A 223,730-nucleotide genomic window follows, 5' to 3' on the forward strand; every position below is an offset into this window, starting at 1 on the left:
CAGCACCAAACCTGCGGCCTCGCGCTTGAACTCGGGCGTGAAAGAACGACGTTGTTTGCTCATGGAACACCTCTGTGTGGCGATCATCTTCGCCTAAAAAGGTGTCCGGGGTGAGTGGACCACTACATCTCCCCTCGAGAGAGGGTTGGGGTGAGGGCGCCCTTGGCCCTCAAGGCCCCATGGAAAAAGCTGCGCCGTTTTCCACGCTACGAAGATACTCTGACTGTACGAGCAACTGACTTATTGCAGCCATGGGCCGCGGCACGCTTCGTAGGAGCGGCCCATGGCCGCGATCAGCTGCATAGCGCAAGTAATGGCGAAGCCTTATCCACTCTTCGAAGCGCCCTGCCTGGGGACCAGGCTGCGCGGGTTTCACGCTATTAATCGCGGCCATGGGCCGCTCCTACATGAAACGGATACTCCTGTAGGAGCGGCCGTATCGGCGGACCGCATGGCCGCGATAAAGGCAGTTGCTCCTACCGGATGTCCCTAACCGCGCGCCCGCGCCTTGAAGCTCCAGGTAAAGAAGAATTCCGCCACCTGCTCACCGCTTTCGTCGGTGCCGACGCTGCGCAGCTCGACCTGCTGCGGCGCACCGGTCTCCCGCGCCAGCCGCAGCGCCGCGGCGATGGCCGCGCCCTGGTCGCAGCGAAAGACGATGGTGCCCACGGCCTTCTTGCTGAAGGTCGCGCTCATGGCCACCACCAGCATGGCGTAGCGGCTGCCGGAGCGGCGGATGTGCCGGTCGGCGAGGATGCCGGTGGAAAATTCCGCCGCCATGCCCTCCACCGCCCAGAACATGCTCTTGAACGGATTCTGGTTCAGCCAGCCATGGGTGACCTGCATCTGGCAGCCGGCCTCGTCCAGCTGGCGCAAGCGCAGGCCGGCGATCTTGGCGATGGGCACCTTGGTCCAGACAAAGAGATTGAACAGCAGTCGATTCATGGCGAGCGCATCCGGCAGCCTGGCCGGAGCGCCAGGTGCCCGCAGCTTAGCGCTTCACCCCGGGCCGCTCCACGGCTCGCGCGCGCGGCCCGGTAGACAGTTCGCGACCCCCGGGTCGCGCGGCCGGGGCGCCTCGCCGAGGAGGCGCCCGCAGGCCTTACAGCGGATTGGCGTTGAGCTGCTCGGCGTAGCGCCGGGTCATGAACACCGCGAACAGCAGGCCGGCCACCGCCAGGCTGCCGCCCACCAGGCCGACGTAGGGCATGCCGACATGGGTCCCCACCACGCTGCCGAGCAGGGCGCCGCCGCCGATGCCGACGTTGTAGATGCCGGAGAACAGCGCCATGGCGACGTCGGTGGCGTCCTTGGCCAGGGCCAGCACCTTGGATTGCAGCGCCAGGCCGAAACTCATGATGGCGATGCCCCAGATGACGCTCAGGCCCTCCAGCATGAAACTCTTCCAGGCGAAGGGCAGCAGCAACAGCAGCGACAGGGCGATGCCGGCGATGGCCGCGATCAGGAAGCCGTTGGGGAATCTGAGGCTGTAGCGGCTGAACAGCAGCGAGCCGATGACACCGGAGCCGCCGAACAGCAGCAGCAAGGCGGTGATCTGCATGCCGCCCATGCCCGCCACCTCCACGGCGAAGGGCTCGATGTAGCTGTAGCCGGTGAAGTGGGCGGTCACCACCAGGGTGGTGAGCAGGTAGATGCACAGCAGCGCCGGGCGCTTGAACAGCACCGGCAGGCTGGCAAGGGAGCCGGAGTTCTCGCTGGGCAGCAGCGGCAGGTTGCGCGCCAGCCAGAGCACCGTGCCCACCGCCAGCGCCGCGATGGCGACGAAGGTGTAGCGCCAGCCCAGCAATTCACCCAGCACCCGACCCAGCGGGATGCCCAGCACCATGGCCAGGCAGGTGCCGGTGGCCAGCAGGCCGAGCGCCTGGGTCTGCTTGCCGGCCGGGGCGATGCGCACCGCCAGCGAGGCGGTGATCGACCAGAACACCGCATGGGCGAAGGCGATGCCGATGCGGCTGGCCACCAGCACCTCGAAGCTCCAGGCTACCCCGGACAGGCCGTGGCAGGCGATGAACACGATGAAGACGAACACCAGCAGCCGCCGCCGCTCGACGGAGCGGGTGGCGAGCATCATCGGCAGCGACATCAGGGCGACCACCCACGCATAGATGGTCAGCATCAACCCGACTTGCGAGGGGCGCATGTCGAAGCTGCGCCCGATGTCGCTGAGCAGCGCCACCGGGACGAATTCCGTGGTGTTGAAGATGAAGGCGGCCAGGGCCAGGGCGATGACACCGGACCAGCTGGGCTTCCGGGCTTCGGCGGTAGCATCCATGGGGGGTCTTCTACTCCAGAGCGAAAGGGTGGATGGCGACTCTCGGTCAGAAAGCCGACGACAAAAACCCACGAGCAAAGGCCTGGCCCGCCTGCGACGCCGGGTCGCGAGCGAGAAGTCTGCTGTAGGTAGGAATTGGAATTGAATGTAGTAAAAATTCTACGCTGTCGATTCGGACCATCACAACCTCCCGCAGTTGCGCCTGACGGCGGCAATCGCCTGGTGGAGGCAGCCAACCGCCTGATCGGTGGCGCTTTTTTAGCCGGGAGCAGCACGCCGATCGCCTGGCGCTGCGACAAAACATCGCGAAACCTTTTGCCTGGACGAAGCTCCGAGCGAAACGCGCCGGACGATTGACCTTACCCCAGGGGCAAGCTCTAGCCTCGGCGTCACCAGCCCAGTCAGGAGCCTTCCCCATGCGTATCGTCCTCTCCTCCACCCTGCTCGCCCTCGCTCTGCTCGCCGGCGGCGTCGCCCAGGCCGCCGAGACCCAGCATCCGGCCCACCAGGACATGCAGAAGAGCATGGAGACCATGCACCAGGGCATGGAAGAAGGCCTCAAGGCCAAGGATCCGGACCTGGCCTTCGCCAAGGGCATGCTGGCCCACCACGAAGGCGCCGTCGACATGGCCCGCTACCAACTCCAGCACGGCAAGGACCCGGAGATGCGCAAGTTGGCCGAGGACATCATCCAGGCCCAGCAGAAGGAAATCGACCAGCTCAATCGCTGGATCAAGGCCCACGGCAAGTAATGGCGCACCCCGTCCGGGACTGGCACAGTGAGACGCCAGTCCCGACGCGGAGAACGCCATGCTGATCGACCATCTGGATCATCTGGTCCTGACCACCACGGACCTCGCCGCCTGCGAGGATTTCTACACCCGGGTGCTGGGTATGCACCTGGAGACGTTTGGCGCGGGGCGCAAGGCGCTGCGCTATGGCAACCAGAAGATCAATCTGCACGAGCGGGGGCACGAATTCGAACCCAAGGCACACCTGCCGGTGCCGGGCGCCCTCGACCTCTGCTTCATCGCCCGGGAGCCGCTACCAGGTGATCGCCCACTTGCAGCGCGAGGGCTGGCCGATCATCGAAGGCCCGGTGGCTCGCACCGGCGCCAGCGGACCGATCCGCTCGGTCTATGTCCGCGATCCCGACCTCAACCTGATCGAGATCGCCGAGTACGCGGCCTAGCGCGGCCGACCGAACACCTGGGTCCAATAGAGGCTGTGGGTGCTCCGCGGATTCAGGGCATAGGCCGCGCCCATTTCGGTAAATTCCGGATTCATCAGATTCGCGCAGTGGCCCGGGCTCGCCAGCCAGCCCTGCATGGCCTGGGTGACCGAACCGGCGCCGGCGGCGATGTTTTCACCGATGCGGGTCCAGCCGTAGCCCTGCTTGCCCACCCGCTCGGCCACGGTGCCGCCGCCGGGCGCGGTGTGGGAGAAGTAGTCGCGACCGGCCATGTCCTGGCTGTGGGCCAGGGCGGCATTGGCCAGCGCCGGATTCCAGCGCAGCGGGGTGGTCGCGGCGAAACGCCGGGTGCCGCAGGTGCGCGCCTGGGCCCGGGCGCGATTGACCTCGGCCAGCACCGCCTTGCCGGCGCTCTGCCAGTCGCCCAGGCCGGCGCTCACCACCGGACGCGCCAGCACCAGCTGCCAGCGCGGACCCTGCTGACTCACCCCGATCTGCGCATAGTCGCTGCTGGCCAGCGGCCGGCAATACTGCTGGCGCAGCCCGGCCATGGCCGCCTGGGCGGTGGGGGCGCCCGCCAGCATGATCACCTGCACCGCCGATGCCTGATAACCCGCGGCGCGCAGATCGCCCTGCAGCCGATCGCGACCGCTCAGGCGCACCGCCGCCAGGCGATTGTCGGCGGCGAGCGGCGCCGCGGCGCGGGTGCCCGGGCACCCCTGGGGCGCGGCGCGATAGGCGTTGATCAGGCTGACCAGACGCGCCTCCTCGGGCGTCGCGGCGAGGGCGGCCTGGGTCAGCAGGGTCGAGGTCAGCAGCAGGGACAAGGCGGAGAGACGAGGCATGCGCGAGCGGATCCGGAAAAGACGGAAGCGCTATGTACCCGGCCTGAATCCAGGGCGCAAGCCAGACCGGTGGCCAGCCGAGGAACGGATGGCAGTTTGCTTGCAAGGGTGATTGGAGTAGGCTCGCCGGCTCATTCAACAGGAGTCTCTCCCATGGCCAAAGCCTCTGCCCGCCACATCCTGGTTTCCAGCGAAGCCAAGTGCAACGAACTCAAAGCCGCCATCGAAGGGGGCGCCGACTTCGCCCAGGTGGCCAAGGAGAACTCCAGCTGCCCCTCCAGCCGCCAGGGCGGCGACCTGGGCACCTTCCGCCCGGGCCAGATGGTCAAGGAATTCGACACCGTGGTGTTCAGCGCGCCGCTGCATCAGGTCCAGGGTCCGGTAAAGACCCAGTTCGGCTATCACCTGGTGGAAGTCACCAGCCGCGAAGATTGATCGCGCCAGTGCTCCCGCTCGCAGCGGGGGCACCTCCCTTCCCTGCGCCCACCGGCTATCCTGCAGACCTCCTGTCTCACGAGGATAGTGCCATGTCCCTTCCCCTCGAACGTCACGGTCAGTGCCTGTGCGGCGCCGTCCAGCTGGATTGTCGCCTCGACAGCAACAACGTATCCGCCTGCCATTGCCAGACCTGTCGCCGTTGGGGCGGTGGTCCGCTGCTCGCGGTGGAATGTGCCCAGCCGCCAGTGATCGGCGGTGGCGACGCCCTCGGTATCCACGCCTCGTCGGATTGGGCGGAGCGCGGCTTCTGCATCCACTGCGGTACCCATCTCTTTTATCGCCTCAAGGCCGAGCCGCATTACGCCATTCCAGTGGGCCTGCTCGAAGGCGAAGACTGGACCCTGGCCAGCGAGGTTTTCATCGAAGAGAAGCCGGCCTGGTACTGCTTCGCCAACCAGACTCGCCAACTGACCGGTGCGGAGCTGTTCGCCGAGCATGAGCAGTCCGGCGCAGACTAGAGGTGCGTCGCTCGGCGACGGCGGTCGACCGATAGGCGGCAACTAGCCGAGGCAGGCGCATTTCCCACGAGGGCCGTGATCAGGCCTAGCACGGCAGGCTGTTAAGGTACTGTCTCAGCAGATCGGCCGCGCCTGCGCTCAGATCGTCCCGCGCATAGGCATAGCGCACCAATCCGGTAGCCTCGGCGCGTAGCAACGCCCCGGCTGAGGTACCGGCGTGCAAGCGCGCCTGCTCGATGGCTTCGGCAGTCCATTCGCGAGCCGTTTCGTCCTCCAGGTAAGCCAGCGTGGTCTGAACGGCTTCGGGCAGCGCTGGGAAGTGCACGGCAAGCTCTCGCACGATGACGGCCGGCGGTAGCTCGATTGACGAGCGCTCACGATCGGGAAACCGTTGATCAAGGATCGAGAGGTTGGCGGTCATGGTGTCATCCTCGGAATGAGAAACGGTTTCGCACTTACATCCGGGCCGGATCTCGGGCATGGATCGAGGGGTGCCGACATCGCTCCAGGCCTGGCTACTGCCAGGACCAGGCAAGCTCACGCCACGGAGCCGGAAAAGCCAGGCGCTACCTGGTTGCCGTCGCAACGTCGCTCCATCCGCAGGAAAGTCGCGCACGCCAGGCGTCAGCACGGCGTGCGCTGCCCTGCTAGCGGTACACCGGGAAGCTCTCGCACAGGCGCTCGACCTGACGACAGGCTTTACCATGCACGGCGGCATCGGTAGGTGCATGCAGCAAATCGGCGATCAGATGCGCCAGATCGGTCGCCTGCTCCTGTCGGAAACCCCGGGTGGTTATGGCGGCGCTGCCGACGCGAATACCGCTGGTGATGGTGGGGCCCAGCGGGTCGTTGGGAATCGCATTCTTGTTGAGGGTGATCTTGGCACTTTCCAGCAGCGCCTCGGCTTCCTTGCCATTGAGGCCCAATGGCTGCAGGTCGACCAGGAACATATGGCAATCGGTACCACCGCTGACGATCCTCAGTCCACGCTGTTCGAGCGTCGCGGCCATGACCGCTGCGTTCTCGATAACCTGGCCCTGGTAGGCGCTGAACGAAGGAGCGCTGGCTTCCTTGAAGGCGACGGCCTTGGCGGCGATCACATGCATCAATGGTCCGCCCTGTAGATTGGGGAAGATAGCCTTGTCCAGCGCTGCTGCGTACTGCTCGCGGGCCAGAATCAACCCTCCTCGCGGGCCGCGCAGGGTCTTGTGGGTGGTACTGGTGACGAAGTCCGCATAGGGAATCGGCGAGGGATAGCGGCCCGCGGCAATCAGCCCAGCGTAGTGCGCCATATCAACCATCAGGTAGGCGCCGACCTCGTCGCACACCTGACGAAAGCGAGCGAAATCGATGTGTCGCGAGTAGGCCGACGCGCCCGCGATGATCAGCTTGGGTCGGTGTTCATGCGCCAGCTGCTCCAGCTGCTCGTAGTCGAGGCGCTCATCGCCGGCACAGACGCCATAGCTGACCGCCTTGAACAGCTTGCCGGAGAAGTTGACCGCCGAGCCGTGAGTCAGATGACCGCCGTCCGCCAGCGACATGCCCATGATGGTATCGCCGGCTTTGAGCACGCTCAGCAGCACCGCCTGATTGGCTTGGGAACCGGAATGGGGTTGTACGTTGGCGTACTCCGCACCGAATAGCGTCCGGGCGCGTTCGATGGCCAGACTTTCGACGTCGTCGACGATCTGGCAACCGCCGTAGTAACGCCGCCCAGGGTAACCCTCGGCATATTTGTTGGTCAGCACCGAGCCCTGTGCCTGTAGCACGGCCTCGCTGACGTAGTTTTCCGAGGCGATCAGCTCGATGTGCTGTTCCTGACGATGCCGCTCACGCTCAAGCAGACGTGTGATGGCAGGATCTCTGGCTTCATGGTTCATGGCGTACTTCCTTTATCAGACTGGCTGGTGCTGGATGGCGGGCGCTGAGGTAGCGGTGTCGCCGCACATGTAGAGCTGGGTGTCCTTGAGCCCACTGCCGGTAATCAGCAGGAGCGCGCTAGCCGCCTCCCCTGGATGCGTGGATACCCACTGGCGAAGACCAGCGTAGGCAGCGGCGGCTCCTGCTTCGGCGAATACCCCCGTGCGCGCTGCCAACGCTTGGGCGGCGTCAGCGATCGCCTGATCAGAGACGCAGATGAACTCACCGTCCGTGGCTCGCACTGCGCGCATCGCCTTCAGGCGATCACGAGGGAACGCCACGTTGATACTGCTGGCACGACTGGACGGTGCGACTCTGGCAACAGCATCCATCGGCCCTTCGCTACGCCAGGCGCGATACAGGAAATTACTCGCTTCGGCCTGGACACCGATCAAGCGCGGCATGCGTTCGATCCAGCCCATTTGCAGCAAATCGAAGAAGCCTTTGAACACCGAGCCGAGGATGCAGCCATTGCCGACCGGAACGAAGATCAACTCGGGAAGGACCCAATTCGTTTGCTCTGCAATCTCGAAGGCGACAGTCTTCTTGCCTTCGGTCATGTAGGAATTGATGCCAGTCGTACGGTTGTACCAGCCATGCCTGTTGCAGGCCTGCTGGCACTGATCGAAGGCCTCGTCATAAGCACCATCGACCAGCACCACCTCAGCGCCAAAACCGGTCATCTGCGCAAGTTTTGCCGAAGGTGTTGTACGGGGTACGTAAATCACAGTGTGCAGGCGGCGGTCGGCCGCCATTCCGGCCAGCGCAGAGGCAGCATTACCCGTACTGGCTACCGCGATCACGCGCGCATCCGCTTGCAAGGCGAGACCGACTGCCAGTGCACTCGCCCGGTCTTTGAGCGACCCGGTGGGCTGGCGTGATTCATCTTTGATCCAGACCGTCAAGCCTGGCTCGTAATCGATCAGCCCCGATCGTCGATACAGTGGCGTGTTACCCACCAGCAATCCAGGTCTGAAGGAAGGTGCAACCTGGGGCAGCAACGCATTGAAGCGCCACATTCCCTCAGCGGTGCGCGAGGCCAAGGCATCTCGGTCGAGTTGGCTGGCCAGTGACCTGTAGTCGTACAGCGTATCCAGTGCGCCCGCCTCGCCACAGGCGGGGCAGCAGTAGCCGATGCCCTTAGGGTCATAGCACACGTGGCAGTTGAGGCAACGTAGGGAGTAAGTTGGATTTGTCGCGTTCATGACGCACTCCGGCTGGTATCAGAAAGCAGCTGAAGAGCCAGGCGCGAACGCCCGGCCAGGCCTCAGAACGCCATGATCGCGTCGATGGCAACCAGCGTATTGCGCGCCAATGCACTGGCACCTGACGTGGTACGCGCCGGATAGGGCTTGCTGAAATAACGCTCCATCACCCTGTTCAGGGTCGGGAATTCACCAATGTCGGTGATGAAGGCGTTGACTTTCACCACGTTGGCCAAGGAGCCCCCACAGGCCTCCGCCATGGCTTTGAGGTTATCGAGCGTCTGCACCAGTTGCCCCTCGAAATCCTGAGCCAATACCTCGTTGCTTTTCGGTTCGACCGGTGTTTGTGCAGAGAGATAAACGGTGTTGCCAACTCGTACCGCCTGGGAATAGGTACCCAAGGGAAGCGGCGCGTTGTCGGTGAAGATGATTTCGTAGTTCGCGACGGGGCTGAACTGGGCTTTACTGTTCATGAGGTACGTTCCTTGTGGGGTTGGGGGAAAACGCTATTGAAGCTGCGCAACCGGCTTGAGCGATTGCGTAGGCAATTGCCCATCACGGCAACGCGCCGGGCTGAACGGCAACGGGCTCAACCCGGCCGCGACCAACGCTGGAGGAAGTGCGGCCTGGCGTGCCAAGGCGCTGCATAGCTGCGCGGCCGCGGGTGCAGTCTGGATGCCATAGCCACCGAGCGCCGCGAACCAGACGAATCCTTCGGCCTCAGGGTCGGTCCCCAGCACCGGCGTGCGATCGGCCACGAAATTCCGCAACCCTGCCCACCGATTGACGATGCGTTTGGGGCGCAGCACGGTCGCCTGCTCCAGACGCTCCATCGTCACCGCCAGATCGAACTCATCAGGCGCCGCATCGCAGGGTTCGCTAGGGGTTTCATCACAGGGCGAGACAATCAGCCGCCCCGCCTCTGGCTTGATGAAGATGTCTTCATCCAGCGTGCCTAGGTACGGTGTGTGCTGCAGCTCGCAGCTCGCTTCGACCGTCAACACCGTGCGCCGCAGTGCTTGCATCCTGATACCTGGAACGCCACAGCGGCTGGCGCATTCGTCAGCCCAACTACCCGCGGCGTTGATCACCACACCGGCATGCAGCACGCCGCCCGTAATCGTGAGTTGCCACTGCCCATCGAGGCGCTTTCCTGCCAACAACTCAGCGTTACGTCGCACCTCACCGCCATTGCGGCGCAGTCCCATCAGGAAAGCCGCGTGAATGGCGTGGACATCCAGATCGAAGGCGCTGGGCTCGTAGATACCCGCCGCCCAGCGTTGCGCACTGAGGTAAGGCGCCAGCTTGAGCACCTGCTGGCGATCCAGCAGACGTACAGAGGGCACCTGCTCTACCACCGCCGCGAAACGCTGGCGTAGCTGGGCCTCGCGCGCCTCGGTGGCCACGATCAGCGCGCCGCGCGGGCTGCAGAGAGGTACGTTGGTCAACCCCGCCGTTGGCTGCTCGAAAAAGGCCCGCGATGCACAGGTCAGCGCACGAATATGCCGGTTCCCGTAACTCTCCATCGAAATGGCGGCAGACCGTCCAGTGGTGTGATACGCCAATACGTTCTCACGCTCGAGCAGGCACACCCGCCCGTGCTGGCTAAGCTCATAGGCAACGGCGACACCGCCGATGCCGCCCCCGACCACGACGAAATCAAAGGCAGCGCTCATGGTTGACGCACCTCGGCGACGGCCGGGACGGGTCTACTGAAGGTCAGCACCCCATAGGCGGCGATACCGAACACGAGCCCCCAGAAGGCAGCGCCCAGCCCCAGAAAACTCATGCCCGACGCGGTCACCAGAAAGGTGATCAAGGCAGGTTCACGCTGTTTGTCGTCCGCCATGGCGCCCACCAGCCCCCCGGAGATGGCGCCGAACAGGGCCAATCCCGCCAAAGCTGCAATCAGCTCTTTGGGAAGCGCGGAGAAAACCGAGGCCAAGGTAGCGCCAAAGGTGCCCATCAGCAGATAGAACAGGCCACAAGCCACCCCGGCGATGTAGCGCTTGCTTTTATCCTCGTGCGCTTCGCGCCCGGTACAGATGGCTGCCGTGATGGCCGCCAGATTGAACCCATGGGACGCGAAGGGTGCCAGCAGCACCGAGCCGATGGCGGTGACGGCCACGATGGGTCGTGCTGGCGTCTGATAACCCGCCGTACGCAGCACGGCGATGCCCGGTACCGATTGCCCGGTGAGAGAGACCAGCGCCAGCGGCAGGCCGAGATTGATGAGCGTATGCAGATCGAATTCAGGGGTGGTCCAGACCGGCACTGCGGCTTGCAGCACCAGCGCCTGGCTGTGCAACTGTCCGGTCAACGCAGCCACGGCACAGCCGACGACCAGCACCGAGACAACGGCGTAGCGAGGTGACAGCCGCTTGCACAGCAGATAGGTGGCCAACATCGCCAGGACCAGCAGGGGTTGGCCGCGCAATGACGTGAACAGGTCAGCCCCGAAGCGAAACAGAATGCCGGCCAACATCGCTGCGGCAATAGCTTTCGGCAATCGGCTCATCAGCCGGTCGAAGGCGCCGCTCAAGGCCACGACGGCGATCAGCAACGAGGCGACGATGTAGGCGCCAATGGCCTGCGGGAGACTCAGGCCAGGCAAGGTGGACACCAGCAACGCGGCGCCAGGAGTGCTCCAGGCGGTAATCACCGGGACGCGCAACCAGAGACTGAGGAGCAAGCCGGTCAGCCCGCTGCCAATGGAGATGGCCCAGATCCAGGACCCTATCAGGTCATTCCCAAGATGCGCCTCGTGCGCCGCCTGGAACACGATGATCAGCGGCCCGGCATAAGAGATCACGACCGCAATGAACCCGGCCACTACGGCCGAGAGAGAGGTGTCTTGCCTGATTGTACTCATCTAGCTTTCCCTTTTGATCGACCCAAACGAATCAAATTGATTCCATTCAATTCAACATATTTGGAGAAATCAGACAAGTCAAGTAACATTTTCTCCCAGGAATCGCCGCTGAAACGGCTTTCTCTATCCGGTTAACGACCTATGCAACGAGGCAAAAATTGCATCGATTCATCTTTGGATCGAGATGGTGTAATATCCCGCGCATCAACCTCTCGACACGGTAGTACTCCTTCATGTGGGTTCCCGAACTCAGTGACCCTCAGCAGCCGGTCTACTTGTCCATTGCCGATGCGCTAGAACGGGATATCGCCAGGGGATGCCTGCAGCATGGCGAGCGCTTGCCTACGCTGCGCGAGCTTGCCAGCGCCCTGGACATCACCCCTGGCACCGTCAGCCGCGCCTATATCGAGGCTTCACGCCGCGGGCTGACTCAGGGTGAGGTAGGGCGTGGCACCTATGTCCTCAACCCGCATGCCGATGTCGCGTTACCTCCCAGAGCTGCGGAGGTCGAGTCACTGCGCAGCGAGCTGCTCGACTTGTCGATCATCAAGCCGCACAGCGAGTCGCCCCAGCCATGGCTACGCGCAGCCCTGGTATCGCTGACGGACAGCCCTAACCTGGAAGCTGCCTTGGACTACACCCCGGACGGCGGTCACCCCGCGCACCGGCAGGCGGCTGCACAATGGCTGCGGCAGTGGCTACCCGAAGCGCAGTGGCAACAGGTGGTCATCACCAGTGGCGCTCAACATGGCCTGATGGTCGCTGTCAGCGCCCTGACCGATAGCCGCGACCTGATCCTCTGCGAAGCCCTGTGCTACCCGGGCATCATCTCGGTAGTACATGGCACCGGCCGGCGTCTGCGCGGCGTGCCGATGGACGAGTACGGCATCATTCCCGACGCGCTGCGCGAGTTGTGCAAACAGGAGCGCCCAGCCATGCTGGTGTGCGTGGCGACCTGCCAGAATCCGACAACGGCCACGCTGCCCAACTCACGCCGGGCCGAGATCGCAGCGATTGCTGAAGAGTTCGATTTCCTGCTGCTGGATGACGACATCTACGGCTTTCTGTCCGCGGACCCTGCCATCCGCCCGCTGGCGACCTTCTCCCCCGAACGCGCGGTGTACCTGACCAGCGTGTCGAAATCGATGTCGCCGGCGCTGCGCATCGGCTACCTCTACAGCCCACCCAGGCTGTTGTCGCGCTTGACCTCCATGGTACGCAGTAGCGTGTGGATGCCCTCGCCGCTGAGCGCCCAGATAGCCAGTGAGATGCTCAGCAGCGGCGCGCACCAGACGCTGACGCAACGCCATCGAGACGAGGCGGCGGCTCGCCAGGCCATCGCCCGTGAAGTGTTCGCCGGCCAACGGCTGTTTGCCCAACCCTTCAGCTATCACGTCTGGCTGCACCTGCCCTCGCCGTGGCGCAGTGATGAATTTGCCGTGCTGGCACGCGCCAACGGCGTACTGGTGATGAGCGCCAGCCAATTCGAAGCCGAGCGCGGCAGCCCTCTGCAAGCGGTACGACTGGTCTTGATGTCGCCCACCAATCGCACGGAGCTGCGCTTTGCGCTAACCAAGCTGGCGAGCCTGCTGGAAGGGGGCGACCCCAAGCGATTCTATTGATCACCCTGGCCCGCTGGCGCCAAGCCAAACGTGCCGGGCACTGTTCCCAGCCGTTGCAGCTGTCGACCTGGCCCTCACGCGACTGGCACGACCGAAGCGCCTGGCCTTGCCAGTAGCCGTTGACCGCCAGGACCTGGTGTAAGGGTAGGCCAACCCAGGGGCAGCCCGGGATAAGCAATTCACCACGAACTCGGGCCGAGCCAGAGAGTGGATACCGATGCCAGCCCTGCCCCCGCTTTACCATCTCCATCGGCAACCACCTAGACCGCCACGACCGCTCGTCGGCACCGACCGGCCAGTCACCTGCCTCGCGCACCGGGCGATCGCGACCGGCGCGCAGCACCGGTGGTGAAGGAAATACCTCTCCCCTGACCGCAGGGTCACGGCCAACGCCGTGGCTTGCGACCCTCTTTTGGCCTGTGTCGCGACCGAAGAGTCAGCAATAGACGCCCAAAACCCGCTCCCGGCCGCCTCTACGACTTTTGTAGTGACTATACGAAAGCACTACAAAACTCAGTTGACGACGCCCTTATCTCCTGCAAATCTCTAGCTGCACCGGACGCGAACCCCCTATCAATGCGGGTCGCGCCTGGGCTCCGGGTGACCCTCGGGCCGTCTTGCGTAGTGATGCTCAAGAGGCACTACAAGAGAAGACGACTGAAATGCCGCGCTGCTCGAGGCAGCGTCGCCAGAGGTGACGTCCGGATCCATGCAGGCACGTACGGCGACATGACTCGACAGCTGGGCTGACCTTTCGCCTTCGCGACCGGCATCCGGGTGGCAACCGCCATCCCGCTGCCGGACGTTGGGAAAAGACTGGTACCCAAGCCAACCTCATCGAGAAGGATCGACTCATGTCCGCTTACGAGAACGACGTTCAGGCCATCGCCGCCCTCAAGACCAGCACCGGCAATCACTGGAGCGCCATCAATCCGGAGTACGCCGCACGGATGCGCCTGCAGAATCGCTTCAAGACCGGTCTCGACATCGCCCGCCATTGCGCGGCCATCATGCGCCGGGACATGGCCGCCTACGACGCCGACAGCAGTGCCTACACCCAGTCGCTGGGCTGCTGGCACGGCTTCATCGGGCAGCAGAAGCTGATCGCCATCAAGAAGCACCTGGGCAGCACCCAAGGCCGCTACCTCTACCTGTCCGGCTGGATGATCGCCGCGCTGCGTTCGGAATTCGGCCCGCTGCCGGATCAGTCCATGCACGAGAAGACCAGCGTGCCGGCACTGATCGAAGAGCTCTACACCTTCCTGCGCCAGGCCGATGCCCGCGAGCTGGGCATGCTGTTCCGCGAGCTGGACGCCGCCCGCGCCGCCGACGAGAACGCCAAGGCCGCCGCCATCCAGGCCAAGATCGACAACCATGAAACCCATGTGGTGCCGATCATCGCCGACATCGACGCCGGGTTCGGCAACGCCGAGGCCACCTACCTCTTGGCCAAGAAGATGATCGAAGCCGGGGCCTGCTGCATCCAGCTGGAAAACCAGGTCTCCGACGAGAAGCAGTGCGGCCACCAGGACGGCAAGGTCACGGTGCCCCACGAGGACTTCCTGGCCAAGATCAACGCCGTGCGCTACGCCTTTCTCGAACTGGGCGTGGACGAGGGCGTCATCGTCGCCCGCACCGACTCCCTGGGCGCCGGCCTGACCAAGCAGATCGCCGTGAGCAAGCAGCCGGGCGACCTGGGCGATCAGTACAACAGCTTCCTCGACTGCGACGAGGTGGACGCCAGTCAGCTGGGCAACGGCGATGTGCTGATCAGCCGCGGCGGCAAGCTGCTCAAGCCCAAGCGCCTGGCCAGCGGCCTGTTCCAGTTCCGTGCCGGCAGCGGCGTGGACCGGGTGGTGCTGGACTGCATCACCTCGCTGCAGAACGGCGCCGACCTGCTGTGGATCGAGACCGAGAAGCCCCACGTCGGCCAGATCAAGGCCATGGTCGACCGCATCCGCGAGGTCGTGCCCAACGCCAAGCTGGTCTACAACAACAGCCCCTCCTTCAACTGGACCCTGAGCTTCCGCCAGCAGGTGTTCGACGCCCTGCAGGCCGAGGGCAAGGACGTCTCCGCCTACGACCGCGCCAAGCTGATGAGCGTGGACTACGACGACACCGAACTGGGGCGCCTGGCCGATGCGCGGATCCAGAGCTTCCAGCGCGACGCGGCGCGCGAGGCGGGCATCTTCCACCACCTGATCACCCTGCCCACCTACCACACCGCGGCCCTGTCCACCGACAACCTGGCCAAGGGCTATTTCGCCGAGGAAGGCATGCTGGCCTACGTCAAGGGCGTGCAGCGCCAGGAGATCCGCCAGGGCATCGCCTGCGTCAAGCACCAGAACATGGCCGGCTCGGACATGGGTGACGACCACAAGGAATACTTTGCCGGCGAGGCCGCGCTCAAGGCGGCGGGCAAGGACAACACCATGAACCAGTTCCATTGATCACGGCCACCGCGGAGGACACGCTCATGAACCTGAACGACAACCCCAGCCTGGACGATCTCAAGCAACTCTTCGGCCGGCTCAAGGACAAGAACCACAACCACATCCTCTGGGTCTGCGAGAGCGGCGCGGTGCACGTCGACCGCCTGCCCGGCGGCGAGACGCCCGAGCAGTTCGAAGAGCGCCATCCCAGCCTGCGCATCCGCTTCAAGACCTACAACAAGGGTGGCGGCTACGTCGGCAAGTCGGCGGCAGCGGACGACAACTTCATCAGAAGCGTCCACGCCGCCCTGCAGGAACACTGGCGCCTGGCCGGTCGGCAGCAGCAGCCGGCCTACGTGGATCGCTACTGCTAGCCATGAAAAAGGGCGCGACGGGTAGCTGACCACCCGCCGCGCCCTGCCCCACCTCTGAGGCGACTCGCCTGATCCTGGATGGCCCTCCGGGATCGAGCGAGTCGCCTCTTCTGTTTACAGCACGAACAGATCCACGAAGCGATGCACCGGGGTGGCTTCCAGGCCAGCCTGGTCCTTGCACAGCTGGAAGATCTGCGCGCAGCGACCGGCCGGGAAGCGCGTCGCCAGGTTGCTCTGAAATTTGCGCTCCAGCAGCGGAATGCCCTCTTCGCGGCGCCGGCGATGGCCGATGGGATATTCCACGGCGATCTTCTCGGTGCTGCTGCCGTCGGTGAAGAACACCTGCAGGGCGTTGGCGATGGATCTCTTGTCGGCTTCCAGGTACTCGCGGCTGTAGCGCTCGTCCTCGACGATTTCCATCTTCTCGCGCAACTGGTCGATGCGCGGATGGGCCTGGTGGAAGGCGTCTTCGTAATGCTCGGCGACCAGATCGCCGAACAGCAGCGGCACGGCGATCATGTATTGCAGGCAATGGTCGCGGTCGGCGGCGTTGGCCATGGGCCCCTGCTTGGAGATGATGCGGATGGCCGATTCGTGGGTGGTCACCACGATCTTCTCGATCTGATCGACGCGGTCGCGTACCTGGGGATGCAGGATCACCGCGGCCTCGGCGGCGGTCTGGGCATGGAATTCCGCCGGGAAGCTGATCTTGAACAGCACGTTTTCCATCACGTAGCTGCCGAAGCCCTGGGGAAAGCGGAACTGGCGCTGGTCGGCCGGCTTGGTGGCCAGGTCCTTGTTGGTGTGGCTGAACAGCACGTCGTAGAAGCCCCACTGGGGCGCGCTGAGCACGCCCGGGATGCCCATCTCGCCGCGCAGAGCGATGTCGGCCAGGCGCACGCCGCGACTGGAGGCGTCACCGGCGGCCCAGGACTTGCGGCTGCCGGCGTTGGGTGCATGGCGATAGGTGCGCAGCGCCTGGCCATCGACGAAGGCATGGGACAGCGCCGCCAGCAGTTGCTCGCGGTTGGCGCCCATCAGCTTGGCGCTGACCGCGGTGGAGGCCAGCTTGACCAGGAAGACGTGGTCCAGGCCGACGCGGTTGAAGGAGTTCTCCAGGGCGAAGACGCCCTGGATCTCGTGGGCCATGACCATGGCCTCCAGCACCTGGCGCATGGTCAGGGGCGCTTCGCCCTGGGCCACGCGGCGCTGGGAGAGGTGGTCGGCCACCGCCAGGATGGCGCCGAGGTTGTCGGAGGGGTGGCCCCATTCGGCGGCCAGCCAGGTGTCGTTGTAGTCCAGCCAGCGAACGATGCAGCCGATGTCCCAGGCCGCCTTGACCGGATCCAGGCGATAGCTGGTGCCCGGCACCCGCGCGCCCTGGGGCACCACGGTGCCCTCCACCTGGGGGCCGAGCAACTTGGTGCACTCGGGAAAGCGCAGGGACAGCAGGCCGCAGCCGAGGGTGTCCATCAGGCAGTTGCGGGCGGTGTCCAGGGCCTCGCGGGAGGTGACCTGGTAGGTCAGCACGTAATCGGCCAGGTCCTGGATGACCTGGTCGTAATCGGGTCGGTTGTTGAGATCGACGTTGGCGCTCATGGGGGTTCCTTTTATATAGCGTCTTATCGCGGTCATGGCGGTCCGCCGATGCGGCCGCTGCTACGGGGTTAGGTCCATCGCGGCCATGGGCCGCTCCTACAGGACGCTCCCGCCCTCGTAGGAGCGGCCCATGGCCGCGATCAAACAATCAACGGTTGGCGATAGGGGTGAACGGCCGCTGCTCGACCCCGATGTAGTCCGCGCTGGGGCGAATGATGCGGTTGTCGGCGCGCTGCTCGAAGACGTGGGCGCACCAGCCGGCCGTGCGCGAGCAGACGAAGATCGGCGTGAACAGCGGCGTCGGGATGCCGAGGAAGTGATAGGCCGAGGCGTGGTAGAAGTCGGCGTTGGGGAACAGTCCCTTCTCTTCCTTCATGGTGCGGTCGATGGCTTCCGAGACCGTGAACAGCACTCTGTCGCCCACCTCCGCCGCCAATTGCCGGGCATAGTCCTTGATCACCTCGTTGCGCGGATCGCTGTCGCGGTAGATGGCGTGGCCGAAGCCCATCACCTTTTCCTTGCGTTCGAGCATCTGCTTGAGGCCGCTGACCGCCTCCTCGGGCGAGGCGAAGCGCTCGATCAGCGCCATGGCCGCCTCGTTGGCGCCGCCATGCAGCGGGCCGCGCAGGGAGCCGATGGCGCCGGTGACGCAGGAATAGAGATCCGACAGCGTCGAGGCGCAGACCCGGGCGGTAAAGGTGGAGGCGTTGAATTCGTGCTCGGCATAGAGGATCAGCGAGACGTTCATCACCCGGGCATGCAACTCGCTGGGCGCCTTGCCGTGCAACAGGGTGAGGAAGTGGCTGGCGATGTCTGGGGCGTCGCTCGTGCAGTCGATGCGGGTGCCGCTCTGGCTGAAGTGGTGCCAGTAGAGCAGGATCGCCGGAAAGGCGCCGAGCAGGCGATCGGCCACCTGCTGCTGGTCGGCGAAGCTGTGCTCCGGCTCCAGGGTGCCCAGCAGGGAGGCGCCGCTGCGCATCACGTCCATGGGGTGGGCGCTGGCGGGGATGCGCTCCAGGCCTTCCTTGAGCGGCTGCGGCAGGTCGCGCAGGGCCGCCAGGCGCTGGCGATAGGCGTCCAGTTGCGCTTGCGTCGGCAGCTCGCCATAGAGCAACAGGTGGGCGACTTCCTCGAAGTCGGCCCCGGCGGCCAACTCACGGATGTCGTAGCCCCGGTAGGTGAGGCCGGCGCCGGTCTTGCCGACGGTGCAAAGCGCGGTCCGGCCGGCGACCTGGCCACGCAGGCCGGCGCCGCCGAGGGTTTTGCTGTCTGCCATCGTCTCGCTCCTCTTGGATTTGTTAGGCGAAAAAGCGGGCGTTCAGGGTGGAGCGTCAGTGTTTCTGTTGTTGGAACAGGCGGTCCAGCTGGTCCTCGTAGCGGTGGTAATCGATGCGGTCATAGAGCTCGGCGCGGGTCTGCATGGTGTCGACCACCGCCTGCTGGCTGCCGTCGCGGCGGATCGCCGTGTAGACGTTTTCGGCGGCGCGATTGGCGGCGCGGAAAGCCGACAGCGGATAGAGCACCAGGCCGACCTCGGCCCTGGCCAATTCCTCGGTGGTGAACAGCGGCGTAGCACCGAATTCGGTGATGTTGGCCAGGATCGGTACCCCCACCGCCTGGGCGAACTGGCGGTACATGGGCAACTCAGTGATGGCCTCGGGAAAGATCATGTCGGCGCCGGCCTCGACGCAGGCGCAGGCGCGGTCGATGGCGGCCTGCAGGCCTTCCACCGCCAGGGCGTCGGTGCGCGCCATGATGACGAAGTCCGGATCGGTGCGGGCATCCACCGCGGCCTTGATCCGATCGACCATCTCCTGCTGGCTGACGATCTCCTTGCCCGGCCGATGACCGCAGCGCTTGGCACCGACCTGATCCTCGATGTGCATGGCCGCCGCGCCGGCCTTGATCAGGGCGCGGGTGGTGCGGGCAACGTTGAAGGCCGAGGCGCCGAAGCCGGTGTCGACGTCCACCAGCAGTGGCAGGTCGCAGACATCGGTGATGCGGCGGACGTCGATCAGCACGTCTTCCAGGCCGCTGATGCCCAGGTCCGGCAGCCCCAGGGAGCCGGCCGCGACCCCGCCGCCGGACAGGTAGATGGCCTGGAAACCGGCGCGCTTGGCCAGCAGCGCATGATTGGCATTGAGGGTGCCGACCACCTGCAGCGGGCGTTCGGCGGCGACGGCGGCGCGGAATTTCTGGCCGGGACTGACGGCAGGCATGGCGTTACCTCGACTGGTCTTGGACTTGGGGATGGTGCTGCAGATTGCGCTTGGAGGCGGCGATGTGGCGGCGCATCAGCAGCTCGGCCAGTTCGCCGTCGCCCTCCGCCAGGGCATCGAGGATGCGATGGTGCTCGGCGAAGGCCTGGCGCGGACGATTGGGAGTGGCGGAGACCTTGAGCCGGTACATGCGCACCAGGTGGTAGAGCTCGCCGCAGAGCAGCCGCACCAGCATGCCGTTGCCGCTGGCCTGGATGATGCGGTAGTGGAAGTCGTGGTCGCCTTCCTGCAGGTAGTAGCCGGTGCCGGCCTGGAACGCCGGATCGCGCTCGTGGGTGTCCAGCAGCTGGCGCAATTCGTCGATGCCCTGGGGGATGAGGCGCTCGGCCGCCAGGCGGCAGGCCATGCCTTCGAGGGATTCGCGGATTTCGTAGAGCTCGACGAGTTCGGCCAGGCTCAGGGCGGCGACCCGGGCGCCGGCATGGGGCACCCGCACCACCAGGCGCTGGCCTTCCAGCCGGTGGATGGCTTCGCGCAGCGGCCCGCGGCTGATGCCATAGGTGCGCGCCAGCTCGGGCTCGGAAATCTTGCTGCCCGGCGCCACGTCACCGCGGACGATGGCCTCGCGGATCCGGCGGAACACCTGCTCGGAGAGGGTCCCGCTGTCGGTCTCGGGCGCTTCGGCCTGGAGGGGGCTATCGATCATTGTCGACACCTTTTGTGTTTATGGGCTGAATAACTACGCCTGAACGCCTTTCTCGTCAATCTTTGTCGACAATCCAGCTGTGACAGCCTGTATCTCGCCCCGCCAGAGGCGGTTCGCTACACTAGCGCGCCGTCTCTCCCAGCCGACCTCGCCATGCCCCTCTGCCATCTGCATCCCCTGCCCTACCACGCCGATCCCACGGCGCGTTTCGCCCTGCTGCAGGGCGAGCCCGGCGCGGTGCTGCTGGATTCCGGGCGGCCGGTGGCCGAGCGCGGTCGCTACGACCTCATGGCGGCGTGGCCGCTGCAGGTGCTGCAACCCGCTTCCGGCGAGACGGGGCGCGCCTTTTTCGCGCGGACGCGCGCCGCCCTGGCCAGCCTGGGTCACGCCGACCTGCCGGAGGGTGCAGACCTACCCTTCGCCGGCGGCCTGCTGGGCTATCTCGCCTACGATTTCGGCCGACGCCTGGAGCGGCTGCCGGACGGTGCCCGTGTCGATCTGCAACTGCCCGACGCCCGCCTGGGGCTCTATGCCTGGGCGCTGATCTCCGACCACCAGGCACGGACCAGCCAGTTGGTCTGCCATCCGGCACTGGACGCAGGAGAGCGCCAGCGGCTGATCGCCCTGTTCGACGCCGGGGCGGCGCCCGAGGCCGAAGGCTTCCGGCTGACCGCCCCCTTCGCCGCAGACATCGACGAGTCCACCTATCGCCAGCGCATCGAGGCCATCCAGGCCTATATCGCCGCCGGCGACTGCTATCAGGTCAACTTCGCCCAGCGCTTTCGCGCCCCCTTCCAGGGTTCGCCCTGGACCGCCTACCAGGCGCTGCGCGCGGCCTGCCCGACGCCCTTCTCCGGCTATCTGGCGCTGGAGCGCGGCGCCCTGCTCAGTCACTCACCGGAGCGCTTCCTGCGGGTCAGCCGCGGTCAGGTGGAAACGCGGCCGATCAAGGGCACCCGGCCAAGGCGCGCGGAGGCCGGTGCCGATGCCGCCGAAGCCCGTGCCCTGCTGGCCAGCCCTAAGGATCGCGCCGAGAATCTGATGATCGTCGACCTGCTGCGCAACGACCTGGGCCGCAGCTGCCGGATCGGCTCGGTGCGGGTGCCCGAGTTGTTCGCCCTGGAGAGCTATCCCAACGTCCACCACCTGGTCAGCGCCGTCACCGGTGAACTGGCCGCCGGGCTGGACGCTCTGGACCTGTTGGCCGGCAGTTTCCCCGGCGGCTCCATCACCGGGGCGCCAAAGATCCGCGCCATGCAGATCATCGACGAGCTGGAAGAGACCCGCCGCGGTCCCTACTGCGGCTCGCTGCTCTATCTGGACGTGCGCGGCGAGAGCGACAGCTCCATCCTGATCCGCAGCCTGCTCGCCGAAGACGGCGTGCTGAGCTGCTGGGGCGGCGGCGGCATCGTCATGGATTCGCACTGGGCCGACGAATACGCCGAGTCCCTGGCCAAGGTGCGGGTGCTGCTGGAGACGCTGGCAGCCCACAGCTGATCCGGCTTTGCTACCATGGCCTCATCCCTTACCCGGCTGGAGCCCGCCATGTCTCTCGATCTCGCCCGCATCAACGCCGACCTCGGCCGCGACCCCGAAAAGCTCGTCGCCTGGGCCCTGGGGCTGGGCAAGAGCGCCATCGTCACCACCAACTTCCGGCCCTTCGAGGCGGTGATCCTGCACCTGGTCAGCCAGGTCAAGCCGGACATCCCGGTGGTCTGGATGGACAGCGGCTACAACACCCCCGCTACCTATCGCTGCGCCGACGAGATCGTGCGCAAGCTGAACCTCAACCTGGTGACCTACCTGCCCAGGCGCTCCCGCGCCCACCGCGAGGCCATCGAGGGCCCGGTGCCGGGGCTGGACGATCCGCGCCACGCCGCCTTCACCGAAGAGGTCAAGCTGGAGCCCTTCGCCCGCGCCCTGCGCGAGACGGCGCCCGAGGTCTGGTTCACCGCCCTGCGCGCCACCGACACCGCGGTACGCGCCCAGATGGAACCGGTCAGCGTCAATCCGGACGGCCTGATCAAGGTGGCACCGCTGCTGCACTGGACCTCCAAGGATCTCTACCAGTACCTGACCGCCCACGACCTGCCCAACGAATTCGACTACTTCGACCCCACCAAGGGTGACGAGAATCGCGAGTGCGGCCTGCACCTCGCCCACTGAGTCGACGACTCCTGCGCGCCCAATCCCGGGCGCGTACCCTGCCCCGCTGAACCACCGCCCATGACCGCTACCCGCCCAACCCACTCCCGCAAGGGCGTCTTTGCCGTTGTGCTCGGCAACGCCGTGGAGTTCTTCGATTTCGGCGTCTACGCCACCTTCGCCGTGCTCATCGGCCAGGTGTTCTTTCCCTCGGAAAACGCCTTCGCCAGCCTGATGGCCAGCGTCATCACCTTTGGCGTCGGCTTCGTCGTGCGACCGTTGGGCGCCATCTTCATCGGCGCCTGGGCCGATCGCGTCGGCCGCAAGCCGGCGATGCTGCTGACCATGGTGCTGATGGCCCTGGGCACCGGCGGCATCGCCGTGCTGCCGGGGTACGAGCAGATCGGCATCGCCGCGCCCATCCTGCTGGTGCTGACGCGGCTGCTACAGGGCCTGGCCTGGGGCGGTGAAGCGGGACCGGCCACCACCTACATCCTGGAAGCGGCACCGCTGCACAGAAGGGGTACCTACGCCTGCTGGCAGGTAGTGGCCCAGGGGCTGGCCGCGGTGGCGGCCGGACTGATCGGCTACGGCCTGACCCTCTGGCTGACGCCGGAGCAACTGCTGGCCTGGGGCTGGCGCCTGCCCTTCCTGCTGGGCCTGGTGATCCTGCCCATAGGCCTCTATATCCGCCGCGGCCTGGTGGATACCCATGAGGGCGAGACGCGCGGAACCAGCGCGGTGCTGCGCGAAGTGATGACCACCCAGCGCCGGCCGTTGCTGTTGGGCCTGCTGATCCTCTCGGGCAGCACCATAACCCAGTATTTCCTCAACTACATGACCACCTTCGCCCTGGTGGAACTCAGGCTACCTGCCAGCACCGCCATGCTCGCCACCCTGGTGATGGGCGCGGCCATGGCGGTCTGCTCGATCATCGGCGGGGTGCTCAGTGATCGCTACGGCCGGCGCATCGTGTTGATCCTGCCGCGCCTGCTGTTGCTGGTACTGCTCTATCCGGCGCTGGAGCTCATCATCCAGGCACCCGGACCGGGCACCTTCCTGCTGACCCTGGCGGTGCTCTCCGGGCTGCATGGCATGAGCGGCGCCGCGCTGATCGTGCTGCTGGTGGAAAGCTTTCCGCAGCGGGTGCGAGCCACCGGCTTCTCGCTGGTCTATGCGCTGGGGGTGGCGGCCTTCGGCGGCACCGCCCAGATCGTGGTGACCTGGCTGATCGGCGCCACCGGGGATCGCATGGCGCCGGCCGGCTATCTGCTGGTGGCCAATCTGGTCTGCCTCGGCGCCGCCTGGTTCGCCGCCGAGACCTGTCCGGGGCGTCAGCCGGCGGAACGCTCCGCGGCGTAATTCTCTTCCCGACGGCTCTTGCGCTCCAGGCGGGTGTAGACGATGCCGGTCAGCAGGAGGCCGAACACCAGCACCGCGGCCAGCAGATAGAGCCCCGAGGCCAGAGTCCCGGTCGCCGCCTTGAGCGCGCCGATGCCATAGGGGCCGAGATAGCCGCCCAGGTTGCCCACCGAATTGATCAGGGCGATGCCGGCGGCGGCACTGGCCCCGGCGAAGAAGCGTCCGGGCAGGGTCCAGAACAGCGCGGTAAGGGAAAACAGGCAGAACGCCACCACCGACAGCGCCGCCAGTTGCAGCACGGCGGTGCCGAACCAGGCGCTGCCGGCCATGGCCAGGGCGCCCACGGCATAGAGCACGGCCAGGTGACCGTAGCGATCGCCCAGGCGATCCGAACTGCGCGGCACGATGAGCAGGCCGAGAATGCCGAAGGCATAGGGGATCGCCGAGATGAAGCCGGTGGTGAGATCGCTGCCGCCGAACTGGTGGATCAGCGTCGGCAGCCACAGCCCCAGGCCATAGATGCTCAGGGTCACCGGCAGATAGTAGAGCGCCAGCAGCAGCACCCGGCGATCCTTGAGCGCATGCAGGGGGTTGCCATGGCGGGTCTGGTCGAACAGGTGCAGGTCCTTTTCCAGCTCCGTGGCCAGCCAGCGCTTTTCCTCGGCATTCAACCAGGCGACCTGTTGCGGACCATCCGGCAGCCGGGTCAGGGTCGGCCAGGCCAGCAGCACCGCCGGCGCGCCGATGCAGAGGAACAGCCACTGCCAGCCGTGCAGGCCGAGCGCGCCATCCAGTTGCAGCAGCATGCCCGACAGCGGCCCCGTCACCAGCATGGCGATGGGTTGGGAGAGGATGAACAGCCCCATGATCTTGCCGCGGTGGCGCACCGGGAACCACTGAGTGAGGTAGTAGAGCACCCCGGGGAAGAAGCCGGCCTCGGCCACCCCCAGCAGGAAGCGCATGACATAGAAGCTGGTGGGGCCCTGGACGAAGGCCATGCCCATGGTGATGGCGCCCCAGGTGATCAGGATGCGGGCGAACCAGCGCCGGGCACCGAAGCGCTCCAGCAGCAGGTTGCTGGGTACCTCGAAGAGGAAGTAACCGATAAAGAACAGGCCGGCACCGAGGCCGTAGGCAGCGTCGCCGATGCCGACGTCGGCGCCCATGTGCAGCTTGGCGAAGCCTACGGCAGAGCGGTCGATGTAGGCGACCAGATAGAGCAGGACGAGAAAGGGAATCAGCTTGCGCGTGATCCGGCGAATGAGGACGGATTCGGGGTGCATGGCGTTCTCCGACTTGTTGTTTTTGTGCGGTTGAAGCGCAGATCGCCCTAAAGTCTAACGTAATATCATTGAGACGTTAAATAGCCAAAAGCCGCCATTAATCGGCCATTAAGGTAAATTTGGTACTATTAAAATAATGTTACGAAGTAGGAAATCTTACCTCTTGATTTCCACTGATCCCCATTACAGAGCCGCCTGGCCCGCGATCACATTGGTTATCGCGCTGATGGTGTTATAGTGATGGCACGACGACTTCGGATGCCTTTCGATGAATTACAAGACACCGCTGCCGCGCAAAAGCAGACACGCTCGCATCGTTCATGAGCTCGGTACCCAGATCGTGTCTGGACACTTTCTGCCAGAACAGCGCCTGCCCCCCGAGGCGCAGCTGTGCGAAGAGTACGAGGTGAGCCGCCCCGTCCTGCGTGAGGCCACCCGGGTGCTCGTGGCCAAGGGCCTGGTCAGGTCCAAGCCCAAGGTCGGAACCGTGGTCAAGCCACGCAACGAGTGGCATCTGCTCGATCCGGACGTGCTGCATTGGCTGCTGGAGAGCGATTCGCGGCATAGCTTCTACGAGACCCTGGTCAAGGTGCGCAACATCATCGAGCCAGAGGTCGCCGCCATGGCGGCTGCCAATGCCCAGCCCGAAGATGTGACGGCCATCGAAGACGCCTACGAGCGCATGGAGCAGGCAGCGGACATCGCCGACATGGCCGAGCCGGACATGGCCTTTCACCTGTCCATCGCCACGGCCACCCACAACGAATTGCTGACTCACCTCTACAGCATCATGTTGCTGCCGGTGCGGGACTATCTGGAGCGTTCCTCGGCGCTGTTCGCCGCCGGCGAAAGCCTCAACCTGCTGGTCTCCCGGCACAAGGCGATCCTCACCGCGATCCAGCACCGCGACCCGCTGACCGCTCGCCACGCCGCCATCGCCCAGCTGGCCGGTGTCAACGACATGGTCGCCGAGGCCTTCCGGCCGCAGCCCTTGTCTGAAGGTGAAATTTCGTATGATCATTAAGGGCAAGAACCCACTCGCGGTATGCCCTCATGTCCAGCAGCTACCATGCCTCTACCGTAGAACAACTCGGCCAGCGTCTCGCGGCCGGGCAATTTCCACCCGGTAGCGCCCTCAAGGTAGAGGCAGATCTCTGCCAGGAGCTGGGCGTCAGCCGCACCATCCTGCGCGAGGCGATCAAGACCCTGGCGGCCAAGGGCATGCTGGAAGTCGGCCCCAAGGTCGGTACCCGGGTCCTGCCGCTGAGTCGCTGGAATCTGTTCGATACCCAGGTGGTGGGCTGGCTGGCCACGGGCGGTCTGCCTGCCCATTTCGTCAAGGATCTGCTGGATCTGCGCCACGCCATCGAGCCGGCGGCGGTCCGCTGGGCCTGCGAAAGAGCCACTCCCGAGCAGGTGCAGGCGATCCAGGTCGCCTACCAGCACCTGGAAGAATCGCTCAACGGCGGCGACTACAACACCGCCGACCAGCGTTTCCACGAGTGCGTCCTGGCGGCCAGCCACAATCAATTCATCGAGCAGATGGTGCCCGCCCTGGGCGCCCTGCTGGCGGCCTCCTTTACCCTGTCGTCGGCCGATCCCGCCGAATTGCGACGTACCCTTCCCCTGCACAAGACCCTCGCCGACGGCATCGCCTCGCGCGACGCGGCGCGCGCCGTCTGGGCCTGCATGATGCTGATCGACAGCGCGGCCGTGACCCTGGCGCGCTATACGGACTGACGTCTCGGTCGGCAACCTCGGCGTCGCTGCAGGTTCCCATGCCTGGATTTCCCGTACTGCCACAACAAGAGAGGTGAACGATGGATTGGCAGCCGCTGCTTCCCCAGCGCTTCAAACTGGCCGAGGGCCCCTTCTGGGACCAGGAGACCCAGGCGCTCTACTGGGTGGACATCGCCGGCTTCAAGGCCTGCCGTCTGCGCGGCGAGCACTATCAGGAATGGCAACTGGACCGGCCCTGCTCCGCCTTCGTGCCCACGGTGCGCGGCGACGCCCTGGTGACCCTGCCCGACGGCGTCTTCCGTCTTGACCTGGATTCGCCACCGGACCGTCCCGCCCTGGAACTCTTCTGCGTCGCCGATCCCGATCCGGGCAACCGTGGCAACGAAGCCCGCTGCGACGCCCAGGGGCGTCTGTGGCTGGGCACCATGCAGAACAATCTCGATGCCCAGGGCGGCGACGTGGCCATCGACCGGCACTCGGGCGGGCTGTTCCGCATCGATCCGGACGGCAGCGTCAGTCGTCACGCCAGCGATCTCGGCATCGCCAACACCCTGGTGTGGAGCGCCGCGGACAACCACGTCATCAGCGCCGACACCCTCAAGGACACCCTCTATCGCTATCCGCTGGACGCCCGCGGCAACCTGGGGACCCCCACCGTCTGGGCCGGTCCCCACGAGCGTGGCTCGCCGGACGGCTCGGCCATCGACAGCGAAGGCTGCGTATGGAATGCGCGCTGGGATGGCAACTGCCTGCTGCGCTTCTCGCCGGAGGGCGAGCTGCTGGAGATCGTCGAGCTGCCCGTCCAGCGCCCCACCAGCTGCGTCTTCGGCGGAGCGGATCTGCGCACCCTGTACGTCACCAGCGCCGCCGCCGAGGGTAGCCTCGACGGCGCCCTGCTCAAGGCGACCGCACCGGTAGCCGGCATGCCCTGCCACAGGTTCGCTGGCTGATTCATCCTACCGACCCGGGCGCCCCTCTGCGGCGCCTTTCCGCTCCAGCCCCTATGTAACAGCTTGGTGACAGAGGTGGCGAAAAATCTCGTCACCTTTTCCTTGCACCCGCCTCCATCCAATCATAATATCAATGAAGAGCGGTGTCGTCTGACCTCCACGACGGCAACCCGCCGCCTCGCATTGCCTGGCCACACCAATAAAAACAAGGAGTTCCAGCTATGTTCCGTGTTCCGGGAGTTCGTTCTCTGCTGCGTGCCGCCCTCGCCGCCGGTGCCGTCAGCCTGTCTCTCTCCGCTTTCGCTGCCGATCCGGTCAAGATCGGTTTCCTGGTCAAGCAACCCGAGGAACCCTGGTTCCAGACCGAGTGGGCCTTCGCCGAGAAAGCCGCCAAGGACAAGGGCTTCACCCTGCTCAAGATCGCCGTGCCGGATGGCGAGAAGACCCTCGCCGCCATCGACAGCCTGGCCGCCAACGGCGCCAAGGGCTTCGTGATCTGCCCGCCCGACGTCTCCCTCGGCCCGGCCATCGTGGCCAAGGCCAAGCTCAACGACCTCAAGGTCATGGCCGTGGACGACCGCTTCGTCGACGCCAAGGGCAAATTCATGGAAGACGTGCCCTACCTGGGCATGGCCGCCTTCGAGGTCGGCCAGCAGCAGGGCGCCGCCATGGCCGCCGAGGCCGAGAAGCGTGGCTGGAAGTGGGATGACACCTATGCGGTGATCAACACCTACAACGAGCTGGACACCGGCAAGAAGCGCACCGACGGTTCGGTGGAAGCCCTGAAGAAGGCCGGCCTGCCCGCCGACCACATCATCTTCGCGCCGCAGAAGACCCTGGACGTGCCCGGCAGCATGGACTCCACCACCTCCGCGCTGGTCAAGCTGCCCTCGGGCGCCAAGCACCTGATCATCGGCGGCATGAACGACAACACCGTGCTGGGCGGCGTCCGCGCCACCGAAAGCGCCGGCTTCAAGGCCGAGCAGGTGATCGGCATCGGCATCAACGGCACCGACGCCATCGGCGAACTGAAGAAACCCAACAGCGGCTTCTTCGGCTCCATGCTGCCCAGCCCCCACGAAGAGGGCTACCAGACCGCCAGCATGATGTACGAGTGGGTCACCACCGGTAAGGAACCGCCCAAGTACACCGCGATGGACAAGGTCACCCTCATCACCCGCGCCAATTTCCAGCAGGAGCTGGAAAAGATCGGCCTCTGGAAGTGATGACCCCGGCGGCGCCTCGGCTGGCGCCGCCCTCCTCTTTCGTCTGACAGGAGTGCCCCATGGCAGCCCTGGAACAAACCACCGCCCAGAGCGCCGACAGCCTCGGTTTCGTCGGCATCGGCAAGACCTTTCCCGGCGTCAAGGCGCTCGCCGACATCTCCTTCAACGTGCGTCCCGGCTCGGTGCACGCCCTCATGGGCGAGAACGGTGCCGGCAAGTCGACCCTGCTGAAGATCCTCAGCGGCTACCACGCCCCCACCACCGGCCACCTCAACATCGACGGCCAGGAGCTGGTGTTCAAGAGCACCGCCGAAGCCATCCGGGCCGGCGTCGCCGTGATCCAGCAGGAGCTGCAGCTGGTGCCGGAAATGACTGTCGCCGAAAATCTCTTTCTCGGGCACCTGCCGGCGCGCTACGGCATCGTCAATCGCGGCCACCTGCGCCGCCAGGCCCTGGACCTGCTCAAGGGCCTGGCCGAAGAAATCGACCCCAACACCAAGGTCGGGCGCCTGTCGCTCGGTCAGCGCCAGCTGGTGGAGATCGCCAAGGCGCTCTCCCGGGGCGCCCGCGTCATCGCCTTCGACGAGCCGACCAGCTCGCTGTCCGCCCGCGAGACCGATCGGCTGATGACCATCATTGCCCGGCTGCGCGACGAAGGCCGGGTGGTGCTCTATGTCTCCCACCGCATGGAAGAAGTCTTCCGCATCTGCGACGCGGTGACGGTGTTCAAGGACGGCCGCCACGTGCGCACCATCGAGCGCCTGGCCGACATCACCCCCGACCAGCTGATCACCCTGATGGTCGGCCGCGATCTCGCCGACATCTACGACTACCGCCCGCGCGAGATCGGCGGTGGCTGCCTCAAGGTCGAGGGTCTGCTCGGCCAGGGCCTGCAGCAACCGGTGGGCTTCGAGGTCTGCCAGGGCGAGATCCTCGGCCTGTTCGGCCTGGTCGGTGCCGGTCGCACCGAGCTGTTGCGCCTGCTGGCGGGGCTGGAAAAGCACAAGGCCGGCAGCCTGAGTCTCAAGGGCGCCCCGGTCAGCCTAAGGTCGCCGCGTGACGCCATCGCCGCCGGCATCCTGCTCTGCCCGGAAGATCGCAAGAAGGAAGGCATCGTGCCCCTGGCCAGCGTGGCCGAGAACATCAACATCAGCGCCCGCGCCCATCACGCCAGTCTCGGCTGCCTGATCCAGGGCCGCTGGGAAAAGGCCAACGCCGAAAAGCAGATTCGCGCGCTGAACGTGAAGACGCCCCACGCCGGGCAGAAGATCAAGAATCTCTCCGGCGGCAACCAGCAGAAGGCCATTCTCGGGCGCTGGCTGTCGATGCCCATGCAGGTGCTCTTGCTCGACGAACCCACCCGCGGCATCGACGTCGGCGCCAAGTCGGAGATCTACGCCATCATCCATGACCTCGCCGCCCGCGGCATCGCCGTGGTGGTGGTGTCCAGCGACCTGATGGAAGTCATGGGCGTGGCCGATCGCATCCTGGTGATGAGCGAAGGCGCCATCACCGGCGAGGTGGCCCGCGCCGAGTTCAACGACGAGCGCCTGCTGCAGCTCGCCCTACCCCGTACCCGGGCCTGATGAAAACAAGAAAAGAGGTCACGTCCATGTCCGCCCAACCCCACAGCCTGACCCCGCCGCGCCGCGGTTTCGACACCCGCCGCTTCCTCGACGACTGGGCCATGATGCTGGCCGCCGTCGTCATCTTCACCCTCTGTGCGCTGTTCGTGCAGAACTTTCTCTCGCCGCTGAACATGCGCGGTCTGGGCCTGGCGATCTCCACCGTGGGCATCGCCGCCTGCACCATGCTGTTCTGCCTGGCCTCCGGCCACTTCGACCTCTCGGTGGGGTCGGTCATCGCCTGTGCCGGGGTGGTCGCCGCGGTGGTGATGCGCGAGTTCGACAGCGTCTTGCTCGGCGTCGCCGCCGCCTTGGCCATGGGTCTGGTGGTGGGTCTGATCAACGGCCTGGTGATCGCCAAGCTCAAGATCAACGCCCTGATCACCACGCTGGCGACCATGCAGATCGTGCGCGGCCTGGGCTACATCTTCTCCGACGGCAAGGCCGTGGGCGTCTCCCAGGAGCAGTTCTTCGTGTTCGGCAACGGCCAGCTGTTCGGCCTGCCGGTGCCCATCGTCATCACCCTACTGTGCATCCTGTTCTTTGGCTGGCTGCTCAACTACACCACCTTCGGCCGCAACACCATGGCCATCGGTGGCAACGAGGAAGCCGCGCTGCTGGCCGGCGTCCACGTCGATCGCACCAAGATCATCATCTTCGCCATGCACGGGGTGATCGGCGCCCTGGCCGGCGTGGTGCTGGCCTCGCGCATGACCTCCGGCCAGCCGATGATCGGCCAGGGCTTCGAACTCACGGTGATCTCTGCCTGCGTGCTGGGCGGGGTGTCCCTGGCCGGCGGCATCGGCATGATCCGCCACGTGATCGCCGGCGTGCTGATCCTGGCGATCATCGAGAACGCCATGAACCTGAAGAACATCGACACCTTCTACCAGTACGTCATCCGCGGAACCATCCTGCTGCTGGCCGTGGTCATCGACCGCTTCAAGCAGCGCTAAACCCAGACTCTGCCCTCCCCCGCGGCGCCACGGGCGCCGTGCCGGGGACCGCTTTGCCCGTGAAATGCCCGAGGACAAGACAATGACCACGCCCAAACGCCCGCTCCGCTCCGCCCAGTGGTTTGGCAGCAACGACAAGAACGGCTTCATGTACCGCAGCTGGATGAAGAATCAGGGCATCCCGGACCACGAATTCCAGGGCAAGCCCGTCATCGGCATCTGCAACACCTGGTCCGAGCTGACCCCGTGCAACGCACACTTCCGCAAGATCGCCGAACACGTCAAGCGTGGCATCTACGAAGCTGGCGGCTTCCCGGTGGAATTCCCGGTGTTCTCCAACGGCGAATCCAACCTCAGACCCACCGCCATGCTGACCCGCAACCTGGCCAGCATGGACGTCGAAGAAGCCATCCGCGGCAACCCGGTGGACGCCGTGGTGCTGCTGACCGGCTGCGACAAGACCACGCCGGCGCTGCTGATGGGCGCCGCCAGCTGCGACGTGCCGGCCATCGTCGTCACCGGTGGCCCCATGCTCAACGGCAAGCACCACGGCCGCGACATCGGTGCCGGCACCATCGTCTGGCAGATGCACGAGGCCTACAAGGCGGGCGCCATCGACCTCAACGAATTCCTCTCCGCCGAAGCCGGGATGTCGCGTTCGGCCGGGACCTGCAACACCATGGGTACCGCCTCCACCATGGCCTGCATGGCCGAAGCCCTGGGCACCTCGCTGCCGCACAACGCCGCCATTCCGGCGGTGGATTCGCGGCGCTACGTGCTGGCCCACCTGTCCGGCATGCGCATCGTCGAGATGGTGGAAGAAGACCTGCGACTGTCGAAGATCCTCACCAAGGAAGCCTTCGAGAACGCCATCCGCGTCAACGCCGCCATCGGCGGTTCCACCAACGCGGTGATCCACCTCAAGGCCATCGCCGGGCGCATCGGCGTGGACCTGGAGCTGGACGACTGGACCCGGGTCGGCCGCGGCACCCCCACCATCGTCGACCTGCAGCCCTCCGGACGCTTCCTGATGGAAGAGTTCTATTATTCCGGCGGCCTGCCGGCGGTGATCCGCCGTATGGGCGAAGCCAACCTGCTGCCCCATCCCGAGGCCCTGACCGCCAACGGCAAGAGCCTCTGGGCCAACTGCGCCGAGGCGCCCATCTACGGCGACGACGAGGTCATCCGCGCCCTGGACAACCCGCTGCGCGCCGATGGCGGCATCTGCGTATTGCGCGGCAACCTGGCGCCCAAGGGCGCGGTGCTCAAGCCCTCGGCCGCGACCCCGGCGCTCATGCAGCATCGCGGTCGCGCCGTGGTGTTCGAGAATCTGGAAGACTACAAGGCGCGCATCGTCGATCCGGATCTGGACATCGACGAGACCTGCGTGATGGTGCTGAAGAACTGCGGACCCAAGGGCTATCCGGGCATGGCCGAGGTGGGCAACATGGGCCTGCCGGCCAAGCTGCTGGCCAAGGGCATCACCGACATGGTGCGCATCTCCGACGCCCGCATGAGCGGCACCGCCTACGGCACCGTGGTGCTGCACGTGGCCCCCGAGGCCTCGGCCGGCGGCCCGCTGGCGGTGGTCCGCGAAGGCGACATGATCGAACTGGACTGCGCCTCCGGCCGCCTGCACCTGGATATCCCCGACGAGGAACTGGCCGCGCGCCTGGCCGACTGGCAACCGCCGGCCGATCAGCTGCTGGCCGGCGGTTATCGCCGCCTCTATGTCAATCATGTGCTGCAGGCCGACGAAGGCTGCGACTTCGACTTCCTGGTCGGCTGCCGCGGCGCCGAGGTGCCCCGCCACTCGCATTGATTGGCCTCTACCGTTGGGCTTCGCTGCGCTCAACCCAACCTACGGGGTCTCGTAGGTTGGGTTGAGCAACGCGAAGCCCAACAAACCATAACCCCCGCTGTTCCCTGTACAACAACAAACCGAAAAGGTGGTCGAGATGAAACGCACGTTAGCCCTTACCGGACTTGGACTGTCACTCATGATCAGCACCCTTACCGCCCAGGCGGCCGGCCTCAGCAGCCAGCAGTCGAGCTTTGGCAAGCTGCCCGATGGCACCCCCATCGAGAAATTCGTCCTGACCAACAGCCACGGCATGCAGGCCACCGTCATCACCTACGGCGGCGTGCTGCAGGCGCTCAAGGTGCCCGACCGCAAGGGCCACAGCGAAGACGTGGTGCTGGGCTTCGATGACGTCCAGGGTTATCTCGACAACCCCACGGTGTTCTTTGGCGCCACCATCGGCCGCTTCGGCAACCGCATCGCCGACGGTCGTTTCAGCCTCGACGGCAAGAGCTACCAGATCCCGCAGAACGACAAGACCAACGCCCTGCACGGCGGCCCCCAGGGCTTCAACACCAAGGTGTGGAAGGCCGAGCCGGCCAAGGGCGACGGCTGGGTCGGCGTGACCCTGAGCTATGTCTCCCCCGATGGCGAAATGGGCTTTCCCGGCACCCTCACCACCCAGGTGACCTACCAGCTCGACGAACACAACCAGCTGACCCTCAAGTACCGTGCCACCACCGACAAGCCGACGGTGCTCAACCTGACCAACCACAGCTACTTCAACCTGGCGGGCGCCGGCAGCGGCACCGTGCTCAAGCAGGTGGCGATGCTCAATGCCGACAAATACACCCCGGTGACCGCCAAGCTGATCCCCACCGGCGAATTGCCGCCCGTGGCCGGCACGCCCCTGGACTTCCGCAAGCCGACCGCCATCGGCAAGCACATCGCCGACGACAACCAGCAGCTGAAGTACGCCGAACCCAAGCAGGGTGGCTATGACTTCAACTGGGTGCTCAACACCGCTGGCGATCTGCAGAAGGCCGCCGCCGTGGTGACCGATCCGGGCTCCGGCCGCACCCTGACCCTCTACACCACCGAACCGGGCGTGCAGTTCTATACCGGCAACTTCCTGGAGGGGAACATCAAGGGCAAGGCCGGCAAGACCTACGGCCACTGGGGTGCCTTCACCCTGGAAACCCAGCACTATCCGGACGCGCCCAACCAGCCGAACTTCCCCACCACCCGCCTGGATCCCGGCCAGACCTACACCCAGACGACGATTTTCAAGTTCGCCGCCAAGTAAGGCGATTGCCGATGCACGCAAGGCCGCTCCCGGGAGCGGCCTTTTCTTTGGGCATTGTGCGTGCGGCTTCCCTCACCCCAGCCCTCTCCCAAGGGGAGAGGGGGCAAGAGCTGAGCGCCTCTCGCCTCCGTGCTCCGTGCTCCGTGCTCCGTAGCGTGGAAAACGGCGCAGCCTTTTCCACTGTTCTGCCACTCCCCTTTCCACCACCCAATAAAAAACCCGGCGTCTCGCGACGCCGGGTCTCTCACCACCTCAAAGCAGCGCGATCAGCTCCGTAGCGTGGAAAACGGCGCAGCCTTTTCCACTGTCCTGCCAGCCCCTTCCACCGCCCAATAAAAAAACCCGGCGCCTCGCGACGCCGGGTCTCTCACCACCTCAAAGCAGCGCTATCAGATCGCGGCCTTGGTGTTCTCGCCGTTCACCAGGCGCTGGATGCCCAGCGGGTTGGCGTTCTGCAGGGCTTCCGGGAGGAAGGCGTCCGGGTAGTTCTGGTAGCACACCGGGCGCAGGAAGCGGTCGATGGCCAGGGTGCCGACCGAGGTGCCGCGGGCATCGGAGGTCGCCGGATAGGGACCGCCGTGGACCATGGCGTCACAGACTTCCACACCGGTGGGATAGCCGTTGAGCAACAGGCGCCCGGCCTTCTGCTCCAGCAGGCCGATGATGGCTTCGAAGCGTTGCAGGTCCGCCGGCTCGGCCAGCAGGGTGGCGGTCAGCTGGCCGTGCAGGCCTTGCAGCGCCTGCTGCAGCTGGGCTTCGTCGGCCACCTCGACCACCACGGTGGTGGGGCCGAAGACTTCTTCCTGCAGCAGCTCGTCGTTTTCCAGCAACAGGCTCACATCGGCCTTGAACAGCTGCGGACGCGCCTGGTTGCCTTCCTGGCTGGCACCGGCCAGGTGTTGCACGCCGGAATGGGCCAGCAGCGCCGCGACGCCCTTCTCGTAGCTCTTCAGGGTGCCCGGATTTAGCATGGTCTGGGTCGCCTGCTCGTTCATGGCCCCGGCCAGGCGCTCGAGGAAGCTGCTGAATTCGGGCGAACGCAGGCCGATGACCAGACCCGGATTGGTGCAGAACTGACCGCAACCCAGGACCACGGAAGCCGCGAGTTCGCCGGTGATGGCGTCGCCACGGGCCTTGAGCGCCTCGGGCAGGACCACCACCGGGTTGATGCTGGACATCTCGGCGAACACCGGGATCGGCTGCGGACGGGCCGCGGCCATGTCGCACAGGGCGCGACCGCCGCGCAGGGAGCCGGTAAAGCCCACTGCCTGGATGGCCGGGTGCTTGACCAGCTGCTCGCCCACGCCACCGCCATAGATCATGTTGAACACGCCCTTGGGCATGCCGGTCTTCTCGGCGGCGCGAATGATGGCGTCGGCCACGTATTCGGCGGTGACCATGTGGCCGCTGTGGGCCTTGAACACCACCGGGCAGCCGGCGGCCAGGGCCGCGGCGGTGTCGCCACCGGCGGTGGAGAAGGCCAGCGGGAAGTTGCTGGCGCCGAATACGGCCACCGGACCCAGGCCGATGCGGTACTGGCGCAGGTCAGGACGCGGCAGCGGCTTGCGCTCGGGCAGCGCGGTATCGATGCGCGCACCGTGGAAGTCGCCCCGGCGCAGCACCTTGGCGAACAGGCGCATCTGGCCGCTGGTACGGCCGCGCTCACCCTGGATGCGGCCAGCCGGCAGCGCGGTTTCCTGGCAGACCAGCTGGACGAAGTCGTCGCCCAGGGCATCCAGTTCGTCGGCGATGGCGTCGAGGAAGGTCGCGCGCTTTTCGGCGCTCAACTTGCGGTACAGGGGCGCGGCCTGCTCGGCAGCGCGGGCGGCGGCATCGACCTCGGCCGTGGACGCCTGGAAGAATTCGTAGGGCAGCTTCTCGCCGGTCGTGGCGTCGATGCTGTAGACCCGCACCTCGCCCTCGCCGCTACGAGCGCCACCGATGTAGTTCTTGCCTTGGATCTGCATTGTTCTCGACTCCTTATACCTAGGGGTTCAGGGAAGACCACCCGCTACGGGGAGGTCTTCGAAAGGGTGGCACGCTCGGTGTCCGAGCGGCCGGGCCAGCCTGTGCGATACCCACTCTAGCATTCGCATAGTCAGCAGTCATCATACAACCATCAGAGCTGACGGACTTGCCCGGGCTGGAAAGCTGCCGTGCCGGCCTTGACGCCATTGCTCAGCGGCTCGCCGAATTCCGGCACCGCGATCTCGAATCTGTCGCCCGGCTCGACCCGCACCCCATCGGCGAAGGACAGGGTCGCCGTGCCGAAGAAATGTACATGGACATCGCCCGGCCGCAGGAACTGGGCATACTTGAAGTGGTGATACTCGAGGTTCTCCAGGCTGTGGCACATGTTGTCCTCGCCCGAGAGGAATTCCTTCTCCCAGACCACCTGCTCGCCGCGACGGATCCGGCTGGTGCCCGCCAGATGACGCGGCAGCTCACCGGTGCGCAAGGCCGGACCGAAGCTGCAGTAGCGTAGTTTGGAATGGGCCAGGTAGAGATAGTTCTTGCGTTCCATCACGTGGTCGGAGAATTCGTTGCCCACCGCATAACCCAGGCGGTAGGGCTTGCCGTCGTCACCGATCACATAGAGACCGGTCAGCTCCGGCTCTTCCCCGGCGTCCTCGGCGAATTCCGGCAGCGGGATGTCGGCCCCCGGACGCACCAGAATGCCGCCGTCGCCCTTGTAGAACCATTCCGGCTGGGCACCGGCGGTGCCCGCTGCGGGCCGACCGCCCTCCACGCCCCATTTGAATATGCGCATGGAGTCGGTCAGCTTGGCCTCCTCCTGGCTGTTCTGCTGGTGCATCTTGTCGCGGGTGGCGGCGCTGCCCAGGTGGGTCAGACCGGTCCCGGTGACCAGGCAGTGGGCCGGATCCTCATGGTCCAGCGGCGGCAGCAGGCGACCGGCATCGAGCAGCTCGGCATAGGCCGGTCCGGGCTCCAGGCCCAGGGTCTGCACCTGAGATTCCAGGGAAACGCCGGCGCGAATGGCCTGCAGCGCCAGGGTCCGGGTGCTGGTCGCGCCGCGGACCTGCTGGACTTCACCGCGCTCGACCACGCCGACGCGGCGCTGGCCCTGTTGGTCTTCGAACTGAATCAGGTGCATGGCATTCTCCTTGTTGGTTATCGCCTGCAGGAGACTTTACTCGGCGCTACAGGGCCTGCCTAATGAGAGCTCCCTATCCCGCGATAACCAACGGTTATTCCCATGCTGCCATCCCTGGGCTCCATCGCCTCCCGTCTGCGCCTGCGGCAACTGCGCCTGCTGATCGCCCTCGACGAGGAAGGCTCGCTGCACAAGGCGGCCGAGCGCATCGCCATCTCTCAGCCCGGCGCCACCAAGGCCCTGCACGAGATCGAGAGCACCCTGGGCGCCACCCTCTTCCTGCGCACCCACCAGGGCCTGCAGCCCAATGACCTGGGCCGCTGTGTGATCCGCTATGCGCGCCTGATCGAGAGCGACCTTGCCCATCTGCGCGAAGAGATGCTCGGCATTCTCCAGGGCGAAGGCGGTCGGCTGGCGGTGGGGGTGATCATGGGCGCCGTGCCCCGGCTGATCGCCGCGGTGTCGCGCCTGGGCGCGGCGCAGCCCCAGCTGGGGATCGAGATCATCGAGGACACCAGCGTGCGCCTGCTCGACCTGCTCGACGCCGGTCGCATCGAGCTGGCCATCTGCCGCAGCAGCGTCAGCCGCCGGCCGGATGCCTATGACTGTCTGGAGGTCCGCGAAGAGCGGCTGGAGATCGTCTGCCATCCCCGCCATCCGCTGGCGGAGTCCGAGACGCTGGGCCTGACCGAGCTGGTCGACAGTCGCTGGATCGTCTATCCGGCCAACCTGCCCATGCGCCTGACCCTGGAACGGGAATTTCGCGCGGCGGAGCTGGAGTTTCCCCGCTATCCGGTGGAAACCTCCTCGACCTTCACCCTGCTCGGCCTACTGCAGGAAGACGCCAACCAGGTGGCCATGCTGCCCAGCGACATCGCCCAGTTCGGCGAAAGACACGGCCTGCTGCGCCGTCTGCCGGTGGTCCAGCGCACCCGCAACGAACCCTATTCGATCCTGGTCCGCCAGGGCGCGGGGCTGTCGGCGGCCGCGCAGCTGCTGCTGGAGCAGTGGCGGTTGGCGGAGTGAAACCTCTATCGCGGCCATGGCGGTCCGCCGATGCGGCCGCTCCTATACGACGGCTTGTTGCGATTTCGCCGAGGCTGACGTGACTGAACGCCTGCTCGGATAGCCCCCTCTCCCCTCGGGAGAGGGTTGGGGTGAGGGTGTCCCCTTCAGCGCAGTCTCCAGTGGAAAAGGCTACGCCGTTTTCCACGCTACGTGCTACTGCGGCCCGAAATGCATCGCGGCCATGGCGGTCCGCCGATGCGGCCGCTCCTACAGGGCGTGATGCTTTTGTAGGAGCGGCCCATGGCCGCGATAAACCATCAAAAATCAAACTCAATACGTCGGCAGCGTCACCCCGTGGAACAGGGTCTCCAGCTCCTGCCGCGAGGGCGTCTGCATGGCCTCGGTCAACACCTCGCGGGTCAGGTGCGGGGCGAAGCGGCCGATGAAGTCGCACATGAAGCCGCGCAGAAAGGTGCCGCGGCGCAGGCCGATCTTGGTCACGCTGGCTTCGAAGAGGTGGCTGGCGTCCAGGCAGACCAGGTCGGCATCGGCTTTGTGATCCACCGCCATGTCGGCGACGATGCCCACGCCCAGGCCGAGGCGGACATAGGTCTTGATAACGTCGGCGTCCGCCGCGGTCAGCACCACGTTGGGCTCAAGACCCTGGCGGGCAAAGGCCTCGTCGAGCTTGGAGCGGCCGGTGAAGCCGAAGACGTAGGTCACCAGCGGCTGTTCCGCCAGATGTTCCAGGGTCAGGTGTTCCACCTTGGCCAGGGGGTGACCCTGGGGCACGATGACACAGCGGTTCCAGCGATAGCAGGGCATCATCACCAGATCGTTGAAGCGTTCCAGACCCTCGGTGGCGATGGCGAAGTCGACGGTGCCGTCGGCGGCCATCTCGGCGATCTGGGTCGGCGAGCCCTGGTGCATGTGCAGGGCCACGTCCGGATACTGCTTGATGAATTCGCTGATCACGTCCGGCAGCGCATAGCGCGCCTGGGTGTGGGTGGTGGCGATGGACAGGGTGCCCTTGCGCTCGTTGGAGAATTCCTGGGCGATCTGCTTGATGCTCTCGCACTTGCGCAGGATCTCGCCGGCGGTCTGGATGATGCGTTCGCCGGCCGGGGTCACCCGGGTCAGGTGCTTGCCGCTGCGGGCAAAAACCTCGACCCCCAATTCGTCCTCGAGCAGGCGGATCTGCTTGCTGATGCCAGGCTGCGAGGTATAGAGGCTCTGGGCGGTGGCGGAAACGTTCAGATCGTGGTGGGCGACTTCCCAGATGTAGCGCAACTGTTGCAGTTTCATGCCGGCTCCTAGGCTTGTCTGACAAGTGCCTGCGCTCGGTCATACTGCGTTAAAAATCCGTTCGGAATGCTCATTTACCCTTCGTAAACTCCGCTTCCTCACGGATTTTTGCCTTGCCTGATCTTCGCTCGGCGATTTTCAGACAGGCCTTCTGACCCCATGCGCAAGCATATAACAGTAAAGCAGGCCTTAAGGTTTTTCTAGACCGAAATCGAATTAAGTCGCGGAGAAGTAAGGCTGACGCTTACGGATCAGCCCTGCCGCAGCGGCACCAGGTACACCGGGATGCGTGCGGTCTGCAGCAGACGGCTGGCGGTACGTCCCAGCGGGGCGACCTGGGCGTCGCCCTGGCTGCGACTGCCGATCACCAGCAGATCCGCGGCTAACTCCTGGGCCTGCTTGAGAATGGCGGCCGGTGGATCGCCCTGCACCACCCGCACGGCACGCACCAAGCCCACGGTCGCCGGGGTTTCCAACAGGTCCTCGCGCAGCGACTCGAACACCTGCTGCTCGATGGTCTCCAGCACCAAATCCAGACCGCCCTTGCGCAGGCGGCCCAGAGACTCACCGTCCAGATGCTGCTGCAACAGGGTAGACGCCAGCAGGCCGAGTGGCTCCACCACATGGACGACATACAGCCGGGCCTGATGGATGCGGGCGAGATTCAAGGCATGCTGAAAGACATAGGACGAACACAGGCCTAGGTCCGTGGCATAGAGCAGCGAGCGGATCACGATTCCTCCTGGCCAGATCAGGCGACCTGACCGGTGCAATGCGGGATAGCCCTTTCCAGCGTAGCAGGGGAAAGCCATTTGCGCTGCGAAGCGCGCGTTAGAGGCCTTTCAGGGTATTTCCTCGGGCTTCCGGGCCGCCGCGGCCTGGATCGCCGCCACCAGGGCCGGCTCGCGCAGGGGCGCCTGCACCGGGCCGAAGAAGTCGCCATCCCCGATCAGGAACAGTGCCGGCAGATGAAAGACCCCATAGCGCTGCACCAGACCGCCACTGCGCTCGGCATCCACCCAGTACAGCCGCTCGACCGGCAGCGCCGCCGTCGGCAGCACCTGGCGCGCCAGGCGGCAGGAGGCGCAACCGGCGCTGGTAAAGATCAGCAGGGAGCGCCCCGGCGCCGCCAGCAGGACGGCATCGGCCGTCCCATCGTCCAATTCCATGCTTTCCTCGTCGCGATCATCGCCAAAGCACGCCTTCGGGCGCGTCGATAGCGTCGTAGCCATTGTGAGCGGGCGGGACAAGCGTTAAGGTGCCCCACCCTCTCCATCGTATTTTGCCTGCACGGGCCCTGACCTGTCGCAGCGCCGTGACCGACGAGTAGCACCATGGCCGCACAGCCCCGCCTTAACGACCTCAACATCGAAGCCAACGAGCCGCTCATCACCCCCGAGCAGCTCAAGCAGGAGATCCCGCTGAGCGATCTCGCCGCCGACACCGTCGCCCAGGGCCGCCAGGTCATCCGCGACATCCTCGACGGCAAGGACCACCGCCTGTTCGTGGTGATCGGCCCCTGCTCCATCCATGACATCAAGGCCGCCCACGAATACGCCGAGCGCCTCAAGGCCCTGGCCGCCAAGGTCAGCGACAGCCTCTATCTGGTCATGCGCGTCTACTTCGAGAAGCCCCGCACCACCGTGGGCTGGAAGGGCCTGATCAACGATCCCTACCTGGACGACTCCTTCAAGATCCAGGACGGCCTGCACATCGGTCGCCAGCTGCTGCTGGACCTGGCGGAAAAGGGCCTGCCCACCGCCACCGAGGCGCTGGACCCCATCTCCCCCCAATACCTGCAGGACCTGATCAGCTGGTCGGCGATCGGTGCCCGCACCACCGAATCCCAGACCCACCGGGAAATGGCCTCGGGCCTCTCCTCCGCGGTCGGCTTCAAGAACGGCACCGACGGCAGCCTGACCGTGGCCATCAACGCCCTGCAGTCGGTGTCCAGCCCGCACCGCTTCCTGGGTATCGACCAGCGCGGCCAGGTATCCGTGGTCATGACCAAGGGCAACGCCTATGGCCATGTGGTGCTGCGCGGTGGCAACGGCAAGCCCAACTACGATTCGGTCAGCGTCACCCTGTGCGAGCAGGCGCTGGTCAAGGCCAAGGTCAAGCCGAACATCATGGTCGACTGCAGCCACGCCAACTCCAACAAGGACGCCGCCCTGCAGCCGCTGGTGATGGACAACGTCGCCAACCAGATCGTCGAGGGCAACAACTCCATCGTCGGCCTGATGGTGGAAAGCCACCTGGGCTTTGGCAACCAGCCGATTCCGGCGGATCTGTCGCAGCTGGAGTATGGCGTCTCGGTGACCGACGCCTGCATCGACTGGGCCATGACCGAGAAAAGCATTCTCGACATGCACCGCAAGCTCAAGGATGTGCTGCCGCGCCGCGCGCGCAGCTGATCCCGCAGCGGATACGAAAACGCCGGGCTCAGCCCGGCGTTTTTTCTTCCGCACCAGAGCCTGTTCAAAGTCTCGCGAGCTAGAGACAAACAAGGCGAAACTGGCTGAGGAAGCGGAGTTTACGAGTGGTAAATGAGCATTCCGAAGCCAGTTTCAACGCCGTTTGGCCGACGCGCAGCAGACTTAGAACAGGCTCTCAGGCCAGCGGCGTCACCTGGCCACGACGTTCCAGATAGTGCTCCACATAGGAGCAGGAGGGAATGACGCTGTAGCCGCGGCTCTCGGCGTAGTTCAGCGCGTACTCGGTCAGCCGCGCTGCCAGGCCGCGCCCACGCAGCGCATCGGGGACGAAGGTGCGATAGAAATCCATGGTCTGCTTGCCCAGATCCATGTAGGCGAGATAGGCGCGCTGGCCGTCGACAGAAAGGTGGAATTGATGATTGGCCTCATCGTGTTCCACGTGCAGGGACTCGTTCATGACTACTCCTTGGCGGTTTGGCTCCGCCTTATCCATTGTTATCGATGATACCCGAAGACGAGAACGCACCCTTCCTGTGCGGGACTGAGCTACAGCGCGTCAGACCCCTCCGGAAGAAGCAGGTTCTGACCAGCCGTCGCACCGAGAAGACACACTATATCAGGGCCGCCTGCGCGGGAGCAGGCGCGGCTCGGCGCTTGACAACTTCCGCTCATCCTCTAACGTTTTGAAACGTTCGCGACTTTCAGCCATCCAAGCAGTTGCTGATACCGGGTGCGCAGGGATTCCGGGACGAACACGGGGAGCCGAGAAGGATTTTCCGCAAAAAATCCTTCTTCAACGGGTTCGCTCAGTTTACTTACGACCGGTAATGAGTAGTATGTAGCCGCAATTTTCCACCTGGGAAATTGATCTTAAAACAGGATGTCTACCTCAAGGGGTTTACGATGAACAACGCTCTGAAATTCGCCGCCCTGGCTCTGGCCGCTGCTCTGGCCACTGGTTGCAGCACCGCTAACAAGGAAAGCGAAGCTCGCCTGACCGCTACCGAAGACGCCGCTGCCCGCGCTCAGGCTCGTGCTGACGAAGCCTACCGTCACGCTGACGAGGCCCTGGCCGCCGCTCAGAAAGCTCAGCAGACCGCTGACGAAGCCAACGAGCGCGCCCTGCGTATGCTGGAAAAAGCCAGCCGCAAGTAAGCGCCTCGGCTGGAAGGGCGAGTGGCAACAGTCGCCTTTCCCGGAGCAAACAAAAAGCCCGCCATCTCAGATGGCGGGCTTTTTGTTTGTCTGCCCGGCCGAGCGCGCTCGGCCGGTCGTGATCACAGGGTCTTGGCAGGCGCCTTGGCCACCGTACCCGGCGTCATCCCGGCCGGCAGGTCGGCGATTTCCACCGGCAGGCCGTCCTGGCCCTGGACGACGTCACGCACCGTGTTCCAGTTCACCGCGCTATTGGCCTGCAGCAGGTCGTCACGCTTGATCAGCGCATTGACCACCGCGGCCTGACGATCGATCTCGGTCGGATCGCCCTTCACGGTCACCGGCTGGTGGGCTTCCAGGTAGAGCTTGCCCTGGCTCACGCCGAACTTGTAGGGCTCGTCGATGATGCGCACCGGCGTGCCCACGGGCAGCATGCCGACCAGTTCGGTCACGTTGAAGTTGTACATGCGGAAGCAGCCATGGCTGACCTGCATGCCGATGCCGAATTTCTTGTCCGAGCCGTGGATGAGATAGCCCGGCAGGGTCAGGCGGATCTTGTAGGGGCCCAGGGGATTGTCCGGACCGGGCGGCACCACCTTGGGCAGCGGATCGCCTTCGGCGGCGTGCTCGGCGCGTACCGACTCCGGCGGATACCAGGACGGATCCTTGATCTTGTCCACCACCTTGGTCACGCCGATGGGCGAACCCCAGCCTTCGCGGCCGATGCCCAGCGGATAGGTGAACACCGTGTGACCACCCTTGGGGTAGTAGTACATGCGGTATTCGGCGATGTTGATGACGATGCCTTCGCGCGGGCCGGGCGGCAGGATGAAGCGCGTGGGCAGCACAATCTCGGTGCCGGCGCCCGGCAGCCAGGCATCGACGCCCGGGTTGGCGGCCACCATCTCGGTGTAGCCCAGATCGTATTTCTGGCCAAGATCGGCAAAGGTGTCTTCGTAGGCGGCCTTGATGACCTGAACCTCGCCGACCACGTCTTCACCGGGTGGCGGCAGCGGCAACTCCAGTGCCTGCGCCGTACCCGCGCTCAACAGACCAAACAGCGAGAGGGAACCGACCAGGGTCGAAACGCGCGCGGGCATGGGATGAATCCTTGCAAGGAGCAAAAAGGTGACGGCGCGAATTGTACACGCCTCGATCGGCGTCCGGCAGGGCCTAGGGCCTGCTCAAAGGCTCGCGAGCTAGCGCCAAACTAGGCGAAAAGACCTGAGGAAGCGGAGTTTACGAGGGGTAAATGAGCATTCCGAAGGGATTTTCAACACCGTTTGGCCGACGCGCAGCAGACTTTGGGCAGGCTCTCAAAAGACCTGTAACGGATTCGGCAATCCCTGTTTGGCGCCCTGCAGCCGCTGCATGCAGGCCGGACAGAGGGTCTTGAGGCCGAGCGCCCGGCGATTCAGCGGATGCAGGCGGGGACGCGCCGGCAGCAGGGTACCGCACAGCGTCCGGTCGGTCGGCGAGCCCAGCTCCAGCTGCCGGGCGACGATATGGACGCGGCCCTCGCGGCACGCGAACAGGTCGAGCTGGGCATCGGGCTGGATCAGCTGATAGCCGTGCATGGACCGGGAAAGGCGGGACATCGGGATACTCCAGGGGCGGTTCCGCCGGGCGGTCGATTGGCCGGACCGGCGGGGCGCGCAACCTTAGCGGAAAGCCCCGTCGGGGAAAAGTCCGGCGTTCAGTCGCGCAGCAGCGGCTGCAACTGGGGCCAGGCGTTGTCCAGCAGGCGTTGCTGGGCGTTGGCCTGGGGGTGGATGCCATCCGGCTGCATATAGGCCGGATCGCCGCCTACCCCTTCGAGCAGAAAGGGCACCAGGGCCACTTGCTGGGCCTTGGCCACGTCCGTGTAGACCTGGGCGAAGCCATCGGTATAGCGCGGTCCGTAGTTGGGCGGCAGGCGCATACCCAGCAGCAGGACGCGCGCCCCCCGGGCCTTGGCCTGTTCCACCAGGGCGGTGAGGTTGCGCTCGAACTGGGCCAGCGGCTGGCCGCGCAGGCCATCGTTGCCGCCCAGTTCGATGGCCACCACGTCGGGGCGATGATCAGCCAGCAACCGGGGCAGGCGCGCCAGGCCGCCGGCGGTGGTGTCGCCGCTGATGGAGGCATTCACCACCTGGTAGTCGAGCCGCTGGTCCTGCAGGCGCCGCTCCAGCAGGCGTACCCAGCCCTGCCCTTCGGCGAGGCCGTAGCCGGCGCTGATGCTGTCGCCCACCACCAGCAGGGTGCGCGCCATGGCCAGGGGCGTGAGGGTCAGGCAGAGCAGCGCCAGCAGCCAGGCAATGCCTTGCCGCAAAGGCGCGCTGGACTTCGCCCGCTTTTTTGACTCTAACTCGCCACAGCCGCCCGCGTGCGGGCCCTTCGAATACGGCATCGGATACCTCATGAGCGAAGTCATACTGCTGGCACGCGACCTTAGCAAGGTCGTCACGGGCGCGGAAGGCGCGCTGCCGATCCTCCAGGCGCTGGATCTGCAACTGCAGGCCGGCGACAGTTTGGCCATCGTCGGCAGCTCCGGTTCCGGCAAGTCCACCCTGCTCGGCCTCTTGGCCGGTCTCGACCTGCCCAGCGGCGGCGAGGTCCATCTTGCCGGTCAGCGCCTGGATACCCTCGACGAAGACGCCCGCGCCCGCCTGCGCGCGGAACGGGTGGGCTTCGTGTTCCAGTCCTTCCAGCTGCTCGACAGCCTCACGGCGCTGGAAAACGTCATGCTGCCGCTGGAGCTGGAGGGCGTGCGCCAGGCCCGCGACCAGGCGGTGGCCCTGCTAGAACGGGTCGGCCTGGGCGAACGGCTGCGCCATTATCCCCGGCAGCTCTCCGGCGGCGAGCAGCAGCGGGTCGCCCTGGCGCGCGCCTTCGCGCCGCGCCCCAGCATCCTCTTCGCCGACGAACCCACCGGCAATCTCGACAGCCGCACCGGTGCCCATATCAGCGATCTGCTGTTCGAACTCAATCGCGAGCAGGGCACGACGCTGGTGCTGGTGACCCATGACGAGCGCCTGGCCGCGCGCTGCGCCCGCCAACTGCGCCTGGAAGGCGGCCGGCAGGTCGCGGCATGAGGCGTACCGGTCTGCCCTTCGCCCGGTTGTTCGGCCTGGCCTGGCGCCAGAGTCTGAGAGAGCTCCGCGCCGGCGAGATCCGCATGCTCTGCCTGGCGCTGGTGGTGGCCGTCGCCGCCAGCGTCGCCATCGGCTACTTCACCGCCCGCCTGGGCGCAGGCATGGAAAATCGCGCCAGCGAATTCCTCGCCGCCGACCTGGTGCTGCTGGGCAGCGAACCGCCACGCCCGGAACAGGTGGACGCCGGCCTGCAGCGGGGCCTCGAACACAGCCGCTCGCTCAATTTCAGCACCATGGCAGCGGGTGCCGAGGCCCTGCAGCTGGCCAGCGTCAAGGCGGTCCAGGCCAACTTTCCCCTGCGCGGCGAGGTGCGCAGCGCGGCGGCGCCGGACGCGCCCGACCAGCCGGGCGGCGCGCCGGCGCCCGGGGAGGCCTGGGTCGAGCCGCGCCTGCTGCTGGCCCTGGACGCCAAGGTCGGTGATCGCCTGGACATCGGGCGCAAGGCCCTCACCATCACCCGGGTGCTCACCTACGAACCGGATCGGGCGGGTGACTTCTACAGCCTGACGCCGCGGGTGCTGATCAATCTCGACGACGTGGCCGCCACCGGCGTCATCCAGCCCGGCAGCCGGGTACGCTATCGCGAGCTCTGGCGCGGCGAACCCCAGGCCCTGGCCGCCTATCGCCAGGCGCTGACCCCGGCCCTGGCCGCCAACCAGCGCTTCGAAGGCCCGGGCGATGGCAATCGCCAGCTGGGCAATGCCCTCGAGCGTGCCCAGCGCTATCTGGGGCTGGCCAGCCTGGTGGCGGTGGTGCTGGCCGGCGTGGCCGTAGCGCTGTCGGCCAATCGCTTCGCCACGCGGCGCTTCGATGCCAGCGCCCTGCTGCGCTGCCTGGGTCTGACCCGCCGCGATGCCCTGCTGCTCTACGGCCTGCAACTGGGGTTGCTGGGGCTGGCGGCGAGTCTGCTCGGCGCCCTGCTCGGCTGGCTGGCGCAGCTGGTGCTGTTCGAGCTGCTGCATGGCCTCCTGCCGGCGCGCCTGCCGGCGGTCGGGATCGGCCCGGCGCTGGCGGGCATGGGCACCGGCCTGGTCGCCCTGGTCGGCTTCGCCCTGCCGCCGCTGGCCGCCCTGGGGCGGGTCCCGCCGCTGCGGGTGTTGCGCAGCGATCTGCAGCCCGTCCCCCTGCGCACCTGGCTGGTCTATGGCTGCGCCCTGCTCGCCCTGGGGCTGATCATGTGGCGCCTGTCGCTGGATCTGCGCCTGACCCTGGCGCTGCTGGTGGGTGGCCTGGTCGCCGGGCTGCTGTTCGGCAGTCTGCTCTACCTGGCCCTGCGTGGCCTGCGCCGGGCCATGCAGGGTGCGCCCCTGGCCTGGCGGCTGGGTCTGGGTCAGCTGCTCCGGCATCCCCTGGCGGCGGTGGGCCAGACCCTGGCCTTCGGCCTGATCCTGCTGGCCATGAGTCTGGTGGTGCTGCTGCGGGGCGAGCTGCTGGAACGCTGGCAGGCGCAACTGCCGGCCGAGGCGCCCAACCACTTCGCCCTCAATGTGCTGCCGGACGAGCGCCAGGCCTTCGCCGCGGCGGTGGCCGGTCTCTCGCCCCACGCCAGTCCGCTCTATCCCATCGTGCAGGGCCGCCTGGTCAGCGTGAAGGGGCATCCGGCCCAGGAAGGCCTGGAAGACGACTCCCGCGGTGGCCGCGCCACCCGGCGCGATCTCAACCTGACCTGGTCGGCTGGGTTGCCGGACGGCAATCGCCTGGAAGCCGGTCAGTGGTGGGACGCGCTGCCCGCCGGCGACCTGCCCGGGGTGTCCCTGGAAGGCGAGTTGGCGCGCAGCCTCGGCGTCAGCCTGGGCGACACCCTGGGCTTCGTCATCGGCGATCGCCAGATCGAGGCGCGAGTCACCAGCCTGCGGCAGGTCGGCTGGGACAACTTCCAGCCGAACTTCTTCGTGATCTTCGCCCCCGGTGCCCTGCAGGACGTGCCCTTCACCTACCTGGGCAGCTTCTACCTGCCGCCCGGGCACGACCGCGAATTGCTGGCCCTGGCCCGGCAATTCCCGGCGGTGACCCTGTTGCCCATCGACGCCCTGCTCGATCAGCTGCGCAGCATCCTGCGCCAGGTCAGCGTGGCGGTGGAGTTCGTGCTGCTGTTCGTGCTGGCCGCCGGCATCGCCGTGCTGCTGGCCGGCCTGCAGGCGACCCTCGACGAACGCATCCGCCAGGGCGCCCTGCTGCGCGCCCTGGGTGCCCGGCGCGAGTTGCTGCAACGGGCGCGGCGCACCGAATTCATCCTGCTCGGCGGCGCCAGTGGCTTGCTCGCGGCGCTCGGTTGCGAGATCGTCAGCGCCCTGCTCTACCGGCTGGCCTTCGACCTGGACTGGCAACCCCATCCCTGGCTGCTGCTGTTGCCGGTGCTGGGCGCCCTGCTGGTCGGCGCGGCGGGCCTGCTGGGCACGCGGCGGGCCCTCACCGCCAGTCCGTTACTGATCCTGAGAGAAAGCTGATCCATGAGTCGTTACCGTCCGCCGCGCACCGCCGGCACGCCCCTGATCACCGCCGCCGGCGAAGCCCGGTTGCGCGCCGAACTCCATGAACTGTGGAACGTGCGCCGGCCTCAGGTCACCCAGGCGGTGAGCGAGGCGGCCGCGCTGGGCGATCGCTCGGAAAACGCCGAGTACATCTACGGCAAGAAGATGCTGCGTGAGATCGACAGCCGGGTGCGCTTCCTGCGCAAGCGGCTGGAGAATCTCAAGGTGATCCGCGAGCGCCCGGCCGATCCGACCAAGGTCTATTTCGGCGCTTGGGTCACCCTGGAAGACGACGAGGGCGCCGAGAAGCGCTATCGCATCGTCGGCCCGGACGAACTCGACCTCCGGCAGAATCTCATCAGCATCGACTCGCCGCTGGCGCGGGCGCTGGTCGGCAAGGCGCTGGACGCGGAGGTCCGCCTGCAGACACCGGCCGGCGAACAGCGCTGGTACATCGTCGAGATCGCCTATCCCGAGGCGTGACGGCTAGCGGCGGCGAGTGATCACACCCTGCCGCGCCACCCGGGTCAATTCCCGCACCAGGGGTTCGAGACCGGCCTGGCCCGGCGACTGCACCACGGCGAAGTCGAAGCTGTCGTCGCCAAAGGCGCGCAACTGTTCGGCCCGGTCGGCGAAGCGGATCTGCAGGGTGCGGCTATGCGGCCAGCGCTTGGGCCAGCCTTCGAGATAACGCAGCAGGGTGGGCTGGTCGGGACCGCCGAGGAGGATGGCGGGATGACTGGCGAGTTTGCCCTGGGTCAGGGGCGTCAGGCGTAGCGGGAGCGGTAGCATGGACGAAATTCCGCCTCGTAGATCCAGCTGGGCGGTAGTACGAGGCCTGTTCCGTCCAGCGCTTTAGCGGTATTTGGGGGCGCCCCGCAAGTTGCTGTTTAAATCGGCGCGGGATCATCCTAGGGAGGGCTCGACCGCCCTGTCAAGCGGGCTTCAACCGTCCCCGCGGCCGGACTCCCTGGCACCGGCCGCCGCCACGGCCGGCGCTTCCAGCCGGGCCCGTTCGCGACTGAAGGCCACCCGGTACTTGTTGACGCTGGCCACGTAGTTGACCACTCCGATACCCACCTCCTCGGCGGCGATGCGCTCGACCTGGAAGAACCAGCGATCGCCGTCCAGCCCCTGCTTGCGCGCCTTGGCCCGAAGCGCCTGGACGCGCTCCGGGCCCAGGTTGTAGGCCGCCAGGGTAAAGGCGCGGCGCTCGCGCTCGGCGAGCCGCGGACTGGAGAAGAATTCGCGGCGCAGGCGCGCCAGATAGCGGGTGGCCGCCTTGACGTTGTCCTCGGCGGAATGCAGGTTGCGCACCCCGACGCTGCGCGCCGCCCGCGGGGTGATCTGCAGCAGCCCCGCGGCGCGTCCCGCTCCCCGCGCATGGGGATCGAGGCCGGATTCCTTGTAGGCCATGGCGGCCAGGGTCAGCCAGTCGAAGTCGTAGGCCTTGGCGTAGCGCTGCAGCAGCGGCCGCACCTGGGCCAGGCGCTTGCGGTCATGGGCCTGGAGTGGATCGCGCACCTGGTAGCGGCGGGCGTAGGCCTGGCGAAAGGCCCTGTCGTCTTCGCGCGCCTGGGGTTGCCGGGCGAAGGTCCGGATCCGCTCGGCGAGCTGGTGCGCCGGGGCGCGCAGATACCAGAGCTGCGCCTGGTCATGGGCCACCACCAGCCGATCGGCCACCCGCAGGCGCGGCAGCACCCGCGCCCAGCGATGGGCCAGACCGGACTCGACGACGCTGAGCGGATAGATGCCGGCCTGGGTCAGCTCCAGGACGTCTTCCACCGCCAGGGTCGGATCGGCCCACTCGATCTGCACCGGCCGCAGCCTGCGCTTCTCCAGCTGGGCATTGAGCCGGGCCAGGGCCGGACCGGCCGCGCTGCCCTGGGGCAGCACCACCCGGCGCCCGGCCAGTTGCTCCAGATGGCGGGGCAGGCGCTGGCCGCGCCCACCCACCACCACCAGACTGGCGGGCGCCGCCACCGGCGCGGCGATCAGCGCCGAATGCGGCGGCGGCAGCAGGGTTTCGCCCGGCGCCACCAGATCGCCCTCGCCGCGCTGTAGCGCCGCCAGGAGATCGTCCTTGGCCTTGGGCACGAAGACCAGGCGCAGCGGCCGGCCCCCGGGCTGGTGCTGCAGGTAGCGGGCAAAGGCCTGCAGGCGCCGATACTCGATGCCGAGCGCCTGGCCGTTCCATTCCCCGGAGCTGTGCCGACTCTGGTTGACCAGGACGCGCAACTCGCCGGCCCGCTCGATGGCGGTCAGGTCACGCGCCGCGACATGGCGTGGTGCTTCGGGTGGCAGGGCACCGAGCCGTGCCTGGGCGGAGCAGGCGAGCAGGCAGCCAACAAGGACCAGGGTGAATCGAAACGGCATCCAGGACTCCTGACCTGGCCGGGACAGCGCCGATAGCACCCGGACTACGGATAGAATGAAAGGACAAAATCTGTGGAAGGTCCGCACCATGCAATTGATCGACATCGGCGTCAACCTCACCCACCCCAGTCTGCTCAAGCAGGTGGACGCGGTGATCGAGCGGGCCCAGGCCGCCGGTGTGATGCAACTGGTGCTGACCGGCACCACCCTCGAAGACAGCGAGAACGCCCTCAATCTCTGCCTGCGCCTGGATGCCGGCGAGGCGCTGTTCAGCACCGCGGGCGTCCATCCTCACGAAGCCTCGACCTGGAACGCGGCCGCCGCCAGGACCCTGCGCGACCTGGCCAGCCAGCCCAAGGTACGGGCCCTGGGCGAATGTGGCCTGGACTTCAATCGCGACTTCACCCCGCGGCCGCAGCAGGAGCGCTGCTTCGAGGAACAACTGGCCCTGGCCGCCGAATTGCGCCGCCCGGTGTTTCTCCACGAGCGCGACGCCAGCGAGCGCATGCTGGCGATCCTGCGCGACTATCGCGACCATCTGCCGGCCGCCGTGGTGCACTGCTTCACCGGCGAGCGCAAGGCGCTCTACGGCTACCTGGATCTCGACCTGCACCTGGGCATCACCGGCTGGATCTGCGACGAGCGCCGCGGCCTGCACCTGCACGAGTTGGTCGGGCAGATCCCGGTCGGTCGGCTGATGCTGGAAACCGATGCCCCCTACCTGCTGCCGCGCACCCTCAGACCCAAGCCGCGTCATGGCCACAACGAGCCGGCCTTCCTGCCGGAGATCCTGCGCACCGTGGCGCGCCTGCGCAACGAAACGCCCGAACAGACCGCCCTGCACACCACCGCCACTGCCCGTGCCTTCTTTGGGCTGCCGGAGATCGCCATGCCAGAGCGGATCGAGGAATTCGACTAGGCGCGGGTGCCGTTTCGCTAAAGTCAGACCCGTGCGAGCCGTTAACCTTTGGGCTTATTCCACGGCGTCAGAGGTCTTCCTGCAGGACATTGACGCCAGTCAAGATCCGGGTCGCGCCGGCCTGCCAGGCTGTGCGGCCCCGCCGACTGGATGCCCCCTATGTTTGCCTGGCTGCGCGATGTTTCCCTCAAGTACAAATTCTGGGCGGTCAACGCCGTCGCCTTCGTCACCAGCCTCCTGCTGGTGCTGTTCGCCATGCAACTGGAGGTCTCTGGTCGCGCCGAACAGCTCAAGGCGGCCAAGGCCGTCGTGGGTGAGGCGGCTGCCAGCCTGAGCGCCCCGACCTTTACCGACATCTTCCTGGCCCGGGCGCCGGAATACGCCCTGGCCGTGGGCGTGCTGATGCTGGTGCTGCTGGTGGCCTCACAGCTGCTGATCCGCTTCATCCTCGGCAATCTGCAACGCCTCAAGGACACCATGCTGCGGGTGGAGCGCGACGGCGACCTCACCGCCCGGGTCGAGGTGCGTGGGCGCGACGAAGTCGGGCAGATGACCCAGGCCTTCAATGCCATGCAGGACAGCTACACCCGCGTGGTCGGTACCGTGGCCGCCAGCGCCTCGCGCCTGGACGAAGGCGCCGGGCGCCTGGCCAGCGGCATGCAGGGCGTGCGGGGCGGCATGCAGGATCAGCAGCACGAGACCGACCAGGCGGCCACCGCCATCAACGAGATGAGCGCCACCGTGCAGCAGATCGCCCAGCACGCCGCCGGCACCCGTGACCAGTCCCAGGAAGCCGACCGCCTGGCCGGCGCCGGCCAGCAGGCCGTGGAGCGCGTCAGCCATTCCATCGCCGATCTTTCCCAGGGCGTGCAGCAGACCGCGGTGATGATCCAGGAGCTGGCCGAGAACAGCGAGCGCATCACCAGCGTGGTCAACGTCATCCACGGTATCGCCGAGCAGACCAACCTGCTGGCGCTCAACGCCGCCATCGAGGCGGCCCGCGCCGGTGAGGCCGGCCGTGGTTTCGCCGTGGTGGCCGACGAGGTGCGCAACCTGGCCAAGCGGGTGCAGGGTTCCACCGACGAGATCACCCGCATGGTCGACGGCCTCCAGGCCGGCACCCGCGATGCCGTGGAGTTCATGCGTGAGAGCTCGCTCAAGGCCGATGACTGCGTGGTCCAGGCCGGCGCTGCCGGGCAGGCCCTGGCCGACATCACCGCCGCCGTGACCCTGATGCGCGACAGCAACACCCAGATCGCCGTGGCCGCCGAACAGCAGGCCCAGGTGGCGGAAGAGATGAGCAGGTCGGTTGTAGGCATCCGCGATGTCACGGAAAGGACCATGCTGCTGACGCAGGAGTCGGCCAGCACCAGCACCGAACTGGCCGCCCTCGCAGGAACCCTGAATCAGGCGATTCGCCAGTTGCGCCTATAGCCTCCATAGCGAGAGCGCATTCGCGCGGTTGCCCGACAGGCGGCAAGATGCCCGCACGTTTTTCGGAGAACTGTCATGCGCTCGGTCACCACCCTCACTTCCGCCGTGCTGTTGTTGCTGGGCCTGGGCTGCATCGCCCAGGCGCTCGGCAACCCCCAGCCACAACCGCTGATCCTGGCGGCCGTCGTCTGCCTGGTGGCCTTCGCCCTGCAAGAGCCTGACGCCCTCCCCGTGCCTCAGTCGCTGCGCGCCTGACGGCCACGCAGCTGACGTTTCAATAGCTTCAGCGTCCTGGTCAGAGCCGCAGGATCCTGCGGCCGACCGGCATAGCGCTGCGCCTGGAATTCCTGGGAAAAGGCCGAGATCGCTGCGCGCGCCGCCGGCAGCTCGGCCATGGCGCGTCCGGCGAAGCTGCCCGCCGCCTCGCCGCTTCGACGCCTGACGCCTTGCCGCGCCAGCAGCCGCTCGAACTGGTCGAAACGCGTCAACAGGGGATCCCGCGTCCGCTGCCAGGGCTTGAGCACCAGCAGCGCCATCACCCCGAGCACGCCCAACACCACCAGCGCCAGCAGCAGCCCCAGGCGTTGCAGCGAACCCTCGCCGAGCAGCCGCTTGAAGAGTTCGCCCTGGGTATCCTCCTGGTAGTTGAGCACCCAGCGCTGCCAGCCGTAGTTGAGTCGGTCCCAGCCCAGACGCAGGTCATTGAGCCAGGCCAGGTTGCGATAGCGATTGGCGGCGAAGGGATTGTCGGCGAGGAATTCGTTGGCCGCGCCCTGGGCCGCCAGGGCCTCCTGCAGACCCCGTTCGATACGCTCGGGCGCCACCTGGGCGGTAGGGTCGACGCTGACCCAGCCGCGCCCCGGCAGCCAGTATTCCACCCAGGCATGGGCATCGAATTGCTGCACCAGCAGATAGCCGCCCGCGGCATTGAATTCACCGCCCTGGTAGCCCGCCACCACCCGCGCCGGAATGCCCGCCACTCGTAGGGCAAAGGTCATGGCGCCGGCATAGTGGGCGCAGAAGCCGCGGTGGTTGTCGAAGAGAAAGGCGTCGATGGCATCGACGCCTGCCGTGGGCGGTTGCAGGGTGTAGACGAAGGGTTGCTGGCGGAAATAGGCCAGGATCGCCTGGGCCAGGGCCTCGGGCGTTGGCGCGCGAGTCTTGAGCCCGGCCACCCAGGCACGGGTGCGCGGCTCGCCGCCACTGGGCAGCTGCAGCGCGCGCCTCTGGCTGGAGGCGGACAGCCGCTCCGGCTCGCGAGTGGCCTGCGGCCAGCTGGATACCCGATAGAGCAGCGCCTGGTCCACCGGGCGGCGGCGCTGCAGATGGAAGTCGCTGGCCAGGCGCACGTCGCGCTGATCGCTGCGCGCCACGTCCAGGCCGTAGAGCCAGGGCCGACCGCTCGGCTCCATGACCACCTGGTAGTCCAGTCGGGGGCCGCTCGGCGTCCAGGCCGGTTCCGGACTCCAGGCCGTGTCGGGATCCACCGACCAGCGCGCGCCGTCGAAGCGCTCGTAGGTGGTGGCCCGCCAGTAGAGATCACGCTGCGCCGGCCGATCGCCGGCGAAACTGACGCGAAACACCCGCTCGGCGGATTGCGAGAGCTGGGCGATCTCCCCCGGCGCCATGCTGTCGCCCAGTCCGGTGCGCGCCTGGTCGCCCGGTTGTGGCAACGACCACAGCGGGCCGATACGGGGAAACACCAGGAACAGCAGCAGCATCAGCGGCACCGCCTGCAGCAGCAGGGTGCCGGCGACTTTCAGCGTCGCCAGCGGCCGACTGGCCAGGGCACTCTGCTGCAGGCCGATCAGCGCCGCCACCAGGGCGGTCACCGGCAGCAGGCTGTAGAGCGCGGCGAGCAGACCATCCTCGAACAGGTAGGCGATCACCACCGCGAAGAACCCCAGGTAGATCACCACCAGGGCATCGCGGCGGCTGTGCATCTCGATCAGCTTGAGGGCGAAGGTCACCAGCAGCAACACGGCACCGGCATCCAGACCGATGAAGGACCCACGCGACAGCCAGATGCCGCCCATGGTCAGCAGCAGCAGGCCGCCCTTCTCGATCCGCGTCGGAGCCCGCACCCGCATGCGAAACAGCAGCACCCGCCAGCCGGCGCAAAAGGCCCAGAGCAGGCCGACCCAGGGCGGCAGATGGGTGAGGTGCGGCAGGATCACCAGCGCCTGGGCCACCAGCAGCCAGATCAGGGCGATGCGCGGAATGGGTTGCGGCACGGCGGTGCTCATGATGGCCGCCCGAACAGGGCCAGGGCCTGCAGCGCCGCGTCACGCTGGCTTTCGCCGCTGGCCGGCGCCAGCTCCACCCCGGGCACCCTGAGGCCGAAGCGCAGCTGGCGGGCGCTGCAATCCAGCACCGCCTGGCACAGCCAGGACAGCCGCGTTTCGGTGTCGCCATCGAGCACGCTGAAATCCAGCCAGAGTTCGCTGCCGGCCAGGGCGGTGAAGTCCTTGACCAGCAGGCCCTGCCCGCGGGAAAAGGCCTTCCAGTCCAGCCGCCGACGCGAGTCGCCCGGCTGATAGGACCGCAACCCCTGAAAGTCGTCGGCCCCCTGTCCCGTCTGGCGCTGGCCTTCCTCGTTGCCGGCATCCTGGCCGCTGCGCAGCGGCGTCGTGGTCGCCAGTGGCTGCGGATAGACCAGGGCGCGCACGTCCAGGTCCAGCCAGCTCCAGGCGACGAACAGGCCGAGGGGAAAACGGCTCTCCACCCGCAGCCGCCCGGGTCTGAGCCAGCCGCGATCTGGCGCCGGGTGGAAGATCTGCAAGGCGACGCTCTCCCCCGCCGGTACGTCGCTGAGCACCAGCGGCTCGTTGCGCCAGCCCAGGGCGATGCCCTGGTGCGCGCGGCGCTCGCTCTCCAGGCGCAGGCGAAAGCCGGCGGCCTCGCCGGCGAACACCGGACTGGCGCCGCCGCCGACCAGTTGCAGACCGGCCAGGTTGCGATAGGTGTGCAGCATGGCCACCAGCGCCAGGGAAAACAGCAGGAAGGTCAGGCCATAGGCCAGGCTGTTCTGGTAGTTGATGCCGGCCAGCAGCATCAGCAGCAGGGCGATGGCGAAGGCGCCGCCCTGGCGGGTGGGCAGGATGAAGATGCGTCGCTGATCGAGGGTGATGCGATTGGCCGGGGGAATCCGCCGCGCCAGCCAGCCGTCTCGATAGCGCTGCCAGGCGCCGCCGGTCACAGCGCCGGGACTTCGCGCAGCAGCCACTGCACCAGGGCGCCACCGCCATGCCCGGCGGGATCGGCGATGTCGCGCAGGCGATGTCCGGCCACCGCCGGCAGCACCGTCTGGACATCCTCGGGCAGCACATGGTCGCGCCCCGCCAGCAGCGCCCAGGCGCGCGCCGCGGCCAGCAGCGCCAGGCTGCCACGCGGCGACAGGCCGAGGGCGAAGGACGTCTGGGTGCGGGTGGCCTCCACCAGGCGCAGCACGTAGTCCACCACCGCCTCGCTGGCATGGATGCGAGGCACCTCGGCCTGGATCAGCCGCAACTGGGCGTGATCCAGCAAGGGCTCGAGGCGCGGCAGCTGCTCGCGTCCGGAACCGCCGAGCAGCAGCGCCCGCTCGGCGGCGCGTCCGGGATAGCCGAGCGACAGGCGCATCAGGAAGCGGTCGAGCTGGGATTCCGGCAGGGCGAAGGTGCCGCCCTGGGAGATGGGATTCTGGGTGGCGATGACAAAGAAGGGATCGGGCAAGGGCCGGGTGGCACCCTCGATGGTCACCTGCCCCTCCTCCATGGCCTCGAGCAGCGCGCTCTGGCTCTTGGGCGTGGCGCGATTGATCTCGTCGGCCAGCAGCAACTCGGCGAACACCGGCCCGGGATGGAAGACGAACTGGCCGCTGTCGCGATCGAACACCGAGGTGCCGAGGATATCGCCGGGCAGGAGGTCGGAGGTGAACTGGATGCGCTGGAAGGACAGTCCCAGCACCTTGGCCAGGGCATGGCTGAGGGTGGTCTTGCCCATGCCGGGCAGGTCTTCGATCAGCAGGTGCCCCCGCGCCAGCAGGCAGGCCAGCGCCAGCCTGACCTGGGTTTCCTTGCCCAACAAAACGCCGTCTACCGCCTTGAGACAGGCGTTCAACCTATCGTGCATGCCCTGAGGTCTCTCGCCTTGCGCCGACATGAGAAGGCGTCGGCCTGCAAGACGAGAATAGCAGCACCTTTTGCCGGCGACCGCCGCCCTGGAGCTTTACCGCTTATTTCAGGGTGGCGAGGATCTCTTCCACGGCGCGGGCCGGATCGGCGGCGCGGGCGATGGGCCGGCCGATCACCAGGTAGTCGGAGCCGGCGTCCAGGGCCTCGCGCGGGGTGAGGATGCGGCGCTGGTCATCCAGGGCGCTGCCGGCCGGCCGGATGCCGGGGGTGACCAGTTGCAGCGCCGGTTGCGCGGCCTTGAGCGCGGAGGCCTCCTGGGCCGAGCAGACCAGGCCGTCCAGCCCGGCGCGAGCGGCCAGACCGGCCAGGCGCAGTACCTGCTCCTGGGGATCCACGTCCAGGCCGATGTCCGCCAGGTCCTCGCGCTCCATGCTGGTCAGCACGGTGACACCGATCAGCAGCGGCTTGGGACCCTGGAAGGCCTCCAGGGTCTCGCGACAGGCGCTCATCATGCGCAGGCCGCCCGAGCAGTGGACATTGACCATCCAGACGCCCATCTCCGCCGCGGCCTTGACCGCCATGGCGGTGGTGTTGGGGATGTCGTGGAATTTCAGGTCGAGGAAGACTTCGAAGCCGCGCGTGCGCAGGGCCTCCACCACCCCGGCGGCGCTGGCGGTGAACAGCTCCTTGCCGACCTTGACCCGGCAGGTGGCGGGGTCGAGGCGGTCGGCCAGCGCCAGGGCGGCGGACGACGAAGGGAAATCCAAGGCGACGATGATGGGAGACTGGCAGGCGGACATGGGAGCTCTCGGCAAAACGGCAAAGGCCGGCATTTTCGCAGAAAAGCGCCGCGCCGGCACTTGGCCGTTCTCGTCCGTCAGCTCGGCCTGAGCAGGCGTTCGCGCAGCCAGTTGCCCGCCGGACCCAACGGCCGTCGCCGTGACCAGACCACATCCACCGCCACCCGTTGCGGCCAGCCCGGCACGGCCAGCTCCACCAGCCGCCCCTGGCCAAAGGTCGTCACCAGCCATAGCGGCAGCTCGGCCCAGCCGAAGCCCTGCACCGCCATGTCCAGCAGCAGCAGATAGTCGGGCGCCGACCAGCAGCGGCCGCGGGTGTCCGGCAGGCGGCTGACCTGGGGAGAGGCTTCGGTCACGGTGCTCAGTCGCAGCAGCCGATAGGGCGCCAGGTCGGCCGGTGTGACCCGCTCCAGCGCCGCCAGCGGATGATCGACGGCGACATAGAGACCAAAGGTGACCAGGCCATCCAGGGTGGCCGCCTCGATGTCCGCCGGATAGGGCGGCTGACCGGCCAGCAGGCCCAGATCCGCGCGCCCCTGCACCAGGCTGAGCACATCGGCGTCCTCGGCGATCAGGCATTCGAATTCGAGATCCGGATAGCGCTGGTCCAGCTCCGTCAGCAGCGCCTCGTAACGGGTGGGCTGATAGGTATCGGAGATCACCAGGGTCAGGCGCGGCTCCACCCCGGCCGCCAGCTGGGTGGCGCGATTGGCCAGACGGTCGTGGGCCGAGAGCACGGCGCGGGCCTGGTCGAGCAGTTGCTCGCCGGCCGCCGTCAGCAGCGGGTAGCGGCCCTGGCGATCGAACAGCGACACCCCCAGTTCGTCCTCCAGCCGGGCGATGCTCTCGCTGATGCTGGACTGCCGCTTGCCCAGCACCCGGGCCGCCGCACTGAAGGAGCCGGCGGCGGCCGCCTCGACGAAGGCCTCGAGGGCTTCGGCATTGGGATACATATCGGCTCAGCCTATGGAATCTATTTTGATCTCCCCAGCTTAACCGATGAGACTAAGGACCTGTCCATCGTGGAGTCGCCTCATGTCCAGCCCCCTCACCCAGCGTCCCGCCAGTGCCCGCATCCTGCATGCCCTGCTGTTCGAGGGGATTGCCGTGCTGCTCGCCACTCCGACCCTGGCCTGGCTGCTGGATCGTTCCCTGGGGCACATGGGCCTGCTCACCGCCGCCTTTTCGGCCATCGCCATGCTCTGGAATCTGGTGTTCAACCTGGGATTCGATCGAATGCAACAGCGCCTGGGCTTCACCCGCGGCCTGGGTATCCGCCTGCTGCACGCCCTCGGCTTCGAAGGCGGACTGATTCTGGTGCTGGTGCCGCTGGCCGCCTGGTGGCTGTCCATCAGCCTGTGGCAGGCGCTGCTGCTGGACCTGGGACTGATCCTGTTCTTCCTGCCCTACACCCTGGCCTTCAACTGGCTCTACGACCTGGGTTACGCCGCCTGGCTCAGACGCACGAATGCGACCTGCCGGGCGCACTGATAGCCTTGTCCGTGGTCGAAGCGTTATAGCCACTCAAGGAGAAGACAGATGCCCTGGTATGCCTGGTTGATCCTGCTGGTTGCCATCGGCTCGGTGGTCGGCAGCCTGCTCATGCTCAAGGACACGGCGCGCAAGGTGCCCTTGACCGACGAGCAAAAAACCAAGATCCGGCAGCGCAATGCCGAGATGGATGCCAAGGAGGCCCAGGACCGCTGATCGCGCGGCCCGGGCGTCCAGACAAAGCCCTGTCACCCCCTGGGTGGCAGGGCTTTGTCGCGTCAGGACTCCAGCGGTGCCTTGATGTTGACGTACTCCGGCACCTCCGCCAGTGGCAGGCTGCGCACCTGCTCACGGGTCGGTCCCTGGCGCTTGGGCAGCGGTTCCAGGGATTGCGGCTGACCGCTTTCCAGGGCGCGCTCGATGGCCGCCAGTACACGCACGTCGCGCCAGCCCTCCTCCCCGTCCATTTCCGGCTGCCGATCCTGCAGGATGCAATCGGAGAAATAGGCCGTCTCACCGCCGAAGTGATCCACCACCGGCGCCTTGAATTCCTTGGTCTCCCCGTCCACGGTCAGGCGATAGCCGATGGCGACGCCTTCACCGAAGCCAAAGCACGGCGAGGCCTCGATCTCGCCCCTGCGACCAACCAGCTGGAAGCGCTCGGTATTGGGGCCGCTGAAGCTGACGGTAAAGCTCGCCAGCCGTTCTTCGGGAAAGCGCAGGGTCACGGTCACGGCATCCCAGGTGGTGACGTCGCGCCCGGGTGTCCGTACCCCTACCGCACTGACCTCGATGGGTTCGTCAGCGAAGAGCGACCGCACGGCATTGAGTGGATAGGGCCCCATGTCGGTGACGGGACCGGCCCAGAAGCCGCTCTGGGCGCGATGGTTGGCCGTGTCGACCAGCTGGGTGAAGGTCGAGGTGAACAGGCGCGGATCGCCGATCTCGCCATTACGTACCCGCTCGATCATCTCCACCGTGCCCGGCTCGCAGTGCAGTCGATAGGCGATCATCAGCTTGGCACCGGAGCGCGCGGCCGCGGCGTTGATCGCCTGGCATTCTTCCTCGCTGATGGCCATGGGCTTTTCCAGCAGGACATGGATACCGGCCTCCAGCGCCGGCACCGCGAATTCCAGATGGCGGAAGTTCGGCGTGGCCAGATAGATGGCATCGATCTCGCCCGACGTGAGCAAGCTGGGGAATTCTTCGTAGCTGTAGCTCTTGAGGCCGTACTTGGCGGCCAGATCCCGCGCCTTGACGGGATCGCCGGTGACCAGGGCGGTCATCTCGGAATTGCTGGTCTGGCCGACCCCGGGCATGAAGGCGCCCTGGGAAATCCAGCCACCTGCTACCACTGCATAACGAATCTTGCCTGTTGCGCTGGGCATGGAACGCTCCCGAATCCAGGCAGACGTTGTGTCCGCCACCTGAACTGTCGGCAAGCGTTGCGGCCTGGAAGTTCCGGACAGCCGTTCGACGACGGCACGGCGCCCGCGTCAGGTTAGCGGCGAAAGCGCAACTCGACTTCCGCACCTTCGAAATCGTCGCTGCGATCCCGGCTGATCACCCGCCCGCCCAATTCGAAACGCCCGGGATCGTCCGCCTTGCGAAACAGCTGTGGCAGCAGACCCGCCTCGGCGACGCTGCTGTCGGCCTTGCCTGCGCCCAGGTGACGCGTACTCACCGCCTGGGGCGCAGCCGCCTCTCCGGGTACGCTGAGATCGAGGGGGTGGGCCGCAACCGGTGCCGGCTTGGGCACGGCGGGCTTCTTGAGCTGGCTGTTCCTGGCCAGGTCCTGCTTCTTCGGGGGCGGTGCCGGCAGCACGAAGGCCTTGCCGGGCAGTGGCTCCAGGCGGTAGGCGCGCAGATCGGCGGCGCTGCCCTGGGGCTCGGCGGCCACCGGCGGCTTCGGCGCCTCTGGCGCTGGCGCCGGTGTGGGAGGCGTCTTGGCCGTGGCGGGCGGTGACTCGTTATCGCAGCCCGCCAACAGCAGGGTCACGGCCAGCGCCGTCGTTGCCAGGTATCCACGCATGGGCTCACCACACTCAGGGTGTCGCGCCCGGAGCGGAGCATCAAGGGCGACAGGGGTCAGTCTCTACAACCGACTCCGCCGCCCCACGGCGGGTTCCAGGCCTGCCGCTAGGCGGCCAGGGTTTCCTGGCAGAGCTGACGGGCGAGCAGGCCCAGGGTCATCAGCGCCCGCTGGGCATCGCGCCCCCAGGGCAGACCGCAATTGAGGCGGATGCAGTGATTGAACTGGTCGGTGTTGCTGAAGATCATGCCGGGCGCGATGCTCACCCCCTGGTCCAGGGCGCGCTGGTGCAGCAGCCGGGTGTCCACCCGCACCGGCAGGCTGACCCACAGGATGAAGCCACCATTGGGCCGACTCATCTGGGTGCCTTCGGGGAAATGCTCCTGGATCGCCAGCTGGAAGGCGGTCATGTTGCGCCGGTATTCCTGGCGGATGGCGCGCAGGTGGCGGTCGTAACCGCCGTTTTCCAGATAGGCCGAGACGCCCATCTGGGTCACGCTGCAGGCGGAATGGGTGGTGAAGGTCTGCAGGCGGCAGATGTCTTCCTGATAGGGCCCGGCCACCACCCAGCCGATGCGGACGCCCGGCGAGAGGGTCTTGGAAAAGCTCGAGCAGTAGATGACCCGCCCCTGCTTGTCGAGGGCCTTGAGTGCCTTGGAGCCACTGTCGTAGGTCAGCTCGCCATAGATGTCGTCCTCGACGATGGCGATGTTGCGCTCGGCGGCCAGCCTGAGCAGCTGCTTCTGCCGTGCCTCCGGCATGCTGCCGCCCAGAGGATTGCTCAGGCGGGCGGCGACCACCAGGGCCTTGACCGGCCACTGGCTCGCGGCCAGTTGCAACGCCTCCACGCTGAGCCCGGTATCCGGATCGCAGGGAATCTCGATCACCTTGAGCCCCAGCACCTCGGCCAGTTGCAGCAGCCCGTAGTAGGACGGCGATTCGGTGGCGATCAGGTCGCCCGGCTTGGTCAGCACCCGCAGCGACATCTGCAGCGCATCCACGCAGCCATGGGTAATCACCACCTCTTCCGGCCCCACCACCACCCCCGCATCGCGCAGGCGAATGGCGACCTGGCGGCGCAGGGGCTCGTAGCCTGGACTGTGCAGGTAGGAAAAGGCCGCCCGAGCCTGGAAACGGGTGACCTTGGACAGCTGCTGGTGCAGGGCCCGCAGCGGCAGATAGTCGGGCTGGGGCACCGCCATGCCCAGGGGCACCACACCTTCCCGCCGCGATTCGGCCAGCACCTGGTTGATGATGCCGGCACGGGTCACCAGACTCGGCCGCTCCACCGTGGCGATGTCCGGCGTCGGCGCGGTCAGCGCCGGGGTCTGGTGCACATAGAAACCCGATTGCGGCCGGGCGCGGATCAGCCCCTGGTCTTCCAGGGTGGCATAGGCCTGCAGGACGCTGGCATGACTGACGCCCAGCTGCTGGCTCAGCTTGCGCACCGAAGGCACCCGTTCGCCGGGCTTGTAGACCCCCGTGCGGATGTCGTTCGCCAGTTGCTGGGCGATGCGCTGATAGAGCAACAGATTGGTCATGGCGTCTTCCTGGACGAAAGCGGAACAGTAGCAGGCTACCCTGAAGGTATACCGGTACAGCTAGGCCTGACCTTACCCCTTCCCTTCCCGGGGCGGCAATGTCCAAAAACGACAACTAACCGGCGCACCCCGCCTTGACGCCAGGGGCTCTGCCAGAGGGCTTGCCGCGCCCATGAAAAAGCCCGCCAAAGGGCGGGCTCTTGCACGCGGGTGGGCCTCAGATGGCCTTTTCCAGCTCGGGGATCAATTCGAACAGGTCACCCACCAGGCCGTAGTCGGCCACCTGGAAGATCGGCGCCTCCTCGTCCTTGTTGATGGCGACGATCACCTTGGAATCCTTCATACCCGCCAGGTGCTGGATGGCACCGGAGATGCCCACGGCGATGTACAGCTGGGGCGCGACGATCTTGCCGGTCTGGCCGACCTGCATGTCGTTGGGCACGAAGCCGGCGTCCACCGCGGCGCGCGAGGCACCCACCGCCGCGCCCAGCTTGTCGGCCAGGGCGTAGAGGATCTTGAAGTTGTCACCGTTCTGCAGACCGCGACCACCGGAGACCACCACCTTGGCGGCGCCCAGCTCGGGACGGTCGGACTTGGCCAGCTCTTCGCCGACGAAGCTGGAGATGCCGGCGTCCTTTACCAGGCTCACGGCTTCGATGGCGGCGGAACCGCCCTCGGCGGCGACCGGATCGAAACCGGTGGCGCGCACGGTGATCACCTTGATCGGCGCCGTGGAGCGCACGGTGGCGATGGCGTTGCCGGCGTAGATCGGCCGCTTGAAGGTGTCGGCGGATTCGACGGCGATGATCTCGGAGATCTGGTCGACGTCGAGCAGTGCGGCGACGCGCGGCAGGAAGTTCTTGCCGTTGGTGCTGGCAGCGGCCAGTACGTGGCTGTAGTTGGCGGCCAGCTCGACCACCAGCGGCGCGACGTTTTCCGGCAGCTGGTGAGCGTAGGCAGCGTTGTCGGCCAGGAGCACCTTGCTGACACCGGCGACCTTGGCGGCGGCATCGGCGACCGGCTGGGCATTCTGGCCGGCGACCAGCACATGGATGTCGCCACCGATGGCCTGGGCCGCGGCGACGGTGTTCAGGGTAGCGCCGAAGAGGTTGGCGTTGTCGTGGTCGGCAATGACGAGAATGGCCATCAGATCACCTTCGCTTCGTTCTTGAGTTTTTCGACCAGTTCGGCCACGGACTTGACCTTGATGCCCGCCTGACGACCAGCCGGGGCTTCCACCTTGACCACCTCGTAGGAGGCCTTCACCGCCACGCCCAGGGCGTCCGGGGTCAGGGTTTCCAGCGGCTTCTTCTTGGCCTTCATGATGTTGGGCAGCGAAGCGTAGCGCGGTTCGTTGAGGCGCAGGTCGGTGGTCACCACCGCCGGCAGCTTGAGCGCCACGGTTTGCAGACCGCCATCGATCTCGCGGGTCACGTTGAGGCCGTCACCGGCCTGCTCCACCTTGGAGGCGAAGGTGCCCTGGGCGAAGCCGGTCAGGGCCGCCAGCATCTGGCCGGTCTGGTTGTTGTCGCTGTCGATGGCCTGCTTGCCCAGGATCACCAGCTGGGGCTGTTCCTTGTCCACCACGGCCTTGAGCAGCTTGGCGGTGGTCAGCGACGACAGCTCGGCAGTGCCGGTGTCGATCAGCACGGCGCGATCGGCGCCCAGTGCCAGGGCGGTACGCAGTTGCTCCTGCGCTTGGGCGGGACCCGCGGTCACGACCACGATCTCGCTGGCGATACCCTTTTCCTTCAGGCGCACCGCTTCTTCCACGGCGATCTCGCAGAAGGGGTTCATGGACATCTTGACGTTGGCCAGGTCGACACCGGTCTGGTCGGCCTTGACGCGGACCTTGACGTTGTAGTCCACCACGCGTTTGACAGCTACGAGAACCTTCATGAATCCCTCGATTTATTCTGGTGAATAAACAGGACGCCAAGGCGGCCTTGCGTTGGACACGACCCCTGCCGCTCCAACCTTGTTGCAAATTCTTCTTATGTTGACCTCCACGGCAGCAGGGGTCAACGCGACAGTCCGTCAGGGGCCAGTAACTCCCGAGTCTAACAGGCTTGCAGAAAATTTAAACAAACGTTTGAATGGGTGCCAGGGAGCACGCCGGATATAATGAAGTCTTTTGTTGCACCCCCACATAAATAACCAGATCGTGAGCTTTGCCTGAGGAGAGTGAGCCGTGGAACGCGAATACATGGAATTCGACGTGGTGATCGTCGGGGCCGGCCCCGCGGGCCTGTCCGCGGCCTGTCGCCTCAAGCAGCAGGCCGCCGAAAAAGGCCAGGAGATCAGCGTCTGCGTGGTCGAGAAAGGCTCCGAGGTCGGTGCCCACATTCTCTCCGGCGCGGTCTTCGAACCGCGCGCCCTGGACGAGCTCTTTCCCAACTGGAAGGAACTCGGCGCGCCCCTGAACACCCCGGTCAAGCGCGACGACATCTACCTGCTCAAGGACGAGCGTCAGGCGACCAAGGTGCCGAATTTCTTCGTGCCCAAGCCCATGCACAACGAGGGCAACTACATCATCTCCCTGGGCAACCTCTGCCGCTGGCTGGGCCAGCAGGCCGAAGCCCTGGGCGTGGAAATCTATCCGGGCTTCGCCGCCCAGGAGCCGCTGATCGATGAGCAGGGCGTGGTGCGCGGCATCATCACCGGTGACCTCGGCGTGGATCGCGAAGGCCAGCCCAAGGAGGGGGTCTACACCCCCGGCATGGAACTGCGTGGCAAGTACACCCTGTTCGCCGAAGGCTGCCGTGGCCATCTGGGCAAGCAGCTGGGCCAGAGATTCAAGCTCGGCGAAGGCGCCGATCCGCAGCACTACGGCATCGGCATCAAGGAGCTGTGGGAGATCGACCCGGCCAAGCACGAGCAGGGCCTGGTGATCCACACCTCCGGCTGGCCGCTGGACAAGGAGAATCCGGGTGGCTCCTTCCTCTATCACCTGGAAGACAACCAGGTGGTGGTCGGTCTGATCGTCGATCTGGCCTACAGCAATCCGCACCTCTCGCCCTATGACGAATTCCAGCGCTACAAGCACCACCCGGTGGTGGCCCAGTACCTGGAAGGTGGCAAGCGCGTCTCCTACGGTGCCCGCGCCCTGGTCAAGGGCGGCCTGAATTCCCTGCCGAAGATGGTCTTTCCCGGTGGCGCCCTGATCGGCTGCGACCTGGGCACCCTCAACCCGGCCAAGATCAAGGGCAGCCACACCGCGATGAAGTCCGGCATGCTCGCCGCCGACGCCATCGTCGCCGCCCTGGCCGCGGGTCGCGAGGGCGACGAACTCCAGGGCTACGTGGACGGCTTCAAGGGCAGCTGGCTGCAGGAAGAACTCCACGCCAGCCGCAACTTCGGCCCGGCCATGCACAAGTTCGGTCCACTGCTCGGCCCGGCCTTCGCCTTCGTCGAACACAACCTGCTGGGGGGCGCCCTGCCCTTCACCCTGCACGACCGGCGCATGGACCACACCTGCCTGAAGAAGGCCGACGAGGCGCCGCGCATCAGCTATCCCAAGCCGGATGGCAAGCTGAGCTTCGACAAGCTGTCCTCGGTGTTCCTCTCCAACACCAACCACGAGGAAGACCAGCCGGTTCACCTGAAGCTCAGGGATCCCTCGATTCCCATCGCGCAGAACCTGCCGCTGTATGACGAGCCCGCCCAGCGCTACTGCCCGGCCGGCGTCTACGAGGTGGTGCGCGATGGCGGCGAGCCGCGCTTCCAGATCAATGCCCAGAACTGCGTCCACTGCAAGACCTGCGACATCAAGGACCCGGCGCAGAACATCACCTGGGTAGCGCCGGAAGGCAGCGGCGGTCCCAACTACCCCAACATGTAAGCGTAAAAAAGGGCCCCGAGGGGCCCTTTCTTCATTCAGCGGGCGCGACGGGAAAGAAGCTGCCGCGGCTCCAGAGACCGAGCCAGGAGCGGCCCTCGTGGTCACTTTGCTCGACCTTGTCCATCAGCCGGTAGAACACCGCCCGATTGAGCCGCGCCTCCAGACCGCCGCGCACGCGCACATAGGGCGCCGGCTGGTCGTCCTGCTCCGCGAAGCGCAACGGATGATCGGCATCGACGGCGACCCTGTCGCCCACGTTGGTAACCAGATCCAGGGTCTGCTCCCGGCCACTGCCACGCCATTCGACGTCCACGGCCAGAAAGGGCGCGTCTTCCACCTGGATGCCCACGCACTCCACCGGCGTCACCAGTACGAAGCGCTCGGGGTCGCGGCGCAGGATGGTGGAAAACAGCCGCACCATGGCCGGTCGGGTGATGGGCGTGCCCTGGTGATACCAGGTGCCGTCGCGGGCGATGCGCATATCGATGTCGCCGCAGAAGAGCGGATGCCAGAGCTCCACGGGCGGCAGCCGGCCCTCTTCCGCGACTGGCAATTGCGCCAGCAGGTTGCGCGTCACATCGACCTGGCTCACGTACCTCTCCTCTAGCGACTGCCCAACCCCAGCAGGCGTTGAGCGTATTGGTTGAGCGCCGGTCCGAGCAGGTCTTCCGGACGCTCGTCATAGAACGTCAGGAAGCCGCCACGACTGCGGATCCGCGCCGTGTCCACCAGGCGGAAGGTGGCGACCTCCACCAGCATCATCTGCACGACGCTGCGATCGCGCCCTACCCGGCCGATGTCGTCCTGGTCTTCCCACTCTTCCCAGGTCCCGATGCGATCGTCCGCACCGGCGAAGCGGGTGTAGAGCACATAGTGGGCGCCGAGCTGGCGGGCCTTGGCCATGGCCTCGTCGAAGCCCTCCGGCTTGTCCGCCCGACGCACCCTGGGAAAATACTCCACGAAGCCCTTGAAGGCCTCTTCCGCCACCACGTTCGGGCGGGCATAGGGATGGCCGAGGGGCACGAAGGCGCCCTGGGCTATGTAGATGTAGGAGTCGGCCTGCAGCCGAAAGTTGTTCAGCCGCTGGGTCTTGCTGTAGTCGAGCAGCCCCGCGTCACGCAGGTGATACTCGACCCCCGACGCCATGTCGCTGACGTTCATGCAGCCACCCAGAGCGGCCAGCAGCACGGAAATGAACAGAAAACGCAGTGTGAACATAGAAAGCAGACCCCTGTCCGGCGCCAAGTTGCCGTCGATACAGGGGCCTTAGCAGCTTTCGCGCCAGCTTCAGGCGCAGCGGATAGATCAGCCGCCGATGATCTTCATGACCGTCACACCCCCGGAGAAGGCCACGTCCTGCTTGTCGCCCAGGGCCTTGACCAGCAGCCGCTGCAACGCCGGCAGCGCCAGGTGCCGCGGCTTGTCCAGGAGATCGCCGACATAGTGGCGGTTGCTCGACGACAGGCAGCCGTGCAGCCAGCCCGTGGACGACAGGCGCAGTCGCGAGCAGGTCCGGCAGAAGGGCACGCTTTCATTGGCGATGACGCCGAAGTGCCCGCCCGACTCGACGCGATAGCGCAGCGCCGTGGAATCCACCGGCGCATCGGCCTGCACATAGGCATGGCGCGAACCGATGATCTCCAGCAACTCGGCCAGGGGCACCAGCTGGTTGTTGAAGGTCGCCGGATTCTTGGCCAGGTGCCCCATGCGCATCAGCTCGATGAATCTGAGTTCGAAGCCGCGCTCCAGGCAGTAGTCCAGAAGCGGCAGCACCTGATCGAGATTCTGGCCGCGCAGGGGCACCATGTTCAGCTTGATCTTGAGACCGGCCGCCCGGGCCGCTTCCAGCCCGGCCAGCACCGTGGCCAGATCGCCCCCCCGCGCCAGACGCGGAAAGGCCTCGGCATCGAGGGTATCCAGGGAGACATTAAGCCGACGGATGCCGTGGTCGATGAGGAAATCCAGCTTGCGCGGCAGCAGCTGACCATTGGTGGTCAGGCTGATGTCCTTGAGACCGAGCCGGGAGACGCGGGCGAGAAAGGGTTCCAGCCGCGGCGTGACCAGGGGTTCGCCCCCGGTGATGCGCAGCCGTTCGATACCGGCGGCATCGATGAGGTATTCCACGCCCCGCGCCATGGTTTCGGCACTGAGTTCGTCCTGCGCAGCCACGAGCCGCTTGCCGTTGGGCACGCAGTACGTACAGGCATAGTTGCAGGCCGCCGTGAGGCTGATCCGCAAGTTGCGAAACGCCCTACCCTGGCGGTCGACGATCATCTTGGGGGTACTCCAGTGGGACAAGAGAAAAGGGATGGCGCGGCATCCCTCGCCTCTATCGGACCCTAGGATCGGACAGGCGTTTCGACGTCTCGCTTGCGTCGGTTGCCCATGCGAACGCCGATCTCCATGAGGAACTGGAAGAAGCCTTCCTGATCCTCCAGCACGTCGCGCCAGAACGGCGAATGGTAAAGGGCCACGGCGCCGTGCACCAGCGCCCAGGCGGCGCAGTAGTGGAAATAGGGCGGCACGTCCTCGAGCTTGCCTTCGTCGATGCGGCCTTCGATCAGGCTGGTCAGCCGCTGGAAGTTGGAGGTGCGGATGCTGTGCAGCTGCTCGACCAGTTCGGGCACCTGCCGCGTCTTGACTACCTTCTCCTCGAGGCGATCGAACAGGCGGTAGCGCTGCGGATCGCTCATGCGGAACTCGAAATAGGCGCGGGAGAGCGCTTCGCGGTCGCGGGCGACGTTGTCCGACTGGAACAGCTCGGCCAGGTCCCGTTCGTAATCCAGCATCAGCCGCAGATAGATCTCGGCCTTGGAATTGAAGTGTTTGTAGATGGTGCCTTTGCCGATACCGACCGCCTCGGCGATCATCTCGACGGTGACGCTGTCTTCTCCTTCGGAGAGAAACAGCTGCAGGGCGGTATCGAGGATTTCCTGTTCGCGGCGACGGAACTCGCGGACTTTGCGGGATTCTTTCTGCATGGCAGCCCACTTGTTGTTTTGAAAAGGGATAGGGCCTTCGAATCGCCAGTCACCCCTCGGCATACCGGCACTTCGTCACACCTTGGGCGAGCTGCACCGAAAGCATCGGTGAACCGCGCGGGCGCGCCCCTTATTATGCCCCATCACACCCAGATTGTACGGATCGAGTCAATGTCTTCCTGGAAGCACGAATTCCCTCAGGCCTACGCCATGAGATACCTCAACCACGCGGCCGTGGCCCCGTGGCCCAAGCGCGCCGCGCAGGCCGTTACCGAATTCGCCGCCGAAAACTGCCAGTACGGTGCGCGCAACTATCCGACCTGGCTGGTCATGGAACAGCGCCTGCGCGAGCGCCTGACCCGCCTGCTCAATGCGCCGTCCAGCAGCGACATCGCCCTGGTGAAGAACACCTCCGAGGCTCTCTCCTTCGTCGCCTTCGGCCTCGACTGGCAGAGCGGCGACCAGGTGGTGATCAGCGACGAGGAGTTCCCCTCCAACCGGGTGGTCTGGGAAGCCCTGGCGCGCTTTGGCGTCGAGGTGGTGGAAGTCGGCCTGGGTGACACCCCCGAGGCCAATCTGCTGGCCGCCTGCGGTCCGCGCACCCGCCTGATGGCCATCAGCGCCGTGCAGTACGCCAGCGGCCTGCGCCTGGACCTGCCCCAGCTGGGCCAGGGCTGCGACGCCAAGGGCGTGCTGCTGTGCGTCGATGCCATCCAGCAACTGGGCGCCCTGCCTTTCGATGCTCAGGCCTGCAACTGCGCCTTCGCCATGGCCGACGGCCACAAGTGGATGCTCGGCCCGGAAGGCCTGGGGGTGTTCTATTGCCGCGCCGATCTGCGCGAGCAGCTGAAGCTGCACGAATACGGCTGGCACATGCTGGACAATGCCGGCGACTACAGCCAGCGCGAATGGCAACCGGCCAAGTCGGCGATGCGCTTCGAGTGCGGCAGCCCGAACATGCTCGGTGCGGTGGCCCTGGAGGCGAGTCTGTCGCTGCTGGAAGATGCCGGCATGGAACAGGTGGGCAAAGACCTGCTGGCACGGATCGAGCTGCTCGACAGCCATATCCGCCGCCTGCCCGGTGCCGTCCTGCATTCACCGGTCACTGCCGAGCGCCGCTCGGGCATCCTCACCTTCTCGCTCGAGGGCTGGGACAATCGTCAGCTGTTCGAGCGGCTCAAGACCGCCGACGTGGTCTGCGCCCAGCGCGGTCCGGGCATCCGCCTGTCGCCGCATTTCTATACCAGCGAGCACGTGCTGGAGCAGACACTGGATCTGATCGGGGCGCTGGCACGCTTCTAGGGGCCTGAAAGGCCCGAGATAGCCAGTGTCGGGGCAGCGCTATTCCAAAACTGTTTAAAAAACGTCCAATCCCGACTGGACCTTTCCCCGAGCTGGCCAATACTCAAGTGACTGGCCGCGTCGACCCCCGCGGCGCGGGCCAGGGAGGCGGCTCTCCGTCTGGGCGAACCGCTGGTCCGGCCCGGGTATCCCAGGATACCCGGGCCATTTTTTTGCCTAGGTCCTGTACGAAAAGTCGCCGAGCGACGGTCAGGCGAGGCGAAAAAAGGCTGAGGAAGCGGAGTTTACAAATGGTAAATGAGCATTCCGAAGCTTTTTTCAACGAAGCATCATCGAGCGCAGGCACTTTCCGTACAGGGCCTACAGGGTGGCTCGGGGAAACAGCCGGTGAAAGTTGGCGGTGGTCTGCTCGGCGAGGGTTTCCAGGGTCACCCCGCGTACGTCGGCCAGGCACTGGGCGACCTCGACCACGAATTGCGGCAGGTTGGCCTTGCCGCGGTGGGGCACCGGCGCCAGATAGGGCGAATCGGTTTCCACCAGCAGGCGATCGGCCGGCACCTGGCGCGCGACGTCGCGCAGATCGGCGGCATTGCGAAAGGTCAGGATGCCGGAAAAGGAGATATAGAAGCCCAGATCCAGCGCGGCCTTGGCCGTTGCCCAGTCCTCGGTGAAGCAGTGCAGCACCCCGGCGCCCGGCAGGTCGGCGGCCCCCAGCATGGCCAGGGTGTCGGCGCGCGCCTCGCGGGTATGGATCACCAGCGGCAGCCCCGTGCGCCGAGCCGCTTCGAGGTGCAGGCCGAAGGAGCGCTGCTGGATCTCGGCGGTGTCGGGCTGGTAGTGATAGTCGAGGCCGGTCTCGCCGATGGCGGCGACGCGCGGATGGGCCAGCCGCGCCAGCAGCCAGTCGAGATCGATGGCGCTGCCCTGGGCGGCATCCAGCGGGTGGATACCCACGGCGCAGTGGACGTCGGCATAGCGTTCGGCCAGGGCCTGCACCGTGGGGGCATTGCCGGCATCGACGCCGATGCAGAGGAACTGGCTGACACCCCGGGCGCGCGCGGCATCGAGCGCTGCATCCAGGGAACCGTCATGAAGGGAAAGATCGAGTCGATCCAGGTGACAGTGGGAGTCGACGAAGTGCACGGGAAATAGCCTTGAATCAGCAGCGACGCCCCGCCCCGAGCGGGACGGCGTAGGCGTCACATGGTATGGGTGGGACGGTCCGACTTCAGCGAGCCGGCCAGATAGGTTTCGATCTTGTTGCGCGCGGTGTTGTCGCCTTCGTTGAACTGCACGCCGACCCCGGCGGCTCTGTTGCCCTGGGCGCCCTTGGGCGTGATCCAGACCACCTTGCCGGCGACCGGGATCTTGTCCGGCTCGTCCATCAGGTTGAGCAGCATGAAGACCTCGTCGCCGAGCTTGTAGGTCTTGCCGGTCGGGATGAACAGGCCACCGTTGCGGATGAAGGGCATGTAGGCGGCGTAGAGCACCGACTTGTCCTTGATGGTGAGGGACAGGATGCCATTACGGGGGCCCAGGTTCTGCGGCAAACTCATGAGATTCTCTCGACACAGGCAAGACGGACGCGCGGATCGCTAGCGTCCGGGCACCAGACCGGCCCAGCGGATCAACAGCGATTCCAGCAACAATACGCGGTTGAGGTTGGCTTTGCCCAGCACCTTCTGCCGCTCGGCATGCAGCCATTCCTGCAGGGCCAGCACCTCGTGCGGCGCGCTCTTCTCCGCCAGATAACCCAGCACCTTGGCCATGTCCGGCGCAGCCTCGGCATCGGCGCCACCCCACTGCTGGCGCAGCACACCATGGGTCCATTCGCAGAACCAGTCGAGCAGCAGCGGCAGGGGCACGGCATTCCAGCTCTCGGCCAGCTGACTGGGCGCCGCCTGGCGCTTGAGCAGGCGCTTGACCCCCTCCACCACCAGGGCCCGGCGGGCCAGCACGTCCTCGCCATGCAGACGCAGGGCCGCCAGCGGCGAGCCGCCGGCCAGCACCAGCAACTGGGTGCGGACCTCCGCCTCGAGGTCCGGCAGACGCTCGCCCAGCCAGGCGAGACTTTCGGCCCGCGAGGGCACCGGACAGGCCTGTTGCACGCAGCGACTGCGCACGGTGGGCAGCAGGCGACTCGGCTGATGGCTCACCAGCAGCAACACGGTAGCGCCCGAGGGCTCTTCCAGACTCTTGAGCAGGGCGTTGGCGGCATTGAGGTTCATCGCCTCGACCGGCTCCAGCAGGATCAGCTTGCGCCCGCCCAGCTGGGCGGTCTGGGAGACGAAGTCCACCAGGCCGCGGATCTGATCGACGCGAATGGGCTTTTCGGCCTCTTCTGGCTGGATCACGCAGTAATCGGGATGGGTCCCCGCCCTGAGCAGGGCGCAGGCCTTGCACTGGCCGCAGGCGGCAGCGCCCTGGGGCGCCTGGCACAACAGCAGCGCGGCCAGGCGCTCGGCCAGGTCGCGCTTGCCGATGCCGCGCGGGCCATGCAGCAGATAGGCATGGGGATGCTGTCGCCGGGGCCAGATGCGCGCCCAGAGCTCCTGCTGCCAGGGATAGACGTCAGCCACCTGGCGTCGGCTCCAGGGTGGCGACCAGGGCACGCAGCTCCGCCTGCACCTCGGCCAGACTGCGCGAGGCATCGATCAGGCGATAGCGCGCCGGCACGGCCTGGGCACGGTCCAGATAGGTCTGGCGCACCGCCTCGAAGAAGGCGCGCTGCTCCTGTTCGAAACGATCCAGGGCGCCGCGCCGGGCCGCCCGCGCCAGGCCGATCTCCACCGGCAGGTCGAAGACCAGGGTCAGGTCGGGTTGCAGGTCGCCCAGCACGAAGGCTTCCAGGGTGGCGATGCGTTCCACGGGCACACCGCGGCCGCCGCCCTGATAGGCATAGGTCGCATCGACGAAACGATCGCAGAGCACCAGGGCCCCGCGCGCCAGGGCGGGCCGGACGACCTGGGCCAGATGCTGGGCGCGAGCGGCGAACATCAGCAGCAATTCGGTATCCACCGCCATGGGCTCGGCGGCCGGCGCCAGCAGGATCTCGCGGATGCGCTCGGCCAGCGGCGTGCCACCCGGTTCGCGGGTCAGCACCACCTCGCGCCCCCTGGCGCCGAGGAGTTCGGCGAGATAGTCGCGGTTGGTGCTCTTGCCCGCGCCCTCGGGGCCTTCGAGGGTGATGAACAGGCCGTTTGCCGTCATGGGGTTTCCTTGCTGTCGGGCGTCTGCGGAGCGGGACTGGAGCGGTAGTCGGAGCGCCGCTTGAGCTGGAAGTCGCGAACCGCCTGGTTATGCGCCTCCAGGTCCTTGGAAAAGACATGGCTGCCGTCGCCACGGGCAACGAAGTACAGGCTGTCGCCGTCCTTGGGATGCAGCGCCGCATGGATGGCCTCGCGACCGGGCATGGCGATCGGCGTCGGCGGTAGTCCCGCGTTGAGATAGGTGTTGTAGGGCGACGGCTCGCGCAGATCGGCGCGGGTGATGCGGCCGTTGTAGCGCTCGCCCATGCCGTAGATCACCGTGGGATCGGTCTGCAGCAGCATGCCGGCCGCCAGGCGACGGACGAAGACCCCGGCGATCTCGTCGCGTTCCTCGGGCACGCCGGTCTCCTTTTCCACCAGCGAGGCCATGATCAGCGCCTGGTAGGCGTCCTGGTAGGGCACCGCGGGATCGCGTGCCTGCCACTCCTGATCGAGCACGGCCTGCAGGCGCTGGTTGGCCTGGCGCAACAGATCGGATTCGCGCTGGCCCTTCACATAGCGATAGGTATCGGGAAAGAAACGCCCTTCGGGGTGCTGGCCGTCCAGGCCCAGGCGCTTCATCAGGGCGGCATCGTCCAGCTCGGCGGTGTCATGCTCGAGCTTGGGCTGCCGCGCTAGGGCGGCGCGTACCTGACGGAAATTCCAGCCTTCCACCAGGGTGAGGCCGTACTGCACCACTTCGCCCTTGCGCCAGAGGCTGAACAACTGCTCCACCGTCATGCCGGGGGTCAGGCGGTATTCACCGCTGTGCAGCGTCTGCCCGGCCAGATTGAAGCGCCAGTACAGGCGCAGCCAGAAGGCGCCGTCGAGCACGCCCTGCTCTTCCAGGCGCAGCAGGCTGCCGCCCGGGGTACCGCCCTTGGGGATCTCGATCAGTTGCTCGCCGTCGACCTTCAGCGGCTGAATCAGCGCCTGGTGCTGGCGCCAACCGGCCAGGACCAGCAGCAGGCCGCCAGCGGCCAGCAGCGCCGTAAGCAGAGCTCTCGCCTTGCGCATCGGCTATTCCAGAATCTCGTTTATCGAACCTTGCAGTTTACGGGTCACCGGCCCCACGGACCAGTTCGCGGCTGCGTACCGGCGCACGGGCCAGATACCGTACTGGCTGTTGCAGAGGAAAACTTCGTCGGCCGCCAGCAGATCGTCCAGCGCTAGCGGCAGGACTTCGGTCCGGATGCCTTCCCGGACAGCGATATCGAGCAGCAGACCGCGCAACACGCCGGCCACGCCACAGCCGTCCAGCGCGGGGGTCAGCAGCCGCCCGGCGCGGACCAGGAACAGATTGCTGAACACGCCCTCGATCGGCCTGCCGTCCTGATCCAGCATCAGGCCTTCGGCATAGCGGCTGTCATTCCACTCCCCCCGCGCCAGGACCTGCTCGAGTCGATTCAGGTGCTTGAGTCCGGCCAGCAACGGCTGATGGGCCAGGCGGGTGGTACAGGGATAGAGGTCGATGCCTTCGGTGGCATGGGCCGCCGAATAGGCCGGGACGGGAGAGCCCAGCAACAGACGCCGCACCTCGGGCTCGGCGGGCGGGGCATACCCGCGCAGGCCGTCACCGCGGGTGAGCAGCAACTTGGCGACGCCCTCGCCCAGCAGCGCCGCATAGGCGCGGATCTCGGCGTCCAGCTGAGCGATGTCGCAGGGAAGGCGCAGTCGCTGGCAACCGGTGGCCAGCCGCTGCAGATGACGCTCCAGCAGACGTGGCTGGCCCCGGCGAACCGCGATGGTCTCGAACAGCCCATCGCCATAGGCCAGACCCCGGTCGCGTTGCAGACCGGGATCCAGCGGTTGGCCATTGAGCCAGTCCTGGATCAAGCGTCGAAGCGCCGGAACACCAGACTGCCGTTGGTGCCACCAAAGCCGAACGAGTTGGACAGGGCCACTTCGATGGGCCGCTGCCGCGCCTCGTGGGGTACGAAGTCCAGATCGCAGCCGTCGCTGGGATTGTCCAGATTGATGGTGGGCGGCGCCACTTGATCGCGCAGGGCGAGCACCGTGAAGATGGCTTCCACCGCACCGGCGGCACCCAGCAGGTGACCGGTCATGGACTTGGTCGAACTCACGCTCAGGCGCTTGGCCTGCTCGCCGAACACCTGCTTCAGGGCCGCCACTTCGGCCAGGTCGCCGGCCGGCGTGGAGGTGCCGTGGGCATTGACGTAGTCGACCGCTTCCGGCGCGATACCGGCGTCCTTGAGGGTCGCCTTCATGCAGCGCGCGGCACCCGCGCCGTCTTCCGGCGGGGCGGTCATGTGGAAGGCGTCCGCACTCATGCCGAAACCGATCAGCTCGGCATAGATGCGGGCGCCCCGCGCCTTGGCGTGCTCGTACTCTTCCAGCACCAGGGCGCCGGCGCCATCGGACAGCACGAAGCCGTCACGGTCGCGATCCCAGGGACGGCTGGCACGGGTCGGATCGTCGTTGCGGGTCGACAGGGCACGCGCCGCGCCGAAGCCACCCAAACCCAGACCCGAGGTCGCCATCTCCGAACCGCCGGCGACCATGGCATCGGCCTCGCCGTAGGCGATGTTGCGCGCCGCCATGCCGATGCAGTGCGTCGCCGTGGTACAGGCGGTGGCGATGGCATAGTTGGGACCCTGCAGACCCAGGTGGATCGACAGGAAGCCGGACACCATGTTGATGATGGAGCCCGGTACGAAAAAGGGGGAAATACGGCGTGGACCCTGGGCGAGCAGCGACTGGCAATTCGCCTCGATATTGGTCAGTCCACCGATGCCGGAACCCATGGCGACGCCCACGCGCTCGCGATTGCCATCGTTGATCTCGAGACCGCTGTCACGCATGGCCTGGAAACTGGCAGCGAGACCGTATTGGATGAACAGATCCAGCTTGCGGGCTTCCTTCGCGGACAGGTACTGCTCCACGTCGAATCCCTTTACCGATCCGCCGATCCGCGTGCTGAAGGCAGAGACGTCCATATGCTCGATCGGCGCGATACCGCTGCGACCGGCCAGGATGCCTTCCCAGCTGCTCGCCACATCGGCGCCAAGCGGCGATACCATGCCCATACCCGTGATCACGACACGTCTACGCGACACACCCAACTCCTCTTGTCCTTCCGGGGCGGCCACCCCTCTTAAAAAAAGCCGATTCCATCGATCTTGACCTTGGACCTAAAGAAAAGCCGCACGCCCTACAGGACGTGCGGCTTCTTGTGTCCGAAACTGGCGACTACTTATTGCTGGTGAGCAACGATGTAGTCGATAGCTTCCTGGACGGTGGTGATCTTCTCAGCCTGCTCGTCCGGGATTTCGGTCTCGAATTCCTCTTCCAGAGCCATCACCAGTTCGACGGTGTCAAGGGAGTCGGCGCCCAGATCCTCGACGAAGGAAGCGCTGTTGGTAACTTCCTCTTCCTTCACGCCGAGCTGCTCAGCGACGATCTTCTTAACGCGTTCTTCGATGGTGCTCATACCGTGTTCTCACTCCTAAAGGAAAAATCCGCACAACGGATTGCGCGTAAGTGTATAGAAAGGGATTTCCGTATTTCAAGCTGACGCGACATCAAGACGTATGCGCGGCCATTGCTGGTCCGACAGTTTACCAGCTTAGCGCAATAGCCGCGCGGGGGTAACGCCGGTCAGCTCATGTACATTCCGCCGTTGACGGGGATCGTGGCGCCGGTCACATAGGCCGCGCCCTCGCCCGCCAGGAAGCCGACCACCTTGGCGATCTCGTCGGCCTGACCGAGGCGGCCGGCCGGGATCTGGGTCAGCAGCGCGGTGCGCTGGGCTTCCGGCAGTTCACGAGTCATGTCGGTGTCGATGAAACCCGGGGCCACGGCGTTGACGGTGATGTTGCGCGAACCCACCTCGCGGGCCAGTGCCCGGGTGAAGCCCTCGAGACCGGCCTTGGCGGCGGCATAGTTGGCCTGGCCGGCGTTGCCCATGGCACCCACCACCGAGCCGATGCTGACAATGCGACCCCAGCGGCCCTTGGTCATGCCCTTGAGCACGGCCTTGGACAGGCGGAACAGGCTGTTGAGGTTGGTATCGATCACGTCGAACCACTCATCGTCCTTCATCCGCAGCATCAGGTTGTCGCGGGTGATGCCGGCGTTGTTGACCAGGATCGACGGGGCGCCGAACTGGGTCTGGACCTGCTCGAGGGCGGCCGCGACGGAGGCGTTGTCGGACACGTTGAGCACCAGGCCGGTGCCTTCGATGCCGTTGGCCTTGAGCGACTCGGCGATGCGCTGGGCGCCCGCCTCGCTGGTCGCGGTGCCGATCACGGTGGCGCCCAACCGACCCAGTTCCAGGGCGATGGCTTGACCGATACCACGGGTAGCGCCCGTGACCAGGGCGACCTTACCTTGCAGACTCATCTCGTTTTCCTCGATTCAAAAAGCCGCGCGCGCGGCGGCGAAGGCGTCGGGGGTGTCCAGGGCCAGCGTTTCCACGCCCTTGACGCATCTCTTGTTCAGACCGGCCAGCACCTTGCCGGGGCCGCACTCCACCAGGTGGGTGACGCCCTGGGCCGCCAGGTACTGCACGGATTCGACCCAGCGCACCGGGCTGTACAGCTGGGCCAGCAGATCCTGCTGGAGACTGTCCAGGTCGGTGTTGACGCCGGCATTGACGTTCTGCACCACCGGAATCTGCGGCTGGCTCCAGGTGCAGCCACGCACGTCCTCGGCGAAGCGCTCGGCCGCCGGGCGCATCAGTTCGCAGTGGGAGGGCACGCTGACCGGCAGGGCCACGGCGCGCTTGGCGCCCAGGGCCTTGCAGGCCTCGATGGCGCGCTCCACCGCCGCGGCGGCACCGGCGATCACCACCTGACCCGGGGCATTGAAGTTGACTGCGCTGACGACCTCGCCCTGGGCGGCTTCGGCACAGGCGGCCAGCACCTGGGCGTCTTCCAGCCCGAGGATGGCGGCCATGCCGCCCTGCCCGGCCGGCACCGCCTGCTGCATCAGCTCACCCCGGCGCGCCACCAGGCGTACCGCCTCGGCGAACGGCAGGCTGCCCGCGGCGACCAGTGCCGAGTATTCGCCCAGGCTGTGCCCGGCGACATAGGCCGGCTTGGCGCCGCCCTCGGCCAGCCACAGACGCCACAGCGCGATGGAAGCGGTCAGGATGGCGGGCTGGGTACGGTCGGTCTGGTTGAGCGACTCCTGCGGGCCCTGCTGGGTCAGCGCCCAGAGGTCGTAGCCGAGGACGGCGGAGGCTTCGGCGAAGGTTTCGCCGATCAGTGCGTGGTGCGTGGCCAGCTCACCCAGCATGCCCAGGGCCTGGGAGCCCTGACCGGGAAAGACGAAAGCGAGAGAGGCAGACATAGGCAGGTCTCTTGTAGGTCCATTGCTGGCGAAACCGCGGTTCCGCCACTGACAGACTGAGATGTCGGTGTCGACCGGTCGGTCACACCGCTTTCAGAGCCGCCAAGTTTAACCGGATCCGCCCGGGGAGATCAGTCTCCACATCGCGCAGGGCGCGCTCGATGGCCTGAACGAGACCGACTTCGCCTGCCGCGCCATGGCTTTTCACCACCACCGCATTCAGGCCGAGAAAGCTCGCGCCGTTGCGCAGCTCCGGATCCCAGTGGCGGAAACGCCGGGCCAGCCAGGGCTGCAGCAACTGACGCTCGAGCCAGGAGGCCGTGCCACTGCGCTCGACCAGCAGGCGCAGCAGCGCCTCGCCGGACTTGAGCACCGCATTGCCGGTGAAGCCATCGCAGACCACCACGTCCGCGACGGCGGCATAGAGATCGCTGCCCTCGACGAAGCCGATGAAGTCGAAGGCCTGACTCTGGGCGAGGCGCCGTGCCGCCTCCTGGATCACCGGCGTGCCCTTGCCCGGTTCGCGCCCGACATTGAGCAGCGCGACCCTTGGCCGCACCAGGCCACGCGCCTGGGCCGCACCCGCCCCCAGATAGGCGAATTGCACCAGCTGTTCGGCCGAGCTGTCGAGATTGGCGCCGAGATCGAGCAGCAGCGTCTGGTGCTCTCCCCGTCCAGGCAACGCCGACATCATCGCGGGTCGATCGATGTCCGGCAGCGTTCCCAGCAGCTGTCGCGCGAGCGCCATCCAGGCCCCGGTATTGCCGGCGCTCAGGCAGCCCTGGGCACGCCCCTGCCGGACCGCGTCGAGCGCAGCATGCATGGACGTCCGGGTACGACTCCGCACCACGGCAGCGGGGCGCTCATCGGGCCCGACAAGAGCATCGACGTAGTCGAACTGCAGGCGATTGGCGAGGGAGGCAGGCGGTGACCAGGCCGACAGGGCGTCGCGCTGACCACAGAGGAGAAGATGTAGGGCGGGGAAACGCTCGAGAGCGTCGAATGAAGCAGGAACAATGCAGCGGGGACCGAAGTCCCCGCCCATTGCATCGATCGCGATGACGATTTCGATCGAGGATTACTCGTCGGAACCCTTGTCGATCACTTTGCGACCGCGGTAGAAACCGTCGGGCGACACGTGGTGGCGCAGGTGAACTTCACCGGTGCTCTTTTCCACGGACAGAGCGTTCGCTTCGAGGGCGTCGTGCGAACGACGCATGTCGCGAGCGGAACGGGATTTTTTGTTCTGCTGAACAGCCATGATTTAACTCCTAAACGTTTGGGTCACGCTTCAACTGCGCAAGTACACTGAACGGGTTGGGTCGCTTTTCCTCGTCCGCCGGCTCTTCGGGCGCCTCGAAACCTTCCGGATGCTGGCAATCCCCTTCCGGATGCACAGGGATGATCGGCAGAGCGAGCAACAGCTCTTCTTCGATCAGGCTATGCAGATCCAGCGGATCTTCGCCAACCTCCAGGGCATCGTAACCCTGTGGCAAGGCATCGGCCGACTGCCCCTCCCAGAGCACGGCGAAATCGAATTCGCTGTGGATGGGAAGCACTGCCGGCTCCAGACAACGCTGGCAGATCATCTCGACCGCGGTATCGAGGACACCGCGGATAACGAACTGCCGCTGTTGATCACGCCCGAAGTCGAGGACGACGGCTACCGCGCCTTCGGACTTCACGAGCTGCTCGCCGACACGCCGCATGTTCGCGAGAGGCAGCTCACCCTTGAGGGTTACGCCGCGATCCGCCAATTTGCGAGGATCGACCTGAGGTGGAATTGGCCCATTCAACATAAGCGCGCCATTATAGGGACGGCCTTACGGCTGTCAAAGGAAATTAACCCCGAAGCGACTCCGACCGACCTCTGGTCGATCTCGCCCGAGAACAAACTGATGCCTCTCATTCTACTCGCTTCCAGCTCGCCTTACCGCCGCCAATTGCTGGAAAGGCTCCAGCTGCCCTTCGCTCATCAATCGCCGGACATCGACGAAACGCCGCGGCCCGGCGAAAGCCCGAGGGCGCTGGTGGAGCGCCTGGCCCGGGCCAAGGCCGCTGCCCTGGCCGACCAGCCGGAGCCGACCCTGATCATCGGCTCGGATCAGGCGACCGCCATCGACGGCGAGATCCTCGGCAAGCCCCTGACCCATGAGCGAGCCCGGCAGCAACTGGCCCGGGCCAGCGGTCGCACCCTGGTGTTCCATACCGGACTGGCCGTGCTGGACAGCCGCACCGGGGAGTGCCGCAGCGAGGTGGTGGATTTCCAGGTGCGCTTTCGCCCGCTCGAGGCTGCGACGATCGACCGCTACCTGCTGGCGGAACAGCCCTACGATTGCGCCGGCAGCTTCAAGGCCGAGGGCCTGGGCATCGCCTTGTTCGAGGCCATGCAGGGGGACGACCCGACCAGCCTGATCGGCCTCCCTCTCATCCGCCTCGCCGCACTGCTGCGGGAGGCTGGCCTGCAGGTCCCTTGAGACCTGCAGGCTGTCGCCCTAGCGCAGCGCCGGACCCTGCCAGCCCATGTAGAGCGCCAGGCGCTCGGCGACACTGGCGCCCAGGCGCTTGGCGAAACGGTCGAAGGGCGAGTCTTCCTGGGTGTAGTCGACCAGCCGCTCTTCCTTGACCACATCGCGCGCCACATAGCTGGCGCTGCCGAGGCCATCGATCAGCCCCAGGGACAGCGCCTGCTCGCCGGACCAGACCAGCCCGGAGAACAGCTCCGGATGACCCTCGACCTTGAGCCGGTCGCCACGCCCCTTCTTGACGCTGTCGATGAACTGCTGATGGGTGGTATCCAGCACCTGCTGCCAGAAACGGGTCTCTTCGGGCTTCTGCGGCTGGAAGGGATCGAGGAAGGCCTTGTGTTCGCCCGAGGTGTAGACCCGGCGCTCCACGCCCAGCTTTTCCATGGTGCCGACGAAACCGAAGGAAGCGGCCGTCACGCCGATGGAGCCGACCAGGCTGGCCTTGTCGGCATAGATGGCGTCGGCCGCGCTGGCCACATAGTAGGCGCCGGAGGCCCCCAGGTCGGTGATCACCGCGTACAGCTTGATATCCGGATGCAGACCGCGCAGGCGCTTGATCTCGTCATAGATGTAGCCGGACTGCACCGGACTGCCGCCCGGACTGTTGATGCGCAGCACCACGCCACGGGTGTTGCTGTCGTCGAAGGCCTTGCGCAGGGCCGTGACCACATTGTCGGCACTGGCCTTCTCGTCGTCGGCGATCACGCCCTTGAGTTCGATGAGCGCGGTATGGGCGCCGGACTCGGTCACCCCACCCTTCTTGCCCAGCGACAGCAGGGGCGTGAACAGCACCAGCATGACGATCAGGTAGGCGAAGGTCAGCAGCTTGAAAAAGATGCCCCAGCGCCGCGCCCGCCGCTGCTCGCGCACGCTGGCGAGCATGGTCTTCTCGATCAGGGCCCAGGTCTTGTCGTCCGCCGGACGCGCACGTCCGCTGTCTTCCTTCCACTCGTCAGCCATGCCCAACCTCACTCCTGACCACAACGTTGTCACCCAGCCATAGCGCCAGGTCCGCGAAAGCTTCGATCACCAGGCGCGGCCCGAAATCCCTCAGCACCTCCGCCGGCTGGGCCCCATAGGCCACTCCGACCGCAGCGACCCCGGCACGGCGGGCCATTTCCAGGTCGAACACCGCATCCCCGATCAGCAGGGCGCGCTCCGGCGCCACGCGGCAATGGGCGAGGATCTCCTCGACCATCTGCGGATCGGGCTTGCCGGCGGCCTCGTCGGCGCAACGGGTGATGTCGAAGAACTCGCTCAAGCCATGCTGCTGCAGCGAGCGGGCCAGGCCGCGCCGGCTCTTTCCCGTCGCCACGGCCAGCTGGTAGCCCTGGGCGCGAAAGCGCTGCAGCCCGCTCAGCACATCCGGAAACAGAGGCGACGCCTGCTGTTCGCGACGGACGAATTCGGCGCTGTAGGCATCGCGAAAGCCCTCGATCTGCGCCGGAGTGACCAAGTGCGGATAGAGCGTCTGGATGGCCGCGACCAATTCCAGGCCGATGATGCCCTTGATGGCCACATCGCTGCGCGGTGGCAACCCCAGTTGCTCGGCCGCCACGTGCATCACCTCGACGATCCGGCCGATGGAATCCGCCAGGGTGCCGTCCCAGTCGAAGATCAGCAGCTGGTAATCAGGCATCCAGACGCTCCAGCGTCTGACTCCAGATGCTGTCGACCGGCGCTTCCAGGCGCAACTCGCCGCCTTCGGGCAGCGGAATCACCAGGCTCGCCGAGTGCAGGAACAGCCGCTTGCCGCCCAGCTCGCGAATCTCCTGGGAGAAGTCTTCGTCGCCGTACTTGGGATCGCCGGCGATGGCGTGTCCGGCGTGGCGGGCATGGACGCGGATCTGGTGGGTACGCCCGGTCACCGGCCGCGCCTCGACCAGGGTGGCGAATTCGCCGTAGCGCCGCAGCACGCGGAATTCGGTGAGCGCTTCCTTGCCTTCGTCATTGACCTCGACCATGCGCTCGCCGGATCTGAGGGTGTTCTTGAGCAGGGGCGCGCTGATCTTCTTCTTGGCCGCCGGCCAGTGGCCGCGCACCAGGGCGTGATAGCGCTTGTCGACGCCGTCGCCGCGCAGGGCCTCGTGCAGGAAGCGCAGCATGCTGCGCTTCTTGGCGATCATCAGCAGGCCCGAGGTATCCCGGTCGAGACGATGGACCAGCTCGATGTCGCGGGCGTCGGGACGCAGCTGGCGAAAGACCTCGATGACCCCACCGGACAGGCCACTGCCGCCGTGCACAGCGATCCCGGCCGGCTTGTTGATGACGATGAGGGCCTTGTCCTCGTGGACGATGGAATCCTCCAGACGCTCGAGCAGTCCCCTGGCCAGGGGCGCCGGCTCGTCGGGCTCGGACAGACGCAGCGGCGGTACGCGGATCTGGTCGCCGGCCTGCAGGCGGTAGTCGGGCTTGATGCGGCCCTTGTTCACCCGTACTTCGCCCTTGCGCAGGATGCGATAGATAAGGGTCTTGGGCGCACCCTTGAGGTGGGTACGCAGGAAGTTGTCGATGCGCTGGCCAGCATAGTCGGCGGGCACATCGAGCAATTGAACGCCAGTGCTGGGAGAAGGAGGCTTAGTCATCGGCAGATGATAGCAATTTTCCCTTATTTGAAGCACTTAAAGCTTGCTGCTATAGTCCGGAGGCGGTTATCAGTCCTGTCTGGATGGCACCGCTCGCGAGGCCGTAGATTCCGCCCGCGAATATAGGCTGCAAATGCAATAGTCACTGGACGTCTGGCCGTCCAGCAGAACGCCGACTCTGCCCAAGGGGGTGAGTGGCGATCTGCGATCCGCCTGGTAACCAAGGCAGCGGCACCCAGGGTGCCAGCTGTAAAACGACAACCGCTCCGGACCTTGCGGGCGGCACCTGATTCCTGAAGATTGTGTGCAGGATGGAGATGCACAACCAGCGTATCGCGTAGCCTGACAGTACGCCTGCAGCCCGCTTCGCGCCCAGCTTCGGCCAAGGTGACGATCGCAGGTGGAAGCCTCAAGGCCAACGGCCGATGCTCCAACCGAGCGACACCTGACACGAATCCCGCGACGACCCGGCTGCCCGAGCCTTTCGGCTGTCACGCCCGCACCATGCCTGGTTGATTCCTCCTCCTGTGGAGCTGCAACGGCAGTCGCTCAAGCGCCTGCAGGAGACGTAGTCGCGGCACGCCCCAGGGCCTGCTGCTGGACACGAAGGCCGGCTTTGCCCGGTTTCGATACGACCCCGTGCACCCTTCTCTTGAATCCTGTTGCCACCCTGCGGGCCGAGAGCCCGGAACGTAGTGGTATTACATGAAGAGAATGCTCATCAACGCGACCCAGCCCGAGGAATTGCGGGTTGCCCTGGTCGACGGTCAACGGCTGTTCGACCTGGACATCGAGTCCGGAGCCCGCGAACAGAAAAAGGCCAACATCTACAAAGGCCGCATCACCCGCATCGAACCCAGTCTGGAAGCCGCCTTCGTCGACTTCGGCGCTGATCGCCACGGCTTCCTCCCGCTGAAGGAAATCTCCCGGGAATACTTCAAGAAGAACCCGGAAGGCCGCGTCAACATCAAGGAAGTGCTCTCCGAAGGCCAGGAAGTAGTCGTCCAGGTCGAAAAGGAAGAGCGCGGCAACAAGGGCGCCGCCCTGACCACCTTCATCAGCCTCGCTGGTCGCTACCTGGTGCTGATGCCCAACAATCCCCGTGCCGGCGGCATCTCCCGTCGCATCGAGGGTGAAGAGCGCAACGAACTGCGCGAAGCCCTGAACGGCCTGAACGCCCCGGGCGACATGGGCCTGATCGTGCGCACCGCCGGCCTAGGCCGCAGCACCGAAGAACTGCAGTGGGACCTCGATTACCTGTTGCAACTCTGGTCCGCCATCACCGAAGCCTCGGGTGAGCGCAAGGGCCCCTTCCTGATCTATCAGGAAAGCAACGTCATCATCCGCGCCATCCGCGACTACCTGCGTCAGGACATCGGTGAAGTCCTGGTCGACAGCGTCGAAGCCCAGGAAGAAGCCCTGAGCTTCATCCGCCAGGTGATGCCGCAGTACGCCAGCAAGATCAAGCTCTACCAGGACAGCGTCCCACTGTTCAATCGCTTCCAGATCGAAAGCCAGATCGAGACCGCCTTCCAGCGTGAAGTGAAGCTGCCGTCCGGCGGCTCCATCGTCATCGATCCCACCGAGGCCCTGGTGTCCATCGACATCAACTCGGCGCGCGCCACCAAGGGTGGCGACATCGAAGAAACCGCCCTGCAGACCAACCTGGAAGCGGCCGAGGAAATCGCCCGCCAGCTGCGCCTGCGCGACATCGGCGGCCTGATCGTCATCGACTTCATCGACATGACCCCGGTCAAGAACCAGCGCGCCGTGGAAGATCGCGTCCGCGAAGCCCTGGAAGCCGACCGCGCCCGCGTGCAGATCGGTCGCATCTCCCGCTTCGGCCTGCTGGAAATGTCCCGCCAGCGCCTGCGCCCTTCCCTGCGCGAAACCAGCGGCATCGTCTGCCCCCGTTGCAACGGCCAGGGCATCATCCGCGATGTGGAATCCCTGTCGCTGGCCATCCTGCGCCTGATCGAGGAAGAAGCCCTCAAGGATCGCACCGCCGAGGTACGCGCCCACGTACCCATCCAGGTGGCGTCCTTCCTCCTCAACGAGAAGCGCAACAGCATCACCAAGATCGAGCTGCGCACCCGCGTGCGCATCATCATCCTGCCGGACGATCACATCGAGACCCCGCACTTCGAAGTGCAGCGTCTGCGTGACGACAATCCCGAGCTGCTGAACAGCCAGTCCAGCTACGAGATGGCCAACACCGAAGCCGAAGAGGTGCAGCCGGTCAGCTCCACCCGTACCCTGGTGCGCCAGGAAGCGGCCGTGAAGGTGGCGCCCGAGCGCGCACCGGCTCCCACCCCGGTCGCCGCCGAAGTGGTCGCTCCTGCTGCCCCTGCCGCCAAGACCACCGCCGAGCCGAACCTGTTCAAGGGCTTGGTGAAGTCCCTGGTCAGCCTGTTCGCCGGCAAGACCGAAGAGCAGCCCATGGTCGACAAGACCGCTGCCACTCCGGAAGCGCCCAAGAGCAGCGACGAGCAGCGTCGCCAGGACGAGCGCCGCAACGGTCGTCAGCAGAATCGCCGCCGTGAAGGCCGTCGTGACGACGAGCGCAAGCCGCGCGAAGAACGCCAGCCGCGCGCCGATCGCGGCGAGCGCAGCGAGCGCCCGGCCCGCGAAGAGCGCAAGCCGCGTGAAGAGCGCCAGCCGCGCGAAGAGCGTCAGGCCCGGGAAGACCGCCCGGCGCGCGAGGAGCGTCAGCCCCGCGAAGAGCGCGCCAATCGCGAAGAGCGCCAACCGCGCGAAGAACGCCAGCCCCGCGAGGAGCGTCAGCCGCGTGAAGAGCGTCAGCCCCGCGAGGAGCGTGCCACTCGCGAAGAGCGCCAGCCGCGTGAGGAGCGTCAGCCCCGCGAAGAGCGTCAACCGCGTGAGGAGCGTCAACCCCGCGAAGAGCGCGTGAACGCTGAAGAGCGTCCGGCGCGCGAAGAGCGGCAGCCACGCGAAGAGCGCAAGCCGCGTGAAGAGCGGCAGCCGCGCGAAGAACGCAAGGCCCGCGAAGAGCGCCAGGAAGCGGCCAGCGCCGAAGAGCTGAACGAAGAAGAGGTGCTGGAAGGCAACGAAGAGCTGGAAGAAGGCGAAGAGCGTCCGCGTCGCCGCTCCCGCGGTCAGCGTCGTCGCAGCAACCGTCGCGAGCGTCAGCGTGATGCCAACGGCAACTTCATCGAAGACGAAGAGCAAGGCGCTGCCGCCACCGACGCCTCTGTCGCGCCGGCCGCGGTCGCCCTGGGTACCGCCGTCGTGGTCAGCGAAAGCGTGACCGCCATTGCCACCCAGGAAGAGGTTCGTGACGTTCGCCAGCAGGAGTCGGCAGCCACCGCCGAAACCCCGGCCGCCACCGAAGCCACCCAGGAGGCTGCAATGGAGCAGCCCGCAGCGGACGCCCCTGCCCAGCCGGAGATCCTCACCCCCCAGGTGAGCCAGCTGCAGGACGAGCGTGCGCCGCACCAGGAAGTCGAGATCACCACGCCGGTGGTCGAGCAGACTGCTCCGGTAACGGCCACCGCGCCCATTCCCGCAGCACCGATCGAGACCGAAGCTGCGGAATCGGCTGCCGGTCGCGCCTCCAACGATCCGCGTGAGCGCCGTCGTCGCGAGCGCCTGGCACGTGAAGCTGAAGCGGCACGCGCCAAGCAGGCCGAGCAGGACGCTCAGGCCCCTGCCCTGGGCGCCATTGCAGAAACCGAGGAAACCTTTGCCACCGCGGCGGTAGGTACCGTCGATCCGCAACAGACGCCCGAGGCCCAGCCGGCCCCGATCGCTGAAGAGTCGCCTGCGGCCGAAGCCGAATCGGCGCCGATCGTGGTGGAAGAGCCCGTGGAAATCGTGCCCAGCCCTGCGCAGGAAGAAGCGGCTACCGTCGCCCTGACCGGCGAAGCCGACACCCCTGCGGAGGCTCCCAAGGCCGATGCGGTGAAAGAGGATGAAGCCACCCAGGCCGAACTCGATCGCAAGCTCAAGGAGTCGCGGGAAAATCATCCCGGCTGATCTCCGCCAGCCATGAAAAGGGGCGCCTAGGCGCCCCTTTTTTATGCCTCGGATTCGGGTGGGCATGGCGCATCGAGGGTGACGAGCCGGTCCCGGCAGATCGACGCAGGCTAGCCCCCTACGCACTGGAGCCCTACCCGCGATGAAGGGCTGCCTATGGCGATGAAGCCGCCTCAACTCAACCTACGGGCCTAGGGAATCGACGTGGTTTGGCGCTGGACGTAGCGAAGCCCAGCACTGGGAAACGGGCTGATTGGTTGGGCTTCGGCGGTGGAGCTGCCTCAAGCCAACCTACAGTGCCCGAGGGAATCGATGTAGGTTGGCGTTGAGCGTAGCGAAGCCCAAAACGGGGAGATGGGCGGATTGTTGGGCTTCGGCGGTGGAGCCGCCTCAACTCAACCTACGGTGCCCGAGGCAAACGATGTAGGTTGGCGTTGAGCGTTAGCGAAGCCCAACATTGGGAGGTGGGCTAGTTGTTGGGCTTCGGCGGTGGAGCTGCCTCAACCCAGCCTACGATGCCCGAGGGAATCGACGCAGGTTGGCGTTGAGCGTAGCGAAGCACAACTTTCGGCGGATACCTGAATGCCGACCTTTGGCGGCGAATCCACCCCATCGGCCCTGCGCACTCTTCGCCGAAAAATCCCAGGCATAAAAAAACCCAGCCGCTTGGCTGGGTTTTTCGAGCGTATCCCGAAGGATTAACGCTTGGAGTACTGCGGACGCTTACGCGCTTTGCGCAGACCGACTTTCTTACGCTCGACTTCACGGGCGTCACGAGTGACGTAACCGGCTTTGCGCAGGGAGCTGCGGTAGCCTTCGTCGTACTCGATCAGCGCACGGGTGATGCCGTGACGGATAGCACCGGCCTGACCGCTCACACCACCGCCAGCGACGGTAACGTAGACGTCGAACTTCTCCAGGGTCTCGGTCAGCTCGAGGGGCTGACGCACGACCATGCGCGCGGTCTCGCGACCGAAGAAGGTGTCCAGAGCGCGATCGTTGATGGAGATCTTGCCAGTGCCCGGACGGAGGAAGACACGAGCGGTGGCAGTCTTACGACGGCCGGTACCGTAATTTTGAGTTGCCGACATGTTGTACTATCCCGATTAAAACTTGAGTTCTTGGGGCTGCTGAGCGGTGTGCGGATGGTTCGCACCCTTGTACACCTTGAGCTTGCGATACATGTCGCGGCCCAGCGGGTTCTTCGGCAGCATACCCTTGACGGCGGTCTCGATGACGCGCTCGGGAGCACGGGCGATCAGCTTTTCGAAGTTGATCGACTTGATGCCACCCGGGAAACCGGAGTGATGGTAGTACATCTTGTCGGTAGTCTTGGCACCGGTCACACGAACCTGCTCGGCGTTGATGACGACGATGTAGTCGCCGGTGTCAACGTGAGGGGTGTATTCGGGCTTGTGCTTGCCACGCAGGCGAGTGGCGATTTCAGTAGCCAGACGACCCAGAGTCTGGCCAGCAGCGTCGACGACGTACCAGTCGCGCTTAACGGTTTCCGGTTTTGCGGTGAAAGTTTTCATTCTCTATGGCCTCAGAGGCCGCCCTGGTAAAAAGACGGCAAATTCTACACAACAGTGCAACCCCAGACAAGTCGGGGGCAGCCGGAAACAGACGCTCTTCGGGGGCTCGGGTCGGCGTCCGCTACGGCGATCTCGGCAGGCTTAGGCATCCCCCGCCAAGAAAGCTGCGGCATGATACCCGTTCACGCCAGAAAAGCAACTGGAAGCTAGAAAGAAAATAGCGCCTGGGTCGCCGCCGAACCCTGGCGACGGGAGGCCAGGTGATCGGCCAGCCGCGTCGGTTCCGGCAGGCGGTGACGTCTGACGCAGGCCATGACCAGCGCCGGTGCGCTGGCCAGGCTGACCCGGTGCCCGGGCGAGACGATCAGCGGCTTGACCCGGTCCTTGCTGCGCAGCACCGTGCCGATCGCCCCGCCCTCGCGATCCCGCAAGTCGACCTGGCTACCGCGCGTCTCGGCGAGTTCGCTGTGGTGACCGGTGAGAATCTTCTTGGCCACGCCGATCGTCGGCAGACCGGTGACCACCCCGAGATGGGCGGCGATGCCCAGCCGGCGCGGATGGGCGATGCCATGGCCGTCGCAGAACACCAGCTCGGGCGTCTCCGGCAATTCCGCCAGGGCCTGGAGCAGCGCCGGCAATTCGCGAAAGGACAGTAGGCCCGGCACATAGGGCATCACGGTGGGGATGCGGGCGACGGCATGGGCCAGTGGCTGCAGGGTCTCGGCATCCAGCAGGACGGCGACCGCACGGGTGATCTCGCCACCCTCCTCGAAGCCCACGTCGACCCCGGCGTAACGCCGCGGCGAGCCGAAGTCGTCGTGCAAGAGGACCTGGGTGGCCAGTTGCTTCTGCAGGATGCGCGCCTGGGCGGGCGAGCCGTCCCATTCGGCAAAGGGATCGGAATTCACACGTACCTCCCGAAAACCTGGGTCAAAGGATTGATCCTTCAACCCGGGCAGGGTTCACGGCTTGTGCGGACGGGCCAGGTATTCGTGGGACTGCATTTCCAGCAGGCGGCTGAGGGTGCGCTGGAATTCGAACTCCAGGCGGCCACCGGAATAGAGGTCCTTGAGCTCCACTTCGGCCGACAGGATCAGCTTGACCTGGCGATCGTAGAATTCGTCGACCAGGTTGATGAAGCGCCGCGCCATGTCGTCCTTGAGCGCGTCCATCTGCTCGACGTTGCTGACCAGCACCGTCTGGAAGATCTTGCCCAGCTCGATGTAGTCGTTCTGGCTGCGCGGACCGTCGCAGAGGGCGCGGAAATCGAACCAGGCGACGTCTTCGCAGGTGCGGCGAGCGCGGATCTCGCGATTCTCGATCATCAGCGGCACGTCTTCGCAGAGGTCGTTGCACTCGACGGTGAGCGAACGGAAGCTCTTGGCCATCGCCGCCTCGACCTCGTCGCTCAGCGGATAGTGAAACAGCTGCGCCTGCTCCAGGGCGCGCAGGCGATAGTCCACGCCGCTGTCGACGTTGACGATCTCGGTGTGCTCCTTGAGCAGCGCGATGGCCGGCAGGAAGCGCGCGCGCTGCAGGCCGTCCTTGTAGAGGCCGTCGGGCACGATGTTCGAGGTGGCGACCAGACTGACGCCGTTCTTGAACAGTTCTTCCAGCAGTGTCGCCAGGATCATGGCGTCGGTGATGTCGGAGACGAAGAATTCGTCGAAGCAGATCACCCGCGCCTCGTCGGCGAAACGCCGGGCGATGATGGTCAGGGGATTCTTCTCGCCCTTGAGGGTACGCAACTCTTCGTGGACCCGCTTCATGAAGCGGTGGAAGTGGGTGCGCATCTTCTGCTTGAACGGCAGGGCGTCATAGAAGGTATCGACCAGATAGGTCTTGCCGCGCCCTACCCCACCCCAGAAATACAGCCCCTTGACCGGCGTGACCGTCTTGCGCCCGAGCAGCTTGCCGAACAGGCCGCCCTTGGACGCGGGCTCGGCGAGCAATTCGTCATAGAGGCGCTGCAGATGGCGGACGGCCTCTTCCTGGGCAGCATCGTAGAAAAACTCCGGGCGCTTGAGGTCGGCCTGGTAACGCTCGAGGGGGGTCATGGCGGCTTCTGGTCGGATGGGGAAAAAAGGGTGGTCACTGTAATGGCGGTCCCTGGCGTTGACAACGCCGGGGACCGCGGGTGCCTTTAGAGCTTGTTCAATGGCTCGCGAGCTAGAGACAAACAAGGCGAAAATGGCTGAGGAAGCGGAGTTTACAAGTGGTAAATGAGCATTCCGAAGCCGTTTTTAACGCAGTTTGGCCGACGCGCAGCAGCCTTTGTACAAGCTCTTAGGCCTCGGCCAATTGCGCCAGGGCAGTCCGGGTACGCTCGATCAGCGCATCGCGTGCGGCGGGGGAATCGCTGGCGACGCCTTCGGCTACGACCTTGTCGTCCAGCAGCAGCTGGAAGCCGTTGCCCTCTCCCGCCACGACACTGGCCGGCGTGGTGACCAGCTGCTTGCTGGTGATGCCGGCGGTCTTGGCTTCGGCGAAGGGGATCGACAGAGCCAGTTCGGTGCCGTCGGCGTCGAGCAGGCGGAAGCGGAAGCTGCCGTCGCTCTCGCGGAAGCTGACGAAGCGGGCGGTCTTGCTGGCCTTCTTCTTGGTGCCTCCCGTGGCGACCTGGGTCTTGAGCGAGCGCAGGCCCACGGCTTCGCGCAATTCGCCGAGGAAGGGCGTGGCATAGCGGCGGGCCTTGGCGGCACCGGCCAGCAGGATGTCTTCCAGATCATCGGGACGGGCGATCAGCGCCGCATAGCGCTCGCGGGCCTCGCCCAGCTCGGCGTCGAGCAGCTCGAACAGCTGGCCCTTGGCCTCGCCCCAGGCCAGGCCGTCCAGCAGGGCCGTGCGGAAGGCCGCGCTCTGCTCGGGGGTGGCGAAGGCCTGGTAGAGGGTGAAGAGGTGGGCGCTGTCGGGGTCCTTGGGCTCGCCGGGCAGGCGCGAGTCGGTGACGATGCGGGCGATGGCGTCCTTGAGCTGCTTGGCGCTGCCGAACAGCGGGATGGTGTTGTCGTAGCTCTTCGACATCTTGCGGCCATCGAGACCGGGCAAGGTGGAGACGCTTTCCTCGATGACCGCCTCGGGCAGGGCGAAGTAGTCGCGCCCGTTGCCGAACAGATGGTTGAAGCGCTGACCGATGTCGCGGGCCATCTCCACGTGCTGGATCTGGTCGCGCCCGACCGGCACGCGCAGGGCGTTGAACATCAGGATGTCCGCGGCCATCAGCACCGGATAGCTGTAGAGGCCCATGGTGACCCCGGCATCGGGATCCTCGCCCTGCTCCAGGTTGCGGTCGACCGCGGCCTTGTAGGCATGGGCACGATTGAGCAGGCCCTTGCCGGCGACGCAGGTGAGCAGCCAGGTCAGTTCGGGGATCTCGGGGATGTCGGACTGGCGGTAGAAGGTCACCCGCTGCGGATCCAGGCCGCTGGCCAGCCAGGTGGCGGCGATCTCCAGGCGTGAACGCTGGATGCGCGCCGGGTCGTCGCACTTGATCAGGGCATGGTAGTCGGCGAGGAAATAGAAGGAGTCGGCATCGTCGGCCAGGCTGGCGCGGATGGCGGGGCGGATGGCCCCGGCATAGTTGCCCAGGTGCGGGGTACCGGTGGTGGTGATGCCAGTGAGGATGCGAGTGGTCATGGAGGCGCTGGAAATCCGAGAGACTAACTGGGGTCAGGCCTGCAGACGGGGCAGGACCAGATCTTTGAGTTCGACGAGTTTGCCATGGAAGAAATGGCTGCAGTCGGCGACGCGGAGCAATTCGTGCGGCTGTTCGAGCGCGGCGGACCAGGCATAGACCCGCTCCGGGGTCACCACCTCGTCGGCCTCGGGCTGGATCACGGTGAGGCGCGCCCGTTGCGGCAGGCGGCCGTCGACCGCGAAACGCTCCACCGGCGGCGCCAGCATGAACAGCCGTTCCACCGCCACGCCCTCGCCTTCCAGGCGCCCGCCGAGGCAGGCGGCGACGCAGGAGCCGAAGGAGAAGCCGCAGAGGGTCAGGGGCAGGTCGGGATGGCGTTCACGCAACCAGGCCACGGCGGCCGCGGCATCGTCGATCTCGCCTTCGCCACCGGCATGCACGCCGGTGCTGGCACCAACGCCGCGAAAATTGAATCTGAGGGTGGCCTGGCCGGCATCCCGGGCGATGCGCTGCAGGGTGGCGACCACCTTGTTCTGCATGGCGCCGCCATGGAGCGGATGGGGATGACAGAGCAGGACCGCGCCGGTGGGGGCATCCGGGCTCTGGTACAGCGCCTCCAGAGTGCCCGCGGGGCCCTCCAGCAGCAGGGGTTGTTCACGGGCTGACACGCTTGACTCCGTGATCCCGGACGAACAGTGCTCATCCAAGGAGTTGATTTTGATAGGGTCGATCCTGCGCGATGCCTGAGTGCGGGGTATGATGACGCCCAGCAAATGGCAGAAGACGCAACCCAGTGTACAGGCTCGCCGGTCTGCCGTTACCGTAAAGCAAAGCCGCTCATAGAGGAAGTTTCGTGGAACAGTCGCTCACTACCTGGTTGTTGCCCCTGGTCGCGCTGCTGATCGGGGTCGGGATAGGTTTTCTGCTGGCACGCCTGGTGCCGGGTGCCGCGCCGAGCCGGGTGCAGCGCCAGCTGGATGATCTGCAGAAGAAGTTCGACGACTACCAGCACGAGGTCACCAGCCACTTCAGCACCACCGCCGGCCTGGTGCGCAAGCTCACCCAGACCTACCAGGACATGCAGTCGCACCTGTCCGAAGGCGCCGAGCGCCTGGCCCAGGACGAACTGACCCGTCAGCACCTGCTGGCCTCGCTGCACAGCGCCGAGCAGCGTTACCCCTCCAGTCGCGAGCGCATCGACGGCCCGACCGAAGCGCCGCGGGACTACGCGCCCAAGGGTGACGGCACCCCCGGCACCCTCGACGAAACCTACGGCGTGAAAAGCCGCGGTTGATCGCCAAGGCCGGGGACTCCCCGGCCTTCTGCTTTCCGGCCTCCGCCCTCTTCACTCAGGGCGCGACGCCCGGCCCTTTTCCGGCCCGTCATGGCATAATCCGCGGTTGTTAGAGCCTGTTCAAAGGCTCGCGAGCTAGCGCCAAACAAGGCAAAAATGGCTGAGGAAGCGGAGTTTACGAGTAGTAAATGAGCATTCCGAAGCCATTTTTAACGCCGTTTGGCCGACGCGCAGCAGACTTTGAACAGGCTCCTAGTCTTTCGCAGGAGAATGCCATGCCCGCAGCGGCCAATGGCCTGAGCCTCTACGGCATCAAGGCCTGTGACACCATGAAGAAGGCCCGCCTGTGGCTCGACGAGCACGGCCAGGCCTATCACTTCCATGACTACAAGCAGAGCGGCATCGACCGCGAGCGGCTGGTGGCCTGGTGCGCGGAGCATAGCTGGGACAAGGTGCTCAATCGCGCCGGCACCACCTTCCGCAAGCTCGACGACGCCCAGAAGGCCGACCTCGACACCGCCAAGGCCATCGACCTGATGCTGGCGCAGCCTTCGATGATCAAGCGACCCGTGCTCGATCTCGGCGACCGTACCCTGCTGGGCTTCAAGCCCGAGCTCTATGCCGCGGCCCTGAACTGACCCCGCGGCCACCGCCCCTACTACCGAACATCTCGCACCGACCGGATCGGTGCCTCTGCAAAGGAACAGTCTCATGTCGAATGCCCTCTTCAGTATCGCCTTCGGTGTCGGCACCCAGAATCGCCAGGACGCCTGGCTGGAAGTCTTCTATGCACAGCCCTTGCTGACTCCCCCGGCGGCGCTGGTCGAGGCGGTCGCGCCGCTGCTGGACTACCAGGGCGGCAACCAGGCCATCGCCTTCGCCCCGGCCCAGGCCCGCGGCCTGGCCGAAGCCCTCAAGGGCATCGATGCCGTGCAATCGGCGCTGCTGACCCGTCTGGCGGAAAGCACCAAGCCGCTGGTGGCCACCCTGCTGGCCGAAGACGCCGCGCCCGCTTCCACCCCCGAGGCCTACCTGAAGCTGCACCTGCTGTCCCACCGCCTGGTCAAGCCCCACGGCCTGAACCTCAGCGGCATCTTCGCCCTGCTGCCCAACGTCGCCTGGACCAACCAGGGCGCCGTGGACCTGGCCGAACTGCCGGCCGAGCAGCTGGAAGCCCGTCTGCGCGGCAAGCTGCTGGAAGTCTTCTCGGTGGACAAATTCCCCAAGATGACCGACTACGTGGTGCCGGCCGGCGTGCGCATCGCCGATACCGCCCGCGTGCGCCTGGGTGCCTATGTGGGTGAAGGCACCACCGTGATGCACGAGGGCTTCGTCAACTTCAACGCCGGTACCGCCGGCCCCGGCATGATCGAAGGCCGCGTTTCCGCGGGCGTCTTCGTCGGCAAGGGCTCGGACCTGGGCGGCGGCTGCTCCACCATGGGCACCCTGTCCGGCGGTGGCAACATCATCATCAGCGTCGGCGAAGGCTGCCTGATCGGCGCCAACGCCGGCATCGGCATCCCGCTGGGCGATCGCTGCACCGTGGAATCCGGTCTCTATGTGACCGCGGGTACCAAGGTGGCGGTGCTGGATGACCAGAACCAGCTGGTACGGGTAGTCAAGGCGCGCGAGCTGGCCGGTCAGAGCGACCTGCTGCTGCGCCGCAATTCGGAAACCGGCGCCGTCGAATGCAAGACCAACAAGACCGCCATCGAACTCAACGAAGCGCTGCACGCGCACAACTGAGTCCACAACCGGGCAGCCCGCCTCGCGCGGGCTACCCCGGAGCTGTCGCCATGTCGCTACCCTCCCCCTGGAGAGCCGAGTTTCCGGCCTTCACCGCCTTCGCCGCCGACGGCATCACCTACCTCGACAGCGCCGCCACGGCGCAGAAGCCCCAGGTGGTGCTGGATGCCCTGCTGGCCAGCTACAGCCTGGGCGCGGCCAATGTGCACCGGGCCCAGCACTGGGCTGCCGAGCGCGCCACCGCCGCCTACGAAGGCGCCCGGGGGCGGATCGCCGCCTGGCTGGGCGCTGCCGCGCCGCACGAGGTGGTGCTGACCCGCGGCGCGACTGAGGCGCTCAATCTGCTGGCCTATGGCCTGGAAGACGCCATCGCAGCCGGGGACGAGATTCTCATCAGTGCCCTGGAGCACCACGCCAACCTGCTGCCCTGGCAGCAGCTGGCCCGGCGTCGCGGCCTCGAGCTCAGGGTCATCCCGCTGACTCCGAGCGGTCATCTGGATCTGGCAGCCGCCGAGCGGTTGCTGGGGCCGCGCACCCGCGTGGTCGCGGTCAGCCAGCTGTCCAACGTGCTCGGCACCTGGCAGCCGCTGGCGGAACTCGCGGCCCTGATCCGGGCACGCTCGCCGGCCTGGCTGGTGGTGGATGGCGCCCAGGGCGCGGTCCATGGGCGGCATCGCCCGGCCGACTTCGACGCCGATTTCTATGTGTTCTCCGGCCACAAGCTCTATGCCCCGGAGGCCATCGGCGTGCTCTGGGGCAAGGCCGAGTGCCTGGCGCAGCTCAAGCCCTGGCAATTCGGCGGCGAGATGGTGCAGCACACCACCTTCACCGACGCCCGCTTCCACGCCGCGCCCATGGGCTTCGAGGCGGGGACGCCGCCCATAGGCGCGGCCATCGCCCTGGGCGCGGCGGTCGACTGGCTGCAGGGCCAGGACGAGACGCTGATCCGCGGTCACGAGCAGGCCCTGAGCCTGAAGCTGCTGGCCGGGCTGGCTGCCCGCGACGGCGTGCGGGTGCTGGGTGAACCCCAGATCGCCCTGGCCAGCTTCCAGGTCGCGGGCGTGGACGTCGGCGATCTCTCCCATCTGCTGGGCGAACAGGGCATCGCGGTGCGCGCCGGTCAGCACTGCGCCATGCCGCTGTTCCAGACCCTGCAGACCCCCGGTGCGCTGCGGGTTTCCCTGGGCCTGTACAACGACGCCGAGGACCTGCAGCGCTTTTTCACCGCCCTGGACAACGCCCTGGAGCTCTTGCGATGAATCTGCTTCCCGATGCGGCGGAAGCCCGCCGCGCCTTTGTTATCGCCAAGGGCTGGGAGGCACGCTCGCGACTGCTGCTGCAGTGGGCCGAGCGCCTACCGGCGGTAGTGGAAGAGCGCGACGAAGACCTGGTACAGGGCTGCGAGAGTCGGGTGCGACTGACCCACCAAGCCCAGGGCGAGCGTCATTTCTTTCGTGCCAGCAGCGAATCCCGGGTGCTCAAGGGGCTGCTCGCCGTGGTGCTGGTGCGCGCCAATGGCCTGACCCGCGAAGAGCTGGGCCGCCTCGACATCCACGGCTGGCTGGGCGAACTCGGCCTGGAACGGCAGTTGTCGCAATCGCGCAGCAATGGCTTGAATGCCGTGCTCACGCGGATGCGCGAACTGGCGGCCTAGCCTTCGCTGACCGGCGGCTGGCGCCGCGCGCGGAAGAAGTCGGTCAGCACCTGACCGCAGGCCTCGGCCAGCACCCCGCCCTCCACCAGCACCCGGTGGTTGAGAAAATCCTGTTCGAAAAAGCGCCCGCGACTCTGGGCCATGCCGGCGCGCGGCTCGCTGGCGCCATAGACCAGGCGCTGGATGCGACTGTGGACGATGAGGCCGGCGCACATGCTGCAGGGTTCGAGCGTCACATAGAGGGTCGCGCCTGGCAGCCGGTAGTTAGCCAGGCGCGCGGCGGCGTCGCGTATCGCCTGCATCTCGGCATGGGCACTGGGATCGTGAGCACCGATGGGCCGATTGAAGCCGCGGCCGATGACCTCGCCGTCGAGCACCACCACGGCGCCGACCGGCACCTCGCCCTGGACGGCGCCCTGCTCCGCCAGGGCCAAGGCCTCGCGCATGAACAGGTCATCCCGGCTGCGGTCGATGATGGGCAAGGGGCGGAAGCGGGCCATGACTGAACTCTGCACAAAGCGCCATGATACCGCCGTCAGCCCGGGAGGCCAGTCGCGGGATCCGCCGCCAAAGATGAACCCGTCGGCAAAAAATAATCGCGATAATAGTTATCAGGTACAGCCAATGCGAGACTGATGCTGTGACTGCTAGCAGTGCGTGAACGGCATCACATTCACAGCCATTCGGTGCTAAAGCTTTAACAGGTCCGCCTCGTTGCGGTCCTATTCAAGAGTTCATCTGAGACAGTCGCATGATTGCTGCACCCTCCGGTCAGTCCCTGCAAAGCTGCGAAAGCGAGCCGATCCGCATTCCAGGCGCCATCCAGGCACACGGCTACCTCATCGCGTTCGATGAGGCGGAGGGGCTGATCAAGCATGTCAGTCGCAATCTGCCCGAGCTGCTCGGCAAGCCCCAGTTCGAGCTGCTGGATCGACCGCTGCAGCAGGTGCTGCCCCTCGAGCTGTTCGAGCAGGTGCGGCAGGCGCTGACCCTAGAGCATCTGGAAGAAGCCAATCCGCTGAGCTGGACGCGTCCGGCCCGCGACATGGACGTGATCCTGCATCGCAGCCACGGCCTGGTGTTCCTGGAATTCGAGCCGGACGACCATGGCGGCGTCGAGCCCGCCGGGCTGGCCCGCGCCCTGGCCCGGCTGCAGCAGGCCCGTACCCTACCCGAGCTGTGCGAGGGTGCGGTGCGCGAGGTGCGCACCCTCACCGGCTTCGATCGGGTGGTGGTCTATCGCTTCGATGACGGCGGCGATGGCCAGGTGGTGGCCGAGGATCGGGTCGACGACATCGACAGCTACCTGGGCATGCACTTTCCGGCAAGCGACATTCCCGCCCAGGCCCGGGTGCTCTATCACGAGAACTGGATCCGCAACATTCCCGATGCCCAGTACGAGGCGATCCCGCTGGTACCGGCCTTTCTGCAGGGCACCGAGCGCGACCCCATCGACCTGACCCATGCCGTGCTGCGCAGCGTATCGCCCATCCACTGCCAGTACGTGCGCAACCAGGGCCTGCGCGCCTCCATGAGCGTGTCGCTGATCAGCGACGACAAGCTCTGGGGGCTGATCAGCTGTGGCCATCGCGCGCCCCTGTATCTGCCCTATCGCACGCGGATGGCCTGCCGCTCGGTCGGGGTACTGGTGTCGCTGATGATCCGCGCCCTGGAGAATCGCCAGGTGCAGCGCGAGATCGACGCCCGCGAGGCGCAGCTGGCAGCCCTGATCCAGGGCATGTGCGACAGCCGCGGCGAGGTGCTCAGCGGGCTTTGCGAAAGACCCACCGACCTGCTGGAGCTGGTGGATGCCGCCGGGGTCGCGGTGCTGGTGGAGGACGAACTCTGTACCCTGGGTGAATGCCCCGGCGCGGAGGACATTCGCGTCCTCGCCGCCTGGGTCACGGCCGAGATGGACGCGTCGGGCATCTATGCGACCCGCTGCCTGGCCGACGAATTGCCCGACGCCCGCCGCTACAGTGCCAGAGCCAGCGGCGTGCTGGCGCTGGCGCTGCCCAAGCCGGTGCGCAACCTGGTGCTCTGGTTCCGCCCCGAGATCGTCACCACGGTGGTCTGGAGCGGCAACCCGGCCAAGCTGGAAGCCACGGTGCCCGCACCGGGTCCCGGGCTCAACTATCCGCATCCGCGGCGCTCCTTCGATGCCTGGAAGGAGTTGGTGCGGCTGCGTTCCGAACGCTGGCGCCCCGCCGATCTGTTCGCCGCCAAGGACCTGCGCCGCTCGGCCATCGAGCTGGATCTGGCGCGTCAGGTCGAGCGCGAGCGGCAGGCGGTGCGTCTGCGCGACGAGATCGTCGCGGCGGTCTCCCATGACCTGCGCAGCCCGATCACCATCATCCTGATGAAGGTCGGGATGCTCCAGCGTCAGCTGGAAAAGCTGGCCCCGGGCGATGACCGCCTGCCCGGCTCGCTGGAGGTGATAGAGACCGCGGCCAATCGCATGAACGCCTTGATCAGCGACCTGCTGGACCTGTCGAAGATCGAATCGGGTCGCCTGGCGCTGGATCTGAAGCCGGCGCGCCTGGCCGATGTCTGCGCACAACCCATCCTGCTGTCGCGGCCGCTGGCGGAAATCAAGAACATCAGCCTGGAATACGCCGTGGATCCGGAGCTCCAGGTGCTGGTGGAAGCCGAGCGCATCTTCCAGGTGCTGATGAATCTGCTGGGCAACGCCATCAAGTTCACCGCGCCAGGCGGCCTGGTGCAGCTCGGCATGCGGCAACTCGGCAACCTGGCGGAGATCAGCGTGACCGACAACGGTCGCGGCATGAACCAGGCGCAGCAGGCGCGGGTGTTCGAACGTTTCTGGCATGTCCAGGAAGACAACCCCACCGGTCATGGGCTGGGGTTATATATCGCCAAGGGCATCGTCGAAGCCCACGGCGGCGAGCTGAGCGTCACCAGCGCCCTGGGTCAGGGCAGCACCTTCAGCTTCACCCTGCCGCTCGCGCCCTAGCGAACCCGGACGAGAGAAAAGAAAGCCCCGGTGGCCGACAGCGACGTTGAAACCACCGGGGGAGCGCTTGGCTCGCTGTAATGGACGTCGGCGAAACGCCAGGAATTCCCGCCTTTCGTCGGCCTCACAGGGTCATTTTCTTCAATACCGCCCGGGGTCGTCCTCGCTAGGTTCAGGTCTCCACAATTGTCGAGACCTCGCGATGACCCTGATCCTGTCCATGGCCGCCTTTGCCTTGGTGGCCTCCCTCTCTCCCGGCCCGGTCAATCTGGTGGGCTTCAACACCGGCCTCACCCATGGCTGGCGACCGGCCCTGTGGCATGTCGCCGGGGCTACCCTGGGCTTCGTCGTCCTACTGCTGGCGGTCGGTCTCGGCCTGCACGAGCTGCTGGCTGCCTGGCCGGCGCTGCTCTGGATCCTGCGGGTGGCGGGCGCCCTCTTCCTGCTGTACCTGGCCGGGAAACTGGCGCGGGCCTCGGGGGACCTGGGCAGCGGCGCGCTGACGGCCTGCCCGGGCTTTCGCGACGGCGCCCTGCTGCAGTGGCTCAATCCCAAGGCCTGGCTCGCCGCCGCGGCCGGGGTGGCACTGTTCGTTGGCGAGGATCGCGGCCGCCTGGCGCTGTTCGCCAGCCTCTACCTGGTGATCTGTTTCGCCTCCCTGGCCTGCTGGGCGGTGGCCGGCCAGTGGCTGCGTGGTCGTGCCCTGACGCCAGGGCGCCTGCGCCTGCTCAATCGCGTCCTCGCCGCGCTGCTGGTGCTATGCGCCGCTTCGCTGCTATGGGAGGGCTGACGCGGCGCGATACTGACCGGGGGTGGCCGCCACCAGGCGCTTGAAGGTGCGCTGCAGATGGGCCTGGTCGGCGAAACCGGTGGCCAGCGCGACCTCGGCCAGCCCCTCGCCCTGGCGCAGGCGTTGCCGCGCCAGGCGGATGCGTCGGTCGATCAGATAGGCGTGGGGCGTCAGGCCAAAGCGCCGGCGAAAGCTGCGAATCAGCTGGGTGGGCGAGAGATCCGCCACCTGGCTGAGCTGGTCCAGGCTGACCCCTTCGCCGCAATGGGCATCGAGAAATTCGGCGGCGCGCCTCAACCGGCGATCCTCGCGCACCGGCGCCGCCGCGACCGGGGTGCGCCCCAGGCGGGCCAGCACGGCCTCGAAATACAGCAGCGCCTGGCTCTGGCGCTGCAGGGTGAGGTTGTCGGGATCCACCAGGCAGGCATGCAGAGCTTCCAGGCCGGCATAGAGTTGGCCGTCCCGGGACAGCTGTGCCGCCAGGGGCTGGAAGTCGTTGCGCCCCGGGCGCTGCAGTTCGGCCAGCCAGCCGGCGTCCACGTGCAGCATGCGATAGCGCCAGGCGGCCTCGCCCTGGGGATTGCAGGCATGGACGTCACCGGGATTCATCAGCACCAGGGTCCCCGCCCCCACCAGTTCGCGGGTCCGGCCGTTGTGATAGCGACTGCGCCCACCCAGCACGGTGCCGATGGAAAAGGTCTCGTGGGAATGCGGGGCATAGCAGAGCGCGCGGCCGTCCTGGATGGAGCGGGCTTCGAGAAAGGGCAGCGCGGGATCGCGCCAGAACTGGGGGACGGCGCCGGTAGCGGTCATGCGGCAAGGATTCCGGGACGACGGACCTGAGCAGTCTAGACGTCGTCCCGGGAGGGGGAAAGCCAGGCGTCAGCGGGTGGCGGCGTCTTCGGCTTCTTCCAGCAGGACGTCGGCGGTGATCAGGTAGTCGGCGTCCGGGTGGAGTTCGGCGCCCAGCGCCAGTTGCTGGGCCGCGGCGGCCAGGGTCGGGGCGCCCTGGTAGGTGGCGTTGAGTTCGGCCAGCAGGAGGCCCATGTCCTTGTGCATCAGCGCCGCCGGGAATTGCGGAGCGAAGTCGCCATCGCGCAGGGCCGCCAGCTTGCGCTGGTGATGGGGCGAGAGCACCGCCAGGTCACCGAATACCTCGAACAGCACCTCGGCATCCAGGCCGGCGCGGGTGGCATAGGCCAGGGCCTCGGCCAGGGCGGCGAGTCCGGCGCCCATCAGGCCGTTGATGGCCAGCTTGATGGCCGCGCCCTGTCCGGTCGGACCGACATGGTGCACGGTCTTGCCCAGGGTTTCGAGGATGGGACGGGCGCGCTCCACCGCTTCGGGTTCGCCACCGGCCAGGACCACCAGCTGGGCCTTTTCCGCCTCGGGCGTGCTGCCGGACACCGGCGCCTCGACCACGGCGATGCCCCGGGCGCGTCCGGCCGCTTCCAGGCGCAGCGACAGCGCCGGCGAGTTGGTGCTGGTGTTGATCAGCAGACGACCGCTCTCCAGCCGGGCGAGGACGCCGTCGGGGCCGAGCAGCACCTGTTCGAGGATGGCATCGTTGGGCAGGGAGACGATCACTACCTCCGCCTGGGGCAAGAGGATCGCCAGGGGCTCCATGGGCGTGCCGTGGCGCTCGCCGTCCTGCTGGTGCTCGGCATAGGCGCTGACCGCATAGCCGGCCTCGCGCAGGTTGGCGCCCATGCGCTGGGCCATGGCGCCAAAGCCGATGAAACCGATCGTGGGATGAGCGGACATGAGGGGGAGCTCCCGGTAGAGGATGGTGGTATCTCGACTCTGCCTCCGGGCCGGGGTTCCGCCATCAAAAGCTTAGTCAACGTCTCGCGAGCTAGAGCCAAACAAGGCGAAAAGACCTGAGGAAGCGCAGTTTACGAGTGGTAAATGAGCATTCCGAAGGTCTTTTCAACGCAGTTTGGCCGACGCGCAGCAGACGTTGCGGCTAGATCCCGCTGAACCAGTTGTAGCCCTGATCCTCCCAATAGCCGCCGGGATAGTCGTTGGTCACGAACAGCGCCTGGATGTGCTTGGGATTCTTGAAGCCGAGCTTGGTGGGTACCCGCAGGCGCAGCGGATAGCCATAGTCCGGCGGCAGGGCCACCTGGCCGAAGTCCAGCGCCAGCAAGGTCTGGGGATGCAGCGCCGAGGCCATGTCGATGCTGGAGTAGTAGCGGTCGGCGCACTTGAAGCCGACGTACTTGGCCGTGGTGTCGGCGCCGATGCGTTCGAGGAAGGTGCGCAGCGGCACCCCGCCCCACTGGCCGATGGCGCTCCAGCCTTCGATGCAGATGAAGCGGGTGATGTCTTCCCGCTGCGGCAGGCGGCGCAGGTCTTCCAGGGTCCAGGCCTGCTTGTTGGCGACCAGGCCGGAGACCTCCAGGCGATAGTCGCTGAGATCCACTTCCGGGACGTTGTATTCGGGGTAGAAGGCATTGAAGGGAAAGGGGTTGGTGATCTGGCTGGCGGCATAGGTCGGCGCCAGGCGCTCGCGGCCGAACAGCCAGGCCTGCACCCGGTCGTTGAAGCGCGACATGGACCAGAGCACCTTGTCGACGCTGTCGCCGTCCTGCAGGTTGCAGCCGCTGAGCATGGCCAGGGCGCCCACGGTCAGGCCCTGCTTGAGCAGCAGGCGTCGTTGCAGATTTTCCACCTGCCGCTGTTGCGCCGGTTCCAGGCGCAGCCGTTCACGCCGACTCATCGTCAACCTCCTCGTGCGCCCGGCCGGTGATCATCGGCGGCAGGGTGCGGGGGACCAGGATGACCAGGGCCAGGTGCACGACGACGAAGGCGCCGATGCCGGCCATGGCGAAGAAATGCACATAGCGGGCGGTATCGAAGCCGCCCAGCAGCGCGGCCAATCCCTGCAGCTGCACGGGTTTCCAGATGGCCAGCCCGGAGAGCACCACCAGCACCCCGAGGGCCAGCACGCCCCAGTAGAGCAGGCGCTGCACGGCGTTGTAGGTGCCCAGTCGATGACCCAGGCGCAGGCGCACGGCGGCGGCAAAATCGCGGCCGATGGCGCGCGGCGATAGCGGCAGAAAATCGCGCCGGAAGTGGCCGCTGAACAGGCCATAGAGCAGATAGACCAGGCCATTCACCACCAGCAGCCAGAACACTGCCAGGTGCCAGGCGATGGCGCCGCCCAGCCAGCCGCCAAGGGTCGACCAGGTGGGAAAGGTGAAGGGGAACAGCGGCGAGGCGTTGTAGATCGCCCAGCCGCTCATGAACATGCAGGGCATCGCCAGGGCGTTGAGCCAATGGGTGAGGCGCACCGGCCAGCGGTGCACCAGGCGCCGTCGCGAGGTGGTCATGACATGTCCCTCTTCACCGCGAGATGGAGGCGGTCGGTTGGTCGACCGCCGGAGGTCTTACATGGGCGGGGTGAAACCGTCCTTACCTACGGCCACGCCCTTGGCGTGCTTGCCGTCTTCGGCGGGGAACAGCACTACCTTGGCGCCGGGCCTGAGCAGGCTGCGGTCGCCCTTCTCGACATAGGCGATGGGCACGTCTTCCGGCACCACCAGCTGCTTCTCGCCGCCCTTGTACTGCACGGTCAGGGTGCGGCCGTTGGCCTTCTTGAGTTCGCCCACGGTGCCGTTGGTCATGGTGCCGGTGCTGCCATCGGCGTTTTCCCAGCCGTAGTGGCCTTCGCCGGAGCCGCGCAGGCTGGCCTCGAACACCGTCACCTCCAGCGCCTTGAGGGTGCCGTCGGGCTGGGGCGTGGCGGCGGAGCCGATGAAGCTGTTGGCTTCGATGCGATCCAGGTTGGCCTTGGACACGGCGCGGTAGCTGGTCTTGTCATCCAGCATCAGGGTCTGGTGGGCACCGCTTCGGGTGGTGAAGGCCAGGGTGTCGCCCTGGACGCTGTCCACGGTGCCGCGCATGGGCTTGACGGTGGGCATGGGCGCGGCCTGGGCCAGCAGGGCGCTGCTGGCGAGCAGCAGGGCAAGGGAACCGCGGAGCAGAGTCTGGGTACGCATGAAGCCTCCTGGGATAGGGAATCGCCCCGCCACAGTGCGACGCGTGGGGGGTCAGCAAGATGACCGGCGAATGACAAAAATGTCACCCAGCGAAGCGACCGGAGGCCCTACCATTACGTCATGCACATTCTCCTCATCGAAGACGACCAGAAGACCGGCGAGTACCTGAAGAAGGGCCTCGGCGAATCCGGCTACGCAGTCGACTGGACCCAGCACGGCGCCGACGGCCTGCACCTGGCCCTGGACGGCCGTTACGACCTGATCATCCTCGACGTCATGCTGCCCGGCATCGACGGTTGGCAGATCATGGAGGTCTTGCGCAAGAAGCTCGACGTGCCGGTGCTCTTTCTCACCGCCCGCGACGGCCTGCAGGATCGCATCCGCGGCCTGGAGCTGGGCGCCGACGACTACCTGGTCAAGCCCTTCTCCTTCGTCGAATTGCTGCTGCGCATCCGCACCCTGCTGCGGCGTGGCGTGGTGCGCGAGCCCGAGCATTTCCACCTGGCTGATCTGCAGCTGGACCTCCTGCGGCGACGGGTAACCCGCGGCGACGACCTCATCGTGCTGACCAACAAGGAATTCGCCCTGCTGCACCTGCTGCTACGCCGCGAAGGCGAGGTGCTGTCGCGCACCCTGATCGCCGCCAAGGTCTGGGACATGAATTTCGACAGCGACACCAACGTGGTGGACGTGGCCATCAAGCGGCTGCGCGCCAAGGTCGACAACCCCTATCCGGTCAAGCTGATCCATACCGTGCGCGGCATCGGCTACGTCTGCGAGGTCCGCCCTTGAGCGCCCGCTCACCTTCGCTGATCCTGCGCGCCACCCTGGGGTTCGCCCTGGTCGCGCTGCTTGCCGTGGGCGGCGCCGGCGCCTTTCTCTACCACAGCCTGGAACGGACGGTGCTGGAGCGCGCGGACTACGCCCTGCTCGGTCGCCTGGCGCATTTTCGCAGCCTGCTCAGCGCCGACCTGTCGCTGGAGACCCTGGGGCGCAGTCCGCAGCTGTTCGCCAACATGCTGGGCAACGAGCAGGACGTCTTTCTCATCGGCGCGCCCGGCGCCAAGCCGGTGATCGCCTCCAATCCGTTGAATATCGCCCTCCCGGATCTTGCCGTGGTACCCCAGACGCGGCGACCGACGCCGGCCGATATACGGGAAGGCATCCTGGCCGACGGCACCCGCTGGCGCGCGGCGCGGGTCGCGGTGAACACCCCCGAAGGCCCGGTGGAACTGACCGCCGCCCATGTGCTGCGCAACGAAGACACCACCCTGGCCGATTTCCGGCTGGGCCTGATCGGCGCGGTGACCCTGGCCTTCCTGTGTACCGCCGGCCTCGGCTATCTGCTGCTGCGACGCGGCCTGGCGCCGCTGCGGCGCATCGCTCGCCATGCCGGCGGCATCACCCCGACCCGCCTGGCCGCGCCCCTGGAGCTGGCCGACGCCCCGCGCGAGTTGCAGCCGCTGGTGGAAAGCTACAACGCCATGCTGGCGCGCCTGGCCGACGGCTATGGCCGACTGGTGCAATTTTCCGCCGACCTCGCCCACGAGATCCGTACCCCGATCAATGCCCTCATGGGCCATACCGAGGTCGCCCTGCGCCAGGTGCGCAGCGCCGAGGACTACCAGACGCTGCTGGCGTCCAACCTGGAAGAGCTGGAGCGCATCTCGCGGCTGGTGGAGAGCATCCTCTTCCTCGCTCGCGCCGACGACGCCCAGGCGGTGCTGACGCCGCAGCCGCTGCAGCTGGACGAAGAGCTGGCGCGCATCGCCGACTATTTCGAAGGCCCCGCCGACGAGCGCGGCCTGCGCCTGGTGGTGGCGGGCGGTGGCCAGGTGGTCGCCGACCCGCTGATGCTGCGTCGCGCCCTGAGCAACCTGGTGGCCAACGCCACTCGCTACGCCGAGCCGGATGGCGAGATCCGCCTGCAGGCGGACGGCGACCGCATCCGCGTCAGCAACGCCGGGCCCGCCCTGGCGCCGGCGCAGTTGCAGCGGCTGTTCGACCGCTTCTATCGCGCCGATCCCTCGCGCCATCAACCCCATGATTCCAATGGCCTGGGCCTGGCCATCGTCGCGGCGATCATGCGCCTGCACGGGGGTCGTGCCGAGGTCGAGCAGGATGAACGAGGCATCCATTTCAGCCTGGTCTTCCCGACCGCGGCGGCCTGAAGCGCGACCTATCCCTCAAACCACGCAACCGCCCGTCACCAAAGGACTTTTTCCGCTTGCCCAGGCCGGCTATGGGCTGCATCGACCCGTCCACTACTGTACATTCATCTACCTTAGGCAATAAGCAAGGGTGGTAGGCGATGAGCGTGGATGTCGAACTGGTGCTGGCCGGCAAGATCGGTTTTGCGGCGCACCAGAACGCGGTGCCCGTGCTGCGCGAATTGCGCCTCACCCACAGCGGCCAGGACCCCTTGGTCGACGTCAGCCTGACGGTGACCGCCGAGCCGGCCTTCGTGGTCCCGCGCACCTGGCACCTGGAGCGCCTGGACCCCAAGGGCACCCTTCATCTCGATGATCGCGACCTCGAATTCGACGCCGCCCTGCTCGGCAGCCTGCAGGAAAGCCTGGTCGCCCAGCTGACCTTCACGGTACGCCAGGGCGAAGAGATCCTGCAGACGCGGCGCTATCCGGTCGAGCTGCTGGCCCGCAACCAGTGGGGCGGCGTGGACAGCATGCCCGAGCTGGCCGCGGCCTTCGTCATGCCCAACGACCCGGCAGTGGATCGCCTGCTGGGCGCGGCCGCCGAGGTCTTGCGCCGCGCCGGCAAGTCCACGGCGCTGGACGGGTACGAGAGCGGCTCGCGGCGACGCGTCTGGGAGCTGGGTTCGGCGCTCTGGTCGGCGCTGTGCGGTCTGCAGCTGACCTATGCGGTGCCGCCGGCCAGTTTCGAGCGCCAAGGCCAGAAGATCCGCACGCCGGGCGCCATCCTCGACGGCGGCCTGGCCACCTGCCTGGATCTCGCCCTGCTCGCCTGCGCGGCGCTGGAACAGGCCGGTCTCAATCCGCTGCTGGTCATTACCCGCGGCCATGCCTTCGCCGGGGTCTGGCTGCAGCCCCAGGAATTCGCCCAGCTGCTGACCGACGACGCCGAACCGGTGCGCAAGCGGGTGGCGCTCAAGGACCTGCTGGTCTTCGAGACCACCCAGGCCACCGCCTCGCCGCCGCCTTCCTTCAGCCAGGCCATGCAACTGGCCGAGCGGCAGCTGGACGACGAGTCCTTCGTGCTGGCGCTGGACGTTCGCCGTGCCCGTCTGCAACGCATTCGCCCGCTGGCGGTACCCGGGCAGTCGGCCATCCATGCGGACGGCCTGCTGCTGCCCGGCGAAGCCCTGGAAGAAGCCCCGCCGCTGCCGGCCTTCGACGTGGACGTCGAGGCGTCGCCGACCACCCCGGTCGGGCGCCTGGCGCTGTGGCAGCGCAAGCTGCTCGACCTCACCACCCGCAATCGCCTGCTGCATGTGCCGGACAACGCCCGCAGCGTGCCCCTGCTCTGCCCCGAGCCGGCGGCGCTGGAAGATCGCCTGGCCGAGGGCCGGGCGCTGCGCCTGGTGCCGCTGCCGGATCTGGCGGTGAGCGGCCGCGACGCCGTGCTGCACGAAGCCCGCGAGCACGAGAATCTCGACGACGAATACGCCCGCGGCGCCCTGGCCCGCGGCGAGGTGGTCGCGCCCCTGGATGCGACCAAGCTGGATGCGGCGCTGGTGGAACTCTATCGCCGCGCCCGCAGCGACCTCGACGAGGGCGGCGCCAACACCCTCTACCTGGCGCTGGGCTTCCTGCGCTGGAAGAAAGCCGCCGACGATCCCAAGCACTACCGTGCGCCGCTGATCCTGCTGCCGGTACGCCTGGAACGGCAGAGCGCCGCCAGCGGCATCACCCTGCACCTGTTCGAGGACGAGCCACGCTTCAACCTGACCCTGCTGGAGCTCCTGCGCCACGACTTCGACCTGGACATTCCCGGACTCGATGGCCCACTGCCCGGCGATGGCAACGGCATCGACGTGGATGGCATCTGGACCAAGGTCCGCCGCGCGGTGCGCGACCTGCCCGGCTTCGAGGTCAGCAACGAATTGCTGCTCGGCCAGTTCTCCTTTGCCAAGTACCTGATGTGGAAGGACCTCACCGAGCGCAGCGACCAGCTGATGGAAAGTCCGCTGGTGCGTCACCTGCTGGAACGCACCACGGAATCCGGCGCCTACCTGAGCGGCGGCAGCTTTCCCCGCGAGCGCGAGCTGGATCGCCAGGTCAACCCGGCCGAACTCTTCACCCCGCTGCCGGCGGATTCCTCGCAACTGGCGGCGGTACTGGCCTCGGCCGGCGGCCAGGATTTCGTGCTCGACGGTCCGCCCGGCACCGGCAAGTCCCAGACCATCGCCAACATGATCGCCCATAACCTGGCACTCGGTCGGCGGGTCCTGTTCGTCGCCGAGAAGCGCGCGGCCCTGGACGTGGTGTATCGCCGTCTGGAAGCCCAGGGCCTCGGCGAATTCTGCCTGGAACTGCATTCGAGCAAGGCGTCCAAGGCCGAGGTGCTCAAGCAGCTGGAGCGCGCCTGGGATACCCGCGATGGCCTCGACGAAGAGGAATGGCTGGCCGAGGCCGCCGAGGTGGAACGCCTGCGCGATCGCCTCAATGCCGTGGTCGAGCGCCTGCACCGGCGCTGGCCCAACGGCCTGACCCTGCAACAGAGCATCGGTCGGGTACTGCGCGACGCCGCCCCCGATACCCCGCGCCTGGCCTGGCCCAATGCCGACGCCCATGACGCCGAGGCTCTGGCCGAGTTGCGCAGCGCCGTGCGCCGCCTGGCCCTGCACGCCGAAACCGGCCGCAGCCTGGCGGCGGATTTCGCCCTCCTGCCGGCCCATCCCTGGTCCAACGCCTGGCAGGACGCCCTGGTCGGCGCCGCCGAACGGCTGCGCGACACCCAGCAGGGGCTGCAGCAGGCGCGGCAACGCCTGCGCGACGTCCTTGGCCTGCCACTGGCCGACCAGGTGGCGCCCCGGCGCCTGCTGGAATTCGCCGAGCTGCTGCAAAGCGCCGCCGGCCAGGATCTGGCCTTCGCCTTCGGGCCTGGCGCCGCCGAGCGTCAGCGGCAGTTGGGGCGCGCCCTGGAGTTACTGCGCGACTATCAGACACTGGAGCGCGAGCTGTCGGTGCCCTATGCCGCCGAAGCCTGTCGCCGCGTCGCCCTGACCCAACTGGAAACCGCCTGGGACGCGGCCGGGCAGCGCTTCTGGATCTTCGCCAGCCGCGCCCAGCGCCAGGTCACTCAGGATCTCGCCCGCCAGGGCGAGACCCAGGGCCAGCCCGATGTGGCGGCCGACCTGCCAAAGCTGCGTCGCCAGCGCACCCTGCTCACCGAGCTGGACGAGTTGACGCCCACCCTGGCCGGCATCAGCGGCTGGCAGGGCGTCACCAGCGACCTGGAGGCCCTGCTCGCGCGCCGCGCCCTGGCGGAAAGGCTGAGCGCGGCGCTGCCGACCCTGGCGGAAACGCCCGAGCAGCTGCTGGCGCTGCGCCAGGCGGCAGCGCGCCGGTTGCAGCATCCCGAGGATCAGCCGGTGGACACCACCCTGGCCCCGGCCAGCGGTGCCTTCGCTGCCGCCCTGGAGGCCGCCGAGGCCGCGCGCCAGGGCTTTGTCGAGCAGGCGGGATTACCCGCCGACACCCCGGCCGCCGAAGCGGTCCGCACCGCCGCCGCGCTGTTGCGCCAGCCCGGTCGCCTCAAGGCCTGGTGCGACTGGCAGCGGGTCCGCGAAGAAGCCGACGCCCTCGGCCTGACGCCGCTGATCACCCGCGCCACGGCCGCCTCGGTCGAGGACCTGGCGGCCCTGTTCGAAACCGCCTATGCCCGCTGGTTCGCCGCCACCGCCCTGGATGCCGAGCCCTTGCTGCGCGATTTCGTCCCGGCCGAGCACGAAAGCGACATCCAGGCCTATCGCCGGCTGGACGATCGCCTGCAGACCCTCGCCGTGCGCCATATCCGCGCCCTGCTCTGCCACGGCCTGCCGCCCAAGAACGACGCGGCGCGCCAGGGCGGCGGCTTCGCCGTGCTCAAGCACGAATTGCAGAAGCAGCGGCGGCACAAGCCGCTGCGCCAGCTGGCCCTGGAAATGGGCGACGCCCTGGCGCGGCTGGCGCCCTGCATGCTGATGAGTCCGCTGTCCATCGCCCAGTACCTGCCCCCGGATGGCGGCCTGTTCGACCTGGTGATCTTCGACGAAGCCTCGCAGATCGCCCCCTGGGACGCGGTGGGCGCCATCGCCCGTGGCGTGCAGGTGGTGATCGCCGGTGACCCCCGGCAGATGCCGCCGACGCGCTTCTTCGACCGCGCCGCCGGCGAGGACGACACCGCCGAGGACCTGGAAAGCATCCTCGACGAATGCCTGGGCGCCGGCATCTACAGCCACAGCCTCAACTGGCACTACCGCAGTCGCCACGAGAGCCTGATCGCCTTTTCCAACCACCACTATTACGACGGCAAGCTGATCACCTTCCCTGCCCCGGAGATCCGTCCGAGCGCGGTGGAATGGCGGCGGGTGGACGGCGTCTACGCCAAGGGCAAGGGCCGCCACAACGCCCTGGAAGCCCAGGCCATGGTCGCCGAGGCGGTCAAGCGCCTGCTCGATCCGGCCTTTGCCGGTCTCAGTCTGGGCATCATCACCCTCAACAGCGAACAGCAGCGCCTGGTCACCGACCTGCTCGACCGCGCGCGCCAGCAGCACCCGGAGATCGAGGCGCACTTCGCCGAAGACCTGGCCGAGCCGGTGGTGGTGAAGAATCTGGAAACGGTCCAGGGCGACGAACGCGATCTGATCATGCTCGGCATCGGCTTCGGCCCCACCGAGCCGGGCGCCAATACGATGTCGATGAACTTCGGTCCGCTGAACAAGGACGGAGGCTGGCGGCGCCTCAACGTCGCCGTGACCCGGGCGCGGCGGGAGATGCTGGTGTTCTCCTCCTTCGATCCGGGGCTGATCGACCTCAACCGCACCAATGCCCGCGCGGTGCGCGATCTCAAGCTGTTCCTGGAATTCGCCCAGCGCGGTCCCCAGGCCCTGGCGGCGGCAGTCAAGGGTTCGCTGGGCGGGCACGATTCGCCCTTCGAGGAAGCCGTGGCCCAGGCGCTGGAGGCCAAGGGCTGGCAGGTGGTGCCGCAGATCGGCGTGTCGCGTTTCCGCATCGACCTGGGCATTGTCCATCCGGATCGCCCGGGCGACTACCTGGTGGGCATCGAATGCGACGGCGCCACCTACCACAGCGCCGCCACCGCCCGCGACCGCGACAAGACCCGCAGCGCCATCCTCCAGGGCCTCGGCTGGACGCTGCTGCGCGTCTGGTCCACCGAATGGTGGATCGACCGGGTTGGCGCCACCGAGCGGCTGCATGGGGAGATCGAGCGGCTGCTGGAGGAATCGCGAGCGAAAGACTGAGATAGGGTCTGTCGGGCTTCGCTGCGCTCCATCCAACCTACGAGGCACCCGATCACACCGAACTGCCCCCTCTCCCCTTGGGAGAGGCTTGGAGTGAGGGTATTCCCGGACATGCCGATGGCCAAAGGTGGCAAATAGCCAAGGTTGGCCTTAGCTAGGTTGAGGCTACTCCATCGCCGGAGCCCAACAAGCCGCGCTCGATCCTGGCACCGTTGGCGGGGGGCAACCCTCACCCCAGCCCTCTCCCCGAGGGAGAGGGGGCGGTTGGGTCCGGCGCGGGTGGTAGCTTGTCCCCTGGTGTCGCGCTGCCAGGGTATCCGTAGCGTGGAAAACCGCGCCGCGTTTTCCACTGCCCTCTGCACCTGGGCGTGGATAAGGCTGCGCCGTTATCCACTCTACGCGGCTACCCCCTCTCCTCATGGGAGAGGGCTGGGGTAAGGGTATTCCCGGACATGCCGATGGCCAACGGACTGTTGGGCATCGCTGCGCTCAACCCAACCTACACGGTGCCCGATCACACCGAACTGCCCCCTCTCCCCTTGGGAGAGGGCTGGGGTGAGGGCACTCCCGGACATGCCAATGGCCAATGGACTGTTGGGCTTCGCGGCGCTCAACCCAACCCACCAGGCCCAGCCCTGTAGGTTGGGTTGAGGCGGCCTTATCGCCGAAGCCCAACAAGCCGCGCATGACCTCGGCACCGTTGGGCTTCGCTGCGCTCAACCCAACCTGCGGAGCGCCGTCAGTTACAGGATATTCAGCGGATACTCGGTGATCAGCCGCGTCTCGGCCACGGTGCCGCCGGTGCTCTGGCTGCCGGAATGCCAGGCCTGGCGCAGGCGGAAGCTCAGGTCCTTGGCCGGGCCGTTCTGCAGGACGTACTTGGCCTCCAGATCGGTCTCGTGTTCCTTGTCGCCGTCGCCATAGAGACCAGCGTAGGCCGAGTCCGCCGCCAGGTGGGTGCCGTCGATGCCGCTGCCGCGGGTATGGCGCACCATCAGGCTCAGGCCGGGCACGCCATAGCTTTCCATGTCGAGGTCGTAGCGGGCCTGCCAGCTGCGCTCGCCCGGGCCGTTGAAGTCGGAGAACTGCATCGAGTTGCCGAGCAGGATTGAGTCACCAAAGGACCCCGGCACCGGCGCGCCGAAGACCGCGTAGTCGAAGGGCTGGTCGCCATGGATACGCTGGTGGATCAGGGTGAAGGTATGGGCGCCGGTCTGGAAGGCAGCGGCCAGCGAGCCGGCGGTGTTGGCGATGCTGCCGGCTTTGGCGCTGCCGGCATCCAGGGTGCGATAGAGGTTGGCGTCGAAAGTCAGACTCTGCTCGGCGGCCAGCGGCACCACATAGTTGAGGTTGCCGTAGTACTGGTCCCAGACATCTTCGAAGTGCCCGGCATAGAGCGAGGCGCTGAGGTGATCGCTGAACTTGTAGACGCCCCCGGCATAGCTGGCCGAAGCCGCTTCGACCCCCGCGTAACCGGCGAAGATACCGCCGTCCGAACCGGTGGTGCGTGGCGCCGTGGCGGCGGTGAAGTGACCGCCTTCGAGCATCAGGTGATCGACCTCCTGGCTCACCAGGCTCCAGCCCCGGGCGGTCTGGGGAAACAGCCAGTTGCCGCCTGCCGCCAGCACCGGTGCCGTGGGCTGCTGGTCGCCATACTTGAGCACGGTGTTGGAGACGCGCAGCTTGACCGCCGCCCCGCCCTTGCTGAATTCGCTGCGCTGGCTGCCGTCGCCGTCCACCGGCATGTTCGGGGTGTTGGCGTGGCCGTCGCCGCCGTCCAGCTTGAGACCCAGATAGCCATAGGCATCCACGCCCACGCCCACGGTGCCCTGGGTGAAGCCCGAGGTGTAGTTGAGCAAAAAGGCCTGGGTCCAGCTGCGCGGATCGCGACTGTTGCGCGCCGCGGCGCCATGGCCGTCGCCTTCGTTCTGGCGCAGGTAATAGTAGTTGCGCAGCAGCAGGGTCAGGTCACCGTCTTCGACGAAGCCCTTGGCATCGGACTGCTGGCTGGCCAGGGCGGCGCCGGTGAGGAGCAGGCCGGGCACGCCGAGCAGCCAGGCGCGCTGGCGGGCAAAGGGGGAAAACAGCGATAGGGTCATGGGCGGTTCACTCAAGGGTTGGAATCGTTAGGTCGCGAACGAGTTTGCCAGCTAGCGCCGGTGCATACCACTTGGCTGACCGTCGTCATCGTCCGGTAACCTCCCTGTGCTGCGCTGGCGGTTCGCCCCTTTTCGCCAGAGCGCCGCCATGTTCAGCCAGCCCTTTGCCGTCGATCTCGCCTATCGCCCGCGCCTCGCCGACCTGCGTCCCCTGCTGCCGGCGCAACCCGCCGGTCTGAGAAGCGCCGAGCCGCGCATCACCCCCGCCGCCAGCCTGGCCGATCGCCAGGGTTACCAGGCCGATTTCCTTGGGGACTTCCAGGTCCCCTGGCCCCGTCCGAGCGCGGCCCTGGCCGGCGATGTCTATCCCCTGCCCGCCTCGGGCGACCGCCTGGACTACACCCACTTCTCAGTCAGCCTCTCGCGCAGCCGGCGAATGGCGCTCTGGGTCGGGGTCAATATCGCTGGCGACCAGCACGTCGAGGTGCCGCGCAGTCGCGACGCCTGGGCCTACGACGGCCGGGTGCCGCTGGAGGCCCAGCTCGGCGAGGCGCTCTATGCCGACAACCTGCTCGACCGTGGCCACCTGGTGCGCCGCCAGGATCCCAACTGGGGCGCCGCCGCGGCCCAGGCCAATACGGACACCTTCCACTTCACCAACTGCGCGCCGCAGATGGCCGCCTTCAACCAGAAGACCTGGCTGGAGCTGGAGGACTACATTCTCGACAACACCCAGCGCTGGCAGGCACGGGTCAGCGTCTTCAGCGGCCCGGTCCTGCGTGCGGATGACCGCGCCTATCGCGACGCCCGGATCCCCGAAGCCTTCTGGAAGGTGGTGGCCTTTCTCGGTGACGACGGCAAGCCCTCCGCCAGCGCCTACCTCATCGACCAGCGCCGCGAACTGGACGAGCTCTCCATCGCCTTCGGTCGCCTGCGCACCTACCAGTGCAGCGTCCTGCGCATCGAGCAGCTGACCGGCATCGACTTCGGCCCCCTGCGCGACCACGACGGCTTCTCCAATGAAGAGCGGGTCACCGGCAGCCCCGTCGAGCGGGCCATTTTCGGTCCTGCCGACATCCTGCTCTAACCCGGCTGCACGCAGGCGCGCGGCAGGCTATTGCGCACCCCCAGCGCCGCCAGCAGGATCACCCCGACCAGATAGAGTTCGGCGGCGCCGGTCAGGCCCAGCCGGGGCACCAAGGCGCTGACCGCCAGGGCCGGCAGGCAGAACGCCAGGTAGCTGAGCACGTAGAAGGCGGCCAGCAAGCCGGCGCGCTGGGCTGGTTGCGCCAGCGGCAGCAGGCTGCGGGTGGCGCCGAGAAAACCGCTGCCGAAGCCGACGCCGGTCACCAGGGTGCCCAAGGCGAAGAGTCCCAGCTGACCGCTGGCCACCGCCAGCCAGAGCAGCGCCGGACCGGCCACCAGGGTGCTCGCCCCCAGGCGCAGCAGGCGCGCCGCCGGCCAAAGGCGCAAGCCGTGCAGACAGGCCGCACCGGTGAGCGTGAGGCCGGCCACCACGCCGCCACCGACCAGGATCGACGTCGTACCGGTCGCCGCCTTGACCAGCGCCGGCATCAGCGACAGATAGAAGCCGCCCACGGCCCAGACCGCCAGTTCCAGCGGCAGGACCCGCCAGAGCATGGCGCGGGCCTGGGGCGGCACCGCCAGCTGGGGGCGCAAGGCGGCGAGCAGACCCGGCCGGCGCGGACCGCTATCGGGCAGGCGCAGCAGCGCCAGGCCCTGCAGCAGAAAGAGCGCCAGGAACAGCCGATAGACCAGTTGCAGCGGCGCCGGCGCGAATTCCACCAGCAGGCCGCAGCCCAGCGCGCCGAGCGCCATGCCAAGCAGCGGTGTCAGGCTGTTCAACCAGGGACCGCGCTCGGCATCCACGTCGAGCAGGGCCGCACCCAGGGCACTGGTGGCGATCCCGGTCGCCAGGCCCTGCAGGGCGCGGGCGAGCACCAGGTCCGCCAGGCCATGGGCCTGGTGGAACAGCAGCATGGCGCCCGCCTCCAGCAGCAGCGCCGCCAGGATCACCGGCCGCCGCCCCAGGTGATCGGACAGCCGCCCGCCCACCACCAGGGCCGCCAGCAGGGCGAAGGCATAGACGGCGAACACCCAGGTCAGCCAGAAGGTGGAAAAGCCCCAGGCCTGCTGGTAGCTGGCATAGAGCGGGGTCGGCGCGCTGGAGGCGGCGAGGAAGGTCAGCAGCACCGCGCCCAGCAGCGTCAGGCGTGCAGAGGAAGAGCCGTTCAGCGAAGACATGTCCGCACCTTAAAGCTAAGTAATTGCTTTAAAGCCTGAACCCTTCCCGCAGCAAAAGCAATGCGTTCGCGTTAAGAGCCGGGTATCCTGTCACCATGACCAGCAAGCAAGCCCGTCCCGGCGGCCGCAGTGCCCGCGTTCAGCAAGCCATCCACGAGGCCGTCCTGGCGCTCCTGCAGGAGCAGCCCCGGGAAGCCCTCACCGTCCCCCTGATCGCCGCGCGCGCCGGGGTCACGCCCTCGACCCTCTATCGCCGCTGGGGCAATCTGCCCAGCCTCCTGGCCGACGTCGACCTGCAGCGTCTGCGCCCGGACCAGCCGCCCGAGGACACCGGCAGTCTGAGAGGCGATCTCGAACGCTGGCTGGAACACTATGTCGACGACCTCGCCTCCACGCCGGGCCAGGCCATGCTCAGGGACGCCCTGGCGGCCACCGATCCGGGCTGCGCGGTGCGCTGCACCGAGCCGACCCGGGAACGCCTGGAGCTGCTGCTCGAACGCGCACACCGGCGTGGCGAACCGGCACCGACCCTGGACGTCCTGCTCGATGGCCTGGTGGCCCCGCTGATCTATCGCACCCTGTTCGGTGGCGAGCGCCCTGACCTGGCGCTGTGCCTGCAGCTGCTCGCCCGGGTCCTGCGGCCAGACCGTTAAGCGAGGCGTCACCCCTGAACGACGAGGCCCGGACTGTCGCCAGTCCGGGCCTCGTGCTTGGTCAGCGGATCCCGCGGGATCCGCTGGATGCTGCGCTTAGGCGGCAACCACCTTGTTGGCCGGCTGGGTACGACGACCCAGGGCGCCACCGATGGCACCGACGATGCCGCCGATCACCAGGCTGATCAGCAGGACCCAGCTGGCCTGGGAGACCTTGCGGGCAGCCACGTCAGCCGCTTCGCGAGCCTTCTGCTCGGCCTGGGCCTTGAGTTCCTGGTACTTGGCATAGGCCTGCTGGTAGGTCTGCTGGGCCTTGTCGACGATGGCATTGGCCTCGGCGTCGCTCTTGCCAGTACGGGCCTTGATCAGGTTGACCAGCGCCTGACGGTCGGCGGCGTTCCAGGCCTGGTCGCCACGCTGCTTCAGACGATCCAGCAGGGCACTCAGCTGGTCATCGGTCTGCTGCGGATTGTTGGCGCTGTTCTGGGCAGTGTTCTTGGCATCCTGTTCGGCGCCCTGAGCCTGCTGCTTCAGATTCTCCGGCTGCAGTTCGGTCTTGCCGGTCTGGCGCAGCGCGGTTTCCAGTTCGTTCTGCAGATCACCCAGGTCGAGCTGGATGCCCTGCTGACGCAGTTGGTCCTGTACCTGGTTGGTCAGCGCCGGTGCCGCCTGGGACAGGCCGCTGCCGATCATCGACAGACCGCTGCCCGCCACGTTCAGACCGGTACGCACCACGCCGCTCACGGCGCTGGACACCAGATAGACGCTGACCAAGGTCACGCTGGCCCAGACCAGGATGCCGTGCAAGGCGCCTTCGCGCTGGGCCAGGCGACCGGCGATCCAGGCACCGACGAAGACCGATACCACGGCGCTGACGCCGACCCAGATACCGGTGCCCTTGCCCAGGCCGGACAACGGATTGGCTTCCTGCTGCGGATCGATGGAAGCCGAGCCGATGGCGGTGCCGAGCAGGCTCAGCAGCAGCGACACGGTCAGGGCGATGACCACGCCGGCGATGATCGAACTCCAGGAAATACGCTTCAGCAGCGGTGCGGTAGCGGTGGCCGTGGTGGCCGCATAGGCTGGGGTGTGGCGAGCGTCGTAGGACATGGCAAGTGCTCCAGGGTGGTTATGGGAAGAACTTATTGTGGTAACGGATTGATACCGTCACGCTTTTAGAAGTTCCCAGACCAGCATTCCAGAGCCACCAAAGGTCGTCAGACCTCAGTTATCCGCTATCCGAGGAGGATATCGGCCAGCAGCTTTACATTGAGCACCACGATCAGCCCGGCGATCGCCCAGGCCAGCACCTGTGTGAGCCGACCGATCACGAAGCTACCCATCAACTGGCGATCCGAGACGAAGCGCACCAGTGGGATCACCGCGAAGGGCAGCTGCATGGACAGCACCACCTGGCTCAGCACCAGCAGCTTGGCCGTGCCGCTTTCCCCATAGAGACCGGTCACCACCACCACCGGGATCACGGCGATGCCGCGGGTGATCAGCCGCCGCGCCCAGTCGGGAATGCGCAGCGACAGGAAGCCTTCCATGACGATCTGGCCGGCCAGGGTCGCGGTGACCGTGGAATTGATGCCCGAGGCCAGCAGCGCCACCGCGAACAACAGCGAGGCGATACCCACGCCCAGCATCGGCGACAGCAGATGGTAGGCGTCCTGGATCTCGGCCACGTCGGTGCGCCCGGCGCTGTGGAACACCGCCGCCGCGGTGATCAGGATGGCCGCGTTGACGAACAGCGCCAGCATCAGCGCCAGGGTGCTGTCGGCCACCGCCCAGCGCAGGCCCATCCGGCGCCCCTCCTCGGTCCGCGGATAGGCGCGGGTCTGCACGATGGAGGAATGCAGATAGAGGTTATGGGGCATCACGGTGGCGCCGATGATGCCGATGGCCAGGTAGAGCGCAGCCGGATTGGTGACGATTTCCGCCTTGGGCAGGAAGCCGTCGGCGATCGCGGCGATGGACGGCTGGGCCAGCACCATCTGCACGCCGAAGCAGACGAAGATTAGCGTCAGCAGCGCGATGACGAAGGCCTCCAGCCAGCGAAAGCCGCGATTCATCAGTAGCAGGATGAGAAAGACGTCCAGCGCCGTGAGGATGGCGCCCCACATCAGCGGGATGCCGAACAGCAGATTCAGCGCGATGGCGGTGCCGATCACCTCGGCCAGGTCGCAGGCGATGATGGCGATCTCGCAGGCGATCCACAGCAGCAGGCTCACCGGCCGCGAATAACGCGCGCGGCAGGCCTGGGCCAGGTCCAGCCCGGTGGCGATGCCCAGCCGTGCGGCCAGGGCCTGCAGCAGGATGGCCATGAGGTTGGAGAGCAGGATCACCGACAGCAGCAGGTAGCCGAATTGCGAGCCGCCGGCCAGGTCCGTGGCCCAGTTGCCCGGATCCATGTAGCCCACCGAGACCATGTAGCCGGGGCCGAGAAAGGCCAGCAGCCGCCGTAGCCAGCTGCCGCCCTCGGGCACCGGCACGCTGGCATTCATCCGCCCCAGACTGGGCCGGGCGGACGGCGCAGGCTCCTGCCAGGCAGGCTCGACGTAGCTGGCGGATTCTTTCATGGCGGACTCGTGCGGCAAGGTAGGACTACCCTTTGGAGAATTTAGCCTAGGCTAAAATTCACACATCCAGCAATAAAAAATCTCTATCTCATCCGTCGATATCGCCCATTGGCGAAGGAATCTTTGGTATTCGCCCGCAACTCGGTCAAAATGGCGCCCGATCGCGTCCTCTCGACGCGCCCCAGGTCTTTGCGGAGAAGGTCATTCAGGTGGGCAACATGACAAAGGACGACGAACTGCTGAATCGGTTGGTCGATCCATCCATTCACATGGAAGGTTTTCAACAGGTCCGCGAGGCGCATCGTCAGGAGCTGATCGAAGACTATGTCGAGCTCATTTCCGACCTCATCCGGGACGGCGGTGAAGCCCGTCAGGTGGACATCGCCGCGCGCATCGGCGTGGCCCAGCCGACCGTGGCCAAGATGCTTAAGCGCCTGGCCACCGCCGGCCTGATCGTGCAGCGCCCCTATCGCGGCGTCTTCCTCACCCCCGAGGGCGAAGCCCTGGCCGAAGCCAGTCGCGCCCGCCATCATGTGGTCGAGACCTTCCTGCTGACCCTGGGCGTGGACGCCGATACCGCACGGCGCGATGCCGAAGGCATGGAACACCATGTCAGCGAGGCCACCCTGGAAGTCTTCCGGCGTTTCATCGCCAGTCGTCAGGCCTGACGGCTGCGGCTTTAGTCGAAAGTCGCTGCGCTTCCCTTAAGAAAATCCCGGCACCGTCGAAGTAGTGGAAGTCATACTTTCACTCCTCTCGGTGTCCTGCCATGTTCAATCGCCTTCTCAAGACCGAACTCGCCCAACTGCGCGCCGAGGTCGCCGAATTGCGTCAGCTGCACGCCGGCTTCGAAAGCCAGGCGCTAAGTCTCACCGTGGATGACCGCGGCAACGTCGAGCGGGTCAACGAGCGCTTCTGCCGCGAGATGGGCTATCGCGCCGAGCACGTGGTGGGGCGTCCGCTGGATGCCTTCATTCCGGAATACGTCAAACAACTGCCCTGCTATCGCGACCTCAAGAATGCGCTCAGCCAGGGCCAGCAGACCAGCGGCATGTACCGCCTGCTGCGGGCCAACGGCCAGGAAGCCTGGCTCTATGCCACCTGGCAGCCGCTACGCGACGCCGACGGCCGCATCCACAAGACCATCTGCTACGGCAACGACCGTACCGAACAGGTCGAGACCTCCACCGAACACTCGGGGCTGATCAACGCCCTGCTGAGATCCACCGCGGTCATCGAATTCAACCTGGCCGGCGAGGTGCTCACCGCCAACGATCGCTTCCTGCAGGGCATGGGCTATTCGCTGCAGCAGATCCAGGGCAAGCACCACCGGCAGTTCTGCACCAGCGAAGAAGCCAATTCCGCCGACTACCAGGCGTTCTGGGCGCGGCTCAATCGCGGCGAATTCATCGCCAGCCGCTTCAAGCGCATCGACAGCCATGGCCGTACCGTGTGGCTGGAGGCCTCCTACAACCCGGTGCTCAACACCCGTGGCGAGCTGTACAAGGTGGTGAAATTCGCCACCGTGATCACCGAGCAGGTGGAGCAGGAACAGGCGGTGGCCGAGGCCGCCAGGGTCGCCTTCGACATCTCCCAGCAGACCGACGAAAGCGCCCGTCAGGGTGCCGAGGTGGTGCAGGATACCGTCTCGGTGATGCGCAAGATCGCCGAGGAGCTGCAGGTGGCTTCCAACGGCATCGAGGCCCTGGGCGAGCAGTCGCTGGTGATCAGCACCATCGTCAAGACCATCAGCGGCATCGCCGAACAGACCAACCTGCTGGCGCTCAACGCCGCCATCGAAGCGGCGCGGGCCGGCGAGCAGGGTCGCGGCTTCGCCGTGGTGGCCGACGAGGTCCGCCAACTGGCCGGCCGCACCAGCAAGGCCACCGAGGAGATCGTCGGCGTGGTGCAGCAGAACCAGCAGCTGGCGCAGACCGCGGTCGCCAACATGGCGGCGAGCAAGCACCAGGCGGAACAGGGCCTGCAACTGGCCAACGCTGCCGGCACCCGCATCACCGAGATCCAGGACGGCGCCCAGCGCGTGGTGGGTGCGGTGGGTCAGTTCGCCCGCCGCCTCAACTAGCGCGCCCGTCTCAGGCCGGCGCCGGACGCCGCCGGCCGAGCAGCCCCAGCGCGGCCAGGGTCACGCCCAGGCTGACCAGCAGGCACAGCCCGAGCAGACCGCGATCCCCCCAACTCTCCCGCGCCAGGGCATAGCACCAGGGCGCGGCCGCCGAGAGCAGAAAGCTCGGCGCCAGCAGCTTGCCGGTCAGGCGCGCATAGAGCGCCCGGTCGAACAATTCCAGCGGCAGGCTGGCTCGCAGCACCGCCACCAGGCCGTTGAGGGCGCCATAGAGAAAGACGAAGCCGGCGGAGAGGCCCAGATGGCCTTCGCTCGCCAGCGCCAGGGCGAAACTCAGCGGCAGGCCCAGGCCCAGCAGCAGATTGAGCTGGCGCGCCGAAAGCCGTTGGCCGGAAGCCAGTTCCGCCAGCCGCGCGCAGACCTGACCGATTCCCCACAGCGCCGCCACTCCCACCGGCACCCCACGCTCGGCCAGCAGCGCCGGCAGATGCGCCGACAGTCCCGCGGAAAGAAAGCCGATCAAGGCCATCCCGGTGGCGAATAGCACCCCGGCCAGGCGTGGCGAACCAGCCGCCGCCGCGACGGGCACCTCGGCACTGGGCAGGCGCCCCCGCACATTGGGCAGCGGCAGAAGCAACAGCAGACCGGCCAGGGCGATGCCGGCATAGACCACCAGCCCCAGGCGCCAGCCCAGGCCCTCCAGCAGCCAGTGCCCCAGTGGCCAGAACACCGCTGAGGCTAATCCACCGAGCAGGGTGATGCGCACCATCACCGCCCGCGACCGCTCACCGGCCAGCCGCGCCAGGGTGGCGAAGGCGGCGTCGTACAGCGACAGCCGCATGCCCACGCCCAGGGTCACCCAGGCCAGGTAGAACAGCGGCGCCGACTGGGCCGCGGCCAGGCCCAGGCAGCCCAGGGCATCAAGCACCAGGCCGAGTTGCAGGGTGCGACAGCCGCCCAGGCGTTCGATCACCGCGCCGCTGAAGGGCGAGACCAGGCCCATGGTCAGCATCGCCAGGGAAAAGCCGCCATAGACCCAGCGCGCGTCCCAGCCCAGCCCCGCGGCCATCGCCGGACCGTAGACCCCGGGCAGATAGAAGGCCAGGCCCCAGGCCAGCAACTGCATCAGCCCCAGCTGCCAGATGGCGCGATCGCTCGGCATCGGCGTCATCAGCGGGTACCTGGGGTCCGCTCGCCCTCACCCAGGCTGCGCTGCATCAGCACCGTGTCCACCCAGCGCCCGTGCTTGAAGCCCACCGCCTCGAAGGTGCCGACGGTGCGAAAGCCCAGCCGCTGGTGCAGGGCGATAGAGCCCTGGTTGGCGCTGTCGCCGATCACCGCTACCAACTGGCGAAAGCCTGCCGCCGTGCAGGCCGCGACGACCTCTTCCAGCAGCCGGCGGCCGATACCCTGGCCGCCCAGGCCGTCACGCACGTACACCGAGTCTTCCGCGGTGTGGCGATAGGCCGGTCGCGGGCGATAGAGCACCGCATAGGCATAGCCCACCACCTCGCCGTCCAGTTCGGCCACCCGGTAAGGCAGTCCGGCCTGGCGCACCGCGGCCAGGCGACGACCCAGTTCGGCCAGGTCCGGCGGCTCCAGCTCGAAGCTGGCGCAGCCATGCAGCACATGGGAGGCATAGATGGCCTGGATCGCCGGCAGATCGGCAGGGGTGGCATCGCGCAACTGCAGAGCGGTGTTCACGGAAGAGATCCATTCGCGGGGTCGATAGGGCGATCATGCCGGGACGGCCAGCCAAAGATAAAGCTATGCTCGGTTATCACTGGTATAAGCGAAACCTTGGCATGGCCGACCTCAATCTCACGCAGCTGCAGACCTTCGCCCAAGTCGTCGCCACCGGCAGCTTTTCCGCCGCGGCCGATCGCCTGGGACTGAGCCAGCCGGCGGTCAGCCTGCAGATCCGCCAGTTGGAGCGCCGTCTGGGCCTCAAGCTGCTGGAGCGCCTGGGGCGCGGCCTCAAGCCCACCGCGGCGGGCCGTCTGTTGCTGGACCACGCCGAACGGATCCAGACCGCGGTGGACCAGGCTCTGCAGGCGCTGGCCAGCCACGGCGAGGCGGTCGCCGGCCGGGTCGCCATCGGTACCGGCGCCACCGCCTGCATCCATCTCCTGCCGCCGTTGCTGGGCCAGTTGCGCCAGCGCTTTCCGCAGCTGGATGTGCGGGTCAGCACCGGCAACACCCTGGACGTCCTGCGGGCGGTGGAAGACAACCGCCTCGACCTGGGCCTGGTCACCCTGCCCGCCAGCGGTCGCAACCTGCAGGTGGAACCCCTGCTGGAGGATGCCTTCGTCGCCCTGCTCCCGCCTGCCAGCTCGTTACCCACGGGTGCGCTGGCCCCGGCAGACCTGGCCGAGACGCCGCTGCTGGCCTTCGAGACCGGCAGCAGTACACGGCTGCTGATCGACGACTGGTTTCGCCGCGCCGGCCAGGCCAGCCGTCCGGTGATGGAGCTGGGCAGCATCGAGGCGCTCAAGGAACTGGTGGCCGCCGGCCTCGGCTACAGCCTGGTGCCCGGCATCGCCGTGGCCACCGAGCACCATCGCCACGGACTACAGGTTCAGCCGCTGGCACCGCCCCTGACCCGCACCCTGGCCCTGGTGCTGCGCCGCGACAAACCGCTGAGTCGCCCGCTGCAGCAGGTACTGGAAGCGTTGCGACAGCTGCGCCGCTGATAGGGGCTCGACCAGACGCCCACCACGCCCTATCATTCAATGATTCAACGATCCTTGTACTATTGAACCATGAATGAAGAGCTTGCCGTTTCCGCCCTCGCCGCCCTCGCCCACGCCCAGCGCCTGAAGGTCTTCCGCGCCCTGGTGGTCGCGGGCACGACCGGCCTTACCCCCAGCCAGTTGGCCGATCAGCTCGAGGTAGCCCGCAGCAACCTCTCCTTCCACCTCAAGGAACTGGCCAATGCCGGTCTGGTTTCGGTGGAACAGCAGGGCCGCAATCTCATCTATCGCGCGGCCTATGACCAGATGAATGCCCTGCTCGGCTACCTGACCGAGCACTGTTGCGCCGGCGATGATTGCGCGGTCAGCGCATCGCCGCGCTGCTCCTGCTGACCTCCGTCCCTCCACCGCCAACCACAAGACCAGGCCCGCCATGCACAGTCCCCCCGCCTGCCCCCCGGCAGCACCCGCCATGAACACCTTCGAGCGTTATCTCAGCCTCTGGGTCGCGCTCTGCATCCTCGCCGGCATCGCCCTCGGCCAGCTGGCTCCGGGCCTGTTCCGCGCTATCGGCCGGATCGAGGTGGCCCAGGTCAATCTGCCGGTCGGCCTGCTGATCTGGATCATGATCGTGCCGATGCTGCTGAAGGTGGATTTCAGCGCCCTCGGCCAGGTGCGCCAGCACTGGCGCGGGATCGGCGTCACCCTGTTCGTCAACTGGGCGGTCAAGCCCTTCTCCATGGCGCTGCTCGCCTGGCTGTTCATTCGCGAGCTCTTCGCGCCCTGGCTGCCGACGGAGCAACTGGACAGCTACATCGCCGGGCTCATCCTGCTGGCAGCGGCGCCCTGCACCGCCATGGTCTTCGTCTGGAGTCGACTCACCAAGGGCGATCCGCTGTTCACCCTGTCCCAGGTCGCGCTGAACGACACCCTCATGGTCTTCGCCTTCGCCCCCATCGTCGGCCTGTTGCTGGGCCTGTCGTCGATCACGGTGCCCTGGGCCACGCTGCTGCTTTCGGTGGTTCTCTACCTGGTGCTGCCGGTGATCCTCGCCCAGCTCTGGCGGCGGGCGCTGCTGCGCCAGGGTCAGGCCGCCTTCGACCGCACCCTGGCCCGTCTGGGCCCTCTCTCGATGGCCGCCCTGCTGGCAACCCTGGTGCTGCTGTTCGCCTTCCAGGGCGAGGCCATCCTGGCGCAGCCGCTGGTGATCGCCCTGCTGGCCGTGCCCATCCTGATCCAGGTGCTGTTCAATTCGGCCCTGGCCTACTGGCTGAATCGCCTGGTGGGCGAGAGCCACAGCGTGGCCTGTCCCTCGGCGCTGATCGGCGCCAGCAACTTCTTCGAACTGGCGGTGGCCGCCGCCATCAGCCTGTTCGGCTTCCACTCGGGCGCCGCCCTGGCTACCGTGGTGGGCGTCCTCATCGAGGTACCGCTGATGCTGCTGGTCGTGCGCCTGGTGAACGGCTCGCGTGGCTGGTACGAACGGGGTGCCCCTTCCCACCGTCGAGACCGTCCATGAACAGCGCCATCACGATCTACCACAACCCCGCCTGCGGCACCTCGCGCAACGTGCTGGGCCTGATTCGCAACAGCGGCGTCGAGCCGACGGTCATCCACTACCTGGAGACACCGCCCGACCGGGCGCAGCTGGAGCGGCTGATCGCCGACCTGGGCATGCCGGTGCGCGAGCTGCTGCGTCAGAAGGGTACGCCCTACGCCGAGCTGGGCCTGGACGATCCGCAGCTGGATGACGCGGCCCTGATCGCCGCCATGCTGCAGCATCCCCTGCTGATCAATCGACCCATCGTGGTGACCCCCCTGGGTACCCGCCTCTGCCGGCCCTCGGAACGGGTGCTGGAGATCCTGCCCGAGCCGCAGCGCGGTCCCTTCGTCAAGGAGGATGGCGAGGTGGTGGTTCCCTCTGCGGCGCCGCGCGGCTGATCGAGGCCCCCATGCGCGACATCGCCCGCGATAAGGACGGCGCCTGGCAGGTCTTCCTGATCTTCCTGCGCCTGGGCTGCACCAGCTTTGGCGGCCCCATCGCCCACCTCGGCTACTTCCGCCAGGCCTTCGTCACGCGGCGCCAGTGGCTGGACGAAGCCGCCTATGCCGAGCTGGTTGCCCTCTGCCAGCTGCTGCCCGGCCCGACCAGCAGCCAGGTCGGCATGGCCCTGGGCCTGGGGCGTGCCGGTGGCTGGGGTCTGCTGGCGGCCTGGCTGGGTTTCACCCTGCCCTCCGCCCTGCTGCTGATCCTGTTCGCCCTGGGCCTCGCCCACTTTCCGGGATTGGCCGACTCGGGCGCGGTGCATGGGCTCAAGGTCTTTGCCGTGGCGGTGGTGGCCCAGGCGGTCTGGAGCATGGGCCGCAGCCTGTGCCCGGATACCTCGCGCCGCGTCCTGGCGCTGGTCGTCGCCGGCCTGGCGCTCTGGCTGCCCGGTTCGGCGGGCCAGCTGCTGGGCCTGGGTCTGGCCGCCCTAGTCGGGCGCCTGGCCCTGGCGCCCGCCGCCACGCCGCCGGCCCCGAGCCTGCAAACGGGACTCTCCCGACGCCTGGGTGTGATCGCACTGCTGCTGTTCCTGCTGCCGCTGCTGCTCTTACCCGTCTGGGACAACCTGGCCGCGGGTGTCTATCGCACCGGCGCCCTGGTGTTCGGCGGTGGCCACGTGGTGCTGCCGCTGCTGCAGGCGGTGGTGGTGCCCAGCGGCCTGGTCAGCGACAGCCAGGTCATGGCCGGCTACGGCCTGGCCCAGGCGGTGCCCGGACCGCTATTCACCTTTGCCGCCTACCTGGGGGCCCTAGTGCCCGCGGCCCTGCCCGCCTGGCTCAATGGCCTGTTCTGGACTCTGCTGATCTTTCTGCCCGGCGCCCTGCTCCTGCTGGCGGCCCTGCCCTTCTGGCAGACGCTGCGCCAGCACCCCGGCTGGCAACGCCTGCTGACCGGACTCAACGCCGGAGTGGTCGGTCTGCTGCTCGCGGCGCTCTACGATCCGGTGTGGACGGGGGCGATCCGCAGCCTGACGGATGTCGTCCTGGCGGCCCTGGCCTTGGCGCTGCTCCTGCGCACCCGCTGGTCACCGGTGCTGATCGCGCTGCTGGTCGCCCTAATCGTCTGCCTATTGAACTTTTAGCGCACTACCGTTTAGCGGCATCCCACTAGTGGCCCGATGAAATTGCGGCGTGGTTCGCTGTAGCTCCGTGGAAAGCTAGGCACTGTCGGCGTGACGTTCCGCTGTATGAAACGTCTTGCCCTGCGCGAGAACGTGTCCAGCGAGCGCTCGGCCTGACATGCATTAAGGATGACCGCAATGACCTACAAGAACCCCCTGGACACCGCCGCTCCCCTGTTCACCGCTGCCGCCACCACCAAGGCGCCGCTGACCGCCGCCCCCGCCAAGCCGGCTGGCATCTCTGACGGCGTCACCTACTACGCCTTCCAGAGCCAGCCGCGGCTGACCCTCGACATCAATACCGCGCCCGAATACGTTGGCTTCGCCAAGACCTTCGATGCCAAGGGCCCCCACTACGCGGCCGCCTCGACCCTGAACGAGCTGACCCTGACCGGTCACTGGGAAGGCCAGCTGACGCGCCTAGACGGCCATACCCGCGGCGCCACCGCCAGCGACAGTACGCTGGACTCGAGCATCGCCAAGCTCACCGTCAGCCTCACCGACACCGCTGACAATCAGTTCCACGAAAGCGACCTGATCACCCTGGACAACTTCGACGGCTTGCAGACCTTCGACGGCTCCAAGTCCACGGCCGGCCTGTCGGTCGATTTCATCAATGACTACCAGCATGGCGCCGCCATCTACTCGAGCCAGAGCGCCTTTCTCAAGAACGTAACGACCGGCAGCGGCGGTGATCTGATCCAGGTCAGCACCATTACCGCTCCGGAACTGGACAGCGTCGCCTCGCTCGCTAATTCCAGAGTCAAGGCCATCACGGTCGACAGTGGCGCCGGTGGCGACCAGATCGGCGCCCATATCCAGCAGGCCGACGTCATCATCAACGCCGGCTCCGGCAACGACTATGTCGACCTGCTGTTCGTCAAAGGCGTGGCCGCCCACAACGCCAACTTGAGCGGCAGCTTCGGCCACGGCGCCACCGTCACCCTGGGTGATGGTCACGACGTCCTTACCGTCGATCCCAGCCTGGTCAACTTCGATGGCAGCAGCACCGCCGCCGCCAATCGCTCACTGGCCGCCAACCACGTGACCGTGACCGACTTCAAGGCGAGCGACGACATCATCGTCTTCGGCTCCGCGGTGTACGACGAAAAGGCAGTAGTCACGATCCAAGACGCCGCCCTGACCAAGGCGACCAGCCTGTTCGCGGCGCTCAATACCGTGGCGCACTCCACCACGGGTCTGGTCAACGCCGCCGTCTTCCACTACGGCCAGGACACCTATGTCTTCCGCGATGCGGGCACCGAAGGCCAGGTCGATAACCAGGACACTCTGATCCAGCTGGTAGGCGTCCATAACCTGGAGGACGTCGCCAGCACCGTCTCTGCCCGTGAGCGCTATGAGCCGGGCGGCACCCTCGGCTGGGGTTGATAGCGGCTGAACGATACGGCCGCCCCAACCGGGCGGCTCGCCGGCTGCTTCTGTGAGGTACTCGTGGCTTACTACCTAAGACGGGCACTCACAGCCAGGACCCAGGGTCTGTCTATCGTTACCTTTCCGAACACGAGGAACGCGCGATGAAGATCCTGATGGTCCTGACCTCCCATGACCAGCTCGGCGACACCGGCAAGAAAACCGGCTTCTGGCTGGAAGAATTCGCTGCTCCCTACTATGTCTTCAAGGACGCCGGCGCCGAGATCACCCTGGCCTCCCCCGCCGGCGGCCAACCGCCGCTGGACCCGAAGAGCGACGCCCCCGACGCCCAGACCGAATCCACCGAGCGCTTCAAGAAGGATCCCGAGGCGCAGCAGGCGCTGGCCAGCACCGTCAAGCTTGCCGAGGTGCAGGCCGAGGACTACGACAGCGTCTTCTATCCCGGCGGCCACGGCCCGCTCTGGGACCTCGCCGAATCCCGCGATTCCATCGCCCTGCTCGAAGCCTTCGCCCAGGCCAACAAGCCCTTCGGCCTGGTCTGCCACGCGCCCGGCGTGCTGCGCCACGTCAAGGCCGCCGACGGCACCCCGCTGGTCAAGGGCCGCACCGTCACCGGCTTCACCAACAGCGAAGAAGCCGGCGTGCAACTCACCGACGTGGTGCCCTTCCTGGTGGAAGACGAACTCAAGAAGCTCGGCGCCCGCTACGAGAAGGGCCCGGACTGGGGCGAGTTCGTGGTCGAGGACGGCAACCTGGTCACCGGCCAGAATCCGGCCAGCTCGGAAGCCGCGGCGGACGCCTTGCTGACCAAGCTGGGTTAAGAACTGCGCACCTGAAAAAGCCCGCCAACTGGCGGGCTTTTTACTGCTCCCCCGCCAACGCCTGCGCACCGCAGTTTTCCGCGCGGCGCCCCCGCTCTGCTGCCCAGGTGCCACTAGTCGTAAAGATTGCAGAATTCCTGGCGCCAGCCGACAGCCTCTCATGAGCGCAGCCTTAGCCCTGCGCCGCCCAGGCTGGAAAGGATATTCCGTGCAAGCTATTACCTGGTCGTATTTTCAGAGCCCTGCCCGATGAAGAGACTCCTGCTCGGCGTGCGCGCCCTGATGTCCGTGCCCAAGGACAATCCTGGCCTGGTCAAGGCGCAATACCTTGCGCTGTCGCGCCAGCTGCCGATGATGTACTTCATCCTGCTGACCAACACCCTGATGCTGGCCGGCACCCACTATGCCGTCGCGCCACGCTGGCTGGTGCTCTACTGCCCGCTGGTCATGACGCTGTTCGGTGTGATCCGGGCGGCCGAGTGGTTCCGCACGCGCAATCAGCCGCGCAGCCCGACGCAGATGCTCACGGCCCTGAAGCGCACCAACCGGCTCGCGCCCTTCGTGGCCTCGGCCTTCACCGCCTGGGCGCTGGCGCTGTTTCCCTATGGCGACAGCTACACCCAGGCGCATGTGGGCTTCTACATGGCCATCACCGTGATCGGCTGCATCTTCTGCATGATGCACCTGCTGCCCGCGGCCCTGGCCACCACCGCCGTGGTCAACACGGCCTTCGTGGTGTTCTTCGCCTCCACCACCATCAGCACCTTCGTGGCCACGGCGATCGATGTGCTGCTGGTGTCCATCGCCATGCTGGTCATCCTCAAGGCACAGTACGGCGACTTCACCCGCCTGGTGAACATGCAGGCGCAGACGGCGAAACTCAGCGAGGAAAATCTCAAGCTGGCCAACCAGGACAGCCTGACCGGCCTGGCCAATCGGCGGCAATTCTTCTCCCGCCTCGATACGCTGCTGGCCGACGCGCGCGCCCAGGGGACCCGCCTGGCCGTGGGCCTGATCGACCTGGACGGCTTCAAGCCGGTCAACGATCTCTATGGCCATAGCGTGGGCGACCGATTGCTCTATCAGGTCGGCCAGCGCCTGAGCACACTGCTCGACGAAGACGTCCACCTGGCCCGCCTGGGCGGCGACGAATTCAGCCTGATCATCACCCGGGTCCTGAACGATGAGCAGCTGCGGGCGTTTGGCGAAAGGGTCTGCGCCAGCCTGCGCGAGCCCTTCCTGCTGGTGGACCTGCCCATCCAGATCAGTGGCTCCCTGGGTCTCGCCACCTTTCCCGACCAGGCCTTTTCCGCCACGGACGTCTACGAGCATGCCGACTACGCCCTCTACCAGAGCAAGCGCCACCGCCCCGGCACGGCCTGCCTGTTCAGCACCGCCCATCGCCAGCAACTCAATCGCGAAGGCCTGACCGAACAGGCCCTGCGCCGGGCTGACCTGGAGCGCGAGTTCTACATGGTCTTCCAGCCCATCGTGGACCTCCACAGCAAGCAGACCGTGGCCTTCGAGGCCCTCGCCCGCTGGGACAGCCCGGAGCTGGGCAACGTCCCGCCGGGTGATTTCATCGCCACCGCCGAGCGCGTCGGCATGGTCAATAGACTTACCCTGCCGCTGCTGAACAAGGCCCTGAACGCGGCCGCGCGCTGGCCCGCCGGCATCCGCCTGGCCTTCAACCTCTCCGCCCACGACTGTGCCTCCGAGGAAGCCGCCCAGCAGATCGTCGAACTGATCAGGCGCAGCCCGTTCGATCCGGCCTGCCTGGACCTGGAAATCACCGAAACCGCCGCCATCCAGGACCTGCCCCAGACCCAGCGCGCCATCAGCCGCTTCCGCGAACTGGGCTGCGGTATCTCCCTCGACGACTTCGGCACCGGCTATTCCAGCCTGAGCCAGATCCACGCCCTACCCCTGACCAAACTCAAGGTGGACCGCACCTTCGTCACCAACCTCCACCTCGACCCGGCCAGCTTCAAGATCGTCAAATCCCTGATTGCCCTGTGCCAGGACATGCAGCTGGAATGCATCGTGGAAGGGGTGGAGACCGCAGCAGAACTGGGTGCGCTGAAGAATCTTGGTTGTACAAGGGCGCAGGGTTATCTGTTCGCCAAGCCGATGCGGGCGAGTGAGATTAGGGGTTGGTTGGAGGGGGAGCATTTGGCTGAGGTGTTGGCGGTTTGACTCCTTACCGCGCAATGGACGACGCACGCGCTCAGGCTCTCTAATTTCGTTGAAATTAAAATGTAAGACCGCGCCGACTGATTCTAGACGCGAGGTAATTCCCAGTCCATTATCAATAGACCACCGTGAATACTTGTGAAATTTTGCATTTACGCAGAACTAAATTTAAATCCAAAGAAAATATCATCAAGAGCTAAATCCGTTCAAAAACCCGGGTTGTCGTACTCATGCAAAAGAAGCCCAAAACCCTATAAAAGATAGCTATTATATTTGCATAAGAAGCGACCCATGCCGCACGATCAAAAACCTCCCAAAAGCATTAACCTATTTTAATTTTGACATCTCACTCCATCACCCACCACAACAAGTCAAAATCAAGCCGAGCACCATTGATCTTATTCCGACACACACCAGCATCTTGCAGGCATATCCAACATCAAATCCGAAGGCGACGTATTTAAACCCTGAAACTTCCTAATTTAAATCTGTAAGCGGCATCATGTTACAGCCAAACCTAGCAAAGACATATAGCCAACTAATTATCAGTACAGAAAAAATCAACCTCACCCCTAACGGGACTCGACAACAGCAAAAAAGGCAGCAGAGCCACCTAACTGCCTCCAACCCCCAAAAGCAAGCGCAGGAACTATTAGGGAATTATGATCTAGAATCTCGCCAACCATGGCAGATCAGCTTATATCATAAAAACATTCCAAAAAACCTACATCTCTTTACCCAGCCACTTCTAATTTGCATCAAGGTCGTTACGCCAAATAATACCTGCGCTTATCGTAGGTACATCCGCTAACCACTGGTTTCTTAGCTGAAAAAGACTTCCAACTTAGTTGCCAATTTCCAACCTGTATTGCTCGCGTCGAAATTCTGAAGCACTTGTACTTGCAGAGTTTGAAAGATGGCCTTACAAGCGGCCAGCCAAAAGCCCGAGCCACTTTGAAATGAAAATAGGCGAAGGGATAGTGGTGTAAAACCATGCGTTAACAGTGACAAAAGCGCATTTATCGACCAATTTTGTTGTTTTTTTGCAAAAACTGCAAATTACTGATAGATTTATGCGTTTTGAGGGAGCCACCATGCTGATTGAATTCAGAGTTCAAAATTTTAAATCCATTAACACCGAGCAAACGTTAAACCTCGTTTGCTCCAGTTCCACTCGAGAAAACTTCAATCAACAAAACTTGATATCTGTCGATAAATTCGGTATCGATAGCGTGCTTAAAAGCGCAGCGATTTTTGGCCCAAATGGAGCTGGAAAGACAAATTTTTCCAGCGCCTTAAGTTCAATGTGTACTAATGTGCTGTCTTCACTAAGACACATCGATAGAGAATATGTTCTTAGCACACTTCCTTTTGTTTTAAAGGAAGACATGTATGATATTCCGACCGAACAAGAAGTGACATTTATTAAAGATGGCGTTTTGTACCGATATGGCATGGCCATCTCCGACAGAATAATCTCAGAGGAGTGGCTTTATCAGACAACCTCGACACGAGAGACGCTTCTTTTTCACCGTCAAGGACAAGCTCTTGAGTATAACAACAGATCTTTTTCGGAAGCGAAAAATTTAGTCAGAAAAGAAGGCGATGGTTACGTAGTTCTACAAACGAAACCTCACATTCCGTTTCTTTCAGTCGTAGCACAATTTGATGGCGACAAATCCACCTCTGTCGTTGACTGGTTTAGAAATTTAAACATTATTACTGGCGTAAATGATGACGGAGTCAAAGAGTACTCGATAGATTTATATGATTCAGATTCAGAGTTTAAATCTTGGGCTTTAAAGGTTCTTTCTGCCATGCAGATTGACGATATAGAAGTTGTAGAGCGCGAAGCTGATTTCCCACTAAAATCTCCAGATGCGATACCCGAACTTGTTGAAGTCACGGAGAAGCTGCAGACTTTTTTAAGAAAAAATCCGGTAAAACAAAAGGCGCTAGCCATTAGCAAGGACATAGGAGAACAAAACTTCCTACTACCAATTGATATTGAATCAGACGGCACAAAACGAGTTATATATTTTCTTGGCGCACTATATGACACCATAAAAAATAATAAAATATTATTTGTGGACGAGTTTGATAGCAAGCTTCACTCGTTACTGAGCAAATTCTTAATCAACCTTTATCACGCCCATAGCCTTGGCTCTAGCCAGTTAATTGTTGCCTGCCACGACACCAACCTTCTTAGCAAAGATATATTTCGTCGAGATCAAATATGGTTTGTAGATAAGAATTTGCGACATGAAAGCGAGTTATATTCCCTATTGGAATATAAGGAATATTACAGCCGAAAAGATAGCAGCTACAACAAAGACTATTTGGCCGGTAAATACGGTGCTATACCTCTTTTTGAATCATCATTTGAAATGGATGAGGTATGTCGTGGCTAATAGAGATCGCAACAAATCATTCTCTCGCAAAGAACGCACCCGGGAAGAGGCGGAAATCAAAACTGCACAAAAAACTCTTATTTCTTTTAACTTTAAAGATTTAGATCAAACCCAACCTACAGGGAACCCTCAGACAATCGCACTGTGGCATCAAGCGAATATGCTTGCTCCTCTCCTTGAGAGAATTCGTCAAGTATGTCAACTATCTAGGACTGAAGCTGTTCAGCAGCAGCAGCTCAAATTTTATGATAACTTCCCACCCAAAAAATCTACTGATTTTTTTCATCCAGGACATGTTCCTCAAGACGTCTATTGGGGAGTATTAAAAAATATTGGCGGCCAGGTAGGTACTGTTGCTGGTTATTTGGTAGAAGATGTATTCCATGTGGTTTTCTTGGACATGGAGCATAAGTTTTGGATAAGCGAGAAAAAAAACACATAACTTAACAATCAATTAGCCAGACAGTAAAAATATGTCTAAAATTTCACTGTTTAAAATCGATTCTTACTCTTATTTAATTCACCACTTAGCCTTTCTAGATAAACTACCGCTTTCAGGTCCATACGGGCGAGATAGATAGTTTATGTCTTCCTGCCTAGCAAGCCGAATTTGCCAGCCAAAAAAGCCAAAAGCCCGCAATTACGCGGGCTTTTGGTTTTCTCTGCGAGACTTACCGGCCTATGCCGGACGCGGGATCACTCCCACTCAATCGTCGCCGGCGGCTTGCTCGAGACGTCGTAGGTGACGCGGGAGATGCCGTCGATTTCGTTGATGATGCGGTTGGAGACCTTTTCCAGCAGCTCGTAGGGCAGATGGGCCCAGCGGGCGGTCATGAAGTCTATGGTTTCCACTGCGCGCAGGGCGACGACCCAGGCGTAGCGGCGGCCGTCGCCGACCACGCCGACGGATTTCACCGGCTGGAAGACGACGAAGGCCTGGCTGACCTTGTGGTACCAGTCGGCCTTGCGCAGTTCGGTGATGAAGATGTCGTCGGCGCGGCGCAGCAGGTCGGCGTATTCCTTCTTCACTTCGCCGAGGATGCGCACGCCCAGGCCCGGACCGGGGAAGGGATGGCGGTAGACCATGTCGTAGGGCAGGCCCAGCTCCAGGCCGATCTTGCGCACCTCGTCCTTGAACAGTTCGCGCAGCGGCTCGACCAGTTTGAGGTTCATCTCTTCGGGCAGGCCGCCGACGTTGTGGTGGGACTTGATGACGTGGGCCTTGCCGGTCTTGGCGCCGGCCGACTCGATGACGTCGGGGTAGATGGTGCCCTGGGCCAGGAACTTGATGTTGTCGAGCTTGCTGGCTTCGGCGTCGAAGACGTCGATGAAGGTGCGGCCAATGATCTTGCGCTTCTTCTCCGGGTCGGCTTCGCCTTCCAGGTTGGTCAGGAAGCGCTGCTCGGAATTGGCGCGGATCACCTTGACGCCCATGTTCTCGGCGAACATGGCCATCACCTGGTCACCCTCGTGCAGGCGCAGCAGGCCGTTGTCGACGAAGACGCAGGTCAGCTGGTCGCCGATGGCCTTGTGCAGCAGGGCCGCGACCACCGAGGAGTCGACGCCGCCGGAGAGGCCCAGCAGCACGTTGGCGCTGCCGACCTGGGCGCGCACTTGGGCGATGGCGTCCTCGACGATGTTGGCCGGGGTCCAGAGGGCTTCGCAGCCGCAGATATCCTTGAGGAAGCGCGAGAGGATGCGCCCGCCCTGCTTGGTGTGGGTCACCTCGGGATGGAACTGCACGCCGTACCAGCCGCGCTCGTCGTCGCCCATCGCGGCGATGGCGCAGCTGGGGGTGCTGGCGACGATGTGGAAGCCGTCCGGCAGCTTGCCGACCTTGTCGCCATGGCTCATCCAGACGTCCAGACCGAGCACGCCGTCGTCGTCGATGTGGTCTTCGATGCCTTCGAGCAGGCGGCTCTTGCCGACCACGTCGACCTTGGCGTAGCCGAATTCACGGATATTGGAGCCTTCGACCTTGCCGCCGAGCTGCTCGGCCATGGTCTGCATGCCGTAGCAGATGCCGAACAGGGGCACGCCCAGGTCGAACACCGCCTTGGGTGCGCGGGGGCTGCCAGCCTCATGGACCGACTCGGGACCACCGGCGAGGATGATGCCGCGCGGAGCGAAGGCACGGATGTCGGCGTCGTCCATGTCGAAGGGGTGCAGCTCGCAATAGACGCCCAGTTCGCGCACGCGGCGGGCGATGAGCTGGGTGTACTGGGAGCCGAAGTCGAGGATGAGGATGCGGTGGGCGTGGATGTCTTGGGACATGGCCAGGTCTCGATAGCGCTAGGTTCAGACGATTCGGGGCTGTAAGACAGCCCCGAATCGCAACGTAGAAACAGGTTGGAATCAGCCCACGCGGTAGTTGGGCGCTTCCTTGGTGATCTGCACGTCGTGGACGTGGGATTCGGCCATGCCGGCGCCGGTGATGCGCACGAACTGCGGCTTGGTGCGCATCTGCTCGACGGTGGCGCAACCGGTGTAGCCCATGGAGGCACGCAGGCCGCCCATCAGCTGGTGGATGATCGCCGCCAGCGGACCCTTGTAGGGGACGCGGCCTTCGATGCCTTCGGGGACCAGCTTCTCGGCGCCGGAGGCGGAATCCTGGAAGTAGCGGTCGCTGGAGCCCTGGGTCTGGGACATGGCGCCCAGGGAGCCCATGCCGCGGTAGGACTTGTAGGAGCGGCCCTGGAACAGCTCGACCTCGCCCGGGGCCTCTTCGGTACCGGCGAACATGGAGCCCATCATCACGCAGTAGCCACCGGCGACGATGGCCTTGGACAGGTCACCGGAGAAGCGGATGCCGCCGTCGGCGATCAGCGGGACGCCGGTGCCTTCGAGGGCGGCGGCGACATTGGCGATGGCGGAGATCTGCGGCACGCCGACACCGGCGACGATGCGGGTGGTGCAGATGGAGCCCGGGCCGATGCCGACCTTGACCGCGTCGGCGCCAGCGTCAGCCAGGGCCTTGGCGGCTTCGGCGGTGGCGATGTTGCCGCCGATGACCTGGACCTGCGGATAGGTCTGCTTGACCCAGCGCACGCGCTCGATCACGCCCTTGGAGTGACCGTGGGCGGTGTCGACCACGATGACGTCGACGCCGGCGGCAACCAGGGCGGCCACGCGCTCGGGGGTCTCGGCACCGGTACCGACGGCCGCGCCGACGCGCAGGCTACCGGCGTCGTCCTTGCTGGCGTTGGGGTAGGCCTTGGCCTTTTCGATGTCCTTGACGGTCATCATGCCCTTGAGGGCGAAGGCTTCGTCGACGATCAGCACCTTCTCGATGCGGTGCTTGTGCAGCAGCTCGCGGACTTCCTGCTTGTCGGCGCCTTCGCGCACGGTGACCAGGCGATCCTTGGGGGTCATGACTTCGCGCACCGGCACGTCGAGACGGGTCTCGAAGCGCACATCGCGGGAGGTGACGATACCGACCAGGTCACGCCCGGACAGCACCGGAACGCCGGAGATGTTGTGCAGGCGGGTCAGGTCGAACAGGTCGCGCACGCTGGCGTCGGCGTCGATGGTGATGGGGTCCTTCACCACGCCGGCCTCGAAGCGCTTGACCTTGCGGACTTCCGCGGCCTGCTGCTCGACGGTCATGTTCTTGTGGATGATGCCGATGCCGCCTTCCTGGGCCATGGCGATGGCCAGACGGGACTCGGTCACGGTGTCCATGGCGGCGGACACCAGGGGAATGTTCAGCTCGATGCCACGGGTCAGGCGGGTCTTGAGACTGACGTCTTTCGGCAGGACATCCGAATAGCCGGGGATGAGGAGAACGTCGTCGAACGTCAGGGCTTCTTGGCTGATGCGCAGCATGGCGGGCGCTCCCGGGCGGGAAAATTTAGGAGCGCGACATTATACCTGCGCTTGGGGATGGGCGGCAACGGACCTGGACACCAACGGTAAGAGGATTCGATTTACGTGAGAATGACTATCAACATAGAATCGCCGCCACTTTCCCCGCCCCTCTTGAGAACGCCCTTGAACACGCCGCCCAGAGCCCTTCGCCGTTTCGCGCCTTTCGCCTTCAGCACCCTGGCCCTGGCGACCAGTTCGAGCCTCCTGGCCGCGGAAAACGCCAGCCTCGCCCCCATGGACATTTCCGCCCCGGCTACCGAGGCCGACCAGGGCTATCGCGCGACCCGGGCCTCGACCGCGAGCAAGAGCGATGTGCCGATCAAGGAAGAGGCGCAGTCGGTGCAGACCGTGACCCCGCAGCTGATCCAGGACTACGAGGTGCGGACCCTGGACGACGCCTCGAAATTCGTCAGCGGCGTGACCCAGAGCAACACCCTGGCCGGGACCAAGGACGCCTTCGTCAAACGCGGCTTCGGCAGCAACAACGACGGCTCCATCTTTCGCGACGGGGTGCGCTCGAATCTGTCGCACAACTTCGACGCCACCGCCGAGCGGGTGGAAGTCCTGAAGGGCCCCGCCTCTCTGCTCTATGGCGCCCTCGAACCCGGCGGCCTGATCAACGTGGTCAGCAAGCAGCCGCAGTACCAACCGCTTACCACCCTGAGCGGCTCGGCCTACAGCGAAGGCGGCGGCAATCTCGGCGTCGACACCACCGGCCCCCTGGGCGACAGCGGCTTCGCCTATCGGCTGATCGCCGAGCGGCAGAGCGAGGACTACTGGCGCAACTACGGGGTGGATCAACACACCCTGGTGGCGCCGTCGCTGTCCTGGACCGGCGAGCGCGCCAGCCTGACCCTGGCCTATTCCTACAACGATTACACCGGCCCGGTGGATCGGGGGACGGTGTTCGTCAATGGGCATCCCAGCAGCGCCAGCTACGACAAACGCCTCGACGAAAAATGGTCCGAGACCAAAGGCATCACCGAGACGGCCAGTGCTCGTTTCGAGTATCAGCTCAGCGACGACTGGAAGACCCGGCTGATCTATGCCTGGAACAACGATCGCTACAGCCTGGACTTCGCCCAGCCGGTCTCTCTGGCCGCCAACGGTAACCTGCTGCGGACTGCCAATGGCGCCAACTACGACTATGAAACCCAGTACACCAGCTGGGACTTCATCGGCAGTCAGGAGTTGTTCGGCCAGCGTCATGAGCTGCTGGTGGGCATCGACCACGAAGAGAACAGTCAGTACCGCGGCAAGACCTACCGCAACAACACGGGCTCCCGCCGCAACATCAATATCTTCGCGCCGGTGTACGGCAACCTGGCGGCGCCCAGCCTGCTCAGCGCAGCCCAGAGCGATCAGGATAGCGACCTGGATTCGACGTCCCTCTACTTCAAGGACAACTGGCACCTGAACGATCGCTGGATCCTGGTGCTCGGTGGCCGTTATCAGCAATTCGACCAGTACGCCGCTCAGGGCCTGGGCAACACTCATGTGGTCAACCTGGACAAGCGCGATCACGCCGTGGTGCCGCTGGCCGGACTGGTGTTCAAGGCGACCGAGGACCTGTCGCTGTACGGCAACTACAGCCGCTCCTTCGTCCCCAACACCACGGTGGACGACCGCGGTACCACCTTCGAACCCGAAGAAGGCCGCAGCTTCGAGGTCGGCGCCAAGTACGACCTGACGCCGGGGCTGAACCTGAACGTCGCGCTCTACGACATCGAGAAGAAGAACGTCGTCACCACCACTAGCGTGAATGGCGTAAGCATCGGCGAAGCCGCCGGCAAGGTCGGCTCACGAGGCGTGGAGGTGGATCTCACCGGTCGCCTGGCCGAGCGCTGGGACATGATCGCCACCTATGCCTACAACAAGACCAAGGTGCTGGATGACCCCAGCAATGAGGGTAATCGTCTGACCCAGGCACCCGAGCACATGGGAAGCCTGTATCTGACCCATCACCTGCAAGTGCCTTCGAACCTGGGCGACTGGCGTCTGGGCGGCGGCGCCCGCTACGTCGGCGAACGGGCCGGCGATGCGGCCAACAGCTTCTACATGAGCAGCTACACCGTGGCCGACGCCTTCCTGCGCTGGGACCTGCCGGTGACCGGCTACCAGACCCGCCTGCAGCTCAACGTCGACAACCTGTTCGACAAGCAGTACTACCCATCGAGCGCCAACAGCCCGCTGCAGGTCGCGGTGGGCGAGCCGCGGACGGCGCGGTTGAGTGCCACGGTGAGCTTCTAAGCCAGCGGCCTGCCCTCACCCCAGCCCTCTCCCAGGGGGAGAGGGGGCGGATCGCTACGTGCAACACAGTGGAAAACGCTTCGCGGTTTTCCACGCTACGCCCAAGGTTGCATCACCTGTAGGAGCGGCCCATGGCCGCGATCCGCTAGCAGCCTGCGCTCACCCCAAAGGGAGAGGGAACGGCCCGGCGTCCTTAGCGGATGCCAGCCCTGCGCTGATGCTCTATCCTAGCCGCCCCGCTCGGGGCCTCGGCCTGCCTAGCGGGCCTCTTTCCGTCTTCAGCCAGTCCCCGTCATGCTCGATCGCCGCTCCCTTCTGCACTTCGCCGCTGGTACCGCGCTGCTCGCCGGACTGCCAGGTCGGGTCTATGCACGCGCGTCGGTGGCGGATGGCGATTTTCCGCGGCAGGTCGAGCATGTGGTGGGCAGCACCCTGATCCCGCGCCAACCCCAGCGGGTGGCCGTGATCTCCACCGGCCAGCTGGACGCCGCCCTGAGCCTGGGCGTGATCCCGGCGGGCACCACCCGGGTGGACAATCGTGAACTGGCGCCGGGCTATCTGCGCACCGCCCTCGCCAATCGCGCGCCGGAGCTCGATGCCATGGTCGATCTGGGCAGTCGTCAGGCACCGGATCTGGAAGCCCTCGCGCGCCTGGCGCCGGATCTGGTCGTGCTCAATCGCACCGTGCTCAAGGCCGGCGGGCTGGAGCTGTTCTCGCGCATCGCCCCCACGGTGGTGGCGCGCGGCACCGGCGGCAACTGGCGACCGGATTTCCTGCTGCTGGCCGATGCCCTGGGCCGCCGGCAGCAGGCCGAGCGACGGCTGGCGGACCTGGATCTTGAGCTGGCCGGCCTGGCGCAGCGCTTCGGCGCCCAGCCGCCCTCCGCCTCCCTGCTGTTTTCCAGCGGCGCGCGACTGCGCCTGATGGGCGCGGATTCCTTTGCCGGCGGGCTGCTGCAGGCGATGGGCGTGACCCGCCCGGCGGCGCAGCGCTTCAAGGGCACCTCGCGGGATGTCAGCGCCGAGTTGCTGGACCTGGCCGACGCCGACTGGCTGTTCTATGCCGAGCAGGGCACCGCCCTGGCCAGCCTGGCGCGACAGCCGCTGTGGCCGCGGCTCACGGCGGTGAGCCAATCCCGGGCCATCCGCGTGGACACCGACGCCTTCTACCTCAACGCCGGCCCCCTCGCCGCGCGCCAGGTGATCAGCACGGTCGCCGGCGCCCTGGGGGCGACATGACCGCGCCAGCCCGCCCCGCGCCTCTAGCGCAACGAGCATCCGCCGCCCGCGGCGGCCTGGTGCTGGTCCTGCTGCTGATCGTCCTGGCGCTGGCGGTGGTGGCGAGTCTGGGCATAGGGGCGCGGTCGCTGTCGGCGGCGCAGATCCTGCACCTGCTCGTCGCCCCCGATGCCTCCACCGACGCCGTGGTGCTCTGGGAGTTGCGCCTGCCGCGCACCCTGCTCGGACTGCTGGTGGGCGCGGCCCTGGGCCTGGCCGGTGCCCTGATGCAGGCGCTGACGCGCAATCCGCTGGCCGATCCCGGGTTACTGGGGATCAATGCCGGGGCCGCCTTCGCCGTGGTGGCCGGCTTGTCGCTGCTGGGGCTGGACGACGCCCCGACGCGCCTGGCCTGTGCCCTGCTGGGAGCGGCCCTGGCCGCCGGCCTGGTCTATCTGCTCGGTGGCAGTGCCCCGGCCCGCGGTCAGCCGATACGCTTGATCCTGGCTGGCATCGCCCTCAGCGCCAGCCTCAACGCCTGCACCGGCATCATCACCCTGTTCGATAGCGCGGTGTTCGACAGCTACCGCTTCTGGGCGGTGGGCGCCCTGAGCGGCCAGACGCCGGGCGGCGCCCTCGGCATCCTGCCGTTGCTGCTGATCGGCCTGGCGCTGGGCCTGCCCCTGGGCAGCCGTCTCAATGCCCTGGCGCTGGGCGACGACCTCGGTCGCGCCCTGGGCGCCCGCCCCGGGCAACTGCGGCTGCTGGCCTTTGTCGCCATCGTGCTGCTGTGCGGCGCCGCCACCGCGGTGGCCGGGCCCATCGGCTTTCTCGGCCTGGTGGTGCCCCATGCCCTGCGCCTGCTGGTGGGCGCCGACTGGCGCTGGATCCTGGCCCTGGCGCCCCTGGCCGGTGCCAATCTGCTGTTGCTGGCCGACACCCTGGGCCGCCGCGTGGCCCTGCCGGGTGAGCTGGAAGCGGGAATCGTCTGTGCTCTGCTCGGCACTCCGGTGCTGCTCGCGCTGATCATCCGTTCCGCCCGCCGGGTGCGCCCTTGAGTCGCCATCGTTTCGCCCCGCGACGCTCGGCGCGCTTCAAGGCCTGCCTGTTGCTGCTCCTGCTGGCGACCATCGGCCTCTGCGCCCTGACCCTCACCGGCGGCGCCTTCGCCCCGGCGCCGCACCGGGTGGCGGTCACCCTGCTCGGCCGGGGCGATGCCCTGGCCAGCCTGATCCTGCTGGATCTGCGCCTGCCGCGGCTGCTGGCGGCCTTTGGCGTCGGCGCGGCCCTGGGCGCCAGCGGCGCCATCTTCCAGCGCCTAGCGCGCAATCCCCTGGCCAGTCCGGATCTGGTGGGCTTTACCGTCGGCTCGGCCAGTGGCGCCCTGATCACCCTGCTCTGGCTGCAACTGGGCGGCGCGGCGCTGATGCTGGGCGCCCTCAGCGGTGGGCTGCTGGCCGCGGTACTGGTAGCGGGCCTCGCGGCCCTGGCGGGGATCCGCGGTGAGCGGATGATCCTGCTGGGCATCGCCGTCAGCGCCCTGCTCGCCTCGCTCAACGAATACCTGCTGACCCGCGCCGAGCTGGACGAGGCCCAGGAGGCGCGGCTCTGGCTGTTCGGCAGCCTGGACATGCTGACCTGGAATCGCACCCTGACCCTGCTCGCCGGCTGCCTGCTGCTCCTGCCGCTGGCCGCCTGGCTGGCGCGGCGGCTGCGCCTGCTGGAGCTGGGCGACGACCTGGCCCGGGCCCTGGGCCTGGCCGTGCTGCCCAGCCAGAATCTGCTGCTGGCGGTCGCCGTGGCCCTGGCCGCCCTGGCCATCGCCACCGCCGGCCCCATCGGCTTCGTCGCCCTGGCGGCGCCCCAGCTGGCCCGGCGCCTGACCCGTAGCGCCGATCTCGGCATCCTCGCCCCTGCCCTGCTCGGCGCCTGCCTCACCGCCCTTGCCGATCTCTTGGCCCAGCGGCTGCTGGCGCCCTTCCAGATTCCGGTCGGCCTGCTGACCGGCGCCCTGGGCGGCCTCTATCTGATCTTTTTGCTGAGCCGCGAATGGCGGCGGACCTCATGAGCCAAGACGCCCCTTCCAGCCGCCTCGCCGCCCACGGTCTCACCGTCGGCTACGGCGGCCAGCCGATCTGCACCGACCTCGATGTGCACCTGCCCGATGGCCGCTTCACCGTGATCATCGGCCCCAACGGCTGTGGCAAGTCGACCCTGCTGCGCAGCCTGGCGCGGCTGATCCGTCCCAGCGCTGGCGAGGTGCGCCTGGACGGCCGGCTGATCCAGGACCTGCCGACCCGCGAGGTGGCCCGCCGCATCGGCCTGCTGCCGCAGAGCGCGGTGGCGCCGGACGACATCCTGGTCAGCGACCTGGTGGCGCGCGGGCGCCATCCCCATCGCCAGGCCTTCGCCGGCTGGACGGAGGCCGACGAACGCGCGGTGCAGCACGCCCTGGAAGCCACCAATACCCTGGCGCTGGCCGAGCGAGCGGTGGACAGCCTGTCCGGCGGCCAGCGCCAGCGGGTGTGGATCGCCCTGGCACTGGCCCAGGAAACCCCGCTGCTGCTGCTCGACGAACCCACCACCTTTCTCGACATCGCCCACCAGGTGGAGCTGATGGAGCTGCTCTGCCGGCTCAACCGCGACGGCGGCCGCACCCTGGTGGCGGTGCTGCACGACCTCAACCAGGCCTGTCGCTACGCCGACCACATCATCGCCCTGCGCGCCGGGCGCATCCTCGCCGAGGGCCCGCCGGCGGAGATCGTCACCCCCGAGTTGATCGAGGCGCTGTACGGCCTCAAGTGCGCGGTGATCGAGAATCCCCTGGCGGGTACGCCGCTGGTGATTCCCTATTAGCCGCAGGCCCCGGAAAACGCTGCGCGGTTTTCCAGGCTACGGGTAGGGTGGACAAGGGCGCCGCCTCGTCCGCCGCCGCGCCCCATCTTGTCGGACGACCCCACAGGTGCTCCACTGGCGATCCAGAACAACAACGGAGCTCGCCATGCATATCGTCATCCCCGACGACTACCAGCACGTCGTCGAAACCCTGGATTGCTATCCCCTGCTCCAGCGCGCCGGGCATCAGGTGACGCTCTATCACGACGCCGAACGCGATCCCAGGGTGCTGGTGGAGCGCTTCCGTGATGCCGATGCCCTGGTGCTGACACGCGAGCGCACCCGCATCGACGCCGAGCTGCTGGCGCACCTGCCGCGGCTCAAGCTGATCAGCCAGACCGGCAAGGCCACCGCCCACCTCGACGTGGCCGCCTGCACCCGCCAGGGCGTGGCGGTCTGCGAAGGCAGTGGCTCGCCAGTCTCCACCGCCGAGTTGACCTGGACGCTGATCCTCATGGCCCGCCGCAAGCTCAAGCCGGCCATCGACGCCCTCTATGCCGGGCGCTGGCAGGTCAACTTGGGTGAGCGGCTGGATGGCCAGATCCTCGGCATCTGGGGCTACGGCAAGATCGGCCAGCGCCTGGCGCGCTATGGCCAGGCCTTCGGCATGCCGGTGCTGGTCTGGGGCAGCGAAGCCTCGCGCGCCCGCGCCGAAGCCGACGGCCATCGCGCGGCGCCCAGCCAGGAGGCCTTTTTCGCCGAGGCCGATGTCATCAGCCTGCATCTGAGATACAGCGAGCGCAGCCGCGGCTGCGTGCGCGCCGAGGACCTGGCGCGGATGAAGAAAAGCGCCCTGCTGGTCAACACCGCCCGCGCCGGCCTGATCGAACCCGGTGCCCTGCTCACGGCGCTGGAGCTGGGCCATCCCGGCCAGGCGGCGCTGGATGTCTTCGAGCAGGAACCGGTGGCGCCGGACGATCCCCTGCTCGCCCATCCCCAGGTGCTCTGCACTCCGCACCTGGGGTACGTAGAAAAGCACAGCTACGAACTCTATTTCGGCGAGGCCTTCGCCAACCTGGTGGGCTTCTTCAGCGGCGAACCGACCGGCCTGGCCAATCCGGAGGTGTTGGGGCGGTAGGCTTGGGGGCGCGTGGATCGCGTGGATCGCGTGGATCGCGTGGATCGCGTGGATCGCGTGGATCGCGTGGATCGCGTGGATCGCGTGGATAAGGCTGCGCCGTTATCCACCCTACGCAGTGCTCTGTTGGGCTTCGACGGTGGAGCCGTCTCAGCCCAACCTACTACTCGGCACCTGCCTCGACCGTAGGTTGGGTTGAGCGCAGCGAAGCCCAACACCCTCCCGACCACCTACGGCAGCCGCTCCCTTACCGCGGCGGCGAAGGCGGCGGGGGCTTCCTGGGGGATGTTGTGGCCGCAGCCGGGCAGCACCTCGTAGCGGAAGGGTCCGCTGAAGTGCTGCGCCACCTCGGCTTCACCCTGCACCGCGGTGACCCCGCCGTCGGCACCGGCCAATACCGTGGTGGGTACGCGGATGGGTGGCTGCGCGGCGAGCCGGCGCTCGGTCTCGGCATAGGCCGGATCGTCCGGGGCCAGGCCGTAGCGGTGGCGATAGGAGTGGATCACGGTGTCGACGAAATCGGGATTGTCGAAGGCCGCGGCGGTAAGGGCGTAGGTGGCGTCGCTGAAGCACCAGCTGGGTGACCACAGCGACCAGAGCAGTCGACAGAATTCGCGGCGATGTTTCGCCAGCCCGGCGCGCCCCCGTTCGCCATGGAAGTAGTACTGGTACCAATAGCGCAGCTCCGCCGCCGGTTCGGCAGGCTGGGTGGCCGCGGCGGCGATGTCCTGGATCGGATAGCCGTCGCCCAGCACCAGCCCGCTCACCCGCTCCGGCCAGAGCGCGGCGACGATACCGGCGGCGCGACCACCCCAGTCATAGCCAGCCAGGGTCGCCCGCTCCAGGCCCAGGGCATCGAGCAGCGCCAGGACGTCATGGGCCAGGGCGGCCTGCTGGCCGGAACGCGGGGTGTCGGCGCTCAGGTAGCGGGTGGCGCCGTAGCCGCGCAGAAAGGGCACATGGACGCGGCAGCCAGCGATGGCCAGTTCATCGGCCACCTCGGCGTAGGCGTGGATGTCGTAGGGAAAGCCATGCAGCAGCAGGACCGGCGCGCCGCCGTCCGGTCCCTGGACCTGATAGGCGACGTCCAGGACGCCGGCCTGGAGGGAGGTGAGCATGGGCGTTCTCCGCCAAGGGTGTTGTAGAGCGGAGAGGTGGGTGGGCCTGGGAGTTCCCAAGGTGGCCACTTCGCGTGGAAAACGCTGCGCGGTTTTCCACCCTACCAGGCTACGGCGTCTGAGAGCATCGCGGCCATGGGCCGCTCCTACGGTGGCATCCGTGCCTGTAGGAGCGGTCGCTACGGCGCACCGGCATGGCCGCGATAAGCCCGCTACCCCGCCAGATACCGCCCGATCAGGGTCACGCCCGACACCAGCACCAGCCAGGTCACCAGGCGGGTGAAGCGTTCGCGGGACAGGCGGCGTTGCAGGTGGCGGCCGATCCAGCCGCCCAGCAGCATGGCCGGCAGCAGGCAGACGGCCAGGAGCAGCAGGCTGCCGTCGCTGTACGCGCCGGCGATCAGCAACAGGACGATGCGGATGGAGGCGCTGCAGCCGATGAGAAAACTCTGGGTGCCGCGGATGGCGTTCTTGTCTTCCAGGCGGCCATTCAGATAGAGCGCATAGAGGAAACCGCCGCTGCCGAACAGGGCGCCGCACAGGCCCCCTACCCCGCCCGCCGGGATCGACCAGGCCGGTGCCAGTGGGTGAGCGCCCTTGGGACTGAGCAGGCTGTAGGTGGAATAGGCCACCACGAAGAGCCCCAGCCAGAGCATCAGCAACCGGGCATCGGTGCGCATCAGCAGGTAGGTGCCCAGGGCCGCGCCCAGCAGCAGCATGGGCAGCAGGCGCCTGAGTTCACGTCCGGCGATGGCGCGGCGATCCGGCAGCCAGTTGTGGAAGGAGGCGAGGAAATCCAGCATCACCAGCAAGGGCACGATGCGCGACAGCGGCATCCAGCTGGTGAGCAGCGGGCCGGCGACCAAGGCGCTGCCGAAACCGGCGACGCCAAAGATCAGATAGGCCAGGACCAGGATGGCTTCGATGAACAGCCAGTCGAGCGGGCTGAAGGCGGGAATCAGGGCAGCGAGGGTTTCGAGCATGGGGCGCATCCTGCGACGAGATGCCGCATTCTGCGCCCCGGCAGCCGCCTATGAAACCGCCGGCCGCCCGCATTCACGGGGACCGGCGTGCCAGAGCGGCTCAGGGAATCAGGCGCTGGGCCCGCAGCCGGGTGAAGAGGTCGAGAAAGCTCGCCCGGGTGTCGCGATAGCCGAAGAAGCCCAGGTCGCGGCTCTTGGTCATGTCGTTGAGGCACTCGATCTCGCGGCCCAGGTCGGCGTCGCTGTGCCACCAGGAGGCCAGCTTGTCGACGTCGGCTTCCACCAGGTCGTGCTCCTCGGCGAGCTTGCGCCACTGCGCCGGGGCCACGTCCTTCAGCCGCGCTTCCAGCGGCATGGGCTGCTCGGGATAGGGCGCCGGCTCCAGGTCGAAGAAGGCGGCGATCTCGCCCCACAGCCAGCGCCAGCGGAAAACGTCGCCGTTGACGGTGTTGAACGCCTGGTTGCGCGCGGCCGGCGCCAGGGCGGCCCATTCCAGTTGCTCGGCGAGCAGGCCGGCGTCGGTCACGTCGGTGATGCCGTCCCATTGGGTACGGGAGCCGGGGAAGACGAAGGGCTGGCCGGTGGCCTTGCACAGGGAGGCGTAGACCGCCAGGGTCAGGCCCATGTTCATGGCGTTGGTGCCCTTGGCCTGGCCGATCATGCTGTGGGAGCGGTGCACGCTCCAGCCGAAGCCGTGCCGCTCGGCGGCGGCGAAGAGGATGTCTTCCAGGGTGTAGTAGAAGTTGGCGCCGGCCTGGCGCGGCTCGCTTTCGCGGAAGGGCGTCTCGGCCTTGCCGCTGCCGTATTCCTCGAAGGAACCCAGGTAGTGCTTGGTGCCGGTCACCAGTGCCAGATGCTCGAGCGGCGCGCCGTCCAAGGCCTGGCAGAGGTTGTCCATCATGGCGCCATTGGCCTCGACGTTTTCCTTCTCGGTGGCGCGACGGGTCCAGGTGCAAAAGAACACATGGCTGATCGGCAGGCCGGCCAGCGCCTGGCGGGTGGAATCGGCGTCGAGCAGGTCGGCGGCAACCGGGATGACGCCTTCCTGGGCCACCGGCTTGCGCGCCAGACCGTAGACGGTCCAGCCCGAGGCGACCAGGGTGTTGGCCAGGTTGTAGCCGGAAATGCCGGTCACGCCGACGATGAGAGCGGTGCCCTTGCGCATGAAACCTCCAGATAGGGATGGGAGACGGCCTGCGGCGGTCGCAGGCGCTGTAGATAAGGGAGTGCCTTGCCTCAGGGTTGATTCCAGCCTATTGGAGAATTAACGGCGTATCCTGGGTATAAATTCCTTTTTCACCGGAATCAGATTCTGCAATTGGGAGCCAGCCTTGTATTCCTCCGAACGCCTCAAGGGCCTCGACGTCTTTGTCACCGTGGCCGATCTCGGCAGCTTCACCGCGGCGGGCGAGCGGCTCAACCTCACCGGCTCGGCCGTCGGCAAGAGCGTGGCGCGCCTGGAGAGCCGGCTGGGCGTGCGGCTGTTCCAGCGCACCACCCGCCGGCTGAGCCTGACCGAAGCCGGCACCCGCTTCTATCGCACCTGCACCGGGGTACTGGCCGAGCTGGAACAGGCCGAAGTGGGCCTGGCCGCCCAGGACGGCGAGCCCCACGGCCGGGTGCGCATCGACCTGCCCGCCTCCTATGGCCGCCTGCATGTGCTGCCGCTGATCCTGGAACTGCTGCACCGCTATCCGCTGTTGCAACCGGATCTGTCGCTGTCGGATCGCTTCGTCGATCCGGTCCACGAGGGCATCGACATCCTGGTGCGCATCGGCGGCTCCGACGCCTGGCCCGCCAGCCTGGGGCATCGCTTCCTCGGCACCCAGCGCCAGGTCTTTTGCGCCGCCCCGACCTATCTCGCCCAGCACGGCCGACCCCGAACCCCGGCCGACCTGGTCGATCACCAGTGCATCGGCTTTCGCCAGGCCGATGGCCTGATCAGCCCCTGGCAGCTGCGCGGCGAACAGCCGGGCGACAGCGAACGCTGGATCTTCCAGCCGCGCCTGGTGGTGGGGGATGGCGAAGGCGAGGTGCTGGCCGCCCTGGCCGGGCATGGCATCGCCCAGTTGCCGACCTGGCTGATCGCCACGCACCTGGCCAGCGGCGCCCTGGTGGATGTGCTGCCGGAGCACGGCGTCGAGGGCTCGCCGATCAACCTGGTGTGGCCGCGCAGTCGCGAGAGTCTGCCGCGGGTCCGGCTGCTGCTGGAGCACCTGGCCAGTCGCCTGCTGCCCACGGTGGCGCCGAAGCTTTCGCGCTAGCCACGACCGCTCGACCAGTGGCCCCGACTGCCGCGCCACGGACGGGAACATCCGCTCAAGCCCCCCGGTCGTAACCCCTCGTACGCCCGCTCGCCCCTGAGTTCCATCGATGGGCGGCATGACGATTATCGAGACGATCGATTGGTGCCGTCGGCTCTGGCTCAGCAGGATCGACGGTTTGTCACTGGGCCAGGCCAACCTGGCCGCCCTGCTCCACCACTCAGTTCCACCACCTAGATGAGGTATCCCATGAGCCAAGCCCAAGGCTACGCTGCCCAGTCCGCCGACCAGCCCCTGGCGCCCTTCTCCTTCGAGCGGCGCGAACCCGGCACCCACGACGTGCAGATCGACATCCTCTTCTGCGGCGTCTGCCATTCCGACCTGCACACTGCCCGCAACGAGTGGAACAACACCCTGTACCCGTCCGTGCCCGGTCACGAGATCGTCGGCAAGGTGACCGCGGTCGGTGCCCACGTGAAGAACTTCAAGGTCGGCGACACCGTCGGCGTCGGCTGCATGGTCGACAGCTGCCAGCACTGCGCCCCCTGTGACGCGGGCGAAGAGTCCTACTGCGAGAACGGTTTCACCGGCACCTACAATGGCAACCTCTACGGTGGCAGCGAGAACACCCAGGGCGGCTACTCCGACCACATCGTGGTCAACGAGAAGTTCGTGCTCAAGGTGAGCCACACCGAGAACTTGGCCGCCGTGGCGCCGCTGCTGTGCGCCGGCATCACCACCTACTCGCCGCTGGCCCACTGGAAGGTCGGCCCGGGCAAGAAGGTCGGCATCGTCGGCCTGGGTGGCCTCGGCCACATGGGCGTCAAGATCGCCCATGCCATGGGTGCCCACGTGGTGCTCTTCACCACCAGCGCAGGCAAGAAGGACGACGCCCTGCGCCTGGGCGCCGACGAGGTGGTGGTGTCGAAGAACGAAGACGAGATGGCCGCGCACGCGAACAGCTTCGACTTCATCCTCAACACCGTGGCCGCGCCGCACAACCTGGACGCCTTCCTCACCCTGCTGAAGTGGGACGGCACCATGACCCTGGTCGGCGTACCCGCCGAGCCGCACCCGGCGCCCAGCGTGTTCAACCTGGTGATGAAGCGCCGCCAGCTGGCCGGTTCGCTCATCGGTGGCATCCGCGAGACGCAGGAGATGCTGGACTTCTGCGCCAAGCACAACATCGTCTCGGACATCGAGCAGATCGCCATCCAGGACATCAACGAAGCCTATGAGCGCATGCTCAAGAGCGATGTGAAGTACCGCTTCGTGATCGACATGCAGAGCCTCAAGCAGGGCCAGACCGCGGCCTGATCCCGCGCTCCGCTCCGCCGACAACGCCCGCGCCCATCGCGGGCGTTGTCATTTCCGGTAACGCATTTTTGGCGCGCCCCGCGGTCCTAGCTTCTGTCCGAAAAGTCGTCGAGCGAAGGTCAGGCGAGGCGAAAAGTCCTGAGGAAGCGAAGTTTACGAGCGGTAAATGAGCATTCCGAAGGGCTTTTCAACGACGCATCACCGAGCGCAGACACTTTTCGGGTAGAAGCAAGCGATAACGACAATCACGAGGCGGCCGCCATGCAGTGGGACAAGGGACAACGTAGCGACAACGTGCAACAGGCCAGCGGTGGACGCGGCATGAAGATCGGCGGCGGCCTCGGCCTGGGTGGCGTGGCCCTGGTGGTGGTGTTCGGCCTGCTCAGCGGCCAGAGTCCGACGCAGATCCTCGGCAACCTGATCAGCCTCAGCGGCCAGAGCGCGCCGAGCCAGCAGGAGACCACCGCCCCGGCCGACAATCGCCAGGTGGACTTCGTCCGCGTGGTGCTGGGCGAGACCGAAAACACCTGGACGCGCATCTTCCAGGCCCATGGCGAGCAGTATCAGCCGCCCAAGCTGGTGCTGTTCAACGGCCAGGTGCAATCCGGTTGCGGCGGCGCCACGGCGGCCAGCGGTCCCTTCTATTGCCCGGTGGACAGCAAGGTCTACCTGGACCTGACCTTCTTCCAGGAACTGCAGCAGCGCTTCGGCGCCGACGGCGACTTCGCCCGTGCCTATGTGATCGCCCACGAGGTCGGCCACCATGTGCAGAACCTCACCGGCACCACCAGCAAGATGGAAGCGGCGCGCCGCCGTGGTATTCCCACCGAAGGTGCCACCGGGTTGTCGGTGCGCCTGGAGCTGCAGGCCGACTGCTATGCCGGGGTCTGGGCCAACGATGCCCAGAAGCGGCTGAACTGGCTGGAGCCGGGTGACCTGGAGAAGGCGCTGAACGCCGCCAACGCCATTGGCGATGACCGTCTGCAACGCCAGTCGCAGGGTCGCGTGGTACCGGATTCCTTTACCCACGGCAGCTCCGCGCAACGGGTCAAGTGGTTCCGCACCGGCTTCGACAGTGGCAAGGTGGAGAGCTGCGACACCTTCGCCGCCAAGGCGCTCTGACCTCTAGCGGGAGATCCCCGATGCGTCGCCTGCTCGCGTTGTGCCTGGCCCTGGCCTGGGGCTCCGCCCTGGCGGCGCCCCAGGAGGGGGTCGCCCGTATCGTCAGCGACCGGCTGCCGATCGGTCAGGCGCAGGCCGCGCTGCAGCTGTCCACCGACTGGGGCCGGCCCCATCCGGAGATCCGCCGCGCCCTGGTCATCGTGCATGGCCGCCTGCGCAACGCCGCGACCTATTTCCGCTCCGGCCAGACGGCCACGGCAGCGGCCGGCGCCACGGCGGACACCCTGGTGATCGCCCCGCAATTCCTCAACGAAACGGACGTCCGGCGCCATCGTCTGCCGGACACCCTGCTGCGCTGGCAGGGCAATGCCTGGATGGGCGGCGAGCCCGCCCTGGGTCCGCAGCCGCTGAGCAGCTTCGCGGTGTTCGATGCCCTGCTCGCCCACCTGGCGGAGCGTCGGCTGCTGCCCAATCTGCAGGAGGTGGTGATCGCCGGGCATTCCGGCGGCGGCCAGGTGGTGCAGCGCTACGCCGTACTCGGCCAGGGCGAGCAGGCCCTCGCCGCCCAGGGCATCCGCCTGAGATACGTGGTGGCCAATCCCTCGTCCTATGCCTATTTCGATGCCCGTCGTCCGGATGCCCAGGGCCAACCCGTGCCCTTCGCCGCAGCGGCCAGCTGCCCGGACTTCGACACCTGGAAATACGGCATGCAGGGCCTGCCGGCCTATGCCGCGGGTCACACGGCGGCCAGCCTGGAAGAGCACTATGCGGGACTCGACCTGACCTATCTGCTGGGCGCCGAGGACACCAATCCCAACCATCCGGCGCTGGACAAGGGCTGCGCCGCCGAGGCCCAGGGCCCCTATCGCCTGGCTCGTGGGCTGAATTACTACCGCTATCTCCAGGGCCGCCATCCGGGGCTGCGCCAGGCGCTGATCGAGGTCCCCGGCGTGGGCCACAACGGTGACGCCATCTTTACCTCGCCCGCAGGCCGCCAGGCGCTGTTCGGCGCCGGCGACCAGGCTTCAGCGCGCCAGGGCGGCGGGCGCGTCCAGTAGCTCCTGCACCTGGGCGACGAAGGCTTCCAGGCTGAAGGGCTTGCCCAGCACCGCCATGCGCTCACCGACCAGCGGGACGGGCGGCTCGTTGCCCGCCGCATAACCGGTGATGAAGAGGATCGGCAGGTGCGGCCTGAGGGTACGGGCCGCGCCGGCCAGCAAGCGGCCATTCAGCCCCGGCAGGCCGACATCGGTGATCAGCAGGTCGAAGCCCTCGCCTTCGCGCAAGGCCGCCAGCGCCGATTCGGCATCCACGGCGTCGCGATACTCCCAGCCCAGGTCGACGAACACCTGCACCAGCAATTCGCGGATCACCGCATCGTCTTCCACCAGCAGCACCCGGACGCCGGGCAGGACGCGGGCGGTCGGGGCACTGGCAACCGGCTGGGGGGTCTGGGCGGCCAGAGCCGGATGACGCGGCAGCAGCAGACTCACCCGACAGCCCTGCCCCGGCGCGCTGGTCACACTCACCTGGCCGCGGGACTGGCGGACGAAGCCATAGATCATGGACAGGCCCAACCCCGAGCCCTGGCCCACCGGCTTGGTGGTGAAGAAGGGTTCGAAGACCCGCTCCAGCACCTCCGGCGCCATGCCCACGCCATCGTCGCCGACCTCGATCAGCAGGTAGTCGCCCGCCGGCAGACCCGGATCGGCATCGGACTGCACCCAGTTGCGCGCGCGGATGGTCAGGGTGCCCCCCGCCGGCATGCCATCGCGGCTGTTGATGGCCAGATTCAGCAGGGCGTTTTCCAGCTGGTGCGGATCGACGTCGACCGGCCAGAGTCCGGCATCCAGGACGAGTTGGCAGCGAATCTGCGGCCCCAGGCTGTGCAGCAGCAATTCCTGGAAGGCGCCGATCAGGCGGGCGACGTCGACCGCCTGGGGATTGAGCGTCTGGCGGCGGGAAAAGGCCAGCAACCGATGGGTGAGACTGGCGCCCCGGCTCACCGACTGGGTGGCGGTGTCGAGCAGACTGCCGACCCCGGCCAGGACCTCCGGCGCCAGGCGGCGGCGCAAGAGATCAAGGCTGGCCTGGATGCCGGCCAGCAGATTGTTGAAATCGTGGGCGATGCCGCCGGTGAGCTGGCCCACGGCTTCCATCTTCTGCGCCTGGCGCAGCAGTTCCTCGGCCTGGGCGCGACTGTGCATCTCCTCGCGCAGCTGCCGATTGCTCTCCTCCAGTTCGGCGGTCCGCGCCTGCACCTGGACCTCCAGGGTGGCACGTTCGCGGCGCAGGGCCTCTTCGGCCTCGCGGCGGTCATCGATGTCTTCGCTGGTGCCGTACCAGCGGATCACGGCGCCCGCTTCATCGCGCCGCGGATAGGCGCGGGTGCGCAGCCAGCAGTGGCTGCCATCCGCCACCCGTACCCGGTGTTCCTGGTCGTAGGCCCGACCGGCGCGGCGCGCCGCGTCCCAGGCCTGCCGGGTCGCCTGGCGGTCGTCCGGATGCAGCAGCGTCCAGAAGGTATCGGCGTGCAACGCCGGCTGGCCGGTCAGTTGCTGCCAGCGCGGCGAAAAGACCATTCGCCCGCCGTCGGGATCGCAGGTCCAGGTGTACTGGGGATTGAGCTCCACCAGATGCCGATAGTGGTCTTCGCTTTCGCGCAGCTGCAGATCCGCCTGGTGGCGCTCGATGGCCAGGGCGGCGGTCTCGGTGACCAGGCGGAAGGCGTCGCGCTCGGCGACCAGGGGGCGCCGTGGCTCCAGATAGTAGTTGGCGAAGGTGCCCAGCAACCGGCCATCCAGAGCCAGCAGCGGCATCGACCAACAGGCCCGCAGGCCGTAGCGCAGCGCCAGGTCACGGGCACCCGCCCACAGCGGATCGCAGGCGATGTCCTCGACATAGACGGCTTCGCGCCGGTAGGCGGCGGTGCCACAGGAGCCCGCCAGCGGGCCGATCTCCAGCCGTCCGAGATCGCGGCTGTAGGCTTCCGACAGACTGGGCGCGATGCCGTCCTGCAGATAGCGGCCATCCTCGCTGAGCAACAGGATGCAGGCATGCAGGCGAACCTGGGCCAGAGCCTCCACCCGCTGCAGCAGCGCGTGCAGCACGCTGGCCAAAGGCAGCCCGGTGGCAAGGCTTTCCAGTGTCTGACGCTCGTACTGACGCAGATCGCTGGAGGACGGCTGGTCGCTGGAAGGGGCGTGGAGGCTCATAGGGCGGGCCTGAGATGGATCCGAAGCCGGCATCTTAGCCAGTGGCCCGGCAAACAACAGACTATTTGCGCCTGACGGGCAATTTCCTGGCGTCAGAGCGCCGCCAGGATCTCGGTGCAGGTCTCGAAGCGCTGGTCACGCGCCGCCGGCCAGGGATCGCCCGGCTGATTGACTTGCAGCGTCCGGCAGCCCACGGCCCGCCCGCACTCCAGGTCGTAGCGGTGATCGCCGATCATCACCAGGCTGTCAGGCGCCACCTGCCAGAGTTCGGCCAGCCGCAGCAGGCCACCCGGGTCGGGCTTGGGCGGCGCCTCGTCCCGCCCCAGCACCGCGGCGGGCGCGAAGCAGTCTTCCAAGCCGATGGCCGCCAGGGTCAGCAGCGCCAGGTCGCGGGCATTGCGGGTGAGGATGCCCAGCTGGCGACCGTCCTCGTGCAGGCGCCGGATGAGGGCGACCGCACCCGGTGCCGGGCGGGCAGCGACGGCCAGTTCGCGCTCGTGCTCGAACAGCCAGGCGTGCTTGGCCTCGCGCTCGGTAGCCGGCAGCTCGGCCAGGTGGTGGAGGATGTCGGCCTGTTCGGGGATGCCCAGGTGCCGGCGAATGGCGGCGAAGTCGTGTACCGCCAGGGTCAGGGTGCCGTCCAGGTCGAACACCCAGTGGCTGAGGTGACGCAGTGTCATGCAGGGATCCTTTGGCGAGAGGTGACCTTCGGGCACTCCGGGGGAACCCCCGTCACCCGTGCTCCGTCTGGTGGAGACAACCTTCTGCAGGAGTCTACCCATGACGACGACCGTCCGGGCGCTACTTTTCGATGTCTTCGGCACCGTGGTGGACTGGCGTGGCAGCCTGGTCGAGGGCTTGCAGGGGCTGTCGGCCAAGCATGGCGTCCAGGGCGACTGGGAGCGGCTGGCCGATGCCTGGCGCGCCGAAGCCTACGAGGCCATCCTGCCGCAGATCGAGGCCCGCACCCTGCCTTGGCTGCCCCTCGACGAGGTGCATCGGCTGGCGCTGGACGAATTGCTGCCCCGTTACGACCTGGTCGGCCTGACCACCGCCGAGGTGGCCTGGATCAATAGACTCTGGCACCAGCTGACGCCCTGGCCCGACGCCGTGCCGGGTCTCACGCGGCTGCGCCAGGGCTATCCGGTCTGCGCCCTGTCCAATGGCAACGTCAGCCTGCTGCTGCATATGGCCCGCCGTGCCGGGCTGCCCTGGGACATGCTGTTTGGCGCCGATCTCTTCCAGCGCTACAAACCGGCCGCGGAGGTCTACCTGGGCGCCTGCGCCCTGCTCGACCTGCAACCGGAACAGGTGATGCTCTGCGCCGCCCACAACGGCGACCTGCAGGCGGCCAAGGAGCTGGGACTGGCCACTGCCTTCATCCAGCGCCCGCGGGAAAAGGGCCCGGCCGGTGGCGAGGTGTCCAGCGGCGGCTGGGATCTCGAAGCGAGCGACCTCCAGGATCTCGCCGACCAGCTCGGCCTGCCGGCGATAGAGGGCGCGCAGGCCGAGCCCGGCGATTGAGCGCGGCCCGGGCGCTTCTGTATCCTGCCGGATACTTTTCGCCGGGGCACAACCATGGGTTTTCTCGACAAGCTGCGCAAGAAACGTGAACGCCAGGCCCTGGCTGCCCTACCCCGCCTGCACCAGCGCACGGCGCGCCTGCGCCGCGAGTTGCCCGACTACGAGATCGGCGCCGGCACCTATGGCGCGCCCAGGGTGTTCGATCTCAAGGAAGGCGCCACCCTGCGCCTGGGGCGCTACACCTCCATCGCCGAAGGGGTACGCATCCTGCTCGGCGGCCTGCACCGGCTGGACTGGGTGACCACCTATCCCTTTCCCGCCTTCGTCGACGACCTGGCCCATATCACCGACTACGGTGGCACCCGCGGCGACGTGGTGATCGGCAGCGACTGCTGGATCTGCACCGATGCGCTGATCCTCTCCGGTGTCACCATCGGCCATGGCGCCGTGGTGGCCGCCGGCGCCGTGGTTACCCGCGACGTACCACCCTATGCGGTGGTGGGCGGCAATCCGGCGCGCTTCATCAGGTGGCGCTTTGCCGAGGCCACCTGCCAGGCGCTGCTCGCCATCGCCTGGTGGGACTGGCCCGAAGCGGAGATCCTCGCCGCCGGTGAACACCTGTGCAGCGCCGATATCGACGGCTTCATCGCCTACGCCAGGGCGCGCCATCCGGCGCCCTGAATCCAGCGCCTGGAACTCGAGACGCCTCCTGGAGCTCACCTTCATTAGTCAATCTTTTGAAGGTTTTCCATGGAAGTGCTCGATCTGCTGCAATGGCCCGCCATGGCCATCACCCTGCTCGCCGCCTGGCTGGTGGCCTCCCAGCGCCAGGGCCGGCGCAACCTCGGCTTCTGGGTGTTCCTGCTGAGCAATGCCCTGTGGATCGCCTGGGGCCTGCAGGCCGAGGCCTATGCCCTGATCGTGCTGCAGCTGGGCCTGGCGGCGATGAATCTGCGCGGCGTGCGCCGCAACGCCAGCGCGACGCCGACCGCGGCGGTCGTGGAGGCGTCGAGCAGGGCATAATGACCGACCCTGCGTCAGACGGCTCCGCCCATGCAGTACAGCGTCACCCCCATCGGCCATGTCCGCTCCTGCTTCAAGGAGAAATTCGCCATTCCCCGGCAGCCCGCCCTGGCCCCGGCCGCCCGTGGCGTGCTGGAACTGCTGCCGCCCTTCGACCGCCCCGAGGCGGTCGCCGGCCTGGAAGGCGTCAGCCATGTCTGGCTGCTGTTTCTCTTCCACCAGGCGCTGGAGAGCCAGCCGCGCCTGCGGGTACGGCCGCCGCGCCTGGGCGGCAATCGCTACCTGGGGGTGTTCGCCACCCGCGCCACCCACCGACCCAACGGCATCGGCCAGTCGGTGGTGCGGCTAGACGGCCTCGAACCCGGACGGCTGCTGCTCTCGGGCATCGACCTGCTCGACGGCACCCCGGTGCTGGACATCAAGCCCTATGTGCCCTATGCCGACAGCCCCCTGGGCGCCCACAACGCCATCGCCGAGGCGCCGCCGCCGGCCCTGACGGTAGGCTGGACAGACGCGGCGCGCGTCCAGGCCGAGGCCCACGGCCAGCGCCTGGGCGAGCCCCTGGCCGAGCTGATCGAGCAGTGCCTGGCCCAGGATCCGCGTCCGGCCTATCAGGCGCCCACGCCCGAGCGACGCTATGGCGTGCGCCTCTGGGACGTCGAGGTGCACTGGCACTATCCGACCGCGGAACAGATCCGGGTACTGGACGTGACCGCGGCGTCCTGACGCCGCCCCGTTTGCATTCCGGCGGCCAAGGCCCCAACAATGACATTGCCGGATCGCATGAGGCGGTCCGCACCCGGCTACGGCCGCCGTTCGGCCGTATCACCGATAGGGAAGCATCTATGGCTCCAAGCAGACAGGTCATCAACGCTCAGGTCAGCCCCAAGGGCAGCCTGGAGACCCTTTCCCAGCGCGAGGTCCAGCAGCTCAGCGCCGCCGGCTCGGGCAACCTCTACCAGCTCTTTCGCCAGTGCGCCCTGGCCATCCTCAACACCGGCGCCCACAGCGACAACGCCAAGACCATCCTCGAGGCCTATCAGGACTTCGAGATCCGCATCCATCAGCAGGACCGCGGCGTGCGCCTGGAACTGATCAACGCCCCGGCCGACGCCTTCGTCGACGGCGAGATGATCGCCAGCACGCGCGAGATGCTGTTCAGCGCCCTGCGCGACATCGTCTACACCGAGAGCGAACAGAGCAGCCTGCGCATCGATCTGGAGAGCTCCGAAGGCATTACCGACTACGTCTTCCACCTGCTGCGCAACGCCCGCACCCTGCGCGCCGGCATGGAGCCGAAGATGGTGGTCTGCTGGGGTGGCCACTCCATCAGCACCGAGGAATACAAGTACACCAAGAAGGTCGGTCACGAACTCGGCCTGCGCAGCCTGGACATCTGCACCGGCTGCGGTCCGGGCGTGATGAAGGGGCCGATGAAGGGCGCCACCATCGCCCATGCCAAGCAGCGCCTGCAGGGCGGTCGCTACCTGGGTCTCACCGAGCCGGGGATCATCGCCGCCGAGGCGCCCAATCCCATCGTCAACGAACTGGTGATCCTGCCCGACATCGAGAAGCGCCTGGAGGCCTTCGTCCGCGTCGGGCACGGCATCATCATCTTCCCGGGCGGCGCCGGCACGGCGGAGGAATTCCTCTATCTGCTGGGCATCCTCATGCATCCGGACAACCGGGACATCCCCTTCCCGGTGGTGCTCACCGGGCCGCAGAGCGCCGCGCCCTATCTGGAGCAGCTGCACGCCTTCATCGGCGCCACCCTGGGCGAAGCCGCCCAGCGTCACTACCAGATCGTGGTCAACGATCCGGTCGAGGTGGCCCGGCAGATGGCCCAGGGCCTCAAGGCGGTCAAGCAATTCCGCCGCGAGCGCCACGACGCCTTCCACTTCAACTGGCTGCTGCGCATCGAGGAAGGCTTCCAGCGCCCCTTCGATCCTACCCACGAGAACATGGCCGCCCTGCAGCTGACCCATGCCGTGCCGCCGCACGAGCTGGCCGCCAATCTGCGCCGTGCCTTTTCCGGCATCGTCGCCGGCAACGTCAAGGCCAAGGGCATTCAGCTGATCGAGGAGCGGGGGCCCTACGAGATCCATGGCGATCCCGACATCATGCGGCCGCTGGATCGACTGCTGCAGGCCTTCGTCGAACAGCACCGGATGAAGTTGCCCGGCGGCGCGGCCTACGAGCCCTGCTATCGCGTGGTCAGCTGAATCCTTTCACGTCAGCCTTTTTGGCCGATTTCTTCCTCGCATGACCGTTCGTCAGCACCCTGCTCGACGAACGGTCGCATCACTGGCCAGGTGATATCACAAGGTCGCTAGCTAGCTATCTAGAGCGCTTCGCTGAACTCGGGTAGCTTCGTTGCGAAGTCACTTCGCCGCTACAAAAAAACCTCGCGCGCTAACTGCATAGCCGCGGGCTAAAGCCCCTCTTCACCGTGCCGATAGGGCAAGGCAAGCTAATCTCAAGAGCGCAGGTTGCCGTTGTGAATTTCGCCCGGGTTGGAGATCCCGCCGGGCCGTCTTCCTCCAGCCGCGCCAGACTTCCTGCCGAGGCCACGGAATGAACAATTGGCTGGGACTCGACTTCCTCGTCGCTCCGCTCTCACAGGAGCAAGTGCACCTGCACGGCCAGCATGATGGGTGGCTGGTCGCCCTCGCCTATCTGGTGGCGGTGAGCGCCTGCTATGTCACCCTGGTATTCGCCGAGCGCATCGGCCAGACCCGCACCCTGGCCCGGCGGCGTGCCTGGAGCCTGATGGGCGCCCTGAGCTTCGGCTTCGGCGTCTGGGGCATGCACTTCATCGCCATGCTGGCCTTCACCGTGCCCACCCGGGTGCACTACGACCTCTTCATCACCCTGGCCTCGCTGCTGATCGTGGTGCTGGCCGGACTCATGGCCATGCCCGCTCTCAGCCAGCCCGACCTCACCTTGGGCCAGCGGCTCAAGGCCGGCACGGTGCTGAGCGTGGGCATCGTGCTCATGCACTACACCGGCATGGCCGCGGTGCACACCGAGGCCGTGGTGCTCTATCGTCCGCTGCCCTTCCTGCTGTCGATCGGCATCGCCGTGGGCGCCAGCTTCGCCGCCCTGCAACTGATCCAGATCTTTCGCCGCCACTACACCGGCATCTATCGCTGGCTGCGCATCGCCACCGCCCTGGTGATGGGGCTGGCCATCGCCGCCATGCACTTCACCGGCATGTGGTCCATGGTGCTGGTCGCCCCGGCCGAGACCGCCAACGCCCTGCAAGGCGCCAGCAATTCCTGGCAGCTGGGGGTGGGCATCGCCATCATCGCTCTGCTGCTGGTGATAGGCGGCCTGGGCGCGGCCTGGGCCGATCGCCAGCTGCAGCGCAAGGAAAACGACCTGGAGCGGGTCAATTCCCTGGTCGGCCAGCTCGACGAAGCCCGGGCTTCGCTGCAACAGGCTGCGCACTACGACCCCCTCACCGACCTGCACAATCGCCGTGCCTTCAACCAGGCCTTCGCCGAGATCCTCGAGCGCCATGCCCAGCAGGGGCGCAGCCTGGGGGTGATGTTTCTCGACATCGATCACTTCAAGCGCATCAACGACAGCCTTGGCCACGATGCCGGCGACCAGTTGCTGGTGGCCATGGCCAAGATCATTCGCGAGGCGGTGCGCGAAGGCGATCTGGTGGCGCGCTTCGGCGGCGACGAATTCTGCATTCTGGCCAGCCTCGCCGGCCCCGAGGAAGCCCGGCACCTGGCCCAGCGCATCCTGGAACGCCTGCGCAATCCCGTCACCATCGGCAACCGCACCCTGGTGATGACCACCAGCATCGGCATCAGCCTCTATCCCCGCGACGGCGGTTGCTGCGAGGAGTTGCTCAAGAGCGCGGATCTTGCGCTCTATCTGTCCAAGGGCAATGGTCGCAACACCTACAGCTTCTTCGACGAGACCCTGCGCGAGAAGATCTCGCTGCAACTGGAGCTGGAAGCCGAATTGCGCGAAGCCCTGACCGAGGAGCGCGGTCTGCAGCTCTACTATCAGCCGATCCTGGACGTCGCCAGCGGTCAGCTGGACAAGGCCGAAGCCCTGATCCGCTGGGACCATCCCCGCCTCGGCATGCTGGCGCCCAACCACTTTCTCGGCGTGGCCGAAGCCAATGGCTTCATCGAGGACCTGGACGCCTGGGTACTCCGGCGCGCCTGTCAGGACCTGGTGGAGCTGACCGCCGCCGGCCTTGCGGACCTGCGCATCGCGGTCAACTGCTCGGCGCTGAGCCTGAGCAACGACGCCCTGCCCGGGCAGATCGCCTGGCGGCTGGACGACCACCGGCTGTCGCCGCGGCGCCTGGAGCTGGAGGTGACCGAGAATGCCCTGGTCAAGAACGTGCAGCCCACCGCCGAGCTCCTGCAACGCATTCGCGACCTGGGCGTGACGGTGTCCATCGACGACTTCGGCACCGGCTATTCCTCGCTGGCCTATCTCAAGCGCCTGCCGATCGACACCGTGAAGATCGACCGCTCCTTCGTCACCGGGCTGGCCGAGGGCAACGCCGATCACCAGATCGTCCAGGCCATCATCGGCATGGCCCGGCCGCTCAAGCTCAAGGTCACTGCCGAGGGCGTCGAGCATCTGGAGCAGCTGCGGCTGCTGTGCGCCCTGGGCTGCGACTTCATCCAGGGCTATCACATCAGCCGGCCGGTCCCCCTGGCCCAGGTGCCCGAGGTGATCGCCCGCTATGCCAGCGGAGTCTGCCCGCTGCAGGCCCAGGCGGAGGCGGATGCCGACGCCCTGGCCTTGGCCAGGGCGCTCGGCTAGCCGCGCCGATAGCGCAGCCAGACGCTGCCGTCGTCCTGGGCTTCGGCCGTATCCAGCTTGAGGTACAGCGGCTGCTGCCAGGCCTGCTCGGCAATCTCGAAGGAGGCCGGATGGGCGCCGCGGCCGTCCACCAGCGGGATGATCAGCACGCTAATCTCGTCCACCAGGCCGGCGGCGACAAAGGAGCCGCTGACGTGGGGACCGCCCTCCACCACCAGTCGCTCGATGCCCAGCTCGGCATTGAGCAATTCCAGCACCGCTGCCAGATCCAGTTCGTCCTTGCCACCGAAGACGTAGGAGGCACCAATGTTCTGCAGGTGCGTCAGGTAGTCGTCGCTGACGCCTTCGGTCAACACCGCCACCACGTGGGAATCCAGGGCTTCGTTCTGTTTCCAGGCCACCTTGCCCTGGGGATCGATGGCGATGGCGTACTTGCTGGCGTCGCGCTTGGCGAAATGATGGGTGCGCGGAATGGGCGCCTGGGCGACGCCGGTGGGATAGCCCTCGCCATGGGCGATCTCTTCCATGGTCACCCGGCCGCAGGCCCAGGCATCGAAGGCGAAGCGCTCGGCCAGGCGCTCGTAAGTGGCATCGGCCTGTTTCTTGACAGCACGATCCCAGCCATCGGTGAGGGCATGGCCGTCGACCGACGACATCATATGGCAGATCACATAGGGCTTCATGGGGACTCCCGGCAGTGGCGTGTCGCCATGACACGCCTTGCAGCAACCGACCGGTCCGGCGCCGGGGGAGTTCAGCCCGCCAGGCCGCGGAAACGAAAAACCCGCCGGAGGGCGGGTTTTCGGGAGGCTTGCTCGCGTTACTTCTCGACGAAGGCGCGCTCGATCAGGTAGTCGCCCGGATCGCCCATGCGCGGCGAGATGGTCAGGCCGAATTCGTTCAGCACGGCACTGGTCTCGTCCAGCATGCTCGGGCTGCCGCAGATCATGGCGCGGTCGTCCTGCGGATTGATCGGCGGCAGGCCGATGTCCTCGAACAGCTTGCCGCTGCGCATCAGATCGGTCTGACGCCCCTGGTTGCGGAATTCCTCGCGGGTGACCAGGGGGTAGTAGATCAGCTTCTCGCGCACCAGATCGCCGATGAACTCATGCTCCGGCAGGGTCTTGGTGATGAAGTCGGCATAGGCCAGCTCGTTCACGTAGCGCACGCCGTGGACCAGGATCACCTTCTCGAAGCGCTCGTAGGTTTCCGGATCCTGGATGGTGCTCAGGAAGGGCGCCATGCCGGTGCCGGTGCTCAGCAGATAGAGGTGCTTGGCGGGCTTGAGGTCGCTGAGGATCAGGGTGCCGGTGGGCTTGCGGCTGACCATCAGGTTGTCGCCTTCCTTGAGGTGCTGCAGGCGCGAGGTCAGGGGGCCGTCCGGCACCTTGATGCTGAAGAACTCCAGGTGCTCTTCGTAGTTGGGGCTGGCGATGCTGTAGGCGCGCATCAGCGGACGACCGCCTTCGGTTTCCAGGCCGATCATCACGAACTGACCGTTCTCGAAACGCAGGCCCGCGTTGCGGGTGGTCTTGAAGCTGAACAGGGTGTCGTTCCAGTGATGAACGCTCAGGACGCGCTCGGTGTACAGGTTGCTCATCGATGACTCCAGGAAAAATCGGTACAGCCCGGGGCTGGATAGAAATTGCGCGACAGTTTATAGAGGGGGAAAATATCCGTGAAATGAATAATTCGAATATAGGTTATCCAAAAGGCAGATATGAGATTCACGTTGCGTCAACTCGAGGTCTTCGTCGCCGTGGCGCGCCAGGAAAGCGTTTCCCGGGCGGCCGAGGCGCTCAGTCTGTCGCAGTCGGCCACCAGTACCGCCCTCGGCGAACTGGAACGGCAATTCGACTGCCGGGTATTCGACCGCGCGGGCAAGCGTTTGACGCTCAACGCCCTGGGCCGGCAGTTGCTGCCCAAGGCGGTGGCCCTGCTCGACCGCAGCGCCGAGGTGGAAAATCTGCTGCGCGGCAAGACCGGCTTCGGCTCCCTGGAGGTCGGCGCCACCCTCACCATCGGCAACTACCTGGCCACCCTGCTGCTGGGTGACTTCATGCAGCGCCACCCCGACTGCCGGGTGCGACTGCACGTGCACAACACCGCCAGCGTGGTGCAACGCATCGCCAACCATGACATCGACCTCGGCCTGATCGAAGGCGACTGCCAGCATCCGGATCTGGAGGTGCAGCCCTGGATCGAGGATGAACTGGTGGTGTTCTGCGCGCCCGGACACGCCCTGGCAGGCAGGCAGGCCACCCAGGCCGAACTGGAAGCCCAGGCCTGGATCCTGCGCGAACAGGGTTCCGGCACCCGCCTGACCTTCGACCAGGCCATGCGCCATCACGCCCAGCCGCTGGACGTGCGGCTGGAGCTGGAACACACCGAGGCCATCCTGCGCGCGGTGGAATCGGGACTGGGCATCGGCTGCCTGTCGCGGCTGGCGCTGAGAGACGCCTTCGCCCGCGGCACCCTGGTGCCCATCGCGACCCCGACCCTGGATCTGCGTCGCCAGTTCTGCTTCATCTGGCACAAGCAGAAGTACCAGACCGGGGCCATGGTCGAATTCCTCGACCTCTGTCGCCAGCTGACCCTGGGCCTCGCCCGCAGCGATCAGATCGACACCGCGCGGCCCCGGCCAGGGCGCTAGTCACTGGCCCTGGTAGATCCGGCGATTCTCCAGCTCCCGCTGCTCGTGGCGGCGGTGGGCGCGCAGCGCCAGCAGCGCCAGGACGCCGATCACCAGGCGATAGCTCTGGGAATAGAGATCCAGCTCGGCGGTGGCCGACTCGCCCAGTACGCCGCTGATCAAGCGCACCACGAACAGCGTCAGCTGCACGAAGGCCACCAGCAGCAGACCGGCCGACAGCCATTCCGCCCTCCGGAAGGCCAGCACGGCAAACAGCGCCAGAGCGAATTGCATGCCGCCGTACCAGACCCGCGCCTCGGCCACCGAGGCCGAATCCATCAGCACCATGCCGCGGGCATTGGCCATCTCATAGGGATAGAACCAATGCGCCAGGGCGAGTCCAAACCAGACCAGGGCCTGCAGACCCAACACCAGACGTGCGAAGCGAAGCTCGGACATTCCCCGTTTCTCCTTGGGGCCGGAGGTGAATGACAGCCGCTCCAGTGTAGCCAGCGCCGGGAGCGATCTGCACTGCCGATGCAGACCGCCACAGGCGGGTTAGGGTTCGCCGGAAGCGCTGGGGTAAGCTGCAGGCCTCCACCCTTCCGGCTCCTGACCCGGAGCCCGCCGCCCGAGAGATCGCCATGCCCGCCGCCCTGCCCGCCCAGCCGCCGCTGGTGCTGTCCATCCAGTCCCATGTCGCCTACGGCCACGTCGGCAACGCTGCCGCCACCCTGCCGCTGCAACTGCTCGGCCTGCAGCCGGTGGTGGTCAACACGGTGCAATTCTCCAATCACACCGGCTACGGCGAATTCAAGGGCCAGGTCTTTCCGCCCGAACACATCCACGACGTGCTCGACGGCCTGCGCGCCCGCGGGGTGCTGGAGCGCTGCGTGGCGGTGCTCTCCGGCTACCTGGGCGACGCCGCCATCGGCGAGGTGATCCTCGGCGTGGTGCAGGAGATCCGTCGTCAGCGCGGTGACCTGCAGTACCTGTGCGATCCGGTGATGGGCGACGTCGGCCGCGGTATCTTCGTGCGCCCCGGCATCCCCGACTTCCTGCGCCGTCGCGCCATCGAACAGGCCAGCCTGATCACACCCAACCAGTACGAATTCGAGTTGCTGCACGGCCGGCCGCTGGCCGACACCGCCGACGCCGTGAGCGCCGCCCGGCTGCTGCTCGGTCGCCCCGGCCAACCGGGTCCCAAGACCATCGTCATCACCAGCCTGCGCACCCCGGACCTGCCCACCGACGTCCTCAGCACCCTCGTGGTGGAGGCCGCGGACGCCTGGCTGGTGCAGACGCCCTACCTGGATCTGCAGCCGCTGCCCAACGGCATGGGCGACGTCTTCTCCGCGGTGCTGCTGGGCCAGTTGCTCAACGGCCAGTCCACGCCGGCCGCGGCGTCCCATGCGGTCAGTGCCCTCTACGCCCTGGTCGCGCGCACCGCCCCCGGCAGCCGCGACCTGCCGCTGATCGCCGCCCGCGAGCAGATCGTGCGACCGGGCGAGTTGTTCGAGGCGCAGCGGTTGCCGTAGGTGGGGTTGAGCGTAGCGAAGCCCATGGGTGCCGGGCGCTGTTGGGCTTCGACGGTGCAGCCGTCTCAACCCAACCTAGGGGTCCGCTTTGCCTCTCCCCCCGGGAGAGGGTTGGGGTGAGGGAAGCCCTTCACGCCTGAGCCCTTGAACGCGTGGAAAACGCTGCGCGGTTTTCCACCCTACGCCCCTTGCAGGGTCCGCCGCTGCTCCATATCGCCCCCTCTCCCCCCGGGAGAGGGTTGGGGTGAGGGAAAACCCGAGCGACCGCACCTCACGTCGACTGCAGATGCCGTTCGCGCTGCTCCTGGCGCTCCTTGGCTTCCACGCTGAGGGTCGCGGTGGGTCTCAGCAGCAGCCGCGCGAGGCCGATGGGTTCGCCGGTCTCCTGGCACCAGCCGTAGTCGTCGCGGGCCAGGCGCTCCAGGGCGGCGTCGATCTTGTCCAGCAGCTTCTTTTCCCGTTCCAGCTGGCGCAGTTGCCACTGGCGTTCCTGCTCGGCATTGCCGACGTCGGCCGGATCGCCGTGGGTGTCCAGGCCGCGCAGGTCTTCCACCTGCTCGTCGATCAGGCGCTGCAGATCGCCACGCTGGGTCAGCAGCAACTGGCGAAAGAATGCGCGCTGGACCTCGTTCATGTAGTCCGCGGCGGGTTGCGCCAGCAGTTCTTCAGCGGTCATCGAACAGCCCTCCACCTGCAAATGTTATATTATAACACTTATTAGTGACTCTAGCCTGCCCCTGCCAGCCGTAGAATCCATCACAAAAATTCCGTAGTGCCTCCGCCAAAACCACTACACAAAGGCAAAAGCCTGTGCGAAAGTAGCGCCACAACCTGTATGACAACCTTACAACCACATAAGCAGGTCTCCATGTTCGCCAAGGTTCCCGCCAATGTCCTGAGCGACAATGTCGCCCAGCAGCTGCTGGACAAGATCGAAGCCGGCGTCTTCGCCCCCGGCAGCAAGATCCCCAGCGAAGCCCTGCTCTCCGAAGCCTTCGGCGTCAGCCGCACCGTGGTGCGCGAGGCCATCTCGCGACTCAAGAACGAAGGCGTGCTGCAGCCCCAGCAGGGTCGCGGCATCTTCGTCACCGCTCACGCCAGCATCCGTCCGCTGCGCATAGACGCCGACGAAGCCAGCCTGCCCGGCAGCGTCTTCCACCTGCTGGACCTGCGCCGCGCCATCGAGGCCGAGATCGCCTCCGAGGCCGCGATCAATCGCAGCGAGACCGATCTGGTCGCCATCGACGAGGCCCTGGCGGCCATCGACGAAGAGGTCGCCGACGGCCATGACGGGGTGCGCGCCGACGTGGCCTTCCATCGCACCATCGCCCAGGCCACCGGCAATCCCTACTTCATCAGGACCCTGGAATTCGTCAGCCAGTACCTGGAGACGGCCACGCGCATCACCCGCACCAACGAGGCGCGGCGCGAGGACTTCTCCCGTCAGGTGCACGAAGAACACCAGGCCATCGTCGCCGCCATTCGCCTCGGCGATCCCCTGGCCGCTGCCAACGCCGCCCGCCAGCACATCTACAACGCCGCCCGCCGCCTGCGGCAGGCCGGCTTCGCCTGACCTTTTTACGGAGAACAACAAGATGCAAGACAACGTCGGTGTCATCGGCCTCGGGGCCATGGGTCTGGGCGTCGCCCGTTCGCTGCTGCGAGCCGGCTTCGCCGTGCATGCCTGCGACGTGCGTGCCAGCGTGCTGGAAGCCTTCGCCAGCGAAGGCGGCGTGGCCTGCACCTCGCCTGCGGCCCTGGCCGACAGCTGCGACATCCTCATCACCGTGGTGGTCAACGCCGAGCAGACCGAAGCCGTGCTGTTCGGTGAAGGCGGCGCCGTCTCTGCCCTGCGGCCGGGCAGCCTGGTGATCGCCTGCGCCACCGTGGCCCCGGCCTATGCCGTCGAGCTGGGCGAGCGCCTGGCCGAGCGCGGCATCCTGCTGCTCGACGCCCCGCTCTCCGGGGGCGCGGCCAAGGCCGCCAGTGGCGAGATGACCATGATGACCTCCGGCACCGCGGAGGCCTATGCCAAGGGCGAGGCAGTCCTGGCCGCCATGGCCGGCAAGGTCTATCGCCTGGGCGAAGCGCCCGGCCAGGGTTCCAAGGTCAAGATCATCAACCAGCTCCTGGCCGGGGTGCACATCGCCGCCTCCGCCGAGGCCATGGCCCTGGGCCTGCGCGAAGGCGTCGATCCGGAGGCCCTCTACGAGGTCATCACCCACAGCGCCGGCAATTCCTGGATGTTCGAGAATCGCGTGCCGCACATCCTCAAGGCCGACTACACGCCGCTGTCCGCCGTGGACATCTTCGTCAAGGACCTGGGCCTGGTGCTGGATACCGCGCGCACCTCGAAATTCCCGCTGCCGCTGTCGGCCACCGCCCACCAGATGTTCATGCAGGCCTCTACCGCCGGCTACGGTCGCGAAGACGACTCGGCCGTGATCAAGATCTTCCCGGGCATCGAGCTGCCCAAGGCCGCGGAGTGAAACCCATGAGCGCGACCGAGACCCGCCCGCTGCTAGGCTGCATCGCCGACGACTTCACCGGCGCCACCGATCTCGCCAACATGCTGGTACGCGGCGGCATGCGCACCGTGCAGGTGATCGGCGTGCCCGCGGCGGACGCCGAACTGGAAGCCGCCGACGCCGTGGTAGTGGCGCTGAAATCCCGTACCACGCCGGCCGCCGAGGCGGTGAGCGAATCCCTGGCCGCCCTTGCCTGGCTGCGCCAGCGCGGCTGCCGGCAATTCTTCTTCAAGTACTGCTCCACCTTCGACTCCACCGCGGAAGGCAACATCGGCCCGGTGGCCGAGGCCCTGCAGGAGGCGCTGGACTGCGACTTCACCCTGGCCTGCCCGGCCTTCCCGGAGACCGGCCGCACCCTGTTCCGCGGCCATCTGTTCGTGCAGGACCAGTTGCTCAGCGAGTCCGGCATGCAGCACCACCCGCTGACGCCCATGGGCGACGCCAACCTGGTGCGGGTGCTGCAGGCGCAGAGCCGCGGCAAGGTAGGGCTGCTGCGCTACGACCAGGTCGCCAGGGGCCCCGAGGCCGTGCGCACGGCCATCGCCGAACTCCGGACTTCGGGTCATCGCCTGGCCATCGCCGACGCCCTGTCCGACGCCGACCTGCATACCCTGGGCGCGGCCTGTGCCGAACTGCCCCTGGTGACCGGTGGGTCGGGCATCGCCCAGGGCCTGCCGGAGAATTTCCGCCGCGCCGGCCTGCTGCAGGCGCACGACGCCGCCGCCCTGGAGCTGCCCGCCGGTGGCGAAGCCGTGCTGGCCGGCAGCGCCTCCCAGGCCACCAATGGCCAGGTCGCCGCCTGGCTGGAAGCCGGTCGCCCGGCCCTGCGCCTCGATCCACTGGCGCTGGCCCAGGGTGACGACAGTATCGACGCCGCCCTCGCCTGGGCGCGCGAGCAGGGCCAGGCCGTGCTGATCTATGCCACCAGCCCCGCCGACGAGGTCAAGGCCATCCAGCGCGAGCTGGGCGTGGCGCGCGCGGGTGAACTGGTGGAGCGCGCCCTGGGCCTGATCGCCCGCGGCCTGTTCGACAGCGGCGTGCGCCGTCTGGTGGTGGCCGGTGGCGAGACCTCCGGCGCCGTGGTCCAGGCGCTGGGCGTGCGGAGCCTGCGCATCGGCGCCCAGATCGATCCGGGCGTGCCGGCCACCCTCGGCCAGGTGCAGGGCGAACCCCTGGCCCTGGCGCTCAAGTCCGGCAACTTCGGCAGTCGCGACTTCTTCGCCAAGGCGCTGCGCCAGCTGGCAGGAGAACAGCCATGAGCGCCGAAGCCCGCCTGCGCGAAGAGATCTGCACCGTCGGCGCCAGCCTCTATGCCCGCGGCTACACCGTGGGCAGCGCCGGCAACATCAGCGCCCGCCTGGAAGACGGCTGGCTGATCACCCCCACCGATGCCTGCCTGGGTCGCCTCGATCCGGCGGCCATCGCCAAGGTCGGCCTGAACGGCGACTGGGTCTCCGGCGACAAGCCGTCCAAGACCCTGGCCCTGCATCGCCAGGTCTATGACCGCAATCCCGGCGTCGGCGGCGTGGTGCACACCCACTCCACCCACCTGGTGGCCCTGACCCTGGCCGGCGTCTGGCGTCCCGACGACATCCTGCCGCCCATCACCCCCTACCAGGTGATGAAGGTCGGGCATATCCCGCTGATCCCCTATGCCCGCCCCGGCGCCGCCAGCGTCGCCGAGCAGGTGGCGCAACTGGCCAACCGGGTGCGCGGCGTGATGCTCGAGCGCCTCGGCCCGGTGGTCTGGGAAAGCAGCGTGAGCAAGGCCAGCTTCGCCCTGGAGGAGCTGGAAGAAACCGCGCGGCTGTGGCTGCTCAGCGAGCCGCGCCCGGCGCCGCTGGATGCCACCGCGCTGGCCGAACTGGCGGAGACCTTCGGCGCCGTCTGGTGACCTGAAGCCCGCGTTACCGCAATACCCCCACGATGGCCCTGGTTGGCCGTCGCGGGATCGGCTTGCCCTGGAAAAACAACAATAGCGAGGAAAGTGCCATGTCCCACGTCGTCAGCCCCACCCGCCCGGAGTCCCGTTCATGAGTCCGTTGCTGCTGGTCCTCATCGCCGCGGCGGGGATCGCCCTGCTGCTGTTCCTGGTTCTCAAGTACAAGTTCCAGCCCTTCGTGGCGCTGATGCTGGTGAGCATCCTGGTGGCCCTGGCCGCTGGCGTGGAACCGTCCAAGCTGGTGGCGACCATCGAAGGCGGCATGGGCAAGATCCTCGGCCACATCGCCATCATCATCGCCCTGGGCGCCATGATCGGGCGCATCATCGAACTCTCCGGTGGCGCCGAGGCCCTGGCCAAGACGCTGATCGAGCGCTTCGGCAACAGACGCACGCCGCTGGCGCTGACCCTGGCCGGCTTCCTGGTCGGCATCCCGGTGTTCTTCGAGGTCGGCGTGATCGTGCTGATGCCGCTGGCCTATGGCATCGCCCGCACCGCGCGCAAGCCGCTGATCGTCTTTGCCCTGCCGATGTGCGCCACCATGCTCACCGTGCACGCCATGCTGCCGCCCCATCCGGGCGCCGTGGCCGCCGCTGGCCAGCTGGGCGCCGACCTGGGTCGGGTGCTGCTGTTCGGCCTGCCGATCACCGCCGTGCTGGCCCTGATCGGCTGGTGGGTGGCCGGGCGCATGACCCGTCGTCACTACCCCATGACCGACGACATCCGCAGTGACGTCTATGGTCCGCAGATCACCGACACCCACCTGCAGCAGTGGGGCCGCGGCCAGGACATGGCCCCCGGCCTGCCCAGCCTCGGCGCCGCCGCGGTCAAGGTCGACGAGACCCCGGCCGGCCTCGCCGCTGGTCTGCCGCCCGCTCCGGCGCCCGGCTTCGGCCTGGTGGTGACCCTGATCCTGCTGCCCATCGTGCTGATCCTGCTGGGCACCCTGGCCACCAGCTGGCTGCCCGCCGGCAACCTGCTGCGCGACATCCTCACCGTGGTCGGCGCGCCCCTGGTGGCCCTGCTGATCGACACCCTGCTGTGCGCCTATGTGCTGGGCTTCCGCCGCGGCTGGTCGCGCGAGCAGGTCTCCGATGTCATCGGCTCGGCGCTGCCCGGCGTGGCCATGGTCATCCTCATCGCCGGTGCCGGCGGCGTCTTCGGCAAGGTGCTGGTGGACACCGGCATCGGCGCGGTGGTCTCGGAGCTGCTGCGCGCCACCGGCCTGCCGGTGCTGGCGCTGGGCTTCGTGCTGACCCTGCTGCTGCGCGCGGTGCAGGGCTCCACCACCGTGGCCCTGGTCACCACCGCCGGCATCCTCGGCCCGCTGATCGCCACCCTGGACCTCTCGGCCAACCACATGGCCTTGCTGTGCCTGGCCATGGGCGCCGGCGGTCTGGCCGTGTCGCACATCAACGACGCCGGCTACTGGATCTTCACCAAGCTGGTCGGCCTGAGCGTCGCCGACGGCTTGCGTACCTGGACCGTCCTGACCACCCTGCTGGGGTGCCTGGGCTTCGCCATCACCCTGCTGCTCTGGCCCTTCGTCTGATCTGGGAGACAAGCCATGCCCCGCTTCGCCGCCAACCTCAGCATGCTCTACCCCGAGCATGCCTTCCTCGACCGCTTCGCCGCCGCCGCGGCGGATGGCTTCCAGGCCGTGGAATACCTCTTTCCCTATGAGCACTCCGCCGCCGAGATCAAGGCCCGTCTGGAAGCCGCCGGCCTGACCCAGGTGCTGTTCAACGCCCCGCCCGGCGACTGGGCCGCTGGCGAACGCGGCCTGGCTGCCCTGCCCGGTCGCGAGGCGGAGTGCCGCGTCGGCATCGACCGCGCCCTGGACTACGCCGCCGTGCTGGGCAATCGCCTGGTGCACGTGATGGCCGGCCTGCTGCCCGCCGGGGTCGAACGGGCCCGCGCCCGCGACACCTACCTGGGCAACCTGGCTTATGCCGCCGAGCAGGCGGCCAAGGCCGGGGTGACGATCCTCATCGAGCCGATCAACCCGCGCGACATGCCCGGCTATTTCCTCAATCGCCAGGACGACGCCCAAGCCATCCGCCAGGCCATAGGCGCTGACAATCTTAAGGTGCAATTCGACTGCTACCACTGCCAGATCGTCGAGGGCGACGTCAGCAAGACCTTCGAGCGCGACTTCGCCGGCATCGGCCACGTGCAGATCGCCGGCGTGCCCGATCGCCACGAACCGGACCTGGGCGAGCTCCATTACCCCTACCTGTTCGAGCGCTTCGACGCCCTCGGCTACGACGGCTGGATCGGCTGCGAATACCGCCCCCGCGGCGATACCTCGGCCGGGCTGGAGTGGTTGCGCAAGTTGCAGGCATAAGAGACGTAGGTTGGGTTGAGCGCAGCGAAGCCCAACACCCCACACATCCAGCCGCGCGTGCCTGTTGGGCTTCGACGAAAAAGCCATCTCAACCCAACCTACCATCAAGCACCGTGCCCGGTGGAAAACGCTACGCGGTTTTCCACGCTACGGATCTATCGCTCTATCGCGGCCATGGGCCGCTCCTACAGATGAATCTGAGCTTGTAGGAGCGGCCCATGGCCGCGATAAACCCCCGGGAAAATTCCTAAACCTCAACCACCGCCAACGGCTGCCCCAGCCGCCGCCGGAATTCCTCCAGGAAGGCCGGAGCGAAGGCCCGTGCCGGCCAGTGGTTGAAGATGAAGCCCAGGTCGGAAAAGGCGCAGGGCTGGGGAAAGTCGAAGCCGTTGATGTCGTCTTCGTGATCGCATTCCGGGCAGGCGAAGTTGTCGCTTTCCGCTGGCATCCACACCTCCAGGTGCTCGAACAGCGCCTCGCCGATCTCGCGACGGCAGGCAGGGCAACGCGCCCGCCCCTCGAAGCCGTCCAGCGGGGTGAAGATGCAGCGCTCGGTGACGATCTCCAGACCGCCGTCGGCATAGTCGCGCGGATCGTCCATGCCCGGCGCCAGGCGCAGCACCTCGGTCAGTCGCGGCCCCGGCGCATGGCCACGCCGGCCGCGACTGGGCAGGCAGGGCGAGGCCTCGGCCCGGACCACGCCACTGGCGGCGAGCCACCCGAGGATCTCCACGGCGGTGCGCTCCACCCGCGGATGGCTGGAAATGCGGGGAGCGAGGATGGTCTGGCGCAGGGTCATGGAACGCGGGTCTCGGCAAAGGGGGCGCGCAGCTTAGAGCGGCTAACAAAACGTAGCGAGCGGTTGTCAGGCGGGCGTGCGCGGCGCGCAGGAACCGGACCGGGCTCGCGCACGAGTGTACGGGCTGTACATGAGGATTCCGAGCACTGCACGCGCCCGTCTGGCGGACGCGTAGTAGTTTTGTTGGTCACTCTTAATCCCCTGCTCGCCCCACGCCCATAGCTGCTAAGGTGAGCCCGACGAAAGCCACAGAAAGCGCCCCATGTTCAAGGATCCCTTCGCCCGCCTCGGTCTCGACCGCGAGGTGCTCAGCGTCAGCCAGCTCAACAGCCGCGCCCGGGTGCTGCTGGAGGACGTCTTCGCCCAGGTCTGGGTCGAGGGCGAGATCTCCAACCTGGCCAAGCCGGCGTCCGGCCATCTCTATTTCACCCTCAAGGACGGCCAGGCCCAGGTGCGTTGCGCGCTGTTCCGCCAGCACGCCAGCCGGGTGCGCCAGGCCCTGCGCGACGGCCTGGCGGTCAAGGTGCGCGGCAAGGTCTCGCTGTTCGAAGGCCGCGGCGACTACCAGCTGATCCTCGACAGCGTCGAACCGGCCGGCGACGGTGCCCTGCGCCTGGCCTTCGAGGCGCTCAAGGAGCGGCTGGCCGCCGAGGGCCTGTTCGCCGCCGAACGCAAGCGCCCGCTGCCCGCCCATCCGCAGCGCATCGGCATCGTCTCCTCGCCGACCGGCGCGGTGATCCGCGACATCGTCAGCGTCTTCAAGAGACGCGCGCCCCAGGTGGAGCTGACGCTGATCCCCACCGCCGTGCAGGGTCGCGAGGCCACCGCCCAGATCGTCCGCGCCCTGCAACTGGCCGACCGCCAGGGCTTCGATGCGCTGATCCTGGCCCGGGGCGGCGGCTCTCTGGAAGACCTCTGGTGTTTCAACGAAGAACCCGTGGCCCGCGCCCTGGCCGCCTGCCAGACCCCGGTAGTGAGCGCCGTCGGCCACGAGACCGATGTCTCCATCGCCGACTTCGTCGCCGATGTCCGCGCCCCTACCCCGTCGGCGGCCGCGGAGTTGCTGGCGCCCCACAGCGCCGACCTGCGCCAGCGGCTGGACGGTCTGCATCGCCAGCTGCTCCTGCGCATGCGCGAGCGCCTGGCCCGCGAGCGCCTGCGTCTGGAAGCTTGCAGCCGCCGCCTGCGCCATCCCGGCGAACGACTGCGTCAGCAGGCCCAGCGGCTGGATGACCTGGACCTGCGCCTGCGCCGCGCCTATGTCATCGCCCAGAATCGCCGCCGCGATCGCCTGGCGCACCTGGACACCCGCCTGGCCGGCCAGCATCCCGGGCGCCAGCTGGCTCTGTTGCGCCAGCGCCTGGAGCAACTGGCCGAGCGGTTACCCCGGGTCATGCAGCGCCAGTTGAAGGAGCGCCAGCAGCGCCTGGCCGGCACCGTGCAGACGCTGCAGATCGTCAGCCCCCTGGCGACCCTGGGTCGCGGCTACAGCATCCTGCTCGACGAGCGGGGCCATGCCGTGCGCTCCGCCGCCGAGGTCGCCAATGGGCAAAAGCTCATTGCCCGCCTCGCCGAGGGCGAACTGGCGGTGCGGGTACTGGACAATCACCAAGAACCCACCACTCTGTCTCTGTTGGACTAATCGGTCCAACCCGGACCGATGGTGGCATGTATCTTGAACCCTCGGTCAGGATTTCCCCCTACCGAGGCCCTCCATGCATTCCCTTCTGCGCGCTTCCCTGTTTCCCCTCACCACCGCCCTGCTGGCCGGCGCGGCCCAGGCCGCGAACCCGCCCGCCGCGCCGCTGCAACCCAAGGTCATGCTCGTGGCGATGTTCGCCCCCGAGGCCCAGACCTGGATCGATCGCCTCAAGCTCACCCATAAGGTCGCCGTCGACGGGCTCTCCGCCGACTATCCGGATGTGCTCTGCAATGAGGCACGGGTGTGCCTGATGACCACTGGAATGGGGCACGCCAACGCCGCCGCCTCGACCCTGGCGCTGACCCTGTCGCCCAAGTTCGACCTCAAACACACCTACTTCCTGATCGCCGGCATCGCCGGGATCAGTCCCAAGGAAGGCACCCTGGGCACCACCGCCTGGGCGCGCTACCTGGTGGACTTCGGCATCCAGTGGGAGCTCGATCCCCGCGACGTGCCCAAGGACTGGCCCACCGGCTACCTGGGCATCAACACCCGCAGCCCCAGTGAAAAACCGCCGCTGGACTACAAGACCGAGGTGTTCGAACTCAATGTGCGGCTGAGAGACAAGGCCTATGCCCTCTCCCGCCAGGCCGAGCTGACCGAGAGCGCGGAATCCAAGGCCTGGCGCCAACGCTACGATTACGCCCCGGCCAACCAGCCGCCGGTGGTGACCCGCTGCGACACTCTGGCCGGCGACACCTGGTATTCCGGCACCCGCCTCTCCGAACGGGCCGAGGAATGGACCCGCCTGCTCACCAACGGCCAGGGCCGCTACTGCACCACCCAGCAGGAAGACAACGCCACCTACGAGGCCCTGCTGCGCGCCAGCCGGCTGGGCAAGGTGGACCTGCAGCGCCTGGCGGTGGTCCGTGCCGGCTCGGATTTCGACCGTCCGGCCAAGGGCGCTTCCGAGGTCGACAACCTGCTCGACTACGCCAAGCAGGGCGGCTTCGCCCCGGCGCTGGAAAATCTCTATCGCACCGGCAATCCGCTGGTGCAGGAGATCGTCGAACACTGGGACGTCTGGCAGCAGGGCGTGCCGGCGAGCTGAGCCCTACTGGCGGGGCTGCTCCACGGTCCGCTCGGGCGACTGGGCAGCCGGATCGCTGCCCGGGGCGCTCTTTTGCACCACCTCGCTGCGCTGGGGTGGTGGCGTTTCCGGCGACTTGTCGCAACCGGCGAGCAGGGCGCCGAGGGTCAGCAGGGCCAGGCTGCTGGTGATGAGACGAGGCATGGTCTTATCCCTTGGGGTTTGAAGGAGGACCCCGGGATTTCTACGGACGTTCCCGCCTGGGGCCAGGGCAGGCCGGCCGTCGGCCCCGGCGATCTTCCAGGCGGCTGGCGCAGTCGTACCTGCAGGACCGGCCTCTCCGGTCACCCATCAGGAAGCCGCCATGCCCAGACCTGCCCTCTCCCGCCTCGCCCTGGCCACCCTGCTGACCGCCCTGCCCCTGGCGCCGGTCGCCCTGGCCGCCGAATCCAGCGCCAAACTGGAAAAGGTCGCCAGCTTCGATCACCAGGTCACCGGCGTGACCGTCAGCGAGAACGGGCGGATCTTCGTCAACTTTCCGCGCTGGACCGAAGACAGCGAGGTCTCGGTGGCCGAACTCAAGCCCGACGGCAGCCTGGTGCCCTATCCGGACCCGGCCTGGAACGGCTGGCGCAACGCCAAGCGCGACGAGCTGACCCCGGGCAACCACTGGGTCTGCGTGCAATCCGTGGTGGCCGACGGTCGTGGCAGTCTCTGGGTGATCGACCCGGGCGCTCCGGCCCAGGCGCTGGTAGTGCCGGGCGCACCCAAGCTGGTCAAGATCGACCTGGCCAGCAACCAGGTGAGCAAGGTCTATGCGCTGGACGAGAGCGTGGCACCCCAGGGCAGCTACCTCAACGACGTGAGATTCAGCCCGGATGGCCGCCATGCCTATATCACCGACTCCGGTGCGCGCGGCGCCCTGGTGGTGCTGGATCTGGAGAGCGGCAAGGCGCGGCGCGCCCTGGATGGCGATCCGAGCACCCAGGCCGAGAAGGGCGTCAAGGTCAAAGCCGATGGCGAGCCGCTGGTGCGTCCGGATGGCCGCGGCGTGGAATTCTCCGCCGACGGCATCGCCCTTTCCCCGGCTGGCGACTACCTCTACTGGCAGGCGGTCAAGGGCAACACCCTCTACCGCATTGCCACCGCGGCGCTGCAGGGCGACGACCTCGCCAGCCTGCCGGCCAAGGTGGAAAAGGTCGGCGAGAACGGTCCGGCCGATGGCTTGCTGATGGACCCGCAAGGGCGTCTCTATGTCAGCGCGGTGGAAGACCATGCGGTGAAGGTCCGCGAGAACGGCCAGCTCACCACCCTGGTGCAGGACAAGCAGCTGATCTGGCCGGACACCTTTGGCCGCGGCCCGGATGGCACCGTCTATGTCACGGATTCGCGCATCCCCGAGATGAGCTTCTTCGATCCCAAGCAGAAGCCGGCGCTGGAAACCGTGCTCTACAAGATTGTGCCCAACTGACGAAGAATGCCGCGGGCGCCTTGCCCTGCGGCCCTCGCCTGCTCCAGCATGGGCGTTTTCGCCGTTGGAAAACCCCATGTCCCGCCTGCTGCCCCTGCTCTGCTGCCTGTTCCTCGCCCTGCCCGCCCATGCCGGTACCTACCTGCAACGCCTGCTGGACAAACCCGTGCCGGGCGGCGTCGCCGTGGTGCCGATCCCCGGCGACGCGGCGCCGCGGGTGCGCTACCAGGGCAAGCCGGTGCTGGTGGTCAAGGACGGCAACGGCTGGGTGGCCATCGTCGGCATCCCCCTGGGCACCGCCGCGGGTCGCCAGCCGCTGGAGGTCGCCGGCGCCGCACCCCAGGCCTTCACGGTCGGCAGCCGCCACTATGCCGAGCAGCGCATCACCCTGAAGAACCAGCGCCAGGTCACCCCCAATCCCGACGACCTCAAGCGTTTCGAACGCGAGCTGGCCGAACAGCAGGCCGCCTACCGCCTCTTCTCGCCGAATCAACCGAGCAACCTGCTGTTGGACAAACCGGTGGACGGTCCGCTGTCCAGTCCCTTCGGCCTGCGCCGCTTCTTCAATGGCCAGGAGCGCAATCCCCACTCGGGACTGGACTTCGCCGTGCCCGCCGGCACCCCGGTCAAGGCGCCCGCGGCCGGCAAGGTGGTGCTGGTGGGCGACTATTTCTTCAATGGCAGGACGGTGTTCGTCGACCACGGCCAGGGGCTGATCAGCATGTTCTGCCACCTCTCGCGCGTCGATGTCCAGGTCGGCCAGGAGGTACCCCGCGGCGGGGTGGTGGGTCGCGTCGGCAGCACCGGGCGCGCGACCGGCCCGCACCTGCACTGGAATGTCAGCCTCAACGACGTGCGCGTCGATCCGAGCATCTTCATCGGCGCCTTCAAGCCCTGACCGAGCGCCAACAATTGGTTGCAGTCGCGGGCATTGCCAGGCGCAGGGCACTGGCTTAAAAGGAACGCCCGCCTCCACCCCGATTCGGAATGACCGCCATGACCCCAAGACCCCGCTTCGGCAGCGCCCTCGGCAGCATCCTGCTGGTCGCCGCGGCCTGCTACCTGCTGGTGGGCTTTTCCCAGGGCTTCGTGCTGTCGGCCTGGTCCTGGCGCACCTGGGTGGTGTTCGCCGTTATGGTGACGCTCTATCCGGTCGGCCTGTTCGCCGGCTGGTGGAAGAAGCGCGAGCCGGTGGAGCGCTAGGCCGCGCGCGGGCAAGGCGGATCGCCGGCCACAGCCGGACTCCGGTCTGTGCGAGCTGGCCAGCCCTGCGCCACTCAGCGCACGGGATCGAGGCGATACAGCCCGCCGATGGGGCACTCCATACGGTTGCCCCGGGCATCGGTGGAGACGAGGAAGTCACCCGGGCGCAGGCCGGCGGCGCGCGAGCGATAGCCGAGGCGATTGCCGGCGGCCAGGTTGCGACAGGGTACGGCGAAGTCCACCAGGTAGGCGCGGCCCAACCCGGTCCCCAGTGCCAGGTGCCGGTTGTCCAGGTAGTGCCAGCCGGAGAGATCGAAGCCCAGGATGGTGTCCATGGCCGCGCCCTGCCGATAGCCCAGTTCGGCCAGGCGATCGTCCAGGGTCGGCGGTCCGAAGGGACGCCCGGCGCAACCGGCGAGCAGCAGCACGGCGACGAGGGTGAAAAAGGCAGGGAGGACGCGCATGGAATTTTTCCTGGAAGGGCTGAACCTTGGACCGGCCACAGGCGCCGAATACGGCAAGCGCGGCGCAGCTTTGCTAACGTGGCGCCCGTAGTATCCCGTCAAGAGACCCCCTATGCCCACGGCCCTGACCCGATTGATCGACGACCTCGAAAAACACCCGCAACTGCTCACCCTGGTCGCCTGCCTCGGCCTGCTGCTGGCGGCCTGGGTGCTCAACTGGATCGTCAAGCGCATCCTGGTGCGCGGCTTCTATCGCCTGCTGCGCAGCACCTCCTTCGGTCAGGACCAGGAGCTCAATCACCACCGCGTCATCGGCCGGCTGGCCAACATCGTCCCGGCCCTGGTGCTGTCGATCGGCATCGAACTGGTGCCCGGGCGTCCCGAGGCCCTGGTCACCGTGGTGCAGAACGTCTGCAGCGCCTTCATCGTGCTGACCATCGCCCTGGCCCTGGGCAGCGCCCTGAACGTGGTCAACGTGCTCTATTCGCGGCGGCCCTCGGCGCGGCTCAAGCCGATCAAGGGCTATGTCCAGGTCAGCAAGATCGTCATCTACGCCATCGCGGTCATCCTGATGATCGCCACCCTGATCGACCGCTCGCCGCTGATCCTGCTCTCCGGCCTCGGCGCCATGGCCGCGGTGCTGCTGCTGATCTTCCAGGACACCCTGCTCTCCCTGGTGGCCAGCGTGCAGATCTCCAGCAACGACATCATCCGTGTCGGCGACTGGATCGAGATGCCCCAGCTCAACGCCGACGGCGACGTCATCGACATCGCCCTGCACACGGTCAAGGTGCAGAACTTCGACAAGACCATCACCACCATCCCCACCAAGAGATTCATCACCGACTCCTTCCGCAACTACCGCGGCATGCAGGAAGCCGGTGGCCGACGCATCAAGCGCGCCCTCAACATCGACCAGAACAGCGTGCACTTCCTCAGCGATGCCGAGCGCGAGCACCTGCACCGCTTCAACCTGCTGGACGACTACCTCACCGCCAAGGAACAGGAACTGGCGGACTGGAATCGCAAGCTGGAAAAACGCGGCCAGGAGCCGGTCAACACCCGCCGGGTCACCAACCTGGGCACCTTTCGCGCCTATGTGGAGCGCTACCTGCGCGCCCATCCCGGAGTCCACCAGGGCATGACCCTGCTGGTGCGCCAGATGCCGCTCTCCAGCGAGGGTCTGCCGGTGGAGATCTACTGCTTCACCAACACCACGGTGTGGGCGCAATATGAGGGCATCCAGGGAGACATCTTCGACCACCTGCTCTCGATCCTCCCGGAATTCGGCCTCCATGTGTTCCAGCACCCGAGCGGACGCGATTTCCGCATGCGACTGGAGCCGACCGAGGCCATGACCTCCCTCGGCGAACCGGGCACCCCGGCGCCCTGACCCGCCCGCCCCAGGCCTAAGGAAAGACCATGATCGTCGTCCACCACCTGAACAACTCCCGCTCCCAGCGGGTGCTCTGGCTGCTCGAAGAGTTGGGGATCGACTACCGGGTGCAGCGCTACGAGCGAGCGGCAGGCGGCCTGTTCGCCCCGCCGGAGTTGCGCAAGGTGCATCCGCTGGGCAAGTCGCCGGTGATCGTCGACGGCGACCTGACCCTGGCCGAATCCGGCGCCATCGTCGACTACCTGGCGCGGCGCTACGGCCCGCAACTGCTGCCCGCCCAGGACAGCCCGGAGTTCGTGCGCTACACCTACTGGCTGCACTATGCCGAAGGCTCGGCCATGACGCCGCTGCTGCTCAAGCTGGTGTTCGACCGCATCGCCACCTCGCCCATGCCCTTCTTTGCCAAACCCATCGCCAAGGGCATCGCCGCCAAGGCCACGGCCAGCTTCATCCAGCCCCAGCTCGACCTGCACCTGGACTACCTGGAAAGCCAGCTGGGCGAAAGCGGCTGGTTCGTCGGCGATAGCTTCACCGCGGCCGACATCCAGCTCAGCTTCCCCCTGGAAGCCGCCGCCAGCCGCGCCGGCCTGGACAATGGCAAGCGCCCCAAGCTGGTGGACTTCCTCAAGCGCATCCATGCCCGCCCGGCTTATCAGCGGGCGCTGGAGCAGGGTGGGCCCTACGTCTACGCCTGAGGGCTGGGCTCGTTGGGCTTCGCTAGACGCTCAACCCAACCTACGGTGCCTACGCTCCTCTCCTTTCGAGGAGAAGGGGTGAAGGAAAACCCCAGCTCCGTAGCGTGGAAAACCGCGCCAGCGTTTTCCACTGACGGCACGGCACCTTACCTACGTGGACAAGGCTGCGCCGTTGTCCACCCTACAGGGCGTCCGGATGGCCTCGGAGAACCCCCCTCTCCCTGGGAGAGGGCTGGGGCGAGGGAAAGCCCCAACCACCCCGTAGCGTGGAAAACCGCGCCAGCGTTTTCCACTGACGGCACGGCACCTTACCTACGTGGACAAGGCTGCGCCGTTGTCCACCCTACACGGCGTCCGGATGGCCTCGGAGAACCCCCCCTCTCCCTGGGAGAGGGGTGGGGCGAGGGAGCCACGACTACCGCCGCATCGGCATCCGGTCGACAGCGCCGAACAGCGCCTTGAGCGACCATCCCTGCTCTTCCCGCACCTTGACCCCGCCGTCCTTGCCCACCAGATAGAGCGTGGCCGGCTGGCCGGCGCGGGCGTCGAGGGCCTTGAGCAGCGCCCGGGTCTGCTCCGGCCGCAGCGGCTCGTCGTTGCGGCTGCCGGCGTCGCCCACCACCGTATAGAGCACCATTTCCCGCTCGACGAAGGCTTCGCGATTGGCCGGCTGCGCCAGTTCTTCGCGAAGCTTCGCGACCTGGGGATCGTTCGCCGTCGGTGCCACCAGGATCAGCGGTCGCGTCTTCCAGCGTTCCGCCTCCAGGGGGTTGTCGGCGGCCTGGGCCGCCGACGCCAAGCCGGCGATCAGGGTGGTCGCCAGCCCGGCCAGCACCAGAGTCTTCATGGACGCCTTCCTTCCGTTTGGTTGCCGGGAATCGTCCAGCATTGACCCCAACCCGACGCCAGAGATCGCCCCGGCGATTTCGGGTTACACAAAAAACACCACCCCATTCTTTTAGAAATCACCAATAACCAGCCTCGACCAGCAATAAGTCCTCACTAAATCGTCTATATCGAACATTCCTGCCAATTTCAAAAAGAACATTGCGAGAGCTGCCCTGGGCGGACTAACGTAAGCGCCATGCACAACGCCCATACCCTCATCCTCCTCCGGCAGCACCGCTGCCTGCGACTGGTCAGTCCACGACTGCGAAGCTCGACCGCGCTCGCTTCGTAAGCCCCGACCACGCCCAAGGAAAGAATCGCCATGACCATGCTCAAAGATCCCTCGCAGAAGTACCGTCCCTTCACGCCCGTCGCCCTGCCCGACCGCACCTGGCCGGACAAGGTCATCGACAAGGCGCCGATCTGGCTGTCCACCGACCTGCGCGACGGCAACCAGTCGCTGATCGAGCCGATGGATGCCGAGAAGAAGATGGCCTTCTTCAAGTGCCTGGTCGCCGTGGGCCTGAAGGAGATTGAGGTGGGCTTCCCCTCCGCCTCCCAGACCGACTTCGATTTCGTCCGCGAGCTGATCGAGGGCGGTCACATCCCCGACGACGTCACCATCCAGGTGCTGACCCAGGCCCGTGACGACCTCATCGAGCGCACCTTCGAATCGCTCGAGGGTGCCAAACGCGCCATCGTCCACTACTACAACGCCTGCGCGCCGAGCTTTCGCCGCATCGTCTTCAACCAGGACAAGGCCGGCGTCAAGGCCATCGCCGTGGCCGCCGGCCAGACCATCGTGCGCCTGGCCGCCGAGCGGCCGGAGACCCAGTGGGGCTTCGAGTACTCCCCCGAGGTGTTCAGCTCCACCGAGACCGACTTCGCCGTCGAGGTGTGCAACGCGGTGATCGCGGTGTTCGCACCGACCCCGGCCAACAAGCTGATCCTCAACCTGCCCGCCACCATCGAGTGCGCCACGCCCAACAACTACGCCGACCAGATCGAATGGTTCGGTCGTCACATCGACCGCCGCGACAGCGTGCTGATCAGCGTCCACACCCATAACGACCGCGGCACCGGCGTCGCCGCCTCGGAACTGGCGGTGATGGCCGGCGCCGATCGCGTCGAAGGCTGCCTGTTCGGCAATGGCGAGCGCACCGGCAACGTCTGCCTGGTGACCCTGGCGCTCAACCTCTACACCCAGGGCGTCGATCCCGAGCTGGACTTCTCCGACATCGACGCCGTGCGCAAGACCGTCGAGGAGTGCAACCAGCTGCCGGTGCACCCGCGCCATCCCTATGTCGGCGATCTGGTCCACACCGCCTTCTCCGGCTCCCACCAGGACGCCATCCGCAAGGGCTTCGCCCAGCAGAAACCGGATGCGCTGTGGGAAGTGCCCTACCTGCCCATCGACCCGGCCGACATCGGCCGCGACTACGAGGCGGTCATCCGCGTCAACAGCCAGTCGGGCAAGGGCGGCATCGCCTTCCTGCTGGAGCAGGAATACGGCATCAGCCTGCCGCGCCGCATGCAGATCGAATTCAGCCAGGTGGTACAGCGCGAGACCGATCGCCTGGGCCTGGAAATGACCGCGGCGCAGATTCACGCCCTGCTCGAACAGGAATACCTGCAGGCCAAGAGCCCCTACGCCCTGGTCAGCCACAAGCTGCGCGAGGAAGATGGCACCTCCACCGTCGACATCAAGGTCGCCGTCGAGGGCCGTACCGAGACCTGGCACGGCACTGCCAAGGGTCCGCTGGAAGCCCTGGTCGCCAGCCTGCCCCAGGCGGTGGAGATCATGGACTACCACGAGCACTCCATCGGCGCCGGCGCCAACGCCAAGGCCGCCTCCTACATCGAGGTCCGCCTGGAAGGCCAGCGCCCGCTGCATGGCATCGGCATCGACGAGAACATCACCACCGCCAGCTTCCGCGCCCTGCTCAGCGCCCTGAATCGCGCGGTGACCCAGGCCCAGGCCAAGGCCGCCTGATACTGACATTCGTCAAACCAAAGGGAATGCCCGTCGGCGTTCCCTTTTTTTATGGCGAATCAGCGGAGATACTCCTCACTTCCTAGGGATCGTCTCGCCTGCCCGCTTCGGCCAGCCGGGCAGCTTGTCTGGATAGGCAATGACCTCCACTCTGTCGCGAAACACCTCTTTGCTGCGTGACGCCAGCGCGCTGGCGCTGCTGTTCCTGCTTAGTTCGGTCCTGTGCATCCTCTTCACCCGCCAGGCGTCCTCCACCGTGGCCACCCTCTGGTTGCCCAACGGCCTGGCTATTGCCTGGCTGCTGCGCTCGGCACCCCGTCGCTGGCCACTGCAGCTGCTGGCGGTCTGGCTGGCCGGCGCCCTGGCCGAATTGCCTTTTAGTGGTGACCCGGCGACCGGCGCCCTCTATTCCCTGCCCAATCTGGCCGAGATCCTGTTCGGCGCCTGGCTGCTGCATGGCCGCATCCTCCATCCCGAACGCAATGTCGCGGCCATGGGACGACTGCTGTTCTACGGGGTGCTGGTGACCCCCTTGGCTGGTACCACCCTGGGAACCCTGCTCGCCGCCCAGCAGGGCAACCCCGAGTTGCTGCGAGTGGCCCTGCACTGGTACCTCGGCGACGCCCTCGGCCTGCTGGTGATGATGCCCCTCGCCTTTCTCGGCCGCCCGCTGCAGTGGCTGCAATTCAGCCGGCAGGGTGCCCGCGAATTCATCATCCTGCTGCTGATCAGCCCCGTGCTGGTGCTCGGCCTGCTGGCCTACGTGCCCTATCCCTACGTCTACGTCTCCACCCTGCTGCTGCTGATGACCCTGAGGCTCACCGCCCTGGGTACCGCGATGGTCGGCGGCCTGAACATCCTGATCTTCACCTACCTGGTAGCCCATGGTTATCTGCTCGGCATCCGCGGCGCTACCCTGGTGCAGGAAGCCCTGACCTACATTCCAGTGGCCCTGATGCAGATTCCCCCGCTGTTGCTGGCCGCCGCCGTGCAGCAGAGCCGTCACCATAACCAGCGTCTGGCGCGCAACGAGGCGCGCTTTCGCCATGCCCTGAGCGCCGCACCCTATGGCATGGCACTGCTGTCGGTGGAGGGCCGCCTGAGTCAGGTGAACGTGGCCCTGGAGGCCATGCTCGGCTATCCGCGCCACAGCCTCGACGGCCGGTTGCTCAAGGAGTTGATCGCCGACGCCGAAGAACCCCTGACGATCGAGGAAGGCGAGCAGACCCGCCGTCTGCTGCACCGTGATGGCCAGGGACTGTGGATGCAACTGGCGCTGTCGCCCGACCATGACGATGGCGACCTGCTCACCGGCTATCTGCTGCAGGTCCGCGACATCGACGCCCAGCGTCGCGCCGAGGCGACCAATGCCCGCCTCCGCGAGCGGCTGCAACTGGCCATTCGCGCCAGCAACGTCGGCATCTGGGAATGGGATACCCGCAGTCCGGGCTTCAATGCCGATGCGCGGCTGAGAGATCTCTACGGCATCGCCCCCGACAACCTCAGCCGGGACATGGACTTCTGGCTCACCTTCATCCACCCGGACGACAAGGCGCGTTCGCTGGAGGTGTTCGACAAGGTCGCCAGCGAGTCGATGTTCTACACCTTCAACTTCCGCATCAATCGCGGCGGCCCCGGCGGCGAGGTGCGGCATATCCGCTCCGAGCTGATCTCGGTGGTCGAGGCCGACGGCCATGTGCGCCTGGTCGGCAGCAACAGCGACGTCACCGAGCACCACCAGCTGACTACGGCGCTCTACGAGGAAAAGGAACGGCTGCAGGTCACCCTGGCCTCCATCGCCGACGCCGTGCTGACCACCGACATGGACGGGCGCATCCTCTTTCTCAATCCGGTCGCCGAACAGCTCACCGGCTGGTCGCTGGCGGATGCCCGGGGACGCCCCCACGAGGAGGTCTTCCGCATCCACGACAGCCAGAGCGACGAGGTCCTGCCCAGTCCGGTGACCCGCTGCCTGCGCGAGCAGACCATTACCTCCCTGGACGAGGGCGCGGTGCTGCTCAGCCGCCAGGGTGAAAGGCACGAGGTGCAGGATTCGGCCGCGCCGGTGCGTACGGTGGATGGCCGCATCATCGGCGCGGTGCTGGTGTTCCAGAATGTCACCCATGCCCGCAACCTGCAGCGCGAGCTGAGCTACAACGCCTCCCACGACGCCCTGACCGGTCTCTACAACCGCCTGAAGTTCGAGCAGGAGCTGGACCTCGCCTGGCAGCAGGCCCAGGCCGGGACCGTCCAGCACGCGCTGTGCTTCATCGACCTCGATCGCTTCAAGGTGGTCAACGACTCCGCCGGCCATGCCGCCGGCGATCTGCTGCTGCGCGAACTGGGTACCCTGCTGCGCGACTCCCTGCGCGGCTCGGATGCCGTGGCGCGTATCGGCGGCGACGAATTCGCCCTGCTGCTGCGCGACTGCGATCTGGTGCAGGCCGAGGCCGTCGCCGAAAAGCTCATCGCCAGCATCGGCGCCGTGCGCTTCAACTGGCAGAACCGGATCTACGACGTCGGCGCCAGTGCCGGCATCGTAGCCATCACCGCCGAAACCCCGAGCCCGGCCGAATTGATGAGCCAGGCCGACGTAGCCTGCTACACGGCCAAGCACGCCGGGCGCAATCGCGCGGCGCTCTATCGCGCCGGCAGCGAGGACGTGGAGCGCCAGCACCGCGAGATCCTCATGGCCAGCGGCCTGCGCGAGGCCCTGGAGCAGCACCGTTTCGAGCTGCACGCCCAGACCATCGTCCCCACCCGCAGCCACGGCGGCGCGGCGCAGCATGTCGAGTTGCTGCTGCGCCTGCGCGATGTCCAGGGCCAGCTGATCTCGCCGGCCACCTTCATCCCGGCCGCCGAGCGCTTCGGCCTGATGAGCAGCATCGACCGCTGGGTGGTGCGTCAGGTGCTGGTCGAACTGGTGCCCTGGCTGCAGGAACGACCCGGGCTGCACGTGGGCATCAACCTCTCGGGCAACAGCCTGAGCGATCCCGACTTCCTGCCCGAGTTGCTGGAGCTGATCGCCGCCTCGCCGCTGGATCCGCAGCGCCTGCTCTTCGAGCTGACCGAGACCGCGGTGATCAACAAGCTTTCGGTGGCCTCGGCGCTCATCAGCCAGGTCCGCGAACGCGGCTGCCGCATCGCCCTTGACGACTTCGGCGCCGGCCTCAGCTCCTTCGCCTACCTCAAGCACTTCCGCGTCGACTACGTGAAGATCGACGGCAGCTTCATCCGTACTCTCGACCAGGATCCGCTGGATCGCGCCATCGTCGAATCCATCAACCAGGTCGCCCACCACCTCGGCGCCGAGACCATCGCCGAATTCGTCGAGTCCCAGGCCACCTTCGAATTGCTCGGCACCATCGGCGTGGACTACGCCCAGGGCTATGCCCTCGGCAAACCCCTGCCCCTGCGGGAGTGGCCCGGGCCTACGCGCTTCGAACCTTGAGCCGCGGCCATCGGTCGTAACCTGCATGACTCCCCAACCCGATGAGGATCCCATGCACACTCGTACCCTTGGCCATTCAGACCTCCAGGTGCCGCCGCTCTGCTTTGGTGGCAACGTCTTCGGCTGGACCCTGGACGAAGCCCAGTCCTTTCGCATGCTGGACGCCCTGCTCGACGCGGGCCTGACTTTCATCGACACCGCCGACGTCTATTCGCGCTGGGCCCCGGGCAACAGCGGCGGCGAATCCGAGACCCTGCTGGGCAAGTGGTTCGCCCGCAGCGGCAAGCGCGACCAGGTGATCCTGGCCACCAAGCTGGGCATGGACATGGGTGAGGGTCGCAAGGGTCTCAAGGCCAGCTATGTGCAGCAGGCGGTGGAGGCCTCGCTCAAGCGCCTGCAGACCGATCGCATCGACCTCTACCAGGCGCACTGCGACGACGAGGACACCCCGCTGGAGGAAACCCTGGGCGCCTTCGCGCGGCTGGTGGAACAGGGCAAGGTGCGAGTGATCGGTGCTTCCAACTACAGCGGCCAGCGCCTGCGCGAAGCGGCCCAGGTCGCCGAGCGCCTGGGCGTGCCGGCCTACCAGAGCCTGCAGCCCCACTACAACCTGCATGCCCGCCAGGACTACGAGACCGAGCTGGAACCCGTGGTCAAGGAACTCGGCCTGGGCGTGATCAGCTATTTCTCCCTGGCCAGCGGCTTCCTGACGGGCAAGTACCGCACCAAGGACGATCTGCAGGGTTCGCGCGCGGAGATGGTCAAGCGCTACCTTGACGAACGCGGCATGGCCATCCTGGCCGGCCTCGACGAGATCGCCGAAAAGCACGGAGCCACCCCGGCCCAGGTCGCCCTGGCCTGGTTGATCGCCCGCCCCAGCATCACCGCGCCGATCGCCAGCGCCACCTCCCAGGCCCAACTCGACGACCTGGTGGCAGCCACCCGGCTGCAGCTACCGGCCGACGACATCACCCTGCTGGATCAGGTCAGCGCCTATCGCTGAGGTTTCGCGATCACGGACGCCGTCACCCCAGCAGCTGACATCGAGAGTGGAAAAGGCTGCGCCGTTTTCCACGCTACGCATCAGCCATCACCGCAGCGGTTGATGATCCAGGTGGCCGCCAAAACCACCCCCCTCGCTCGGACAACCCCCTCTCCCTTTGGGAGAGGGCTGGGGTGAGGGAATCCCCAGTAGCTGATATCGAGAGTTGAAAAGGCTGCGCCGTTTTCTACGCTAAGCTCTTAATCAGCTCCTACCGTACATAATCCAGCGGCAAAGCGGTGCTGTACTTGATCTGCTCCATGGCGAAGCTGGAGCTGACGTCCAGCAACCCCGGGACCTGGATCAGCCGCTTGTAGACGCCATCATAGGCGGCGATGTCCGGCACCACGATGCGCATCAGGTAGTCGGTGTCACCGGCCATGCGGTAGAGCTCGACCACCTCCGGAATGGCCGCCACCGCCTCATGGAAACGCTGCAGCCAGTCCATGGCGTGCTGATTGGTGCGCACCGAAACGAAGACCGTCACCCCCACGTTGAGCTCACGGGGATCGAGCAGTGCCACCCGGGCGCGGATGACCCCCTGCTCCTCCAGCTTCTGGATACGCCGCCAACAGGCCGTGGTACCCAGGCCGATGCGCTCGGCGATATCGGCCACCGGTCGGGTGCTGTCCTGCTGCAAGATCTCGAGAATGGCGCGATCGAAGCGATCCATGAAATCATTTTCTCTGTAAAGGCTATTCGAAAGAATTCTATTCCGCTCGAAAGCCTAATAAGCGATAAAAAAGCAAATTTCTTCACGCGCGCCAGCTTTAGCCTAGGTCCATTCAAATGCCCGAGGCCGCCATGGACGCTTATCCCCTGTATTTCGATTACGCCGCCACCACCCCTGTCGACGATGTCGTCATCGAAGCCATGCTGGGTTGTATGGGGCGCCAGGGCGTCTTCGGCAATCCCGCTTCTCGCGGCCATGCCTTCGGCAACGACGCCCAGCGCGCCGTGGACAGCGCTCGCCAACAGGTGGCCGACCTGGTCGGCGCCCGGCCCGAGCAGCTGATCTGGACCTCCGGCGCCACCGAATCCAACAACCTCGCGCTGCTCGGCGTGGCTCGGCGGCGCGGGCATGGTCATCTGATTACCAGCTGCCTGGAGCACCGGGCGATACTGGATACCGCCGCCCAGCTGGAAGCCGAGGGCTTCACGGTCACCTACCTGGCGCCGGACGCGGCAGGCCTCATCACCCCGGAGGCCATCGCGCAGGCCTGGCGAGCGGACACCTGCCTGGTCTCGCTGATGAGGGTGAACAACGAGCTGGGCACCCTGACCGACATCGAGGCCATCGGTCGGCTGGTGCGCGCCCGGGGCGCCCTCTTCCACGTGGACGCCGCCCAGGCCACCGGCAAGGTCGCCATCGACCTGGCTGGTCTGGAGGTCGATCTGATGTCCTTTTCCGCGCACAAGACCTATGGGCCCAAGGGCATCGGCGCCCTCTATGTCGGTCCGCGCGCCGAGGGGGCCCTGCAGGCGCAGATCCACGGTGGCGGCCATGAACGCGGGCTGCGTTCCGGCACCCTGGCCACCCACCAGATCGTCGGCATGGGGACCGCCTTCGCCCTTGCCGGCCAGGCCATGGCGCGAGAGAACGAGCGTCTCGGCCAGTTGCGCGAGCGATTCCTGGCCGGGGTCCAAACCCTGAACGGCATGCAGCTCAATGGCTGCGCCCGGCAGCGCATTCCCCACACCCTGAATCTCACCTTCGCCACGCCGTTGGACACCGCGGCGCTGCAGCGGCAGCTGGCCTTCTCGACCACCTCGGCCTGCAGTTCGGCCAAGGCGGCGCCCTCCCATGTGCTCTTGGGCCTTGGCCTGACCGCCGAACAGGCGGCGCGCAGCTACCGATTCAGCCTGGGTCGCTACACCACCGCGGCGGACGTGGACCAGGCCATCGCCCTGATCCACCAGCATGCCGCCCAGCCAGCGCCCTTCTGGGCCTGATCAGTCCAGGCGAAAGGCATCGGCATCGCGCTGCGCCGGAAAGCGCTCGCGATAGGCCGTGAGGGCTGCGGCCGACAGCGTCGTGTGGAAGATGCCGGATTCCGCGCCGGCCTCCACCAGGGGTTCCCCCTGGAAGTCCAGCACCTGGCTGTCACCGGCATAGGGATGACCGTTGCCGTCGCTGCCGATCCGATTCACGGCCGCGACATAGCAAAGATTCTCGATGGCCCGCGCCGGCAGCAGGCGATTCCAGTGGCCGCGCCGCGGCGCCGGCCAGTTGGCCACATAGAGCAGCAGATCGGTGTCGTCCTGGGCGCGACTCCAGACCGGGAATCTCAGGTCGTAGCAGATCAGCGGGCGGATCCGCCACCCCTTGAGCGTCACCCGCAGCCGCTGCTCGCCCGGGGCATAGTGCTCGTGCTCGCCAGCCATGCGAAACAGATGGCGCTTGTCGTAGTGCTGCAACCTGCCATCCGGCGTCGCCCACAGCAGGCGATTGCGGTGCTGTCCAGCCGCGTCCCGCACGATCAGGCTGCCGGTGACCACCGCGCCGAGCCGCTGCGCCTGTCCGCTCATCCAGGCCGCTGTCGGACCCTCCGCGGGCTCGGCGAGCGCGGCCGATTCCATGGAAAAGCCGGTGGTGAACATCTCGGGCAGGATGATCAGGTCGGTCTCGCCGACTTCCGTCAGCAGCGCCTCGAAATGGGCGCGGTTGGCGGCCGGGTCGTGCCAGGCCAGTTCGCTCTGCACCAGCGCCAGGCGCAGGTCCTGGGTGGGGGTCAGATCGCGCATAGCCGCTCCGCTGCCTGACGCAGGGTGTCTTCGCGCTTGGCAAAGCAGAAGCGCACCAGGCGCAGGTCCGCGGGTGGCGTCTGGTAGAACACCGACAGCGGAATGGCGGCGACGCCATGCTCGCGGGTCAGCCATTCGGCCATGGCCACGTCGTCCAGCTCTGGGCGAATGGCGGAGTAGTCGACCACCTGGAAATAGGTGCCGGCGGCGCGCTGGAAGGTGAAGCGCGACTCGCCCAGCAAATCGCAGAAGAGATCGCGCTTGGCCTGGTAGAAGGCCGGCAGCTCGCTGAGGTGCTCGGGATGGGCGGCCATGAAGTCGGCCAGGGCGCATTGGATCGGCGTCACTCCGCAGAAACTCACGTACTGGTGCACCTTGCGCAATTCCGCCGACAGCGCCGGTGGCGCCACCACGTAGCCGGTCTTCCAGCCGGTGATGTGATAGGTCTTGCCAAAGGAGCTGACCACGAAGGCGCGGGCATAGAGTTCGTCGTGGGCGATGACGCTGGCATGGCGCTCGCCGTCGTAGACCAGGTGCTCATAGACCTCGTCGCTGACCAGATAGAGATCGCGCCCGCGGATCAGCGCGGCCAGGCGATCCAGTTCGGCGGCGCTGACCAGGGCGCCACTGGGGTTGTGCGGGGTATTGAGCACGATGGCGCGGGTGCGCGGACTCAGGGCCGCTTCCAGTGCCGGCCAGTCGATACCGAAGCCCGGCAGCGCCAGGGGCACGTGCACACAGCGCCCGCCGGCCAGTTGCACCGAGGGTTCGTAGCTGTCGTAGCAGGGATCGAAGACGATCACCTCGTCGCCCGGCCGCACCAGCGTCTGCAGGGCGCAGAACAGGCCCTGGGTGGCGCCGGGGACGATGGTGACCTCGGTCTCGGCGTCCACCTCTCGGCCATAGAAGGCGGCGACCTTGGCCGCCACCTGCTGGCGCAGCGCCGGCAGCCCGGTCATGGGCGCGTATTGGTTGTGGCCGGCCGCGACATGGCGACCGACCGCCGCGAGCAACTCGGCCGGGCCATCGAAATCGGGAAAGCCCTGGGACAGATTCAGCGCGCCGGTCTGGGCGGCGAGCTGGGACATGCGGGTAAAGATGGTGACGGCGAGGTCGGGAAGCTTGCTCTGGATCATCGCGCGGGCACAGGTCTGGCTGGAAGGAGATCGGCAGACTGCGATTTTTTGTGGCTAAGGGCAAGTCTTGCCGGGCCAACGCCCGGGCGCAGCGGTCAATTCAGGCATCCCCTCTCCCCGTGGGAGGGGGCCAGGGTGAGGGTAAGCGCGTGGCCTTTTCCTTGAAGCGTCGGCGCGGGGATCGCCCTCACCCCAACCCTCTCCCGGAGGGAGAGGGGGTCGTTCGGTGTACCGCCTCGGCCGGGAGGCAGGCAACCACCGTAGCGTGGAAAACGGCGCAGCCTTTTCCACTGGAGAGGATGCTGCAAAGGAAATTTTCCAAAAAAAAGGGGGCTCTTCTGAGCCCCCTTCCCTGCACAACGCCCGAACGGCTTACCGCCGCTTGTCCTTGCGCTTCTTCTCGGCCTTCTTGTGGTGGCTCATCAACCGGCGCTTCTTGTTGACCTGGCGCTCGGTGAGGGTGTTCTTCTTGCCCTCGAAGGGGTTTTCGCCACCGCGGTATTCGATGCGGATCGGCGTCCCCACCAGCTTGAGCACCCGGCGATAGGTCTTTTCCAGGTAGCGGGTATAGGACTTGGGCACCGCTTCCGTCTGGTTGCCGTGGATGACGATCAGCGGCGGGTTGGCACCGCCCAGGTGGGCATAGCGCAGCTTGATGCGGCGCCCGCTGACCATCGGCGGCTGGTGCTCCTGCACCGCGTCCTCGAGGATCTGGGTCAGGCGGCTGGTGGGCCAGCGGGTGGTGGCCGAGGCGAAGGACTGCTGCACCGACTTGTACAGATGGCCCACGCCGGTGCCATGCAGCGCCGAGATGAAGTGGATGTCGGCGAAGTCGACGAACAGCAGCCGGCGTTCCAGTTCGGTCTTGACGTAGTCGCGCTCGCCGGACTCCATGCCGTCCCACTTGTTGAGGGCGATCACCAGGGCACGGCCGGTCTCCAGCACGAAGCCGAGCAGGTTGAGGTCGTGCTCCACCACGCCTTCGCGGGCGTCCATGACGAAGATCACCACGTTGGCGTCCTGGATCGCCTGCAGCGTCTTGACCACCGAGAACTTCTCGACCGCCTCGAAGACCTTGCCGCGGCGGCGCACGCCGGCGGTGTCGATCAGGGTATAGCGTTCTTCGTTGCGCTCGAAGGGGATGTAGATGCTGTCGCGCGTGGTGCCGGCCTGGTCATAGACGATCACCCGCTCTTCGCCGAGCATGCGGTTGACCAGGGTCGACTTGCCGACGTTGGGTCGACCGATCACGGCGATCTTGATGCCGGTGGTCTCGTCGATGCCCTGCACGCGGCGGAAGACGTCACCACCCTCTTCCGCGGCCGCCCGCACCTGCTCCTCGGAGAGTTCCTCGACCTCGACCTCGTCCTTGGGGAAGACGCCCAGGGCGGCTTCCAGCAGGTTGTTCACGCCGCGCCCGTGGGCCGCCGCGATGGGAAAGGCGTCGCCGATGGCCAGCGGGCTGAATTCCGCCCGGGCGATCTCGGGATCGACGGTGTCGACCTTGTTGGCCACCAGGAAGGTGCGCTTGTTTCTCTTGCGCAGGTGCTCGGCGATCATCTGGTCGGCGACGGTCATGCCGTCGCGGGAGTCCACCAGGAACAGCACCGCATCGGATTCTTCGATGGCCTGCAGCGACTGCTCGGCCATCTTCAAGTCGATGCCTTCCTCGTCACCGGAGATACCGCCGGTGTCGACCACGATGTAGGTGCGCCCCTGCCACTTGGCTTCGCCGTACTTGCGATCGCGGGTCAGGCCGGCGAAGTCGGCGACGATGGCGTCCCGGGTCTTGGTCAGGCGGTTGAAAAGCGTGGATTTGCCGACGTTCGGCCGCCCCACCAGGGCAATTACGGGAACCATGCGGCTCTCCCAGAGCAGAAAACACGATGGCCGCTACCGAACTTCACGGTAGCGGCCATCGGTTGAGGATAAAGGGTTCTAGCGCAGACGATAGGCGACGAGTTTACCGCCATTGCCGTAAACGTAGAGCATATCGCCGACGACCAGTGGCCGTACCCGGACGCCGTCACCGTCGACCTTGGTGCGACCGACGAAACGCCCATCGACCTGGCTCAGCAGGTGGATGTAGCCGGCGTAGTCGCCCACCACCACGTTGCTCGACCAGACCACCGGCCCGGTGAGCTGGCGACGGGCCAGATCGGCGTTGGTCCAGAGCGCGGAGGTCGAGGATTCCTCGACGGCTTCCACGGTGCCGTTGTCCAGGCTCAGGTAGACGTTGCCGAAGCCTTCGGCCACGCCGTCGTAGCTGGAGGCGTCACGCTGCCAGAGGATCTGGCCGTTGGCCGGATTGAGCGCGACCACGCGGCCGTTGTAGCTGACCACATAGAGGGTGTCGCCCGACAGCGACAGGCCGCCGTCCACGTCGACGATGCGCTCCAGTTCGGAACGGCCCTTGGGCACGGCGATCTGCTGTTCCCACAGCGGCAGGCCACGCTGCACGTCCAGGGCAACCACCTTGCCGCTGGCGAAGCCGGCCATCACCACCTGGTTGGTGACCAGGGGGGCGCCGGTGCCCCTCAGACTCAGCACCGGCTGGGTGTCTTCGTAGATCCAGCGACGGGTACCGCTGCCCAGCTCGAAGGCCTGCAGCTTGTCGTCCTGGGACTGCACCACCACCACGTCGTTGTTGACGACCGGAGCGGACAGCACTTCGCTGGAGGCCTGGGCGCGCCACTTCTCGTCGCCACTGGCACTGTCGAGGGCGATCACCTGGCCACGCAGGGTCCCGACCAGCACCAGGCCGGAACCGACCCCGACGCCGCCGGAGACCGGCAGGTCCAGGTCCTTCTTCCACAGCACCTGACCGGTCTCGCGATTCATCGCCATGACCCGGCCATCGGCATCGGCGGCAAAGATGGTCTGGCCGTCCACGGCCGGGACCAGGCGGTTGTATTCCTTGCCCTGGCCGTCGCCCACCGAGCGACTCCAGACTTCATCCAGCCGGACCTCGGCCTTGATGTCCTTCAGCTCGGCCGGCGGCAATTCCTTCTTGCCGGTGCTGCTGCACCCGACGACCGCAAGGGCGAGACCCAGTACCGCGATAGGCTTCCAGCGCAACATCAGGCGTCTCCTTTGGCGAGATCATCGAGTTTCATCTGCAGCACGCCTTCGGCTGCATCGTTAGGCAGCGCGGCGCGGGCTTTTTCGTAGGCGGCGCGGGCCTCGGTCGGCTTCTTCAGCGCCACCAGCAGATCGCCCCGCAACTCTTCGCGGTTGGCGACATAGGCCTTGGGCGCCTCGCCATCCAGCAGCTTGAGGCCTTCTTCGGCCTTGCCCTCGGCCGCCAGCACCCGGGCCAGGCGCTGCCGCGCCAGCTCGCCGAGTTCGGCATCGTGGGGCTTGTCCACCACGGCCTTGAGTTCGGCGGCGGCGTCGTCCAGGCGATTGTTCTCCACCGCCACCTTGGCGACGAAGAGACTGCCGTACTGGGCGTAGGCGGTGCCGGAATAATCCTGCTTGAGCTTGCCGTAGGTATCGGTCACCCGCGCGGTGTCGACCTTGCCACCGGGCGCCAGCGCGGCTTCCACCAGCTGCTGATAGAGCACCGAGGCGCCTTGCGCCTGGTTGTTCTGATAGCGCTGCCAGCCCTGCCAGCCGAGTACCGCCACCAGGGCGATGACGCCACCGGCCACCAGCGGCTTGCCGTTACGCTGCCACCAGGCCTTGGCGACCACCAGATTGTCGTCGTCGATGGAACTCAAATCCGTTCTCCTCAATTCCCGCGACCGGAACCGGCCGGGGGCAAAATCTCGTCCAGACGAGCGGCCAGGGCCGCGAAATCGACCTTTTCCTGGGGCGCTTCGCCACGCAGCGGCTTGAGCGCCACCTGTTGCGCGGCCAGTTCGTCCTCACCCAGGATCATCGCCCAGAGCGCGCCGCTCTTGTCGGCCTTCTTGAACTGGCTCTTGAAGCTGCCGGCACCGGCGTTGACCAGCAGACGCAGGTCGGGACGGGCATCGCGCAGCTGCTCGGCCAGCTTGAGACCGGCCAGTTCGGCCGCCTCGCCAAAGGCGCAGAGATAGAGATCGGCGGGGCGCTGCAGATCACCGGGCAGGCACTCCAGGGTTTCCAGCAGCAGCACCAGGCGCTCGACGCCCATGGCGAAGCCGACACCCGGGGTGGGCTTGCCGCCGAACTGGGTGATCAGGCCATCGTAGCGGCCACCGGCGCAGACGGTGCCCTGGGCGCCGAGCTTGTCGGTGACCCACTCGAAGACGGTCCGGCCGTAGTAGTCCAGGCCACGCACCAGCTTGGGATTGATCTGGTAGCGGATGCCGGCGGCGTCCAGGCGGGCCTTGAGGCCATCGAAGTGGGCGCGGGATTCGTCGTCCAGGTAGTCCGCCAGGGTCGGGGCGTCCTGCAGCAGCGCCTGGGTCTGGGCGTTCTTGCTGTCGAGGATGCGCAGCGGATTGGTGGTCAGGCGGCGCTGGCTGTCTTCGTCGAGTTGCTCGAAGCGTTCCTGCAGATAGGCCACCAGGGCTTCGCGATAGCGCCCGCGATCGGCGCTGGAACCCAGGCTGTTGAGCTGCAGGGTGACGGCGTCGGTCAGCCCCAGGCGCTGCCAGAGGCGCGCGGTGAGCACGATCAGTTCGGCGTCGATGTCCGGACCGGGCAGGTTGAACACCTCCACGCCGATCTGGTGGAACTGGCGATAGCGGCCCTTCTGCGGCTTCTCGTAGCGGAACATCGGGCCGGCGTACCAGAGCTTCTGTACCTGGCCACCGCCGGTCATGCCGTGTTCGAGCACGGCCCGCACGCAACCCGCGGTGCCTTCCGGCCTCAGGGTCAGGGACTCTTCGTTGCGGTCGAGGAAGGTGTACATCTCCTTGTCCACCACGTCGGTGCCCTCGCCGATGCCGCGGGCGAAGAGTTCGGTGAACTCCATGATGGGCAGACGGATCTCGTGGTAGCCATAGCCGTCGAGCAGCGTCGCGAAGGTACGTTCCAGGTAGCGCCAGGCCGGGGTCTGCTCCGGCAGGATATCGTTCATGCCACGGATGGCTTGCAGGGACTTGCTCACGAAAGGGCCTTATTCCTTGATCTTTCAGCTGCGCGCGATGAGCGCGGCATCCGCTTCGGCCTTTTCGGCCGCCTTGCGGCGGATGAGCCCTTCCAGCTCGTCCACCAGATTGTCGTTGTTCAGCTTGGAGGCCGGCTTGCCGTCGATGTACACCAGGTTGTTGGGCGTACCCCCGGTCAGGCCGACATGGGCCTCCTTGGCTTCGCCGGGGCCGTTGACCACGCAACCGATCACCGCGACGTCCAGGGGCACCAGCAGGTCCTCCAGGCGCCCTTCCAGTTCGTTCATGGTCTTGACCACATCGAAGTTCTGCCGCGAGCAGCTCGGGCAGGCGATGAAGTTGATGCCGCGTGAACGCAGGCGCAGGGATTTCAGGATGTCGAAACCGACCTTGATCTCCTCGACCGGATCGGCCGCGAGCGAGATGCGGATGGTGTCGCCGATGCCTTCGGCCAGCAACATGCCCAGGCCCACGGCGGACTTCACCGTACCCGAACGCAGGCCACCGGCTTCGGTGATGCCCAGGTGCAGCGGCTGCTCGATGCGGGTGGCCAGCTGGCGGTAGGCGGCCACGGCCATGAAGACGTCGCTGGCCTTCACGCTGACCTTGAAGTCCGGATAGTCCAGCTTCTCCAGGTGATCGACGTGACGCATGGCCGATTCCACTAGGGCTTCCGGGGTGGGCTCGCCGTATTTCTTCTGCAGGTCCTTTTCCAGCGAACCGGCGTTGACGCCGATGCGGATCGGGATACCGCGCTCGCGGGCCGCGTCGACCACCGCCCGGACCCGGTCTTCGCGACCGATGTTGCCGGGGTTGATGCGCAGGCAATCCACGCCCAGTTCGGCCACGCGCAGGGCGATCTTGTAGTCGAAGTGGATGTCGGCCACCAGCGGCAGACTGACCCGCTGCTTGATGCGACCAAAGGCTTCGGCGGCGTCCATGTCGGGCACCGAGACGCGCACGATGTCGGCACCGGCGTCCTGCAGGCGCTGGATCTGCGCCACGGTGGCGTCGACGTCGCAGGTTTCGGTGTTGGTCATGCTCTGCACGGCGATGGGGGCATCGCCGCCGACCGGCACCGAGCCGACCCAGATCTTGCGGGACAACCGACGTTTGATGGGCGATTCGCTATGCATGCTGGTTTCCCATGGGGTCGCCGGACGTCATTGTCCGGCCTGACCGAGTTTGATGCGGGCGGTCTCGCCCTTGGTGTAAGGCGCGAGGTCGACGACCTGGCCGTTGTAGGAGATCTGGGCACCGCGGGCAAAGCCGAGACGGATGTTCACCGGCGCCTTGATCGAGGCGTATTCGAGGCTCTCGCCGCCTTTCTTCACACCGCTGAAGAGGATCTTGCCGGTACCGTCGCTGACCTGCGTCCAGCAATTGGCGGTGAAGCGGATGTTCAGGCTGTCGCTGCCGGCGACGGGCGCCGCGGCAGGCGCGCTGGCCGGCGCGGCCGGGGTCGCGGCGGCGGGTGCCGTGGGCGCTGGCGAGGTCGAACCCGTGACCGGAGCCGGGGTGGGCGCGGCGGTCGGGGCGGTCATGGCGGCGACGGCATTGGCATCCGGCGTCGGCGTGCCCACCGGGGACGGCAGGGTGGCGGCCGGCTGCTGGGCGGTGACCGGGGGCTGTTCTTCCGGCTCGTCGATGGGATGGATCTCGGTCTTGCCGTCGGCACCCTCGACCTCGACATGCTCCATGCTCACGGCACTGGCGCTGGAGGCCTGGCGACTACGCTCCTGCCACCAGAACAGGCCCATGGCGATGATCAGCACCACCAGGATGAAACTGACGAATCTGAGGACATTGCGCGACAGCCGCACCGGCTCGTCGAGACGCCCCAGGCTGTGCACGGTGCTGCCCTTGGCATCGGTGCCGGTGTAGCCGTCGAAGGTCCGTACCAGTTCGACCTGATCCAGGCCGAGCAGCTTGCCATAGGCCTTGGTATAGCCGCGGGCAAAGGTGTGCCCCGGCATCTGCTGATAGTTGCCGGACTCGAGCTGCTCGATGATGCGCTCGCTGAGGTTGAGATTCTGGGCGACCTGGGCCTGGCTCCAGCCAAGCGACAGGCGCTTCTGACGCAAGATCTCACCGGGATTGCCCCGTCCGGCGTGTACCGCTTCGGATTGCACTGCGGTCATTTCTGCTCCGACTGAAGTTGACGATATTCAGGTGAGTTCGGGTAGAGGCGCTTCAGCTGCAGGGCATAGCTCGCGGCGGTGTTGCGATCATTGAACACCTCGGCGAGGCGGATCCCGAGCAACAGGCTGCGGGCATCCTGGGGACTGAGCTGGCTGAAGGCCTGGTAATAGCTCCGAGACGGCACATAGTCGCGCGTCTGGTAGGCCAGTTGAGCCAATTCGAACAGGGCCCTGGGCTGATTGCGATCCAGCCGCAGGGATTTTTCCAGATTTTCCTTGCCCAAGTCGACCTGATTGAGTCGCAGGGCGGTCAGGCCGAGATTCTCGAACACCCGGGCGCGTTCGGGATAGAGACTGTCTTCGGCGGCCTGGGTGAAACGTTCGTAGGCATCCTTGTAGCGCCCCTGCTCATAGAGGAAGCTGCCATAGTTGTTGAGGATGCGGGCATCGCGGGGCCGCTCGCGCAGGGCCAGGCGGTACTCCTGATCGGCCAGATCGGTCTCGCCCTGGGCCTGGAACACCAGCCCGAGGGCGGCATGGGCGTCGGCGCTGGACGAATCCAGCTCCAGGGCCTTCTTCAGCGGCACCTTGGCCTGTTCGGTGTTGCCCTGCTGGACATAGCCGAGGCCGAGCTGGATGTAGGCATCACGGGCCTGCATCCGCCCCTGGCGGGTATCCATGGGATTGCGGTCGCCCTCGGTCACGCAGCCGGCGAGGCCGCCGACCACCAGGGCGAGCGCGACAGCCGCAAAGCGCGTGATCGCCATGGTCGCGCCCTCAGCCCTGGAGCGGCGTTACGGTTTCGGCACCGTCGAGCTGGCGAACGGCGATGTAGCGCTGGCTGCGGCGGGTGCGGTCCATGACCTGGCCCACCAGCTGGCCGCAGGCGGCGTCGATGTCGTCACCGCGGGTGGTGCGCACCGTGACGTTGAAACCGGCCTGCTGCAGCAGCTCCTGGAAACGGCGAGTGGCGTTCTTGCTCGGCCGCTCGTACCCGGAGTGCGGGAAGGGATTGAAGGGAATCAGGTTGATCTTGCAGGGCACGTTGCGCAGCAGCTCGATCATCTGCAGGGCATGTTCGGGCAGGTCGTTGACGTCCTTGAGCAGAGTGTACTCGATGGTCAGGACGCGTTTCTCGCCCAGTTGGCCGATGTATCTCTGGCAGGCGTCGAGCAGCATGGCCAGGGGATACTTGCGGTTGATCGGCACCAGCTCGTTGCGCAGCTCGTCGTTGGGCGCGTGCAGCGACAGCGCCAGGGAGACGTCGATCTGCTTGGCCAGCTCTTCGATCATCGGCACCACGCCCGAGGTGGACAGGGTCACCTTGCGCTTGGAAATGCCGTAGCCGAGGTCGTCCATCATGATGCGCATGGCGGCGACGACGTTGTCGAAGTTCAGCAGGGGCTCGCCCATGCCCATCATCACCACGTTGGTGATGGCCCGGTCGATCTTGGCGGGCACGCTGCCAAAGGACTTGTTGGCGATCCACACCTGGCCGATCACCTCGGCGGCGGTGAGGTTGCTGTTGAAGCCCTGCTTGCCGGTCGAGCAGAAGCTGCAGTCCAGCGCGCAACCGGCCTGGGACGACACGCATAGGGTGCCGCGGCCGTTCTGCGGAATGTAGACGGTCTCGACGCAGCTGCCGGAGGCGACGCGGATCACCCACTTGCGGGTGCCGTCGCGGGAGATGTCCTCGCTGACGATCTCGGGGCCACGGATCTCCGCGGCGGCCTTGAGCTTTTCCTTGAGCGCCTTGCCCAGGTTGCTCATGGCGTCGAAATCATCGATGCCGAAGTGATGGATCCACTTCATGACCTGGCCGGCGCGAAAGCGCTTCTCCCCGATGGACTCGAAGAACGACTCGAGTTGCGGCTGGGTCAGGCCCAGCAGATTGACCTTATCGGTGGCTGTGGTCATGGGATCACCTCGACGAAATCTGTTTGAAGCCCACGCAGGGCGCGGGCGGTGCCAGGAAGGCGGGCTGGCCGCTTCCCTGGCCAGCGCTCATCCTTAGCGGATGCGCTCGCAGACTTCGGTGGCTGCGAAGAAGTAGGAGATCTCGCGAGCGGCGGACGCTTCGGAGTCCGAACCGTGGACGGCGTTCTCGTCGATGGAGACGGCGAAGTCGGCACGGATGGTACCGGCGTCGGCCTTCTTGGGATCGGTGGCGCCCATCAGCTCACGGTTCTTGGCGATGGCGTTGTCGCCTTCCAGCACCTGGACCACGACCGGACCGGAGGTCATGAAGGAGACCAGGTCCTTGAAGAAGGGACGCTCTTTGTGTTCGGCGTAGAAGCCACCGGCTTCGCGCTCGGACAGCTGGACCATCTTGGCAGCGACGACGCGCAGGCCAGCCTTCTCGAAGCGGGTGACGATCTCACCGACGACATTCTTGGATACGGCATCGGGCTTGATGATCGACAGGGTACGTTGAACAGACATGTGAACTCCGAATGTGGGAATAGAGCAAAAACGAAACCCGCGGATTATACGCGGGTCCCGGTGAAAAGCGTAGCGCGGTACGGGCGATGCGTCAGGCGGACTCTTCGATCCAGGCGGCCTGGATGGCCTCCAGCACCTTCTCGCCACCCCGCAGGGGATCGTCGTCGAACTCCGGCAGCTCCACGACCCAGTTGCGCAGCTTGAGGAAATTCACGTAGCGCGGATCCACGTCGGGATGGGCGTCGTTGAGTTCGATGGCGATATCCAGCACATCGGTCCATTTCAGTGCCATGACAGCTGTCCTCAGTGACCTTCGGAAACCTGGTTGATGGTGTAGCGCGGAATCTCCACCACCAGGTCTTCGCTGCCAACTACCGCCTGGCAGGACAGGCGCGAACGCATCTCCAGGCCCCAGGCCTTGTCCAGCATGTCGTCTTCGAGTTCATCGGAAGGCTCGAGGGAGTCGAAGCCCTCCTGGATGACCACGTGGCAGGTGGTGCAGGCACAGGACATCTCGCAGGCGTGCTCGATGTCGATGCCGTTGCGCAGGGCCGCGGCGATGATGGTTTCGCCTTCGCTGGCTTCGAAGACCGCGCCCTCGGGGCAGTGCTCGGCGTGGGGCAGCAGGGTGATCTGCGGCATGATGGAACTACTCCTCGATATCGTTGAGACGACGACCCGCCAGGGCCGCCTTGACCGAGGCGTTCATCCGCCGGGCGGCGAAGGCATCGGTTACGTGAGAAAGACGCTTGGTCTGGTCTTCGAGCGCCTGGACGTCGGTGGCGTCCAGCAGCTCGGCCAGCCGGCCGATTTCCAGCTCGATCACCTGACGCTCCTCGGCGTCCAGCAGGCGCTCGCCATCGGCGGCCAGCGCGGCGGTGACCGCCTCGATCAGCCGCCGGGCCTCGACCTGCTGCTCGCGCAGCGCGCGGGCCTGCATGTCGTCTCCGGCATGGCGGAAGGAGTCCTGCAGCATGTTGGCGATCTCGCCATCGGTCAGGCCATAGGACGGCTTGACCTGGACGCTGGCTTCCACGCCGCTGGACAGCTCGCGGGCGCTAACGCCGAGCAGGCCGTCGGCATCGACCTGGAAGGTGACGCGGATCTTGGCGGCCCCGGCGACCATGGGCGGAAAGCCACGCAGCTCGAAGCGCGCCAGGGAACGGGCGTCCTTGACCAGCTCGCGCTCGCCCTGCAGTACATGCACCAGCATGGCGGTCTGGCCGTCGCGATAGGTGGTGAAATCCTGACCCCGCGCCACCGGGATGGTGGTGTTGCGCGGAATGATCTTTTCCATCAGGCCGCCCATGGTCTCGAGTCCCAGGGACAGCGGGATGACGTCCAGCAGCAGCAGTTCTTCGCCTGCGCGGTTGCCGGCCAGGGAATCGGCCTGCAGGGCGGCGCCGATGGCGACCACGCGATCCGGATCGATGTCGGTGAGCGGGGTGCAGTCGAACAGCTCACCCACGGCTTCACGGACATAGGGCACGCGGGTGGAACCGCCGACCATGACCACGGCGCGGATATCCGCCGGCTCCACGTCCGCATCGCGCAGGGCACGGCGACAGGCCTTGAGGCTGCGCGCGACCAGGGGTGCGATGAGTGCCTGGAAGGTGCTGCGTTCCAGCACGCCCGACCAGTCGCCGTGGCTGACCTCGACGCGCTCGGCGGCCGACAGGGCTTCCTTGGCGGCGCAGGCGCTCTGCAGCAGGCGGCGCTGGGTACCTGGATCCAGATCGCTGGACAGCCCGGCCTGCTGCACGATCCAGCCGGCGATGGCGTGATCGAAGTCGTCACCGCCCAGGGCGCTGTCGCCACCGGTGGCCATGACTTCGAAGACACCGCGGGTCAGGCGCAGGATGGAGATATCGAAGGTGCCGCCACCCAGGTCGTAGATGGCGACCACGCCCTCCTCGCCCCGGTCCAGGCCATAGGCCACGGCCGCCGCGGTGGGTTCGTTGAGCAGGCGCAGGACATTCAGGCCGGCCAAGCGGGCCGCGTCCTTGGTCGCCTGACGCTGGGCGTCGTCGAAGTAGGCCGGCACGGTGATGACGGCGCCGACCAGCTCGCCACCCAGGGTGGCTTCGGCGCGCTCGCGCAGCACTCGCAGGATGTCGGCGGAGACCTCTACCGGACTCTTGCGCCCGGCAGCGGTATCGATGAAGGGCATTTCCGATTCACCGGCGACGAAGCGATAGGGCAACTGCTCGCCCAGCTGTTTGACGTCGGCGATGCCACGCCCCATGAGGCGCTTGACGGAAAGAATGGTATTGAAGGGGTCCTGGGCGGCAGCGGCCTTGGCGCCAGCCCCCACCTCCACGCCAGCGGCGGCGTAGCGCACGGCGGACGGCAGGATCACCTCGCCCTGCAGATCGGGCAGGGTCTCGGCCACGCCACTGCGGACGGCGGCCACGAGGGAATTGGTGGTGCCCAGATCGATGCCCACCGCCAGCTTGCGCTGGTGCGGCTTGGGCGCCATTCCGGGTTCGGCTATCTGCAATAGAGCCATTGGCTAGTCGGCTTATGGTTGTCGGTGCCGGAGCGACACCTGTGATTAATCGTCCAGACGCTCTTCGAGCTGGCGGATCTCGCTGGCCAGCTTGTCGAGAAACTGCATGCGACGGACCAAGCGCTCGGCAGACTCGCGCTGGGCGGGATCCTGCCAGATCGCGGCGAAGGCCTGCTCGATGTCACGCTGCGCATCCTTGAGGCGCTGGCGGAAGGCGGGAATGCCCGCGCTGTCGCCGGCGTCCTGCAGGTCTTCCAACTCCTCGCGCCACTGCAATTGCTGCATGAGGAAGTCGGTGTCCTGGATGGTCGCCTCGAGCGGCATCTCGTGCCCTTCGAGCTCCAGCAGATAGCGCGCGCGGCGCGACGGAGCGCGCAACACGTGATAGGCCTCGTTGAGCTCGGCCGACCGCTCCAGCGCCTGGCGCCGTTCGCGCTCCGGCGCATCGGCGAAGCGATCCGGATGGACCGTGCGGGCCAGATCGCGATAGCGCGAGGCCAGACCCGCCTGATCGATCTCGAAGGCGGGCTTGATCTCGAACAGGGCGAAGTGACAGGGCTTACCCATGGCGGGCCTCAGATGTTGAAGCTTTCGCCGCAGCCACACTCGCCACGCACGTTGGGATTGTTGAACTTGAAGCCCTCGTTGAGGCCTTCACGCACGAAATCCAGCTCGGTGCCGTCCAGGTAGACCAGGCTCTTGGGGTCGATGATGACCTTGACGCCATGGCTTTCGAACACCTGGTCCTCGGCCGCGAATTCATCGACGAACTCGAGTACGTAGGCCAGTCCCGAGCAGCCCGTGGTACGAACGCCCAGGCGGATGCCCTCACCCTTGCCGCGTCCGTCGAGGGAACGCTGCACGTGGCGGGCGGCGGACTCGGTCATGCTGATCGCCATGGTTCCTCCTCAGAGCAGGCCTTTCTTCTGCTTGTAGTCGCTGACCGCCGCCTTGATGGCGTCTTCGGCGAGTACCGAGCAGTGGATCTTCACCGGCGGCAGGGCCAGTTCCTCGGCGATCATGCTGTTCTTGATCGACGCCGCTTCCTCGATGCTCTTGCCCTTCATCCACTCGGTGGCCAGGGAGCTGGAGGCGATGGCAGAGCCGCAGCCGTAGGTCTTGAACTTGGCATCTTCAATGATGCCCTGCTCGTTGACCTTGATCTGCAGGCGCATCACGTCGCCGCACGCGGGAGCGCCGACCATGCCGGTGCCGACATCCGGATCGGCCGCGTCGAACTTGCCGACGTTGCGCGGATTTTCGTAGTGGTCGATGACCTTTTCACTGTATGCCATGGTTCAATCCTCACTCATCAGGGGGTGGGTCAGTGGGCTTGCCACTCGACCTGACTCAGGTCTACGCCTTCTTTGAACATGTCCCACAGCGGAGACAATTCACGCAACTTGTTGACGGCTTCGGTGACCTTGCTCGCGGCATAGTCGACGTCTTCTTCGGTGGTGAAGCGACCGAAGGTGAAGCGAATGGAGCTGTGCGCCAGCTCGTCGTTGCGGCCCAGGGCGCGCAGGACGTAGGACGGCTCCAGGGAGGCCGAGGTACAGGCCGAACCGGACGAGACCGCCAGGTCCTTGAGCGCCATGATCAGCGACTCGCCTTCGACGTAGTTGAAGCTCAGGTTCAGGTTGTGCGGCACACGGTGGATCAGGCTGCCGTTGAGGTAGACCTCTTCCAGGCCTTCGAACTGCCGGTAGAAGCGATCGCTCAGGGCCTTGATGCGGGCATTTTCCTGGACCATCTCTTCCTTGGCGATGCGGAAGGCTTCGCCCATGCCGACGATCTGGTGGGTCGCCAGGGTACCAGAACGCATGCCACGCTCATGACCGCCACCATGGGTCTGGGCCTCGATACGCACGCGCGGCTTGCGGCGGACGTAGAGGGCACCGATACCCTTGGGACCGTAGGTCTTGTGCGCCGAGAAGGACATCATGTCGACCTTGAGCTTTTCCAGATCGATCTCGACCTTGCCGGTGGACTGGGCGGCATCGACGTGGAAGAGCACGCCACGGGAGCGGGTCAGTTCGCCGATGGCGGCGATGTCGTTGACGGTACCGATCTCGTTGTTGACGTGCATGATGGACACCAGGGTGGTGTCATCACGCAGGGCCGCCTCGACCATCTCGGGGGTGATCAGGCCGTCTTCGCCCGGCTCGAGGTAGGTGACCTCGAAACCTTCGCGCTCGAGCTGGCGGGTGGTGTCCAGCACCGCCTTGTGCTCGATCTTGGAGGTGATCAGGTGCTTGCCCTTGTTCTGGTAGAAGTGCGCGGCGCCCTTGATGGCCAGGTTGTCGGACTCGGTGGCACCCGAGGTCCAGACGATCTCGCGCGGGTCGGCGTTGACCAGTTCGGCCACCTGACGACGGGCGTTTTCCACGGCTTCCTCGGCCTTCCAGCCGAACAGGTGGGAGCGCGATGCGGGGTTGCCAAAGTTGCCGTCCACCAGCAGGCACTCGCTCATCTTCTGAGCGACGCGCGGATCGACGGGGGTGGTGGCGGAATAGTCTAGGTAGATCGGCAATTTCATCGGTTACTCCTAATCAGACGGGCGTCTCTGCTCAGTCGATGGTGGACGCTTCGATTTTTTCGACCGCTAAAGGCGATTGCTTGCTGGCACAGGCCTTGGTGTCCTGACGCTTGGCAACCTGCTGGATCTCGTTGCGGGCGACCAGGTCGGCCAGGGTGATGCCACTGAGGAAGGTGTGGATCTGATCGCTCAGGTCGCACCATAGGTGGTGGGTCAGGCAGGTGTCACCCTGGTGACAACCCCCACTGCCCTGGCAGCGGGTGGCATCCACGGATTCGTTGACGGCATCGATCACCTGGGCGACATGGATACCGCCCATGTCGCGCGCCAGCTGGTAGCCGCCGCCGGGACCGCGCACGCTGTTGACCAGCGAGCCGCGGCGCAGCCGGGCAAACAGCTGCTCAAGATAGGACAGCGAGATGCCCTGCCGCTCGGAAATGTCGGCCAGCGACACCGGGCCCCGCTGGGCATGCAGCGCCAGGTCGAGCATGGCGGTTACGGCATAGCGGCCTTTGGTGGTCAGTCTCATGACGAACTCGAGCGGGTTGCATCGGATGACCCCGATTATCGGATTCCCGACAAAAAAGGTCAACTTTAAAACCGACCAAATCACTCAGGCATTATCTATCGGGGGGATAGTTCGCGGATGGGATTCGCCCCGGGCGGCCTTCTGGGTTTCGGTGAGGATGCCGCGCAGGATGTTCATCTCCAGCTTGCTGATGCCGGCCCGGCCGTAGAGGCGGCGCAGGCGACTCATCAGATGACGCGGCTTGGCCGGATCGAGGAAGCCGATCTCCACCAGGGTCTGCTCCAGGTGCTCGTAATAGAGCTCCAGCTCCTCCACCGTCACCGGCTGGGTGTTGAGCATGGCGGTGGCCTCGACCTTGTTCATCTTGGTCGGCTGGTTCTGCGCCGCGAGCCAGGCCATGCGCACCTCGTACACCAGCACCTGGACCGCCGCGGCGAGGTTGAGCGAGCCGAAGGCCGGGTCCGAGGGGATGTGCACATGGTAGTGGCAGCGCTGCAGCTCCTCGTTGGTGAGGCCGGCGTATTCGCGACCGAACACCAGGGCCACCTCGCCGCCCTGCTCCACCTGGGCCAGGGAGGTGGTGGCGCATTCGCGCGGATCCAGCAGCGGCCAGGGGATGCGGCGATCGCGGGCGCTGGTGCCCAGCACCAGACTGCAGCCGGTCAGGGCCTCTTCCAGGGTGTCGACGACGAGGGCGGCGTCGAGCACGTCATTGGCCCCGGAGGCGCGGGCATTGGCCTCGCCGCTGGGAAAGTCCTCGGGATCGACCAGGTAGAGGCGCGACAGGCCCATGTTCTTCATTGCCCGGGCGGCACCGCCGATGTTGCCGGGATGGCTGGTATTGACCAGAACGACGCGGATGTTGTTCAGCACGTGGCTATCCTCGAGCGGACGCGGGAAATCGGCGCCGTATACTACGCCCACACGCGCCCGCTTGCCACGAATACCCCTTCCAGTGCCGCGAAGTCTGCTATCATTGCCGGCTTTCCTTATACAACCCAGGTGATTTATCCATGCAGCCCATGCTGAACATCGCACTGCGCGCGGCCCGCAGCGCCGGTGAACTGATTTTCCGTTCGATTGAGCGCCTGGACGTGATCGCCGTCGACGAAAAAGGCGCCAACGACTTCGTCTCCGAAGTCGACCGGGCCGCCGAGCAGACCATCCTCGCCACCCTGCGCAAGGCCTACCCCACCCATGGTTTCTACGGTGAGGAATCCGGCTACCTGGCGGGCGAAGGCGAAGGCGCCGACTACGTCTGGATCGTCGACCCGCTGGACGGCACCACCAACTTCATCCGTGGCGTCCCGCACTTCTCGGTGAGCATCGCCTGCAAGTACAAGGGCCGCCTGGAGCACGCCGTGGTCCTGGATCCGGTGCGTCAGGAAGAATTCACCGCCAGCCGTGGCCGCGGTGCCGCCCTGAACGGCCGCCGCATCCGCGTCACCAACAGACGCAGCCTGGAAGGCGCCCTGCTGGGTACCGGCTTTCCCTTCCGTGCCAATGACGTCGATCACCTGGACAACTACCTGGGCATGTTCCGCAGCCTGATCGGCCAGACCGCCGGCATCCGCCGCGCCGGCTCCGCCGCCCTGGACCTGGCCTATGTCGCCGCCGGTCGTTTCGACGCCTTCTGGGAAATGGGGCTGTCGGAGTGGGACATGGCCGCCGGCGCCCTGCTGGTGCAGGAAGCCGGTGGTCTGATCGGTGACTTCAACGGTGGCCACGACTTCCTCGAGAAGGGCCACATCGTCGCCGGCAACCCCAAGTGCTTCCGCGGCCTGCTGACCCAGATCCAGCCGCACCTGCCGGCCTCGCTCAAGCGCTGAGTTCGCCTGGCTTACGAAAAAGCCCCTGCCGGCCATGCCGACAGGGGCTTTTTCCTGCCTGCCGCAAAGAGACCTTGCGGCAGGCCGGCAGGGCTCACTTGACCACTTTCAGACTCGGCCGCGCCGGTGCCGGCTTGGGCGCCTCGGGCTTGCTGCCGCCGTTGTCGGGACCCTGGTCATCCGGCGGGCTGGGCTCGCTGTCGAAGACCATGCCCTGGCCGTTCTCCCGGGCGTAGATGGCCAGGATGGCGCCGATCGGGACATAGAGGTTGTAGGCCACGCCGCCGAAGCGGCCGTTGAAGCTCACCGCCTCGTTGTCCATGTGCAGGTCGCGCACGGCACTGGGCGAGGCGTTCAGCACGATCTGGCCGTCGTTGGCATAGCCCGGCGGCACGCGCACCTCGGCGTAGTCGGCATTGACCAGCAGATGGGGCGTGCAGTCGTTGTCCACGATCCACTCATAGAGCGCGCGGACCAGGTAGGGGCGACTGGAATTCATGGGGTTCTCCTCTAGCGCATCTCACGCTCGGTGACCGAAAGACTGGATCGGAAACTGTCGCGCGCGAACATGCGATCCATGTAGTCCTGCAGCGGCTTGGCGGCCCGGGGCAATTCGACGCCCAGGCGCGGCAGACGCCACAGGATGGGGAGCAGGCAACAGTCCACCAGGGAAAAGTCGTCGCTCAGGAAAAAGGGTTTTTCCGCGAAGATCGGCGCCACGCCGGTCAGGCTCTCCCGCAGTTCCTTGCGTGCGGTGGCGAGGTCGGCGCCCGGCGCGGCCTGCAGGATGGCGTCCACCAGGCTGCACCAGTCACGGCCGATGCGGTGCATCAGCAGTCGCGACTGGCCACGGGTGACCGGATAGGCCGGCAGCAGCGGCGGATGCGGATAGCGTTCCTCGAGGTACTCCATGAGCACCTCGGTGCCATAGAGCACCAGGTCGCGATCCATCAGCGTCGGCACGGTACCGTAGGGATTGTGCTCGGCCAGCTGCCGCGGACACTCGCCCCGGCGCACGGCGATCAGTTCGCACTCGACGTTCTTTTCCGCCAGGATCAGACGGATGCGGTGGCTGTAGTGATCCTCGGGATCATGGAAACAGGTCAGGCGGGTTATGGCGCCCATGGGTCCCTCCCCGTTGGGGGCGAAGCTGCAAAGGAGGGATTATCTCGCACCTTGCCATCCGACACCTAGGCTTTGTCTGAAAACTGCCTGCGCATCGGTGGTGCTGCGTTAAAAATCAGCTCGGAATGCTCATTTACCCTTTGTAAATTCCGCTTCCTCGCTGATTTTTGCCTTGCCTCACCTTCGCTCGGCGACTTTTCAGACAAGCCTCCGTCTCACCGCTCACTGCCGGGCAATCGCCGCCAGAATTCGCGCTTGAGCCAGAAGGCCAGGACGGCGAACAGCAGCAGATAGCCCAGCACCCAGGGCGCGAGGCGCCAGGCCAGGCTGCGCTCGGGCGCGGCGGAATAACCGAGGTAGGCGACCAGATCGTCGACGGTGCGCGCGAATTGCTCGGGTGTCTGGGCGCCGCTGCCGGGCTCCAGACGCAGCACGCAGCGTCCCGCGCTGCAGTCGCGCACCTGGCGGCCGCGCAGGGCGGCCAGGACATCGGGCATGCGGGTACCGGGTGCCCTGAGGTTGTCGACCCCGAGCGGCCGACCCGGTGCCACATAGAATTCCTGCAGGAAGGCGCGCAGCCAGGCCTCGCCGCGCACCGCGGCGATCAGGGTGAGATCCGGCGGTACGCTGCCAAAGGCACGCCGGGCGTCCTCGGGCTTGAGCAGCCCGAGCATGGGTGCGCTGGCGGTGCGCCCGGGCGCCCAGCTGGCGAGGTCGAGGTGGAGATCGGCGGCCACCCGGTCGAAGCGCTGGTACTCCTGGCCATGGCAGGCCAGGCAATAGCGGCCGAAGCTGATGGCACCGGCCCGGGGATCGCCTTCGGCGCCCAGGGCCAGACCACTGCACAGCAGCAGGACCAGCAGCAGAGCGCGACTCATGACCGGGACTCCGCTGGCGTACGCGGACGACCCAGCCTGCTGTACCAGGGCATGCCCAGCAGGCCGATGAAATAGACACCCGCCGCCAGGCGCGCCAGCAGCAGGCGCCCTTCGGTCAGGGCGACCACGCCCAGCACGCCTAGGGCGACAAAGGCCAGGCAGGCCAGGTACAGCCCCAATCGCGCCGGCCAGGCCTTGCGGCGGACCGAGCGGACCGGACTGCGATCCAGCCAGGGCAGCACGAACAGCAGGGCGATGGCCAGGGCCGCCAGGCCGAGACCGCCGGCCTTGCTCGGCACCGCGCGCAGCAGCGCATAGAAGGGGGCCAGGTACCAGGGCGGCGCGATGTGCGCGGGGGTCACCAGCGGATCGGCCGGCTGCTGGTTGGCCGGTTCCAGCACCAGGCCGCCCAGGTCCGGCGCCAGCAGCACCACGGCGAGAAAGACCAGCAGGAAGACCGCCAGGCCGCAGAGGTCCTTGAGCGTCAGATAGGGGTGGAAAGGCACCCCGGCGGCACCGCGGACATCGCGTTCATCGCCCTCGGGATTGTTCGAGCCGGTCTGGCGCAGGGCGAGGACATGCAGGCTCACCAGCGCCAGGATCAGCAGCGGCAGCCCGACCACATGCAGGGCCTGGAAGCGTCTCAGGGTGGCGTCGGACGGTACCACTCCGCCGCGCAGCAGGTCGGCCAGGGTCGGGCCCACCAGGGGCAGCGCCTCGATCGCGCTCAGGGACACCTGGGCGCCCCAGTAGGAGAGCTGGCCCCAGGGCAGCAGATAGCCGAAGAAGGCCTGGGCCAGCAGGAGCAGATAGAGCAGCACGCCAAAGCTCCAGACCAGCTCCCGCGGCGCGCGATAGGAGCCATAGAGCAGGCCGCGCAGCAGGTGCAGATAGAGGCAGACGAACAGCGCCGAGGCACCCACCGCATGCAGATAGCGGATCAGCCAGCCGAAGGGCACTTCGCGCATGAACAGCTGAACCGAGGCGAAGGCACCCTTCACGGTGGGTTCATAGCCGAACAGCAGCCAGAGTCCGGTCAGCACCTGCAGCGCCAGGATGAAGAGCAACAGCGAGCCGAACAGATAGAAGACGTTGAGATTGCGCGGCACCCGGTAGTCGCTGAGGTGTCGGCGCCAGAAGGCGCCGATCGGCAGCCGTCGCTCCAGCCAGCCGGGCTCCCTGTCCCTCATGCCGCGCCCTCCCCGTCACTGCCGATCACCAGCAGGCTTTCGCCTTTGAAGTGATAGGGAGGCACGGCCAGATTCAGGGGTGCCGGCTGGTCGCGATAGACACGCCCGGCGAGATCGAACCGGGAGCCATGGCAGGGGCACAGATAGCCTTGGTTCGTGGTTGCGGTGTCCAGCGAGGGAATACAGCTCAGGTGGGTGCAGATGGCGGTGACCACGAAGATGTCCGGCCGCCGCGATCTCAGCCGTGGATCCACATAGGGCGGTTGGCTGGATTCCCGGGAATCCGGATCGGCGAGTCCGGCCTGGTCGGCCAGCAGACGGGCCTGGTCCGCCGCGCTGCGGCGCAGCACGCAGACCGGCTGGCCGCGCCACTGCACCGTGAGTTGCTCGCCTTCGCGCAGGGTCTTGAGATCCACCTCGACCGGCGCCGCCGCCACCTCCGCCGAACGGCTGGGCCGCAGGGCGCAGACGAAGGGCACGCTACCCGCCACCAGTCCCAGGCCGCCGACGGCGGAGGTGGTGGCGATCAGCAGGCGGCGGCGTTGGGCATCGGGGGCGTCGTCGGTCACGTCAGGCTTCCCGGCTCCATCTCCAGCGTCACGCCGAAGCGCTCGCGCACCGAGGCGCGGATGCGCTCGGCCAGGGCCAGGACGTCGCGGCTGCGGGCGCCGCCGAAGTTGACCAGCACCAGTGCCTGGGCGGCATGCACCCCCACGGCGCCATCGCGATGACCGCGCCAGCCGGCCTGGTCGATGAGCCAGCCGGCGGCCAGCTTGACGCTGCCATCGGCCTGCGGATAGGTCGGCAGACCTGGATAGCGCTCATGCAGCGCTTTGGCTTCGGCGGCGGTCACCACCGGGTTCTTGAAGAAGCTGCCGGCATTGCCCAGCACCGCCGGGTCGGGCAGTTTGCTCTGGCGGATGCTGCAGATGGCCGCGCTGACGGCCTCGGGGGTTGGCTGCGTGACGCCCGCCTCGGTCAGGGCCTGGCGCACCGGACCGTAGTCCAGCACCAGCTGCGGCTGACGACTGAGGTGGAAGCGCACCCGCAGCACGATCCAGCGACCAGCCTCGGCCTTGAAGCGACTCTCGCGGTAGGCGAAGGCGCAATCGGCAGGACTGAGGTCATGGAGTTCGCCGCTGTGGCGATCGAGCGCCGTGACGCTGGCGCACCTGTCCTTCAATTCGACGCCATAGGCGCCGATGTTCTGGATCGGCGAGGCACCCACGGTGCCCGGGATCAGGCTGAGATTTTCCAGGCCGTACCAGCCGTTGGCCAGGGTGGCCATGACGAAGGGGTGCCAGGGCTCGCCGGCTTCGGCTTCCACCAGCAGGACATCGCCCTCCTCCGCCAGCAGGCGGATGCCGCGCGAGGTCAGCCGCACTACCAGGCCCTCGACCCGTTCGGGCAGGACCAGGTTGCTGCCACCGCCCAGCACCCGCAGGGGCACTTCCAGTTGCCGAGCCAGCGCCAGGGCCTCACGGACCTCGGCGTCACTGGCGGCTTCCAGATAGCGGTCGGCTTCCGCCACCAGGCCAAAGGTATTGAGGCCCTGTAGCGGGACCTGCTGTTGCAGCTCAGCGACCATGACGGGCAGCCACCTCGGCGACCAGGCCATCGCAGGCGCTTTCCAGCAGGTCGAGGACCCGCTCGAAGCCGGCTGCGCCGCCGTAATAGGGATCGGGCACCTCGTCCACCGCCAGGCCCTGGCGCGCCAGGAAGAGTTCGGGGACCGCGCCTGCACCCGGACGCAACTGTTCCAGCCAGGCGAGGTTGTCCTGATCCATGGCCAGGATCAGGTCGAAGCGCTGGAAATCGTCCTTGGCGACCTGGCGCGCGCGCAGGTCGCCGATGTCATAGCCGCGACCCGCCGCGGCCTGGATGGCGCGGGCATCCGGTGCCTTGCCGACATGCCAGTCACCGGTGCCGGCCGAGTCCAGCTCCACCGCCTCGGCCAGGCCCGCGGCGTGCAGCTTGGCCCTGAGGATGCCTTCGGCGGTGGGCGAGCGGCAGATGTTGCCCATGCAGACGAACAGGATGCGCAGGGTCATCTAGGCTCCCAGCAGGCGACGGACGCGCTCGAGGTCTTCCTGGGTATCCACGCCGGCCTGGGGCGCTTCCAGGGCATCGGCGACATGGATGCGCACGCCGTGCCAGAGGGCGCGCAGTTGCTCCAGGGCTTCGGTCTCTTCCAGGGCGCAGGGACCCCAGCTGACGAAATCGGAGAGGAAGCCGGCGCGATAGGCATAAATGCCGATGTGGCGGCGATAGGGAAAGCCCTGGGGCAGCTGCGCGCGATCAGCGGCAAAGGCATTGCGCGCCCAGGGCAGCGGCGCCCGGCTGAAGGTCAGCGCCAGGCCGTTCACGTCGGTGCTCACCTTGACCACATTGGGATTGAACAGGCTGTCGACGTCACTGATCGGCTCGGCCAGGGTGGCCACCCCGGCTTCGGGATGGGCGGCGAGATTGCCCGCCACCTGGTCGATCACCGCCGGTGGAATCAGCGGCTCGTCGCCCTGGACGTTGACCACCAGGGCGTCGTTGGCCAGGCCGAGCAATTCGGCCACCTCGGCCAGGCGATCGGTGCCCGAGGCATGGTCGGCGCGGGTCAGCAGGACCCGAGCGCCAAAGCCTTCGCAGGCACGCAGGATATCGTCGTGGTCGGTCGCCACCACCACCTGCTCGGCGCCGCTGCGCCGGGCCTGCTCCCAGACGTGCTGGATCATCGGCTTGCCGGCGATGTCGAGCAGCGGCTTGTTGGGCAGCCGGGTGCTGGCCAGTCGCGCCGGAATGACGACGGTGAAGGCGGTGCTCATTTATCCAGACGCTCGTCCGTGGTGATGATGCGCGCCTCGCTTTCCAGCATCACCGGGATGCCGTCGCGAATCGGGAAGGCCAGGCCGGCGGCCTTGCTGATGAGCTCGGTCTTGTCGTCGCTCAAGATCAGCGGGCTCTTGGTCAGGGGGCAGGCGAGGATGTCCAGCAGCTTGAGATCCATGGGCAGAGGTTCCGTCAGTGAGAGTGTTCGGGCAGGAGGCGGTCGAGACGCCCGTCCAGCCAGGCGACGAAGGCGGCCGAGGGCTGGGCGTCCACCGCCAGGTACCACCAGTCGGCGGCGGCGAAGGACCGGCACTTGACCGCATCCTTCTCGGTCATCACCAGCGGCAGCGCGGGGGTGAAGGTCAGGTCCGCGGCGCTGTAGGTGGCGTGATCGGCGAAGGCATGGGGCAACGGCTGCCAGTGTAGTCCTTCGAGGGTGGCGAAGAAACGCCCGGGGTTGCCGATGCCGGCCAGGGCGTGCAGGCGCTGCCCCGGCGGAAAGAAATTCAGCGGTCGCGTCTCGCCGCTGCGCAGATTGACCAGGGCACTGGGCTGCAGGGTCAGGCCGAAGCCGTCGGCCGGATCGACCGCGGCGCCGTTGTGGATCACGGCGTCCACCTCGGCCAGGCGCTCCAGGGGTTCGCGCAGGGGACCGGCCGGCAGGCAGCGGCCGTTGCCGAAGCCGCGCGCCGCATCGACCATCACCAGCTCCAGGTCGCGGGCCAGGCGATAGTGCTGCAGGCCGTCGTCGCTGAGGATGACATCGAGCGATTCTTCGGCGAGCAGGCGTTCGACGGCGCGACCGCGGTCGGGATCCGTCACCAGCGCCACCCCGGTGCGCTGCACGATCAACAGCGGTTCGTCGCCGGCGACGGCGGCGGTGTCGCCGGCCCGCACCCGCCAGGGCAGACTCGGCGGCGTGGCGCCATAGCCGCGGCTGACCACCCCGACCTTGAGCCCGCGGGCGCGCAGATGGCCGATCAGCCAGAGGATCATGGGCGTCTTGCCGGTACCGCCCACGGTGAGATTGCCCACCACGATGACCGGCACCGGCGCGCGATGGATGCTGCCCTGCCCCGCCAGGAAACGCTGGCGCTTGCGCCGGGCGACCTGGCGATAGAGGGCTTCGAGCGGCGCCAGCAGGCCCAGGGCCGGATGCCCCTGGTACCAGGCGCGGACCAGGCGCTCGCCCAGGCTCACGGCCGTTTCGCCTGGGCCTCGAGGGTGGTGATGCGCAACTGGCTGAAACCCAGCTTGCCGGCAGCGTCCATGGCCATGACCACTGCCTGGTGGGTGGCGCGGCCATCGGCGGTGATCACCAGCGGCAGGCTGTTGTCACCGCCGGATTCCCGCTGCAGCGCGGTGGTCAGGCCGGTCAGGTCGTTGCGCGCCAGAGTCTGGCCGTTGAGCGCCATCTGGCCTTCGGCGGTGATGCTGATCTCCAGGATCTTGCCCTGGTTGGCCGCCGCGGCGGCGCTGTCGGCCTCGGGCAGTTCGATCTTCAGCTGGCTGGGCTTGCTGAAGGTCGCGGTCACCACGAAGAACAGCAGCAGGACGAAGATGACGTCGATAAAGGACGCCAGGTTGATATAGACCTCTTCGCGAGCGGCGCCCCCGGCGCGGCGACGGAATTTCACGCCGGAGCTCCTTCGCGGACGTCCACTTCGCGATCGCCGTGAAGGATGTCCACCAGCTTGACCGCTTCCTGCTCCATGCCGACCACCAGCTCATCGACCCGGCGCAGCAGGTAGCGATGGAAGAACACCGCGGGAATCGCCACCAGCAGGCCGGTGGCGGTGGTGACCAGGGCCTTGGAGATGCCGCCGGCGAGGATGGGCGCATTGGCCATGCCGTCGTTCATGAAGGCGCTGAAGATGTCGATCATGCCGAACACCGTACCCAGCAGGCCCATCAGGGGCGCCAGGGCGGCGATGCTGCCGAGGGTGTTGAGGTAGCGCTCGAGGTCGTGCACCACGCGGCTGCCGGCTTCCTCGATGGCTTCCTTCATGATGTCGCGGCCATGGCGGGAATTGGCCAGGCCTGCGGCGAGGATGTCGCCCAGGGGCGAGCCGGCGCGCAATTCGCGCAGCCGCTCGGCATTGAGCTGCTTGTCCTGGATCCAGCGCCAGACCTGGGCGAGCAGCGTCGGCGGTGCGACCCGGCTGCGCCTGAGGGTCCACAGCCGCTCGGCGATGATGGCCGTGGCCAGGATGGAACTGAGGATGATCGGCAGCATCATCCAGCCGCCCGCTTTGACCATTTCGAACACGAGACCGTTACCCCCGCCGCAAAATGCGGCCACTCTAGCACGAACGCCGGATAGCCTGTTCAAGGGCTCGCGAGCTGGAGAAGGCGAAAGACCTGAGGAAGCGGATCGGACCCGCGCACGGGTTTACGAAGGGTAAATGAGCATTCCGACCGGGCTGGCGAACCAGGGTCTTTTCAACGCGGTTTGGCCGAAGCGCAGCAGCTTTTGAATAGGCTATCAGGGTGTCGGCGGGCCTATCCGCCACCAATGCCGCACCTGGCGTTGCCCGCGGGGTACCTCCCAGCGACCCAGGGTCCAGCTCAGGGCGCCCCGTTCGGCGGTGTCGTAGGGCAGCACGCCGCGCTCGCGATAGCGCGCCAGTACCTGGGGATGGGGATGGCCATAGCGATTGTTCAGCCCCCGGGAGATGAGCACGCCACGTGGCTGGACGGCGTCGATGAAGGCGGCGCTGGAGCCGCTGCGACTGCCATGGTGCGGCGCGACCAGCCATTCCGCCGCCACGGGCACGCCGCTGGCTACCAGTTCGGCTTCACGGCGGGCGTCGATGTCGCCGGTCAGCAGCAGGCGCTCGCCCCTGGCCGCGACGCTGAGCACGCAGGAGGACGCGTTGGAATCCGCCGCGGGATGCCACCAGGTGGTGAAGACGACCTCGTTCCAGCGCCACTCGGCCCCATCCGTGCAGTCCCGGGCGTGCAGTTCCGGCGTGAGGCGACCCGCTTCGCCACTGAGTACCTGGCCTGGCGGCAGTCCCCTGGCCACGGCGGGCGCACCGCCGGCGTGGTCGGCATCGGCATGACTGAGCAGCATGACGTCCAGGCTACCGATGCCGAGGGCCTTCAGGTTGGGCAGGACGACCCGGGCGCCGGCGTCATAGCTGCCCTGGCGCGGACCGGCATCATAGAGCAGCGCATGGTCACGGGTACGCACCAGCACGGACAGGCCCTGCCCCACGTCCAGCACGGTGATCCGCGCCAGCCCCTCCGCGGGTACCGGTGGCGGGGGAAACAGCCCCGGCAGCATCAGCAGCGCGCCGAAGACTCGCAGCGGCACACCCGCGGGCAGCAGCGCCAGCAGCGCGCCCAGCCCCGCCAGCCATAGCGCCCAGGCGGGTGCCAACACCGGTTGCCAGGCCGCAGCCAGGTGCGCCAAGCCGCCCAGCAGCCAGAGCAGTCCCTGCAGCAGGCTGCCGGCCAGCCACAACGCAGGAGCGCCCAGGGGCGGCCAGAGCAGGGACAGCAGGGTCCCTGCCAGCGCCAGGGGCACGATGGCCAGGTCCATCAGCGGCACGGCCAGGGCATTGGCCAGCGGACCGCTCAGACTCAGGGGCAGGCCCAGCGCCAGCAGCAGCGGCGCCAGGCCCACGGCCATGCACCATTGGGCGCGTCCGAGGGTGAGCCACCACGGAAGCCGGCCCAGGCGGCCGGCAAAGCTCCACAGCAGCAACAGCACGGCGCCAAAGGACAGCCAGAAGCCGGGCAGCAGACTGACCAGCGGATTGGCGGCCAAGACCAGTGCCAGGGCCAACAGCACGGCATCCGCCAGCCGCACCT

214 protein-coding genes, 1 other RNA gene and 1 pseudogene (1 of these 216 running past the window's edge) are annotated in these 223,730 nt (G+C 66.5%); 93 read left to right on the forward strand and 123 right to left on the reverse strand.

Annotated features, from left to right (window positions below):
- Positions 1-489: 489 nt before the first annotated feature.
- Entirely contained in the window at positions 490-945 is a 456-nt protein-coding gene (locus tag CFE50_RS12335) for a DUF4442 domain-containing protein (protein WP_241808791.1), read from the reverse strand.
- Between the two features lie 157 nt (positions 946-1,102).
- On the reverse strand, positions 1,103-2,293 hold the full coding sequence (locus tag CFE50_RS12340; protein WP_286733886.1) for a sugar transporter: 1,191 nt from the start codon (positions 2,291-2,293) through the stop codon (positions 1,103-1,105).
- Between the two features lie 416 nt (positions 2,294-2,709).
- Here CFE50_RS12340 and copM point away from each other — a divergent pair, with 416 nt between their 5' ends.
- Positions 2,710-3,045, forward strand: a complete 336-nt coding sequence (gene copM / locus CFE50_RS12345; protein ID WP_144959710.1) for a CopM family metallochaperone — start codon at positions 2,710-2,712, stop codon at positions 3,043-3,045.
- 61 nt (positions 3,046-3,106) lie between these two features.
- Positions 3,107-3,485, forward strand: a pseudogene (locus tag CFE50_RS12350) (VOC family protein).
- Here CFE50_RS12350 and CFE50_RS12355 read toward each other — a convergent pair.
- Positions 3,482-4,330, reverse strand: coding sequence for a CAP domain-containing protein (locus CFE50_RS12355; RefSeq protein ID WP_286733888.1), 849 nt, complete (start codon positions 4,328-4,330; stop codon positions 3,482-3,484). The pseudogene CFE50_RS12350 and the gene CFE50_RS12355 overlap by 4 nt on opposite strands.
- 153 nt (positions 4,331-4,483) lie before the next feature.
- On the opposite strand from CFE50_RS12355, the gene CFE50_RS12360 reads away from it, so the two are divergent.
- A complete protein-coding gene (locus tag CFE50_RS12360; protein WP_286733890.1) occupies positions 4,484-4,765 on the forward strand; it encodes a peptidylprolyl isomerase in 282 nt (93 codons plus the stop codon).
- 92 nt (positions 4,766-4,857) lie between these two features.
- Positions 4,858-5,286 carry a GFA family protein gene (locus tag CFE50_RS12365; protein WP_286733891.1) on the forward strand — a complete coding sequence of 143 codons (429 nt, stop codon included), beginning with the start codon at positions 4,858-4,860 and terminating at the stop codon, positions 5,284-5,286.
- Positions 5,287-5,371: 85 nt separating this feature from the next.
- On the opposite strand, the gene CFE50_RS12370 is transcribed toward CFE50_RS12365, so the two are convergent.
- The 6 genes from CFE50_RS12370 to CFE50_RS12395 all read right to left on the reverse strand — a co-directional run bounded on the left by CFE50_RS12370 (position 5,372) and on the right by CFE50_RS12395 (position 11,283).
- On the reverse strand, positions 5,372-5,707 hold the full coding sequence (locus CFE50_RS12370; RefSeq protein ID WP_286733892.1) for a hypothetical protein: 336 nt from the start codon (positions 5,705-5,707) through the stop codon (positions 5,372-5,374).
- A gap of 226 nt (positions 5,708-5,933) precedes the next feature.
- On the reverse strand, positions 5,934-7,166 hold the full coding sequence (gene glyA, locus CFE50_RS12375) for a serine hydroxymethyltransferase (protein ID WP_286733893.1): 1,233 nt from the start codon (positions 7,164-7,166) through the stop codon (positions 5,934-5,936).
- A gap of 15 nt (positions 7,167-7,181) precedes the next feature.
- Positions 7,182-8,411, reverse strand: a complete 1,230-nt coding sequence (locus CFE50_RS12380; protein ID WP_286733895.1) for a threonine synthase — start codon at positions 8,409-8,411, stop codon at positions 7,182-7,184.
- Positions 8,412-8,473: 62 nt separating this feature from the next.
- Positions 8,474-8,884 carry a Rid family detoxifying hydrolase gene (locus CFE50_RS12385; RefSeq protein WP_241808798.1) on the reverse strand — a complete coding sequence of 137 codons (411 nt, stop codon included), beginning with the start codon at positions 8,882-8,884 and terminating at the stop codon, positions 8,474-8,476.
- A gap of 33 nt (positions 8,885-8,917) precedes the next feature.
- A complete protein-coding gene (locus CFE50_RS12390) occupies positions 8,918-10,087 on the reverse strand; it encodes an NAD(P)/FAD-dependent oxidoreductase (RefSeq protein ID WP_241808799.1) in 1,170 nt (389 codons plus the stop codon).
- Positions 10,084-11,283 (reverse strand): benzoate/H(+) symporter BenE family transporter, encoded by a 1,200-nt coding sequence (locus CFE50_RS12395; protein ID WP_286733897.1) that lies wholly within the window; start codon positions 11,281-11,283, stop codon positions 10,084-10,086. Before CFE50_RS12395 ends, CFE50_RS12390 begins: the two co-directional genes overlap by 4 nt.
- Before the next feature lie 233 nt (positions 11,284-11,516).
- Here CFE50_RS12395 and CFE50_RS12400 point away from each other — a divergent pair, with 233 nt between their 5' ends.
- The 3 genes from CFE50_RS12400 to CFE50_RS12410 all read left to right on the forward strand — a co-directional run bounded on the left by CFE50_RS12400 (position 11,517) and on the right by CFE50_RS12410 (position 15,711).
- Positions 11,517-12,905: an aminotransferase-like domain-containing protein gene (locus CFE50_RS12400; protein WP_286733898.1), complete on the forward strand. Its 1,389-nt coding sequence runs from the start codon at positions 11,517-11,519 to the stop codon at positions 12,903-12,905.
- Between the two features lie 854 nt (positions 12,906-13,759).
- Positions 13,760-15,355, forward strand: coding sequence for an isocitrate lyase (locus CFE50_RS12405; RefSeq protein ID WP_286733899.1), 1,596 nt, complete (start codon positions 13,760-13,762; stop codon positions 15,353-15,355).
- Between the two features lie 26 nt (positions 15,356-15,381).
- A complete protein-coding gene (locus CFE50_RS12410; protein ID WP_144959720.1) occupies positions 15,382-15,711 on the forward strand; it encodes a hypothetical protein in 330 nt (109 codons plus the stop codon).
- 114 nt (positions 15,712-15,825) lie between these two features.
- On the opposite strand, the gene prpD is transcribed toward CFE50_RS12410, so the two are convergent.
- The 4 genes from prpD to CFE50_RS12430 form a co-directional block, all read right to left on the reverse strand.
- Entirely contained in the window at positions 15,826-17,310 is a 1,485-nt protein-coding gene (prpD, locus tag CFE50_RS12415) for a 2-methylcitrate dehydratase (protein ID WP_286733901.1), read from the reverse strand.
- 148 nt (positions 17,311-17,458) lie between these two features.
- Complete coding sequence (prpC, locus tag CFE50_RS12420) at positions 17,459-18,586, reverse strand: bifunctional 2-methylcitrate synthase/citrate synthase (protein WP_286733903.1); 1,128 nt, start codon at positions 18,584-18,586, stop codon at positions 17,459-17,461.
- 55 nt (positions 18,587-18,641) lie between these two features.
- Entirely contained in the window at positions 18,642-19,529 is an 888-nt protein-coding gene (gene prpB, locus CFE50_RS12425; RefSeq protein ID WP_286733904.1) for a methylisocitrate lyase, read from the reverse strand.
- 4 nt (positions 19,530-19,533) lie between these two features.
- Positions 19,534-20,235 (reverse strand): GntR family transcriptional regulator, encoded by a 702-nt coding sequence (locus tag CFE50_RS12430; RefSeq protein ID WP_286733906.1) that lies wholly within the window; start codon positions 20,233-20,235, stop codon positions 19,534-19,536.
- Between the two features lie 153 nt (positions 20,236-20,388).
- Between CFE50_RS12430 and pabB the strand changes: the two genes are divergently transcribed.
- Genes pabB through CFE50_RS12445 form a run of 3 tightly spaced genes read left to right on the forward strand, consistent with a single transcriptional unit; the run spans position 20,389 to position 23,742 of the window.
- The gene (gene pabB / locus CFE50_RS12435) at positions 20,389-21,732 is read left to right on the forward strand and encodes an aminodeoxychorismate synthase component I (RefSeq protein ID WP_286733909.1); all 1,344 of its coding nucleotides are present in this window, start codon (positions 20,389-20,391) and stop codon (positions 21,730-21,732) included.
- A 48-nt stretch (positions 21,733-21,780) separates the two neighbouring features.
- Complete coding sequence (locus CFE50_RS12440; RefSeq protein ID WP_286733911.1) at positions 21,781-22,401, forward strand: phosphoadenosine phosphosulfate reductase domain-containing protein; 621 nt, start codon at positions 21,781-21,783, stop codon at positions 22,399-22,401.
- 60 nt (positions 22,402-22,461) lie between these two features.
- Positions 22,462-23,742: an MFS transporter gene (locus tag CFE50_RS12445; protein WP_286733913.1), complete on the forward strand. Its 1,281-nt coding sequence runs from the start codon at positions 22,462-22,464 to the stop codon at positions 23,740-23,742.
- Here CFE50_RS12445 and CFE50_RS12450 read toward each other — a convergent pair.
- Positions 23,715-25,025 (reverse strand): MFS transporter, encoded by a 1,311-nt coding sequence (locus CFE50_RS12450; RefSeq protein WP_241809772.1) that lies wholly within the window; start codon positions 25,023-25,025, stop codon positions 23,715-23,717. The genes CFE50_RS12445 and CFE50_RS12450 overlap by 28 nt on opposite strands.
- 268 nt (positions 25,026-25,293) lie before the next feature.
- Between CFE50_RS12450 and CFE50_RS12455 the strand changes: the two genes are divergently transcribed.
- From CFE50_RS12455 to CFE50_RS12490, 8 genes are all read left to right on the forward strand, one after another.
- On the forward strand, positions 25,294-26,049 hold the full coding sequence (locus CFE50_RS12455) for a FadR/GntR family transcriptional regulator (RefSeq protein ID WP_241809773.1): 756 nt from the start codon (positions 25,294-25,296) through the stop codon (positions 26,047-26,049).
- A gap of 29 nt (positions 26,050-26,078) precedes the next feature.
- Positions 26,079-26,765 (forward strand): FadR/GntR family transcriptional regulator, encoded by a 687-nt coding sequence (locus CFE50_RS12460; RefSeq protein WP_241809774.1) that lies wholly within the window; start codon positions 26,079-26,081, stop codon positions 26,763-26,765.
- Positions 26,766-26,845: 80 nt separating this feature from the next.
- Positions 26,846-27,715, forward strand: coding sequence for an SMP-30/gluconolactonase/LRE family protein (locus tag CFE50_RS12465; RefSeq protein ID WP_286733916.1), 870 nt, complete (start codon positions 26,846-26,848; stop codon positions 27,713-27,715).
- A 221-nt stretch (positions 27,716-27,936) separates the two neighbouring features.
- Positions 27,937-28,941 (forward strand): substrate-binding domain-containing protein, encoded by a 1,005-nt coding sequence (locus CFE50_RS12470; RefSeq protein ID WP_007160547.1) that lies wholly within the window; start codon positions 27,937-27,939, stop codon positions 28,939-28,941.
- A 59-nt stretch (positions 28,942-29,000) separates the two neighbouring features.
- Positions 29,001-30,527, forward strand: coding sequence for an L-arabinose ABC transporter ATP-binding protein AraG (gene araG / locus CFE50_RS12475; protein WP_027601583.1), 1,527 nt, complete (start codon positions 29,001-29,003; stop codon positions 30,525-30,527).
- Between the two features lie 26 nt (positions 30,528-30,553).
- Positions 30,554-31,522, forward strand: coding sequence for an L-arabinose ABC transporter permease AraH (gene araH / locus CFE50_RS12480; RefSeq protein WP_186380377.1), 969 nt, complete (start codon positions 30,554-30,556; stop codon positions 31,520-31,522).
- An 82-nt stretch (positions 31,523-31,604) separates the two neighbouring features.
- A complete protein-coding gene (locus CFE50_RS12485) occupies positions 31,605-33,344 on the forward strand; it encodes an IlvD/Edd family dehydratase (RefSeq protein WP_184286219.1) in 1,740 nt (579 codons plus the stop codon).
- A gap of 136 nt (positions 33,345-33,480) precedes the next feature.
- A complete protein-coding gene (locus tag CFE50_RS12490; protein ID WP_286733932.1) occupies positions 33,481-34,629 on the forward strand; it encodes an aldose epimerase family protein in 1,149 nt (382 codons plus the stop codon).
- Between the two features lie 389 nt (positions 34,630-35,018).
- Here the strand turns inward: CFE50_RS12490 and CFE50_RS12495 are convergent, their stop codons facing one another.
- Together CFE50_RS12495 and araD1 are read right to left on the reverse strand one after the other, a co-directional pair.
- Positions 35,019-36,596, reverse strand: a complete 1,578-nt coding sequence (locus tag CFE50_RS12495; RefSeq protein ID WP_286733935.1) for an aldehyde dehydrogenase (NADP(+)) — start codon at positions 36,594-36,596, stop codon at positions 35,019-35,021.
- Positions 36,597-36,748: 152 nt separating this feature from the next.
- On the reverse strand, positions 36,749-37,744 hold the full coding sequence (gene araD1, locus CFE50_RS12500; RefSeq protein ID WP_286733937.1) for an AraD1 family protein: 996 nt from the start codon (positions 37,742-37,744) through the stop codon (positions 36,749-36,751).
- Positions 37,745-37,846: 102 nt separating this feature from the next.
- Here araD1 and CFE50_RS12505 point away from each other — a divergent pair, with 102 nt between their 5' ends.
- Positions 37,847-38,770 carry a LysR family transcriptional regulator gene (locus CFE50_RS12505; RefSeq protein WP_286733939.1) on the forward strand — a complete coding sequence of 308 codons (924 nt, stop codon included), beginning with the start codon at positions 37,847-37,849 and terminating at the stop codon, positions 38,768-38,770.
- 312 nt (positions 38,771-39,082) lie between these two features.
- On the opposite strand, the gene cysB is transcribed toward CFE50_RS12505, so the two are convergent.
- The 3 genes from cysB to CFE50_RS12520 all read right to left on the reverse strand — a co-directional run bounded on the left by cysB (position 39,083) and on the right by CFE50_RS12520 (position 41,226).
- Positions 39,083-40,057: an HTH-type transcriptional regulator CysB gene (gene cysB, locus CFE50_RS12510; RefSeq protein WP_132831934.1), complete on the reverse strand. Its 975-nt coding sequence runs from the start codon at positions 40,055-40,057 to the stop codon at positions 39,083-39,085.
- Positions 40,058-40,308: 251 nt separating this feature from the next.
- A complete protein-coding gene (locus CFE50_RS12515; RefSeq protein WP_286733943.1) occupies positions 40,309-40,791 on the reverse strand; it encodes a universal stress protein in 483 nt (160 codons plus the stop codon).
- Between the two features lie 108 nt (positions 40,792-40,899).
- A complete protein-coding gene (locus CFE50_RS12520) occupies positions 40,900-41,226 on the reverse strand; it encodes a thioredoxin family protein (RefSeq protein WP_286733945.1) in 327 nt (108 codons plus the stop codon).
- 165 nt (positions 41,227-41,391) lie between these two features.
- Between CFE50_RS12520 and CFE50_RS12525 the strand changes: the two genes are divergently transcribed.
- Positions 41,392-42,471, forward strand: coding sequence for a 3-deoxy-7-phosphoheptulonate synthase (locus CFE50_RS12525; RefSeq protein WP_286733947.1), 1,080 nt, complete (start codon positions 41,392-41,394; stop codon positions 42,469-42,471).
- A gap of 196 nt (positions 42,472-42,667) precedes the next feature.
- Here the strand turns inward: CFE50_RS12525 and CFE50_RS12530 are convergent, their stop codons facing one another.
- Positions 42,668-42,949 (reverse strand): GNAT family N-acetyltransferase, encoded by a 282-nt coding sequence (locus CFE50_RS12530; RefSeq protein ID WP_007160559.1) that lies wholly within the window; start codon positions 42,947-42,949, stop codon positions 42,668-42,670.
- Positions 42,950-43,395: 446 nt separating this feature from the next.
- Here CFE50_RS12530 and CFE50_RS12535 point away from each other — a divergent pair, with 446 nt between their 5' ends.
- The gene (locus CFE50_RS12535; protein WP_007160560.1) at positions 43,396-43,647 is read left to right on the forward strand and encodes an Lpp/OprI family alanine-zipper lipoprotein; all 252 of its coding nucleotides are present in this window, start codon (positions 43,396-43,398) and stop codon (positions 43,645-43,647) included.
- Between the two features lie 122 nt (positions 43,648-43,769).
- On the opposite strand, the gene CFE50_RS12540 is transcribed toward CFE50_RS12535, so the two are convergent.
- The 3 genes from CFE50_RS12540 to CFE50_RS12550 all read right to left on the reverse strand — a co-directional run bounded on the left by CFE50_RS12540 (position 43,770) and on the right by CFE50_RS12550 (position 45,898).
- On the reverse strand, positions 43,770-44,747 hold the full coding sequence (locus CFE50_RS12540) for a L,D-transpeptidase family protein (RefSeq protein ID WP_007160561.1): 978 nt from the start codon (positions 44,745-44,747) through the stop codon (positions 43,770-43,772).
- A gap of 216 nt (positions 44,748-44,963) precedes the next feature.
- Positions 44,964-45,245 carry a hypothetical protein gene (locus tag CFE50_RS12545; RefSeq protein WP_027601578.1) on the reverse strand — a complete coding sequence of 94 codons (282 nt, stop codon included), beginning with the start codon at positions 45,243-45,245 and terminating at the stop codon, positions 44,964-44,966.
- Between the two features lie 98 nt (positions 45,246-45,343).
- Positions 45,344-45,898, reverse strand: coding sequence for an arylesterase (locus tag CFE50_RS12550; protein WP_278442500.1), 555 nt, complete (start codon positions 45,896-45,898; stop codon positions 45,344-45,346).
- Between the two features lie 148 nt (positions 45,899-46,046).
- Between CFE50_RS12550 and CFE50_RS12555 the strand changes: the two genes are divergently transcribed.
- Genes CFE50_RS12555 through greB form a run of 3 tightly spaced genes read left to right on the forward strand, consistent with a single transcriptional unit; the run spans position 46,047 to position 49,735 of the window.
- A complete protein-coding gene (locus CFE50_RS12555) occupies positions 46,047-46,721 on the forward strand; it encodes an ABC transporter ATP-binding protein (RefSeq protein WP_286733955.1) in 675 nt (224 codons plus the stop codon).
- A complete protein-coding gene (locus tag CFE50_RS12560; RefSeq protein ID WP_286733958.1) occupies positions 46,718-49,228 on the forward strand; it encodes an ABC transporter permease in 2,511 nt (836 codons plus the stop codon). The genes CFE50_RS12555 and CFE50_RS12560 overlap by 4 nt, the downstream gene beginning before the upstream one ends.
- 3 nt (positions 49,229-49,231) lie before the next feature.
- Positions 49,232-49,735: a transcription elongation factor GreB gene (gene greB, locus CFE50_RS12565; RefSeq protein WP_144959764.1), complete on the forward strand. Its 504-nt coding sequence runs from the start codon at positions 49,232-49,234 to the stop codon at positions 49,733-49,735.
- A gap of 3 nt (positions 49,736-49,738) precedes the next feature.
- Here greB and CFE50_RS12570 read toward each other — a convergent pair whose 3' ends face one another.
- Positions 49,739-50,044: a hypothetical protein gene (locus tag CFE50_RS12570; protein ID WP_027599007.1), complete on the reverse strand. Its 306-nt coding sequence runs from the start codon at positions 50,042-50,044 to the stop codon at positions 49,739-49,741.
- A 153-nt stretch (positions 50,045-50,197) separates the two neighbouring features.
- Positions 50,198-51,628 (reverse strand): MltF family protein, encoded by a 1,431-nt coding sequence (locus tag CFE50_RS12575; protein WP_286733962.1) that lies wholly within the window; start codon positions 51,626-51,628, stop codon positions 50,198-50,200.
- Positions 51,629-51,716: 88 nt separating this feature from the next.
- Between CFE50_RS12575 and CFE50_RS12580 the strand changes: the two genes are divergently transcribed.
- The 3 genes from CFE50_RS12580 to CFE50_RS12590 all read left to right on the forward strand — a co-directional run bounded on the left by CFE50_RS12580 (position 51,717) and on the right by CFE50_RS12590 (position 54,236).
- On the forward strand, positions 51,717-52,547 hold the full coding sequence (locus tag CFE50_RS12580; protein WP_286734308.1) for a TatD family hydrolase: 831 nt from the start codon (positions 51,717-51,719) through the stop codon (positions 52,545-52,547).
- Between the two features lie 159 nt (positions 52,548-52,706).
- Positions 52,707-53,981, forward strand: coding sequence for a methyl-accepting chemotaxis protein (locus CFE50_RS12585; protein ID WP_286733965.1), 1,275 nt, complete (start codon positions 52,707-52,709; stop codon positions 53,979-53,981).
- Positions 53,982-54,056: 75 nt separating this feature from the next.
- Positions 54,057-54,236, forward strand: a complete 180-nt coding sequence (locus tag CFE50_RS12590; RefSeq protein WP_286733968.1) for a hypothetical protein — start codon at positions 54,057-54,059, stop codon at positions 54,234-54,236.
- On the opposite strand, the gene CFE50_RS12595 is transcribed toward CFE50_RS12590, so the two are convergent.
- The 5 genes from CFE50_RS12595 to CFE50_RS12615 all read right to left on the reverse strand — a co-directional run bounded on the left by CFE50_RS12595 (position 54,218) and on the right by CFE50_RS12615 (position 59,849).
- The gene (locus CFE50_RS12595) at positions 54,218-56,227 is read right to left on the reverse strand and encodes a transglutaminase TgpA family protein (protein ID WP_286733970.1); all 2,010 of its coding nucleotides are present in this window, start codon (positions 56,225-56,227) and stop codon (positions 54,218-54,220) included. The two genes, CFE50_RS12590 and CFE50_RS12595, sit on opposite strands and share 19 nt — an antisense overlap.
- The gene (locus tag CFE50_RS12600) at positions 56,224-57,207 is read right to left on the reverse strand and encodes a DUF58 domain-containing protein (protein WP_376786040.1); all 984 of its coding nucleotides are present in this window, start codon (positions 57,205-57,207) and stop codon (positions 56,224-56,226) included. The genes CFE50_RS12595 and CFE50_RS12600 overlap by 4 nt, the downstream gene beginning before the upstream one ends.
- On the reverse strand, positions 57,177-58,094 hold the full coding sequence (locus CFE50_RS12605) for an AAA family ATPase (protein WP_007160574.1): 918 nt from the start codon (positions 58,092-58,094) through the stop codon (positions 57,177-57,179). Before CFE50_RS12605 ends, CFE50_RS12600 begins: the two co-directional genes overlap by 31 nt.
- 103 nt (positions 58,095-58,197) lie before the next feature.
- Positions 58,198-58,896, reverse strand: coding sequence for an orotidine-5'-phosphate decarboxylase (pyrF, locus tag CFE50_RS12610; RefSeq protein WP_108582310.1), 699 nt, complete (start codon positions 58,894-58,896; stop codon positions 58,198-58,200).
- A gap of 77 nt (positions 58,897-58,973) precedes the next feature.
- A complete protein-coding gene (locus CFE50_RS12615; RefSeq protein ID WP_115946473.1) occupies positions 58,974-59,849 on the reverse strand; it encodes a LysR family transcriptional regulator in 876 nt (291 codons plus the stop codon).
- An 82-nt stretch (positions 59,850-59,931) separates the two neighbouring features.
- Between CFE50_RS12615 and CFE50_RS12620 the strand changes: the two genes are divergently transcribed.
- Together CFE50_RS12620 and CFE50_RS12625 are read left to right on the forward strand one after the other, a co-directional pair.
- Complete coding sequence (locus tag CFE50_RS12620) at positions 59,932-60,387, forward strand: multidrug/biocide efflux PACE transporter (RefSeq protein WP_286733975.1); 456 nt, start codon at positions 59,932-59,934, stop codon at positions 60,385-60,387.
- A gap of 48 nt (positions 60,388-60,435) precedes the next feature.
- A complete protein-coding gene (locus tag CFE50_RS12625; protein ID WP_007160578.1) occupies positions 60,436-60,603 on the forward strand; it encodes a DUF2897 family protein in 168 nt (55 codons plus the stop codon).
- A 62-nt stretch (positions 60,604-60,665) separates the two neighbouring features.
- Here CFE50_RS12625 and CFE50_RS12630 read toward each other — a convergent pair whose 3' ends face one another.
- From CFE50_RS12630 to CFE50_RS12650, 5 genes are all read right to left on the reverse strand, one after another.
- A complete protein-coding gene (locus tag CFE50_RS12630; protein WP_286733976.1) occupies positions 60,666-61,775 on the reverse strand; it encodes a Gfo/Idh/MocA family protein in 1,110 nt (369 codons plus the stop codon).
- A gap of 113 nt (positions 61,776-61,888) precedes the next feature.
- The gene (locus tag CFE50_RS12635) at positions 61,889-62,419 is read right to left on the reverse strand and encodes a hypothetical protein (protein ID WP_286733977.1); all 531 of its coding nucleotides are present in this window, start codon (positions 62,417-62,419) and stop codon (positions 61,889-61,891) included.
- Between the two features lie 107 nt (positions 62,420-62,526).
- Positions 62,527-63,960, reverse strand: a complete 1,434-nt coding sequence (locus CFE50_RS12640; protein WP_286733979.1) for an aminotransferase-like domain-containing protein — start codon at positions 63,958-63,960, stop codon at positions 62,527-62,529.
- 217 nt (positions 63,961-64,177) lie between these two features.
- Positions 64,178-65,107, reverse strand: a complete 930-nt coding sequence (locus tag CFE50_RS12645; protein WP_108582307.1) for an electron transfer flavoprotein subunit alpha/FixB family protein — start codon at positions 65,105-65,107, stop codon at positions 64,178-64,180.
- Complete coding sequence (locus tag CFE50_RS12650; RefSeq protein WP_027599021.1) at positions 65,107-65,859, reverse strand: electron transfer flavoprotein subunit beta/FixA family protein; 753 nt, start codon at positions 65,857-65,859, stop codon at positions 65,107-65,109. Before CFE50_RS12650 ends, CFE50_RS12645 begins: the two co-directional genes overlap by 1 nt.
- A 292-nt stretch (positions 65,860-66,151) precedes the next feature.
- On the opposite strand from CFE50_RS12650, the gene CFE50_RS12655 reads away from it, so the two are divergent.
- Positions 66,152-67,801, forward strand: coding sequence for an electron transfer flavoprotein-ubiquinone oxidoreductase (locus tag CFE50_RS12655; RefSeq protein WP_027599022.1), 1,650 nt, complete (start codon positions 66,152-66,154; stop codon positions 67,799-67,801).
- Positions 67,802-67,832: 31 nt separating this feature from the next.
- Here the strand turns inward: CFE50_RS12655 and CFE50_RS12660 are convergent, their stop codons facing one another.
- The 4 genes from CFE50_RS12660 to CFE50_RS12675 form a co-directional block, all read right to left on the reverse strand.
- Positions 67,833-68,393 (reverse strand): DUF1285 domain-containing protein, encoded by a 561-nt coding sequence (locus CFE50_RS12660; RefSeq protein ID WP_286733982.1) that lies wholly within the window; start codon positions 68,391-68,393, stop codon positions 67,833-67,835.
- A gap of 11 nt (positions 68,394-68,404) precedes the next feature.
- Positions 68,405-69,019, reverse strand: coding sequence for a DUF4823 domain-containing protein (locus CFE50_RS12665; RefSeq protein ID WP_286733985.1), 615 nt, complete (start codon positions 69,017-69,019; stop codon positions 68,405-68,407).
- Between the two features lie 87 nt (positions 69,020-69,106).
- The gene (locus tag CFE50_RS12670; RefSeq protein WP_286733987.1) at positions 69,107-70,075 is read right to left on the reverse strand and encodes a GTP 3',8-cyclase MoaA; all 969 of its coding nucleotides are present in this window, start codon (positions 70,073-70,075) and stop codon (positions 69,107-69,109) included.
- Positions 70,076-70,140: 65 nt separating this feature from the next.
- On the reverse strand, positions 70,141-70,782 hold the full coding sequence (locus CFE50_RS12675) for a TetR/AcrR family transcriptional regulator (RefSeq protein ID WP_007160588.1): 642 nt from the start codon (positions 70,780-70,782) through the stop codon (positions 70,141-70,143).
- Between the two features lie 171 nt (positions 70,783-70,953).
- Here CFE50_RS12675 and CFE50_RS12680 point away from each other — a divergent pair, with 171 nt between their 5' ends.
- A complete protein-coding gene (locus tag CFE50_RS12680; protein WP_286733992.1) occupies positions 70,954-72,084 on the forward strand; it encodes an aminotransferase class V-fold PLP-dependent enzyme in 1,131 nt (376 codons plus the stop codon).
- A gap of 360 nt (positions 72,085-72,444) precedes the next feature.
- On the opposite strand, the gene CFE50_RS12685 is transcribed toward CFE50_RS12680, so the two are convergent.
- From CFE50_RS12685 to CFE50_RS12745, 13 genes are all read right to left on the reverse strand, one after another.
- Positions 72,445-73,227 carry a TatD family hydrolase gene (locus tag CFE50_RS12685; protein WP_132831911.1) on the reverse strand — a complete coding sequence of 261 codons (783 nt, stop codon included), beginning with the start codon at positions 73,225-73,227 and terminating at the stop codon, positions 72,445-72,447.
- Between the two features lie 56 nt (positions 73,228-73,283).
- Entirely contained in the window at positions 73,284-73,640 is a 357-nt protein-coding gene (locus CFE50_RS12690) for a PilZ domain-containing protein (RefSeq protein ID WP_017641886.1), read from the reverse strand.
- A gap of 39 nt (positions 73,641-73,679) precedes the next feature.
- Positions 73,680-74,663, reverse strand: coding sequence for a DNA polymerase III subunit delta' (locus CFE50_RS12695; protein ID WP_145155601.1), 984 nt, complete (start codon positions 74,661-74,663; stop codon positions 73,680-73,682).
- Entirely contained in the window at positions 74,656-75,294 is a 639-nt protein-coding gene (tmk, locus tag CFE50_RS12700) for a dTMP kinase (protein WP_007160593.1), read from the reverse strand. Before tmk ends, CFE50_RS12695 begins: the two co-directional genes overlap by 8 nt.
- Positions 75,291-76,349 (reverse strand): endolytic transglycosylase MltG, encoded by a 1,059-nt coding sequence (gene mltG / locus CFE50_RS12705; protein WP_286734000.1) that lies wholly within the window; start codon positions 76,347-76,349, stop codon positions 75,291-75,293. The genes tmk and mltG overlap by 4 nt, the downstream gene beginning before the upstream one ends.
- Positions 76,350-76,352: 3 nt before the next feature.
- Positions 76,353-77,165: an aminodeoxychorismate lyase gene (gene pabC / locus CFE50_RS12710; protein WP_286734309.1), complete on the reverse strand. Its 813-nt coding sequence runs from the start codon at positions 77,163-77,165 to the stop codon at positions 76,353-76,355.
- Positions 77,165-78,409, reverse strand: a complete 1,245-nt coding sequence (gene fabF, locus CFE50_RS12715; RefSeq protein WP_007160596.1) for a beta-ketoacyl-ACP synthase II — start codon at positions 78,407-78,409, stop codon at positions 77,165-77,167. The genes pabC and fabF overlap by 1 nt, the downstream gene beginning before the upstream one ends.
- A gap of 137 nt (positions 78,410-78,546) precedes the next feature.
- Positions 78,547-78,783: an acyl carrier protein gene (acpP, locus tag CFE50_RS12720; protein ID WP_007160597.1), complete on the reverse strand. Its 237-nt coding sequence runs from the start codon at positions 78,781-78,783 to the stop codon at positions 78,547-78,549.
- Between the two features lie 167 nt (positions 78,784-78,950).
- Positions 78,951-79,694, reverse strand: coding sequence for a 3-oxoacyl-ACP reductase FabG (gene fabG / locus CFE50_RS12725; protein WP_007160598.1), 744 nt, complete (start codon positions 79,692-79,694; stop codon positions 78,951-78,953).
- A gap of 15 nt (positions 79,695-79,709) precedes the next feature.
- Complete coding sequence (fabD, locus tag CFE50_RS12730) at positions 79,710-80,645, reverse strand: ACP S-malonyltransferase (RefSeq protein ID WP_007160599.1); 936 nt, start codon at positions 80,643-80,645, stop codon at positions 79,710-79,712.
- An 82-nt stretch (positions 80,646-80,727) separates the two neighbouring features.
- Positions 80,728-81,717 (reverse strand): phosphate acyltransferase PlsX, encoded by a 990-nt coding sequence (gene plsX, locus CFE50_RS12735; protein WP_342354965.1) that lies wholly within the window; start codon positions 81,715-81,717, stop codon positions 80,728-80,730.
- 6 nt (positions 81,718-81,723) lie between these two features.
- Positions 81,724-81,906 carry a 50S ribosomal protein L32 gene (gene rpmF / locus CFE50_RS12740; protein WP_007160601.1) on the reverse strand — a complete coding sequence of 61 codons (183 nt, stop codon included), beginning with the start codon at positions 81,904-81,906 and terminating at the stop codon, positions 81,724-81,726.
- Between the two features lie 10 nt (positions 81,907-81,916).
- Positions 81,917-82,444 carry a YceD family protein gene (locus CFE50_RS12745; RefSeq protein WP_241808585.1) on the reverse strand — a complete coding sequence of 176 codons (528 nt, stop codon included), beginning with the start codon at positions 82,442-82,444 and terminating at the stop codon, positions 81,917-81,919.
- Positions 82,445-82,543: 99 nt separating this feature from the next.
- Here CFE50_RS12745 and CFE50_RS12750 point away from each other — a divergent pair, with 99 nt between their 5' ends.
- A complete protein-coding gene (locus tag CFE50_RS12750; RefSeq protein ID WP_286734035.1) occupies positions 82,544-83,122 on the forward strand; it encodes a Maf family protein in 579 nt (192 codons plus the stop codon).
- 18 nt (positions 83,123-83,140) lie between these two features.
- On the opposite strand, the gene sppA is transcribed toward CFE50_RS12750, so the two are convergent.
- From sppA to rluC, 3 genes are read right to left on the reverse strand one after another with little or no spacing between them, the layout of a single operon-like run.
- Complete coding sequence (sppA, locus tag CFE50_RS12755) at positions 83,141-84,133, reverse strand: signal peptide peptidase SppA (protein ID WP_241808583.1); 993 nt, start codon at positions 84,131-84,133, stop codon at positions 83,141-83,143.
- Positions 84,126-84,812 (reverse strand): HAD-IIIA family hydrolase, encoded by a 687-nt coding sequence (locus CFE50_RS12760; protein ID WP_241808582.1) that lies wholly within the window; start codon positions 84,810-84,812, stop codon positions 84,126-84,128. The genes sppA and CFE50_RS12760 overlap by 8 nt, the downstream gene beginning before the upstream one ends.
- The gene (rluC, locus tag CFE50_RS12765) at positions 84,805-85,758 is read right to left on the reverse strand and encodes a 23S rRNA pseudouridine(955/2504/2580) synthase RluC (protein ID WP_286734039.1); all 954 of its coding nucleotides are present in this window, start codon (positions 85,756-85,758) and stop codon (positions 84,805-84,807) included. The genes CFE50_RS12760 and rluC overlap by 8 nt, the downstream gene beginning before the upstream one ends.
- 705 nt (positions 85,759-86,463) lie before the next feature.
- Between rluC and rne the strand changes: the two genes are divergently transcribed.
- The gene (rne, locus tag CFE50_RS12770; protein ID WP_286734042.1) at positions 86,464-89,754 is read left to right on the forward strand and encodes a ribonuclease E; all 3,291 of its coding nucleotides are present in this window, start codon (positions 86,464-86,466) and stop codon (positions 89,752-89,754) included.
- Between the two features lie 698 nt (positions 89,755-90,452).
- Here the strand turns inward: rne and rpsI are convergent.
- From rpsI to CFE50_RS12800, 6 genes are all read right to left on the reverse strand, one after another.
- Positions 90,453-90,845, reverse strand: a complete 393-nt coding sequence (gene rpsI / locus CFE50_RS12775; RefSeq protein ID WP_007160608.1) for a 30S ribosomal protein S9 — start codon at positions 90,843-90,845, stop codon at positions 90,453-90,455.
- A 15-nt stretch (positions 90,846-90,860) separates the two neighbouring features.
- Entirely contained in the window at positions 90,861-91,289 is a 429-nt protein-coding gene (rplM, locus tag CFE50_RS12780; protein WP_007160609.1) for a 50S ribosomal protein L13, read from the reverse strand.
- A 206-nt stretch (positions 91,290-91,495) separates the two neighbouring features.
- Positions 91,496-92,197 carry a deoxyribonuclease V gene (gene nfi / locus CFE50_RS12785; RefSeq protein ID WP_286734047.1) on the reverse strand — a complete coding sequence of 234 codons (702 nt, stop codon included), beginning with the start codon at positions 92,195-92,197 and terminating at the stop codon, positions 91,496-91,498.
- Positions 92,198-92,251: 54 nt separating this feature from the next.
- Entirely contained in the window at positions 92,252-93,346 is a 1,095-nt protein-coding gene (gene zapE, locus CFE50_RS12790; protein ID WP_007160611.1) for a cell division protein ZapE, read from the reverse strand.
- A gap of 229 nt (positions 93,347-93,575) precedes the next feature.
- Complete coding sequence (locus CFE50_RS12795; RefSeq protein WP_241808578.1) at positions 93,576-94,925, reverse strand: tryptophan--tRNA ligase; 1,350 nt, start codon at positions 94,923-94,925, stop codon at positions 93,576-93,578.
- Between the two features lie 33 nt (positions 94,926-94,958).
- Entirely contained in the window at positions 94,959-95,594 is a 636-nt protein-coding gene (locus CFE50_RS12800; protein ID WP_027598261.1) for an alpha/beta hydrolase, read from the reverse strand.
- 185 nt (positions 95,595-95,779) lie between these two features.
- Between CFE50_RS12800 and CFE50_RS12805 the strand changes: the two genes are divergently transcribed.
- From CFE50_RS12805 to CFE50_RS12825, 5 genes are all read left to right on the forward strand, one after another.
- Positions 95,780-96,220 (forward strand): Z-ring associated ZapG family protein, encoded by a 441-nt coding sequence (locus CFE50_RS12805; RefSeq protein WP_007160614.1) that lies wholly within the window; start codon positions 95,780-95,782, stop codon positions 96,218-96,220.
- A 275-nt stretch (positions 96,221-96,495) separates the two neighbouring features.
- Positions 96,496-96,858 (forward strand): ArsC family reductase, encoded by a 363-nt coding sequence (locus tag CFE50_RS12810; RefSeq protein WP_286734052.1) that lies wholly within the window; start codon positions 96,496-96,498, stop codon positions 96,856-96,858.
- A 73-nt stretch (positions 96,859-96,931) separates the two neighbouring features.
- On the forward strand, positions 96,932-97,966 hold the full coding sequence (gene dapD / locus CFE50_RS12815) for a 2,3,4,5-tetrahydropyridine-2,6-dicarboxylate N-succinyltransferase (protein WP_286734055.1): 1,035 nt from the start codon (positions 96,932-96,934) through the stop codon (positions 97,964-97,966).
- A 50-nt stretch (positions 97,967-98,016) separates the two neighbouring features.
- Entirely contained in the window at positions 98,017-99,225 is a 1,209-nt protein-coding gene (locus tag CFE50_RS12820) for an aminotransferase class V-fold PLP-dependent enzyme (protein ID WP_286734057.1), read from the forward strand.
- Positions 99,222-99,620, forward strand: coding sequence for a SufE family protein (locus tag CFE50_RS12825; protein ID WP_241808574.1), 399 nt, complete (start codon positions 99,222-99,224; stop codon positions 99,618-99,620). Before CFE50_RS12820 ends, CFE50_RS12825 begins: the two co-directional genes overlap by 4 nt.
- On the opposite strand, the gene tadA is transcribed toward CFE50_RS12825, so the two are convergent.
- On the reverse strand, positions 99,617-100,120 hold the full coding sequence (gene tadA / locus CFE50_RS12830) for a tRNA adenosine(34) deaminase TadA (RefSeq protein WP_286734059.1): 504 nt from the start codon (positions 100,118-100,120) through the stop codon (positions 99,617-99,619). The genes CFE50_RS12825 and tadA overlap by 4 nt on opposite strands.
- A gap of 251 nt (positions 100,121-100,371) precedes the next feature.
- Between tadA and CFE50_RS12835 the strand changes: the two genes are divergently transcribed.
- Both CFE50_RS12835 and CFE50_RS12840 read left to right on the forward strand, forming a co-directional pair.
- The gene (locus tag CFE50_RS12835) at positions 100,372-102,594 is read left to right on the forward strand and encodes an ATP-binding protein (RefSeq protein ID WP_286734060.1); all 2,223 of its coding nucleotides are present in this window, start codon (positions 100,372-100,374) and stop codon (positions 102,592-102,594) included.
- A 202-nt stretch (positions 102,595-102,796) separates the two neighbouring features.
- A complete protein-coding gene (locus CFE50_RS12840; RefSeq protein WP_286734062.1) occupies positions 102,797-103,384 on the forward strand; it encodes a LysE family translocator in 588 nt (195 codons plus the stop codon).
- On the opposite strand, the gene CFE50_RS12845 is transcribed toward CFE50_RS12840, so the two are convergent.
- The 5 genes from CFE50_RS12845 to CFE50_RS12865 all read right to left on the reverse strand — a co-directional run bounded on the left by CFE50_RS12845 (position 103,370) and on the right by CFE50_RS12865 (position 107,388).
- Complete coding sequence (locus tag CFE50_RS12845) at positions 103,370-104,197, reverse strand: AraC family transcriptional regulator (protein ID WP_286734064.1); 828 nt, start codon at positions 104,195-104,197, stop codon at positions 103,370-103,372. The two genes, CFE50_RS12840 and CFE50_RS12845, sit on opposite strands and share 15 nt — an antisense overlap.
- A 69-nt stretch (positions 104,198-104,266) precedes the next feature.
- Positions 104,267-105,148, reverse strand: coding sequence for an NAD(P)-dependent oxidoreductase (locus CFE50_RS12850; protein WP_241808571.1), 882 nt, complete (start codon positions 105,146-105,148; stop codon positions 104,267-104,269).
- A 202-nt stretch (positions 105,149-105,350) separates the two neighbouring features.
- On the reverse strand, positions 105,351-106,106 hold the full coding sequence (locus CFE50_RS12855) for a molybdopterin-dependent oxidoreductase (protein ID WP_241808570.1): 756 nt from the start codon (positions 106,104-106,106) through the stop codon (positions 105,351-105,353).
- Positions 106,093-106,719 (reverse strand): cytochrome b/b6 domain-containing protein, encoded by a 627-nt coding sequence (locus CFE50_RS12860; protein WP_286734069.1) that lies wholly within the window; start codon positions 106,717-106,719, stop codon positions 106,093-106,095. Before CFE50_RS12860 ends, CFE50_RS12855 begins: the two co-directional genes overlap by 14 nt.
- A 57-nt stretch (positions 106,720-106,776) precedes the next feature.
- Positions 106,777-107,388 (reverse strand): hypothetical protein, encoded by a 612-nt coding sequence (locus tag CFE50_RS12865; RefSeq protein WP_286734072.1) that lies wholly within the window; start codon positions 107,386-107,388, stop codon positions 106,777-106,779.
- Positions 107,389-107,508: 120 nt separating this feature from the next.
- On the opposite strand from CFE50_RS12865, the gene CFE50_RS12870 reads away from it, so the two are divergent.
- The 3 genes from CFE50_RS12870 to proA all read left to right on the forward strand — a co-directional run bounded on the left by CFE50_RS12870 (position 107,509) and on the right by proA (position 114,832).
- A complete protein-coding gene (locus CFE50_RS12870) occupies positions 107,509-108,180 on the forward strand; it encodes a heavy metal response regulator transcription factor (RefSeq protein WP_286734073.1) in 672 nt (223 codons plus the stop codon).
- Positions 108,177-109,559, forward strand: a complete 1,383-nt coding sequence (locus tag CFE50_RS12875) for a heavy metal sensor histidine kinase (protein WP_286734075.1) — start codon at positions 108,177-108,179, stop codon at positions 109,557-109,559. The genes CFE50_RS12870 and CFE50_RS12875 overlap by 4 nt, the downstream gene beginning before the upstream one ends.
- A gap of 140 nt (positions 109,560-109,699) precedes the next feature.
- A complete protein-coding gene (gene proA / locus CFE50_RS12880) occupies positions 109,700-114,832 on the forward strand; it encodes an anti-phage protein ProA (protein WP_286734078.1) in 5,133 nt (1,710 codons plus the stop codon).
- Between the two features lie 743 nt (positions 114,833-115,575).
- Here proA and CFE50_RS12885 read toward each other — a convergent pair.
- Positions 115,576-116,931: an OprD family porin gene (locus CFE50_RS12885; RefSeq protein ID WP_181110389.1), complete on the reverse strand. Its 1,356-nt coding sequence runs from the start codon at positions 116,929-116,931 to the stop codon at positions 115,576-115,578.
- A gap of 148 nt (positions 116,932-117,079) precedes the next feature.
- Between CFE50_RS12885 and CFE50_RS12890 the strand changes: the two genes are divergently transcribed.
- Positions 117,080-118,018, forward strand: a complete 939-nt coding sequence (locus CFE50_RS12890) for a DNA/RNA non-specific endonuclease (RefSeq protein WP_286734081.1) — start codon at positions 117,080-117,082, stop codon at positions 118,016-118,018.
- On the opposite strand, the gene CFE50_RS12895 is transcribed toward CFE50_RS12890, so the two are convergent.
- Positions 118,015-119,196: an MFS transporter gene (locus tag CFE50_RS12895; RefSeq protein WP_286734083.1), complete on the reverse strand. Its 1,182-nt coding sequence runs from the start codon at positions 119,194-119,196 to the stop codon at positions 118,015-118,017. The two genes, CFE50_RS12890 and CFE50_RS12895, sit on opposite strands and share 4 nt — an antisense overlap.
- Before the next feature lie 95 nt (positions 119,197-119,291).
- Between CFE50_RS12895 and CFE50_RS12900 the strand changes: the two genes are divergently transcribed.
- On the forward strand, positions 119,292-119,849 hold the full coding sequence (locus CFE50_RS12900) for a TetR/AcrR family transcriptional regulator (RefSeq protein ID WP_286734084.1): 558 nt from the start codon (positions 119,292-119,294) through the stop codon (positions 119,847-119,849).
- A gap of 96 nt (positions 119,850-119,945) precedes the next feature.
- Here the strand turns inward: CFE50_RS12900 and CFE50_RS12905 are convergent, their stop codons facing one another.
- Both CFE50_RS12905 and CFE50_RS12910 read right to left on the reverse strand, forming a co-directional pair.
- A complete protein-coding gene (locus CFE50_RS12905; RefSeq protein ID WP_027598276.1) occupies positions 119,946-120,959 on the reverse strand; it encodes a YrzE family protein in 1,014 nt (337 codons plus the stop codon).
- A gap of 125 nt (positions 120,960-121,084) precedes the next feature.
- The gene (locus CFE50_RS12910; protein ID WP_027598277.1) at positions 121,085-122,431 is read right to left on the reverse strand and encodes an Nramp family divalent metal transporter; all 1,347 of its coding nucleotides are present in this window, start codon (positions 122,429-122,431) and stop codon (positions 121,085-121,087) included.
- 218 nt (positions 122,432-122,649) lie between these two features.
- Between CFE50_RS12910 and mntR the strand changes: the two genes are divergently transcribed.
- On the forward strand, positions 122,650-123,099 hold the full coding sequence (gene mntR / locus CFE50_RS12915) for a manganese-binding transcriptional regulator MntR (RefSeq protein ID WP_241809803.1): 450 nt from the start codon (positions 122,650-122,652) through the stop codon (positions 123,097-123,099).
- 101 nt (positions 123,100-123,200) lie between these two features.
- Positions 123,201-124,514 (forward strand): methyl-accepting chemotaxis protein, encoded by a 1,314-nt coding sequence (locus tag CFE50_RS12920; RefSeq protein ID WP_286734093.1) that lies wholly within the window; start codon positions 123,201-123,203, stop codon positions 124,512-124,514.
- Positions 124,515-124,524: 10 nt separating this feature from the next.
- Here the strand turns inward: CFE50_RS12920 and CFE50_RS12925 are convergent, their stop codons facing one another.
- A complete protein-coding gene (locus tag CFE50_RS12925; protein WP_286734095.1) occupies positions 124,525-125,685 on the reverse strand; it encodes an MFS transporter in 1,161 nt (386 codons plus the stop codon).
- Complete coding sequence (locus tag CFE50_RS12930; protein WP_286734097.1) at positions 125,685-126,218, reverse strand: GNAT family N-acetyltransferase; 534 nt, start codon at positions 126,216-126,218, stop codon at positions 125,685-125,687. The genes CFE50_RS12925 and CFE50_RS12930 overlap by 1 nt, the downstream gene beginning before the upstream one ends.
- Before the next feature lie 65 nt (positions 126,219-126,283).
- Between CFE50_RS12930 and CFE50_RS12935 the strand changes: the two genes are divergently transcribed.
- The 10 genes from CFE50_RS12935 (at position 126,284) to CFE50_RS12980 (ending at position 137,633) form a co-directional block, all read left to right on the forward strand.
- Positions 126,284-127,207 carry a LysR family transcriptional regulator gene (locus CFE50_RS12935; protein ID WP_286734099.1) on the forward strand — a complete coding sequence of 308 codons (924 nt, stop codon included), beginning with the start codon at positions 126,284-126,286 and terminating at the stop codon, positions 127,205-127,207.
- A 69-nt stretch (positions 127,208-127,276) separates the two neighbouring features.
- Positions 127,277-127,600 carry an ArsR/SmtB family transcription factor gene (locus CFE50_RS12940; RefSeq protein ID WP_267400189.1) on the forward strand — a complete coding sequence of 108 codons (324 nt, stop codon included), beginning with the start codon at positions 127,277-127,279 and terminating at the stop codon, positions 127,598-127,600.
- Positions 127,601-127,679: 79 nt separating this feature from the next.
- Positions 127,680-128,726 carry an ACR3 family arsenite efflux transporter gene (gene arsB, locus CFE50_RS12945; protein ID WP_502694700.1) on the forward strand — a complete coding sequence of 349 codons (1,047 nt, stop codon included), beginning with the start codon at positions 127,680-127,682 and terminating at the stop codon, positions 128,724-128,726.
- On the forward strand, positions 128,723-129,148 hold the full coding sequence (arsC, locus tag CFE50_RS12950; protein WP_077172315.1) for an arsenate reductase (glutaredoxin): 426 nt from the start codon (positions 128,723-128,725) through the stop codon (positions 129,146-129,148). The genes arsB and arsC overlap by 4 nt, the downstream gene beginning before the upstream one ends.
- Positions 129,149-129,159: 11 nt before the next feature.
- The gene (gene chrA, locus CFE50_RS12955; protein ID WP_286734107.1) at positions 129,160-130,335 is read left to right on the forward strand and encodes a chromate efflux transporter; all 1,176 of its coding nucleotides are present in this window, start codon (positions 129,160-129,162) and stop codon (positions 130,333-130,335) included.
- 177 nt (positions 130,336-130,512) lie between these two features.
- Positions 130,513-131,763 (forward strand): hypothetical protein, encoded by a 1,251-nt coding sequence (locus CFE50_RS12960; protein ID WP_241809808.1) that lies wholly within the window; start codon positions 130,513-130,515, stop codon positions 131,761-131,763.
- 146 nt (positions 131,764-131,909) lie between these two features.
- Positions 131,910-132,587, forward strand: coding sequence for a type 1 glutamine amidotransferase domain-containing protein (locus CFE50_RS12965; RefSeq protein ID WP_241809809.1), 678 nt, complete (start codon positions 131,910-131,912; stop codon positions 132,585-132,587).
- 249 nt (positions 132,588-132,836) lie between these two features.
- Complete coding sequence (locus CFE50_RS12970) at positions 132,837-134,783, forward strand: putative bifunctional diguanylate cyclase/phosphodiesterase (protein ID WP_286734111.1); 1,947 nt, start codon at positions 132,837-132,839, stop codon at positions 134,781-134,783.
- A gap of 1,091 nt (positions 134,784-135,874) precedes the next feature.
- Positions 135,875-137,191, forward strand: coding sequence for an AAA family ATPase (locus CFE50_RS12975; protein ID WP_286734114.1), 1,317 nt, complete (start codon positions 135,875-135,877; stop codon positions 137,189-137,191).
- Positions 137,184-137,633 (forward strand): hypothetical protein, encoded by a 450-nt coding sequence (locus CFE50_RS12980; RefSeq protein ID WP_286734117.1) that lies wholly within the window; start codon positions 137,184-137,186, stop codon positions 137,631-137,633. The genes CFE50_RS12975 and CFE50_RS12980 overlap by 8 nt, the downstream gene beginning before the upstream one ends.
- Positions 137,634-137,887: 254 nt before the next feature.
- On the opposite strand, the gene guaA is transcribed toward CFE50_RS12980, so the two are convergent.
- On the reverse strand, positions 137,888-139,465 hold the full coding sequence (gene guaA / locus CFE50_RS12985) for a glutamine-hydrolyzing GMP synthase (RefSeq protein WP_058790639.1): 1,578 nt from the start codon (positions 139,463-139,465) through the stop codon (positions 137,888-137,890).
- 81 nt (positions 139,466-139,546) lie between these two features.
- On the reverse strand, positions 139,547-141,016 hold the full coding sequence (guaB, locus tag CFE50_RS12990) for an IMP dehydrogenase (protein WP_093254485.1): 1,470 nt from the start codon (positions 141,014-141,016) through the stop codon (positions 139,547-139,549).
- Positions 141,017-141,181: 165 nt separating this feature from the next.
- On the opposite strand from guaB, the gene CFE50_RS12995 reads away from it, so the two are divergent.
- From CFE50_RS12995 to CFE50_RS13020, 6 genes are all read left to right on the forward strand, one after another.
- The gene (locus CFE50_RS12995; protein WP_286734121.1) at positions 141,182-143,308 is read left to right on the forward strand and encodes a TonB-dependent siderophore receptor; all 2,127 of its coding nucleotides are present in this window, start codon (positions 141,182-141,184) and stop codon (positions 143,306-143,308) included.
- Positions 143,309-143,602: 294 nt separating this feature from the next.
- Entirely contained in the window at positions 143,603-144,547 is a 945-nt protein-coding gene (locus CFE50_RS13000) for an ABC transporter substrate-binding protein (RefSeq protein WP_286734123.1), read from the forward strand.
- A gap of 59 nt (positions 144,548-144,606) precedes the next feature.
- Entirely contained in the window at positions 144,607-145,584 is a 978-nt protein-coding gene (locus CFE50_RS13005; RefSeq protein ID WP_502694701.1) for a FecCD family ABC transporter permease, read from the forward strand.
- Positions 145,581-146,594 (forward strand): FecCD family ABC transporter permease, encoded by a 1,014-nt coding sequence (locus CFE50_RS13010; RefSeq protein ID WP_286734126.1) that lies wholly within the window; start codon positions 145,581-145,583, stop codon positions 146,592-146,594. The genes CFE50_RS13005 and CFE50_RS13010 overlap by 4 nt, the downstream gene beginning before the upstream one ends.
- The gene (locus tag CFE50_RS13015; protein ID WP_286734130.1) at positions 146,576-147,382 is read left to right on the forward strand and encodes an ABC transporter ATP-binding protein; all 807 of its coding nucleotides are present in this window, start codon (positions 146,576-146,578) and stop codon (positions 147,380-147,382) included. Before CFE50_RS13010 ends, CFE50_RS13015 begins: the two co-directional genes overlap by 19 nt.
- Before the next feature lie 145 nt (positions 147,383-147,527).
- Entirely contained in the window at positions 147,528-148,499 is a 972-nt protein-coding gene (locus CFE50_RS13020; RefSeq protein ID WP_027601515.1) for a D-2-hydroxyacid dehydrogenase family protein, read from the forward strand.
- 230 nt (positions 148,500-148,729) lie between these two features.
- On the opposite strand, the gene CFE50_RS13025 is transcribed toward CFE50_RS13020, so the two are convergent.
- From CFE50_RS13025 to CFE50_RS13035, 3 genes are all read right to left on the reverse strand, one after another.
- A complete protein-coding gene (locus tag CFE50_RS13025; RefSeq protein ID WP_286734134.1) occupies positions 148,730-149,617 on the reverse strand; it encodes an alpha/beta fold hydrolase in 888 nt (295 codons plus the stop codon).
- A 212-nt stretch (positions 149,618-149,829) separates the two neighbouring features.
- Complete coding sequence (locus CFE50_RS13030; RefSeq protein ID WP_286734136.1) at positions 149,830-150,600, reverse strand: sulfite exporter TauE/SafE family protein; 771 nt, start codon at positions 150,598-150,600, stop codon at positions 149,830-149,832.
- A 100-nt stretch (positions 150,601-150,700) separates the two neighbouring features.
- Positions 150,701-151,765, reverse strand: a complete 1,065-nt coding sequence (locus tag CFE50_RS13035) for an SDR family oxidoreductase (RefSeq protein WP_286734138.1) — start codon at positions 151,763-151,765, stop codon at positions 150,701-150,703.
- A 166-nt stretch (positions 151,766-151,931) separates the two neighbouring features.
- Here CFE50_RS13035 and CFE50_RS13040 point away from each other — a divergent pair, with 166 nt between their 5' ends.
- The 4 genes from CFE50_RS13040 (at position 151,932) to CFE50_RS13055 (ending at position 156,361) form a co-directional block, all read left to right on the forward strand.
- Positions 151,932-152,864, forward strand: a complete 933-nt coding sequence (locus CFE50_RS13040) for a LysR family transcriptional regulator (RefSeq protein WP_286734140.1) — start codon at positions 151,932-151,934, stop codon at positions 152,862-152,864.
- Between the two features lie 249 nt (positions 152,865-153,113).
- Positions 153,114-154,181, forward strand: coding sequence for an NAD(P)-dependent alcohol dehydrogenase (locus tag CFE50_RS13045; protein WP_286734141.1), 1,068 nt, complete (start codon positions 153,114-153,116; stop codon positions 154,179-154,181).
- Positions 154,182-154,442: 261 nt separating this feature from the next.
- On the forward strand, positions 154,443-155,303 hold the full coding sequence (gene ypfJ, locus CFE50_RS13050) for a KPN_02809 family neutral zinc metallopeptidase (protein WP_007160666.1): 861 nt from the start codon (positions 154,443-154,445) through the stop codon (positions 155,301-155,303).
- Between the two features lie 20 nt (positions 155,304-155,323).
- Complete coding sequence (locus CFE50_RS13055; RefSeq protein ID WP_286734142.1) at positions 155,324-156,361, forward strand: alpha/beta hydrolase; 1,038 nt, start codon at positions 155,324-155,326, stop codon at positions 156,359-156,361.
- Here the strand turns inward: CFE50_RS13055 and CFE50_RS13060 are convergent.
- Both CFE50_RS13060 and CFE50_RS13065 read right to left on the reverse strand, forming a co-directional pair.
- On the reverse strand, positions 156,329-158,518 hold the full coding sequence (locus CFE50_RS13060) for an ATP-binding protein (RefSeq protein WP_286734144.1): 2,190 nt from the start codon (positions 158,516-158,518) through the stop codon (positions 156,329-156,331). The two genes, CFE50_RS13055 and CFE50_RS13060, sit on opposite strands and share 33 nt — an antisense overlap.
- Positions 158,519-158,610: 92 nt before the next feature.
- On the reverse strand, positions 158,611-159,198 hold the full coding sequence (locus CFE50_RS13065; RefSeq protein WP_007160669.1) for an HAD family hydrolase: 588 nt from the start codon (positions 159,196-159,198) through the stop codon (positions 158,611-158,613).
- 100 nt (positions 159,199-159,298) lie between these two features.
- Here CFE50_RS13065 and CFE50_RS13070 point away from each other — a divergent pair, with 100 nt between their 5' ends.
- The 6 genes from CFE50_RS13070 (at position 159,299) to CFE50_RS13095 (ending at position 165,865) form a co-directional block, all read left to right on the forward strand.
- Complete coding sequence (locus CFE50_RS13070; protein WP_286734146.1) at positions 159,299-160,042, forward strand: haloacid dehalogenase type II; 744 nt, start codon at positions 159,299-159,301, stop codon at positions 160,040-160,042.
- 54 nt (positions 160,043-160,096) lie between these two features.
- Positions 160,097-160,723, forward strand: a complete 627-nt coding sequence (locus CFE50_RS13075; RefSeq protein WP_286734149.1) for a CatB-related O-acetyltransferase — start codon at positions 160,097-160,099, stop codon at positions 160,721-160,723.
- Between the two features lie 69 nt (positions 160,724-160,792).
- Positions 160,793-161,065 (forward strand): hypothetical protein, encoded by a 273-nt coding sequence (locus tag CFE50_RS13080; RefSeq protein ID WP_286734151.1) that lies wholly within the window; start codon positions 160,793-160,795, stop codon positions 161,063-161,065.
- A gap of 30 nt (positions 161,066-161,095) precedes the next feature.
- Complete coding sequence (gene tsaA / locus CFE50_RS13085) at positions 161,096-161,791, forward strand: tRNA (N6-threonylcarbamoyladenosine(37)-N6)-methyltransferase TrmO (RefSeq protein ID WP_286734152.1); 696 nt, start codon at positions 161,096-161,098, stop codon at positions 161,789-161,791.
- Positions 161,792-161,910: 119 nt separating this feature from the next.
- Complete coding sequence (gene ppnN, locus CFE50_RS13090; protein WP_286734154.1) at positions 161,911-163,287, forward strand: nucleotide 5'-monophosphate nucleosidase PpnN; 1,377 nt, start codon at positions 161,911-161,913, stop codon at positions 163,285-163,287.
- A 352-nt stretch (positions 163,288-163,639) separates the two neighbouring features.
- Positions 163,640-165,865: a putative bifunctional diguanylate cyclase/phosphodiesterase gene (locus tag CFE50_RS13095; protein WP_286734156.1), complete on the forward strand. Its 2,226-nt coding sequence runs from the start codon at positions 163,640-163,642 to the stop codon at positions 165,863-165,865.
- On the opposite strand, the gene CFE50_RS13100 is transcribed toward CFE50_RS13095, so the two are convergent.
- On the reverse strand, positions 165,862-166,548 hold the full coding sequence (locus CFE50_RS13100; RefSeq protein WP_286734158.1) for a dihydrofolate reductase family protein: 687 nt from the start codon (positions 166,546-166,548) through the stop codon (positions 165,862-165,864). The genes CFE50_RS13095 and CFE50_RS13100 overlap by 4 nt on opposite strands.
- A gap of 137 nt (positions 166,549-166,685) precedes the next feature.
- Positions 166,686-167,465 carry a ferredoxin-NADP reductase gene (fpr, locus tag CFE50_RS13105; protein WP_017638632.1) on the reverse strand — a complete coding sequence of 260 codons (780 nt, stop codon included), beginning with the start codon at positions 167,463-167,465 and terminating at the stop codon, positions 166,686-166,688.
- Between the two features lie 120 nt (positions 167,466-167,585).
- Here fpr and CFE50_RS13110 point away from each other — a divergent pair, with 120 nt between their 5' ends.
- Positions 167,586-168,518, forward strand: a complete 933-nt coding sequence (locus CFE50_RS13110; RefSeq protein WP_241809458.1) for a LysR family transcriptional regulator — start codon at positions 167,586-167,588, stop codon at positions 168,516-168,518.
- On the opposite strand, the gene CFE50_RS13115 is transcribed toward CFE50_RS13110, so the two are convergent.
- The gene (locus CFE50_RS13115; RefSeq protein WP_286734161.1) at positions 168,519-168,956 is read right to left on the reverse strand and encodes a DUF4345 family protein; all 438 of its coding nucleotides are present in this window, start codon (positions 168,954-168,956) and stop codon (positions 168,519-168,521) included.
- A 185-nt stretch (positions 168,957-169,141) separates the two neighbouring features.
- Here CFE50_RS13115 and pdxY point away from each other — a divergent pair, with 185 nt between their 5' ends.
- Positions 169,142-170,035 (forward strand): pyridoxal kinase PdxY, encoded by an 894-nt coding sequence (gene pdxY, locus CFE50_RS13120; protein ID WP_286734164.1) that lies wholly within the window; start codon positions 169,142-169,144, stop codon positions 170,033-170,035.
- A 271-nt stretch (positions 170,036-170,306) separates the two neighbouring features.
- Here the strand turns inward: pdxY and dksA are convergent, their stop codons facing one another.
- Positions 170,307-170,711 carry an RNA polymerase-binding protein DksA gene (dksA, locus tag CFE50_RS13125; RefSeq protein ID WP_286734166.1) on the reverse strand — a complete coding sequence of 135 codons (405 nt, stop codon included), beginning with the start codon at positions 170,709-170,711 and terminating at the stop codon, positions 170,307-170,309.
- A gap of 192 nt (positions 170,712-170,903) precedes the next feature.
- On the opposite strand from dksA, the gene CFE50_RS13130 reads away from it, so the two are divergent.
- From CFE50_RS13130 to otnI, 6 genes are all read left to right on the forward strand, one after another.
- Complete coding sequence (locus CFE50_RS13130) at positions 170,904-171,608, forward strand: FadR/GntR family transcriptional regulator (protein ID WP_007163085.1); 705 nt, start codon at positions 170,904-170,906, stop codon at positions 171,606-171,608.
- Between the two features lie 22 nt (positions 171,609-171,630).
- The gene (gene ltnD / locus CFE50_RS13135) at positions 171,631-172,524 is read left to right on the forward strand and encodes an L-threonate dehydrogenase (protein ID WP_241810179.1); all 894 of its coding nucleotides are present in this window, start codon (positions 171,631-171,633) and stop codon (positions 172,522-172,524) included.
- Between the two features lie 5 nt (positions 172,525-172,529).
- Positions 172,530-173,822: a 3-oxo-tetronate kinase gene (gene otnK / locus CFE50_RS13140; RefSeq protein ID WP_286734173.1), complete on the forward strand. Its 1,293-nt coding sequence runs from the start codon at positions 172,530-172,532 to the stop codon at positions 173,820-173,822.
- Positions 173,819-174,457, forward strand: a complete 639-nt coding sequence (gene otnC, locus CFE50_RS13145) for a 3-oxo-tetronate 4-phosphate decarboxylase (RefSeq protein ID WP_286734175.1) — start codon at positions 173,819-173,821, stop codon at positions 174,455-174,457. Before otnK ends, otnC begins: the two co-directional genes overlap by 4 nt.
- A 139-nt stretch (positions 174,458-174,596) precedes the next feature.
- Entirely contained in the window at positions 174,597-176,057 is a 1,461-nt protein-coding gene (locus tag CFE50_RS13150; RefSeq protein WP_027601498.1) for a GntT/GntP/DsdX family permease, read from the forward strand.
- A 15-nt stretch (positions 176,058-176,072) separates the two neighbouring features.
- Complete coding sequence (gene otnI, locus CFE50_RS13155) at positions 176,073-176,852, forward strand: 2-oxo-tetronate isomerase (protein WP_241810183.1); 780 nt, start codon at positions 176,073-176,075, stop codon at positions 176,850-176,852.
- 247 nt (positions 176,853-177,099) lie between these two features.
- Here otnI and CFE50_RS13160 read toward each other — a convergent pair whose 3' ends face one another.
- Positions 177,100-177,651 (reverse strand): hypothetical protein, encoded by a 552-nt coding sequence (locus CFE50_RS13160; RefSeq protein ID WP_027601495.1) that lies wholly within the window; start codon positions 177,649-177,651, stop codon positions 177,100-177,102.
- Positions 177,652-177,691: 40 nt separating this feature from the next.
- Positions 177,692-177,766, reverse strand: a non-coding RNA gene (locus tag CFE50_RS13165) — sX9 sRNA.
- Positions 177,767-177,913: 147 nt separating this feature from the next.
- Here CFE50_RS13165 and xseA point away from each other — a divergent pair.
- Positions 177,914-179,293 carry an exodeoxyribonuclease VII large subunit gene (gene xseA, locus CFE50_RS13170; RefSeq protein WP_007163078.1) on the forward strand — a complete coding sequence of 460 codons (1,380 nt, stop codon included), beginning with the start codon at positions 177,914-177,916 and terminating at the stop codon, positions 179,291-179,293.
- Between the two features lie 73 nt (positions 179,294-179,366).
- Positions 179,367-180,404, forward strand: coding sequence for a purine-nucleoside phosphorylase (locus CFE50_RS13175; protein WP_286734179.1), 1,038 nt, complete (start codon positions 179,367-179,369; stop codon positions 180,402-180,404).
- Positions 180,405-180,407: 3 nt separating this feature from the next.
- Here CFE50_RS13175 and CFE50_RS13180 read toward each other — a convergent pair whose 3' ends face one another.
- The gene (locus CFE50_RS13180) at positions 180,408-180,587 is read right to left on the reverse strand and encodes a hypothetical protein (RefSeq protein ID WP_241810186.1); all 180 of its coding nucleotides are present in this window, start codon (positions 180,585-180,587) and stop codon (positions 180,408-180,410) included.
- Positions 180,588-180,747: 160 nt separating this feature from the next.
- Here CFE50_RS13180 and CFE50_RS13185 point away from each other — a divergent pair, with 160 nt between their 5' ends.
- The 3 genes from CFE50_RS13185 (at position 180,748) to CFE50_RS13195 (ending at position 183,057) form a co-directional block, all read left to right on the forward strand.
- A complete protein-coding gene (locus CFE50_RS13185) occupies positions 180,748-181,854 on the forward strand; it encodes an L-dopachrome tautomerase-related protein (protein WP_286734183.1) in 1,107 nt (368 codons plus the stop codon).
- Positions 181,855-181,930: 76 nt separating this feature from the next.
- Positions 181,931-182,752 carry a peptidoglycan DD-metalloendopeptidase family protein gene (locus CFE50_RS13190; RefSeq protein WP_286734185.1) on the forward strand — a complete coding sequence of 274 codons (822 nt, stop codon included), beginning with the start codon at positions 181,931-181,933 and terminating at the stop codon, positions 182,750-182,752.
- Positions 182,753-182,850: 98 nt separating this feature from the next.
- Positions 182,851-183,057 carry a hypothetical protein gene (locus tag CFE50_RS13195; RefSeq protein WP_007163073.1) on the forward strand — a complete coding sequence of 69 codons (207 nt, stop codon included), beginning with the start codon at positions 182,851-182,853 and terminating at the stop codon, positions 183,055-183,057.
- Positions 183,058-183,131: 74 nt separating this feature from the next.
- On the opposite strand, the gene CFE50_RS13200 is transcribed toward CFE50_RS13195, so the two are convergent.
- On the reverse strand, positions 183,132-183,521 hold the full coding sequence (locus CFE50_RS13200; protein WP_286734188.1) for a DUF6491 family protein: 390 nt from the start codon (positions 183,519-183,521) through the stop codon (positions 183,132-183,134).
- A gap of 112 nt (positions 183,522-183,633) precedes the next feature.
- Between CFE50_RS13200 and CFE50_RS13205 the strand changes: the two genes are divergently transcribed.
- Both CFE50_RS13205 and CFE50_RS13210 read left to right on the forward strand, forming a co-directional pair.
- On the forward strand, positions 183,634-184,914 hold the full coding sequence (locus CFE50_RS13205; protein WP_286734190.1) for a mechanosensitive ion channel family protein: 1,281 nt from the start codon (positions 183,634-183,636) through the stop codon (positions 184,912-184,914).
- Positions 184,915-184,943: 29 nt separating this feature from the next.
- A complete protein-coding gene (locus CFE50_RS13210) occupies positions 184,944-185,612 on the forward strand; it encodes a glutathione S-transferase family protein (RefSeq protein ID WP_278442319.1) in 669 nt (222 codons plus the stop codon).
- A 415-nt stretch (positions 185,613-186,027) separates the two neighbouring features.
- Here CFE50_RS13210 and CFE50_RS13215 read toward each other — a convergent pair whose 3' ends face one another.
- Positions 186,028-186,459, reverse strand: a complete 432-nt coding sequence (locus CFE50_RS13215) for a DUF4174 domain-containing protein (protein WP_241810050.1) — start codon at positions 186,457-186,459, stop codon at positions 186,028-186,030.
- A gap of 363 nt (positions 186,460-186,822) precedes the next feature.
- On the opposite strand from CFE50_RS13215, the gene leuA reads away from it, so the two are divergent.
- The 3 genes from leuA to CFE50_RS13230 all read left to right on the forward strand — a co-directional run bounded on the left by leuA (position 186,823) and on the right by CFE50_RS13230 (position 192,947).
- Positions 186,823-188,493: a 2-isopropylmalate synthase gene (gene leuA / locus CFE50_RS13220; RefSeq protein ID WP_241810049.1), complete on the forward strand. Its 1,671-nt coding sequence runs from the start codon at positions 186,823-186,825 to the stop codon at positions 188,491-188,493.
- A gap of 139 nt (positions 188,494-188,632) precedes the next feature.
- Positions 188,633-191,944 carry an EAL domain-containing protein gene (locus tag CFE50_RS13225; protein ID WP_286734195.1) on the forward strand — a complete coding sequence of 1,104 codons (3,312 nt, stop codon included), beginning with the start codon at positions 188,633-188,635 and terminating at the stop codon, positions 191,942-191,944.
- Positions 191,945-191,996: 52 nt separating this feature from the next.
- Positions 191,997-192,947: an aldo/keto reductase gene (locus tag CFE50_RS13230; protein WP_286734197.1), complete on the forward strand. Its 951-nt coding sequence runs from the start codon at positions 191,997-191,999 to the stop codon at positions 192,945-192,947.
- A 250-nt stretch (positions 192,948-193,197) separates the two neighbouring features.
- Here CFE50_RS13230 and CFE50_RS13235 read toward each other — a convergent pair whose 3' ends face one another.
- A complete protein-coding gene (locus CFE50_RS13235) occupies positions 193,198-193,659 on the reverse strand; it encodes an Lrp/AsnC family transcriptional regulator (RefSeq protein ID WP_007162437.1) in 462 nt (153 codons plus the stop codon).
- A gap of 131 nt (positions 193,660-193,790) precedes the next feature.
- Here CFE50_RS13235 and CFE50_RS13240 point away from each other — a divergent pair, with 131 nt between their 5' ends.
- Positions 193,791-194,939 carry an aminotransferase class V-fold PLP-dependent enzyme gene (locus CFE50_RS13240; protein WP_286734201.1) on the forward strand — a complete coding sequence of 383 codons (1,149 nt, stop codon included), beginning with the start codon at positions 193,791-193,793 and terminating at the stop codon, positions 194,937-194,939.
- Here CFE50_RS13240 and CFE50_RS13245 read toward each other — a convergent pair whose 3' ends face one another.
- The 20 genes from CFE50_RS13245 to trmJ all read right to left on the reverse strand — a co-directional run bounded on the left by CFE50_RS13245 (position 194,940) and on the right by trmJ (position 212,942).
- On the reverse strand, positions 194,940-195,731 hold the full coding sequence (locus CFE50_RS13245; RefSeq protein WP_286734204.1) for an amidohydrolase: 792 nt from the start codon (positions 195,729-195,731) through the stop codon (positions 194,940-194,942).
- Positions 195,719-196,867 carry a pyridoxal phosphate-dependent aminotransferase gene (locus tag CFE50_RS13250; RefSeq protein WP_286734207.1) on the reverse strand — a complete coding sequence of 383 codons (1,149 nt, stop codon included), beginning with the start codon at positions 196,865-196,867 and terminating at the stop codon, positions 195,719-195,721. Before CFE50_RS13250 ends, CFE50_RS13245 begins: the two co-directional genes overlap by 13 nt.
- 372 nt (positions 196,868-197,239) lie before the next feature.
- Positions 197,240-198,727, reverse strand: coding sequence for a ribosome biogenesis GTPase Der (gene der / locus CFE50_RS13255; protein ID WP_007162433.1), 1,488 nt, complete (start codon positions 198,725-198,727; stop codon positions 197,240-197,242).
- A 78-nt stretch (positions 198,728-198,805) separates the two neighbouring features.
- Positions 198,806-199,948 (reverse strand): outer membrane protein assembly factor BamB, encoded by a 1,143-nt coding sequence (gene bamB / locus CFE50_RS13260; protein ID WP_093256016.1) that lies wholly within the window; start codon positions 199,946-199,948, stop codon positions 198,806-198,808.
- Entirely contained in the window at positions 199,948-200,589 is a 642-nt protein-coding gene (locus CFE50_RS13265) for a tetratricopeptide repeat protein (RefSeq protein ID WP_007162431.1), read from the reverse strand. The genes bamB and CFE50_RS13265 overlap by 1 nt, the downstream gene beginning before the upstream one ends.
- Positions 200,590-200,600: 11 nt before the next feature.
- Positions 200,601-201,908, reverse strand: a complete 1,308-nt coding sequence (gene hisS, locus CFE50_RS13270) for a histidine--tRNA ligase (protein ID WP_286734214.1) — start codon at positions 201,906-201,908, stop codon at positions 200,601-200,603.
- A gap of 24 nt (positions 201,909-201,932) precedes the next feature.
- Complete coding sequence (ispG, locus tag CFE50_RS13275) at positions 201,933-203,045, reverse strand: flavodoxin-dependent (E)-4-hydroxy-3-methylbut-2-enyl-diphosphate synthase (protein ID WP_007162429.1); 1,113 nt, start codon at positions 203,043-203,045, stop codon at positions 201,933-201,935.
- A gap of 27 nt (positions 203,046-203,072) precedes the next feature.
- A complete protein-coding gene (locus CFE50_RS13280; RefSeq protein WP_286734217.1) occupies positions 203,073-204,050 on the reverse strand; it encodes a RodZ domain-containing protein in 978 nt (325 codons plus the stop codon).
- On the reverse strand, positions 204,047-204,817 hold the full coding sequence (pilW, locus tag CFE50_RS13285) for a type IV pilus biogenesis/stability protein PilW (protein WP_007162427.1): 771 nt from the start codon (positions 204,815-204,817) through the stop codon (positions 204,047-204,049). The genes CFE50_RS13280 and pilW overlap by 4 nt, the downstream gene beginning before the upstream one ends.
- Positions 204,818-204,827: 10 nt before the next feature.
- Positions 204,828-205,967, reverse strand: coding sequence for a dual-specificity RNA methyltransferase RlmN (gene rlmN / locus CFE50_RS13290; protein WP_007162426.1), 1,140 nt, complete (start codon positions 205,965-205,967; stop codon positions 204,828-204,830).
- Positions 205,968-206,060: 93 nt separating this feature from the next.
- Positions 206,061-206,492 carry a nucleoside-diphosphate kinase gene (gene ndk / locus CFE50_RS13295; protein WP_007162425.1) on the reverse strand — a complete coding sequence of 144 codons (432 nt, stop codon included), beginning with the start codon at positions 206,490-206,492 and terminating at the stop codon, positions 206,061-206,063.
- A 91-nt stretch (positions 206,493-206,583) separates the two neighbouring features.
- The gene (gene iscX / locus CFE50_RS13300; RefSeq protein ID WP_286734224.1) at positions 206,584-206,784 is read right to left on the reverse strand and encodes a Fe-S cluster assembly protein IscX; all 201 of its coding nucleotides are present in this window, start codon (positions 206,782-206,784) and stop codon (positions 206,584-206,586) included.
- Between the two features lie 11 nt (positions 206,785-206,795).
- Complete coding sequence (gene fdx / locus CFE50_RS13305; protein WP_007162423.1) at positions 206,796-207,134, reverse strand: ISC system 2Fe-2S type ferredoxin; 339 nt, start codon at positions 207,132-207,134, stop codon at positions 206,796-206,798.
- Positions 207,135-207,141: 7 nt separating this feature from the next.
- The gene (gene hscA, locus CFE50_RS13310) at positions 207,142-209,001 is read right to left on the reverse strand and encodes a Fe-S protein assembly chaperone HscA (RefSeq protein WP_169853392.1); all 1,860 of its coding nucleotides are present in this window, start codon (positions 208,999-209,001) and stop codon (positions 207,142-207,144) included.
- A gap of 45 nt (positions 209,002-209,046) precedes the next feature.
- Entirely contained in the window at positions 209,047-209,568 is a 522-nt protein-coding gene (hscB, locus tag CFE50_RS13315) for a co-chaperone HscB (RefSeq protein WP_007162421.1), read from the reverse strand.
- An 8-nt stretch (positions 209,569-209,576) separates the two neighbouring features.
- Positions 209,577-209,900 carry an iron-sulfur cluster assembly protein IscA gene (iscA, locus tag CFE50_RS13320; protein WP_007162420.1) on the reverse strand — a complete coding sequence of 108 codons (324 nt, stop codon included), beginning with the start codon at positions 209,898-209,900 and terminating at the stop codon, positions 209,577-209,579.
- 9 nt (positions 209,901-209,909) lie between these two features.
- A complete protein-coding gene (gene iscU, locus CFE50_RS13325; protein ID WP_007162419.1) occupies positions 209,910-210,296 on the reverse strand; it encodes a Fe-S cluster assembly scaffold IscU in 387 nt (128 codons plus the stop codon).
- Positions 210,297-210,325: 29 nt separating this feature from the next.
- Complete coding sequence (locus CFE50_RS13330) at positions 210,326-211,540, reverse strand: IscS subfamily cysteine desulfurase (protein WP_007162418.1); 1,215 nt, start codon at positions 211,538-211,540, stop codon at positions 210,326-210,328.
- A gap of 31 nt (positions 211,541-211,571) precedes the next feature.
- Entirely contained in the window at positions 211,572-212,069 is a 498-nt protein-coding gene (iscR, locus tag CFE50_RS13335) for a Fe-S cluster assembly transcriptional regulator IscR (RefSeq protein WP_007162417.1), read from the reverse strand.
- Positions 212,070-212,153: 84 nt separating this feature from the next.
- Positions 212,154-212,942: a tRNA (cytosine(32)/uridine(32)-2'-O)-methyltransferase TrmJ gene (gene trmJ / locus CFE50_RS13340; protein ID WP_007162416.1), complete on the reverse strand. Its 789-nt coding sequence runs from the start codon at positions 212,940-212,942 to the stop codon at positions 212,154-212,156.
- Between the two features lie 140 nt (positions 212,943-213,082).
- Here trmJ and suhB point away from each other — a divergent pair, with 140 nt between their 5' ends.
- Positions 213,083-213,898, forward strand: a complete 816-nt coding sequence (gene suhB, locus CFE50_RS13345) for a type III secretion system regulator SuhB (RefSeq protein ID WP_007162415.1) — start codon at positions 213,083-213,085, stop codon at positions 213,896-213,898.
- A gap of 94 nt (positions 213,899-213,992) precedes the next feature.
- On the opposite strand, the gene CFE50_RS13350 is transcribed toward suhB, so the two are convergent.
- The 13 genes from CFE50_RS13350 to CFE50_RS13410 all read right to left on the reverse strand — a co-directional run.
- Positions 213,993-214,397 (reverse strand): ClpXP protease specificity-enhancing factor, encoded by a 405-nt coding sequence (locus CFE50_RS13350; RefSeq protein WP_158892868.1) that lies wholly within the window; start codon positions 214,395-214,397, stop codon positions 213,993-213,995.
- 11 nt (positions 214,398-214,408) lie between these two features.
- Complete coding sequence (locus CFE50_RS13355; protein ID WP_007162413.1) at positions 214,409-215,023, reverse strand: glutathione S-transferase N-terminal domain-containing protein; 615 nt, start codon at positions 215,021-215,023, stop codon at positions 214,409-214,411.
- A 215-nt stretch (positions 215,024-215,238) separates the two neighbouring features.
- A complete protein-coding gene (locus CFE50_RS13360; RefSeq protein ID WP_286734240.1) occupies positions 215,239-215,901 on the reverse strand; it encodes a cytochrome c1 in 663 nt (220 codons plus the stop codon).
- Positions 215,898-217,091, reverse strand: a complete 1,194-nt coding sequence (locus CFE50_RS13365; protein ID WP_286734241.1) for a cytochrome b — start codon at positions 217,089-217,091, stop codon at positions 215,898-215,900. Before CFE50_RS13365 ends, CFE50_RS13360 begins: the two co-directional genes overlap by 4 nt.
- Complete coding sequence (petA, locus tag CFE50_RS13370) at positions 217,088-217,660, reverse strand: ubiquinol-cytochrome c reductase iron-sulfur subunit (RefSeq protein ID WP_241809910.1); 573 nt, start codon at positions 217,658-217,660, stop codon at positions 217,088-217,090. The genes CFE50_RS13365 and petA overlap by 4 nt, the downstream gene beginning before the upstream one ends.
- Positions 217,657-218,679 carry a UDP-N-acetylmuramate dehydrogenase gene (gene murB, locus CFE50_RS13375; protein WP_286734244.1) on the reverse strand — a complete coding sequence of 341 codons (1,023 nt, stop codon included), beginning with the start codon at positions 218,677-218,679 and terminating at the stop codon, positions 217,657-217,659. The genes petA and murB overlap by 4 nt, the downstream gene beginning before the upstream one ends.
- Positions 218,669-219,142 carry a low molecular weight protein-tyrosine-phosphatase gene (locus CFE50_RS13380; protein ID WP_286734247.1) on the reverse strand — a complete coding sequence of 158 codons (474 nt, stop codon included), beginning with the start codon at positions 219,140-219,142 and terminating at the stop codon, positions 218,669-218,671. Before CFE50_RS13380 ends, murB begins: the two co-directional genes overlap by 11 nt.
- Entirely contained in the window at positions 219,143-219,907 is a 765-nt protein-coding gene (gene kdsB, locus CFE50_RS13385) for a 3-deoxy-manno-octulosonate cytidylyltransferase (RefSeq protein WP_286734249.1), read from the reverse strand. It abuts the gene before it with no gap.
- The gene (locus CFE50_RS13390; protein ID WP_007162406.1) at positions 219,904-220,089 is read right to left on the reverse strand and encodes a Trm112 family protein; all 186 of its coding nucleotides are present in this window, start codon (positions 220,087-220,089) and stop codon (positions 219,904-219,906) included. Before CFE50_RS13390 ends, kdsB begins: the two co-directional genes overlap by 4 nt.
- Before the next feature lie 14 nt (positions 220,090-220,103).
- Positions 220,104-221,111: a tetraacyldisaccharide 4'-kinase gene (gene lpxK / locus CFE50_RS13395; protein ID WP_286734254.1), complete on the reverse strand. Its 1,008-nt coding sequence runs from the start codon at positions 221,109-221,111 to the stop codon at positions 220,104-220,106.
- Complete coding sequence (gene pocB / locus CFE50_RS13400; protein ID WP_007162404.1) at positions 221,108-221,548, reverse strand: flagellar polar localization protein PocB; 441 nt, start codon at positions 221,546-221,548, stop codon at positions 221,108-221,110. The genes lpxK and pocB overlap by 4 nt, the downstream gene beginning before the upstream one ends.
- A complete protein-coding gene (gene pocA, locus CFE50_RS13405) occupies positions 221,545-222,180 on the reverse strand; it encodes a flagellar polar localization protein PocA (RefSeq protein WP_007162403.1) in 636 nt (211 codons plus the stop codon). The genes pocB and pocA overlap by 4 nt, the downstream gene beginning before the upstream one ends.
- Before the next feature lie 216 nt (positions 222,181-222,396).
- Positions 222,397-223,730, reverse strand: partial view of a DNA internalization-related competence protein ComEC/Rec2 gene (locus CFE50_RS13410; RefSeq protein ID WP_286734256.1) — the 3' portion only. The gene runs 907 nt beyond the window's last position; only the last 1,334 of its 2,241 coding nucleotides appear in the window; its start codon lies off the right edge, out of view; the stop codon is at positions 222,397-222,399.

This window comes from Pseudomonas sp. PGPPP4, assembly GCF_002256045.1.
Classification (GTDB): domain Bacteria; phylum Pseudomonadota; class Gammaproteobacteria; order Pseudomonadales; family Pseudomonadaceae; genus Chryseomonas; species Chryseomonas oryzihabitans.

What these genes read in the sequence shown, in the direction of transcription:
- CFE50_RS13020 (WP_027601515.1), top strand. Translation starts at nt 147,528, where the DNA reads ATGCATATCGTCATCCCCGACGACTACCAGCACGTCGTCGAAACCCTG.
- CFE50_RS12525 (WP_286733947.1), top strand. Translation starts at nt 41,392, where the DNA reads ATGGCCGCACAGCCCCGCCTTAACGACCTCAACATCGAAGCCAACGAG.
- CFE50_RS12920 (WP_286734093.1), top strand. Translation starts at nt 123,201, where the DNA reads ATGTTCAATCGCCTTCTCAAGACCGAACTCGCCCAACTGCGCGCCGAG.
- CFE50_RS12645 (WP_108582307.1), bottom strand. Translation starts at nt 65,107, where the DNA reads ATGGCCATTCTCGTCATTGCCGACCACGACAACGCCAACCTCTTCGGC.
- bamB (WP_093256016.1), bottom strand. Translation starts at nt 199,948, where the DNA reads ATGTTGCGCTGGAAGCCTATCGCGGTACTGGGTCTCGCCCTTGCGGTC.
- CFE50_RS12855 (WP_241808570.1), bottom strand. Translation starts at nt 106,106, where the DNA reads ATGAGTCGGCGTGAACGGCTGCGCCTGGAACCGGCGCAACAGCGGCAG.
- CFE50_RS12470 (WP_007160547.1), top strand. Translation starts at nt 27,937, where the DNA reads ATGTTCCGTGTTCCGGGAGTTCGTTCTCTGCTGCGTGCCGCCCTCGCC.
- CFE50_RS12340 (WP_286733886.1), bottom strand. Translation starts at nt 2,293, where the DNA reads ATGGATGCTACCGCCGAAGCCCGGAAGCCCAGCTGGTCCGGTGTCATC.
- CFE50_RS12925 (WP_286734095.1), bottom strand. Translation starts at nt 125,685, where the DNA reads ATGACGCCGATGCCGAGCGATCGCGCCATCTGGCAGCTGGGGCTGATG.
- mntR (WP_241809803.1), top strand. Translation starts at nt 122,650, where the DNA reads ATGACAAAGGACGACGAACTGCTGAATCGGTTGGTCGATCCATCCATT.
- CFE50_RS12750 (WP_286734035.1), top strand. Translation starts at nt 82,544, where the DNA reads ATGCCTCTCATTCTACTCGCTTCCAGCTCGCCTTACCGCCGCCAATTG.
- kdsB (WP_286734249.1), bottom strand. Translation starts at nt 219,907, where the DNA reads ATGAGCACCGCCTTCACCGTCGTCATTCCGGCGCGACTGGCCAGCACC.
- CFE50_RS13390 (WP_007162406.1), bottom strand. Translation starts at nt 220,089, where the DNA reads ATGGATCTCAAGCTGCTGGACATCCTCGCCTGCCCCCTGACCAAGAGC.
- pilW (WP_007162427.1), bottom strand. Translation starts at nt 204,817, where the DNA reads ATGGCGATCACGCGCTTTGCGGCTGTCGCGCTCGCCCTGGTGGTCGGC.
- CFE50_RS12850 (WP_241808571.1), bottom strand. Translation starts at nt 105,148, where the DNA reads ATGTCCGCTCATCCCACGATCGGTTTCATCGGCTTTGGCGCCATGGCC.
- CFE50_RS13035 (WP_286734138.1), bottom strand. Translation starts at nt 151,765, where the DNA reads ATGCGCAAGGGCACCGCTCTCATCGTCGGCGTGACCGGCATTTCCGGC.
- der (WP_007162433.1), bottom strand. Translation starts at nt 198,727, where the DNA reads ATGGTTCCCGTAATTGCCCTGGTGGGGCGGCCGAACGTCGGCAAATCC.
- ltnD (WP_241810179.1), top strand. Translation starts at nt 171,631, where the DNA reads ATGCAAGACAACGTCGGTGTCATCGGCCTCGGGGCCATGGGTCTGGGC.
- CFE50_RS12395 (WP_286733897.1), bottom strand. Translation starts at nt 11,283, where the DNA reads ATGAGTACAATCAGGCAAGACACCTCTCTCTCGGCCGTAGTGGCCGGG.
- CFE50_RS12905 (WP_027598276.1), bottom strand. Translation starts at nt 120,959, where the DNA reads ATGTCCTACGACGCTCGCCACACCCCAGCCTATGCGGCCACCACGGCC.
- CFE50_RS12895 (WP_286734083.1), bottom strand. Translation starts at nt 119,196, where the DNA reads ATGTCTTCGCTGAACGGCTCTTCCTCTGCACGCCTGACGCTGCTGGGC.
- hscB (WP_007162421.1), bottom strand. Translation starts at nt 209,568, where the DNA reads ATGGGTAAGCCCTGTCACTTCGCCCTGTTCGAGATCAAGCCCGCCTTC.
- CFE50_RS12605 (WP_007160574.1), bottom strand. Translation starts at nt 58,094, where the DNA reads ATGCACGATAGGTTGAACGCCTGTCTCAAGGCGGTAGACGGCGTTTTG.
- CFE50_RS13250 (WP_286734207.1), bottom strand. Translation starts at nt 196,867, where the DNA reads ATGATCCAGAGCAAGCTTCCCGACCTCGCCGTCACCATCTTTACCCGC.
- otnK (WP_286734173.1), top strand. Translation starts at nt 172,530, where the DNA reads ATGAGCGCGACCGAGACCCGCCCGCTGCTAGGCTGCATCGCCGACGAC.
- CFE50_RS13380 (WP_286734247.1), bottom strand. Translation starts at nt 219,142, where the DNA reads ATGACCCTGCGCATCCTGTTCGTCTGCATGGGCAACATCTGCCGCTCG.
- prpD (WP_286733901.1), bottom strand. Translation starts at nt 17,310, where the DNA reads ATGAGCGCCAACGTCGATCTCAACAACCGACCCGATTACGACCAGGTC.
- CFE50_RS13060 (WP_286734144.1), bottom strand. Translation starts at nt 158,518, where the DNA reads ATGAGCCTCCACGCCCCTTCCAGCGACCAGCCGTCCTCCAGCGATCTG.
- CFE50_RS12400 (WP_286733898.1), top strand. Translation starts at nt 11,517, where the DNA reads ATGTGGGTTCCCGAACTCAGTGACCCTCAGCAGCCGGTCTACTTGTCC.
- tmk (WP_007160593.1), bottom strand. Translation starts at nt 75,294, where the DNA reads ATGACGGCAAACGGCCTGTTCATCACCCTCGAAGGCCCCGAGGGCGCG.
- CFE50_RS13045 (WP_286734141.1), top strand. Translation starts at nt 153,114, where the DNA reads ATGAGCCAAGCCCAAGGCTACGCTGCCCAGTCCGCCGACCAGCCCCTG.
- ndk (WP_007162425.1), bottom strand. Translation starts at nt 206,492, where the DNA reads ATGTCTGTTCAACGTACCCTGTCGATCATCAAGCCCGATGCCGTATCC.
- fpr (WP_017638632.1), bottom strand. Translation starts at nt 167,465, where the DNA reads ATGAGCAACCTGTACACCGAGCGCGTCCTGAGCGTTCATCACTGGAAC.
- CFE50_RS12970 (WP_286734111.1), top strand. Translation starts at nt 132,837, where the DNA reads ATGAAGAGACTCCTGCTCGGCGTGCGCGCCCTGATGTCCGTGCCCAAG.
- CFE50_RS12360 (WP_286733890.1), top strand. Translation starts at nt 4,484, where the DNA reads ATGGCCAAAGCCTCTGCCCGCCACATCCTGGTTTCCAGCGAAGCCAAG.
- acpP (WP_007160597.1), bottom strand. Translation starts at nt 78,783, where the DNA reads ATGAGCACCATCGAAGAACGCGTTAAGAAGATCGTCGCTGAGCAGCTC.
- CFE50_RS12355 (WP_286733888.1), bottom strand. Translation starts at nt 4,330, where the DNA reads ATGCCTCGTCTCTCCGCCTTGTCCCTGCTGCTGACCTCGACCCTGCTG.
- sppA (WP_241808583.1), bottom strand. Translation starts at nt 84,133, where the DNA reads ATGGCTGACGAGTGGAAGGAAGACAGCGGACGTGCGCGTCCGGCGGAC.
- CFE50_RS13190 (WP_286734185.1), top strand. Translation starts at nt 181,931, where the DNA reads ATGTCCCGCCTGCTGCCCCTGCTCTGCTGCCTGTTCCTCGCCCTGCCC.
- chrA (WP_286734107.1), top strand. Translation starts at nt 129,160, where the DNA reads ATGCGCGACATCGCCCGCGATAAGGACGGCGCCTGGCAGGTCTTCCTG.
- pdxY (WP_286734164.1), top strand. Translation starts at nt 169,142, where the DNA reads ATGCCCGCCGCCCTGCCCGCCCAGCCGCCGCTGGTGCTGTCCATCCAG.
- CFE50_RS13240 (WP_286734201.1), top strand. Translation starts at nt 193,791, where the DNA reads ATGGACGCTTATCCCCTGTATTTCGATTACGCCGCCACCACCCCTGTC.
- CFE50_RS13330 (WP_007162418.1), bottom strand. Translation starts at nt 211,540, where the DNA reads ATGAAATTGCCGATCTACCTAGACTATTCCGCCACCACCCCCGTCGAT.
- CFE50_RS13175 (WP_286734179.1), top strand. Translation starts at nt 179,367, where the DNA reads ATGCATTCCCTTCTGCGCGCTTCCCTGTTTCCCCTCACCACCGCCCTG.
- CFE50_RS13235 (WP_007162437.1), bottom strand. Translation starts at nt 193,659, where the DNA reads ATGGATCGCTTCGATCGCGCCATTCTCGAGATCTTGCAGCAGGACAGC.
- CFE50_RS12575 (WP_286733962.1), bottom strand. Translation starts at nt 51,628, where the DNA reads ATGCCGTTTCGATTCACCCTGGTCCTTGTTGGCTGCCTGCTCGCCTGC.
- CFE50_RS12860 (WP_286734069.1), bottom strand. Translation starts at nt 106,719, where the DNA reads ATGACCACCTCGCGACGGCGCCTGGTGCACCGCTGGCCGGTGCGCCTC.
- arsC (WP_077172315.1), top strand. Translation starts at nt 128,723, where the DNA reads ATGAACAGCGCCATCACGATCTACCACAACCCCGCCTGCGGCACCTCG.
- CFE50_RS12965 (WP_241809809.1), top strand. Translation starts at nt 131,910, where the DNA reads ATGAAGATCCTGATGGTCCTGACCTCCCATGACCAGCTCGGCGACACC.
- CFE50_RS12975 (WP_286734114.1), top strand. Translation starts at nt 135,875, where the DNA reads ATGCTGATTGAATTCAGAGTTCAAAATTTTAAATCCATTAACACCGAG.
- iscA (WP_007162420.1), bottom strand. Translation starts at nt 209,900, where the DNA reads ATGGCGATCAGCATGACCGAGTCCGCCGCCCGCCACGTGCAGCGTTCC.
- CFE50_RS13130 (WP_007163085.1), top strand. Translation starts at nt 170,904, where the DNA reads ATGTTCGCCAAGGTTCCCGCCAATGTCCTGAGCGACAATGTCGCCCAG.
- CFE50_RS13000 (WP_286734123.1), top strand. Translation starts at nt 143,603, where the DNA reads ATGCTCGATCGCCGCTCCCTTCTGCACTTCGCCGCTGGTACCGCGCTG.
- CFE50_RS12910 (WP_027598277.1), bottom strand. Translation starts at nt 122,431, where the DNA reads ATGAAAGAATCCGCCAGCTACGTCGAGCCTGCCTGGCAGGAGCCTGCG.
- CFE50_RS13015 (WP_286734130.1), top strand. Translation starts at nt 146,576, where the DNA reads ATGGCGGCGGACCTCATGAGCCAAGACGCCCCTTCCAGCCGCCTCGCC.
- iscU (WP_007162419.1), bottom strand. Translation starts at nt 210,296, where the DNA reads ATGGCATACAGTGAAAAGGTCATCGACCACTACGAAAATCCGCGCAAC.
- CFE50_RS12630 (WP_286733976.1), bottom strand. Translation starts at nt 61,775, where the DNA reads ATGCCCAGCGCAACAGGCAAGATTCGTTATGCAGTGGTAGCAGGTGGC.
- CFE50_RS12835 (WP_286734060.1), top strand. Translation starts at nt 100,372, where the DNA reads ATGATTGCTGCACCCTCCGGTCAGTCCCTGCAAAGCTGCGAAAGCGAG.
- CFE50_RS12745 (WP_241808585.1), bottom strand. Translation starts at nt 82,444, where the DNA reads ATGTTGAATGGGCCAATTCCACCTCAGGTCGATCCTCGCAAATTGGCG.
- CFE50_RS12520 (WP_286733945.1), bottom strand. Translation starts at nt 41,226, where the DNA reads ATGGAATTGGACGATGGGACGGCCGATGCCGTCCTGCTGGCGGCGCCG.
- suhB (WP_007162415.1), top strand. Translation starts at nt 213,083, where the DNA reads ATGCAGCCCATGCTGAACATCGCACTGCGCGCGGCCCGCAGCGCCGGT.
- CFE50_RS12620 (WP_286733975.1), top strand. Translation starts at nt 59,932, where the DNA reads ATGTCCAGCCCCCTCACCCAGCGTCCCGCCAGTGCCCGCATCCTGCAT.
- CFE50_RS12825 (WP_241808574.1), top strand. Translation starts at nt 99,222, where the DNA reads ATGAATCTGCTTCCCGATGCGGCGGAAGCCCGCCGCGCCTTTGTTATC.
- CFE50_RS13350 (WP_158892868.1), bottom strand. Translation starts at nt 214,397, where the DNA reads ATGAATTCCAGTCGCCCCTACCTGGTCCGCGCGCTCTATGAGTGGATC.
- CFE50_RS13025 (WP_286734134.1), bottom strand. Translation starts at nt 149,617, where the DNA reads ATGCTCACCTCCCTCCAGGCCGGCGTCCTGGACGTCGCCTATCAGGTC.
- CFE50_RS13065 (WP_007160669.1), bottom strand. Translation starts at nt 159,198, where the DNA reads ATGACACTGCGTCACCTCAGCCACTGGGTGTTCGACCTGGACGGCACC.
- ypfJ (WP_007160666.1), top strand. Translation starts at nt 154,443, where the DNA reads ATGCAGTGGGACAAGGGACAACGTAGCGACAACGTGCAACAGGCCAGC.
- CFE50_RS13280 (WP_286734217.1), bottom strand. Translation starts at nt 204,050, where the DNA reads ATGACCGCAGTGCAATCCGAAGCGGTACACGCCGGACGGGGCAATCCC.
- guaB (WP_093254485.1), bottom strand. Translation starts at nt 141,016, where the DNA reads ATGCTGCGCATCAGCCAAGAAGCCCTGACGTTCGACGACGTTCTCCTC.
- CFE50_RS12535 (WP_007160560.1), top strand. Translation starts at nt 43,396, where the DNA reads ATGAACAACGCTCTGAAATTCGCCGCCCTGGCTCTGGCCGCTGCTCTG.
- CFE50_RS12385 (WP_241808798.1), bottom strand. Translation starts at nt 8,884, where the DNA reads ATGAACAGTAAAGCCCAGTTCAGCCCCGTCGCGAACTACGAAATCATC.
- rluC (WP_286734039.1), bottom strand. Translation starts at nt 85,758, where the DNA reads ATGACTAAGCCTCCTTCTCCCAGCACTGGCGTTCAATTGCTCGATGTG.
- CFE50_RS12495 (WP_286733935.1), bottom strand. Translation starts at nt 36,596, where the DNA reads ATGCAGATCCAAGGCAAGAACTACATCGGTGGCGCTCGTAGCGGCGAG.
- CFE50_RS12845 (WP_286734064.1), bottom strand. Translation starts at nt 104,197, where the DNA reads ATGACCGCTACCGGCGCCGTCCCCCAGTTCTGGCGCGATCCCGCGCTG.
- CFE50_RS12490 (WP_286733932.1), top strand. Translation starts at nt 33,481, where the DNA reads ATGAAACGCACGTTAGCCCTTACCGGACTTGGACTGTCACTCATGATC.
- CFE50_RS12615 (WP_115946473.1), bottom strand. Translation starts at nt 59,849, where the DNA reads ATGTATCCCAATGCCGAAGCCCTCGAGGCCTTCGTCGAGGCGGCCGCC.
- CFE50_RS12365 (WP_286733891.1), top strand. Translation starts at nt 4,858, where the DNA reads ATGTCCCTTCCCCTCGAACGTCACGGTCAGTGCCTGTGCGGCGCCGTC.
- CFE50_RS12690 (WP_017641886.1), bottom strand. Translation starts at nt 73,640, where the DNA reads ATGAGTTTGCCGCAGAACCTGGGCCCCCGTAATGGCATCCTGTCCCTC.
- proA (WP_286734078.1), top strand. Translation starts at nt 109,700, where the DNA reads ATGAGCGTGGATGTCGAACTGGTGCTGGCCGGCAAGATCGGTTTTGCG.
- otnC (WP_286734175.1), top strand. Translation starts at nt 173,819, where the DNA reads ATGAGCGCCGAAGCCCGCCTGCGCGAAGAGATCTGCACCGTCGGCGCC.
- CFE50_RS12580 (WP_286734308.1), top strand. Translation starts at nt 51,717, where the DNA reads ATGCAATTGATCGACATCGGCGTCAACCTCACCCACCCCAGTCTGCTC.
- CFE50_RS12405 (WP_286733899.1), top strand. Translation starts at nt 13,760, where the DNA reads ATGTCCGCTTACGAGAACGACGTTCAGGCCATCGCCGCCCTCAAGACC.
- CFE50_RS12760 (WP_241808582.1), bottom strand. Translation starts at nt 84,812, where the DNA reads ATGCCTGATTACCAGCTGCTGATCTTCGACTGGGACGGCACCCTGGCG.
- pyrF (WP_108582310.1), bottom strand. Translation starts at nt 58,896, where the DNA reads ATGTCCGCCTGCCAGTCTCCCATCATCGTCGCCTTGGATTTCCCTTCG.
- CFE50_RS12640 (WP_286733979.1), bottom strand. Translation starts at nt 63,960, where the DNA reads ATGACCAATCTGTTGCTCTATCAGCGCATCGCCCAGCAACTGGCGAAC.
- iscX (WP_286734224.1), bottom strand. Translation starts at nt 206,784, where the DNA reads ATGGCACTGAAATGGACCGATGTGCTGGATATCGCCATCGAACTCAAC.
- CFE50_RS12545 (WP_027601578.1), bottom strand. Translation starts at nt 45,245, where the DNA reads ATGTCCCGCCTTTCCCGGTCCATGCACGGCTATCAGCTGATCCAGCCC.
- CFE50_RS12890 (WP_286734081.1), top strand. Translation starts at nt 117,080, where the DNA reads ATGTTCAGCCAGCCCTTTGCCGTCGATCTCGCCTATCGCCCGCGCCTC.
- tsaA (WP_286734152.1), top strand. Translation starts at nt 161,096, where the DNA reads ATGCAGTACAGCGTCACCCCCATCGGCCATGTCCGCTCCTGCTTCAAG.
- CFE50_RS12380 (WP_286733895.1), bottom strand. Translation starts at nt 8,411, where the DNA reads ATGAACGCGACAAATCCAACTTACTCCCTACGTTGCCTCAACTGCCAC.
- fabD (WP_007160599.1), bottom strand. Translation starts at nt 80,645, where the DNA reads ATGTCTGCCTCTCTCGCTTTCGTCTTTCCCGGTCAGGGCTCCCAGGCC.
- CFE50_RS13160 (WP_027601495.1), bottom strand. Translation starts at nt 177,651, where the DNA reads ATGACCCTGCGCCAGACCATCCTCGCTCCCCGCATTTCCAGCCATCCG.
- araD1 (WP_286733937.1), bottom strand. Translation starts at nt 37,744, where the DNA reads ATGCACCTGATTCAGTTCGAAGACCAACAGGGCCAGCGCCGCGTCGGC.
- CFE50_RS12460 (WP_241809774.1), top strand. Translation starts at nt 26,079, where the DNA reads ATGTCCAGCAGCTACCATGCCTCTACCGTAGAACAACTCGGCCAGCGT.
- CFE50_RS13110 (WP_241809458.1), top strand. Translation starts at nt 167,586, where the DNA reads ATGAGATTCACGTTGCGTCAACTCGAGGTCTTCGTCGCCGTGGCGCGC.
- CFE50_RS12550 (WP_278442500.1), bottom strand. Translation starts at nt 45,898, where the DNA reads ATGGCGCGCACCCTGCTGGTGGTGGGCGACAGCATCAGCGCCGGCTAC.
- CFE50_RS12445 (WP_286733913.1), top strand. Translation starts at nt 22,462, where the DNA reads ATGACCGCTACCCGCCCAACCCACTCCCGCAAGGGCGTCTTTGCCGTT.
- CFE50_RS12530 (WP_007160559.1), bottom strand. Translation starts at nt 42,949, where the DNA reads ATGAACGAGTCCCTGCACGTGGAACACGATGAGGCCAATCATCAATTC.
- rlmN (WP_007162426.1), bottom strand. Translation starts at nt 205,967, where the DNA reads ATGACCACAGCCACCGATAAGGTCAATCTGCTGGGCCTGACCCAGCCG.
- CFE50_RS13210 (WP_278442319.1), top strand. Translation starts at nt 184,944, where the DNA reads ATGATCGTCGTCCACCACCTGAACAACTCCCGCTCCCAGCGGGTGCTC.
- CFE50_RS13205 (WP_286734190.1), top strand. Translation starts at nt 183,634, where the DNA reads ATGCCCACGGCCCTGACCCGATTGATCGACGACCTCGAAAAACACCCG.
- dksA (WP_286734166.1), bottom strand. Translation starts at nt 170,711, where the DNA reads ATGACCGCTGAAGAACTGCTGGCGCAACCCGCCGCGGACTACATGAAC.
- otnI (WP_241810183.1), top strand. Translation starts at nt 176,073, where the DNA reads ATGCCCCGCTTCGCCGCCAACCTCAGCATGCTCTACCCCGAGCATGCC.
- araG (WP_027601583.1), top strand. Translation starts at nt 29,001, where the DNA reads ATGGCAGCCCTGGAACAAACCACCGCCCAGAGCGCCGACAGCCTCGGT.
- CFE50_RS12795 (WP_241808578.1), bottom strand. Translation starts at nt 94,925, where the DNA reads ATGACCACTCGCATCCTCACTGGCATCACCACCACCGGTACCCCGCAC.
- fdx (WP_007162423.1), bottom strand. Translation starts at nt 207,134, where the DNA reads ATGCCGCAGATCACCCTGCTGCCCCACGCCGAGCACTGCCCCGAGGGC.
- CFE50_RS12590 (WP_286733968.1), top strand. Translation starts at nt 54,057, where the DNA reads ATGCGCTCGGTCACCACCCTCACTTCCGCCGTGCTGTTGTTGCTGGGC.
- rpsI (WP_007160608.1), bottom strand. Translation starts at nt 90,845, where the DNA reads ATGTCGGCAACTCAAAATTACGGTACCGGCCGTCGTAAGACTGCCACC.
- leuA (WP_241810049.1), top strand. Translation starts at nt 186,823, where the DNA reads ATGACCATGCTCAAAGATCCCTCGCAGAAGTACCGTCCCTTCACGCCC.
- CFE50_RS13185 (WP_286734183.1), top strand. Translation starts at nt 180,748, where the DNA reads ATGCCCAGACCTGCCCTCTCCCGCCTCGCCCTGGCCACCCTGCTGACC.
- CFE50_RS12585 (WP_286733965.1), top strand. Translation starts at nt 52,707, where the DNA reads ATGTTTGCCTGGCTGCGCGATGTTTCCCTCAAGTACAAATTCTGGGCG.
- CFE50_RS12555 (WP_286733955.1), top strand. Translation starts at nt 46,047, where the DNA reads ATGAGCGAAGTCATACTGCTGGCACGCGACCTTAGCAAGGTCGTCACG.
- CFE50_RS13100 (WP_286734158.1), bottom strand. Translation starts at nt 166,548, where the DNA reads ATGAAGCCCTATGTGATCTGCCATATGATGTCGTCGGTCGACGGCCAT.
- CFE50_RS12390 (WP_241808799.1), bottom strand. Translation starts at nt 10,087, where the DNA reads ATGAGCGCTGCCTTTGATTTCGTCGTGGTCGGGGGCGGCATCGGCGGT.
- CFE50_RS12450 (WP_241809772.1), bottom strand. Translation starts at nt 25,025, where the DNA reads ATGCACCCCGAATCCGTCCTCATTCGCCGGATCACGCGCAAGCTGATT.
- ppnN (WP_286734154.1), top strand. Translation starts at nt 161,911, where the DNA reads ATGGCTCCAAGCAGACAGGTCATCAACGCTCAGGTCAGCCCCAAGGGC.
- iscR (WP_007162417.1), bottom strand. Translation starts at nt 212,069, where the DNA reads ATGAGACTGACCACCAAAGGCCGCTATGCCGTAACCGCCATGCTCGAC.
- CFE50_RS12665 (WP_286733985.1), bottom strand. Translation starts at nt 69,019, where the DNA reads ATGTTCACACTGCGTTTTCTGTTCATTTCCGTGCTGCTGGCCGCTCTG.
- cysB (WP_132831934.1), bottom strand. Translation starts at nt 40,057, where the DNA reads ATGAAACTGCAACAGTTGCGCTACATCTGGGAAGTCGCCCACCACGAT.
- CFE50_RS12625 (WP_007160578.1), top strand. Translation starts at nt 60,436, where the DNA reads ATGCCCTGGTATGCCTGGTTGATCCTGCTGGTTGCCATCGGCTCGGTG.
- xseA (WP_007163078.1), top strand. Translation starts at nt 177,914, where the DNA reads ATGTTCAAGGATCCCTTCGCCCGCCTCGGTCTCGACCGCGAGGTGCTC.
- ispG (WP_007162429.1), bottom strand. Translation starts at nt 203,045, where the DNA reads ATGCATAGCGAATCGCCCATCAAACGTCGGTTGTCCCGCAAGATCTGG.
- CFE50_RS12595 (WP_286733970.1), bottom strand. Translation starts at nt 56,227, where the DNA reads ATGAGCACCGCCGTGCCGCAACCCATTCCGCGCATCGCCCTGATCTGG.
- mltG (WP_286734000.1), bottom strand. Translation starts at nt 76,349, where the DNA reads ATGCGCAAGGCGAGAGCTCTGCTTACGGCGCTGCTGGCCGCTGGCGGC.
- CFE50_RS12840 (WP_286734062.1), top strand. Translation starts at nt 102,797, where the DNA reads ATGACCCTGATCCTGTCCATGGCCGCCTTTGCCTTGGTGGCCTCCCTC.
- CFE50_RS12675 (WP_007160588.1), bottom strand. Translation starts at nt 70,782, where the DNA reads ATGCAGAAAGAATCCCGCAAAGTCCGCGAGTTCCGTCGCCGCGAACAG.
- tadA (WP_286734059.1), bottom strand. Translation starts at nt 100,120, where the DNA reads ATGGCCCGCTTCCGCCCCTTGCCCATCATCGACCGCAGCCGGGATGAC.
- dapD (WP_286734055.1), top strand. Translation starts at nt 96,932, where the DNA reads ATGTCGAATGCCCTCTTCAGTATCGCCTTCGGTGTCGGCACCCAGAAT.
- CFE50_RS12680 (WP_286733992.1), top strand. Translation starts at nt 70,954, where the DNA reads ATGTCTTCCTGGAAGCACGAATTCCCTCAGGCCTACGCCATGAGATAC.
- prpC (WP_286733903.1), bottom strand. Translation starts at nt 18,586, where the DNA reads ATGGCAGACAGCAAAACCCTCGGCGGCGCCGGCCTGCGTGGCCAGGTC.
- CFE50_RS12650 (WP_027599021.1), bottom strand. Translation starts at nt 65,859, where the DNA reads ATGAAGGTTCTCGTAGCTGTCAAACGCGTGGTGGACTACAACGTCAAG.
- CFE50_RS13080 (WP_286734151.1), top strand. Translation starts at nt 160,793, where the DNA reads ATGGAAGTGCTCGATCTGCTGCAATGGCCCGCCATGGCCATCACCCTG.
- CFE50_RS12820 (WP_286734057.1), top strand. Translation starts at nt 98,017, where the DNA reads ATGTCGCTACCCTCCCCCTGGAGAGCCGAGTTTCCGGCCTTCACCGCC.
- CFE50_RS12540 (WP_007160561.1), bottom strand. Translation starts at nt 44,747, where the DNA reads ATGCCCGCGCGCGTTTCGACCCTGGTCGGTTCCCTCTCGCTGTTTGGT.
- CFE50_RS12810 (WP_286734052.1), top strand. Translation starts at nt 96,496, where the DNA reads ATGCCCGCAGCGGCCAATGGCCTGAGCCTCTACGGCATCAAGGCCTGT.
- pabB (WP_286733909.1), top strand. Translation starts at nt 20,389, where the DNA reads ATGCCCCTCTGCCATCTGCATCCCCTGCCCTACCACGCCGATCCCACG.
- CFE50_RS13150 (WP_027601498.1), top strand. Translation starts at nt 174,597, where the DNA reads ATGAGTCCGTTGCTGCTGGTCCTCATCGCCGCGGCGGGGATCGCCCTG.
- CFE50_RS12465 (WP_286733916.1), top strand. Translation starts at nt 26,846, where the DNA reads ATGGATTGGCAGCCGCTGCTTCCCCAGCGCTTCAAACTGGCCGAGGGC.
- CFE50_RS12885 (WP_181110389.1), bottom strand. Translation starts at nt 116,931, where the DNA reads ATGACCCTATCGCTGTTTTCCCCCTTTGCCCGCCAGCGCGCCTGGCTG.
- CFE50_RS12370 (WP_286733892.1), bottom strand. Translation starts at nt 5,707, where the DNA reads ATGACCGCCAACCTCTCGATCCTTGATCAACGGTTTCCCGATCGTGAG.
- CFE50_RS12900 (WP_286734084.1), top strand. Translation starts at nt 119,292, where the DNA reads ATGACCAGCAAGCAAGCCCGTCCCGGCGGCCGCAGTGCCCGCGTTCAG.
- CFE50_RS13230 (WP_286734197.1), top strand. Translation starts at nt 191,997, where the DNA reads ATGCACACTCGTACCCTTGGCCATTCAGACCTCCAGGTGCCGCCGCTC.
- CFE50_RS13365 (WP_286734241.1), bottom strand. Translation starts at nt 217,091, where the DNA reads ATGAGGGACAGGGAGCCCGGCTGGCTGGAGCGACGGCTGCCGATCGGC.
- CFE50_RS12960 (WP_241809808.1), top strand. Translation starts at nt 130,513, where the DNA reads ATGACCTACAAGAACCCCCTGGACACCGCCGCTCCCCTGTTCACCGCT.
- CFE50_RS13225 (WP_286734195.1), top strand. Translation starts at nt 188,633, where the DNA reads ATGACCTCCACTCTGTCGCGAAACACCTCTTTGCTGCGTGACGCCAGC.
- CFE50_RS13070 (WP_286734146.1), top strand. Translation starts at nt 159,299, where the DNA reads ATGACGACGACCGTCCGGGCGCTACTTTTCGATGTCTTCGGCACCGTG.
- CFE50_RS13360 (WP_286734240.1), bottom strand. Translation starts at nt 215,901, where the DNA reads ATGAGTCGCGCTCTGCTGCTGGTCCTGCTGCTGTGCAGTGGTCTGGCC.
- CFE50_RS12570 (WP_027599007.1), bottom strand. Translation starts at nt 50,044, where the DNA reads ATGCTACCGCTCCCGCTACGCCTGACGCCCCTGACCCAGGGCAAACTC.
- CFE50_RS12335 (WP_241808791.1), bottom strand. Translation starts at nt 945, where the DNA reads ATGAATCGACTGCTGTTCAATCTCTTTGTCTGGACCAAGGTGCCCATC.
- CFE50_RS13095 (WP_286734156.1), top strand. Translation starts at nt 163,640, where the DNA reads ATGAACAATTGGCTGGGACTCGACTTCCTCGTCGCTCCGCTCTCACAG.
- rne (WP_286734042.1), top strand. Translation starts at nt 86,464, where the DNA reads ATGAAGAGAATGCTCATCAACGCGACCCAGCCCGAGGAATTGCGGGTT.
- CFE50_RS12440 (WP_286733911.1), top strand. Translation starts at nt 21,781, where the DNA reads ATGTCTCTCGATCTCGCCCGCATCAACGCCGACCTCGGCCGCGACCCC.
- rplM (WP_007160609.1), bottom strand. Translation starts at nt 91,289, where the DNA reads ATGAAAACTTTCACCGCAAAACCGGAAACCGTTAAGCGCGACTGGTAC.
- rpmF (WP_007160601.1), bottom strand. Translation starts at nt 81,906, where the DNA reads ATGGCTGTTCAGCAGAACAAAAAATCCCGTTCCGCTCGCGACATGCGT.
- guaA (WP_058790639.1), bottom strand. Translation starts at nt 139,465, where the DNA reads ATGTCCCAAGACATCCACGCCCACCGCATCCTCATCCTCGACTTCGGC.
- CFE50_RS13055 (WP_286734142.1), top strand. Translation starts at nt 155,324, where the DNA reads ATGCGTCGCCTGCTCGCGTTGTGCCTGGCCCTGGCCTGGGGCTCCGCC.
- CFE50_RS13215 (WP_241810050.1), bottom strand. Translation starts at nt 186,459, where the DNA reads ATGAAGACTCTGGTGCTGGCCGGGCTGGCGACCACCCTGATCGCCGGC.
- araH (WP_186380377.1), top strand. Translation starts at nt 30,554, where the DNA reads ATGTCCGCCCAACCCCACAGCCTGACCCCGCCGCGCCGCGGTTTCGAC.
- CFE50_RS12940 (WP_267400189.1), top strand. Translation starts at nt 127,277, where the DNA reads ATGAATGAAGAGCTTGCCGTTTCCGCCCTCGCCGCCCTCGCCCACGCC.
- CFE50_RS13200 (WP_286734188.1), bottom strand. Translation starts at nt 183,521, where the DNA reads ATGCGCGTCCTCCCTGCCTTTTTCACCCTCGTCGCCGTGCTGCTGCTC.
- CFE50_RS12870 (WP_286734073.1), top strand. Translation starts at nt 107,509, where the DNA reads ATGCACATTCTCCTCATCGAAGACGACCAGAAGACCGGCGAGTACCTG.
- murB (WP_286734244.1), bottom strand. Translation starts at nt 218,679, where the DNA reads ATGGTCGCTGAGCTGCAACAGCAGGTCCCGCTACAGGGCCTCAATACC.
- CFE50_RS12670 (WP_286733987.1), bottom strand. Translation starts at nt 70,075, where the DNA reads ATGATCGTCGACCGCCAGGGTAGGGCGTTTCGCAACTTGCGGATCAGC.
- prpB (WP_286733904.1), bottom strand. Translation starts at nt 19,529, where the DNA reads ATGCCTGCCGTCAGTCCCGGCCAGAAATTCCGCGCCGCCGTCGCCGCC.
- CFE50_RS13030 (WP_286734136.1), bottom strand. Translation starts at nt 150,600, where the DNA reads ATGCTCGAAACCCTCGCTGCCCTGATTCCCGCCTTCAGCCCGCTCGAC.
- fabG (WP_007160598.1), bottom strand. Translation starts at nt 79,694, where the DNA reads ATGAGTCTGCAAGGTAAGGTCGCCCTGGTCACGGGCGCTACCCGTGGT.
- CFE50_RS12485 (WP_184286219.1), top strand. Translation starts at nt 31,605, where the DNA reads ATGACCACGCCCAAACGCCCGCTCCGCTCCGCCCAGTGGTTTGGCAGC.
- CFE50_RS12635 (WP_286733977.1), bottom strand. Translation starts at nt 62,419, where the DNA reads ATGCGTGGATACCTGGCAACGACGGCGCTGGCCGTGACCCTGCTGTTG.
- CFE50_RS13075 (WP_286734149.1), top strand. Translation starts at nt 160,097, where the DNA reads ATGGGTTTTCTCGACAAGCTGCGCAAGAAACGTGAACGCCAGGCCCTG.
- greB (WP_144959764.1), top strand. Translation starts at nt 49,232, where the DNA reads ATGAGTCGTTACCGTCCGCCGCGCACCGCCGGCACGCCCCTGATCACC.
- CFE50_RS12455 (WP_241809773.1), top strand. Translation starts at nt 25,294, where the DNA reads ATGAATTACAAGACACCGCTGCCGCGCAAAAGCAGACACGCTCGCATC.
- CFE50_RS13245 (WP_286734204.1), bottom strand. Translation starts at nt 195,731, where the DNA reads ATGCGCGATCTGACCCCCACCCAGGACCTGCGCCTGGCGCTGGTGCAG.
- zapE (WP_007160611.1), bottom strand. Translation starts at nt 93,346, where the DNA reads ATGACCCCCCTCGAGCGTTACCAGGCCGACCTCAAGCGCCCGGAGTTT.
- CFE50_RS13355 (WP_007162413.1), bottom strand. Translation starts at nt 215,023, where the DNA reads ATGGGCGCCATAACCCGCCTGACCTGTTTCCATGATCCCGAGGATCAC.
- arsB (WP_502694700.1), top strand. Translation starts at nt 127,680, where the DNA reads ATGAACACCTTCGAGCGTTATCTCAGCCTCTGGGTCGCGCTCTGCATC.
- glyA (WP_286733893.1), bottom strand. Translation starts at nt 7,166, where the DNA reads ATGAACCATGAAGCCAGAGATCCTGCCATCACACGTCTGCTTGAGCGT.
- CFE50_RS13180 (WP_241810186.1), bottom strand. Translation starts at nt 180,587, where the DNA reads ATGCCTCGTCTCATCACCAGCAGCCTGGCCCTGCTGACCCTCGGCGCC.
- CFE50_RS12560 (WP_286733958.1), top strand. Translation starts at nt 46,718, where the DNA reads ATGAGGCGTACCGGTCTGCCCTTCGCCCGGTTGTTCGGCCTGGCCTGG.
- copM (WP_144959710.1), top strand. Translation starts at nt 2,710, where the DNA reads ATGCGTATCGTCCTCTCCTCCACCCTGCTCGCCCTCGCTCTGCTCGCC.
- hscA (WP_169853392.1), bottom strand. Translation starts at nt 209,001, where the DNA reads ATGGCTCTATTGCAGATAGCCGAACCCGGAATGGCGCCCAAGCCGCAC.
- CFE50_RS12935 (WP_286734099.1), top strand. Translation starts at nt 126,284, where the DNA reads ATGCTCGGTTATCACTGGTATAAGCGAAACCTTGGCATGGCCGACCTC.
- CFE50_RS12430 (WP_286733906.1), bottom strand. Translation starts at nt 20,235, where the DNA reads ATGATCGATAGCCCCCTCCAGGCCGAAGCGCCCGAGACCGACAGCGGG.
- CFE50_RS12505 (WP_286733939.1), top strand. Translation starts at nt 37,847, where the DNA reads ATGCTGCCATCCCTGGGCTCCATCGCCTCCCGTCTGCGCCTGCGGCAA.
- CFE50_RS13115 (WP_286734161.1), bottom strand. Translation starts at nt 168,956, where the DNA reads ATGTCCGAGCTTCGCTTCGCACGTCTGGTGTTGGGTCTGCAGGCCCTG.
- CFE50_RS12410 (WP_144959720.1), top strand. Translation starts at nt 15,382, where the DNA reads ATGAACCTGAACGACAACCCCAGCCTGGACGATCTCAAGCAACTCTTC.
- CFE50_RS13195 (WP_007163073.1), top strand. Translation starts at nt 182,851, where the DNA reads ATGACCCCAAGACCCCGCTTCGGCAGCGCCCTCGGCAGCATCCTGCTG.
- CFE50_RS12865 (WP_286734072.1), bottom strand. Translation starts at nt 107,388, where the DNA reads ATGCGTACCCAGACTCTGCTCCGCGGTTCCCTTGCCCTGCTGCTCGCC.